This is a genomic window from Klenkia sp. AC732, assembly GCF_979256525.1.
The window spans coordinates 1-166,625 of the sequence record NZ_CEEDOS010000003.1; the positions used below are offsets into that span (position 1 = coordinate 1).

Annotated in this window: 151 protein-coding genes, 2 tRNA genes and 4 pseudogenes; 34 read left to right on the forward strand and 123 right to left on the reverse strand. The window is 74.5% G+C overall.

All coding sequences use genetic code 11. The features are described 5' to 3' along the window. Nucleotides 1-503: 503 nt before the first annotated feature. The 8 genes from dapB to AC0IVP_RS01895 all read right to left on the reverse strand — a co-directional run bounded on the left by dapB (nt 504) and on the right by AC0IVP_RS01895 (nt 8,671). Entirely contained in the window at nt 504-1,304 is an 801-nt protein-coding gene (dapB, locus tag AC0IVP_RS01860; protein WP_056287968.1) for a 4-hydroxy-tetrahydrodipicolinate reductase, read from the reverse strand. A 41-nt stretch (nt 1,305-1,345) separates the two neighbouring features. Beyond that, nucleotides 1,346-1,708 (reverse strand): VanZ family protein, encoded by a 363-nt coding sequence (locus AC0IVP_RS01865; RefSeq protein WP_471754170.1) that lies wholly within the window; start codon nt 1,706-1,708, stop codon nt 1,346-1,348. After that, nucleotides 1,705-3,087, reverse strand: coding sequence for a M16 family metallopeptidase (locus tag AC0IVP_RS01870; RefSeq protein ID WP_471754172.1), 1,383 nt, complete (start codon nt 3,085-3,087; stop codon nt 1,705-1,707). The genes AC0IVP_RS01865 and AC0IVP_RS01870 overlap by 4 nt, the downstream gene beginning before the upstream one ends. Then, complete coding sequence (locus AC0IVP_RS01875) at nt 3,084-5,336, reverse strand: polyribonucleotide nucleotidyltransferase (protein ID WP_056287973.1); 2,253 nt, start codon at nt 5,334-5,336, stop codon at nt 3,084-3,086. The genes AC0IVP_RS01870 and AC0IVP_RS01875 overlap by 4 nt, the downstream gene beginning before the upstream one ends. Nucleotides 5,337-5,681: 345 nt before the next feature. Next, entirely contained in the window at nt 5,682-5,951 is a 270-nt protein-coding gene (rpsO, locus tag AC0IVP_RS01880) for a 30S ribosomal protein S15 (protein WP_056287976.1), read from the reverse strand. A 167-nt stretch (nt 5,952-6,118) separates the two neighbouring features. Continuing rightward, the gene (locus AC0IVP_RS01885) at nt 6,119-7,075 is read right to left on the reverse strand and encodes a bifunctional riboflavin kinase/FAD synthetase (protein ID WP_056289927.1); all 957 of its coding nucleotides are present in this window, start codon (nt 7,073-7,075) and stop codon (nt 6,119-6,121) included. Nucleotide 7,076: 1 nt separating this feature from the next. Further along, nucleotides 7,077-8,222, reverse strand: coding sequence for a branched-chain amino acid aminotransferase (locus AC0IVP_RS01890; RefSeq protein ID WP_056287979.1), 1,146 nt, complete (start codon nt 8,220-8,222; stop codon nt 7,077-7,079). Between the two features lie 122 nt (nt 8,223-8,344). Further along, a complete protein-coding gene (locus AC0IVP_RS01895) occupies nt 8,345-8,671 on the reverse strand; it encodes an antibiotic biosynthesis monooxygenase family protein (protein ID WP_056287982.1) in 327 nt (108 codons plus the stop codon). 84 nt (nt 8,672-8,755) lie between these two features. Here AC0IVP_RS01895 and larB point away from each other — a divergent pair, with 84 nt between their 5' ends. Beyond that, complete coding sequence (gene larB, locus AC0IVP_RS01900) at nt 8,756-9,430, forward strand: nickel pincer cofactor biosynthesis protein LarB (RefSeq protein WP_056287985.1); 675 nt, start codon at nt 8,756-8,758, stop codon at nt 9,428-9,430. Here larB and larE read toward each other — a convergent pair. The 12 genes and pseudogenes from larE to rimP all read right to left on the reverse strand — a co-directional run bounded on the left by larE (nt 9,421) and on the right by rimP (nt 19,625). After that, nucleotides 9,421-10,266 carry an ATP-dependent sacrificial sulfur transferase LarE gene (gene larE / locus AC0IVP_RS01905; protein ID WP_471754174.1) on the reverse strand — a complete coding sequence of 282 codons (846 nt, stop codon included), beginning with the start codon at nt 10,264-10,266 and terminating at the stop codon, nt 9,421-9,423. The genes larB and larE overlap by 10 nt on opposite strands. 29 nt (nt 10,267-10,295) lie before the next feature. Continuing rightward, complete coding sequence (truB, locus tag AC0IVP_RS01910) at nt 10,296-11,210, reverse strand: tRNA pseudouridine(55) synthase TruB (protein ID WP_471754176.1); 915 nt, start codon at nt 11,208-11,210, stop codon at nt 10,296-10,298. Beyond that, complete coding sequence (locus AC0IVP_RS01915; protein ID WP_471754178.1) at nt 11,207-12,514, reverse strand: MATE family efflux transporter; 1,308 nt, start codon at nt 12,512-12,514, stop codon at nt 11,207-11,209. Before AC0IVP_RS01915 ends, truB begins: the two co-directional genes overlap by 4 nt. After that, complete coding sequence (locus tag AC0IVP_RS01920) at nt 12,511-13,482, reverse strand: DHH family phosphoesterase (protein ID WP_471754180.1); 972 nt, start codon at nt 13,480-13,482, stop codon at nt 12,511-12,513. Before AC0IVP_RS01920 ends, AC0IVP_RS01915 begins: the two co-directional genes overlap by 4 nt. A gap of 14 nt (nt 13,483-13,496) precedes the next feature. After that, nucleotides 13,497-13,817: a hypothetical protein gene (locus tag AC0IVP_RS01925; RefSeq protein ID WP_471754182.1), complete on the reverse strand. Its 321-nt coding sequence runs from the start codon at nt 13,815-13,817 to the stop codon at nt 13,497-13,499. Further along, a complete protein-coding gene (gene rbfA / locus AC0IVP_RS01930; protein WP_082556420.1) occupies nt 13,814-14,362 on the reverse strand; it encodes a 30S ribosome-binding factor RbfA in 549 nt (182 codons plus the stop codon). Before rbfA ends, AC0IVP_RS01925 begins: the two co-directional genes overlap by 4 nt. Before the next feature lie 90 nt (nt 14,363-14,452). Further along, nucleotides 14,453-14,746: a DUF503 domain-containing protein gene (locus tag AC0IVP_RS01935; RefSeq protein WP_056288002.1), complete on the reverse strand. Its 294-nt coding sequence runs from the start codon at nt 14,744-14,746 to the stop codon at nt 14,453-14,455. Between the two features lie 96 nt (nt 14,747-14,842). Beyond that, nucleotides 14,843-16,678, reverse strand: coding sequence for a translation initiation factor IF-2 (infB, locus tag AC0IVP_RS01940; protein ID WP_235564441.1), 1,836 nt, complete (start codon nt 16,676-16,678; stop codon nt 14,843-14,845). Nucleotides 16,679-17,146: 468 nt separating this feature from the next. Next, nucleotides 17,147-17,290: pseudogene (locus AC0IVP_RS01945) on the reverse strand (translation initiation factor IF-2 N-terminal domain-containing protein); the annotation flags it as partial. A 180-nt stretch (nt 17,291-17,470) separates the two neighbouring features. Further along, nucleotides 17,471-17,752 (reverse strand): YlxR family protein, encoded by a 282-nt coding sequence (locus AC0IVP_RS01950; protein WP_471754184.1) that lies wholly within the window; start codon nt 17,750-17,752, stop codon nt 17,471-17,473. An 8-nt stretch (nt 17,753-17,760) separates the two neighbouring features. Beyond that, entirely contained in the window at nt 17,761-18,921 is a 1,161-nt protein-coding gene (gene nusA, locus AC0IVP_RS01955) for a transcription termination factor NusA (RefSeq protein ID WP_056288013.1), read from the reverse strand. Continuing rightward, on the reverse strand, nt 18,918-19,625 hold the full coding sequence (rimP, locus tag AC0IVP_RS01960; RefSeq protein ID WP_471754187.1) for a ribosome maturation factor RimP: 708 nt from the start codon (nt 19,623-19,625) through the stop codon (nt 18,918-18,920). The genes nusA and rimP overlap by 4 nt, the downstream gene beginning before the upstream one ends. A 250-nt stretch (nt 19,626-19,875) precedes the next feature. On the opposite strand from rimP, the gene AC0IVP_RS01965 reads away from it, so the two are divergent. From AC0IVP_RS01965 to AC0IVP_RS01975, 3 genes are read left to right on the forward strand one after another with little or no spacing between them, the layout of a single operon-like run. Next, entirely contained in the window at nt 19,876-20,400 is a 525-nt protein-coding gene (locus AC0IVP_RS01965; RefSeq protein WP_471754189.1) for a hypothetical protein, read from the forward strand. Beyond that, the gene (locus tag AC0IVP_RS01970; RefSeq protein WP_471754191.1) at nt 20,397-20,903 is read left to right on the forward strand and encodes a ferritin-like domain-containing protein; all 507 of its coding nucleotides are present in this window, start codon (nt 20,397-20,399) and stop codon (nt 20,901-20,903) included. Before AC0IVP_RS01965 ends, AC0IVP_RS01970 begins: the two co-directional genes overlap by 4 nt. Nucleotides 20,904-20,958: 55 nt before the next feature. Continuing rightward, nucleotides 20,959-22,452 (forward strand): Nramp family divalent metal transporter, encoded by a 1,494-nt coding sequence (locus tag AC0IVP_RS01975; protein WP_471754193.1) that lies wholly within the window; start codon nt 20,959-20,961, stop codon nt 22,450-22,452. 6 nt (nt 22,453-22,458) lie between these two features. Here AC0IVP_RS01975 and AC0IVP_RS01980 read toward each other — a convergent pair whose 3' ends face one another. The 5 genes from AC0IVP_RS01980 to dxr form a co-directional block, all read right to left on the reverse strand. Continuing rightward, nucleotides 22,459-24,357 (reverse strand): penicillin-binding transpeptidase domain-containing protein, encoded by a 1,899-nt coding sequence (locus tag AC0IVP_RS01980; RefSeq protein ID WP_471754195.1) that lies wholly within the window; start codon nt 24,355-24,357, stop codon nt 22,459-22,461. A gap of 102 nt (nt 24,358-24,459) precedes the next feature. Next, on the reverse strand, nt 24,460-25,311 hold the full coding sequence (locus AC0IVP_RS01985) for a GNAT family N-acetyltransferase (protein WP_471754197.1): 852 nt from the start codon (nt 25,309-25,311) through the stop codon (nt 24,460-24,462). Between the two features lie 23 nt (nt 25,312-25,334). Next, the gene (ispG, locus tag AC0IVP_RS01990) at nt 25,335-26,489 is read right to left on the reverse strand and encodes a flavodoxin-dependent (E)-4-hydroxy-3-methylbut-2-enyl-diphosphate synthase (protein ID WP_056288025.1); all 1,155 of its coding nucleotides are present in this window, start codon (nt 26,487-26,489) and stop codon (nt 25,335-25,337) included. Nucleotides 26,490-26,504: 15 nt separating this feature from the next. Further along, complete coding sequence (locus tag AC0IVP_RS01995; protein WP_471754334.1) at nt 26,505-27,896, reverse strand: M50 family metallopeptidase; 1,392 nt, start codon at nt 27,894-27,896, stop codon at nt 26,505-26,507. A 1-nt stretch (nt 27,897) separates the two neighbouring features. Beyond that, nucleotides 27,898-29,094 (reverse strand): 1-deoxy-D-xylulose-5-phosphate reductoisomerase, encoded by a 1,197-nt coding sequence (gene dxr, locus AC0IVP_RS02000; protein ID WP_056288033.1) that lies wholly within the window; start codon nt 29,092-29,094, stop codon nt 27,898-27,900. A gap of 98 nt (nt 29,095-29,192) precedes the next feature. Here dxr and AC0IVP_RS02005 point away from each other — a divergent pair, with 98 nt between their 5' ends. Then, entirely contained in the window at nt 29,193-29,510 is a 318-nt protein-coding gene (locus tag AC0IVP_RS02005; protein WP_056288036.1) for a DUF2631 domain-containing protein, read from the forward strand. Nucleotides 29,511-29,606: 96 nt separating this feature from the next. Here AC0IVP_RS02005 and rlmN read toward each other — a convergent pair whose 3' ends face one another. From rlmN to AC0IVP_RS02020, 3 genes are all read right to left on the reverse strand, one after another. Then, a complete protein-coding gene (gene rlmN / locus AC0IVP_RS02010) occupies nt 29,607-30,812 on the reverse strand; it encodes a dual-specificity RNA methyltransferase RlmN (protein ID WP_471754199.1) in 1,206 nt (401 codons plus the stop codon). 75 nt (nt 30,813-30,887) lie between these two features. Next, complete coding sequence (locus AC0IVP_RS02015; protein ID WP_471754201.1) at nt 30,888-31,697, reverse strand: hypothetical protein; 810 nt, start codon at nt 31,695-31,697, stop codon at nt 30,888-30,890. A gap of 81 nt (nt 31,698-31,778) precedes the next feature. Continuing rightward, nucleotides 31,779-32,459 (reverse strand): TrmH family RNA methyltransferase, encoded by a 681-nt coding sequence (locus tag AC0IVP_RS02020; protein WP_471754203.1) that lies wholly within the window; start codon nt 32,457-32,459, stop codon nt 31,779-31,781. Nucleotides 32,460-32,519: 60 nt separating this feature from the next. Between AC0IVP_RS02020 and AC0IVP_RS02025 the strand changes: the two genes are divergently transcribed. Next, on the forward strand, nt 32,520-32,855 hold the full coding sequence (locus AC0IVP_RS02025) for a DUF952 domain-containing protein (protein WP_471754205.1): 336 nt from the start codon (nt 32,520-32,522) through the stop codon (nt 32,853-32,855). Here the strand turns inward: AC0IVP_RS02025 and AC0IVP_RS02030 are convergent. The 5 genes from AC0IVP_RS02030 to rpsB all read right to left on the reverse strand — a co-directional run bounded on the left by AC0IVP_RS02030 (nt 32,852) and on the right by rpsB (nt 37,575). Then, nucleotides 32,852-34,057, reverse strand: coding sequence for a phosphatidate cytidylyltransferase (locus tag AC0IVP_RS02030; protein ID WP_471754207.1), 1,206 nt, complete (start codon nt 34,055-34,057; stop codon nt 32,852-32,854). The two genes, AC0IVP_RS02025 and AC0IVP_RS02030, sit on opposite strands and share 4 nt — an antisense overlap. Nucleotides 34,058-34,085: 28 nt before the next feature. Further along, nucleotides 34,086-34,643, reverse strand: coding sequence for a ribosome recycling factor (frr, locus tag AC0IVP_RS02035; protein ID WP_056288050.1), 558 nt, complete (start codon nt 34,641-34,643; stop codon nt 34,086-34,088). 89 nt (nt 34,644-34,732) lie between these two features. Next, a complete protein-coding gene (gene pyrH, locus AC0IVP_RS02040; protein ID WP_056288055.1) occupies nt 34,733-35,500 on the reverse strand; it encodes a UMP kinase in 768 nt (255 codons plus the stop codon). 140 nt (nt 35,501-35,640) lie between these two features. Next, nucleotides 35,641-36,456, reverse strand: coding sequence for a translation elongation factor Ts (tsf, locus tag AC0IVP_RS02045; RefSeq protein ID WP_056288058.1), 816 nt, complete (start codon nt 36,454-36,456; stop codon nt 35,641-35,643). 147 nt (nt 36,457-36,603) lie between these two features. After that, nucleotides 36,604-37,575, reverse strand: a complete 972-nt coding sequence (gene rpsB, locus AC0IVP_RS02050) for a 30S ribosomal protein S2 (protein ID WP_471754209.1) — start codon at nt 37,573-37,575, stop codon at nt 36,604-36,606. Between the two features lie 166 nt (nt 37,576-37,741). On the opposite strand from rpsB, the pseudogene AC0IVP_RS02055 reads away from it, so the two are divergent. Next, nucleotides 37,742-38,398 (forward strand): annotated as a pseudogene (locus tag AC0IVP_RS02055) (murein hydrolase activator EnvC family protein); the annotation flags it as partial. 69 nt (nt 38,399-38,467) lie between these two features. Here the strand turns inward: AC0IVP_RS02055 and AC0IVP_RS02060 are convergent. The 18 genes from AC0IVP_RS02060 to rpsP all read right to left on the reverse strand — a co-directional run bounded on the left by AC0IVP_RS02060 (nt 38,468) and on the right by rpsP (nt 51,764). After that, nucleotides 38,468-38,845, reverse strand: a complete 378-nt coding sequence (locus AC0IVP_RS02060; protein ID WP_056288064.1) for a DUF4267 domain-containing protein — start codon at nt 38,843-38,845, stop codon at nt 38,468-38,470. Further along, nucleotides 38,842-39,444, reverse strand: a complete 603-nt coding sequence (locus AC0IVP_RS02065) for a hypothetical protein (RefSeq protein ID WP_471754211.1) — start codon at nt 39,442-39,444, stop codon at nt 38,842-38,844. Before AC0IVP_RS02065 ends, AC0IVP_RS02060 begins: the two co-directional genes overlap by 4 nt. Then, nucleotides 39,441-40,124: a class I SAM-dependent methyltransferase gene (locus AC0IVP_RS02070; RefSeq protein ID WP_471754213.1), complete on the reverse strand. Its 684-nt coding sequence runs from the start codon at nt 40,122-40,124 to the stop codon at nt 39,441-39,443. Before AC0IVP_RS02070 ends, AC0IVP_RS02065 begins: the two co-directional genes overlap by 4 nt. 121 nt (nt 40,125-40,245) lie before the next feature. Continuing rightward, entirely contained in the window at nt 40,246-41,091 is an 846-nt protein-coding gene (gene whiG / locus AC0IVP_RS02075; RefSeq protein WP_235564242.1) for an RNA polymerase sigma factor WhiG, read from the reverse strand. Nucleotides 41,092-41,150: 59 nt separating this feature from the next. Continuing rightward, complete coding sequence (locus tag AC0IVP_RS02080; RefSeq protein ID WP_471754215.1) at nt 41,151-42,113, reverse strand: tyrosine recombinase XerC; 963 nt, start codon at nt 42,111-42,113, stop codon at nt 41,151-41,153. A 31-nt stretch (nt 42,114-42,144) separates the two neighbouring features. Then, nucleotides 42,145-43,365, reverse strand: coding sequence for a DNA-processing protein DprA (gene dprA, locus AC0IVP_RS02085; protein ID WP_471754217.1), 1,221 nt, complete (start codon nt 43,363-43,365; stop codon nt 42,145-42,147). Next, entirely contained in the window at nt 43,362-44,879 is a 1,518-nt protein-coding gene (locus AC0IVP_RS02090; protein ID WP_471754220.1) for a YifB family Mg chelatase-like AAA ATPase, read from the reverse strand. Before AC0IVP_RS02090 ends, dprA begins: the two co-directional genes overlap by 4 nt. Further along, nucleotides 44,879-45,265 (reverse strand): YraN family protein, encoded by a 387-nt coding sequence (locus AC0IVP_RS02095; protein WP_056288078.1) that lies wholly within the window; start codon nt 45,263-45,265, stop codon nt 44,879-44,881. Before AC0IVP_RS02095 ends, AC0IVP_RS02090 begins: the two co-directional genes overlap by 1 nt. A gap of 115 nt (nt 45,266-45,380) precedes the next feature. Next, on the reverse strand, nt 45,381-45,701 hold the full coding sequence (locus AC0IVP_RS02100) for a DUF2469 domain-containing protein (RefSeq protein ID WP_056288081.1): 321 nt from the start codon (nt 45,699-45,701) through the stop codon (nt 45,381-45,383). Next, the gene (locus AC0IVP_RS02105) at nt 45,698-46,459 is read right to left on the reverse strand and encodes a ribonuclease HII (RefSeq protein WP_471754222.1); all 762 of its coding nucleotides are present in this window, start codon (nt 46,457-46,459) and stop codon (nt 45,698-45,700) included. Before AC0IVP_RS02105 ends, AC0IVP_RS02100 begins: the two co-directional genes overlap by 4 nt. Nucleotides 46,460-46,685: 226 nt before the next feature. After that, complete coding sequence (locus AC0IVP_RS02110) at nt 46,686-47,435, reverse strand: LuxR C-terminal-related transcriptional regulator (protein ID WP_056288087.1); 750 nt, start codon at nt 47,433-47,435, stop codon at nt 46,686-46,688. A 181-nt stretch (nt 47,436-47,616) separates the two neighbouring features. Further along, on the reverse strand, nt 47,617-48,609 hold the full coding sequence (gene lepB, locus AC0IVP_RS02115) for a signal peptidase I (protein ID WP_471754224.1): 993 nt from the start codon (nt 48,607-48,609) through the stop codon (nt 47,617-47,619). 112 nt (nt 48,610-48,721) lie between these two features. After that, entirely contained in the window at nt 48,722-49,078 is a 357-nt protein-coding gene (gene rplS, locus AC0IVP_RS02120) for a 50S ribosomal protein L19 (protein ID WP_471754226.1), read from the reverse strand. Nucleotides 49,079-49,251: 173 nt separating this feature from the next. Then, nucleotides 49,252-49,752 (reverse strand): NUDIX hydrolase, encoded by a 501-nt coding sequence (locus tag AC0IVP_RS02125; protein WP_471754228.1) that lies wholly within the window; start codon nt 49,750-49,752, stop codon nt 49,252-49,254. Next, nucleotides 49,749-50,486 (reverse strand): tRNA (guanosine(37)-N1)-methyltransferase TrmD, encoded by a 738-nt coding sequence (trmD, locus tag AC0IVP_RS02130; protein ID WP_056288103.1) that lies wholly within the window; start codon nt 50,484-50,486, stop codon nt 49,749-49,751. Before trmD ends, AC0IVP_RS02125 begins: the two co-directional genes overlap by 4 nt. Then, a complete protein-coding gene (rimM, locus tag AC0IVP_RS02135; RefSeq protein WP_082556428.1) occupies nt 50,483-51,025 on the reverse strand; it encodes a ribosome maturation factor RimM in 543 nt (180 codons plus the stop codon). The genes trmD and rimM overlap by 4 nt, the downstream gene beginning before the upstream one ends. 26 nt (nt 51,026-51,051) lie before the next feature. Further along, nucleotides 51,052-51,288 (reverse strand): RNA-binding protein, encoded by a 237-nt coding sequence (locus AC0IVP_RS02140; protein ID WP_056288107.1) that lies wholly within the window; start codon nt 51,286-51,288, stop codon nt 51,052-51,054. Between the two features lie 2 nt (nt 51,289-51,290). Next, nucleotides 51,291-51,764 (reverse strand): 30S ribosomal protein S16, encoded by a 474-nt coding sequence (gene rpsP / locus AC0IVP_RS02145; protein WP_056288112.1) that lies wholly within the window; start codon nt 51,762-51,764, stop codon nt 51,291-51,293. Between the two features lie 143 nt (nt 51,765-51,907). Here rpsP and AC0IVP_RS02150 point away from each other — a divergent pair, with 143 nt between their 5' ends. Further along, entirely contained in the window at nt 51,908-52,348 is a 441-nt protein-coding gene (locus AC0IVP_RS02150; RefSeq protein WP_471754230.1) for a VOC family protein, read from the forward strand. Here the strand turns inward: AC0IVP_RS02150 and AC0IVP_RS02155 are convergent. The 7 genes and pseudogenes from AC0IVP_RS02155 to AC0IVP_RS02185 form a co-directional block, all read right to left on the reverse strand. Beyond that, nucleotides 52,338-54,074: a proline--tRNA ligase gene (locus AC0IVP_RS02155; protein ID WP_471754232.1), complete on the reverse strand. Its 1,737-nt coding sequence runs from the start codon at nt 54,072-54,074 to the stop codon at nt 52,338-52,340. The genes AC0IVP_RS02150 and AC0IVP_RS02155 overlap by 11 nt on opposite strands. A gap of 46 nt (nt 54,075-54,120) precedes the next feature. Further along, nucleotides 54,121-55,206, reverse strand: coding sequence for an amidohydrolase family protein (locus AC0IVP_RS02160; protein ID WP_471754234.1), 1,086 nt, complete (start codon nt 55,204-55,206; stop codon nt 54,121-54,123). A 4-nt stretch (nt 55,207-55,210) separates the two neighbouring features. Next, nucleotides 55,211-56,761 carry a signal recognition particle protein gene (ffh, locus tag AC0IVP_RS02165; protein ID WP_056288119.1) on the reverse strand — a complete coding sequence of 517 codons (1,551 nt, stop codon included), beginning with the start codon at nt 56,759-56,761 and terminating at the stop codon, nt 55,211-55,213. 73 nt (nt 56,762-56,834) lie between these two features. Further along, complete coding sequence (locus tag AC0IVP_RS02170; protein ID WP_200938663.1) at nt 56,835-57,011, reverse strand: hypothetical protein; 177 nt, start codon at nt 57,009-57,011, stop codon at nt 56,835-56,837. Between the two features lie 105 nt (nt 57,012-57,116). Then, nucleotides 57,117-59,483, reverse strand: a complete 2,367-nt coding sequence (locus AC0IVP_RS02175; RefSeq protein WP_471754236.1) for a [protein-PII] uridylyltransferase — start codon at nt 59,481-59,483, stop codon at nt 57,117-57,119. Between the two features lie 130 nt (nt 59,484-59,613). Beyond that, nucleotides 59,614-59,871: pseudogene (locus AC0IVP_RS02180) on the reverse strand (P-II family nitrogen regulator); the annotation flags it as partial. Continuing rightward, nucleotides 59,871-61,205 carry an ammonium transporter gene (locus tag AC0IVP_RS02185; protein ID WP_471754238.1) on the reverse strand — a complete coding sequence of 445 codons (1,335 nt, stop codon included), beginning with the start codon at nt 61,203-61,205 and terminating at the stop codon, nt 59,871-59,873. The pseudogene AC0IVP_RS02180 and the gene AC0IVP_RS02185, both read right to left, overlap by 1 nt. Before the next feature lie 350 nt (nt 61,206-61,555). Here AC0IVP_RS02185 and nicT point away from each other — a divergent pair, with 350 nt between their 5' ends. Next, nucleotides 61,556-62,665: a Nickel transporter NicT gene (gene nicT, locus AC0IVP_RS02190; protein ID WP_056288128.1), complete on the forward strand. Its 1,110-nt coding sequence runs from the start codon at nt 61,556-61,558 to the stop codon at nt 62,663-62,665. Nucleotides 62,666-62,722: 57 nt separating this feature from the next. On the opposite strand, the gene ftsY is transcribed toward nicT, so the two are convergent. Continuing rightward, nucleotides 62,723-63,922 carry a signal recognition particle-docking protein FtsY gene (gene ftsY / locus AC0IVP_RS02195; RefSeq protein ID WP_056288131.1) on the reverse strand — a complete coding sequence of 400 codons (1,200 nt, stop codon included), beginning with the start codon at nt 63,920-63,922 and terminating at the stop codon, nt 62,723-62,725. Nucleotides 63,923-63,981: 59 nt separating this feature from the next. Between ftsY and AC0IVP_RS02200 the strand changes: the two genes are divergently transcribed. Continuing rightward, nucleotides 63,982-65,655, forward strand: a complete 1,674-nt coding sequence (locus AC0IVP_RS02200; RefSeq protein ID WP_471754240.1) for an alkaline phosphatase D family protein — start codon at nt 63,982-63,984, stop codon at nt 65,653-65,655. Between the two features lies 1 nt (nt 65,656). Here the strand turns inward: AC0IVP_RS02200 and AC0IVP_RS02205 are convergent, their stop codons facing one another. After that, nucleotides 65,657-66,553, reverse strand: coding sequence for an NAD-dependent epimerase/dehydratase family protein (locus AC0IVP_RS02205; protein ID WP_056288134.1), 897 nt, complete (start codon nt 66,551-66,553; stop codon nt 65,657-65,659). A gap of 97 nt (nt 66,554-66,650) precedes the next feature. Between AC0IVP_RS02205 and AC0IVP_RS02210 the strand changes: the two genes are divergently transcribed. Genes AC0IVP_RS02210 through AC0IVP_RS02220 form a run of 3 tightly spaced genes read left to right on the forward strand, consistent with a single transcriptional unit; the run spans nt 66,651 to nt 68,646 of the window. Continuing rightward, entirely contained in the window at nt 66,651-67,406 is a 756-nt protein-coding gene (locus tag AC0IVP_RS02210; RefSeq protein ID WP_471754242.1) for an endonuclease/exonuclease/phosphatase family protein, read from the forward strand. Between the two features lie 5 nt (nt 67,407-67,411). Then, a complete protein-coding gene (locus AC0IVP_RS02215) occupies nt 67,412-68,290 on the forward strand; it encodes an alpha/beta hydrolase (protein ID WP_471754244.1) in 879 nt (292 codons plus the stop codon). Next, the gene (locus AC0IVP_RS02220; protein WP_471754246.1) at nt 68,287-68,646 is read left to right on the forward strand and encodes a hypothetical protein; all 360 of its coding nucleotides are present in this window, start codon (nt 68,287-68,289) and stop codon (nt 68,644-68,646) included. The genes AC0IVP_RS02215 and AC0IVP_RS02220 overlap by 4 nt, the downstream gene beginning before the upstream one ends. Nucleotides 68,647-68,648: 2 nt before the next feature. On the opposite strand, the gene smc is transcribed toward AC0IVP_RS02220, so the two are convergent. The 12 genes from smc to AC0IVP_RS02280 all read right to left on the reverse strand — a co-directional run bounded on the left by smc (nt 68,649) and on the right by AC0IVP_RS02280 (nt 81,191). Next, on the reverse strand, nt 68,649-72,212 hold the full coding sequence (gene smc / locus AC0IVP_RS02225) for a chromosome segregation protein SMC (RefSeq protein WP_471754248.1): 3,564 nt from the start codon (nt 72,210-72,212) through the stop codon (nt 68,649-68,651). Between the two features lie 79 nt (nt 72,213-72,291). Further along, complete coding sequence (locus AC0IVP_RS02230; RefSeq protein ID WP_056288152.1) at nt 72,292-72,486, reverse strand: hypothetical protein; 195 nt, start codon at nt 72,484-72,486, stop codon at nt 72,292-72,294. 268 nt (nt 72,487-72,754) lie between these two features. Further along, nucleotides 72,755-73,024: an acylphosphatase gene (locus tag AC0IVP_RS02235; protein WP_471754250.1), complete on the reverse strand. Its 270-nt coding sequence runs from the start codon at nt 73,022-73,024 to the stop codon at nt 72,755-72,757. Continuing rightward, complete coding sequence (mutM, locus tag AC0IVP_RS02240) at nt 73,021-73,896, reverse strand: bifunctional DNA-formamidopyrimidine glycosylase/DNA-(apurinic or apyrimidinic site) lyase (protein WP_471754252.1); 876 nt, start codon at nt 73,894-73,896, stop codon at nt 73,021-73,023. The genes AC0IVP_RS02235 and mutM overlap by 4 nt, the downstream gene beginning before the upstream one ends. Next, nucleotides 73,889-74,659, reverse strand: a complete 771-nt coding sequence (gene rnc / locus AC0IVP_RS02245; RefSeq protein ID WP_082556429.1) for a ribonuclease III — start codon at nt 74,657-74,659, stop codon at nt 73,889-73,891. The genes mutM and rnc overlap by 8 nt, the downstream gene beginning before the upstream one ends. Nucleotides 74,660-74,688: 29 nt before the next feature. Beyond that, entirely contained in the window at nt 74,689-74,985 is a 297-nt protein-coding gene (gene rpmF, locus AC0IVP_RS02250) for a 50S ribosomal protein L32 (protein ID WP_471754254.1), read from the reverse strand. Further along, nucleotides 74,871-75,464: a YceD family protein gene (locus tag AC0IVP_RS02255; protein ID WP_471754256.1), complete on the reverse strand. Its 594-nt coding sequence runs from the start codon at nt 75,462-75,464 to the stop codon at nt 74,871-74,873. The genes rpmF and AC0IVP_RS02255 overlap by 115 nt, the downstream gene beginning before the upstream one ends. Before the next feature lie 165 nt (nt 75,465-75,629). Beyond that, nucleotides 75,630-76,319, reverse strand: a complete 690-nt coding sequence (locus AC0IVP_RS02260) for a hypothetical protein (RefSeq protein ID WP_056288163.1) — start codon at nt 76,317-76,319, stop codon at nt 75,630-75,632. Continuing rightward, on the reverse strand, nt 76,316-76,801 hold the full coding sequence (gene coaD / locus AC0IVP_RS02265; protein WP_056288166.1) for a pantetheine-phosphate adenylyltransferase: 486 nt from the start codon (nt 76,799-76,801) through the stop codon (nt 76,316-76,318). The genes AC0IVP_RS02260 and coaD overlap by 4 nt, the downstream gene beginning before the upstream one ends. 7 nt (nt 76,802-76,808) lie before the next feature. Continuing rightward, entirely contained in the window at nt 76,809-77,363 is a 555-nt protein-coding gene (rsmD, locus tag AC0IVP_RS02270; RefSeq protein ID WP_471754258.1) for a 16S rRNA (guanine(966)-N(2))-methyltransferase RsmD, read from the reverse strand. Next, nucleotides 77,360-79,564: an ATP-dependent DNA helicase RecG gene (recG, locus tag AC0IVP_RS02275; protein ID WP_082556431.1), complete on the reverse strand. Its 2,205-nt coding sequence runs from the start codon at nt 79,562-79,564 to the stop codon at nt 77,360-77,362. The genes rsmD and recG overlap by 4 nt, the downstream gene beginning before the upstream one ends. A 1-nt stretch (nt 79,565) precedes the next feature. Further along, nucleotides 79,566-81,191 carry a DAK2 domain-containing protein gene (locus tag AC0IVP_RS02280; RefSeq protein ID WP_056288173.1) on the reverse strand — a complete coding sequence of 542 codons (1,626 nt, stop codon included), beginning with the start codon at nt 81,189-81,191 and terminating at the stop codon, nt 79,566-79,568. 173 nt (nt 81,192-81,364) lie between these two features. Between AC0IVP_RS02280 and rpmB the strand changes: the two genes are divergently transcribed. Continuing rightward, on the forward strand, nt 81,365-81,547 hold the full coding sequence (rpmB, locus tag AC0IVP_RS02285; RefSeq protein ID WP_425487829.1) for a 50S ribosomal protein L28: 183 nt from the start codon (nt 81,365-81,367) through the stop codon (nt 81,545-81,547). 147 nt (nt 81,548-81,694) lie between these two features. Then, nucleotides 81,695-82,300 carry a TetR/AcrR family transcriptional regulator gene (locus AC0IVP_RS02290; protein ID WP_056288180.1) on the forward strand — a complete coding sequence of 202 codons (606 nt, stop codon included), beginning with the start codon at nt 81,695-81,697 and terminating at the stop codon, nt 82,298-82,300. A gap of 26 nt (nt 82,301-82,326) precedes the next feature. On the opposite strand, the gene AC0IVP_RS02295 is transcribed toward AC0IVP_RS02290, so the two are convergent. The 3 genes from AC0IVP_RS02295 to AC0IVP_RS02305 are packed head-to-tail and all read right to left on the reverse strand — an operon-like array spanning nt 82,327 to nt 84,471. Continuing rightward, nucleotides 82,327-82,950: a cytidylate kinase-like family protein gene (locus AC0IVP_RS02295; RefSeq protein ID WP_471754260.1), complete on the reverse strand. Its 624-nt coding sequence runs from the start codon at nt 82,948-82,950 to the stop codon at nt 82,327-82,329. Beyond that, the gene (locus AC0IVP_RS02300) at nt 82,950-83,486 is read right to left on the reverse strand and encodes a GNAT family N-acetyltransferase (RefSeq protein ID WP_471754262.1); all 537 of its coding nucleotides are present in this window, start codon (nt 83,484-83,486) and stop codon (nt 82,950-82,952) included. Before AC0IVP_RS02300 ends, AC0IVP_RS02295 begins: the two co-directional genes overlap by 1 nt. Next, entirely contained in the window at nt 83,470-84,471 is a 1,002-nt protein-coding gene (locus AC0IVP_RS02305) for a thiamine-phosphate kinase (RefSeq protein WP_235564268.1), read from the reverse strand. Before AC0IVP_RS02305 ends, AC0IVP_RS02300 begins: the two co-directional genes overlap by 17 nt. 158 nt (nt 84,472-84,629) lie before the next feature. Between AC0IVP_RS02305 and AC0IVP_RS02310 the strand changes: the two genes are divergently transcribed. From AC0IVP_RS02310 to AC0IVP_RS02320, 3 genes are all read left to right on the forward strand, one after another. Beyond that, nucleotides 84,630-84,845 (forward strand): Lrp/AsnC ligand binding domain-containing protein, encoded by a 216-nt coding sequence (locus AC0IVP_RS02310; protein ID WP_471754264.1) that lies wholly within the window; start codon nt 84,630-84,632, stop codon nt 84,843-84,845. Nucleotides 84,846-85,005: 160 nt separating this feature from the next. After that, nucleotides 85,006-85,503 carry a DUF3515 domain-containing protein gene (locus AC0IVP_RS02315; RefSeq protein WP_471754266.1) on the forward strand — a complete coding sequence of 166 codons (498 nt, stop codon included), beginning with the start codon at nt 85,006-85,008 and terminating at the stop codon, nt 85,501-85,503. Further along, a complete protein-coding gene (locus tag AC0IVP_RS02320; RefSeq protein WP_471754268.1) occupies nt 85,500-85,874 on the forward strand; it encodes a YchJ family protein in 375 nt (124 codons plus the stop codon). The genes AC0IVP_RS02315 and AC0IVP_RS02320 overlap by 4 nt, the downstream gene beginning before the upstream one ends. Before the next feature lie 25 nt (nt 85,875-85,899). On the opposite strand, the gene AC0IVP_RS02325 is transcribed toward AC0IVP_RS02320, so the two are convergent. The 5 genes from AC0IVP_RS02325 to AC0IVP_RS02345 are packed head-to-tail and all read right to left on the reverse strand — an operon-like array spanning nt 85,900 to nt 90,608. Then, a complete protein-coding gene (locus AC0IVP_RS02325) occupies nt 85,900-86,544 on the reverse strand; it encodes a DUF7373 family lipoprotein (RefSeq protein ID WP_471754270.1) in 645 nt (214 codons plus the stop codon). After that, entirely contained in the window at nt 86,541-87,647 is a 1,107-nt protein-coding gene (locus tag AC0IVP_RS02330) for a D-alanine--D-alanine ligase family protein (RefSeq protein WP_471754272.1), read from the reverse strand. Before AC0IVP_RS02330 ends, AC0IVP_RS02325 begins: the two co-directional genes overlap by 4 nt. A 26-nt stretch (nt 87,648-87,673) precedes the next feature. Then, a complete protein-coding gene (locus tag AC0IVP_RS02335; protein WP_056288207.1) occupies nt 87,674-88,810 on the reverse strand; it encodes a cystathionine gamma-lyase in 1,137 nt (378 codons plus the stop codon). Continuing rightward, entirely contained in the window at nt 88,807-89,802 is a 996-nt protein-coding gene (locus tag AC0IVP_RS02340; RefSeq protein WP_056288211.1) for an NAD(P)H-dependent glycerol-3-phosphate dehydrogenase, read from the reverse strand. The genes AC0IVP_RS02335 and AC0IVP_RS02340 overlap by 4 nt, the downstream gene beginning before the upstream one ends. Further along, nucleotides 89,799-90,608 carry a lysophospholipid acyltransferase family protein gene (locus AC0IVP_RS02345; RefSeq protein WP_471754274.1) on the reverse strand — a complete coding sequence of 270 codons (810 nt, stop codon included), beginning with the start codon at nt 90,606-90,608 and terminating at the stop codon, nt 89,799-89,801. Before AC0IVP_RS02345 ends, AC0IVP_RS02340 begins: the two co-directional genes overlap by 4 nt. Before the next feature lie 113 nt (nt 90,609-90,721). Between AC0IVP_RS02345 and cofC the strand changes: the two genes are divergently transcribed. Genes cofC through AC0IVP_RS02360 form a run of 3 tightly spaced genes read left to right on the forward strand, consistent with a single transcriptional unit; the run spans nt 90,722 to nt 94,356 of the window. Then, nucleotides 90,722-91,345, forward strand: coding sequence for a 2-phospho-L-lactate guanylyltransferase (gene cofC / locus AC0IVP_RS02350; RefSeq protein ID WP_082556514.1), 624 nt, complete (start codon nt 90,722-90,724; stop codon nt 91,343-91,345). Between the two features lie 37 nt (nt 91,346-91,382). Next, the gene (locus AC0IVP_RS02355) at nt 91,383-93,443 is read left to right on the forward strand and encodes an RNA degradosome polyphosphate kinase (protein ID WP_200938665.1); all 2,061 of its coding nucleotides are present in this window, start codon (nt 91,383-91,385) and stop codon (nt 93,441-93,443) included. Continuing rightward, nucleotides 93,427-94,356: an NUDIX hydrolase gene (locus AC0IVP_RS02360; RefSeq protein ID WP_471754276.1), complete on the forward strand. Its 930-nt coding sequence runs from the start codon at nt 93,427-93,429 to the stop codon at nt 94,354-94,356. The genes AC0IVP_RS02355 and AC0IVP_RS02360 overlap by 17 nt, the downstream gene beginning before the upstream one ends. A 19-nt stretch (nt 94,357-94,375) precedes the next feature. On the opposite strand, the gene AC0IVP_RS02365 is transcribed toward AC0IVP_RS02360, so the two are convergent. The 3 genes from AC0IVP_RS02365 to leuC all read right to left on the reverse strand — a co-directional run bounded on the left by AC0IVP_RS02365 (nt 94,376) and on the right by leuC (nt 97,130). Continuing rightward, nucleotides 94,376-94,984, reverse strand: coding sequence for a copper resistance CopC family protein (locus tag AC0IVP_RS02365; RefSeq protein WP_471754278.1), 609 nt, complete (start codon nt 94,982-94,984; stop codon nt 94,376-94,378). A gap of 134 nt (nt 94,985-95,118) precedes the next feature. Next, on the reverse strand, nt 95,119-95,718 hold the full coding sequence (gene leuD, locus AC0IVP_RS02370; protein ID WP_471754280.1) for a 3-isopropylmalate dehydratase small subunit: 600 nt from the start codon (nt 95,716-95,718) through the stop codon (nt 95,119-95,121). Then, nucleotides 95,718-97,130 carry a 3-isopropylmalate dehydratase large subunit gene (leuC, locus tag AC0IVP_RS02375; RefSeq protein WP_471754282.1) on the reverse strand — a complete coding sequence of 471 codons (1,413 nt, stop codon included), beginning with the start codon at nt 97,128-97,130 and terminating at the stop codon, nt 95,718-95,720. Before leuC ends, leuD begins: the two co-directional genes overlap by 1 nt. 88 nt (nt 97,131-97,218) lie before the next feature. Between leuC and AC0IVP_RS02380 the strand changes: the two genes are divergently transcribed. Next, nucleotides 97,219-97,908: an IclR family transcriptional regulator gene (locus AC0IVP_RS02380; RefSeq protein ID WP_255352944.1), complete on the forward strand. Its 690-nt coding sequence runs from the start codon at nt 97,219-97,221 to the stop codon at nt 97,906-97,908. 12 nt (nt 97,909-97,920) lie between these two features. Here the strand turns inward: AC0IVP_RS02380 and galK are convergent, their stop codons facing one another. The 13 genes from galK to serA form a co-directional block, all read right to left on the reverse strand. Beyond that, on the reverse strand, nt 97,921-99,018 hold the full coding sequence (gene galK / locus AC0IVP_RS02385) for a galactokinase (protein ID WP_471754284.1): 1,098 nt from the start codon (nt 99,016-99,018) through the stop codon (nt 97,921-97,923). Further along, entirely contained in the window at nt 99,015-100,115 is a 1,101-nt protein-coding gene (gene galT / locus AC0IVP_RS02390; protein ID WP_471754286.1) for a galactose-1-phosphate uridylyltransferase, read from the reverse strand. The genes galK and galT overlap by 4 nt, the downstream gene beginning before the upstream one ends. 57 nt (nt 100,116-100,172) lie before the next feature. Beyond that, entirely contained in the window at nt 100,173-100,964 is a 792-nt protein-coding gene (locus AC0IVP_RS02395) for an SDR family NAD(P)-dependent oxidoreductase (protein WP_056288244.1), read from the reverse strand. Between the two features lie 91 nt (nt 100,965-101,055). Beyond that, nucleotides 101,056-102,234, reverse strand: a complete 1,179-nt coding sequence (locus tag AC0IVP_RS02400) for an LLM class flavin-dependent oxidoreductase (protein WP_056288247.1) — start codon at nt 102,232-102,234, stop codon at nt 101,056-101,058. A 122-nt stretch (nt 102,235-102,356) separates the two neighbouring features. Beyond that, nucleotides 102,357-102,429 (reverse strand) — tRNA-Glu (locus AC0IVP_RS02405). A gap of 53 nt (nt 102,430-102,482) precedes the next feature. Further along, nucleotides 102,483-102,554 (reverse strand) — tRNA-Gln (locus tag AC0IVP_RS02410). A gap of 77 nt (nt 102,555-102,631) precedes the next feature. Continuing rightward, nucleotides 102,632-103,657 carry a lysostaphin resistance A-like protein gene (locus AC0IVP_RS02415; protein WP_471754288.1) on the reverse strand — a complete coding sequence of 342 codons (1,026 nt, stop codon included), beginning with the start codon at nt 103,655-103,657 and terminating at the stop codon, nt 102,632-102,634. A 185-nt stretch (nt 103,658-103,842) separates the two neighbouring features. Beyond that, a complete protein-coding gene (gene gltX, locus AC0IVP_RS02420; RefSeq protein ID WP_471754290.1) occupies nt 103,843-105,330 on the reverse strand; it encodes a glutamate--tRNA ligase in 1,488 nt (495 codons plus the stop codon). Continuing rightward, entirely contained in the window at nt 105,327-106,130 is an 804-nt protein-coding gene (locus AC0IVP_RS02425) for a fumarylacetoacetate hydrolase family protein (protein WP_082556433.1), read from the reverse strand. Before AC0IVP_RS02425 ends, gltX begins: the two co-directional genes overlap by 4 nt. Before the next feature lie 44 nt (nt 106,131-106,174). Beyond that, complete coding sequence (gene cimA, locus AC0IVP_RS02430) at nt 106,175-107,791, reverse strand: citramalate synthase (protein ID WP_471754292.1); 1,617 nt, start codon at nt 107,789-107,791, stop codon at nt 106,175-106,177. Between the two features lie 459 nt (nt 107,792-108,250). Then, nucleotides 108,251-109,273 (reverse strand): 3-isopropylmalate dehydrogenase, encoded by a 1,023-nt coding sequence (locus tag AC0IVP_RS02435; RefSeq protein WP_056288261.1) that lies wholly within the window; start codon nt 109,271-109,273, stop codon nt 108,251-108,253. A gap of 109 nt (nt 109,274-109,382) precedes the next feature. After that, nucleotides 109,383-112,889 carry a S8 family serine peptidase gene (locus tag AC0IVP_RS02440; protein WP_471754294.1) on the reverse strand — a complete coding sequence of 1,169 codons (3,507 nt, stop codon included), beginning with the start codon at nt 112,887-112,889 and terminating at the stop codon, nt 109,383-109,385. A gap of 505 nt (nt 112,890-113,394) precedes the next feature. Next, nucleotides 113,395-114,996, reverse strand: coding sequence for a phosphoglycerate dehydrogenase (serA, locus tag AC0IVP_RS02445; RefSeq protein WP_056288271.1), 1,602 nt, complete (start codon nt 114,994-114,996; stop codon nt 113,395-113,397). Nucleotides 114,997-115,181: 185 nt separating this feature from the next. On the opposite strand from serA, the gene AC0IVP_RS02450 reads away from it, so the two are divergent. The 3 genes from AC0IVP_RS02450 to AC0IVP_RS02460 all read left to right on the forward strand — a co-directional run bounded on the left by AC0IVP_RS02450 (nt 115,182) and on the right by AC0IVP_RS02460 (nt 117,139). Continuing rightward, complete coding sequence (locus AC0IVP_RS02450; RefSeq protein WP_471754296.1) at nt 115,182-116,081, forward strand: hypothetical protein; 900 nt, start codon at nt 115,182-115,184, stop codon at nt 116,079-116,081. A 69-nt stretch (nt 116,082-116,150) separates the two neighbouring features. Beyond that, entirely contained in the window at nt 116,151-116,717 is a 567-nt protein-coding gene (locus AC0IVP_RS02455) for a hypothetical protein (protein ID WP_471754298.1), read from the forward strand. Continuing rightward, entirely contained in the window at nt 116,714-117,139 is a 426-nt protein-coding gene (locus AC0IVP_RS02460; protein WP_056288279.1) for a hypothetical protein, read from the forward strand. Before AC0IVP_RS02455 ends, AC0IVP_RS02460 begins: the two co-directional genes overlap by 4 nt. An 87-nt stretch (nt 117,140-117,226) precedes the next feature. Here AC0IVP_RS02460 and ilvC read toward each other — a convergent pair whose 3' ends face one another. The 6 genes from ilvC to ilvD all read right to left on the reverse strand — a co-directional run bounded on the left by ilvC (nt 117,227) and on the right by ilvD (nt 128,202). Continuing rightward, on the reverse strand, nt 117,227-118,252 hold the full coding sequence (gene ilvC / locus AC0IVP_RS02465) for a ketol-acid reductoisomerase (protein ID WP_056288282.1): 1,026 nt from the start codon (nt 118,250-118,252) through the stop codon (nt 117,227-117,229). Between the two features lie 89 nt (nt 118,253-118,341). Continuing rightward, nucleotides 118,342-118,854, reverse strand: coding sequence for an acetolactate synthase small subunit (gene ilvN / locus AC0IVP_RS02470; RefSeq protein WP_471754300.1), 513 nt, complete (start codon nt 118,852-118,854; stop codon nt 118,342-118,344). A gap of 85 nt (nt 118,855-118,939) precedes the next feature. After that, the gene (locus tag AC0IVP_RS02475) at nt 118,940-120,841 is read right to left on the reverse strand and encodes an acetolactate synthase large subunit (protein WP_471754302.1); all 1,902 of its coding nucleotides are present in this window, start codon (nt 120,839-120,841) and stop codon (nt 118,940-118,942) included. A gap of 218 nt (nt 120,842-121,059) precedes the next feature. Beyond that, complete coding sequence (locus AC0IVP_RS02480; protein ID WP_471754304.1) at nt 121,060-123,717, reverse strand: putative bifunctional diguanylate cyclase/phosphodiesterase; 2,658 nt, start codon at nt 123,715-123,717, stop codon at nt 121,060-121,062. Nucleotides 123,718-123,719: 2 nt separating this feature from the next. After that, nucleotides 123,720-126,353, reverse strand: coding sequence for a putative bifunctional diguanylate cyclase/phosphodiesterase (locus AC0IVP_RS02485; RefSeq protein WP_471754306.1), 2,634 nt, complete (start codon nt 126,351-126,353; stop codon nt 123,720-123,722). A gap of 127 nt (nt 126,354-126,480) precedes the next feature. Beyond that, nucleotides 126,481-128,202 carry a dihydroxy-acid dehydratase gene (ilvD, locus tag AC0IVP_RS02490; RefSeq protein ID WP_235564280.1) on the reverse strand — a complete coding sequence of 574 codons (1,722 nt, stop codon included), beginning with the start codon at nt 128,200-128,202 and terminating at the stop codon, nt 126,481-126,483. Nucleotides 128,203-128,282: 80 nt separating this feature from the next. On the opposite strand from ilvD, the gene AC0IVP_RS02495 reads away from it, so the two are divergent. Continuing rightward, nucleotides 128,283-128,648 carry a PH domain-containing protein gene (locus AC0IVP_RS02495; protein WP_471754308.1) on the forward strand — a complete coding sequence of 122 codons (366 nt, stop codon included), beginning with the start codon at nt 128,283-128,285 and terminating at the stop codon, nt 128,646-128,648. A 66-nt stretch (nt 128,649-128,714) separates the two neighbouring features. Here the strand turns inward: AC0IVP_RS02495 and AC0IVP_RS02500 are convergent, their stop codons facing one another. Beyond that, a complete protein-coding gene (locus tag AC0IVP_RS02500) occupies nt 128,715-129,665 on the reverse strand; it encodes a 2-hydroxyacid dehydrogenase (protein WP_471754310.1) in 951 nt (316 codons plus the stop codon). A 69-nt stretch (nt 129,666-129,734) separates the two neighbouring features. Here AC0IVP_RS02500 and AC0IVP_RS02505 point away from each other — a divergent pair, with 69 nt between their 5' ends. Next, nucleotides 129,735-130,898: a PQQ-dependent sugar dehydrogenase gene (locus AC0IVP_RS02505; protein WP_056288303.1), complete on the forward strand. Its 1,164-nt coding sequence runs from the start codon at nt 129,735-129,737 to the stop codon at nt 130,896-130,898. A gap of 56 nt (nt 130,899-130,954) precedes the next feature. On the opposite strand, the gene gatB is transcribed toward AC0IVP_RS02505, so the two are convergent. From gatB to gatC, 4 genes are read right to left on the reverse strand one after another with little or no spacing between them, the layout of a single operon-like run. Continuing rightward, a complete protein-coding gene (gene gatB, locus AC0IVP_RS02510; protein ID WP_056288306.1) occupies nt 130,955-132,454 on the reverse strand; it encodes an Asp-tRNA(Asn)/Glu-tRNA(Gln) amidotransferase subunit GatB in 1,500 nt (499 codons plus the stop codon). Then, the gene (locus tag AC0IVP_RS02515) at nt 132,451-132,642 is read right to left on the reverse strand and encodes a hypothetical protein (protein WP_056288308.1); all 192 of its coding nucleotides are present in this window, start codon (nt 132,640-132,642) and stop codon (nt 132,451-132,453) included. Before AC0IVP_RS02515 ends, gatB begins: the two co-directional genes overlap by 4 nt. Beyond that, a complete protein-coding gene (gatA, locus tag AC0IVP_RS02520; protein ID WP_056288311.1) occupies nt 132,639-134,153 on the reverse strand; it encodes an Asp-tRNA(Asn)/Glu-tRNA(Gln) amidotransferase subunit GatA in 1,515 nt (504 codons plus the stop codon). The genes AC0IVP_RS02515 and gatA overlap by 4 nt, the downstream gene beginning before the upstream one ends. After that, complete coding sequence (gene gatC, locus AC0IVP_RS02525; RefSeq protein WP_056288314.1) at nt 134,150-134,464, reverse strand: Asp-tRNA(Asn)/Glu-tRNA(Gln) amidotransferase subunit GatC; 315 nt, start codon at nt 134,462-134,464, stop codon at nt 134,150-134,152. Before gatC ends, gatA begins: the two co-directional genes overlap by 4 nt. A 206-nt stretch (nt 134,465-134,670) precedes the next feature. Between gatC and AC0IVP_RS02530 the strand changes: the two genes are divergently transcribed. Beyond that, nucleotides 134,671-135,333, forward strand: a complete 663-nt coding sequence (locus tag AC0IVP_RS02530; protein WP_056288317.1) for an ACT domain-containing protein — start codon at nt 134,671-134,673, stop codon at nt 135,331-135,333. Nucleotides 135,334-135,383: 50 nt separating this feature from the next. Here AC0IVP_RS02530 and ligA read toward each other — a convergent pair whose 3' ends face one another. From ligA to AC0IVP_RS02590, 12 genes are all read right to left on the reverse strand, one after another. Beyond that, on the reverse strand, nt 135,384-137,759 hold the full coding sequence (gene ligA, locus AC0IVP_RS02535; protein WP_471754312.1) for an NAD-dependent DNA ligase LigA: 2,376 nt from the start codon (nt 137,757-137,759) through the stop codon (nt 135,384-135,386). Between the two features lie 48 nt (nt 137,760-137,807). Further along, the gene (locus AC0IVP_RS02540; RefSeq protein WP_471754314.1) at nt 137,808-138,875 is read right to left on the reverse strand and encodes a methionine synthase; all 1,068 of its coding nucleotides are present in this window, start codon (nt 138,873-138,875) and stop codon (nt 137,808-137,810) included. Next, nucleotides 138,859-141,021, reverse strand: a complete 2,163-nt coding sequence (locus AC0IVP_RS02545; protein ID WP_471754316.1) for a bifunctional metallophosphatase/5'-nucleotidase — start codon at nt 141,019-141,021, stop codon at nt 138,859-138,861. The genes AC0IVP_RS02540 and AC0IVP_RS02545 overlap by 17 nt, the downstream gene beginning before the upstream one ends. Nucleotides 141,022-141,531: 510 nt before the next feature. Continuing rightward, nucleotides 141,532-142,626 (reverse strand): tRNA 2-thiouridine(34) synthase MnmA, encoded by a 1,095-nt coding sequence (gene mnmA, locus AC0IVP_RS02550; protein WP_056288321.1) that lies wholly within the window; start codon nt 142,624-142,626, stop codon nt 141,532-141,534. Then, nucleotides 142,623-143,819, reverse strand: a complete 1,197-nt coding sequence (locus AC0IVP_RS02555) for a cysteine desulfurase family protein (RefSeq protein WP_056288325.1) — start codon at nt 143,817-143,819, stop codon at nt 142,623-142,625. Before AC0IVP_RS02555 ends, mnmA begins: the two co-directional genes overlap by 4 nt. Then, nucleotides 143,816-145,204: an MFS transporter gene (locus AC0IVP_RS02560; RefSeq protein ID WP_056288327.1), complete on the reverse strand. Its 1,389-nt coding sequence runs from the start codon at nt 145,202-145,204 to the stop codon at nt 143,816-143,818. The genes AC0IVP_RS02555 and AC0IVP_RS02560 overlap by 4 nt, the downstream gene beginning before the upstream one ends. Further along, entirely contained in the window at nt 145,201-146,736 is a 1,536-nt protein-coding gene (locus tag AC0IVP_RS02565) for an ATP-dependent DNA ligase (protein WP_471754318.1), read from the reverse strand. Before AC0IVP_RS02565 ends, AC0IVP_RS02560 begins: the two co-directional genes overlap by 4 nt. 190 nt (nt 146,737-146,926) lie before the next feature. After that, nucleotides 146,927-147,889: an electron transfer flavoprotein subunit alpha/FixB family protein gene (locus AC0IVP_RS02570; protein ID WP_471754320.1), complete on the reverse strand. Its 963-nt coding sequence runs from the start codon at nt 147,887-147,889 to the stop codon at nt 146,927-146,929. A 39-nt stretch (nt 147,890-147,928) separates the two neighbouring features. Then, entirely contained in the window at nt 147,929-148,708 is a 780-nt protein-coding gene (locus AC0IVP_RS02575; protein WP_471754322.1) for an electron transfer flavoprotein subunit beta/FixA family protein, read from the reverse strand. A gap of 122 nt (nt 148,709-148,830) precedes the next feature. Continuing rightward, a complete protein-coding gene (gene cds1, locus AC0IVP_RS02580) occupies nt 148,831-149,937 on the reverse strand; it encodes an L-cysteine desulfhydrase Cds1 (RefSeq protein ID WP_471754324.1) in 1,107 nt (368 codons plus the stop codon). Between the two features lie 25 nt (nt 149,938-149,962). Then, nucleotides 149,963-150,748 carry an enoyl-CoA hydratase/isomerase family protein gene (locus tag AC0IVP_RS02585; protein ID WP_056288338.1) on the reverse strand — a complete coding sequence of 262 codons (786 nt, stop codon included), beginning with the start codon at nt 150,746-150,748 and terminating at the stop codon, nt 149,963-149,965. A 232-nt stretch (nt 150,749-150,980) separates the two neighbouring features. After that, nucleotides 150,981-151,793 (reverse strand): ABC transporter ATP-binding protein, encoded by an 813-nt coding sequence (locus tag AC0IVP_RS02590; RefSeq protein WP_471754326.1) that lies wholly within the window; start codon nt 151,791-151,793, stop codon nt 150,981-150,983. Between the two features lie 74 nt (nt 151,794-151,867). On the opposite strand from AC0IVP_RS02590, the gene glgX reads away from it, so the two are divergent. Both glgX and AC0IVP_RS02600 read left to right on the forward strand, forming a co-directional pair. After that, nucleotides 151,868-154,012 (forward strand): glycogen debranching protein GlgX, encoded by a 2,145-nt coding sequence (glgX, locus tag AC0IVP_RS02595; RefSeq protein WP_056288344.1) that lies wholly within the window; start codon nt 151,868-151,870, stop codon nt 154,010-154,012. Beyond that, complete coding sequence (locus AC0IVP_RS02600) at nt 154,009-154,458, forward strand: cupin domain-containing protein (protein ID WP_056288347.1); 450 nt, start codon at nt 154,009-154,011, stop codon at nt 154,456-154,458. Before glgX ends, AC0IVP_RS02600 begins: the two co-directional genes overlap by 4 nt. Nucleotides 154,459-154,477: 19 nt before the next feature. On the opposite strand, the gene AC0IVP_RS02605 is transcribed toward AC0IVP_RS02600, so the two are convergent. The 4 genes from AC0IVP_RS02605 to glgP all read right to left on the reverse strand — a co-directional run bounded on the left by AC0IVP_RS02605 (nt 154,478) and on the right by glgP (nt 160,672). Continuing rightward, nucleotides 154,478-154,675, reverse strand: coding sequence for a YbdD/YjiX family protein (locus AC0IVP_RS02605; RefSeq protein WP_056288352.1), 198 nt, complete (start codon nt 154,673-154,675; stop codon nt 154,478-154,480). Next, complete coding sequence (locus tag AC0IVP_RS02610) at nt 154,672-156,873, reverse strand: carbon starvation CstA family protein (RefSeq protein ID WP_471754328.1); 2,202 nt, start codon at nt 156,871-156,873, stop codon at nt 154,672-154,674. Before AC0IVP_RS02610 ends, AC0IVP_RS02605 begins: the two co-directional genes overlap by 4 nt. A 48-nt stretch (nt 156,874-156,921) precedes the next feature. Beyond that, entirely contained in the window at nt 156,922-157,911 is a 990-nt protein-coding gene (locus AC0IVP_RS02615; RefSeq protein WP_471754330.1) for an FHA domain-containing protein, read from the reverse strand. A gap of 211 nt (nt 157,912-158,122) precedes the next feature. Next, complete coding sequence (gene glgP, locus AC0IVP_RS02620; protein ID WP_056288359.1) at nt 158,123-160,672, reverse strand: alpha-glucan family phosphorylase; 2,550 nt, start codon at nt 160,670-160,672, stop codon at nt 158,123-158,125. Between the two features lie 141 nt (nt 160,673-160,813). Here glgP and AC0IVP_RS02625 point away from each other — a divergent pair, with 141 nt between their 5' ends. The 4 genes and pseudogenes from AC0IVP_RS02625 to AC0IVP_RS02640 form a co-directional block, all read left to right on the forward strand. Beyond that, nucleotides 160,814-162,817 (forward strand): alpha-1,4-glucan--maltose-1-phosphate maltosyltransferase, encoded by a 2,004-nt coding sequence (locus AC0IVP_RS02625; RefSeq protein WP_471754332.1) that lies wholly within the window; start codon nt 160,814-160,816, stop codon nt 162,815-162,817. Between the two features lie 116 nt (nt 162,818-162,933). Continuing rightward, nucleotides 162,934-164,784 (forward strand): maltose alpha-D-glucosyltransferase, encoded by a 1,851-nt coding sequence (gene treS / locus AC0IVP_RS02630; RefSeq protein ID WP_056288366.1) that lies wholly within the window; start codon nt 162,934-162,936, stop codon nt 164,782-164,784. After that, nucleotides 164,781-166,151 (forward strand): maltokinase N-terminal cap-like domain-containing protein, encoded by a 1,371-nt coding sequence (locus AC0IVP_RS02635; RefSeq protein ID WP_056288370.1) that lies wholly within the window; start codon nt 164,781-164,783, stop codon nt 166,149-166,151. The genes treS and AC0IVP_RS02635 overlap by 4 nt, the downstream gene beginning before the upstream one ends. Before the next feature lie 55 nt (nt 166,152-166,206). Then, nucleotides 166,207-166,625: pseudogene (locus AC0IVP_RS02640) on the forward strand (1,4-alpha-glucan branching protein GlgB); the annotation flags it as partial.

The window sequence follows — 166,625 nt, forward strand, 5'->3', positions numbered from 1 at the left end:
AAGGCACCCCGTGACTGGGGTTGAACATATGGCACTGACTTTCGGCACGCTGTTGAGTTCTCAAGGAGCGGACGCGCTCGAACCCCGGCCCTGTGGGCCTTCGATGTCGAGGCTGGTTTGTCCTGCTCGCGCCGGGCTCCGCATCTGGACTGACTTCGTGAGTCTGTCCGGCGGCCGTTTCCTTGTCGCTCGGCGCAAAGAGAAAGTTACGTGCCCGGACACCTCCCGTCAAACAGCTCGCCACCCCGATCGGGGCATCCAGTGCCGTAGAGCGACCGGGAAGCAGTGAAACCGCTGGTCAGCGAGTTGCGAGTCTGACCATTCTGCGAGGCAGGTCACGTGTCGGCCGTGTGTCAGCCCGGTGTGTCCCGCCCCAGGGACCTCACGCGCCACACCCGCACCGCCCGGGAACGGGCGAGAGACGGCCGCGGCCCGGCCGCGCACCTCGAGAGGGCGGGGCCGGGCCGGGAACACGACGGGTCAGGGGGTCAGGGGGAGGGGTGTCAGAGACCCAGGAGGGAGTCGATCCCGATGGTGAGCCCAGGACGGCGGGACACCTCTCGCACCGCGAGCAGGACACCGGGCATGAACGAGGCACGGTCGTAGGAGTCGTGGCGCAGGGTCAGCGTCTCCCCCGGCGAACCCATCAGGACCTCCTCGTGCGCGACCAGCCCGGCCAGGCGCACCGAGTGGACGGGCACCCCCTCCACGTCGGCACCCCGGGCACCCGGGAGGGACGACCCCTCCTCCGTGGCGTCGGGAGCCGGCGCCATGCCGGCGGCGCGGCGGGCCTCGGCGACCAGGCGGGCGGTGCGGGCCGCCGTCCCGGAGGGGGCGTCCACCTTGGCCGGGTGGTGCAGTTCCACGACCTCCACCGAGGGGAAGAACCGCGCGGCCTCGGCGGCGAAGCGCATGAGGAGCACTGCGCCGATGCCGAAGTTGGGCGCGATGACCACACCGAGCTCGGGCTTGGGGGCCAGCCACTCCCGGACGGTCGCGATCTTGTCCTCGTCGAAGCCCGTCGTCCCGACCACGCAGTGGATGTTCTGGTCGATGCAGAACCGGATGTTCTCCATGACCGACTCGGGACGGGTGAAGTCGACCGCCACGTCCGCGCCACCGTCGGCGACGTTGAACAGCCACTCGCTGCCCTCGACCATCGCGACCAGCTCGAGGTCGTCGGCGTCGTTCACGGCCTTGCACACCTCCACGCCCATCCGGCCGCGGGCCCCGAGGACGGCGACAGAGGTCAGGGGTTCCTCGGGGGTGGGGACCGGAGTGAGGGACGAGGTGCTGGTGGTCATGCCCGGCACTCTCACCAACGCAGGACCGGGATGCAAGCCGGTCAGCGTGCCGGGGCGACCCGGGTGGCCAGCCGCCACAGCAGCAGGCCCACCAGGAGTCCGCCCACGTCGGCGAGCCAGTCCCCCACCGAGGCGTCACGGCCCACCAGTGCCGTCCCCTGGACGACCTCGGACCCGGCGGCGTAGACGACCAGGGCGACGGCCACGACCCGTTCGCGGAGCCCGGCCCAACGGCTGCTGAACGCCAGTGCGGCGAAGAGCGCTGCGTGGACGACCTTGTCCAGGCCGGGCGGGGAGGGAGGGACGTCCGAGGGCGGCGCGAAGAGCACGGCGAGCGACACCAGCACCACGACGACGAACGCGCCGCGGGCCAACGCCCCGTGCTCGACGAACCACTCCCTCATCCGGCCAGCCGCTCCAGGTCCTTCGCGCGGTACGGGCCGACGACCGCCAGCGCGGTGTCACGGGCGAAGAGGTCCGCGGCCACCGCCCGCACGGCAGCGGCGTCGACGGCGTCGAGACGGGCGAGGACGTGAGGCACCGGCGTGTACTCCCCGTAGGAGAGCTCGCTCTTGCCCAGTCGGGACATCCGGGACCCGGTGTCCTCCAGGCCCAGCACCAGACCGCCCTTGAGCTGGCCGATGCCGCGGGCCACCTCCTCGTCGGTGATGCCGTCAGCGGCGACCTCGGCGAGGGACTCACGGATCAGCCGGAGCACCTCGGGCACGCGCTTGGGCGAGCAGCCGGCGTACACCGAGAAGACACCGGTGCCGGCGTAGTGCGTGAGGGAGGAACCGACGCTGTAGACCAGACCGCGCTTCTCCCGCACCTCCTGGAAGAGCCTGGAGCTCATACCCCCACCGACGGCAGCGTCCAGGACGGCCGCGGCGTAGCGGGCCTCGTCGAGCCGGCCCATGCCGATGCTGCCCAGCAGCAGGTGGGTCTGCTCGGTCCTGCGGTGGATGAGCCCGGTCCGGTTCGCCGGTGAGGTGAGGGGGACGTCGTCACCGGAGCGGAGCGGGTCGGGGCGGGCTCCCCCGGCCAACCGGTCACCGAAGGCGCGGCGCACCAGCTCCAGCACCTGGCCGTGGTCCACCCGTCCAGCGGCCGAGACCACGATGGAGGGGGTGGCGTAGCGGCCCCGGTACCAACCGTCGACGTCGTCCCGGGTCAGGGACTCGATCGACTCCACGGTGCCCAGGACCGATCGGCCCAGCGGCGTGTCCCCGAAGAGGGTCTCGGCGAAGAGGTCGTGCACGGCGTCGGCGGGCTCGTCGTCGCGCATCGCGATCTCCTCGAGCACGACCGTCCGCTCGGACTCCAGGTCCGGCGCGGTGTTCAGCGCGTCGGTGACCAGGTCGCCCAGCAGTGTCACGGCCAGCGGGAGGTCGCTGGCGAGCACGTTGGCGTAGTAGCAGGTGTGCTCCTTCGCGGTGAAGGCGTTCATCTCACCGCCCACGGCGTCCATGGCCGTGGCGATCTCCAACGCGGTCCGGCTGCGGGTGCCCTTGAAGAGCAGGTGCTCCAGGAAGTGCGAGCTCCCGGCCAGCCCCGGCGTCTCGTCCCGGGAACCGACGCCGACCCAGATGCCGACCGTCGCCGACAGCACGCCGGGCATCAGCTCGGTGACGACCCGCAGGCCCCCGGGCAGCTCGGTGCGCTCCACGCGGCCGCCGAACTCGTCGACGTCGAGCAGTTCGGTGTGCCCGACGGCCACCGGGGTGGGCGCGGCCGCAGCCACGCCCACCCCGGGGCCGTTCGAGCTGGTGTCAGCCGTGGTCACTCACCCGCGGGTGCAGCAGCCTCGGCCGGCGCCTCTTCGGAGGCACCGCCCTCGACGACCGGGACCAGGCTGATCTTGCCGCGGGCGTCGATGTCGGTGATCTCGACCTGCAGCTTGTCGCCGACGTTGGCGACGTCCTCGACCTTGGCGATCCGCTTGCCGTTGCCCAGCTTGCTGATGTGCACCAGGCCGTCCCGGCCGGGCAGCAACGAGACGAAGGCACCGAAGGCGGTGGTCTTCACGACCGTGCCCAGGAACCGCTCGCCGACCTTGGGCAGGGTCGGGTTGGCGATCGCGTTGATCCGGTCCACGGCGGCCTGGGCCGAGGGCCCGTCGGAGGCACCGACGTAGATCGTGCCGTCGTCCTCGATGGTGATGTCGGCGCCGGTCTCGTCCTGGATCGCGTTGATCATCTGGCCCTTGGGCCCGATGACCGCGCCGATCTTGTCGACGGGGATGCGGACCGTGGTCACCCGGGGGGCGAACGGGCTCATCTCGTCGGGGCCGTCGATCGCCTCGAGCATGACGTCGAGGATGTGCAGCCGGGCCGCGCGGGCCTGGGTCAGCGCACCGGCGAGGACGTCGGAGGGGATGCCGTCCAGCTTGGTGTCCAGCTGGAGCGCCGTCACGAAGTCCTTGGTGCCGGCGACCTTGAAGTCCATGTCACCGAAGGCGTCCTCGGCACCGAGGATGTCGGTCAGCGCGACGTACTCCGTCTTGCCGTCGACCTCGTCGGAGACCAGGCCCATGGCGATGCCCGCGACCGGGGCGCGCAGCGGCACACCGGCGTTGAGCAGCGACAGGGTGGAGGCGCAGACCGAGCCCATCGAGGTCGAGCCGTTGGAGCCCAGCGCCTCGGAGACCTGGCGGATCGCGTAGGGGAACTCCTCGCGGTCGGGCAGCACGGGCAGCAGCGCCCGCTCGGCCAGCGCGCCGTGGCCGATCTCGCGGCGCTTGGGCGAACCCACGCGGCCGGTCTCACCGGTGGAGTACGGCGGGAAGTTGTAGTTGTGCATGTAGCGCTTGCGGGTCACCGGGTTCAGGGTGTCCAGCTGCTGCTCCATGCGGAGCATGTTCAGCGTGGTGACGCCCATGATCTGGGTCTCGCCACGCTCGAACAGGGCCGAGCCGTGCACCCGCGGGAGGACCTCGACCTCGGCCGACAGCGGCCGGATGTCGGTGACGCCGCGGCCGTCGATGCGGACCTTGTCGCGCAGGATGCGCTGGCGGACGACCTTCTTGGTCACCGCGCGGAAGGCACCGGAGACCTCCTTCTCGCGCCCCTCGAACTGCTCGGCCAGCGCGGCCTTGACCTCGTCCTTGAGGGCGTCGGTGGCGTCGTCGCGCTCGGCCTTGCCCGGGATGGCCTGGGTGGCAGCCAGCTTCTCGGCGGCCTGGGCCTCGACGGCGGCGTAGACGTCGTCCTGGTAGTCCAGGAAGCGGGGGAAGTGCGCCTCGGGCTTGGCGGCCTTGCCGGCCAGCGCCGACTGTGCGTCGCACAGGGCCTTGATGAAGGGCTTGGCGGCCTCGAGGCCCTGGGCCACGACCTCCTCGGTCGGGGCGGTCGCGCCACCGGCGATGAGCTCGATCGTCTTCTCGGTGGCCTCGGCCTCGACCATCATGATCGCGACGTCGCCGTCGGGCAGGACCCGGCCGGCCACGACCATGTCGAAGACGGCGTCCTCGAGCTCGGTGTGCGTCGGGAAGCCGACCCACTGGCCACCGATGAGGGCGACGCGGGTGGCGCCGACCGGGCCGGAGAAGGGCAGGCCCGACAGCTGGGTCGACGCGGAGGCCCCGTTGATCGCCAGCACGTCGTAGAGGTGGTCGGGGTCCAGCGACAGCACGCTGATGACGACCTGGACCTCGTTGCGCAGGCCCTTGGCGAAGGTCGGGCGCAGCGGGCGGTCGATCAGGCGGCAGGTGAGGATCGCGTCCTCGGAGGGACGCCCCTCACGGCGGAAGAACGAGCCGGGGATCTTCCCGATCGCGTACATCCGCTCCTCGACGTCCACCGTCAGGGGGAAGAAGTCGAAGTGGTCCTTGGGCTGGCGGCCGGCCGTGGTGGCCGACAGCAGCGTGGTGTCGCCCATGGTGGCGACGACGGAGCCGGCGGCCTGCTTGGCCAGCCGGCCGGTCTCGAAGGTGACGGTGCGCTGACCGCGCGCGCCGTTGTCGATCACCGCGGAGGCGGTGTAGACGCCGTCCTCGGCGTCGTAGTCGACGGTGTCGTTCGTGGGTGCGGACATCGGGGTCCTCTTCCTGCGCCGCATGCGGCGGCGCCCTCTTGGTTCGGCGGCTGTGCGCCGGTGGTCTGGGGAGACCGGTCTTCGATCGAAGCCCTCGGGTCGCGTCGTCCGCGGTCGGTCTGACCGGCGGCGGCGTCCCGGGGGCCACTACCGAGGACCGGGCCTGGGCGTCGGGTTCGACGCCGGGGCCACCGGTGGCTGGCCGCCTGTGGGGTGGTGCCGGGGTCGTGCTCTGGTGCTGTCGTGCTCTGGTGCCGTCGTGCCGTGGTGGAGCTGCCCCGACCCGGTGGGGGCCGGACGAGAGAGGGGACCGACTCCGCGGTGCGGAGCGGTCCCCTCGTCTGGCTAGCGGCGCAGGCCGAGCCGCTCGATGAGCGAGCGGTACCGGTTGATGTCGGTCTTCGCCAGGTAGTTCAGCAGCCGGCGACGCCGGCCGACCAGCAGGAGCAGGCCCCGCCGGCTGTGGTGGTCGTGCTTGTGCATCTTCAGGTGCTCGGTCAGGTCGCTGATCCGTCGGGTCAGCATCGCGACCTGCACCTCGGGGGAACCGGTGTCACCCTCGACCGTCGCGTACTCGGTCATGATCTGCTTCTTCGTCGCGCTCTCGAGCGCCATGTGGGCCTCCTGGGCAGGTCACGTGTGGCCCCCGGTCGGTGTCACGGGGGCAGCATGCACACGCGTCGGTCTCCCGACGCTGTGCCCAGGTTACACGGCAACGCCCGGGGCCCACACGGCGAGCGTGCTGGTGGGGACCACGCCGATCGGCGGGAGGACCCCCGGGGTCAGAGCCCGAGCACGGCCCGGGTGGCGACGACGTCGGCGTCCATCTGGGTGATCAGGGCCTCGATGCCGTCGAAGGTGGTCATCGGCCGCAGCCGCTCGACGAACTCGACGCCCACGTGCTCGCCGTAGAGGTCCCCCGACCAGTCCAGGCAGAAGGCCTCGACGGTGCGCCGGGTGCCCTGGAAGGTGGGGTTGGTGCCCACCGAGACAGCGGCCGGCCGACGGTCCCGGCTGCGGCCGGCGGAGTCGCGCAGCACCAGGGTGCCGGCGTACACGCCGTCGGCGGGGACGGCGGTGTGCGCGGGGGACTCGACGTTGGCCGTCGGGTAGCCCAGCTCGCGCCCGCGCTGGTCACCGCGGACGACGATGCCGTCGACCCGGTGCGGGCGGCCCAGCGCGCGGGCCGCCGATCGGAGGTCCCCGGCGGCCACGCAGGCCCGGATGTAGGTGGAGGAGATGGTGACCTCTCCCCCGTCGGCGGCGTCGGCGGCCAGCGCCAGCCCCTCGACGGAGAACCCGAACCGCTTCCCCTCCCGGGTCAACGAGGCGACGTCACCGGCTCCGCGGTGGCCGTAGGAGAAGTTCTCGCCCACCACGACCGACGCCGCGTGCAGGTGCTCGACGAGCACGGTGTGCGTGAAGCCCTCCGGGGAGAGCCGGCTGAACTCGGCGGTGAAGGGCAGGACGCACATCGCGTCCACACCGAGCGCAGCGACCAGCTCGGCCTTGCGGTCCGGTGAGGTCAGGATGGCCGGGTGCGACCCGGGCCGCACGACCTCGGCCGGGTGCGGGTCGAACGTCAGCAGCAGGGCGGGGCGGCCCAGGGCGTGCGCCCGGGCCACCGCCGTACCGATGAGCTGCTGGTGCCCACGGTGCACCCCGTCGTACATGCCGACGGTGACCACCGTGCGACCCAGATCGCCCGGAGTCGACTCCAGGCCACGCCAGCGCAGCACGTCAGCCGGCTGCGACCGTGTGCCGCCAGCCGCGGTCGTCGGGGACCCGGCCGTGCTGCAGGTCCAGGAGCCGCTCACGCAACGCCATGGTGACGGCGCCGGGAGTGCCGTCACCCACGGTGAAGTCACCGGTGCGTGCCTTGACCTCGCCGACAGGGGTGATCACCGCAGCGGTGCCGCAGGCGAAGGTCTCGGTGACCGTGCCGTCGGCGACTCCGGCCCGCCACTCCTCGACGGTGAAGCGGCGCTCGGTGACCCGGTGGCCCGTCTCCTCGGCCACGGTGATCAGCGAGTCGCGGGTGATGCCGGGGAGCAGGGTGCCGGTGAGCTCGGGGGTGACCAGTTCGGCGTCGCTGCCCGTGCCCAGGACGAAGAACAGGTTCATCCCGCCCATCTCCTCGACGTACTTCTTCTCCGTCGCGTCCAGCCACACGACCTGGTCGCAGCCGGCCGCGATGGCCTGCTCCTGGGCCAGCAGGCTCGCCGCGTAGTTGCCTGCGCACTTGACGTCGCCGGTGCCGCCGGGGGCGGCCCGGATGTAGTCCTCGGAGAGGTAGACCGACACCGGCTGGACGCCGCGCGGGAAGTACGCACCGGCCGGGCTGGCGATGACGACGAAGAGGTACTCCGAGGCCGGCCGGACGCCGAGGAAGGGCTCCACGGCCAGCTGGTAGGGCCGGATGTAGAGGGTCTGGTCCGGGCCGGTCGGCACCCAGTCGCGGTCGGCGTCGACGAGGGCGTCGACGGCGTTCACGAAGCCCTCGGCCGGGACCGGGGGCATCGCCATCCGGACGGCGCCACGGGCCATCCGGGCCGCGTTCTGCTCGGGCCGGAACACCGAGACCGAGCCGTCGGGCTGCGCGTAGGCCTTGAGGCCCTCGAAGATCGACTGTGCGTAGTGCAGGGCCGCGGTCGAGGGGTCCAGCTGCAGCGGCGCGTAGCCGGTCAGCGTGGCCTCGGTCCAGCCCTTCCCGGCGACGTAGCGGGCCACGACCATGTGGTCGGTGAAGACCTTGCCGAAGCCGGGGTCGGCCAGCAGCTGCTCCCGCTCGGCGGCCGGACGGCGGGGCGCGTCCTCCACCACGAGCGGCACACCCTCGGCGAAGGACCGGGAGGAGGTGCGGCTGTCGGCGAGCGTGTCGGTCATGGCTCCCACTTGCGTCTGAGGGGTGGTCCGCGGGCGCGTGCCCACGCCTGCACCCTAGCCGCGGCGGCCGGACCCCGGACGGCGCGGACCCACACCCCTCCCCCGACCCCGGGGTCGCCGTGTCAGGTCGCGTCGGTCTTCGGCGACGCCTGCGTCACGACCTCGAAGGACCACACGTTCGAGCCGGTGGCCGCCGGTGCCATCCCGGAGCCGCCGCCGGAGTGCCCGCGCGCGAAGTCCTGACCGGACTGCCAGGCCTCGAAGTCGGCCTCGCTGCGCCAGCGGGTGTAGACGAGGTAGTCGTCGGTCCCCTCCACGGGGCGCAGCAGCTCGAACCACTCGAACCCGTCGGAGGCCTCCACCGACCCGGCGCGGTTGCTGAACCGCTCCTCCAGGCGCTCCCGGGCCTCGGCCGGCACGGTCAGGACGTTGATCTTCACGACGCTCATGCCCCCACCCTGCCCGACGCAGGCGGGGACGACACGGGGAGGACGACACGGGGAGGACGACACGGGGAGGACGACACTGGCCGGGTGAGCACAGACCGGACCCACGACGTCGGCGTCGCGCGCCTGGACGTCGACCGCGAGGCCCGCACCGGCACCCCGGAGGTGGTCTATGCCGAGGGGAAGACCGCCGCCCAGACGGTGGCGTGCCTGGCCGGGCTGCTCGACGCCGGAGCCCCGCTGGCCTGGGCGACCCGGGTGCCGGCGGGCACCGTCGCCGCGGTGCGGGAGCGGTGGCCCGACGCGCACGTCGACGAGGCCGCCCGGGTGGTGTGGGTGGGCACGGTCGCCCCGCCGGTGGGTGAGGTGCTGGTGCTGACCGCCGGGACGTCGGACGACGCGGTGGCCGCCGAGGTGGCGGCGACGCTGGCCGCCAGCGGGGTCGGCTGCCGGCGGGTCGACGACGTCGGGGTGGCCGGGGTGCACCGGGTGCTGGCCGTGGCACCCGACCTGGCCCGTGCCGATGCCGTCGTGGTCGTCGCCGGCATGGACGGCGCGCTGCCCAGCGTCGTGGCCGGGCTGACCGACCGGCTGGTCGTCGCCGTCCCCACGTCGGTGGGGTACGGCGCCGCGTTCGAGGGCCTGGCCGCGCTGCTGACCATGCTGACGTCCTGCGCTCCCGGGGTGCTGGTGGTCAACATCGACAACGGGTTCGGCGCCGGGGTGGCCGCGGCCCGGATCGTGCGCTCGGCTCAGCGGTAGCGCACGGGGTCGGGCAGCAGCTCGTTCATCGACCCGGACCGGAAGCCCCGGGGGTCCAGCTCGACGTCGTCCCAGCCGCGGACGGCGGCCAGCAGCTCGGGTCCGACCCGCGGGACCAGCGCGGCGTCGACCTCGACCCGGGCCCGGTCGCCGAGGTCGCGCACCCGCAGGTCCCGCACCGGTAGACCGGCGGCGGCGAGAGCGCCCCGCAGCGCCACCTCGGCGGCCTCCACCCGGGCCAGCCGCTCCGCCGACACCGGCACGCCGTAGGCGATCCGGCTGGACAGGCAGGCGGCGGCCGGCTTGTCGGCCAGCGCGAGTCCCCAGGCCCGGGCGGCGGCCCGGACGTCGGCCTTGGTCATCCCGGCGTCGGCCAGTGGGGTGCGGGCGCCGCGCTCGGCGGCGGCCCGGATCCCGGGGCGGAAGCCGGCGAGCCGGTCGTCGGCGTTGGTGCCGGTGGCCACCGCGGCGATGCCCAGCCGGGCGGCGAGCGGGCCCAGGGTGTCCAGCAGCTCGGCCTTGCAGGAGAAGCACCGGTCACCGTCGTTGGCGACGTAGCCGGGCCGGGCGAGCTCGTGGGTGACCGGCTGCTCGTGCCGGACCCCCAGGTCCAGCGCGAAGGCGTGCGCGGCCTCCCGCTCCGCGGCCGGCAGCGAGGGCGACACCGCCGTGGCGGCGACCACCCGGTCGACCCCGAGCGCGCGGACGGCGGCAGCCAGCACCACCCCGGAGTCCACCCCGCCGGAGAAGGCGACCAGCACGGCGGGGAGGCCGGCCAGGTCGGCGTGCAGGACCGCGACCCGCTCGGCCGTGGTGGACGCCAGCACCTCGCTCATGTCACCGAGGGTGGCACAGCGCACACCGCTCAGGCAGGGAAGCCGACGCCGACCCGGGCGGTGGGACCGGCGTCCTCGACCAGGGCCACGAGCCGGCCGTCGGGGTCCACGGCCGCCTGCAGGCCCGGTCTGCCGCTGGCGGCGACGCGCTTGCCGTGCCCCAGGTCGACGGCCTCCTCGGCGGTGACCCGGCGCTCGGGGAACACGGCCGTGGCCGCGGTGGTCAGCGGCACGAAGCCCGGTCCCGCGCCGGCAAGCAACGCCTCAGCCGCCTCGGCGACCGGCCGGGCGTCGGCCTCGTCGAAGGGACCCGACCGGGTGCGGCGCAGCGCCGTGAGGTGCCCGCCGACAGCGAGGGCCGCGCCGGCGTCCCGGGCGATGGCCCGGACGTAGGTGCCCGTCGAGCAGGTGACGGTGACGTCGACGTCGACGACGTCGACGGTGGACCGGTCGATGCGGTGCACGTCCAGGGCGTGCACGACGACCGACCGGGCGGCCAGCTCGAACTCCTCACCGGCCCGCACCCGGTCGTAGGACCGGACACCGTCGACCTTCACCGCACTCACCGAGGAGGGCACCTGCTGCAGCGGCCCGGTCTGGGCGGCGAACGCGGCACGCACCTGCTCGTCGGTCAGGTGCCCCGCGGGGGTGCTCGTCAGCACGTCACCCTCCCGGTCGTCGGTGACGGTGGTGGCACCCAGCCGGACGGTGGCGGCGTAGGTCTTGTCGTTGCCCGACAGGTGGCCCAGCAGCCGGGTGGCGGCGCCGACCCCGAGCACCAGGACCCCGGTGGCCATCGGGTCCAGGGTGCCGGCGTGGCCGACCTTGCGGACGCTCAGCGCGCGCCGGGCGAGGGCGACCACGTCGTGGGAGGTCATGCCGGGGCCCTTGTCCACCAGCAGCAGACCGGGGGGCACGTCGGCGTCGACTCGCTTGGGGCTCACCGGGACACCGTGACAGACGCCGTCGTCCACCTGTCCCCCGCCACCCGGACCAGGACAGCCACCAGCCGCAGGGCGATGAAGAGCGTCAGCCCGGTCCACACCCCGGCCAGCCCCCAGCCCAGCGGCCCGGACAGCAGCGAGAGGGGGACGAAACCGACCAGCGCCGAGCCGATCGTGACCGTCCGCAGGTAGCCGACGTCCCCGGCGCCCATGAGCACGCCGTCCAGGGCGAAGACGACGCCGGCCAGCGGCTGCATCAGCGCCAGGAACCACCAGACGACCCCGGCCTGGGCCAGCACGGCCGGGTCGTCGGTGAACAGCCCGGGCAGCACCGGGCGCAGTGCCAGCAGGACGGCGGCGACCAGCAGCCCGGTGCCCAGCCCCCAGGCCGCGACCCGCCTCACCACCGCACGTGCGTCGTCGACCCGGCCGGCACCCAGGGCCTGGCCGACCAGGGTCTGCGCGGCGATGGCGTAGGCGTCGAGCACCAGGGCCAGGAACAGCCACAGCTGCAGGGCGATCTGGTGGGCACCCAGCTCGGCCGTCCCCGACCGGGCGACCACCCCGGCGGCCACGACGAACGCGGCCTGCAGCACGAAGGCCCGCAGCAGCAGGTCCCGGCCGATCACGAGCTGGCTGCCGATGGCGGTCCAGCGGGGACGCCAGGCCACCCGCTCGGAGGCCAGCGTGCGCAGGAAGAGCAGCGCGGTCACCGACTGGCCGGCGACGTTGGCCCAGGCCGAGCCGACCAGGCCCAGCCCGGCGGTGTAGACCAGCAGCGGGTTGAGCAGCAGGGACAGCAGGCTGCCGGCGACGACGTAGACCACCGGCCGCCGCAGCTCGGCGACCCCGCGCAGCCAGCCGTTGCCGGCCAGGGACACCAGCAGCAGCGGGACCCCCAGGCTGGCCACCCGCAGCCACTGCTCCCCCGCCGCGGCGACCGGGCCGGCACCCCCGGCCAGCGCCCGGGTCAACGGCCCGGCCAGCGCCTGGAAGGCCAGCGTGACCACCAGGCCCAGGCCCAGTGCCAGCCAGGTCGCCTGCACGCCCTCCCCCACGGCGCCGGTCCGGTCACCGGCCCCGGCGCGACGGGCGGCCCGGGCGGTGGTGCCGTAGGCCAGGAAGTTCAGCAGCGCCGCGGCCCAGGCCAGCAGTCCTCCACCGACGGCGAGCCCGCCCAGCGCCGTCGTCCCCAGGTTGCCGACGACGGCCGTGTCGACCAGCAGGTAGAGCGGTTCGGCGGCCAGCACCACCAGCGCGGGCAGTGCCAGCCCGGGGATGCTGCGCGTGGCCGGGGCGGTCACAGCAGCTCGCGGACGGCCGCGATGGTCCCCTCACGGTCGCGGTGCGAGGTGAAGCCGGCGGCCATCCGGTGACCGCCGCCGCCCAGCGCCTGCGCCACGGCGGACACGTCGGTGCTTCCGCGGGACCGCAGCGAGACCGACCAGCTGCCGTCGTCGGCGCCCTTGAGGACACACGCCACGTCGGCCTCCTGGGCCGCGCGGACGACGTCGACCAGGGCCTCCAGGTGGTCGGGGGCCAGGCCGTGCGCGGCGGCCTCGGACGTGGTCGCCCAGGTCCAGACCAGGCCGGCACCGGTGGCCGGCTCCAGGACGGCCCGGCCGGTGGCCGCGGACAGCAGACCCAGCCAGCCGAAGGGCGCGCTGTCGAACAGGCGCTGGCTGATCCGGGCGTGGTCGATCCCCGTCTCCAGGAGCCGGGCGGCGAGCAGGTGGGTGCCGGGCGCGGTGTTGCCGAAGCGGAAGGAGCCGGTGTCCGCGGCGAGCCCGGCGTAGAGGCAGGTGGCCAGCGTGCCATCGAGCGGCACGCCCAGGCCCTCGAGCAGGTCCGCGACCAGCGCCACGGTCGCCGCGGCGTCGGGGTCGATGAGCTGCACCGTGCCGAAGCCTGGGTTGGAGGCGTGGTGGTCGACCACCAGCGAGACGGGGGCGGATTCCAGCACCGCCGCGACGTCACCCAGCCGCCGGGTGTCCGCGGCGTCCAGGCTGACCACCAGGGCCGGGTCGGCGGGGAGCCGGTCGCTGGGCACCAGTGCCTCGGCACCGGGCAACCAGGCCAGGGACTCCGGCAGCACGAACGGCGCCGGGAACGTCGCGGTGGCCCGCGCACCGCGGCGGCGGAGCCCCTCGGCCAACGCCAGGGTGCTGCCCAGAGCGTCCGCGTCGGGCTGGACGTGCCCGGAGAGCACCACCGTGGCGCCGTCGTCGGCCGCCCGGGCGAGGACGGCGACGGCGGCCTCGAGAGCGCCCACCGGGGCCACCGGGGTCAGCTGTCGCTGGGGCCGGGGTCGGCCACCGGCACCTCGTCGGGCTCCTCGCCCGGCCGACCGCCGGCGACCGGGATCGCCGGCCCGCCGTCCGAGGGCATGTCGGCGGCGATGGAGGCCGCGTTGGCGTCGGTCGCGGGGTCCGCGTCACCGGCCTGGCCCTGGCGACCACCGGCGGTGGGGTCGGCGTCGCCGGGGGTGCCGGCCTGGTCGCCGGGGACGGTGCGCCCGCCCAGGGTCGACTCCGGCTGGCTCTCGGCGGGCACGTTCGGGTCGGGGTCGACGGCCTCGGTGCCGGGCCGGTCGGTCTGCTCGGTCACGGGGCGCTCCTGGGGGCTGTGCTGTGGGCCTGGGGGTCGTGCTCGTCGTCGTCGGCGTCGGGGTCGGCGAACCGGGTGGCCCGACCGCCGTCCCCGTCGCCGGTGGCGTCGCTGTCGTCCTCGTCGAGGACGGGCTTCTTGTACGGGTCGGGCTCGCCGGCGTAGGCGGCGCCCTCCCGGGCCCGGGCCAGCTCGGCGTCGGCCTCGCGGGCCCGCTCCAGGGCCTCCTCGAGCTCGCGCGCGGTGTCCGGGACGATGTCGGCGATGAACTCCAGGGTCGGCACGAACTTGATGCCGGTCTGCTTGCCCACGGTGGAGCGCAGCACCCCGGTCGCGCTGGCCAGCGCGACGGCGGAGTCGGCGACGGCCTGGGCGTCGCCGTAGACGGTGTAGAACAGCGTGGCCTCGCGGAGGTCACTGGTCACCCGTGCGTCGGTCAGGGTCACCATCCCGAGGCGCGGGTCCTTGATCTGCGTCTCGATGGTGGCGGAGCAGATCTGGCGGATGCGCACTGCGAGCTTGCGCGCCCGTGCCGGGTCGGCCATCGGGTTCTCCTAAGTGAGGTCCTGGAACGGCCCCGTCGCGGGATCCCGGCCGGCGCGGAGCGCAGGACGGGGGGCGACGGGGTCCTTCTCTCAATCGGTGTCGCTGGTGAGCTGCCGGTGGGTGGACAACAGCGTCACCTCGGGGCGCTCGGCCAGCAACCGCTCGCAGGCGTCGAGCACGTCGGTGACCTGCCCGGCCTCGCCGGCGACGGTGGCGACCCCGACCTGCACGCGGCGGTGCAGGTCCTGGTCGCCGACCTCCGCGGCGGCGACCGCGTAGCGGCGCCGCAGTTCGGCCACGATCGGCTTCACCACGGCGCGCTTGCCCTTGAGCGAGTGCACGTCCCCCAGGAGCAGGTCAGCGGTCAGCGAACCCGTGAACACGTGCGCACCTCCCGCCGACCCGCTCGCTCAGGACTGGAACGGCCCCGCTGCCCCCGCGCCGTGCAGAGCACGGCGCGGGGGCAGCGGGGTCCTCGTTCAGTCGCGCGGCTTCTCGCGCAGCTCGAAGGTCTCGATGACGTCCTCGGGCTTGATGTCGTTGAACGACCCCAGCCCGATGCCGCACTCGTAGCCCTCGCGGACCTCGGTCGCGTCGTCCTTGAAGCGGCGCAGCGAGTCCACCGACAGGTTGTCGGCGACGACTGCACCGTCGCGGATGAGCCGGGCCTTGCTGTTGCGCACGATCGTGCCGCTGCGCACCAGCGAACCCGCGACGTTGCCGATCTTGGGCACCCGGAAGACCTCGCGGACCTCCGCGCGGCCCAGCTGGACCTCCTCGTAGATCGGCTTGAGCATGCCCTTGAGAGCGGCCTCGATCTCCTCGATGGCCTGGTAGATGACCGAGTAGTACCGGACGTCCACGCCTTCGCGGTTGGCGAGCTCGGTGGCCTGGCCCTCGGCCCGGACGTTGAAGCCCAGGACGATGACGTCGTCGGCCAGCGCCAGGTCGATGTCGCTCTTGGTGATGCCGCCGACGCCGCGGTGGATGACCCGCAGCGACAGGTCGTCGTCGACCTCGATCTTCATCAGCGCCTCTTCCAGCGCCTCGACGGTGCCGGAGTTGTCGCCCTTGATGATCAGGTTGAGCTCGCGGCTCTCCTTGAGGGCCGCGTCCAGGTCCTCGAGGCTGATCCGCTTGCGCGCCGAGGCGTTCTGCGCGTTGCGGATGCGGGCCTGACGGCGGTCGGCGATCTGCCGGGCCGTCCGGTCCTCCTCGACGACGAGGAACGTGTCGCCGGCGCGGGGCACCGAGGTGAGACCCACGACCTGCACGGGGCGGGCCGGCAGGGCCTCCTTGAGCTTGTTGCCGTGCTCGTCGAGCAGCGACCGCACACGCCCGTAGGCGTCACCGGCCACGATCGAGTCACCGACACGCAGCGTGCCGCGCTGGACCAGCACGGTGGCGACGGGGCCACGGCCCTTGTCCAGCTTGCCCTCGATGACGACACCCTGCGGGTCCTGCTCGGTGTTCGCGCGCAGGTCCAGCGAGGCATCGGCGGTCAGCAGCACCGCGGCCTCGAGCTCCTCGAGGCCCTGGCGCGTGGTGGCCGAGACGTCGACGAACATCGTCTCGCCGCCGTACTCCTCGGCGACCAGGCCGTACTCGGTGAGCTGCTGGCGGATCTTGGCGGGGTTGGCCCCCTCCTTGTCCACCTTGTTCACCGCGACCACGATCGGCACCTGGGCGGCCTGGGCGTGGTTGAGCGCCTCGATGGTCTGGGGCATGACGCCGTCGTCGGCGGCCACGACCAGCACCACGATGTCGGTCACCTTCGCGCCACGGGCACGCATCGCGGTGAACGACTCGTGACCCGGGGTGTCGATGAAGGTGATCGGACGCTCGTTGCCGTCCAGCTCGGTGACGATCTGGTAGGCGCCGATGTGCTGGGTGATGCCACCGGCCTCCTTCGCCACGACGTTCGTGTGGCGGAGGGCGTCCAGCAGCTTGGTCTTGCCGTGGTCGACGTGACCCATGACGGTGACGACCGGCGGACGCCAGTCCCAGTCGCTCTCGTCGCCCTCTTCGTCACCGAAGGTGAGGTCGAAGGTCTCGAGCAGCTCGCGGTCCTCGTCCTCGGGGCTGACGACCTGGATGACCCAGTCGATCTCGGCACCGAGGAGCTGCAACGTCTCGTCGTTGACCGACTGCGTGGCGGTGACCATCTCGCCCAGGTGGAACAGGGCGGTCACCAGCGCGGCCGGCTGGGCGTTGATGCGTTCGGCGAGGTCGGTCAGCGAGGCGCCGCGGGGCAGCCGGACGGTCTGTCCGTTGCCGCGGGGCAGGCTGACGCCACCCATCGAGGGCGCCGCCATGGAGTCGAACTCCTGACGCCTCTGCTTCTTGCTCTTGCGCCCACGGACCGGACCGCGACCACCGGGACGCCCGAAGGCACCCGCGGTACCCGCACCGGAACCACCGCGACCACGGCCACGACCGCCGCCACCGCGGAAGCCGCCGGCCGGTGCGCCGCCACCGGCGCCACCGGGGCGGAAACCGCCACCGGCACCACCGGGGCCACCGGGGCCGCCACCAGGACGGCCACGGCCGCCGGGAGCACCCGGACGACCGCCACCGGCAGCGCGGCCGGGCATCATGCCCGGGCTCGGGCGCTGCGGCATCATGCCCGGGTTGGGGCGGGGCCCACCAGGACCGGCAGCGGGACGGGGCCCACCGGGACCGGCCGCGGGACGCGGGCCACCGGCGCCCGGCGCGGGACGGGGCCCGGGGCGCGGGCCGGGCGTCGGGGCACCGCTGCCGCTGCCGGTGGACCCGTAGGCCTCACGCAGGCGGCGGGCCACGGGGGCCTCGACGGTGGACGATGCGGACTTCACGAACTCGCCCTGCTCCTTGAGCTTGGCGAGTACGGCCTTGCTGTCGACACCGAGCTCTTTAGCGAGCTCGTGGACGCGGGCTTTGCCTGGCACGGGTCTCCTCAGTGGTGAGGCCGGCGGCTGGCCCGCTCGACCTCGGTATCAGTTGTGCATTGTCTTCTGCTCAGTCACAGGTGCGACTTCACGGGTGGGTCATCCGAGGACGTCCTGCTCTCGACGAGCGGACCGACCGGGTGTCGGTCCGACGGTGGTGCTGGTCTGCTCCGGTGCGGCTCATGCCCCGGCGCTGTCGGGTGACAGCGCCTGGACGTGGCTCTCGAGCAGGTCGGTCTCCAGCGGAGCGCTGCGTCGCAGTGCGCGCGGGAAGGCCCGACGACGGTCCGCGGCACGCAGGCACTCGGGGGTGGGGTGCACGGAGGCACCCCGGCCCGGGAGCCGGCGAGCGGGGTCCGGCGTGAGCCGGGACTCCCGCACGACGACGCGCAGCAGGTCCGTGACCGGAGCGCGTCGCCGGCACCCCACACAGGTGCGGACCGGGATCGGCGTTTCGGCCATCGCAAAGTCTAGCGCGCCGAGGGCCCGCGGTGTTCCGGGCGACGGACGACGGGGCGCTGACCACCCCGGGCGGGTCCCCCGCGGGGGGCGCCGGGCCCGCCGCGACCGGGCAGGCCGCCGGTCTCGCCGGCCGGACGGGGGGCCGAGCGCAGCGGCGCGCGACCGACGCCCGGGGAGACGGTGTCCTCGGACTCGGGCTGGGCGTCGCTGCGGATGTCGATGCGGCAGCCGGTGAGCCGGGCGGCCAGGCGGGCGTTCTGGCCCTCCTTGCCGATGGCCAGCGACAGCTGGTAGTCCGGCACGACGACCCGGACGGCGCGGGCGGCGGGGTCCACGACGCGCGCGCTGGTGACCCGCGCCGGGGAGAGGGCCGACGCCACGAACGTGGCCTCGTCGTCCGACCAGTCGACGATGTCGATCTTCTCGCCGTGCAGCTCGCTCATCACGTTGCGCACCCGCTGGCCCATCGGGCCGATGCAGGAGCCCTTGGCGTTCAGCCCGGGCACCGAGGTGCGGACGGCGATCTTGGAGCGGTGACCGGCCTCGCGGGCCACGGCGACGATCTCCACGCTGCCGTCGGCGATCTCGGGGACCTCGAGGGCGAAGAGCTTGCGCACCAGGTTGGGGTGCGAACGCGAGACGGTGACCTGCGGGCCGCGGAAGGTGCGGGCGACCGACACCACGTAGGCCTTCAGCCGGCTGCCGTGCGGGTACTCCTCGCCGGGGACCTGCTCGGCCGGGGGCAGGTTCGCCTCGACCTTGCCGATGTCCAGCAGCACGGTGCCCTCGCTGTTGCGGCGCTCGTGGGCCTGGACGACGCCGCCGACGACGTCGCCCTCCTTGCCGATGTACTCACCGAACGTCTGCTCGTGCTCGGCGTCGCGCAGTCGCTGCACGATGACCTGCTTGGCGGTGCTGGCCGCGATCCGGCCGAAGTCGGTGGGGGTGTCGTCGTACTCGTGCACGACCTCGCCGTCCTCGCCCAGCTCCTGGGCCAGCACGGCGACCTCGCCGCTCTTGCGGTCGATCTGCACGCGGACGTGCTTGGCGGCGCCGTCGGCGTGCCGGTAGGCGGTGACCAGGGCGCTCTCGATGGCCTGGAGCACCGTGTCGGCGGGGATGCCCTTCTCCCGCTCGACCGCCTTGAGGGCGGTCACGTCGATGTTCACTGGTCTCCTCTGTCCTGGACGCCGGCCGGGGTGGCCTGGCCGTCCTCGTGCTGGTCGTCCTCGTGCTGGTCGGGCTCGATCGCGTCGGTGCCGTCGAGCTCGTCGTCGACGTCGTCGGCGGTGAGCTCGGAGTCGTCGTCGGTGTCGTCATCGGGGAACTCGGGCACCAGGCCCGCGTCCCGGTGGCCCTCGGGGCGGTTGAACTCCACCTGCACCCGGCCCTCGCCGACCTCGGCCCAGGTCAGCGTCCGGTCGCCGGCGGCCTTGCGGACCTGGCCCTTCTTGGCCCCGCCCTTCTCCACGGCCAGGGTGACGCCGTCCTCGTCGACGGAGAGCACCCGGCCGATCAGGTCGGCGCCGCCCACGGTCGCGGTGACCAGGCGCCCCACGTTGCGCCGCCAGTGCCGCGGCAGCGTCAGCGGGCGGTCGACCCCGGGGCTGGTGACCTCCAGGACGTAGGGCGTGGTGTCCGGGTCGTCGTCCTCGGTGTCGAGCACGTCGGACAGCGCGCGGCTGACCTCGGCGACGTCGTCCAGGCTGACCCCGCTGTCCCGGTCGACGACGACCCGGACGACGGAGCGGTTGCCCGCGGCCCGGACGACGAGCTCCTCGAGGTCGTACCCGGCGGCGTGCACGACGGGGGTGAACCAGCCGGTGAGCTGATCGGTCGCGGCCGGGCCGGTACGCGGTCCTGTGCTGGACACCTGGTGCCTCCTCGGGCTGCGGTCGGTGGTGGTGCGGTGGGACGGGTGGCGGTCGGCGGCCGGGTCGGACACGGCCGTGCGCCGGCCGTGGCGCCCGTCGCGACGGCGGCGCGGCCGCGGCGGACGGGTGGCGGGAGGGGACTCGCCGCACCGGAGGGGCCCACGGTACCGCCCGCAGGGGGACGACGGCGCCCCGCCGGACGTGCCCACCGCCACGCCCGCAGGGCGGTGGGCTGCCAGGATGGGCCCGATGTCCGCGCCGGCCCCCCTCCCCCGCCCCGCCGGTGCCCTCACCCGGCGCACCGTGCTGACCGCGCTCGGGGTGGCTCCGGTGCTGCTCGCCGTCGGCTGTTCGGCCGACGAGCCGGCCGGTGCCGACGCCGTCACCCCGGCCCAGGTCGACCAGCTGGCCGGCCAGGTCGCGGTGCAGGAGGATCTGGTCGCGGCCTACGAGGTCGCCCTGGTCTCGGCCCCCGAGGTCGCCGCTCTGGCCGACCAGGCCCGCGCGCAGCTGACCCGGCTCCGGGCGGCCGCGCCCTCGGCGTCGGGACCCCCGCCGTCCGGGGCCCCGTCTCCAGGGGCGTCGTCAGGGCCGTCCCCGGCTCCGGCAGCCGTCGCCGGGGACGCGGTGGCCGCCCGGGCGACGTTGCGCACCCAGGTCGCCACCGCAGCCACCTCGCACGCCACTGCGTGCGTGGCCTTCAGCGGTGCCCGGGCGGCCCTGCTCGGGAGCATCGCCGCGGGCCTGCGCGGCCAGGACGGACAGCTGGCGTGACGGGCCCCGGCGACTCGACGGGCACACCGGCCACGACCTCCCCCACGACCTCCGCCGAGGCCGGGTCCGCGCGGGCCGAGGACGCGGCACTGCAGGACGCCCTGGCCGCCGAGCACGCCGCGGTCTGGGGCTACGGCACGGTCGGCGCGGCGCTCACCCCGGGGACCCGGGGCGAGGTCGTCGCCGCGCAGGAGGCGCACCGGGACCTGCGGGACCGGGTCGGCGCCCTCCTGCTGGACCGGGGGGCCGAGCCCGTCGCGGCGCGACCGGCCTACGCGCTGCCCTTCCCGCTGCTCTCCGACGTCGACGCCTGCCGACTGGCCGCCGTGCTGGAGGAGGGCACGACCGCCGCCTGGGTCTGGGTGCTCGACCAGGCCGCGCAGCGCACCACCCGTGAGCTGGCGGTCGTCGAGGCCTCGGCCGCCGAGGTGCGCGCTGTCACCTGGCGGACGCGCGCGGGGCTGAGCCCGGTCACCGCGGCCACCCCCGGCCTGCCCGCCTGAGGCACCCGCGGGCCACGACCTGCGAGAGGGCTGTGCGCCGTCCAGGATCGGCTGCATGTCCGCACGAGACGACGTCGGTCCCGCCGACCCACCCGCCGAGTCCGCCGCCGACCCGCTGGCCGCGCAGGAACCCGGGCGCACCTTCCCCACCGCCGGTGGCCGGCTGCCGATGCCCGGCACCGCCGACCTGCCCGAGCCCCGGCCGCTGCGCAAGGTGCTGGGTCCCGGCGTCATCGGTGCCGGGATCGGGCTGGCGTCGGGTGAGTTCGTGCTCTACCCCTACATCGCCAGCGAGGTGGGGCTGTCGTTCCTGTGGGCGGCGTTCGTGGGGGTCACCCTGCAGCTGTTCATCAACATGGAGATCGAGCGCTACACCCTGGCCACCGGGGAGACCGCGCTCACCGGGTTCTCCCGGCTGTGGCGGCACTGGGGCCTGGTCTTCGGGCTGCTGACGATCCTGGCCAACCTGTGGCCCGGGTGGGCGACCAGCTCGGCCACCGTGCTGACTTACGCCGTCGGCGGCGGTGACGTCACCCTCATCGCGCTGCTGATGCTCGGCTCGATCGGGCTGGTGCTGACCCTGTCCCCGGTGGTCTACACCGCAGTCGAGCGCATCGAGTTCGTCAAGGTGGGCGCGGTGCTGGCGTTCATCGTCATCGCCTTCGTCGCCGTCGTCGGCGCGGACGACGTCGCCGAGACCCGCCGGGTGGTGACCGACTTCGGCTCGGTGCCCAGCCAGCTCGGCCTGGCCCTGGTGCTGGGTGCGCTGGCCTTCGCCGGCGGTGGCGGCGGGCAGAACCTGGTGCAGAGCAACTGGATCAGGGACAAGGGCTTCGGCATGGGTGCCCGCATCCCGCGGCTGGTGTCCCCGGTGACCGGGGAGGACCAGGCCGAGCCCTCCACCGGGTTCCTCTTCCCGCCCACCCCGGACAACCTGCGCCGGTGGAAGGGCTGGTGGCGGGTCGCCAACACCGAGCAGATGGTCAGCTTCTGGTTCCTCACCTGGCTCACCATCTCGGCCACGTCCGTCATCGCCTACGCCACCGTCTTCGGTGCCGACACCCCCGGCAACGACATCAGCTTCCTGCAGACCGAGGGCCAGGTGCTGGCCGACACGGTGGGCAGCTGGTTCGGCACGTTCTTCTGGTGGATCGGGGCCGTGTCGCTCTACGCGGCCGCGCTGGGCATCTGCGACTACACCGCCCGACTGGTCGCCGACACCGTCAAGGTGACCTACCTGGCCGGCTCGGAGCGCTGGAGCGAGAGCCGCATCTACTCGACGGTCGTCTGGGGCTTGCTGGTGGTGGGCGCCGTCGTCCTGCTGTCCGGGTTCGACCAGCCACTCGTGCTGCTGGTGATCAGCTCCGTGGTCGGCGGCTTCATGATGTTCGTCTACTCGATCCTGCTCATCCGGCTCAACCGGACCGCGCTGCCCCAGGCGATCCGGGTCCGCGGCTACCGGCTGGTCGTCATGGTGGTCGCGGTGCTGGTGTTCGGCGGGATCTCCGCGGTGATCATCGGCAACCAGGTGCTCAACCCCGGCGGCTGAGGGACCTCACTGGCCGAGGCCGGCCAGGAAGGCATCGGCGACGCCGACCGCGACGCTGCTGGACTGGCCGGCCTCCACCAGGACCGCGAAGGCGAGGTCGCCCTGCGGGCCGCCGAGCTGGTACCCGACGAACCAGCCGTGCGAGTCCGGCGGGACGGCGGTGCCGAACTCGGCGGTCCCGGTCTTGCCGTAGACCTCGCCCCGGCCCGTCAGTGCAGTGGCTGTACCGGACAGCACCACCTCGCGCATCATCGGCCGGAGCTGGTCGAGCACCGCCTGCCCGGGGCCCGCGGGCGCCGCACCGGCGGGCTCGGCGCCGACCACCTCGACCGGCGCGGCCGGGGTGCCGCTGGCGATGCCGGCGGCGACGAGCGCCATCTGCGCGGGGCTCATCAGGACCTGGCCCTGGCCGATGGCGTCGGCGGCCTTGGTCGTCCCGGTGCTGGTGGCCGGGACCGTGCCGGAGAAGACCCCGACCGGCAGCTGCCACTCGGTGCCCACGCCGTAGGACGCCGCGGCCGCGGACAGCCCGTCGTCGGGCAGCGTCAGCCCCTGCTCGATGAAGGTCGTGTTGCAGGACTGGGCGAAGGCCTGCGTGAAGGGCACCGTGCCCAGGTCGAACTGGTCCTCGTTCTCGAACTCCCGCCCGTCGACGACGGTGGTGCCCGGGCAGGGCACGGCGGTGTCCGGGGTGAGCGTGCCCGCCGACAACAGCGCGGTGGCGGTGATGGTCTTCATGCTCGACCCGGGCGGGAACTGCCCGGTGAGCGCGTTGGCGGCGTTGGCCGCCTCGTTGGAGCTGACCGCCAGCACCTCCCCGGTGCCGGGCCGGACGACGACCAGGTGGGTGGCCAGTGACTGGCCGGCGACGGCGGCGTCGGCCGAGCTCTGCACGGCGGGCACCAGAGGGGTCTGCACGGGGGTGCCGGGCACCGGGTCGACCGAGCCGACGACCGAACCGGTGTCCCCGGTGCTCTCGTCCAGGCTGATGACGGCGACGGTGAAGCCCGCCGTCCCGGTCAGCTGCTGCTGGTAGGCGCGCTGCAGGCCCGACAGCCCCAGTCGGTCGCCGGCGGCGTACAGCGGCCGGCCGTCCTCCCCGGTGGTCTCCTCGAGGACCTCCGCGGTGCCGTCACCCACCCGACCCAGCAGAGCGGCACCGAAACGCGCGGTGGGTGCCAGCAACCGGGTGCTGGTGGGGAACACCGCCCCGGGCAGGTCGAAGACCTGGGCCCGGACCGCCTCGAAGTCGGGACGGCGCAGGGTGATGACCGGGACGAACTGGCCGCTGGGCACGGCCTGCACGTCAGCGGTGATCTCCTCGGCCGACACCCCGGTGGCCGCGGACAGCCCGGCGGCCAGGGCCGCCAGGTCGGTCACCTGGGCGGTGTCCACCCCGACGTCCACGACCTCGGTCTCGGTGAACAGCGGGGCGCCGGCCGCGTCGGTGATCGCGGCGCGCTCGGGGAGCGCCCGGGTCAGCTGCAGGTGCTGTCCCGTGGCGAGCTCGGGGTGCACGACCGTGGGTGCCGCGACCACCTGCCAGCTCGCGTCGTCCCCCTCGCCGGAACGGCGGAGGTCCAGGGTGGCGGTGTAGGTCCAGTCCGGGGCCGCGGCCAGGTCCCAGGTCGCGGTCCACCCGGCGGTGGCCGCGGCCTCGTCGGAGGCGGTGACCTCGACGTCGCCCAGTTCCGCGGCCAGGGTCGCCTCGGGCAGGTCGGTGGCGGTCTGCTCCAGCAGCGTCGTGGTGGCCGCGGCGTCCGTGGTCCCGCCGGCCGCGGCGGCCAGGTCGCCCCCGCTCCAGTCCTCCAGGAACGCCTGTGCGGCGTCCCGGGCCCCGTCCGCCGGGTCAGCCGAGGACGTGCAGGCCGCCAGCACCGGGCCACCCAGCAGGGCCGTCGTCACCAGCAGGACCGTTCCCCGTCGTCTGCGCACACCCCCACCCTGGCAGACGCCCCCGACGGTCCAGGGCGGACACGGGGCACGACAGGGGGTGGACCCCGCAGCTCAGAAGAGGATCGAGGCGTACGTGCCGACGTCGCGGAACCCGACCCGGGCGTAGGCCGCCCGGGCCGCTGTGTTGAAGTCGTTGACGTAGAGGCTGACCACGGGGGCGATGGCCCGCCGGGCGTACTCGACCACGGCCGCCGTCCCCGCCTGGCCGATGCCGCGGCCCCGGTGGCGAGGTGCGACCCAGACGCCCTGCACCTGACAGGCGGCCCGGGACACGGCGCCGACCTCGGCCTTGAAGACCACCTCGCCGTGCTCGATCCAGGCCAGTGACTGGCCGGCCCGGACCAGCTCGGTGACCCGGGCCCGGTAGCCGGCCCCGCCGTCCACCCGCAGCGGGCTGACGCCCACCTCCTCGGTGAACATCGCGATCGCCGCGGGCAGCAGGGTCTCCAGCTGGGCGAGCCGGACCGGCTGCACCCTCGGCTCGGCCGGCACCGACGGAGGCCCGTCGATGGCCAGCAGCGGCTGGTTGACCCGTTCGTCGCGGGCCGGGCCCCAGTGCGGGCGCAGGCGTTCCCACAGCGGCGCCACCGAGGCCGCCGGCCCGACGATCGTCGAGCACCGCCGTCCCCCACGCCGGGCGCGGTCGGCGAAGGCGCGGGCGGCCTCGGCCTCGGCACCGGCCCGGGCGAAGGGGATCAGGTTCGCCCCGGCCAGGCAGACGGCGTCCAGCCGCCCCCCGGTGCCCAGCCCCCACAGCGGGGCCCCGAGGGTGGCGACGGCGACCCCGTGGGTCTCGATGCGCCCGGCGAGCATGCACGCCGCGACCGGGTCGGTGTCCAGCAGTGCCCGCACCGCGGGCTCGTCCGAGGTGTCCAGCACCCGGGCGGGGAGCGCGCGCAGCACGGCCGGAGTCGGGAGGAGACGGATCAGGAGACGCTGACGACGGGCGCCCCGGAGGCCACCCCGTCGTCGGCCTGCTGCTCGGCGATCTTGAAGGCCTCCTCGATGAGGGTCTCCACGATCATCGACTCCGGCACGGTCTTGACCACCTCGCCCTTGACGAAGATCTGGCCCTTGCCGTTGCCCGAGGCGACCCCGAGGTCGGCTTCGCGGGCCTCCCCCGGCCCGTTGACGACGCAGCCCATGACGGCGACGCGCAGCGGGATCTCCATGCCCTCCAGGCCCGCGGTGACCTCGTCGGCCAGCTTGTAGACGTCGACCTGGGCACGCCCGCAGGAGGGGCAGGACACGATCTCCAGGCCGCGCTGCTTGAGGTTCAGCGACTCCAGGATCTGCAGGCCGACCTTGACCTCCTCGACCGGCGGGGCCGACAGGGAGACCCGGATCGTGTCACCGATGCCGCGGGAGAGCAGCGCGCCGAAGGCCACGGCGGACTTGATGGTCCCCTGGAACTGCGGGCCGGCCTCGGTGACGCCCAGGTGCAGCGGGTAGTCGCACTGCTCGGCCAGCAGCTCGTAGGCGCGGACCATGACCACCGGGTCGTTGTGCTTCACCGAGATCTTGATGTCGCGGAAGTCGTGCTCCTCGAACAGCGAGCACTCCCACAGCGCGGACTCGACCAGCGCCTCGGGGGTGGCCTTGCCGTACTTGGCCAGCAGTCGCTTGTCCAGCGAGCCGGCGTTGACGCCGATGCGGATCGGGGTGCCGTGCTCCTTGGCCGCCTTGGCGATGTCGCCGACCTTGTCGTCGAACTTCTTGATGTTGCCCGGGTTGACCCGGACCGCGGCACAGCCGGCCTCGATCGCGGCGAACACGTAGCGCGGCTGGAAGTGGATGTCGGCGATCACCGGGATCTGCGACTTGGTCGCGATCGCCTTGAGCGCCTCGGCGTCGTCGGTGTCCGGGACGGCGACCCGCACGATCTGGCAACCCGATGCGGTGAGCTCCGCGATCTGCTGCAGCGTGGCGTTGATGTCGGCGGTCTTGGTGGTGCACATCGACTGCACGCTGACCGGGGAGTCACTGCCGACACCGACGGTGCCGACCTGCAGCTGGCGGGTCTTGCGGCGGGGGGCGAGCACGGGCGGCGGCGGCATGGGCATGCCGAGAGCGACGGTCACGGGTCCAGTGTCCTCTTACTGCAGCGTGATGGGGTTGACGATGTCGGCGACGAGCAGCAGCCCGGACAACACGATGAACAGGCCGGCGACGACGTAGGCCACCGGCATCAACCTGGCGATGTCGAAGGGCCCCGGGTCGGGCCGCCCGCGGAGGCGGGCGACGCTGGAGCGGGCCTTCTCGTAGAGCGCGCCGGCGACGTGCCCGCCGTCCAGCGGGTAGATCGGCAGCAGGTTGAACAGGAAGAGCACCAGGTTGACGCTGGCCAGCAGGGAGAGGAAGAAGCTCAGCTTCTCCAGCCCGCTGAAGTCGGTGAGGGCGAACACCTCACCGGAGATCCGACCGACCCCGACGATGCCGATGGGGCCGTTCTCGTCCCGTTCGTCACCCAGGAAGGCGGCCCCGAACAGCGCCGGGACCCGCTCGGGGATGCCCAGCAGGCGCTCCACGGACTGGCTCACGGTGTTGGCGAAGTACCCGGGCAGCTCGGTGATCGACTGCCGGGCGAAGCCGTAGACCGGGCTCACACCCAGGTAACCGGCGGTGATGACGTCCTCGGCGGTCTGGTCCTCGTAGACGGTGTTCGGGATCGGGGTGACCGTGAGGTCCTGCCGGTCCCCGTCGCGCTCGATGGTCAGCGACAGCGCCTGGTCGGGGTGGCTGCGGATGGCCTGCTGGACGGTGGTCCAGCTGTCCCAGCCGGTGGGCTCCACGGTCTGGCCGTCGATGGCCACGATCGTGTCCCCCGGCCGCAGGCCCGCCTCGGCCGCCGGGCTGGCCAGCGGCAGAGCGCAGTCAGCACTGCCCTCTTCGCACACCCGGCCGGCGTCCGCACCCGAGGTGACGATCGGGACCGAGCAGGGGTCGGTCTCCTCGGGGTCCAGGGTCGCGGTCTCGGCATTGGCCGGCAGCACGCAGGCCGGGACGCTCTCCAACTGGGTGGTGATCACGTTGGCGCCCAGGGCGGTGAGCGTCAGGGTGAAGAACACCAGCGCCAGCACGAGGTTGTTCAGCGGCCCGGCGGCCATCACGATCACCCGCTGCCACCACGGCTTGGCGTAGAACACCCGCCCGCCGTCGGTGGGCAGCACGTCGTTGAGAGCGGCACCGCGGACCTCGGCGATGAAGCTGCGCATCCGGGTGGCGCGCTTGCTCTCGTTGGCCTCGGCCGGCGGGATCATCCCGACGATGCGGATGTAGCCGCCCAGCGGGATGGCCTTGATGCCGTACTCGGTCTCCCCGCGGCGGCGGGAGAACACCGTCGGCCCGAAGCCGACCATGAACTGCGGCACGCGCATGCCGAACTTGCGGGCCCAGAAGAAGTGCCCGAACTCGTGGAAGCCGATCGAGGCCAGCAGTCCGACGAAGAACGCGACGATCCCCAGGACGGTCAGCAGGATCCCGCTCAGCTCAGCCTCCGGCGATCGCGCCGCGCGCGTGCTCCCGGGCCCAGGTCTCCGCGGCCAGCACGTCGTCGACGCAGGTGGGTACGCCGAGGTCCGGCGCCTCGTCGAGGGTACGCGCGATGGTCTGGACGATCCCTGGGAACGACAGCCGACCCGCCAGGAACGCCGCGACCGCCTCCTCGTTGGCCGCGTTGAACACCGCCGGGACGACGCCGCCGGCCTCTCCCGCGGCCCGGGCCAGCCGCACCGCGGGGAACGCCTCCTCGTCCAGCGGGGCGAACTCCCAGGCCGAGGCCGTGGACCAGTCCAGCGCGGGCTGCACGTGCGGCAGCCGGTCGGGCCACGCCAGGGCGAGGGCGATGGGCAGCCGCATGTCCGGCGGGCTGGCCTGGGCGATGGTCGCGCCGTCGGCGAACGTGACCATCGAGTGCACGATCGACTGCGGGTGGACCACGACGTCGACGTCGGCGTACGGCACGTCGAAGAGCAGGTGCGCCTCGATGAGCTCCAGACCCTTGTTGACCAGGGTCGCGCTGTTGACCGTGACGACGGGACCCATGGCCCAGGTGGGGTGTGCAAGGGCCTGCTCGACGGTGACCCCGGCCAGCTCACCGGCGCTGCGCCCCCGGAAGGGCCCGCCGCTGGCGGTCAGCACCATCCGGGCCACCTCCCCCCGGGCACCACCGCGCAGGCACTGCGCGAGCGCCGAGTGCTCGGAGTCGACGGGGACCAGCTGGCCCGGCGCGGCGGCGGCGGTGACCAGCGCACCCCCGGCGACCAGGGACTCCTTGTTGGCCAGCGCCACGGTGCGCCCGGCGCCCAGCGCCGCCAGGGTCGGTCCCAGCCCGATCGAACCGCTGATCCCGTTGAGGACGACGTCGGCCGGCCGGGCGGCCAGCTCCTCGGCGGCCCGCGGCCCGGCCAGGATCTCCGGCAGCCGGTACTGGCCCTGCGACCAGCCGCGCTGCTGCGCGGCGGCGTAGAAGGCCAGCTGCAGGTCCTGCGCCGCGGTCGCGCGGGCCACGGCGACGGTGTCGACCTGCAGGGTCAGCGCCTGCTCGGCCAGCAGGGCGACGTCGGAGCCGCCGGCCGCCAGGCCGGTGACGCGCAACCGGTCGGGGTTGGCCCGCGCCACCTCGATGGCCTGGGTGCCGATCGACCCGGTCGACCCCAGCAGGGTGACCGTGCGGGGGGTGCTCACGTCGTCGGCCTCGTCGTGCGGCTGGTCCTCACGACGCCATCCTCGCCGACCCGTGGCGCGGGCGTGTGGGGCAGGGGCACGCCTGCCATGATGGAGGGGTGAGCGGACGCGACCACCTCGGCCAGCAGACCAGCGCGACCGTCGTCGCCCAGTCCAACCGCGAGGAGGCGATCGTGCGGGCCGGCAGCGAGCCGGTGCACGACACCGACCGCCCGGAGGACTGGGGCTGGCACGGCACCACCGGCAAGAAGGGCCGCATCGGCGTCGTCATCGCCGCGCTGGTGCTGTTCTCCATGCAGTTCACCAACCACGAGGGCAACGTCGAGAACATCTGGCTCAACGCCCTCGTCGTCATCCTGCTGGTGATCCTGGTGTGGGACTGGCGTCGCCGGAAGAACGCCTGGCGCTCGGAGTAGTCCCCCGCGGCTGCGCCCACGGGCCGGCAGCCCAGCAGCGACGAGGCCGGTCTCCCTGCGGGGAGACCGGCCTCGTGCCGTCGTGCCGGGGGGCGGTCAGTCCTGCTCGGCGCCCAGCTCCACGGTGTCCTCGAGCTGCGGCTGGGGCAGCGCCACCGACGGGATGCCCGCGGACTCCGCGAGGTCGGCGGCGGCCAGCTGACCGCAGGCGCCGTCGATGTCCTGACCCCGGGTGTCGCGGACCGTCGTCGCCACGCCGTGGGCCCGCAGCCGGTCCACGAACTCACGCTGGGCGGGCAGCGGGCTGGCATCCCACTTGCTGCCCGGGGTCGGGTTCAGCGGGATCAGGTTCACGTGCGCCAGCCGCTTGGCCAGCCGCTGACCGAGCAGGTCCGCGCGGAAGGGCTGGTCGTTGACGTCGCGGATGAGCGCGTACTCGATCGAGTACCGGCGGCCCGTCCGGCGGGCGTACGCGTCGGCCGCCTCCAGCACCTCGGTGACGTTCCACCGGGTGTTGACCGGGACCAGGGTGTTGCGCAGCTCGTCGTCGGGGGCGTGCAGGCTGACCGCCAGGGTGACGTTGAGGCCCTCCTCGGTCAGCCGGTTGATCGCCGGCACCAGCCCGACCGTGGACACGGTGACCGAGCGCTGGCCCAGCCCCAGGCCGTACGGCGCTGGGGTCAGCAGCGCGTCGAGGGTCTTGCGGACCCGGGCGTAGTTGGCCAACGGCTCCCCCATGCCCATGAAGACCACGTTGGACAGCCGGCCCGGCCCACCGGGGATCTCCCCCGCCGCCATGGACGCCGCCGCGGCGACCGCCTGGCCGATGATCTCCGCCGCCGACAGGTTGCGGGTCAGCCCACCCTGGCCGGTCGCGCAGAACGGGCAGGCCATGCCGCAGCCGGCCTGGCTGGAGATGCACACGGTCGCCCGGCCGGGGTAGCGCATCAGCACGCTCTCCACGAGCGCACCGTCGTGCAGGCGCCACAGGGTCTTGCGGGTGCGCCCGCCGTCGGCGCTCTGGTGCCGGACGACCGTGAGCAGGCCGGGCAGCAGGGCGTCGGCCAGGTCGGCGCGCGCGGCGGCCGGCAGGTCGGTCATCGCCGCGGTGTCGGTGACACCGCCGTAGTAGTGCCGGGCCAGCTGGTCGGCGCGGAACGCGGGGTGCCCCAGCTCGGAGACGGCCTCACGCGCCTGCTCACGGGTCAGGTCGGCGAGGTGGCGCGGCGGCTTGGTGGCGCGGCGCGGGGCGTCGAAGACCAGGGGCAGGGACACGGGTGCGGTCGAGGGCTCAACAGTCATGGCGTCCACCACTGTCCCACCCCCGGGCCCCCGGTGGCTGACCTGCGGGGGTGAGATCCCTCCCGGACGGGCGGTTCAGGCGCCGGCCGGGGTCTCCGGATCCGGCCCCGGGGTGGGGGCAGACGGCGACGTCGGGGTCGTCGGCGTCGTGGGGGTCGTGGGGTCCACCGGGGTCACCGACGTCGAGGGGGTCGTCGGGGTGTCCGTCGGCAGCGGTGCCGGCGGGGTCGGCGTCGGCCCGGTGTCGAGCGCCTCCGTCGGCGACGGCGCGGCCCCGGACACCGGGACGGTGCCGACCGCCAGGGCACCCACCTCCGCGGTGGCCACCGGCGCTGCGCTGCCGGTCGCCGCGGGGTCCCCCGCTGTCGGCGCGGGGGTGGCCGCCGGAGGCAGCACGGCAGGACCGGCTGTCGGTGGGGGCGGCGTCGGCGGGGTGCCGGGCAGCGGGGACACCCGCCCCGGGCCCGTGCCGGCGGTCCGCGGCGGCGCCTCGTCGACCGGGCTCTGCACGGCCGCCGTCCCCACGGCTGAGGAGGGCGCCGTCGTCGGGACGCCGGTGGCCAGCGGGACGACCGCGGGCGGGGAGTCGACGGCGGCCGGGGTGCCGATCGAGGCCGACGCCGTCGCCGGGCCCGGGGCACCCGGCCCGGTGGAGGCGAGCAGCGCACCCAGGACGACGACGCCGGCCGCGAGCAACGCGGCGAGCACCCGACCGGTCACCGGGGTCCTCGGTGGCACCTCCGGCGCGCGGACGGCGCGGGCCGGCTCGTCGCCGCTGACCCACTCCGGGAGCCAGGAGGCGTCCCAGCCGGTCTCCTCGCGGACGTCCACGGCGGCCTCCTCGGGGGTCGCGGTGGGCGGCGGGCGCCGGACCCGGCAGCGCACCGGGCCATGGTGCCCAGCGGGGGCCGGCGACACCGGCAGGCCGGGCGGGGACGGGTTGCCGAGCCCCGGACGCCGCGCCTGTCAGCTCTCGCCCGCCGGTCCGACCGGGGTGGCGTGCCGGCGCACCCAGCCGTGCATCGCGATGCCCGCAGCGACACCGGCGTTCAGCGAGCGGGTCGACCCGTACTGGCTGATGGACACCGTCAGGTCAGCGCCGTCCCGCGCCTGCGCCGTGAGCCCGGGGCCCTCCTCGCCGAAGACGAGCACGCACCGCTCGGGCAGGTCCACCGTCTCCAGGGGCGCCGCCCCGGGTCCGTTGTCCACCGCGACGACCGTCAGGCCGGCCCCGGCGGCGAAGGCCAGCAGCCCGCCGACGTCCGCGTGGTGGCGCAGGTGCTGGTAGCGGTCGGTGACCATGGCACCCCGGCGGTTCCAGCGCCGGCGGCCGACCACGTGCACCTCGGCGGCCAGGAAGGCGTTCGCGGTCCGGACGACGGTCCCGATGTTGAGGTCGTGCCCGAAGTTCTCGATGGCGACGTGGAAGGGGTGCCGCCGGGTGTCCAGGTCGGCCACGACCGCCGCCATCGACCAGTACCGGTAGCGGTCCACCACGTTGCGCCGGTCACCCGCAGCCAGCAGCTCACGGTCGTAGCGCGGGTCCTCGGGCCAGGGACCCACCCACGGCCCGACCCCGACCGAGGTGCCCCACTCGGTGGGTCCCGCGGCCTCGTCGAGCGGTCGGTCCGCCGGATCAGCCTCCACGCCACCAGCCTGGCACGGGTGGACAGGCGCGGGGTGGACAGGTGGGGGTAGACACGGACCGTGCTGCTCCACCTCGCCACCCCGTCCGACTGGTCCGCCGCGCAGGCCGCCGGTGCCGTGCACCCGCTGCCCGCCGTCGGCTTCGTGCACCTGTCGACCCCCGAGCAGGTGCACCTGCCGGCCCAGCGGCTCTTCGACCACACCGACGACCTGCTGCTGCTGGTCCTGGACCCCGAACGGCTCGGGGCTCCGGTCCGGTGGGAGCCCGGCGTGCCCGGTGACCCGGCCAGCATGGTGTTCCCGCACCTGTACGGACCGCTGCCCGTGTCGGCGGTGACGACCGTCGTGCCGTGGCCCCGACCGCGGGGGCCACAGGACCTGCCGGCCCTGGACTAGGCCGGGACGATCGCGGTCAGCAGCAGGTAGGACACCACCGCGGCCGGCAGCAGGGAGTCCATCCGGTCCATCAGGCCGCCGTGCCCGGGCAACAGGGTGCCCATGTCCTTGATGCCCAGGTCGCGCTTGAGCAGGGACTCCCCCAGGTCGCCCAGGGTGGCCGTCAGGGCCATGGCCACACCGAAGACGACGCCACCCCACCAGGGACCGTGGAAGGTCAGCGTCACCAGCAGCACACCGGCCAGCACGCAGGCCGCGACCGACCCGGCCAGCCCCTCCCAGGACTTCTTCGGGCTGACCGAGGGCGCCATCGGGTGCTTGCCGAACAGCACGCCCGCGGCGAACCCGCCGACGTCGCTGCAGACGACGGTGACGATGAAGGCCAGCACCCGGGCGACGCCGTCCTCGGGCACCAGCAGCAGCACCGCGAACCCGGCCAGCAACGGCACGTAGAGCGCCACGAACACCGCCGCGGACGCGTCGCGCAGGTAGCCGCTCGGGCCGTCACCCAGCCGCCACAGCAGCACCGCGAGGGCGGTGAGCAGGAAGCCGACGACCAGCCCGGAGGGCCCACGGGTCCAGGCCAGCCCGATCATCAGCAGGCCCCCGACCAGCACCGGCGGCAGCGGCGGGCGGTGCCCACCGGCGTCCAGGGCCCGGGTCAGCTCGGTGACGCTGACGACCACCGCCAGCGCGATGACGACCAGGAACGCCGGCCGGTAGAGGAACAGGGTGGCCAGCACCACGGCGCCCAGGCCCAGACCCACGCCGACGGCCGAGGCCATGTCGCGACCGGCCCGGCCGGCGCGCGGGGCACCCGAGGGCGTGTCCCGCGGGGCGGCACCGGTGGCCTCCGCGCCGAGCGCGCCGGGCAGCGCGGTCAGCGGCGGCTCGTCGACGTCGTCGGTGACCGGGGTGGCCGGGGGCGGCACCTCGGGGAGGTCCCCGGTCCGGGCCACCGGCTCGTCCCCGGGACCCGGTGCCGGGAGGCCGCCGTCGGCGCCGTGCCTCCGGTCGCCCGGTGCGGGGTCGGGCTCGCGGCCTGGGCCGTCGGTCACGCGGTCGACCTCCTGCAGGGCGATCAGCGGCATGGGGCCGGTGTCCCCGGGCTCGGCGTAGCCCGCCCGGCGACCGCTGCCCGCCCCCCGGCGCGCAGGACTCCCCGGGCCGGGGTCGAGCGGGTCGGGCGGGCTGGCAGGCATGGTGGCGCGTCCCTCGGGGTGGGTCGACTCAGACGTCGAGCAGCTCGGTCTCTTTGTTCTTCATGGCCTCGTCGATGCCCGCGACGTGCTGGGCGGTCAGGTCGTCGAGCTCCTTCTCCGCGCGACGGACCTCGTCCTCGCCGGCCTCGCCGTCCTTGTTGATCCGGTCCAGCTCCTCCTTGGCCCGGCGACGGACGTTGCGGATGGCGACCTTGGCGTCCTCGCCCTTGCTGCGGGCCTGCTTGACCAGGTCCCGGCGACGCTCCTCGGTCAGCTGCGGGAACACGACCCGGATCAGCTGCCCGTCGTTGGTCGGGTTCACCCCGAGGTCGGAGTTGCGCACGGCCTTCTCGATGGCCTGCAGCTGGCCTGCGTCGTAGGGCTTGATGACGGCCATCCGCGCCTCGGGGATGGTGATGGAGGCCATCTGCGGCACCGGGGTCATCGCGCCGTAGTAGTCCACGGCGATCCGGTTGAACATCGACGGGGCGGCGCGCCCGGTGCGCACCGATCCGAGGTCCTCGCGGGCGACCGACAGGGCCTTGTCCATCCGCTCCTCGGCGTCGAGCAGGGTGTCGTCGATCACGGTGTTCTCCTCCTGGGGGCCGGCGGGCCGGCCCGGTGGTACGAGCGGGTGGTCAGCGTGCGGGACGTCCTACCCCGGAACGCTCCGGGTCAGGCGGGACGACTGATCAGCGTGCCGATCTTCTCACCCGCCACCGCACGGGCGATGTTGCCGTCGCGGAGCAGGTTGAAGACCACGATGGGCATGCGGTTGTCCATGCACAGGCTGATCGCGGTGGCGTCGGCGACGGCGAGCTGGTCGGTGAGCACCTTCGCGTAGTCCAGGTCGGTGTACATCGTGGCGGAGGGGGTCGTCCGCGGGTCGGCGTCGTAGACGCCGTCGACGCCGTTCTTGCCCATCAGCAGCACCTGGCACTCGATCTCCAGGGCGCGCTGGGCGGCAACGGTGTCGGTGGAGAAGTACGGCATCCCGGCCCCGGCCCCGAAGATGACCAGCCGCCCCTTCTCCAGGTGCCGCATCGCCTTGCGCGGGATGTAGGGCTCGGCGACCTGGCCCATGGTGATCGCGGTCTGCACCCGGGTCTCGATGCCGGCCTTCTCGCAGAAGTCCTGCAGGGCCAGGCAGTTCATGACCGTGCCGAGCATGCCCATGTAGTCGGCGTGCCCCCGGTCCATCCCGGCCTGGGAGAGCTCGGCACCCCGGAAGAAGTTCCCGCCGCCGACCACGATGGCCACCTGGGTCCCCCGGGCGACCACGACGGCCAGCTGCTCGGCGATGTCCCGGATGATCACCGGGTCCACCCCGACCTTGCCACCCCCGAAGGCCTCACCGGAGAGCTTGAGCAGCACCCGGTCGTAGCCCCCGACGTCGGCGGCACGGAAGGCGGTGGGCGCCGAGAGGGGCGGGGTCTGGGTCACGGGGGTCCTCGTCTGTGGTGCCGTGGGGTTCTGGACGATCCTGCCGCACGGCTCGGTGCCGGTGCGGCCGGTGGTGCCGGACAGACCACCGGCCCCGTCCCTGGGCAGGGGCGGGGCCGGTGGCTGCGTCCGGGTGTGGCTCAGGCCTGGCCGACCTCGAACCGGGCGAACCGGTCGACGGTCAGACCGGCCTCGTCGATGACCTGCTTCACCGTGCGCTTGGGCTCGGTGATGGAGGGCTGCTCCAGGAGGACGAAGTCCTTGTAGTAGGCGTTGACCCGACCCTCGACGATCTTGACGATCGCCTGCTCGGGCTTGCCCTCCTCCTTCGCGGTCTGCTCGGCGACGCGACGCTCGGTCTCGACCGTCTCGGCCGGGACCTCGTCGCGGGTGAGGAAGCGCGGGCGGGCGGCGGCGATGTGCATCGCCAGCGACCGGGCGGCCTCCTCGGTGCCGGCCGAGTACTGCACCGCGACACCGATGGCCGGGGGCAGGTCGGTGGCCCGCTTGTGCAGGTAGACCGCGGTCGGGCCCTCGAAGACGACGAAGCGCGAGAGCACGAGCTTCTCGCCGATCCGGGCGGACTCGCCCTCGACCAGCTTCTCGACCGTCTGGCCGTCGACCTCGGTGGCCAGCAGCGCGGCGGCATCCGCCGGCTTGCTCTGCAGCGCGATGTCGAGCAGTCGCTCGGCCAGCGCGGCGAAGTCGGTGTTCTTGGCGACGAAGTCGGTCTCGCAGTCGAGCTCGAGCAGCGCGCCGTCGCGGGTGACGACGAGGCCGTTGGTCGTCGAGCGCTCCAGGCGCTTGCCGACGTCCTTGGCGCCCTTGACGCGCAGGATCTCGATGGCCTTGTCGTAGTCGCCGTCGGACTCCGTCAGGGCCTTCTTGCAGTCCATCATGCCGGCGCCGGTGGCGTCGCGCAGACGCTTGACGTCGGTCGCTGTGACAGCAGCCATGTCACTTCCTCTTCTGTGCGGTGCTGGGGGCGGCCCCGTCCGTCCGGCGCGGCGAGCGCGCGGGGCCGGGGCCCTTCGGGGGTGCTGGGGACGTGCGGCGGCGCCGCCCCCCGGTCCGGTGATGGACAGGGGGACGGCGCCGTCGTGTCACGCCTGGGTGGTGCCGGACTCCGCGGTGGCCTCGGCGGCGGGCTCGCCCGCGTTGGGGGCCTGCTCCGAGGGGGTGACGACGGCGTCGGCAGCGGGGGCGTCGGCAGCGGGGGCGTCGGCAGCCGGTGCGGCAGCGTCGGCCGGGACCGAGCTGTCGGCCGGGGCAGCGGCGTCGGCGCCCTGACCGCCGGTCAGCAGCTCCTTCTCCCAGTCGGCCAGCGGCTCGGCCGCGGGGGTGCCGACCTGGGCGTCCTCGCCACGACCGGCGTTGGCCTGTGCGGCCGAACGGGCCATCAGGCCCTCGGCGACGGCGTCGGCGATGACCCGGGTGAGCAGGGCGGCGCTGCGGATGGCGTCGTCGTTGCCCGGGATCTTGTAGTCGACCTCGTCGGGGTCGCAGTTGGTGTCGAGGATCGCGACGACGGGGATGCCCAGCTTGCGGGCCTCGCCGACGGCGATGTGCTCCTTCTTGGTGTCGACGACCCAGACCGCGCTCGGGACCTTCTTCATGTCCCGGATGCCGCCGAGCGAGCGCTCGAGCTTGGCCTTCTCACGCGAGAGGAGCAGCTGCTCCTTCTTGGAGAGGCTGACCAGCGAACCGGTCTGCTCCAGGTCCTCGAGCTCCTTGAGGCGCTCGAGCCGCTTGTAGACGGTCTGGAAGTTGGTGAGCATGCCGCCCAGCCAGCGCTGGTTCACGTAGGGCATGCCGACGCGGGTCGCCTGCTCGGCGATGACCTCCTGCGCCTGGCGCTTGGTCCCGATGAACATGATCGAACCGCCGTGGGCGACGGTCTGCTTCACGAACTCGTAGGCCTGGTCGATGTAACCCAGCGTCTGCTGGATGTCGATGATGTAGATGCCGTTGCGCTCGGTGAAGATGAAGCGCTTCATCTTCGGGTTCCAGCGACGGGTCTGGTGCCCGAAGTGGACCCCGCTGTCGAGCAGGTTCTTCATGGTGACGACTGCCACGGGGCGCCGCCTCTCTGTGTGCGTGCGCAGCCCCCGGCCCTCCGGCCGGTCGACCGCACTCTCGGTTGACGCGGGCACCTCGTGGTGCGCCGCCCTGGCGTCCCGGCGGGCCACTCCCCCGACGAACGGGACCGAGGTGACGACCGCCCCACCGCGTGGCGGTGGGATGGGGACGCGCGAAGTCGACCGGTCCGGAGACCGGTCGCGTCCCTCAGCATACGCCCTCGGAGGTCGCGCTCCCCGCCGGTCCTCCACAGGCCGACCCGCCGTCCACAGGTTCGACGCTCGGCGTCCCGGCGACCCGTGGGCGGGCGAGGCTGCCGGGGTGTCCCCCGACCCGCTCCTCCCCCCACGGACCGCGGTCGGCCGACCGGTGTCGCTGCTCGTCCTGACGCTGCTGGCCGTCCTCCTGGTGGGTCCCGGGTCACCGGGACCCGCCCGCGCCGGCCCCGCCGTCGGCCCGGCGCCGGCCGGGCTGTACGGATGGCCGCTGAGCGGCACCCCGCCGGTGGTGCGGGCCTTCGACCCGTCGGTGACGCGCTACGGCCCGGGCCACCGCGGTGCCGACCTCGGTGGTGCCGACGGGGCGTCCGTGCTGGCCGCCGGCGCCGGCACCGTGGCCTTCGCCGGGATGGTCGCCGGTCGGCCGGTCGTCAGCGTGGACCACCCCGGCGGGCTGCGCACCACCTACGAACCGGTCACCCCGCTCGTCTCGGCGGGCCAGACCGTCGTCCGCGGCTCGCCGCTGGGCACCCTGTCGGCCGGTCACGAGGGGTGCCCGGCCGCGGCCTGCCTGCACTGGGGCCTCCGGCGGGGCGAGGTGTACCTGGACCCGGTGATGCTGCTGGTGCCCCCGAGGGTCCGGCTCCTCCCGTGGGAGGGCCCGGGACGGTCAGTCGCGGTGCCAGTGCGCGAAGCCGGCCGCCGAGGTGGCCAGGACCAGCAGGGACAGCACGGCACTGCGCGTCCTCGTGTCCCCGCCCCGGGTGGCGACGAGCACGGCGGCCGCGTCGACGCCGGTGAGCAGCAGCGTCACCTCGGTGGTGCGCTGCGCCTGCGGCGGGGGGCTGACCAGCAACGCCGCACCCATCGCGATGTTGCGCGCGGCGACCAGCCGGACCAGCAGCGGCAGGGCGCGGTCCTCGTGGGTGGCCCGGGCGTCCACGCCGAGCAGGCGGGCCATCCGGCGCGGGGCGAACAGCGCGACGGTGCCCAACCACATCGACAGCGAACCGATGGACAGGCGGGTGGTCACCCAGGGGTCGGTCATGCCGGGGCCCTTCCCCGGTCGCCGGGGGCTCCAACCGCCGAGACGGGGCCCCGCCCGGCGGCGAGCACCAGCACGACGGCCAGGAACGGCAACGTCACCGCACTGGCGACCACGTCGCTCACCGCCGCGACGGAGAAGGCACCCACCGAGGGTGCCTCCAGCGGCCCCAGCACCCGGCCGACCCCGAGCGCGGCCACCGAGGCCGGCACGGTCAGCAGCGCGGAGACCGCACCGCCGGCCAGCACACCGGCCAGCACCGTCCCCGGCGCCCGCCGGACGGCGTCCCACCCCGCGCGGGTCCCCCGGACCAGGGCGCCCGACCACCGGCTGCCGCCACCCACCCCCAGCACCCGGACCGCCACCCCGGTCACCCACAGCTGGGCCACGGTCGCCGTGAGCACCCCGACGACGTCCGCGGCGAGGGCCGCTCCCCGACCGGGGACGTCCCAGACCAGGACCTGGCGCAGCACGTCGGGCACCGTGTTCACCAGCGTCGCGGCGAGGGCCGCCGTGTAGAGCGCGCCGGCGTGCCGGCGCACCAGGCCCAGGGCGACGCGCAGGACACGTCCCGGCGGCCGGGACGGCGCAGGCCGGGTCACCGGCGGGTCGCCACGCCCAGCAGCCAGCAGCCCCCGGCCCGGCTGCGGTGCCGCCGGGCGGGGACGTCGAACCCGGCGCCCTCCAGGGCGGCGAGCAGCTCGTCCTCGGTGAAGCGGTCCGCCGGGTGGCGCGAGACCGCACGCAGCACCGGGTTGTCCACGAACCGGGCCGTCATCTCCGCGTAGGCCAGCTGCCCGCCCGGGCGGAGGACCCGGGCGTACTCGGCGACCGCAGCCGGCCAGTCGACGACGTGGTGCAGCGTGTGCAGGGAGACGACCAGGTCCACCGCGTCGTCGGCCACCGGCAGCGCAGTGGCGTCGGCGCGCTCCACCCGCACCCGGTCACCCAGGTCGGCCAGCGCCCGCCGGGAGGACTCGACCGAGACCTGGTGCAGGTCGAACGCCCGGACGTCGTCGGCCCCCAACCGGGTCACCGCGACCCGCGCCCCCAGCCCCCGCCGTCCGGTGCCGACGTCCAGTGCAGTCGCCCCGCGGGCACCCAGCTCGGACAGCACCCGCCCCTCGACCCCGAGGCCGATCCGGAACCGCAGCCGGGAGTCGACCCAGACCCGGTTGGCGTCCACGTACGTCGGCGGCGGGGTGCGTCGGGGGCGGTCCGGGACACCCGGGGACGGTGTGGGGCGCAGGGTCGTCGTGCGGGCGGTCTCGGACGCGGTCACCTTCGCACCGCTACCCGGGACCCCCGGGCCGACACACCTCGGGGCGGCTCCCGGCCGGGAGCCGCCCCGAGGTCGGCGGTTGGTGCGGGAGCTCAGGTGCAGGAGCTCCGGTGCGGTGGGCTCAGGCGATGTCGGCGAGCTTGGTCCGCAGGTGCAGCACGGCCTTGGTGTGCAGCTGGCAGATCCGGCTCTCGGTGACGCCGAGGACGCGGCCGATCTCGGCCAGGGTGAGCCCCTCGAAGTAGTAGAGGCTGACCACGACCTTCTCCCGGTCGGGCAGCTGCTCGACCGCACGGGCCAGCAGCTGACGCGCCTCGCCGTGCTCGGCCATCGCCTGCGGGTCCAGCGCCGAGGAGTCCTGCAGGGTGTCGACCAGCCGGGGGGCGCTGCCGTCGTCGTCGCCGAGCAGCTCGTCCAGGGCCACGACGTTGACCAGCGACAGCTGCCCGAGGAACTTGCGGATCTCCTCGACCTCGACGCCCATCTCCGCGGCGACCTCGCTGTCGGTGGGGCTGCGCTGGAGCTTGGTCTCCAGCGAGGCGACGGTCCGCTCGAACTCCCGGGCCCGCATCCGCACCGAACGCGGGATCCAGTCGGTGGAGCGCAGCTCGTCGATGATCGCGCCCCGGATGCGGGCCATCGCGTAGCTCTCGAACTTGACCTCGCGGGAGGGCTCGTACCGGGTGATCGCGTCGATGAGGCCGAAGGTCCCGTAGGACACCAGGTCGGCCTGCTCGACGTGCGCGGGCAGACCACTGCCCACCCGGCCTGCGACGTACTTGACCAGCGGCGCGTAGTGCAGGATCAGCCGGTCCCGCAGGCCGGAGTCCCGGCCCGCGACGTAGCGCGCCCACAGGTCGGCCAGCGCGGCGTCGGCCGGGTCGATCGTCTTCTGCGCCGCGGCGGCCGGCTGGCCCTCCGCGGTCGCGTCGTCGGCGCCGAGGCGGCGCACCGGTGCCTCAGGCACGGACCCGCCCCCGCGCGGTCGTGCTGTGCCGACTCATCCCCGTCACTCCGTCGTCCCCCTCAGGCTCGTGGGTGTGCTCGCGCGTGGACCGCCCGGAGCCGTTCGACCGTCACGTGCGTGTACACCTGCGTCGTCGCGAGGCTAGCGTGGCCGAGCAGCTCCTGGACCGACCGGAGGTCGGCGCCCCCCTCCAGGACGTGGGTGGCGGCCGAGTGACGGAGCCCGTGCGGGCCCACGTCGGGGGCCCCGGGCACGGCCGCGACCGCGGTGTGCACCACCCGGCGGGCCTCCCGCGGGTCGAGCCGGCCGCCGCGCACCCCCAGCAGCAACGCGGGACCACTGGTGGGCCGGGCCAGCACGGGGCGCCCCGAGCTCAGCCAGGCGTCCAGCGCGGCACCGGCGGGCAGGCCGTAGGGCACCGACCGCTCCTTGCGCCCCTTGCCCAGCACGCGCAGCAGCCGGCGGCCGCGGTCGACGTCGTCGACGTCGAGGCCGACGAGCTCACCGACCCGGACGCCGCTGGCGTAGAGCAGTTCCACCACCAGCGTGTCGCGCAGCGCGACGGCGGCCACCTCGGGTCCAGCACCGGCGTCGGCGGGCGGCTCGGGCCGGTGGTCGAGGACGGCGCGGGCCTGGTCGGCACCGAGCACCTCGGGCAGCGTCCGGTGCGCCCTGGGGCTGGCCAGCCGCAGCCCGACGTCGTCGGGGGTCAGGCCGGTGCGCCGGAGGTGGGCGGTGAACGACCGCGCCGAGGCCGCCCGGCGGGCGGTGGTGGTCCGCCCGTCGCCGCGCGTACGCCCCAGCGCCAGCCAGCTGCGCAGCACGGCCAGGTCCAGGTCCCCGACCCCCCGGCCCCCACGTCGGGTGAGGTGGTCCAGCAGGGACACCACGTCGCCGGTGTAGGCCCGCACGGTGTGCTCGGACAGGTCGCGCTCCAGGCGGAGGTGGTCGGCCCAGGCGTCCAGCGGCTCGGTGAGCGCCGGGGGCAGGGCCGCGCGCAGCGTCGCGGTCCGACTGGTCACCGGTCGAGCCTGCGCCGCGCCCGGGGCCGGGTCAACCAGCCGCGCCGCCCACCGCGGCGTCCCGGGTCACCCGCCACCCGGTCCCGGTCCACTCGACGAGGCCGGTCAGCTCCAGGGCGGGCAGCACCCGCAGCACGTCCAGCTCGCTGCAGCCGGCCGCGACGGCCAACCGCTCCGGGGGCACCCCCACCCGCACCGGGCAGGCGTCCAGCACCCGCCGGGCGATGTCGGACAGCTCGTCCCGCGGGCCGGTCGAGGTCACCGCGACCGCGGCCAGGTCGGTGCCCAGGTCACCGACCGCCTCGACGACGTCGGCCGCGGAGGTGACCAGCAGGGCCGGCTGCTCCCCCGCCCGCATCAGCTGGTGGCACCCCACGCTCAGGGCGCTGGTGACCGGCCCGGGCACGGCCATGAGCACCTTGCCCAGCGACCGGGCCCGGTGGGCCGTGGCCTGCGCCCCCGAGCGGGCGGCCGCCTCGACGACGACGGTGCCCCGGGTGAGCGCGGCGATGAGCCTGTTGCGGACCAGGAACCGATGACGCAGCGGGGCACAGCCCGGGGGCCACTCGCTGACCAGCAGGCCGTCCTCCAGGACCCGGTCGAAGAGGCGGGCGTGGCCGGCCGGGTAGGGCCGGTCCACCCCGCAGGCGAGGACGACGACGGTCGGCCCGCCGGCGGCGACCGCACCCCGGTGGGCCGCGGCGTCGATGCCGAACGCCCCGCCGGACACGGTGGTGAACCCCCGGCCGGTGAGGCCGTGCGCGAGATCGCCGGCCACGTGCTCGCCGTAGGCGGTGCTCGCCCGGGACCCCACGAGGGCCACCGAGCGGTCGACGAGGGCGTCCAGCCGGGCCGGACCCCGCACCCACAACGCCAGCGGGGGCACCAGGGCGGTGGTGCGGTCCACGCCGGCGGGCTGCCGGTCGGCGGCCAGGGTGAGGCTGTGCAGCGGGAGCGCGGGCCACTCGTCGTCCTCGGGGGTGACCAGCCGGGCGCCGAGCACGTCGGCCCGGCGCAGGTCCTCCACCGACCGGTCCTCCCCCGCCCGGGCACCGACCAACGCCTGCAGCCGGGACGGCGCGGTCTGCCCGGCCAGCGCCTGCGCGGCACCCACCGGACCGTGGTGCTCGACCCACCGCCACAGCTCGGTGCTGCCCGGCTCGACCGCCCGGGTCAGCCAGGCCCGCGCCCGACGGCGGAGCTCGGGGTCCGCGGGGTCGCCACGCAGCGCCGTCGACAGGTCGGCGGTCATGCCGCCACCCGCTGCAGCCGCAGCCCCAGCGCCTCGGTGACCTCGTCGGCGCCCGGGACGTCACGGCCGGCCAGGTCGCTCAACGTCCAGGCGACCCGCAGCACCCGGTCGAAGCCGCGCAGGGACAGGGCCCCGCGCTCCAGGGCCCGCTCGGCGAGCACCAGAGCGGCCCGGGGCACCGGCCAGCGCTCGCGGAGCAGCCGGCCGGGCACCTCCCCCGTCGTCCGCAGGCCCGTGCCGGCCAGCCGTTGCGCGGCGACCGCCCGTGCCGCGGCCACCCGGGCCGCCACCACCGCGGTGGCCTCCGGGGCGGCGACGGCGTCCAGCCAAGCCGCACGGGTGACCGGCGGCAGCTCCACCCGCAGGTCGATGCGGTCCAGCAGGGGCCCGGACAGCCGGGAGCCGTACCGGCGGCGTTCCAGCGAGCTGCAGGTGCAGGCGGTGTCCCCGGCGGCGCTGGCGCACGGGCAGGGGTTGGCCGCCAGCACCAGCTGCACCCGGCACGGGAACGTCGCCGACCCGTGTGCCCGGTGGATCGTCACCGACCCGCGCTCCAGCGGCTGGCGCAGCGTGTCGAGCACCGCGCGGGGGAACTCGGGCGCCTCGTCCAGGAACAGGACCCCGGCGTGGGCCCGGCTCAGCGCGCCCGGCCTGATCTGCCCGGACCCGCCGCCCACCAGCGAGACCGTCGTCGCCGAGTGGTGGGGGGCCTCGAAGGGCGGCCGGCTGACCAGCGGCGCGCCGCCGGGCAGCGTGCCGGCCACCGAGGCGATCGCGGTCACCTCGGTGGCCGTCGCCTCGTCCAGGAGCGGCAGGAGCCCGGGCAGCCGTTCGGCGAGCATCGTCTTGCCCGCCCCGGGCGGACCGGACAGGAGGAGGTGGTGCCCACCCGCCGCGGCGACCTCGACGGCCCGACGGCCGGTGGCCTGCCCGACCACGTCGGCGAGGTCCGGGCCGGGCGGTACCGGAGGGCCGGGCGCCCGGACGTGCGCCGCGAGCCGCCGCTTGCCCGAGAGATGACCCAGGACCTGCCCGAGGTCGTCGACCGCGACCACCTCGGTGCCGGGCAGCAGCGCGGCCTCGTCGGCGTTCTCCGCCGGCACCACGACGCGCCGCCGACCGGCACGTGCAGCGGCGAGGACCGCCGGCAGCACCCCCCGGACCGCGCGGACCCCGCCGTCCAGCCCCAGCTCGCCGAGGAAGACGACGTCGTCCGCGCAGCCCTCGGGCAGGGTGCCGGACGCGGCGAGGACGGCGACCGCGATGGCCAGGTCGAAGCCGCTGCCCTGCTTGGGCATCGAGGCCGGGGACAGACCGATGGTGACCCGGCGCTGCGGGAAGTCCAGACCGGTGTTGCCCAGGGCCGCGCGGACGCGGTCCAGCGACTGGCGGACGACCGCGTCGGGCAGCCCGACCAGGACCGTGCCGGGCAGCCCGTTCGCGATGTCGACCTCGACCTCGACCAGGGCCCCGGTGACGCCGGCCAGCCCGACCGACCAGGTGCGGGCCAGCATCAGAACGCCGCCGGCAGGTGGGTGACCTCGGCCGGACGGCCCGGGCGGACCAGCACCGCCACCACGTCGAAGCGCAGCTCGCGGGCGTGGTGGTCGTGTGCGGCGAGCCACTGCAACGCCAGGGAGCGCAGCCGCTGCTGCTTCAGCGGGGTCACCGCGGCGGCGGGGAACCCGTACCCGGTGCCCCGGCGGGCCTTCACCTCGCAGAAGACGATCGCGTCGCCGTCCCGGGCCACCACGTCCAGCTCACCGTGCCGCGTCCGCCAGTTGCGGTCGAGCACGGTGAGCCCGCGGTCGGTCAGGTACCCGACGGCGAGCTGCTCCCCGAGGGCGCCCAGGGCGGCACGGGTGAGCGGGGGCGGGGGTCTGGTCTCGCTGCTGGCCACGCCGCGAGCCTGGGACCCCGGCGTCCCGCGCGGGGCGCCGTCCGCGGGTCTGTGGACGCGCCCCCCACGTGTGGACGACGGCGGGCGCGACCACCCGCGGTGTGCTCAGCGGGGGTCAGGTGATCCGGGGGTTCTCCGGCAGCTCGAGGTCGGGCTTGTCCAGCTCCTCGACGTTGACGTCCTTGAACGTCACGACCCGGACGTTCTTGACGAACCGGGCGGGGCGGTACATGTCCCACACCCACGCGTCGGACAGCTTCAGCTCGAAGTAGACCTCGCCGGCGGCGTCCCGGACCTGCAGGTCCACGCTGTTGGCCAGGTAGAACCGGCGCTCGGTCTCCACGACGTAGGAGAACTGCCGGACGATGTCCTTGTACTCGCGATAGAGCTGCAGCTCCATCTCGGTCTCGTACTTCTCGAGGTCCTCGGTGCTCATCGCAGGTGCTCCACGGGCGTCGGGGACTGGTCCACCGGCCCATCATCGTGCATGCCGGCGGCCGGTGGCACCCGGCGCCCGCGCGCGGCGTGTGCGTCGCGGGCCCGGACCACGTTGACGAAGCGGGACCGGTGCTCGGAGCAGGGGCCGTGCCGGTGCAGCGCGGCGGTGTGCAGGTCGGTCGTGTAGCCCTTGTGGACGTCGAAGTCGTACTGCGGGAAACGCTGGTGCAGGTCGACCATCATGCGGTCCCGGGTGACCTTGGCCAGCACGGACGCCGCGGCGACGCAGGCCGCGACCCGGTCGCCCTTCCACACCGCGAGGGTGGGCTGGGCCAGGCCGGTGACCGGGAAGCCGTCGGTCAGCACGTAGTCCGGGGTGAGCCCCAGGGTGGACACCGCCCGGCGCAGCGCCTCGATGTTGGTGACGTGCATGCCGCGCGCGTCCAGCTCGGGGACGTCGACGACCACCACCGACCAGGCGAGCGCCCGGTCGACGACCTCGTCGTACACCTTCTCGCGGGTGGCCGCGGTCAGCAGCTTGGAGTCGGCGAGCCCGGGGACCCGGCCGCGACGCCCGGCAGGCAGGACGCAGGCGGCAGCGACCAGCGGGCCGGCACACGCGCCGCGGCCGGCCTCGTCGGCACCGGCGATCGTGGTGAACCCGCGACGCCGCAGCGAGCCCTCCATCGACCAGAGCGCGTCGGTCCGGGCTGTGGAGGGGGCGGTGCGGGTCCGGGTGGCGGTCGGAGTGGCCATCGCCGACCGACCCTACGACGCACCACCGACACGGCGGCGGGCACCGCGTGGGGCACGGCGGGGGGCACGGCGGGGGGCACGGCGGGGGCGAGGCCGCACGAGCCACGAGCCGGCCCGCGGGGGAACGGGGGCCGGCTCGTGGTCCTGGGTCGTCCGGCGTACCGGACGAGGGTGGGCGGTCGGGCCGCCGAGGAGGCGGACGGCCCGGCCGCACCGGGGAGGGGGCTCAGACGGTCCCGGACGCGGCGGCGACGGCGGGGTCGACGTCGAGGGTGGCGCCGGGGGCCGACAGTGCGTGGCTGCCGCAGGAGCAGCCGGGGTTGCGGGCCGAGAGGACCAGCGAGACGGCGTGCGCCCGGTCGCGGGCACCCAGCTTGCGCAGGATGGCCTTGACGTGGGACTTGACGGTGTCCTCGCTGATGAACAGGTTGCGGCCGATGGCCCGGTTGCTCTGGCCCTGGATCAGCTCGTCGAGGACGTCGGACTCGCGACGGGTCAGCGGCACCGAGGGGGTGAGCTCCTTGACGGCCGGGGCGGTGGCGGACTCGGTGCGGCGGATCTGCGGGTCGACGACGGTGCGCCCGGCGCGGGCGGCCAGCACGGCCCAGCCCAGCAGGGTGGGCGAGGTGTTCATGAGCAGGTAGCCCCGGACACCGGCGGCCAGGGCCTCGTTGACCACGGCGGGGTCCTCGGAGGTGGCCAGCGCGACGATGGCGACGCGGGGGTAGCGGCGACGCAGGTCGCGGCAGGCGTTCAGGGTGGCGGCGCGGCCGGCGCCCAGCTCGACGATGACGGCGTCGGGGCGGGCGGACTCGACCAACGTCAGGGCCCGGCGCAGCTCGCCGGGGGTGCCGACGGCCTGCATGCCGGCCGTCTCGTTGACCATGCTGACCAGGCCACGGCGCAGGACCGGGGCGTCAGCGAGCAGGAGCACGCGGGTGACGCCGCGGGTGGTGCTGACCGTGGGGGTGGACATCGCTGACTCTCCGTTCGGGGATCGGTGACTCTCAGCTCTGTCATCGACCGGGTGAACGGAGTACTTGAACAACTTCTGTAGATCACTTTCTGCAACCCGCGCAGATCATGCCCAGGCTGCCGGACCCCACGGTCCGGTGACTCGTCCAGGTCGTCCGCGTGTCGGCTGGACGACCGGCGGCTCAGTCCTCCCGGTTGCGCCCCGGACGGGTCCGCGGCGCCGGCCGCAGCCGCCGCCAGCCGGTACCCGGCGGACGCCGCGAGGGCCCGGTGGCGACCACTCGTCGCCGGCGGGACCGCCGCCGGGCGGCGACCGGCACGGCACCGGCCAGCCCCAGCAGCAGGGGTGCCGCAGCCGCCACGTCGGCCTGCACCCCGCTGACCACCGGTGCGCCGGCGGCCTGCTGCTGGATGTCGGGGCTGTCCAGGAAGGTGAAGCGGCTGACCGGCCACACGATGACCGAGGCCTTGCCGATGACGTCGTCGACGGCGATCGTGCCGCTGTACTGGTCGCTGACGTGCGACCGGGAGTCCGCGGAGGCGGAGCGGTGGTCCCCCATCACCCACAAGCGGCCCTCCGGGACGGTCACCGGACCGAAGGCCCGGGTCTCCAGGGGGGTGTTCTCGTAGATGTAGGGCTCGTCCAGGGGCTCGCCGTCCACCAGGATGCGGCCCTGGTCGTCACAGCACTGCACGGTCTGGCCGCCGACGGCGATGACCCGCTTGACGTAGTCGTCCTCGCTGGGCGGCGCGACACCGATCGCCCGGCCCAGGAACAGGGCGGCGGAGGAGAACCAGTTGCCCGGCTCCGCGACGTCGACCTCGGGGGTCCAGGTGTCCGGCCCCTCGAAGACGACGATGTCCCCGGGCTCGGGCTCGGAGAACCAGTACGGCGGCTTGGTCACCAGCACCCGGTCCCCGGTGCACCCCGTGCACCCGTGCAGCGTGGTCTCCATCGACCCCGACGGGATGAAGAACGCCTGCACCAGGAAGGTCTTCACGAGCAGGGCCAGCACGAAGGCGACCACCAGCAGGACCGGCAGCTCCTTGAGCAGCGAGCCCTTCTTCTGGTCCTCGTCACGCGCCCGGCGGCGGGCTCGGCGGGAGGAACGGGGGTCGTCCGCGGCAGTGGACTCGTCCGCGTCGGCGGGCCCCGCGGGCCGGTCGGTGCTCATCGCGTCGAAGCGTACGTTCCCGGGCTGCCCACCCCGCACGACGCAGCACGGCCCGGCTGCGTGTCGCAGCCGGGCCGTGCTGGGTGGTGCTGGTGGAGCGGGAGAGCAGTCGTCAGCGGACGACGGCCTCGCGCTTCTCCTTGATCTTGGCGGCCTTGCCGCGCAGGTCGCGGAGGTAGTACAGCTTGGCGCGACGCACGTCACCGCGGGTCAGCACCTCGATCTGCTCGACGACGGGGGTGTGCACCGGGAAGGTGCGCTCCACGCCGACGCCGAAGCTGACCTTGCGGACGGTGAAGGTCTCGCGGATCCCGCCACCCTGGCGACGGATGACCGCGCCCTGGAAGACCTGGATGCGCGAGCGGGTGCCCTCGATGACCCGCACGTGCACCTTCAGGGTGTCCCCGGGGCGGAAGGCGGGGATGTCGTCGCGCAGCGACTCGGCGTCGAGGGCGTCCAGGGTGTTCATCGCAGCAGTCCTCAGTCCTAGCGGTGTCGGTACTCGGGCTGCACTCACGCCAGGTGCGCGCAGCGTTCCCCGGTGGGTTTCCGATCCGGGGGGCCGCGGCTCCGTGGGAGCGGCAGCAGCAGCCCCCTACTGTGCCACAACCAGGTGGGCCGTGACGCAGCGGCCCTGTGATCTCAGGTGTCGACGACCCGTGGCGGCCCGGTCCAGGGTCCTGCCAGCAGCTCGGGCAGCAGGGTGGCGAGGTCACCCGGGGCGAAGGCGGCGGGTCCCGCCGCGACCTCCTCCACGCTCCACCAGCGGTGCGGCTCGTCGCCCAGCAGCTCCAGCTCGGTCCGCCCGGATGCGTCCACGACGTGCTCGACGTCGCGCAGGACGAAGAAGGTCTCGCGGCTGTCCACCACCCGGTCGCCGAAACTGCCCAGGTGCCGGCGCAGCCAGACCGGGCCCTCCAGCGCCGTCGGCTCGACCACCAGCCCGACCTCCTCGGCGAGCTCGCGGGCCGCGGCCACCCGCAGGGACTCGCCGGCCTCCACTCCCCCGCCCGGCGTGTACCAGAACAGCACGTCCCCGGGGACGGCGTCCGGGCCGGTCAGCCGGGCACCGAGCAGCAGCACGCGGCCCGCCGGGGAGAGCACCAGAACCCGGGCGGTCGGCCGCACCCAGGGCGGGGTCACGCGTCGGCGTCCAGCGCGGCGCGGTCGGCGGCGGACAGCTCGACCCCGGCCAGCAGGTCCGGCCGCCGGTCCGCGGTGCGCCGCAGGGACTCGGCCCGCCGCCAGCGCGCGATCGCGGCGTGGTCGCCGGACAGCAGCACCGGAGGGACGTCGTGGCCGGCCCAGGAGGCCGGACGGGTGTAGCTGGGGCCCTCGAGCAGACCGTCGGCGTGCGAGTCGAACTCCACGGACTCGTGGTTGCCGACGACGCCGGGGATCAGCCGGGTGACCGCCTCGACCATGACCAGGACGGCGGACTCCCCGCCGGCCAGCACGTAGTCCCCGATGGAGACCTCGGAGACCGGGCCCGCGTCGGCGGCCCAGTCGGCCACCCGCTGGTCGATGCCCTCGTAGCGCCCGCAGGCGAAGACCAGGCCGGGCTCGGTGGCCCACCGGGCCGCGACCGCCTGGGTGAAGGGCCGCCCCGCGGGGGTGGGGACGACGAGCCGGGTGCCGGGCGGGCGGACGTCGGTCAGCGCCCGGGCCCAGGGCTCGGGGCGCATGACCATGCCCGGCCCCCCGCCGTACGGGGAGTCGTCCACGGTGCGGTGCACGTCGTCGGTCCACTGCCGCAGGTCGTGCACGCCCACCGAGACCAGCCCGCGGGCCGCGGCCTTGCCCAGCAGCGACTGCCCGAGCGGGGCCAGGTACTCCGGGAAGATCGTGACGACGTCGACGCGGAAGGGCGCGCTCACAGCTCGAGCAGGCCCTCGGGCGGGGTGAGCACGACGTGGCCGGCGGCGAGGTCCACGGTCGGCACGATCGCCGACACGAAGGGGACCAGCAGCTCGCTCACCCCGGGCCGACGGACGACGAGCAGCTCGGTGCCCTCGTGCCGGACACCGGTCACGGTGCCCACGACGGTGCCGTCGGTGAGCTGGACGTCCAGGCCGACCAGCTGGTGGTCGTAGAAGGAGTCCGGGTCCTCGAGCTCGGGGAGGTCGGCGACCTCGACCACGAGCAGGGTGTTGCGGTAGGCGTCCGCGGCCTCGCGGTCGGCGAGCTCGATGCCGTCCACACCGGCGATCCGCAGCAGCAGCGTGCCGGAGTGCCAGCGCTTGCCCACCACGGTCAGCGGACCCCGCTCAGCGGGCTCGGTCCGCAGCGCGGTGCCGGGGGCGAACCGCAGGTCGGGGTCGTCGGTGCGCACGTCGACGGTGACCTCACCGCGGACACCGTGGGGCCGGCCGATGCGGCCGACCACCACGGTGTCCTCGGGTGCCTGGTGGGGCACGGGTCCCGGCGAGCGCGGGGTGGTGCTCAGCGCCCGTCGGTGTCGACGACGTCGACCCGCAGGCCACGTCCACCGACACCGGTCATCACCTGGCGCAGCGCCTTGGCGGTGCGCCCGCCGCGGCCGATGACCTTGCCGAGGTCCTCGGGGTGCACCCGGACCTCGAGGGTCTTGCCGCGGCGGCCGTTGACCAGGTCGACGGCGACGTCGTCGGGGTTGTCGACGATGCCCTTGACCAGGTGCTCGAGCGCTTCTTCGAGCACGGTTACTCGGCGGCCGTCTTGCCGGCGGAGCCGTCGGCAGGGGCGTCCTCGGCCAGCTTGGCCTCGGCCTCGGGAGCGGCCTCGTCCTTGACGGCGGCCTTCTTCTTCGGGGTGGTGGCGCCGGCGGCGGGCTCGTCGGCGGCAGCGCGGGCGGCGGCCTCGTAGGCGGCCTTCTTGTCCGGCTTGGGCTCGGCGACCCGCATCGGGGCGGGGGCGGGCTCGCCCTTGAACTTCTGCCAGTCACCGGTCACGCGCAGGATCGCGGCGACGGCCTCGGTCGGCTGGGCGCCGACGCCGAGCCAGTAGGCGGCGCGCTCGGCGTCGACCTCGATGAAGGAGGGGTCCTCCTTCGGGTGGTACTTGCCGATGGTCTCGATGGACCGGCCGTCCCGCTTGGTGCGGGCGTCGGCGACGACGATGCGGTAGTAGGGCGCGCGCATCTTGCCGAGACGCATGAGCTTGATCTTGGTGGCCACGGTGTGTGGTGTGCTCCTCGTACGAGATCGTGGGTGCCCGCCCGGAGGACGCGTGGGGGTACGCCTGGGCGGTGCGGCTGGACACGCGCGACGACGGAGAGAGGGCCGCCTGCCGACGTGTTCGACCAGCCATGATGCCAGACGTGAGCCACGACGTCGGACCCGCGCCCGGATCAGACCTCGTACCGGCACCCTCGGCGGTCGGGTTGCTGCACCACGTGGAGCTGTGGGTGCCCGACCTGGCCCGGGCGGAGCGCTCCTGGGGGTGGCTGCTCACCGAGCTCGGCGCCGCCTCGTTCCAGTCCTGGGAGCACGGGCGGTCCTGGCGGGCCGGGGACGTCCACGTCGTCCTGGAGCAGTCCCCCGACCAGACCGGCGACGTGCACGAGCGCCGTCGTCCGGGGCTGAACCACCTGGCCTTCCACGTACCGGGGGTCCGCCTGGACGCCGTGGTCGAGGCGGCCCCCCGGTACGGCTGGGCCCTGCTGTTCGGCGACCGGCACCCCTTCGCCGGCGGCCCGGGCCACCGTGCTGCCCACCTGGAGGACGCGGACGGCTTCGAGGTGGAGCTGGTCAGCTCCTGACGGCGGTGACCACCGCGGCGGTGGCGCCGTCGACGGCGATCTCGGTGCGCTCGCCGGTCGCCCGGTCGCGCAGCTCCAGCACGCCGTCGGCCAGGCCGCGGCCGACGGTGACGATGGTCGGCATGCCCAGCAGCTCGGCGTCCTTGAACTTGACCCCGGGGCTGACCTTGGGCCGGTCGTCGAGCAGCACGGTGAGCCCGGCGGCGACCAGCTCGGCGGCGAGGGACTCGGCGGCTTCGAGCACCGCGGCGTCCTTGCCGGTGGCCACGACGTGCACGTCGGCCGGGGCGATCTCGCGGGGCCAGACCAGACCGAGCTCGTCGTGCATGGACTCGGCGATGGCGGCGACGGCGCGGGAGACCCCGATGCCGTAGGAGCCCATGGTGACGGTGACGAGTTTGCCGTTCTCGTCGAGCACCTTGAGGTCCAGGGCCTCGGCGTACTTGCGGCCGAGCTGGAACACGTGGCCCATCTCGACGCCGCGGGCGAGCTCCAGGGGGCCCGAACCGTCGGGTGCCGGATCGCCGGCGCGCACCTCGGCGGCCTCGATGGTGCCGTCCCAGGTGAAGTCCCGGCCGGCGACGAGGTCGAAGACGTGCTTGCCGTGCTCGTTGGCCCCGGTCACCCAGCGCGAGCCGGGGACGACGCGGGGATCGACCAGGTAGCGGATGCCCGAGGCGGACCCCTCCCCCAGCACCTGCGGCCCGATGTAGCCCTTGACCAGCGCGGGGTTGCCGGCGAAGTCGGTGAAGGGCTCCACCTCGGCGGGGGCGACCTGGGCCTCGAGCCGCTTGGTGTCGACCTCCCGGTCACCGGGCAGGCCGATGACGACCGGCTCGACCGTGCCGTCGGGGTGCCGCAGGGTCACCACGACGTTCTTGAGCGTGTGGGCCGCGGTGTAGCCGACATCGGGGAACCGCGCGACCGCGACCGCGACCAGGGTCTCGATGGTCGGGGTGTCCGGGGTGTCCTCGACGTGCGCGGCGGGCAGCCCTTCGAACGGCACCGACTCGGGCACCACGGTGGTGACGGCCTCGACGTTGGCGGCGTACCCGCCGGCCGAGCGGACGAAGGTGTCCTCACCGATGGGGGTGGGGTGCAGGAACTCCTCGGACCGCGAGCCGCCCATCGCCCCCGAGGTGGCGGAGACGATGACGTACTCCAGGCCCAGCCGGTCGAACACCCGGGTGTAGGCCTCGCGGTGCGCGGCGTAGGAGCGCTCCAGGCCGGCGTCGGAGACGTCGAAGCTGTAGCTGTCCTTCATCACGAACTCGCGGGTGCGGAACAGCCCGGCGCGGGGCCGCGCCTCGTCCCGGTACTTGGTCTGGATCTGGTACAGCGAGACGGGGAGGTCCTTGTAGGAGCCGTAGAGGTCCTTCACCAGGAGCGTGAACATCTCCTCGTGCGTGGGACCGAGCAGGAAGTCGCCACCGCGGCGGTCCTGGAGGCGGAAGAGGTTGTCGCCGTACTCGGTCCACCGGCCGGTGGTCTCGTAGGGCTCGCGGGGCAGCAGGGCCGGGAAGTGGACCTCCTGGGCGCCCATCGCGTCCATCTCCTCGCGGACGACGCGCTCGACGTTGCGGAACACCCGCCAGCCCAGCGGCAGCCAGGTGAAGCCACCGGGCGCCGAGCGCCGGATGTACCCGCCGCGCACGAGCAGGCGGTGGCTGGGGACCTCGGCGTCGGCCGGGTCGTCGCGCAGGGTGCGCAGGAAAAGGGTGGACATCCGCAACAACACGGCGGTGAGTCTGGCAGGCCCCCGCGCCCGCCCCTCAGACGACCCGGCCGCGCAGCACCGTCAGCTGGGGGTCGTCCAGGGCCGACAGGTCCGCCCGGGGGTCCCGGTCGTAGCGGACCAGGTCGGCCGGGGCCCCTTCGGTGAGCCCGGGCAGCCCCAGCCACTCCCGGGCCGCCCAGGACCCCGCGGCCAGCGCTGCCTCCGCAGGCAGGCCGGCCGCGTGCAGGGCGCGGATCTCGTCGGCGATGACGCCGTGGTCGATGCCGCCGCCCGCGTCGGTGCCGGCGAAGACCGGCACCCCCGCCTCGTACGCAGCCCGGACGACGGCGCCCGAGGAGGCGTACAGCCGCCGCATGGTCGAGGCGTAGGAGGGGAACTTCGACTCCCCCGCCGCGGCGAACCCGGGGAAGTTCTCCACGTTCACCAGCGTCGGGACGACGGCGGTGCCCTGCTGCGCCATGGTGGCGACGAGGTCCTCGGTGAGCCCGGTGCCGTGCTCGATGCAGTCGATGCCGGCCCCGATCAGGTCGGGCAGCGCGTCGGTGCCGAACGTGTGCGCGGTGACCCGGGCGCCCTCGGCGTGCGCCGCGGCGATGGCTGCGGTGAGCGCCTCGGCCGGCCACAGCGGACCCAGGTCGCCCGCGCCGCGGTCGATCCAGTCCCCGACCAGCTTGACCCAGCCGTCCCCGGCGCGGGCTTGGGTGCGGACGGCCTCGACCAGGTCCTCGGGCTCGACCTCGACGGCCAGGCCCGGCAGGTAGCGGCGGCTGCGGGCCACGTGCCGGCCCGCGCGCAGGATCCGGGGCAGGTCCTCGTCGTCGTCCAGGGCGCGGGTGTCCACCGGGGAGCCGCAGTCCCGCAGCGCCAGGACACCGGCGGCCCGCTCGACCAGCGCCTGCTCCCGGGCCGCGGCCAGGTCCTCGACGTTGCCGCCGCCCCGGGCGATACCGACGTGGCAGTGCGCGTCGACCAGGCCGGGCAGCACGAACCCGCCCCGGGCCACGGTCTCGGCGCCGGGCACCGGTTCGGTGGTGAGCCGCCCGTCGCGCACCCACAGGTCACCGGTGACGCCGTCGGGCAGCATCACGACCCCGGACAGGTGCAGCGCGGGCGGCGTCACCGGGTCAGCGGCCCTGGTCCCGGAACTGGCTGAAGTCCAGCTTGCTCAGGTCCGGCAGTGCCTGGCCCGGCGGCAGGCCGGGGACCCCGCCGGGCGCTCCCCCGCCGGCGGACCCACCGGCCCCGGGCGCTCCGCCGATGGCCCGCCGGGCCGGGGGCTTCTTGCCCTTCTGCTTCTTCCCCTTGCGGGGGGCGGCCTGGATCTGCCGGCCGCGGGCCTTCTTCGACATCGGGCCCATGCCGGGCATGCCCATGCTGCCGGCCATCTGGCCCATCATCTTCTGGGCCTGGACGAAGCGCTCCAGCAGCGAGTTGACCTCGGTGACGGTGACCCCGGAGCCGTTGGCGATCCGGACCCGCCGCGAGGCGTTGATGATCTTGGGGGTGACCCGCTCGGCGGGGGTCATGGACCGGATGATGGCCGCGGTGCGGTCCAGGTCCCGGTCGTCGACCTGCTTGAGCTGCTCCTTCATCTGCCCGGCGCCCGGGAGCATGCCGAGCAGGTTCGCGATCGGGCCCATCTTGCGGATGGCCAGCATCTGCTCGAGGAAGTCCTCGAGGGTGAAGCCCTCCCGGCTGGCCAGCTTGCCGGCCATGGCCTCGGCCTGGTCGGCGTCGAAGGCCTGCTCGGCCTGCTCGATGAGGGTGAGGACGTCGCCCATGCCCAGGATGCGCGAGGCCATCCGCTCGGGGTGGAAGACGTCGAAGTCGGTGAGCTTCTCACCGGTGGAGGCGAACATGATCGGCTCGCCGGTCACGCCGCGGACGCTGAGCGCGGCGCCACCGCGGGCGTCGCCGTCGAGCTTGGTCAGCACGACGCCGGAGAACCCGACGCCCTCCTGGAAGGCGATCGCGGTGGTGACGGCGTCCTGGCCGATCATCGCGTCGACGACGAAGAGCGTCTCGTCGGGCTGGACGGCGTCCCGGATGCCGGCGGCCTGGGCCATCAGCTCGGCGTCGATGCCCAGCCGGCCGGCCGTGTCGACGACCACGACGTCGTGCATGGTGCGCCGGGCGTGGTCGATCGAGTCCCGGGCGACCTGGACCGGGTCGCCGACGCCGTTGCCCGGCTGCGGGGCGTACACGTCGACCCCGGCCTGGCCGGCGACGATGGACAGCTGGTTGACCGCGTTGGGGCGCTGCAGGTCGCAGGCCACCAGCAGCGGGGTGTGGCCCTGCGCCTTGAGCCAGCGCCCGAGCTTGCCGGCCAGGGTGGTCTTGCCGGCGCCCTGGAGGCCCGCCAGCATGATCACCGTCGGGGACTGCTTGGCGAAGCGGATCCGCCGGGTCTCCCCGCCGAGGACGCCGACGAGCTCCTCGTTGACGATCTTGATGATCTGCTGGGCCGGGTTCAGCGCCTGGCTGACCTCGGCACCGCGGGCGCGCTCCTTGACCGCGGTGATGAAGGACCGCACCACCGGCAGGGCGACGTCGGCCTCGAGCAGCGCGATGCGGATCTCGCGGGCGGTCGCGTCGATGTCGGCCTCGGACAGCCGGCCCTTGCCGCGCAGTCCGGTGAAGACCGCGTCGAGCCGGTCGGACAGGGTCTCGAACACAACACGTCCTCACGCAGGTGGATCAGGGACGGTCCCGACGCACGGGACCGCTCTCCAGGGTATCGAGCGACGCTCAGGCGGCCTGCTGCCACAGCGTGGCGGCACCCGGGGCGCCCAGCAGCAGCGCGTCGCCACAGCCCGTGCAGACCCACTCGGGGCAGTCCAGCCCGTCCTCGGCGTGCCCGTCGGCGCAGGGCGGCTGCTCCACGACGGTCTCCTCGGCACAGACGGCGCAGTCGTAGAGCTCCACGGTGACCTCCCGGTGTCGCGGCCGACGGCGTGCCCGTCGACCTGGGAGGGACCGTGCCACGTGGGTACGACAAGACCGCCCACGCCGAGGACGCGGCAGGGCCGGTCAGCCCGGGGACACCCCCGCGGCGGCCGACAGCAGCGCCTGCTCCGCCCGCGCCCGCTGGCCCGCGTCGACCGGCGTGCCGGAGGGGTCGGCCAGGTAGAAGGCGTCCACGGCGTCGGCACCCAGGGTCTCGACCGAGGCGGAGGTGACGTCGAGCCCCTCCCCCGCCAGCGCGGCGGTGAGCCGGTAGAGCAGCCCGGCCCGGTCGCCGGCCCGGACCTCGACCAGGGTGTTGGCCGCCCCGGTCGCCTCGGCGTCGAACCAGGCCACCCGCGGCGGGGCGCCCCGGACGCCGTCCTGGCTGTAGTCCTTCTCCCGCTGGGCCAGTCGCTGAGCCAGCGGGAGGCTGCCCTCCAGGGCGGCCCGCACGCCGTCGGCCAGGATCTCCGGGACCGGGGCCCGCCCGAAGCGGGGCCGGACGGCGAACACCTGCGTCGCGTGCCCGCCCTCCACGGTCACCCGGGCGGCGCGCACGTCGAGCTGGTTGAGCGCCAGGACCCCGGCGCACAGGCTGAACAGGCCGGGCCGGTCGGGGGCGCCGATGGTGACCTGCTGGCCGTCGACGACGTCCTCGATGCCGACGGTGACCGGCTGGGTGGGGCCCGGGATGGCCGGTGCGGGGACGGTGGCCAGCGGGTCGCTGGGCTCCAGCACCGGCTCGGGCACGGTGGTGCTCCCCAGCCGGGCGGCGACCCGGCCGACCAGCGCGGCGACCAGGTGCGCCTTCCACGGCGACCAGGCCGAGGTGGAGGTGGCGGCGCCGTCGGCCTGGGCCAGGGCGTGCAGCAGCTGCAGCAGGGCGGCGTCGCCGTCGATGGCCTCCACGACCCGGTCGATGGTCGCCGGGTCGTCGATGTCGCGGTGGGTGGCGACGTCGGGCAGCAGCAGGTGGCAGCGCACCATCGCCACCAGCATGTCCACGTCGGGCGGGGCGAACCCCATCCGGGTGGCCATCTCCCCGATCACGACCACCCCGACGTCGGTGTGGTCCCCGGGCCAGCCCTTGCCGATGTCGTGCAGCAGCGCGCCGACCAGCAGCAGGTCGGGGCGGTCGACGTCCCGGGTGAGCTCGGCGGCGGCCGCGGCGGCCTCCACCAGGTGCCGGTCGACGGTGAACCGGTGCCACGGGTGGCGCTGGGGCAGCGACCGGACCCGGTCCCACTCCGGCAGCATCCGGGCCAGCAGTCCCTCCTGGTCCAGCTGCTCGAGCACCGGCACGGCACTGCGGCCACTGGCCAGCAGTCGCAGGAAGGACCAGCGCACCTCCGGCGGCCACGGCTCGGGCAGCGGCGGGGCGTGCACGGCGAGCACCTTGAGCGTGTAGGGCGACAGCAGCAGGTCCGCGCGGGCGGCGGCTGCGGCACCGCGCAGCACCAGGCCGGGGTCGACGGCGGGGCGGGCGTCACGGGCCAGCACGACCTCGTCGCCCTGGCGCACCAGGCCCTCGGCCAGCGGCTCCCGGCGGACCCGGCGGTAGCGGGTGCGCGGCCGGCGGACCAGGGCGGCGTCGACCCGGCGCCAGGTCTCGTCGGCGACGAAGGCCAGCCGGCGGCCGGCCAGGCTCACCTGGCGGATGAGGGCGTCGTCGTCGGCGAGCCCGAGGGCCTGGGCGACACCACGCTGCTCCTGTCGCACCAGCACGTCCGAGGCCCGGCGCGACCGCCGACGGAGCTCGTCGCGCACGTCGACCAGGAAGGCGTAGGCCTCCCCCGCGTCGGCCGGCGGCTCGTCGACCAGCTGGGCGGTGGACAGCGCGCGCAGCACCTGGCCCTCGCGGAGACCGCCGTAGGCCTCCTTGAGGTCGGGCTCCAGCAGGAAGCCCAGCTCCCCCACGGTGCGGACCCGCCCGCGGCGGATGTCGCGCAGCTCGGGCAGCAGCCGGGCGGCGTGCTGCCGCCAGCTGGCCAGCGTCGCGGTCCGCAGCCGGGCGGCCAGCTCGGCGTCCCCGGCGACGTGCCGGACGTCGAGCAGCCCGAGCCCGGCCTTCACGTCGGTCCCCGCCACCTGGACGGCTTCGGCGACGGTGCGCACGGAGTGGTCCAGCTTGTGGCCGGCGTCCCAGACGGGGTACCAGAGCGCGTCGGCCAGGGCGCCGATCTCGGGACGGCCGTCGTGCACCAGGACCAGGTCCAGGTCCCCGTACGGGGCCGGTTCCCGGCGGCCCAGGCTGCCGACCGCGACCAGCGCGACGCCGGTGCCGGCCGGGGCGGGGCCCTGCCCACGGCGCGGGGCCGGGCGGGGGGTGGCCGCGACGGCGGCGTCGAGCAGTCCGCCCAGCCAGGTGTCGAGGGCGGCGACCCGTCCGACGCGGGGCAGCGCGGCCAGCTCGGCGGGGTCGGGGGCCGTGACGGCCCGCAGCTCGGTCACGGGGGCACCTCGTTCCGTGCGGGGACGGCGTCCGTGCCGTCGCGGTGGGTGGAACGGCGTCGGCCCCGCGCTCGCCGGTGCGGACCCGGACGATCTCGTCGATCGTCGTCACCCAGACCTTGCCGTCACCGATCTGACCGGTGGAGGCGGACTCCACGACGGCGTCGACCACGCGGGCGGCGTCGGTCTCGCTGACGACGACCTCGATGCGCACCTTGGGGACGAAGTCCACCTGGTACTCCGCACCGCGGTAGACCTCGGTGTGGCCGCGCTGGCGGCCGAAGCCCTGGACCTCGCTGACCGTGAGGCCGGCGATGCCGATGAGCTCCAGGGCGTTCTTGACGTCGTCGAGCTTGAACGGCTTGACGATCGCGGTGACCAGCTTCATCAGTGGGAACCCTCCACGGTCTTGGCCGTCGTGGCCTGGTGCAGCGCGGAGCCGCTCCCGCCGCTCAGGCTGGTGAAGTCGTAGCCGGACTCGGCGTGCACGACGTTGTCGATCCCGGCGACCTCGTCCTCCTCGGTGATGCGGAAGCCCATCGTCTTCTCGATGATGAGGCCGATCACGTAGGTGAGGACGAAGGAGACGACCAGGACGGCGACGGCGCCGACGACCTGGCGCCACAGCTGGTCCACGCTACCGCCGAAGAAGAGGCTCTCCACGCCGGCGGGGGCGTCGGGGTCGGCCAGGAAGCCGATGGCGATGGTGCCCCAGAGGCCACCGACGAGGTGGACGCCGACGACGTCGAGGGAGTCGTCGTAGCCGAAGCGGTACTTCAGGCCCACGGCCAGGGCGCAGAGCACCCCGGCCAGGACGCCGATGATGATCGCGCCGACCGGGGAGACGGCGGAGCAGGCGGGGGTGATCGCGACCAGGCCGGCGACGACGCCGGAGGCGCCACCCAGGGAGGTCGAGTGGCCGTCGCGGAGCTTCTCCGTCAGCAGCCAGCCCAGCACGGCGGCACCGGTGGCGACCAGGGTGTTGACCCAGACCACCGCGGCGGTGTTGTTGGCGGCCAGGGCGGAGCCGGCGTTGAAGCCGAACCAGCCGAACCACAGCAGCCCGGCACCGATCATGACCAGCGGCAGGTTGTGCGGGCGCATGGCCTCGCGGCCGAAGCCGCGGCGCTTGCCGAGGACCAGGGCCAGGGCCAGGCCCGCGGCACCGGCGTTGATGTGCACCGCGGTGCCACCGGCGAAGTCGACCGCCGCCAGGTTGTTGGCGATCCAGCCACCGACGTGGGTGACGGTGCCGTCGTCGTCGGTGAGGGTGAAGTCGAAGACCCAGTGGGCGATCGGGAAGTAGACGATCGTGGCCCAGACGCCGGCGAAGACCATCCAGGCGCCGAACTTGGCCCGGTCGGCGATGGCACCGGAGATCAGCGCGACGGTGATGATCGCGAAGACGGCCTGGAAGCCGACGAACGCCATGACCGGCAGCCCGCCCTCGGCGGTGAGGTCCTCCATCAGGCCCTTGAGGCCGAAGAACTCCGTCGGGTCACCGAGCAGCCCGGCGCCGACGTCGTTGCCGAAGGCGATGGAGTAGCCGTAGAGCACCCAGAGCACGCTGATCAGCGCAGCCGCTCCGAAGCTCATCATCATCATGTTGAGGACGCTCTTCGCGCGGACCATGCCGCCGTAGAAGAGCGCGAGACCTGGCGTCATCAGCAGCACGAGAGCTGCGCTGGTGAGGATCCAGGCGGTGTCGCCGGTGTTGACCACGGCAACCTCCTGACATCGGTCGTCGGCCATCGGCCGCATCGGGGGCCCGGGAGGGCGGGGGCGGGGTGCCGGGCGCAGGCCCGGCAGAGCTGCGCGATCGGGCTGCGCGGTGGTGTGCGGTGGTGCGGTGCTGGTGTGGGGACACCGTGCCCAGACCGTGTTTCCGACGGGGTCCTGGACGTGTTTCGGGACCGTGAACACGTCCGCGCGTGTCGTCCCCCCGTGTTCCGGACGTGTTGCGTGGGCCCGACCGGCGCCGTCGGTGTGTCGATCGCCACCCCTCCCTGTGCGGTCCGAGGCCTTCTTGCGAACGCTGTGCAGGTGCCAGAGGAGTGCAATAAGGTCCGCCCGTGACGCTCACCGCACCGACCACCGCCGCCGACGGGCGCGCGGGGTTCACCCGCCCCGACCGCCGCCGGATCGCGGCCATGACCGCCGTCGTCGTGGTCCTGCACGTGGTCGGCTGGGGAGTGCTCGTCCTCGGGGTCGCCCCGCAGCGGCTGGACCTGGGCAGCGCCGGGGTCCTCGGGGTCGGCGTGGGCCTGACCGCCTACCTGCTCGGCGTGCGGCACGCCTTCGACGCCGACCACATCGCCACGATCGACAACACCACCCGCAAGCTCGTCGGCGAGGGACGCTCCGCCGTCGGCACCGGGTTCTGGTTCTCCCTGGGCCACTCCTCGGTGGTGCTGGTGGCCAGCGTGCTCCTCGCGGTCGGCGTGCAGTCCGTCGCCGGCGTCATCCAGGACGGCGACTCGAGCACCGCGCAGACCCTGGGGCTCATCGGCACCCTGGTCGCCGGGGGCTTCCTGCTGCTGATCGGCCTGATGAACCTGGCCTCCGTCGTCGGCATCGCGAAGGTCTTCCGCGGCATGCGGTCCGGCGAGCTCGACGAGGCCCAGCTGGAGCACCACCTGCACAACCGCGGGTTCCTGGCCCGACTGCTCAACCGGGTCACCCGCCGGGTCAGCAAGCCCTGGCACCTCTACCCGGTGGGCCTGCTGATGGGCCTGGGCTTCGACACCGCGACCCAGGTCGGGCTGCTGGTGCTCATCGCCGGCTCCGCGGCGTTCGTGCTGCCCTGGTACGCGATCGTCGTCCTGCCGGTGCTCTTCATGGCCGGGATGAGCCTGTTCGACACCGCCGACGGCATCCTGATGACCCGCGCCTACGGCTGGGCCCTGGTCAAGCCGGTCCGCAAGGTGTTCTACAACCTGACCGTCACGGTGCTGTCGGTGGTCGTCGCGCTCGTCGTCGGCACGATGGTGCTGATCGGCCTGCTGGTCGAGCGGCTGGGCATCGACAGCGGCCCGCTGGCCTGGATCGCCTCGCTGGACCTGGACTACGTCGGCTTCGCGATCGTCGGGCTGTTCGTCGTCACCTGGGGTCTGGCGCTGGCGGTCTGGCGCTACGGCCGCATCGAGGAACGCTGGCAGCCCGAGGCCGCCCCGCACCACTGAGGGCGCGGGGCGGAGGCTCGGGCTCGGAGGCCCAGGCCCAGGCCCAGGCCCAGGCGTTCAGGCGCCGACCAGTGCCTCGGCGAACGCCCGCGGCTCGAAGGGCGCCAGGTCGTCGGCCCCCTCGCCGAGCCCGATCAGCTTCACCGGGATGCCCAGCTCGCGCTGGACCGAGACCACGATGCCGCCCTTGGCGGTGCCGTCGAGCTTGGTGAGCACGATGCCGGTGACCGTCACGGCCTCGGTGAAGACCCGGGCCTGCACGATCCCGTTCTGCCCGGTGGTGGCGTCCAGCACCAGCAGCACCTCGTCGACCGGGCTCTGCTTCTCCACGACGCGCTTGACCTTGCCCAGCTCGTCCATCAGACCGCTCTTGGTGTGCAGCCGCCCGGCGGTGTCCACCAGCACGGCGTCCACGTCGGCCTCCCGACCGGCCTTGACCGCCTCGAAGGCCACCGAGGCGGGGTCCCCGCCCTCCCGGCCCCGGACGGTGACGACGCCGACGCGCTCGCCCCAGGTCTCCAGCTGGTCGGCGGCGGCGGCGCGGAAGGTGTCGGCCGCGCCCAGCAGCACGCTGCGACCGTCGCCCACCAGGACCCGGGCGATCTTGCCGCAGGTGGTGGTCTTGCCGGCGCCGTTGACCCCGACGACCAGGACGACGGCCGGGCGGTCCAGCTCGGCGTCGGTGGCCAGCGTGCGGTCCATGTCCGGGCCCAGCACACCGACCAGCTCGCGGACCAGCAGCTCGCGCAGCGCGCCGGGGTCCCCGGTGGCCAGCACCATCGACTGGGTGCGCAGCCGGTCCACGATCTGGGTGGTGGCGGCGACGCCGACGTCGGCGGCCAGCAGGGTCTCCTCGACCTCCTCCCAGTCCTCCTCGGTCAGCCGCTCGCGGGCCAGCACGGTCAGCAGGCCGCGTCCCAGCGAGGACTGCGAGCGGGCCAGCCGGGACCGGAGCCGGACCAGGCGCCCGGCGGAGGGCAACGGCGTCTCGAAGACCAGCCCGGGCTCGGGCTCGGCCGGCGGGAGCTCCACCGGGGTGGCCGGGTCGACGTCGACGGGCGGGCCGGTCGAGGGCGGTGCGGGCGGGGCACTGGTCGAGGCGGTCGCGCCCGTGCCGGGGGCCGGCCGGGTGAGCGTGGTGCCCCGGGCGGCGTCGTCGTCCAGACGGACGGTGCGGCGGCCGCGGCTGACCAGCAGGCCGACGCCGGCGAGCAGCGCGACGACCACGATCGCCACGGCGATGACGATGAACTCCATGACAGGAGTCTCCCAGCTCCGGCTGGGCGGCACCTGGGGCGGTGCGGGACCCTGAGGACGTGCCGCCCAGCCCCAGCGCCAGCTCCTCCCCCGCCCCGTCCCTCGTCCTGGGTCCGCTGCTGCGCCACGTCGACCCGGTGTCGGCGACGGTGTGGGTGGAGACCGACGGGCCGTGCACCGTGCGGGTGCTGGACGCCTCGGCGCGGACCTTCTGCGTGGGCGGGCACCACTACGCCCTGGTGGTGATCACCGGTCTGGAGCCGGGCAGCGTCACGCCCTACGAGGTCCACCTGGACGACGCCCGGGTGTGGCCGCCCCGGCACACGTCGTTCCCGCCCAGCCGGATCCGCACCCCCGGCGGTCCCGGGCCCTTCCGGATCGCCTTCGGGTCCTGCCGGTACGCGACGCCCTCGGCGGTCGACGTGCGGGACGGGATCGCCCCGGACGCGCTGGACTCCTACGCGGTGCAGCTGGCGGACACCCCGCAGCGGGAGTGGCCCGACGCGCTGGTGCTGCTGGGCGACCAGGTCTACGCCGACGAGACGACGCCGGCGACCCAGGCCTGGATGGCCACCCGCCGCGACCTGTCGCAGCCGCCGGGCGTACAGGCCGCGGACTACGAGGAGTACACCCGGCTCTACCGCGAGTCCTGGGGCGACCCGGAGGTGCGCTGGCTGCTGTCGACCATCCCGTCCTCGATGATCTTCGACGACCACGAGATGATCGACGACTGGAACACCTCGGCGGCCTGGCGCGCGGACACCGTCGGGCAGCCGTGGTGGCGGACCCGGATCACCGGTGGCCTGACCAGCTACTTCGTCTACCAGCACCTGGGCAACCTGTCCCCCGCCGAGCTGGCCGACAACCCCACCTGGGCGGCCATGCAGGGCGACGGTGCCTCCTCGGTGGACGCCGAGCCGATGCTCACCGCGATGGCCGAGGGCGCCGACGGGGACCCGCAGGCCTTCCGCTGGAGCTACGTCCGGCACTGGGACCACGTCCGGCTGGTGATGGTCGACAGCCGCGCAGGCCGGGTGCTGGAGGAGGCCGACCGGCAGATCCTCGACGACACCGAGTTCACCTGGGTCGAGGACGCCCTGCGCGAGGCCGTCGCCGACGGCGTCTCCCACGTCCTGGTCGGGACGTCGCTGCCCTGGCTGCTGCCCCACGCGATCCACGACATCGAGCGGTGGAACGAGACGCTCAACGTGCGCCACCACCGCCGGCCGCTGGGCCGGCTGGCGGAGGCGGTGCGGCAGGGCGCGGACCTGGAGCACTGGGCCGCCTTCGGCCGGTCCTTCGAGCGGCTGGGCGCGGCCCTGGTGTCCATCGCCCGGGGAGAGGCCGGCCCCGCCCCGGCGACGGTGATGGTGCTGTCCGGGGACGTGCACCACGCCTACGCCGCCGAGCTGGTGCACCCGGGCGGCCTGACCAGCCGGGTGCACCAGCTGACGGTCTCCCCGCTGCACAACAAGGCCCCGCACGCCATCGAGATCGGCTTCCGGGTCGGCTGGAGCCGGTGGGCCCGGGCCGTGACCGGCGCCCTCACCCGGGTCACCCGGGTCCCCCGCACGGGACTGGTCTGGGAGAAGCAGGCCGGGCCGTTCTTCGGCAACGAGCTCGGTGAGCTGGTGCTCGAGGGCGCCGACGCCCGCTTCCGGCTGTGGGCCACCAGCCGGGCCGACGACGGCACCCCGCAGTTCACCCGGGTGCTGGACACCGAGCTGTCCTGAGTCAGCCCTGTGGGTCGGCCAGCACGTCCCGCCAGGAGTGCTGCGGGTCGAAGCCCAGCAGCCGGCGGGCCTTGTCGATCGAGTAGAACGTCTCGTGCGGCCCCATCGGACGCCGCAGCTCCACGCCGTCGTAGAACTGCTCCCGGACCTCGTCTGTGGTGGCAGCCACCGAGGAGTCGGCGTTGGCCACGTTGAAGACCTCGTAGCCCAGCCCGTCGGTCTCCAGGCACCGCTGTACGGCCTGCCCGAGGTCGCGGGTGTCGATGTAGGCGAACACGTTGCGGCGGCGCAGGGCCGGGTCGGCCAGGAACGCCGGGAAGAGCTGCTCGTACTCGTGCGGCTCGATGACGTTGTTGATCCGCAGGCCGTACACGTCGGCCCCGGTCCGGGCGTGGAAGGACCGCGCCGTCACCTCACCGGCGACCTTGCTCATCGCGTAGGAGTCCTCGGGCACCGTCGGGTGCTCCTCGTCCACGGGCAGGTACTGCGGACGGCGCTCCCCCTGGGCGAAGCAGATGCCGTAGGTGGTCTCCGAGGAGGCGAAGACGACCTTCCGGATGCCCAGCCGGGTGGCCGCCTCCAGCACGTTGTAGGTGCTCAGCACGTTGGTCGCGTACGTCGTCGCGTCGGCGGTCAGCAGGATCGCCGGCACCGCGGCGAAGTGCACCACCGCGTCGTAGGCCGGCACCGCGGGCAGGTCGAGCTCGGACGCCCGGGCCGCACCTGCCATCGCCGACCACGTCTGGCCCAGGTCGGTCAGGTCCACCCGCAGGTCGGCGATGCCCTCGTGCCGCAGCGGGGTGAGGTCGGCGTTGGTGACCTGGTGGCCCTGGTCGGCCAGGAAGGGCGCGACGTGGTGGCCGGCCTTGCCGGAGCCACCGGTGAAGAAGATGCGCATGCCCCCATGCAACCCCACCGCCCGGGCGGCTGCGACCGACGCGGGATGGCAGGGTGGGCGTCGTGCGCCACCCCTCCGCAGCCCACGGCGTCCGCCGGTGACCGCGCTGCGGCTGGTCACCTTCAACACCCACCACGGCGTCGGGGACGACGGCCGGCACGACCTGGTGCGGGTGGCCGAGCTGCTGCAGCGCACCGATGCCGACGTGGTGTGCCTGCAGGAGGTCGACCGGCACTTCGGGGAGCGCAGCGAGGGCGTCGACCAGGCCGAGCTGCTGGCCCGGGCGCTGGACCGCGAGCTCGTCTGGGGCTCGGCGATCAGCAAGCGGACCGCGGGCGCACCCGACCGGCAGTACGGCAACGCACTGCTCACCCGTCTGCCGGTGCTCGACGACCACGTGACACCGCTGCCCGGGGACGGCGAGCCGCGGGGCGCCGTCCGGGTGCTGCTGGGCATCGGGGGCACCGCCGTCACCGTCGTCACCACGCACCTGTCCAGCCAGTCCGCGCGCGCCCGGGCCGCCCAGGCCCAGGCGCTGGCCGGGCTGCTGCCCGACGCCGGGGCCGCGGTCGTCGTCGGGGACCTCAACTGCGGGCCGGCCGCCGCCGAGCTGGCCCCGCTGCGGGCGCGGCTGCGGGACGGCTGGCAGGCCGCCGGCGCGCGGGCCGACCAGGCCCGCCGCTGGCAGCTGTGGAAGCGGGAGCAGGGGCTCACCCACCCGGCCCGACGTCCCCGGGTGCGGATCGACCAGGTGTGGGTCTCCCCCGAGATCCGGGTGCGCAGCGCCGCGGTCCTGGACGGCTCGGCCTGCTCGGACCACCACCCCCTACAGATCGACCTCGAGATCGGCTGACCGCGATGCCCCCGTTCCACCCCGACCTGGTCGACGCCCGCCGGCTCCCGCAGGTGTCGCTGGGTCCGCGTTCGCTGCGGGTGGTCCGCACGCTGGGCCGGCTGGCCCGGCCCGACGGCCGGGTGCCCGTCGTCCCGGTGTCGGCCCACGTCACGGTCCGGCTGTTCCGGCCCGCCGGGCCCGGTCCGTTCCCTGCACTGCTCTGGGTGCACGGGGGCGGGCTCGTGCTCGGCTCGGCGGCGATGGACGACGCGTTCTGCCGCCGGGTCAGCGAGGAGCTGGGCGTGCTGGTCGCCGCGGTGGAGTACCGGCTGGCCCCCGAGCACCCCTACCCGGTGCCGCTCGAGGACTGCTGGACCGCGCTCACCTGGCTGGTCGGCCGCAGCGACGTCGACGCCACCCGGGTCGCCGTCGGCGGCGCCAGCGCCGGGGGCAACCTGGCCGCCGGGACGGCGCTGCTGGCCCGCGAGCGGGGCGTCGACCTGGCGTTCCAGCTGCTGGTCCACCCGATGCTCGACGACCGGACGACGACCCGCACCGACCTCGACGTCTCCTCGGTCCGGGTGTGGAGCCCGGGCTCCAACCGGTTCGGCTGGGCCGCCTACCTGGCCGGACGGGCCGATGTGCCCGCGACCGCGGCGCCGGCCCGCGCGGAGGACCTGGCCGGCCTGCCCCCGGCCTGGGTGGGCGTCGGGACCAACGACCTGTTCCACGACGAGGACGTCACGTACGCCCGCCGGCTGCGCGAAGCCGGCGTCGACGTGCAGCTGGTCGAGGTGCCCGGGGCGTACCACGGGTTCGACGCGATCCAGCGCTCCGCTCCGGTGTCCCGGGACTTCACCGCGGCCCAGGTCGCGGCGCTGCGGGCGGCGCTGCTCCGGTGACCGACGTCCACGTCGACCTCCCGGCCGGCCCCCGCGAGCTGACGGCCGACGAACGACGGCTGGTGACCGAGCTGGCGCAGGCCGCCGGGCTGGGCGACCAGGTCCCCGGCTGTCGGGTCACGGGCGCCTGCGCCTGCGGGTGCGCCTCGATCCGGCTGACCACCGAGGGCCCGCTCGAACCACCCTCCCACCGCGCGGTGGGCGCGACCGGGGTGCGGGCGGAGGGCGGACAGGTCGACGTCGTGCTGCACGTGCTGGCGGGCCGTCTCGCGGAGCTCGAGGTCTTCGACCCCGAGCACGGCGAGGGCCACCGGGTCGACCCCGCCGACGTCCTGGAGCTGACCGGACTGCACTGACCTCAGCCGGCGGGGCGCAGCCGCTGACTGATCACCCCGGTGATGCCGTCCCCGCGCATGGAGACGCCGTAGAGGGCGTCGGCGATCTCCATCGTCCGCTTCTGGTGGGTGATGACGATGAGCTGCGAGGTGTCGCGCAGCTGCTCCACCAGGGTCAGCAGCCGGCCCAGGTTGACGTCGTCCAGGGCGGCCTCGACCTCGTCGAGCACGTAGAACGGCGAGGGCCGGGCCCGGAAGATCGCCACCAGCAGCGCGACGGCGGTGAGCGACCGCTCCCCGCCGGACAGCAGCGACAGCCGCTTGACCTTCTTGCCCGGCGGCCGGGCCTCGATCTCCACACCGGTGGTCAGCAGGTCGTCGGGGTCGGTGAGGGTGATCCGGCCCTCCCCGCCCGGGAAGAGGGTCTGGAAGACCTGCTCGAACTCCCGGGCGGTGTCGGCGAACGCGCTGGCGAACACCTCGTGGATCCGGTCGTCCACCTCCCGCACGACCGTCAGCAGGTCCCGCCGGGTGGCCCGCAGGTCCTCCAGCTGGGTGGCCAGGAAGGTGCTGCGCTCCTCCAGGGCGGCGAACTCCTCCAACGCCAGCGGGTTCACCCGGCCCAGCGCGGCGAGGTCCTTCTCCGCGCGCACCGCCCGGTGCTCCTGCTCGACCCGCACGTAGGGCACCGGCTCGGGCTCGGGGTCCCCCGCCGCCCGGGCCGCCGCCAGCTGCGGCGGGGTCGGCGGCACCGGCGCCTGCGGCCCGTACTCGGCGACCAGCACCTCCAGCTCGATGCCGTGCTCCTGGACCGCGCGGGCCTCCAGTGCCTCGATGCGCAGCCGCTGCTGCGCCCGGGCGACCTCGTCGCGGTGCACCTCGTCGGTGAGCCGGTCCAGCTCGGCGGTGTACTCGCGCACCCTCGTCCGGACGACGAGCAGCTGTGCCTCCCGGCCGGTCCGGGCCGCCGCCAGCACGTCCCGCTCCCCCGCCGCGCGCTGCAGCGAAGCGGCCAGCAGGACCGACGCGTCCTCCGCGGCCGACCGCACCTCCTCCGCGGTCGCTGCGCCCCGGGCCCGCGCCCGGCGGGCCACCTCGGCGCGCTCGCGGGCGGCCCGTTCCTGACGGGCCTGCCGGCGCAGCGCCTCGGCCCGGCCGTGCAGCGACCGGGCCCGCTCCTCCGCCGTCCGGACGCCGAGACGGGCCTCGGTCTCCGTCGTGCGCACGGCGGCCAGCTCGGCCCGCAGCCGGTCCCGCTCGGCCGGGGACGGCTCGTCCTCGACCGGGGCGGCCTCCGCGGCCGCGAGCCGGTCGGCCAGTCCGGACAGCGCGAGGGCAGCCTGCTCCAGCCCCTGCTCGGCGCGCACCCGGGCGGCGTCGGCGCGGTCGGCCTCGGCGGTCGCCGAGCGGGCGTCCGCGGCGAGCGCCGCCAGCTCGCGTCCCCGGGCGGCCTGCTCCTTCTCCGCCTCGCGCCGGGCCCGGGCCGCGGCCTCGGCGTCGGCGACGGCGGCCCGGTGGGCGTCCCGGGCACGGGCGAGCTCGGTGGCGAGCTCTGCGGCGCGGGCGGTCGCCGTCGCCAGCGCGCCGTCCGCCGCGTCGACCCGGGCCCGGACCTCCAGTCCCGAGGGCGCGTCGGGCTGTCCGCCCACGGCCCGGTCGCTGCCCAGCACGTCACCGGTGGCGGTGACCGCCCGGACGGCGGGGTGCTCCGTGACCAACGAGACGGCGGCGGCCAGGTCGGCGACCACGGCCACCCTGTCCAGGGCCCGCTGCACGGCGGCCGCGAGGTCGGCGGGGGCGTCGACGAGGTCGACCGCCCACCGGGCCCCGGCCGGCAGGGCCGGCCAGGCGGCCCGGTCACCGACGGCGGGGGCACCGGAGACCAGCACACCGACCCGCCCCGCGGCCTCGGCGGCCAGGTGCTCCAGCGCGTCCGCCGCTGCCCGGGGGCTGGTGACGACGACCGCCTCCGCGAGGCCGCCCAGCGCAGCCGCGACGGCGACCTCGTCCCCCGCGTGCACGGCCAGCCGCTCGGCGAGCGGTCCGGTGACCCCGCCCAGGACACCAGCCGCGGCGCCGGCGAGCACCGCGGCCGCACCGTCGGCGGGGGCCAGACCCAGGGTGACGGCGTCGCGGTGCGCCTGGGCGGCCCCGCGCTCCCGCTCGGCGGTGCGCTCGGCGTCGGCGAGCTCGGCCACCACCCGCGCGGCGGCGGTCTGCGCGGCCAGGGCACGGTCGTGCGCGGCGGCCAGCGGCGAGGAGTCCCCGTCGTCGTCGGGCTGCTCGTGGGCAGCCAGCCGGTCGCCGGCCGCGTCGGCCCGGGCGGTGGCCTCCCGGGCCGCGGTCCCCAGCCGCTCCACCTCGGCCTCCCCCGCGGCGACCCGGGACCGTGCGGCAGCGACCTGGCCGGAGAGCCGGGCCAGGCCCTCGCGCCGGTCGGCCAGCGCACGGGCGGCAGCGACCAGCTCCCGCTCGGCGGCGGTGAGCGCGGCGTCCAGGGCGGTGCGGGCAGCGACGGCGGCGTCCAGCCGGCTCTGCTCCACCGCCAGCTGGGTGGCCAGCTCGGCCTCGGTGGCCTCGACCCGGGTCGCCTCGGCGTCCAGGGCATCGGGGTCCCGGCCCGAAGGGGCGGCCACCGGGGCGGACAGGTGCCGGTGCCGCTCGGCCGCCAGCTGCGCCGTGCCCCGGAACCGCTCCCCCAGCGTCGACAGTCGGAACCAGGTGTCCTGCGCGGCGGCCAGGGCCGGTGCGTCGGAGGCCAGCGCCGTCTCCAGGTCGGTCTGCTGGGCGGTCGCGGCAGCGAGGTCGACCTCGACCCGCGCGCGCTCCTCCCGGGCCGCGGTCTCGTCGGCGACGTCGGCGTCCAGCGCGGTGCGCAACGCCACCAGGTCGTCGGCGAGCAGCCGCAACCGGGCGTCCCGCAGGTCGGCCTGGACACCCGCGGCCCGGCGGGCGACCTCGGCCTGACGGCCCAGCGGCTTGAGCTGGCGGCGCAGCTCGGTGGTCAGGTCGGCCAGCCGGTCCAGGTTGGCCTGCATCGCGTCGAGCTTGCGGAGCGCCTTCTCCTTGCGCTTGCGGTGCTTGAGGACGCCGGCTGCCTCCTCGATGAAGCCGCGCCGGTCCTCGGGCCGGCCCGACAGCACGGCGTCGAGCTGCCCCTGCCCGACGATCACGTGCATCTCCCGGCCGATGCCGGAGTCGCTGAGCAGCTCCTGGACGTCGAGCAGGCGCACCTTGTCGCCGTTGATCTCGTACTCGCTCTCCCCGGACCGGTACATCCGCCGGGTGATCGAGACCTCGGTGTAGGCGATCGGCAGGGCGCCGTCGGCGTTGTCGATCGTGAGGGTCACCTCGGCACGGCCCAGCGCCGCGCGGCCGGCGGTGCCGGCGAAGATGACGTCCTCCATCTTGCCGCCGCGCAGGCTCTTCGCGCCCTGCTCGCCGAGCACCCAGGCGATCGCGTCGACGACGTTGGACTTGCCCGAGCCGTTGGGCCCGACGACGGCGGTGATGCCCGGCTCCAGGCGCAGCGTCGTCGGCGACGCGAAGGACTTGAAGCCCTTCAGCGTCAGGGCCGACAGGTACACGGGGTCAGGCTAGCGACCGGGAGCGCCGGGACCTCCCCCTCGCACCGCCCGCGGAGCGTGGCGTGCGGGGTGCTGCCTCTCAGCGGGCGAGCGCGGGCTCCGCGTCGGCGCCGGCCATGGACAGCAGCTCGCGGGCGATGACCGCGTCGCGCTCGGCGCGCAGCGTCGCGTTCTCGGACTCCAGCCGGGCGACCCGGGAGCGGAGCGAGGCGATCTCCTCGGCGATCCGCAGGTCGCGCGGGGCGACGACGTGACCGAACAGGGCCTTGGCCATGGCGCAGCAGCTTCTTTCCGTACGGCGGGGCCCGCGGCGACCTCGGGTCGACAGCGCCGGGGAGACCGGGGCCGTGCGAGGCAGGCAGCGTGGGCTGGTGGGCCCAGGGTGACAGCCCCTGGGCCACCGGTCAACGGCTCCCCGGAGGCGCTGACGTGTCGGGGTGGTGTCGCCTTCGTCACCCGGGCGTCACCGCCGTGTGCCCGTCCCGTGCCCGCCCCGTGCCCGTGCTGTGCCCGCTGTGCGCCCGTCGTGTGCCCGCCGTGGCTCAGCCGGTGCGGAAGTCGGCGTCCCCGCGCGGGGCCTCGGTCTGCTGGTCCACGTCCCGTGGGGCGCCGGGTGCTCCCGGCCCGGTCAGCGCCGTGACGGCTGCGGCGACGGCGTCGTCCGGGCCCTCCAGGACCACCTCGACGCGACCGTCGGGCAGGTTGGTCGCCGACCCGGCGAGTCCGTGCTCGGCGGCCAGCCCGCGCACGAACCAGCGGTAGCCGACCCCCTGCACGTCCCCGGACACCAGGGCCCGCACCCGCGAGGTCACGAGCGGCGGGCGCGCGGTCGGGGCTGGCAGACCGGGCAGCTGTAGCTGGAGCGGTTCATGAAGTGCTCCCGGCGGATCGGGGTGCCGCACCGCGGGCAGGGGCGGTCGAGCTGGCCGTAGACGGCCAGGGAGCGGGAGAAGTAGCCGCTCTGGCCGTTGACGTCGACGTAGAGGGAGTCGAAGGAGGTGCCGCCCTGCGCCAGGGACTGGGTCAGCACGTCCCGGACGCCTTCCAGCAGGTCGGCGACCTGGCCCCGGGTGAGCTTGTCGGTGGGCCGGGCCCCGTGCAGCCGGGCCCGCCACAGCGACTCGTCGGCGTAGATGTTGCCGACGCCCCCGATGAGCGTCTGGTCCAGCAGCGCCCGCTTGACCTCGGTCCTGCGCCGGCGCAGGGCGGCGGTGAAGGCCTCGGCGTCGAAGTCGTCCTCGAGCGGGTCGATCGCGATGTGCGCCAGCCGGGTCGGCACCGTGTCCGGGTCCGGCGTCTCCTCCACGGCCAGGCCGCCGAAGGTGCGCTGGTCGACGAAGCGCAGCTCGCGGCCGCCGTCGGTGAAGGTGAAGCGGGCCCGCAGGTGCTTCTCGGTGGGCTCCTCGGGCTTCTCGACCAGCAGCTGACCGCTCATGCCCAGGTGCCCGACCATCGCCACGCCCGCCGGGACGCCCTCGCGGGCCAGCGGCAGCCACAGGTACTTCCCCCGCCGGTGGGCCGCGGTGAAGGTCGCCCCGGTGAGGGCGGCGGTGAAGTCGTCCACACCCTCCAGGTGCCGGCGGACCGCCCGGGGGTGGTGCACCTCGACGGTGGCCACCGTGCGCCCGGCGACCCAGCGCTCCAGGCCGCGGCGGACCACCTCGACCTCGGGCAGCTCAGGCACGCACGCTGCCCATCGCCGGGCCGTCGCTGCCGTCGGTGGTGCCCGACAGTGCCCGCCAGGCGTCCTCGGCGGCCATCTGCTCGGCGGCCTTCTTGGTCCGGCCGGTGCCCCGGCCGTGCACGACGTCAGCCAGCAGCACCGCAGCGGTGAAGGTCTTGGCGTGGTCGGGGCCGTCGTCCTCGACGGCGTAGACCGGGGCGCCCAGCCCGCGGGCGGCGCCCAGTTCCTGCAGGCTGGTCTTCCAGTCCAGGCCGGCGCCGCGGGTGGCCGCCACCGACAGCAGCGGGTCGAAGAGCCGGTGCACCACCTCGGAGGCAGCGTCCAGGCCCAGCCCGAGGTGGATCGCGCCGATCAGCGCCTCCAGGGCGTCGGCCAGGATCGAGTCCTTACCGCTGCCACCGGTCGTCGTCTCCCCGCGGCCCAGCAGCAGGTGCGGACCCATGCCCCCCTCGCCCAGCTGGCGGGACACCCCGGCCAGGGAGGTCATGTTGACCACCGAGGCACGCAGCTTGGCCAGCTGCCCCTCCGGGAGGTCGGGGTGCCGGCGGTACAGCTCGTCGGTGACGACGAGACCCAGCACGGAGTCGCCGAGGAACTCCAGACGCTCGTTGGTGGGCAGCCCGCCGTTCTCGTAGGCGTAGGACCGGTGGGTCAGGGCCAACGCCAACAGGCCGCCGGGCAGCGTGGTGCCGAGGGCACCACGCAGCCAGTCGGCGGCCCGGTCGGCGTGCTCGGCCCCACCGGGTGGAGTGGGTCCGTTCACGTCGGGAGTCGTGCTGGGGACTGCTGCGCTCAGACCGCGATGACCTGACGGCCGTCGTACTGGCCGCAGGTCGGGCACGCGATGTGCGGGGGCTTGAGCTCGCCGCACGCGCGGTTCGGGCACGGCGCGAGGGTGGGGGCCGTGGCCTTCCACTGCGAGCGACGCGAGCGGGTGTTCGAGCGCGACAGACGCCTCTTCGGGACAGCCACGGTCAGTTCTCCTTCGATGGGGTGAAACGGTCGGCGAGCCCGGCCCAACGTGGGTCGAGCACCTCGTGCGTGTGGTCCGCCGGGAGGTCGTCGAGCCGCAGTCCGCAGTCGACGCACAGACCCGAGCAGTCCGGCGTGCAGGTGGGCGAGAGCGGCAGCGTCAGGACGACGGTGTCCCGGACGAGCGGCGCGAGGTCGAGGAAGTCGCCGTCGATCCGGCGCACCTCGTCCTCCTCGCTGGTGGCTTCGGTGGTGCTGCCCTCGTAGGCGTAGAGCTCCTGGACGTCCAGGTGGACGGTGTCCTCGATCGGCTCGAGGCACCGGGCGCACTGGCCGGTGACGGGGACGTCGACCTCGCCGGAGACGAGCACGCCCTCCATGACCGACTCCAGCCGCAGGTGCAGCTCGACGGGGGCGCCCTCGGGCACGCCGATCATCTCGATGCCCCAGCCGGCCTGGGCCGGGACCGTCTTCTCCCAGTCGCGCATGGACCCGGCCCGGCGGCCGAGCTCACGGAGGTCGACCTTCCAGGGGTCGGCGGCCGGGCGCCGGCCGGAGGGCGCGGCGCCTCGGCGGTGCGAGGAGGCAGCAGGCATCAGGGTTCTTCGTCGCTCGGGGTCGGGGGTTCTCCGCGGGACAGCGCATGCGAGCAGGCGCATCTCGTGCGGGAGACGCCAGGTTACCCCAGCCGGACCGGCCGGGTCACCGAGGGCGGGGTCACGCCGGGGCGCGTCACCACCGTCGGCGGTCGGCCGGCGGTGTCAGGGCTGGCGCAGCTGGCTGCGTGCCGCCTCGACCGAGCGGACCATGTGGCCCAGCGTGGTGCCGAAGTCGGCCAGCCGGCTGTCGACGTACTCGTCGACCTCGGCGCGCATCCGGGCCACCTCGACCGCGGTCTGCTCCCCCAGGGCGTCCGAGCGGGCGACCGCCCCCCGGTAGACGTCGGTCTCGCTGACCAGCCGGTCGTGCTCGGCCTGCCCGGCCGTCACGAGGGCGGCCTGCTGGGCGCGGCCCTCGGCGACCAGCTGCACCGCCTGCTGCTCGGCGTCGGCCAGGATCCGCTCCGCCTCCGCCTCGGCCCGGGCGAGCAGGTCCTCGACCTGGGCCTGGGCCTGGGTGACGACCTCGTCGCGCTGGCGCTTGGCGGTGCCGATCAGCTCGTCGCGCTGCCGCCGGGCGGTGGCGACGGTCTGCTCGGCCTCGGTCCGGGTGCGCCCGGTGAGGCGCTCGGCCTCGGCCTGGGCCTGCTCCAGGATCTCGGTGCGCTGCTCGACGATGGCCCCGGCCTGCTGGACCTCGTCGGGCAGGCCCTCGCGCAGGTCGTCGAGCAGGTCCAGCAGGTGGTCCCGCGGGACCATGCACGAGCTGGACATCGGGACGCTGCGGGCGTTCTCGATGACCGAGCTGAGCTCGTCGACGACCTCGTAGAGCCGGTACACGACCTCGGTCACGGTGTCTCCTCCTCGCGCTTGGCGACCAGCCGCTCGTTGACCGCCGCCGGGACCAGGTGCGCGACGTCGCCCCCGAACGCGGCGATCTGCTTGACCAGGCTGGAGGACAGGTGGCCCACCTGGGGTGCGGTCGGCACGAAGAGGGTCTCGATGCCGGCCAGCTCGCGGTTCATCTGCGCCATCTGCAGCTCGTACTCGAAGTCCCCCACCGCGCGCAGGCCCTTGACGATGACCGGCACGTCGTGGGCCTGGCACCACTGCACCAGCAGCCCGCTGAAGGAGTCGACCGTGACGTTGGGCAGGTGCGCGGTGGCCTCGCGCAGCAGCGCCATCCGCTCCTCGACGTCGAAGAGCCCGGCCTTGCCGGGGTTGACCAGCACGGCCACGACCAGCTCGTCGTAGAGCGCCGCGGACCTGCTGATGACGTCGACGTGGCCGTTGGTCACCGGGTCGAAGGACCCCGGACAGACCGCGCGTCTCATGCTGCCCTCACGGAGCGCGACCGTACCGGAGCAGGGCCTCGCCGTAGCGCCGATCGCGCAGACCGACCAGCGGTGTCGGCCACTCCCACAGCTCGTCCCGCGAGGAACGCTCCACCACCACGACGGCGTCGGGGGCCAGCCAGCCGCGCTCGGCCAGCGAGCCCAGGACGCCCAGCACGGTGCCGGTCTCCACCGCGTAGGGCGGGTCGGCGACGACCAGGTCGAAGGCCTCCGGCGCCGGACCGGCCACGACGGTGGGCACCGAGCCGACCACCACCCGGCCGCCGCGCAGCCGGGTGGTGGCCAGGTTGGCCTCGATCACCCGGACCGCGCCCATCCCCTGCTCCACGAAGACCGCCTCGGCCGCGCCGCGGGACAGCGCCTCGATGCCGATCGCGCCGGACCCGGCGTACAGGTCGAGCACCCGGGCGCCCTCGACGTCCAGCAGCGAGGTCAGCGCGTTGAACAGCCCCTCGCGGGCCCGGTCGCCGGTGGGCCGGACGCCGGTGCGCGGGACGGTGAGCTGCCGGCCCCGGGCGGTCCCGGAGATGACCCTGGTCATGTGCGCTCCAGCCAGTCGGCGCGGTCGTCGGCGGTGAGCGCCTGGACGGCGGCCGCGAGCTCGGGGTGGTCGGACAGGTCGGGGTCGGCGGCCAGGATCGCCGACGCCTCGGCCCGGGCGGTGCTGATCAGCTCCTCGTCGCGCAGCAGGGACAGCAACCGGACGGTCGACCGGGACCCCGACTGGGCCTTGCCCAGCACGTCGCCCTCCCGTCGGGTCTCCAGGTCCAGCCGGGCCAGCTCGAAGCCGTCGGTGGTGGCCGCCACCTGGGCGAGCCGGGTGCCGGTCGGTGAGCTGGTGGGCGCCTCGGTGACGAGCAGGCAGAGCCCGGCGTGCGCGCCCCGGGCGACCCGGCCGCGCAGCTGGTGCAGCTGGCTGACCCCGAACCGGTCGGCGTCCATGACCACCATCACCGTCGCGTTGGGGACGTCGACGCCCACCTCGACCACCGTGGTGGCCACCAGCACGTCGACCTCCCGGGCGGCGAAGGCCCGCATCCGGGCCTCCTTGTCCTCCGGGGTCATCTTCCCGTGCAGCACCTCGAGCCGGAGCCCGGCCAGCGGCCCGGCCCGCAGCTGCTCGGCGACGTCCAGCACGGCCAGCGGGGCGCGCTTGGCCGACCCGTCGTCGGGCGGGGCGCCCTCGTCGTCGAGCTCGGCGTCGGCACCGGCGTCGTCGGTCGGGTCCTCCCCGATCCGGGGGCACACCACGTAGGCCTGACGACCGGCGGCGACCTCCTCACGGACCCGCTGCCAGGCCCGGTCCAGCCAGGTCGGCTTCTCCTTGACCGGCACGACGGAGCTGGACACCCCGCCACGCCCGGCCGGGAGCTGGCGCAGGGTGAGGGTCTCCAGGTCGCCGTAGACGGTCATCGCGACCGTCCGCGGGATCGGCGTCGCGGTCATCACCAGCACGTGCGGGGGGCGGTTGCCCTTGGCCCGCAGCGCGTCGCGCTGCTCGACCCCGAAGCGGTGCTGCTCGTCGACGACGACGAGCCCCAGGTCGGCGAAGTCGACGCCCTCCTGCAGCAGCGCGTGGGTGCCGATGACGATGCCGGCCCGGCCGTCGGCGACCTCGGCCCGCCCGGCCCGCCGCACGGCGGCCTTCTGCGAGCCGGTGAGCAGGGTGACCCGGGTGCCGGCGGGGTCACCGTCGAGCTCGCCGGCCTTGCCCAGCGGACCGAGCAGGGCACCGATGCCACGGGCGTGCTGGGCGGCGAGCACCTCGGTGGGGGCCAGCAACGCAGCCTGTCCCCCGGCGTCGACGACCTGGGCCATCGCCCGCAGCGCGACGACGGTCTTGCCCGAGCCGACCTCGCCCTGCAGCAGCCGGTGCATGGGCTGCTCCCGGCCGATCTCGGCGGCCAGGGCGTCCCCGACCTCGCGCTGGCCGTCGGTCAGGGAGAAGGGCAGCGCGGCGTCGACGGCGTCGACCAGGCCACCGCTGCGCAGCGGGCGGGCGATGCCGGGCTCCCGGGTGGCGGCGATCCGGCGGGCACCCAGGGTCACCTGCAGGACGAGCGCCTCGTCCCACTTGAGCCGGGCGTCGGCGCGCTCGACGGCCTCGTCGGTCTCGGGGTGGTGCTTGTCCCAGATCGCCTGGGCCAGCGGCACCAGGTCGTACCGGCGGCGCAGCTCGGCCGGCAGCGGGTCGTCCTCGAGCAGGCCCTCCAGGGTGGCCCGGTCGTCGAAGACCAGCTGCAGCGACTTCTGCAGCACCCAGCTGGAGACCGTCCTGCTGGCCGGGTAGATCGGCAGCAGCTCGGTGGCCCAGCGCTCGGCGTCGGTGTGCGGGTCGGGGCTGTCGAGGACCTGGCAGTCCGGGTGGCTGAACTGCAGGTTGCCGTTCCACATCGAGACGGTGCCGGCGAACAGGCCCCAGGTGCCGACCCCGAGGTGGGCGTGCTTGTGGTTGAAGAAGACCAGCCGCATGGAGCCCGCGCCGTCCCCCACGGTGACCTCGGTGATCGAGCCCCGCTTCTGCTTCATCTGCCGCGTGCTCGACGTCTTCACCTGGCCGAGCACGGTGACCCGGTCCCCCACCTGCAGGTCGGTCAGCTTCGTCATGTCCCCGCGCCGGGCGTACCGGGCCGGGTAGTGCCGGACCAGGTCGCGCACGGTGCGCAGGGACAGCTGCTCGGCCATCGCCTTGGCGGTCTTGTCCCCCACGACGCGGGCCAGCGGGGTGTCCAGGGTCAGCACGTCACTCCACCCCGATCAGCAGCGGCCGGGCACCGGGACCGGCGGGGTGCCGGGTGACCTCCACGGTGGGGTGCTCGGCGGCCAGGTGCGCGGCGACGGCGTCCCCGAGCCGGCCACCGACCAGGGTGACCAGCTCCCCGCCGGTGGACAGCAGCCGGTCCAGCAGCTCGCAGGCCACCGTGAGCAGCGCCGGCCCGACCACCACCACCTCGCCCTCGACGACGCCCAGCGCGTCGCCGGGGTGGCACCGCCCGGCCAGGGTCAGTGCCTCGGTCTCGGCGACGGTGACCTCGGCCCAGCGGGTCGCCGCGGCGGCCTCGGTCATCCCGATGACGTCGTCGGCGAAGCGACGGTGCGGGTCGGCCACGGCGACCGCGGACAGCCCCTGCAACGGGGACCGGGTGGGCACGACGGCGACCTCGCGGCCCTCCTCGCGGGCGCGGGCCGCGGCCCGGGAGACCGGGGCGGTGAGCTCCCGGGCGTTGGGCAGCACGACGACGTCGGCGGCCCCGGTGGCCAGCACGGCGTCCAGCACGGCGGACTCCACCGCGGCCGGGCCGTCCCCGGCCGGGACGGTCAGCACCCGCACGCCCTCCCCGGCGAGGAGCGTCGACAGGCCCTCGGCGGCCTCCCCGGCCGGGACCAGGGCCACGACGGCGCGGGCCCCGGCGACCGGTGCCTCCATCCGCACCGGCGCCAGCGGGGTGACCGCGATGCGGTGCGGGCGGCCGGCCCGGATGCCGGCCTCGAGGGCGGCGCCGACGTCGGAGACGTGCACGTGCACGTTCCACTCCCGGCCGGTCGGGGTGTCCACGCCGACGACGACCAGGCAGTCGCCCAGCCAGGACAGCTCGGTCCGCAGCCGGTCGACGGCCGTCTCGGAGGAGTCGGCCAGCAGGAACTGGACCTCGCTGCCGGGGCCCTCGTGCGGCTGGTGCACCGCGTGGGCGTGCCCGTCGTGGGCCCCGGCACGCGGGACGTCGCGACGGGTGGCCAGGGGGGCACGGTCGGGCTCGACGCCGGTGACGGTGGTGACCAGGGCGTCGAGCACGACGCACCAGCCCGCACCCCCGGCGTCCACGACACCGGCCTCGCGCAGGGCGGCCAGCTGGGCGGTGGTGCCGTGCAGCGCGCGGCGGGCCCCGTCGGCGGCGGCCCGGACGACGTCGGCCAGTGCGGTGGTGCCGGCCTCGACCGCGGCGACCGCGGCCTCACCGCCGGTCCGGGCCACGGTGAGGAAGGTGCCCTCGGCCGGGTCGGCCACGGCCTCGTAGGCGGTGCCGGCCGCGGACCGCAGCGCCGCGGCCAGGGCGACGCCGTCGACCGGGCCCCGCCCGGCGAGGGCGTCGGCCAGCCCGCGCAGCAGCTGGGCCAGGATCGCCCCGGAGTTGCCCCGGGCGCCGAGGACCGCGCCGCGGGCCAGCACCGACCAGACGGACTCCCCGTCGGTCCCGTCGGCCAGCGCGGCCGCCCCGGACTCGGCGGTGAGCAGCAGGTTGGTGCCGGTGTCGCCATCGGGGACCGGGAAGACGTTCAACTCGTCGATCCGGCCGCGGGCAGCGCGCAACGACACCACGGCGGCGCGGCTCCACCGGCCGACCGCGGCCTCGTCCAGCGCCGTGAGCACGTGCCGGAGGATACGGGTGGGCACCGACACCCCGGCCCCGGCGGACGCCCGCCCGGGGGACGGGCTACAGTGGCCCGAGCAATCTGTGCGGGTGGACCACGTCTGGCTCTCAGATCGTGTCCCCGCTCTTCTTCTGAACGTCTTCTCCTAGGAGTGATCGACCCGTGGCTGCCGTGTGCGATGTGTGTGGCAAGGGGCCCGGTTTCGGCATGTCGGTGTCGCACTCGCACCGGCGGACGCCGCGCCGTTGGAACCCGAACATCCAGGCCGTGAAGGCCATCGTCGGTGCCGGCACCCGCCGTCGCATCAACGCCTGCACGAGCTGCATCCGGGCCGGCAAGGTCGTCCGCGGCTGAACCGCCCCAACCCCTGCTCCACACCGACCCCGGTCACCCCAGGTGACCGGGGTCGGTCGCGTCCCGGGCCCCTCCTCCGGGCGGGCGTCCCGGCCGAGTTCCGGGTCCCGACAGGTCGTCGCGACGGGACCGCCCTAAGGTGCGACGGTGCAGTACCGCCGTGAGAACGAGACCGCCGTGCGCCCGGGCCGCCGTCGCGACCCCGCCGTCGACGAGGCCGTGAAGGCCGCCGTGCTGGACCTGTTGACCGAACGCGGCTGGGACGGCGTCTCGATGGACGGCGTCGCAGCACGCGCGAAGGTCGGCAAGGCCAGCATCTACCGCCGCTGGTCCTCCCGGGTCCAGATGGTCGCCGAGACCATCACCGAGCTGAACCGCGGCCAGATCGACCCGCCGGACACCGGGACCCTGCGTGGGGACCTGCTGGTGCTCTACCGGTCGATGACGACTGCCCTGCAGGGGCCGCTGGGCACCGCGTCCCGGGCGGTGCTGGGCGTGCTGCCGCACGAGCCCGACCTCGCCGAGGCCTTCCGGGCGGGACCGCTCGGGGTCTGGTCGCAGGCCTTCGGCGACGTCTTCACCGCGGCCGTGGTCCGGGGGGAGCTGGACCCGGCCCGGCTGGGGACGGTCGCCGGCGAGGCGGGCCCCGCCGTGCTGATGACCCGCTGGCTGGTGACCGGGCAGCCGTTGGACGACCAGCTCGCCCAGGACGTCGTGGACCTGGTGGCCATCCCGCTGCTCGCACCCCGCTGAGGTCCGCGGGGCCCGCCGCACCCGCCTCAGCCGATGCCGCGGGAGCGGGCCGCCCGCACCACCAGGTCCACGACCGTGGCGTGGTCCAGGGCGGTGCTGTCAGCCACCAGGTGGTAGAGCCGGGAGTCCGCCGGGTCGGCCCGGTGGAAGTGCCGGACGTAGGCCGCCCGGGTGCGGTCGGCGGCCAGCAGCTCCCTGCGCACCTCGTCCTCGGGCCGGCCCAGGTGCGCCACCGCGGCAGCCAGCCGGCGCTCCTCGGGCCCGTCCAGCCGGACGTGCAGCGCGTCGGGCCGGTCCCGGAGCACCAGTGCAGCCGCCCGCCCGAGGACCACGCCACCGTCGCCGTCGGCGATCTCGGTGACCACCCGGTCGGTCTGCAGCCGGTAGGAGCGCTCGTCGGGCACCGAGGACGCCGGCAGCACGCCGCCCACCGGGTCGGGCATCGAGCCCAGCGAGGCCACCAGCCGCCACAGACCGCGCACGACGCTCTCGTCGTTGGCCTCGGCCTCCTCCACCGGCACCCCCAGCCGCAGGGCGACCCGGGCCGGGATCACCCGGTCGTGGAAGGGCAGGCCCAACTGCTCGGCGACCGCCGGGGCGATGTCCGCTCCCCCGCAGCCGAACGTGGCCGACACCGTGACGACGCCCATCAAGAACCCTCCGCACCCAGCACCGAGGGCAGCTGCTTGCCCAGGAAGACCGCCTCCGGGGCGCCTGCGTAGACGCCGTACCCGGGTACCGGTGTGTACCCGGCCCGGGCGTAGAGCGCCAGCGCCTCGGGCTGCCGGTCCCCGGAGTTGAGCACCACCCGGGTGTGGCCGGCCGCGGCCGCCGTCCGCTCCAGCTCGGCCAGCACCGCGGCGGCGACACCCCGCCGGCGGGCCCACGGCGCCACGTACATCCGCTTGAGCTCCACCGTGCCCTCCCCAGCCCCGGCGTACCCGTGCCGCCGCCAGGCGCCGCAGCCGGCCGGCCGGCCGTCGATCTCGGCGACCAGGAAGAGGCCCTCGGGCGGGAGCACGTCGCCGGGCCGCACGACCATCCTGTCCCGGCCGCCGTAGCGCACCACGTACTCCTGCTGGACCGCCTCGACCAGCTCGACGACCACGGGGTCCTCCAGGCCGGCCGGGCGCAGCGTCAGCCCGGTCGTCCCGGGGCCCACGGGGAGGTCACCGGAAGTGCGCATGCCCGGTCCCCTCCGTCCCCAGCGCGGCGGCGATGTCGGCGGCCGGGACGCCGTCGACGGTCACCCCGGCCCGCCCCTCCGACACCACCCCGATGCGCACGAAGTCCGTGGGCAGGTCCGCCGTCGCCGGGAACGTGGCGAGCAGGGCGTGGTCCTCACCGCCGGTGAGCACCCAGCCCAGGGCGTCCCCGCCCAGTGCCGCGGCCACCTGGGCCAGCGGGCCCAGCGGGTCCACGAAGGAGGCCAGCGTCCCGCGGTCCAGCTCCAGGACCACCCCGCTGGCCTCGGCCAGGTGGCCGGCGTCGGCGAGCAGGCCGTCGCTCACGTCGCACATCGACGTCGCCCCGGCGTCGGCGGCAGCGGGGCCCGCCGCGTAGGGCGGCTCCGGGCGGCGGTGCGCGGCGACCGCGGCCAGTGGGGAGGTGAACCCGCGGCGCAGCACCGCCCAGCCGCAGGCCGACCAGCCCAGCCGGCCGGCGACCGCCACGACGTCACCGGGCCGGGCCCCGCCGCGGGTGACCGGGGCACGCCCCTGCAGGTCGCCCAGTGCGGTCACCGACAGCACCACCGAGGAGGAGTCCGGCGCGCTGGACACGGTGTCCCCGCCGACGACCGCGGCACCGTGCGGGGCACACTCGGCGGCCATCCCGGCGGCGACGCCCTCCAGCCAGCTCGCCGTCGTGCCCGCGGGGCAGGCCAGCCCGACCAGCAGCGCGGTGGGCACGGCCCCCATCGCGGCGACGTCGGCCAGGTTCGCCGCGGCGGCCTTGTGCCCGACGTCCTCGGCGGAGGACCAGTCCCGGCGGAAGTGCCGGCCCTCGACGAGCACGTCGGTGCACACGACGACCCGGGAGTCCGGCGTCCGGACGACGGCGGCGTCGTCACCGGGCCCGACGTCGGCCAGCCGGGCGGTCCCGGCGCGGGCCGTGACCCGGTCGATGACACCGAACTCCCCCACCACGGCGACGGTGTCCGCGCTGTCCACGGGGGGCACCAGGGGCCGCGGGCGGGTCACCGGGCACTCCCGGCCGCTGGGGTACGTTGCCGGTCTGTCCGCCGTCCGGCGGGGTGCACGTCCGCGCGTCGGCGCCCGCACCGACAGCTCAGTCCGAGGAAGGTCGTCCCGTGGTCCACGCCTACATCTTGATCCAGACCGAAGTCGGCAAGGCAGCCGCGGTCGCCTCGACCATCGCCGGGATCTCCGGGGTGACCAAGGCCGAGGACGTGACCGGCCCCTACGACGTCATCGTCCGGGCCGAGGCCAGCAGCGTCGACGAGCTCGGCCGCCTCGTGGTCGCCCGGGTGCAGTCGGTGGACGGGATCACCCGCACGCTGACGTGCCCCGTCGTCAACCTCTGAGGCGCCCCTCCTGAGCACCGACGAGCCCGACCGGCCCGAGCCCGAGCCCGACACGGAGCCCGCTGACGCCCCCGTCGAGCGGCCCACGGGCCCCGACCCCACCCGGCGGGCCGCCCTGCTGGCGACCGCGGTCGCCGTCCCGGTCGTCGTCGCGCTGCTGGTGCTGATCAACGTCTTCGGCCCTGGCTCCGACGACGGCGGGGACGGCGACGGCGCGGTCGCCGAGGTGTCCGGCACACCGGTCGCCCCGCGCGACGACAGCCCGGTCGAGGTGGACACCCCGCCGATCACCCCCGCGACCGACGCCGCCTGCCCGGCGCTGATGAGCCAGCTCCCGCTGGAGGTGGCGGGCGAGACCTCACGCCGGGTGGACTCGGACTCCCCCTACGCCTACGCCTGGGGCGACCCGGCCCAGGTCCTGGTCTGCGGCGCGGACCCGCCGGCCGGCTACGTCGTGGGCGGGCAGCAGGCCTTCCAGATCAACGGGGTGACCTGGTTCGTGGACACCACCGACGCGACGGCCAACGTCTGGACGACGGTGGACCGCACGGTCCCCGTCCAGATCACCATCCCCTCCAGCACGGACGGGTCGGTGGCGACCGCGCTCAGCCCGACCATCGCGGGCGCCATCCCCTTCACCGAGCCCACCCCGCGGTGAGCCCCCGGCGCTGCCCGTGCGGCACCGGCCTCCCGACCGACGAGTGCTGCGGTCCGCTGCACGCCGGTGCGGGCACGGCGAGGACCGCGGAGCAGCTGATGCGCTCCCGGTACAGCGCCTTCGTCCTCGGCGAGACCGGGTACCTGCTGGCGACCTGGCACCCCGACACCCGCCCGGCCGACCTCGAGCTGGACCCCGACGTCCGGTGGACCGGGCTGGAGGTGCTGGCCACCAGCGGCGGCGGTCTGCTGGCCGCCGAGGGCACCGTGGAGTTCCGAGCCAGCCACACCCGGGGCGCCCAGCACGAGCGCAGCCGCTTCGACCGGGTCGGCGGCCGCTGGCTCTACCGGGACGGCGTCTCCCTGGACTGAAGGCCGGGCAGCCGCCTCAGCCGCCTCAGCCGCGGGGCAGCAGCTCCAGCTGGGCCAGCACGACCGTCTGCACCCGGGCGGAGGCGTCGGTCAGGTCCGGGGCCACCGCGGCCACCGAGACCGTGAACGGCCCGTGCGCGCACCAGACGAACGCCGACGGGCCGTCGAGCCCGGTCTCCTCCGGCGGGTCCTGGACCGCCAGCTGCGAGCAGCCCTCGGGCAGCCCGTCGGGGTCCCGGTCGGGGCTGCCGCCGTAGTAGGAGGCGTCGTTGCGCCGCAGGTCCGCGGCGTAGGCGGCGGCACCGGGCACCCCGTCGAACTGGTCGACGAAGACGGTGGTGAGGCCGCCCGCTGGGCGCCAGAAGCGCTCCCAGCCCCAGCGGTAGCCGTAGTCGGCGAGCACCTCGGCGTCCCGGTCGGGGTCCTCGGAGTAGGCGGCGACGTCCTCGACGGTCTTGGCGCCGGCCGGCGGGTCCAGCTCGGCGTCGGGCACCGGGACCGTGCTGCCGGGCACCTCGGTGAGCACCAGCGCGCCCAGGCCGTCGACGTCCGAGGGCAGCCCGGCGGGCGCGGACGTGCCGCCGGCCGCGGTCGGCACCCCGTCCACCGGGGTGGCGCACGCGGTCAGCGCGGCGCACCCCGCTGCGGCGGCCAGCAGCCGGGCCCTCACCCCGCGAGGGCGCTGGCCACGAGCCGGTCGACCAGCTCGCGGTGGTCGACGCCGGCGGCGGCCCACATCCGCGGGAACATCGAGATGGGGGTGAACCCCGGCATCGTGTTCACCTCGTTGACCACGAGCACGTCGGCGCCGGTGTCCGGGTCGGTGCCCAGGAAGAAGTCCACCCGGGCCAGGCCGCGGCAGTCCATCGCCAGGTACGCCCGGCGCGACACGTCCTGCACGGCGGCGGTCTGCTCCGGGGTGAGCTGCGCGGGCACGTCGAAGTCGACGGCGTCGTCGAGGTACTTGGCGTCGAAGTCGTACCAGTCGACGCCCGGCTTGAGCCGGATCTCCGCAGGCAGGCTGGTGTGCGGCAGCCCACCGCCGGGCGCGGCCAGCACGCCGCACTCGACCTCGCGGCCGGGCACCGAGGCCTCGACCACGATCTTGGTGTCCACGGCGGCCGCGGTGGCGACGGCGGCGGCGAAGTCGGCCCAGTCGGCGACCTTGGTGATGCCGATGCTGGACCCGGCCCGGGAGGGCTTGACGAAGACCGGCAGCCCGAGCCGCTCGCGCTGGGCGGGGCTCAGCGCCGCGGGGTCGGTGGTGAGCGCCCCGTGACCGTCGCGCAGCACCACGTGGTCGCCCTGGGCGATCCCGGCCGCACTGAGCAGCTTCTTGGTGAACTCCTTGTCCATCGACGCCGCGGAGGCGAAGACGCCGGAGCCCACGTAGGGCAGCCCGCTCATCTCCAGCAGGCCCTGGATCGTGCCGTCCTCGCCGTAGGCGCCGTGCAGGACCGGGAAGACGACGTCCACGGGCACCAGCGGCGCCTGCCCACCCAGCTCGACCAGGCCCCGGCCGGAGGGGTCCCCGACCAGGGTGACCGGCTGGCCGCCGGTCACCTCGGGGAGCCGGCCGTCGACGATGGCCAGCGGACCGCCGTCGTGCAGCACCCAGCCGCCGTCCCGGGTGATGCCCACGGCCACCACCTCGTAGCGGTCGGGGTCCAGCGCGGACATCACGCTGCCGGCCGACACGCAGGAGATCGAGTGCTCCGCGCTCCGCCCGCCGAAGACGACGGCGACCCTGGTCTTGCGTGGCTCCTCGGTCATCGGGACGGACCCTACTGGTGCCTGCGTCACCCGATCGCGTCCAACGCGGCGGCCAGGTCCGCGACCAGGTCGTCGGTGTCCTCGATGCCGCAGGAGAAGCGCACGAACCCCTCCGACACGGCGTCCCCACCCCACTGCGCGCGACGGTCCACGGTGGAGTGCACGCCGCCGAAGCTGGTGGCCGCCAGCCACAGCGAGCTGGCCCGCACCAGGGCGTGCACGGCCGCCTCGTCGGCGAGGGTGGCCGACACGATGCCGTTCATCCGGGTCATCTGCCGCTGCGCGAGGGCGTAGGAGGGGTCCTCGGGGCGGCCGGGCCAGCGCACCCCGGTCGCGGCCGGGTGCGCGGCGAGCAGCTCGGCGACGGCGGCCGCGGTGGTCGCCTGCCGGGTCAGGCGCAGGTCCAGGGTGCCCATCGAACGGTGCGCCAGCCACGCCTCGAAGGCACCGGGCCCGTTGCCGGTGTGGTCCCGCCAGGCCCGCAGCCGGGTGTGCAGCTCGCGGCCGCGCTCGGTGGGGGCGCTGGACACGTGGCCCATCAGCAGGTCGCTGTGCCCGGTGAGCGCCTTGGTGTCCGACCCGACGGTGAGGTCCGCGCCCAGCGCCAGCGGCTGCTGGCCCAGCGGGGTGGCCGTGGTGTTGTCCACCGCCAGCACCGCCCCGGCGGCCTGCGTCGCACGGGCCACCGCGGCGATGTCGCAGACGTCCAGCTCGGGGTTGCTGGGGGTCTCCAGCAGCACGAAGGCCGCGCCCTCCAGGTCGCCCCGGGCGGCGACGTCGGCGATCTCCAGGGTCGGCACCTGCTCGACCCGGACGTCGAAGCGGGCCAGCTCCTCGACGGCCAGTGCGCGGGTCGCGTAGTAGCCGTCGCTGGGGATGACCAGCCGGTCCCCGGCCCGCACGACGGCGAACACCGCGGCGCTGATGGCGGCCATGCCGGTGGCGAAGGACAGGCAGTCCCCGCCGTCCAGCTCGCCGACGGCGCGCTCGAACACCCGCAGGGTGGGGTGGCCCGGGCGGGCGTAGAAGTCGGTGGCCTTCGGGTCCTCGCCCAGGTGGTAGGGGGCCGCGAACACCGGGGAGGGACGCAACGGGGTGCCGGGGACGACCGGCTCGTCGCCGGCGCGCACCACCCGGGTGCCGTCGCCTGGGGTGGGACTCACTCGCTCTTTGCCTCTCTGCTCATGATCTCGCGCACCATCTGCACCGGGGACTCCCCCTCGTGGCAGACCCGCACGACCGCCTCGGTGATCGGCACGTCCACGCCGTGGGCCCGTGCCAGGTCCAGCACCGACCGGCAGGACTTCACGCCCTCGGCGGTCTGCCGGGTGGTGGCCACGACCTCGGCCACGCTCATCCCCTGCCCCAGCCGCTCCCCGAAGGTGCGGTTGCGCGACAGCGGCGAGGAGCAGGTGGCGACCAGGTCGCCCAGGCCGGCCAGGCCGGCGAAGGTCAGCGGGTCCGCACCCAGTGCCAGGCCCAGCCGGGAGGTCTCGGCCAGTCCGCGGGTGATCAGCGAGGCACGGGTGTTGTCACCGAACCCCAGGCCCTCGGCGATGCCGGCGGCCAGCGCGATGACGTTCTTCACCGCCCCGCCCAGCTCGCAGCCCACCAGGTCGGGGTTGGTGTAGGGCCGGAAGTAGCGGGTGTGGCAGGCGGCCTGCAGCCGCTCGGCGCGCCCGGTGTCGGTGCAGGCGATGACGGTGGCGGCCGGCTGCTCCTCGGCGATCTCCCGGGCCAGGTTCGGCCCGGACAGCACCGCGACCCGGTCGGGGGTCGCCCCGGTGACCTCGCAGACCACCTCGCTCATCCGCCGGGTGCTGCCCAGCTCGATGCCCTTCATCAGCGACAGCAGCGTGGCGTCGGGCGGCAGCAGCGGCGTCCAGGCGGTGAGGTTCTCCCGCAGGGTCTGCGACGGGATGCTCAGCACGACGACGTCGGCCCCCTGCAGCGCCTCGGCCGGGTCGGCGGTGGCCCGCACCCGGTCGGGCAGCCGGACGCCGGGGAGGTAGTCGGCGTTCTCCCGGTCGGCGGTGATCGCCGCGGCGAGCTCAGGACGGCGGGCGTACAGCGTCACGTCGGACCCGGCGTCGGCGAGCACCTTGGCGAAGGTGGTGCCCCAGCTGCCCGCGCTCAGCACGGCGGCGCGGGTCACGCGGCACCGGCCGCGCCGGGCAGGTCGCCCGGGGTGCGACGGGCGGGCCGCGGGTGCACCGCGACGGGCGGGGTCTCCCCGCGGATCTCGCCCAGCTGGTCCCGGACCCGGCCCATCAGCCGGTCGGTGGTCTCGCGCAGCAGCTCGGTGGTGACCGGGCGGCCCTCCTGGACCCGGGCCCGGAGGTCCGCCAGGTCCACGGGCTCCCCGACCAGGTACTCGGCCCGGGTCCGCAGCCGCGGGTGGAACTGCTTGGCGTGGTAGTCGTGCACCCGCTGCGGCCCCCACTGGGCCAGCGGCACGACGACGGCGTCGGTGGCCAGCGCCAGCCGGGCCACCCCCGTGCGGGGCTGCATGGGCCACCAGTCGGGGTCGCGGGTGACCGAGCCCTCGGGGTAGATGACCACGACCTCCCCGGCTGCCAGCGCGCGCTCGGCGGCGCCCATCGAGGACTGGGCGGCGACGGTCCCGCGGTGGACCGGGATCTGGCCGGCGGCCCGCAGGATGGTGCCGGCCAGGCCGGTGAAGACCGAGTCCTTGGCCAGGAACCGCGGCACCCGGCCGGCGTCGTAGACCAGCATGGCGCAGGCCAGCGGGTCCAGCACCGAGACGTGGTTGGCCACCAGCAGCACCCCGCCCCGGGCCGGGATGCGGTCGGCGTGCCGCAGCCGGAGGTCGTAGACCAGCGCGGAGACCGGCCAGACCACGGCCAGTGACATCCGCAGGGCCCAGTTCAGCCGGGGGCGGGGGCGCCACCGCCGTCGGGGCCACTGCTCCCCGGGGCTGCGGACGACGTCGGGACTCACCCGTCCAGTGTGGACCGCCACCCCCGGGGTCCCGCGGACCGGCCCGTCCCCCGCTGCGCGACGGGGACGCCACGACCCGACGCCGGCCCTCGGGCTGTGGCAGCGTGCGGGTCGTGCAGGGGTGGTCCGTCGTCGTCCCGGCGAAGCGCCTGGCACTGGCGAAGACCCGGTTGGGCCCGGTCGGGGACCGGCGGGCCGACCACGAGGACCTGGTGCTGGCCCTGCTCGGGGACACCCTGGAGGCCGCTCTGGCCAGCCCCGCCGTGGGGGTGCTGTGGGTGGTCACCGACGAGCCCCGGGCCGCCGGGCTCGCCCGGGCGCTGGGCGCCCGGGTGGTCCCCGACGCACCCGCTGCCGGGCTGAACGCAGCCCTGGCGCACGGCGCGGCCGTGGCCGGGGGCGCACCGGTGGCGGCCCTGCACTCCGACCTGCCCGCGCTGCGCCCGGCCGAGTTGACCGGTGCCCTGCTGGCGGCAGCCGGACACGAGCGCTCCTCGGTGACCGACGCGGAGGGCACCGGCACCACCCTGCTGGCCGTCACCCGCGGGGAGCTGCGCCCGGCGTTCGGCGCCGGCTCCGCCACCGCCCACGCCGCGGGCGGGGCGGTGCCGCTGGCCGGGGACTGGCCGGGGCTGCGCCGCGACGTCGACACCGTGGCCCACCTGGCGGTGGCCCGGGCGCTGGGCACGGGGCCCCGGACGGCGGTCGCGCGGGCCGGACCCGACGCCTGCGCGTGATCATCTGCTGTTCACCCGCGTGCGGCACGATGGGCGGGTGAGCGAACCGACCACCGAGCCCCTGCACGACGCCGACCGCTTCCTCAACCGCGAGCTGTCCTGGCTGGACTTCAACGCCCGGGTGCTGGAGCTGGCCGAGGACGAGCACGCACCGCTGCTCGAGCGGGTCAAGTTCCTGTCGATCTTCGCCAGCAACCTCGACGAGTTCTACATGGTGCGGATCGCCGGGCTCAAGCGCCGGCAGAACACCGGCCTCACGGTCCGCTCCCCCGACGGGCTGACCATCCGGGAGCAGCTGGCCCGGATCACCGCGCGCACGCAGGAGCTCGTCGCCCGGCACGCACAGGTGTTCGTGGCCGACGTCGTGCCGCGGCTGGAGCAGCACGGCATCCGGATCGTGCACTGGGGCGAGGTCGCCGACGGCGAGGCCATGCGGCTGCGCGAGTACTTCCGCGACCAGGTGTTCCCGGTGCTCACCCCGCTGGCCGTGGACCCCGCGCACCCCTTCCCCTACATCTCCGGGCTCTCGCTCAACCTGGCCGTGTCGGTGCGCGACCCCGAGACCGGCCGGCCCCGGTTCGCCCGGGTCAAGGTGCCCGACAACGTCCCGCGCTTCGTGCCGGTGCTGACCCAGGACGACCAGTCGGTGTTCCTCCCGCTGGAGGACCTGATCTCGGCGCACCTCAACCAGCTCTTCCCCGGCCTGGAGGTCATCGACCACCACCTGTTCCGGGTCACCCGCAACGCCGACGTCGAGGTGGAGGAGGACCGCGACGAGGACCTGCTGCAGGCCCTGGAGCGCGAGCTGGCCCGGCGCCGGTTCGGGCCCGCCGTCCGGCTCGAGGTCACCGACACGATGGACCCGGAGATCCTCGACGTCCTGCTGCACGAGCTGGAGGTCTCCCCCTCCGACGTGCTGCACGTGCCCGGACTGCTGGACCTGGCGGCGCTGATGGCGCTGTACGGCCTGGACCGGCCCGAGCTCAAGGACGACCCGTTCGTCCCGGCCACCCACCCGCGGCTGAGCGAGGGCGAGACGCCCAAGAGCGTCTTCGCCACCCTGCGCGAGGGCGACGTGCTGCTGCACCACCCCTACGACTCCTTCGCCACGAGCGTGCAGCGCTTCATCGAGCAGGCTGCCGCCGACCCGCTGGTGCTGGCCATCAAGCAGACGCTCTACCGCACCTCCGGTGACAGCCCGATCGTGCAGGCGCTGATCGAGGCCGCGACAGCTGGCAAGCAGGTCGTCGTCCTGGTGGAGATCAAGGCCCGCTTCGACGAGGAGGCCAACATCAGCTGGGCCCGCTCGCTGGAGCGCGCCGGCTGCCACGTCGTCTACGGCCTGGTCGGGCTCAAGACGCACTGCAAGACGGCGCTGGTGGTGCGCCGGGAGAACGGCGTGCTGCGCCGCTACTGCCACATCGGGACGGGCAACTACAACCCCAAGACCGCGCGGATCTACGAGGACCTCGGCATCCTCACCGCCGACCCCCGGGTGGGCGCGGACCTCACCGACCTGTTCAACACCCTCACCGGCTACTCCCGGCAGACCACCTACCGCTCGCTGCTGGTGGCCCCGCACGGCATCCGCGCCGGGCTGGTGGAGAAGATCCGCCGGGAGGCCCGGCACGCCCGTGAGGGCCGCGCCTCGGGCATCAGCATCAAGGTCAACTCCCTCGTCGACGAGGAGCTGATCGACGCCCTCTACGAGGCCTCGACCGCCGGCGTGCCGGTGCAGCTGTGGATCCGCGGCATCTGCTCGCTGCGCCCGGGGGTGCCCGGGATGAGCGAGAACATCCGGGTCCGTTCGATCGTGGGCCGCTTCCTGGAGCACTCCCGGGTCTGCCACTTCCTCAACGACGGGTCGCCGGAGTGGTGGCTGGGCAGCGCCGACCTGATGCACCGCAACCTGGACCGCCGGGTGGAGGTGCTGCTGCGGATCTCCGACGAGGCCGCCCAGGCGCAGCTGCAGCGGACCTTCGACCGCGCGTGGGCCGACGACGTCCGCAGCTGGCAGCTGCAGGCCGACGGCAGCTGGACCACGACCGGCGGGCTGGACTACCAGGCGCTCGTCATGGCCGGTGAGCTCGCTGGCTGACCGGCTGCAGCCGGCCGCGGGCGGCGCGGTCTGGCGGCTGGGGGACGGCGGGACGCTGGAGACCGCCGTCGTCCACCGGCCCAAGTACGACGACTGGTCGCTGCCCAAGGGCAAGCTGGACGCCGGGGAGCACCCCCTGCAGGCCGCGGTCCGCGAGGTCGGCGAGGAGACCGGCCTGCAGGTCGTCGTCGGCCGGCGCAGCGTGCAGACCCGGTACGCCCACCGGCACGGGCCCAAGCGGGTCGACTACTGGACGATGCAGCACGTCGCCGGGGACTTCGTGGTCAACGACGAGGTCGACGAGCTGCGCTGGCTGCCCGTGCCCGAGGCCTGCCGGCTGGTCACCCACGCCCACGACGCGGCGGTGCTGGAGGACCTGGCCCGCACCGACGTGCCCCGGACCCCGACGGTGCTGCTGGTGCGGCACGCCAGCGCCGGCGAACGGGAGGACTTCGACGGCCCCGACGACGCGCGGCCGCTGGACTCCCGCGGCCGCGCCCAGGCCCGGCGGCTGGCCACCGTGCTGCGCGCCTTCGCCCCCGACGAGGTGCTCGCCGCTCCCCCGGTGCGCTGCCGGCAGACCCTGACCCCGCTGGCGCAGGCGCTGGGCCTGCCGCTGGGCGAGGCGCCCGAGCTGGGCGAGGACGGCTTCGGCGCGGACCCGGCCGCCGGGGTGGCCACCGTGCAGCGCCTGCTGCAGCCCCGGGCGACCCCCGGGGTGACCGTGGTCTGCAGCCAGGGTGGGGCCATCCCGTCCGTGCTGATGGCCCTGGGCGTGCGTCACCCGGGCTCGGCGGGCGGGGTGTGGCCGCCCTCGGCCAAGGGCAGCGTGTGGGTGCTGGGCGGTCGCCCGGGCGCGCTGCTGGCCGACTACTACCGCGACTTCCCGGCCGACCCGGACGCTCCTGCCTGACGTCCCGGCGGGCCCGGGCTCAGCTGCGACGCCGCCGCAGGACCGCCCCGACGGCGACGCCGGCGGCCAGCAGCACGACCAGCACGGCGACGACGACGCCGGCGCCCTCCTCGGTGGGCGAGGTGCCGGCGGCCTCGCTGGGCTCTGCCACGGCGGGCGTGGAGGCCTCCGCGGTCGACTCCGGCGCAGCGGTCGTGGTGGGCGGCGTCGTCCCCGGCACGGGGGATGGCACGGGGGATGGCACGGGGAGCGGCACGGGGGGCGCCCAGTCGAAGGTGGTCGCGCCCTCCAGCCGGTGCCCGTCACCGGAGGTCACCGCCCAGTCGACCGTGTGCGTGCCGCCGGTGGTCAGCGTGACCGGCACGGTGACCACCGACCCGTCGACGGTGGCCTCGCCGCCCACCCCGACGCCGTCCGGGCCGGTGACTGTCACCCCGGGCCCGCGGACGGCCGCGGAGAACGACAGCGTCACCGTGGTCGGTGCCTCGGTGACGACCGCGCCGTCGGCGGGCAGGGTGCCCGAGAGCCCGGTGTGCGCCGACGCGGGGCCGGCGGTGAGCAGCACCGCGGTCAGGGTCAGCAGGGCGAGGGTGGCGGTCCGGGTCCAGGGCAGCACGGGGGTCCTCACGGTCGGAGATCGGTCACCGGTGCTGTCGTCCGCCCGCGGCCGTGGGTTCCCGGGTGTGACGACGGCCGCCGTCCCCGGGTGGGGACGGCGGCCGTCGTGGGTCAGAGGTCGGTCAGAAGTCGGTCAGAGGTCGGTCAGAGGACGGGCAGCGTGCGGGGCAGCCAGGCCGGGCGGGCCGCCTCGAACGCGGTGACGTCCTCGAGGTGCCTCTCGGTGAGCCCGACGTCGTCCAGGCCCTCCAGCAGCCGCCAGCGGGTGTAGTCGTCGATCTCGAAGGGCACGGCGACGTCGGCCCAGCGGACCTGCTTGGCGACCAGGTCCACGGTCACCGGCAGCGCCGGGTCGGCCTCGCACGCGTCCTGCAGCGCCTCGACGTCGGCAGCGGGCAGCTGCACGGTGAGCAGCCCGGACTTGGTCGAGTTGTTGCGGAAGATGTCGGCGAACCGGGCGCTGACGACCACCCGGAACCCGCCGTCCAGCAGCGCCCAGTTGGCGTGCTCGCGGGAGGAGCCGGTGCCGAAGTCGGGGCCGGCGACCAGGATCGAGGCGCCGGCGTACTCGGGCTTGTTGAGCACGAAGTCGGGCTCGTTGGTGCGCCACGCGACGAACAGCCCGTCCTCGAACCCGGTGCGGGTGATCCGCTTGAGGTACTCGGCCGGGATGATCTGGTCGGTGTCGACGTTGGTGCGCCGCAGCGGGGCCGCGGTGCCGGTGTGCGTGGTGAAGGCGTCCATCAGGCGTCGGCTCCCTGCAGGGTCGCGGGAGCCGTCAGGCGCCCGGTGATCGCGGTGGCGGCAGCGACGGCCGGGGACACCAGGTGGGTGCGCCCGCCCTTGCCCTGCCGGCCCTGGAAGTTGCGGTTGGAGGTCGAGGCCGACCGCTCGCCGGGCTTGAGCTGGTCGGGGTTCATGCCCAGGCACATCGAGCAGCCCGCCCCGCGCCACTCGGCGCCGGCGGCGGTGAAGACGGCGTCCAGGCCCTCCTCCTCGGCCTGCAGGCGCACGGCCACCGACCCGGGGACGACGAGCATCCGGGTGTCGGCGGCGACGTGCTGGCCGCGCAGCAGCTCGGCGGCCACCCGCAGGTCCTCGATCCGGCCGTTGGTGCACGAGCCGAGGAAGACGGTGTCCACGCTGATGTCGGTCAGCGGGGTGCCGGCGGTCAGCCCCATGTACTCCAGCGCGGACTCCGCGGCCGCGCGGTCACCGGCGTCGGCGATCTGGGCGGGGTCGGGCACCGAGGAGCCGATGGGCAGGCCCTGGCCGGGGTTGGTGCCCCAGGTGACGTAGGGCGTGAGGGTCGCGGCGTCGATGACGACCTCGCGGTCGAAGACGGCGTCCTCGTCGGTGCGCAGGGTGGCCCAGTGCGCGACGGCGGCGTCCCAGTCGGCGCCCTGGGGGGCGTGCGGGCGCCCGGCCAGGTAGTCGGCCGTGGTCTGGTCGGGGGCGATGAGCCCGGCGCGGGCACCGGCCTCGATCGACATGTTGCAGATCGTCATCCGGGACTCCATCGACAGCGCCTCGATCGCGCTGCCGCGGTACTCGATGACGTGGCCCTGACCGCCGCCGGTGCCGATCTCGGCGATGACGGCGAGGATGACGTCCTTGGCGCTGACGCCCACCGGCAGCTGGCCGTCGACGCGGACCGACATCTGCTTGGCGGGGCGCTGGGGCAGCGTCTGGGTGGCCAGCACGTGCTCGACCTCGCTGGTGCCGATGCCGAAGGCCAGCGCGCCGAAGGCGCCGTGCGTGGAGGTGTGGCTGTCCCCGCAGACGATGGTCATGCCCGGCTGGGTCAGGCCCAGCTGCGGGCCGATGACGTGCACGATGCCCTGGTCGCGGTCGCCCATCGGGGCGGTGCGCAGGCCGAACTCGGCGGTGTTGTCCCGCAGGGCCTGCACCTGGGCCCGGCTGACCGGGTCGGCGATGGGCGCGAGCAGGTCGGTCGTGGGGACGTTGTGGTCCTCGGTGGTCATCGTCAGGTCCGGACGGCGCACGGTGCGCCCGGCGGCCCGGAGGCCGTCGAAGGCCTGCGGGCTGGTGACCTCGTGCACCAGGTGCAGGTCGATGTAGAGCAGGTCCGGCTCGCCCTCGGTGCGTCGCACCACGTGCTGCTCGTAGACCTTCTGCGCCAGGGTCTGCCCCACGGCCGTGCCTCCTGTGTCCTCGGTGACCTTGCCATCTCAACTGGTGAGATGAGAGTGTCAGCTCGTGGGACAGCCTAACCCCGTTGCCGTGCTGGACAAAGCAGTCGCCATCCTGCACGCCGTCCGTGACGAACCCGCGACGCTCGCCGAGCTGGTGGAGCGCACCGGTCTGCCCCGGGCGACCACCCACCGGCTGGCCGTCGCCCTGGAGGGCCACCGGCTGGTCCGGCGCACGCCCGACGGCTCCTGGGCCCCGGGGCCGGCCCTGGCCGAGCTCGGCCGGGCCGGCGCGGACCTCACCGAGCAGCTGGCCGACGCCGCCACCCGGCACCTGGTGGCCCTGCGCGACGCCAGCGGGGAGAGCGCCCAGTTCTACGTCCGCGACGGCTCCACCCGGGTCTGCGTCGCCGCCGCCGAGCGGCTGTCGGGACTGCGCGACACCGTCCCGGTCGGGGCCCGCCTGCCGATGACCGCCGGCTCCGCGGCGCACGCCCTGCTCGCCTTCGCCCCCGCCGACGAGGTCACCCCGCTGCTGCCGGCGGCCAGCTTCACCGCCCGCACCCTGCTCGACGTCCGTCGGCGTGGCTGGGCGCACAGCATCGCCGAACGCGAGCCCGGCGTGGCCTCGCTGTCGGCCCCGGTCCGGGACGGCTCGGGTGCGGTGCTGGGCGCCGTCTCGGTGTCCGGCCCGGTCGAGCGGCTGGGCCGCCGTCCCAGCCCCGAGGTCGTCGGGGCCGTGCTGGACACCGCCGTCGCGATCTCCCGCGCCGTGCGCTGAGGGACGCCCGCGTCAGGAGACGCGGTGCGCCCCCGGCGACGGGACGGCGACGAAGGTCCGGTAGCTGCCGGCGGCCGGCTGCACGGCCGCGCTGACCGCGTCCAGGTCGGCGGTGTCGACCAGCACGACGGCGCTGCCGCCGAACCCGCCGCCGACCATCCGGGCACCGTGGGCGCCGGCGGCCAGCGCGGTCTCGACGACGGCGTCCAGCTCCGGGGTGGAGATCTCGAAGTCATCGCGCAGCGACACGTGCCCGGCGGTGAGGACCGGCCCGATGGCGCGCGGGTCGCCGCCGCCGGTGAGCAGGTCCACGACCTGGAGGACGCGCGCGTCCTCGGTGACGATGTGCCGGGCGCGGCGGCGCAGCACGTCGTCGGCGAGGGTCTCGACGGTCTCCACCGTGGCGTCGCGCAGCGCCGGGACGCCCAGGGCCTCGGTGGCCCGCTCGCACTCCTTGCGCCGGTCGCCGTAGCCGCCGTCGGCGTGCGAGTGGGCGTGCCCGGTGTCCACGACCAGCAGCGCCAGCCCGGCCGCCGCCAGGTCCAGCGGCACCTGCCGGGTGGCGCGGTCCCGGGTGTCCAGGAACAGCGCGTGGCCGGCCCGGCACAGCAGCGAGGCCGACTGGTCCAGGATGCCGGTCGGCGCGCCGACGAAGTCGTTCTCCGAGCGCCGGGCGACGTCGACGAGCTCCTCGACGGACAGGTCGGGGCGCAGCAGGTCGCGCAGCGCCAGGGCCACCGAGCAGGTGACCGCCGCCGAGGAGGAGAGCCCGGCACCGGCCGGGACGTCGCCGTCGATGCGGACCGACAGCCCGCCCGGCAGGTCGAACTGGGTGACGACGCCGGCGACGTAGCCGGCCCACCCGGCCGGGTGCCCGGGGCGCAGGTCGGCCACCGGGACCTCGACCAGCACGCCGGGCTGCTGCGCGGAGGCCACAGCGAGCAGGCCGTCCCTGCGGCGGGCGACCTCGGCGCGCACCCGGTGCGGGAGCGCGATGGGCAGCACGAAGCCGTCGTTGTAGTCGGTGTGCTCACCGATGACGTTGGCCCGGCCCGGGGCCATCCAGGTGCCCTCGGGCTCGGTGCCGAAGAGGTCGGCGAAGGCGCTCACGGCAGGACCACCGCGCGCAGCTCCTCGGCGACGCCCTCGGGCGAGGTGTCGGAGACGAAGGCGCCCATCCCGGACTCCGAGCCGGCCAGGTACTTCAGCTTGCCGGGGGCGCGACGGAAGGAGAACAGCTGCAGGTGCAGCCACCAGTCCTCCCGGCCGGCGCCGTCGACGGTCTGGGAGACCGGGCCCTGGTTCCAGCTGGAGATGTAGTTCATCGGGGCGTCGAAGCGGTGCGCGAAGCGGCCCAGCACGTCGAGGTAGACCTCGACGAAGGCGTCCCGCTCGGCGTCGGTGAGCGCGGCGACGTCGGGCACCCGGCGGTGCGGGACCAGGGTCAGCTCGTAGGGCCAGCGGGCGGCACCGGGGACGAAGGCCGTCCAGTGCTCGTTGGCGGTGACCACGCGGGGGCCGGTGCGCTCGGCGTCGAAGACCTCGGCGAGCAGGTCGCCACCGGTGGCGGCCCGGTGCGCGGCGACCTGGGTGAGGACCCGCTGCACCCGCGGGGCGAGGAAGGGGTAGGCGTAGACCTGCCCGTGCGGGTGGGCCAGGGTCACCCCGATCTCCTCACCGTGGTTCTCGAAGAGGAAGACCTGCTCGACGCCCGGCTCGGCGGAGAGGGCCTCGGTGCGCTGGGCCCAGGCGTCGACGACCAGCCGGGCGCGCTCGGCGCCCAGGTCGACGAAGGAGCGGTCGTGGTCGCTGGTGAACACGATGACCTCGCAGCGGCCCTCGCCGGGGCGCAGGGTGACCAGCGGGGTGCCGTCGGCGTTCGGCGGGACGTCCCGGTCGACCGACAGCGAGAGCGACGGGAAGCGGTTCTCGAACACCGCGACCTCGTACTCGGCCTCGGGCACCTCGGTGGCGCGCGCGGGCGTGGAGGCGCACAGCGGGCACTGGTCGGTGGGCGGCAGGAACGTCCGCGTCTGACGGTGCGCGGCGATGACCACCCACTCCCCCAGGAGGGGGTCCCAGCGGACCTGCGAGCGGGTCGCGACGGGCGGCAGGTCGCGGGTGTCGACGGCGTCACGGGGCCGCTGCGCGCTGTCGAAGTAGACGATCTCGCGGCCGTCGGCGAGGTGGCGGGTGGTGCTGATCACGATTGTGAACGCTAACACCGGCCCGGCCACGCGTCGGCGGCCGGGCCGGGAGCGCCCTCAGATCGTGGCGACGGACCCGGCGTCCACCCGGTAGTTGCTGCCGTTGACGAAGCTGGCGCGCTCCGAGCACAGGAAGGCGATCACGCCGGCGACCTCCTCGACCCGACCGCGTCGGCCCAGCTCCATCCCGGGCCGCTCCTCCTCCAGGAAGGACTCGACCGCCTCGTCGAAGGAGGTGCCGTTCTCCTCCGCCCGCTTGGTCATCATCGCGTCGGTCATCGGCGAGGCGATGAACGCCGGGGAGACCGCGTTGACCAGCACACCCTCGGAGCCGTAGCTCTTGGACAGGCCCTTGGTCAGGCTGAGGACGGCGGCCTTGGCCGCGCAGTAGGGCAGCTCGTCGACGTAGGGCTGGACGGCGTCCTCGCTGGCCAGCAGCACGATGCGGCCCCAGCCGGCCGAGCGCATGCCGTCCACGAACGCCCGGACGACGCGGACCACGGAGAAGAAGTCGATCTCCAGGGTGGACCGCCAGCCCTCCTCGTCGATCTCGTGGAAGAGGCCCTGCGCGCCGGTGATGCCCGCGGCGTTGACCAGGATCGAGGGGTCACCGATCGCCTCGGTGACGGCTGCCTTCAGGCGGGCGACGTCCTCGGGGTCGGTCAGGTCGGCGGCGACGGCGGTGACGTCGCCGGTGAGCCCGGCGGCGGCGCCGTCGAGGGCCTCCTGGTCCACGTCGGTGATGACCACCCGGACACCCTCGGCCAGCAGCACCCGCGCGGTCTCCAGGCCGATGCCGGAGTCGGCTCCGGTCACGAGGGCGGTGCGTCCGCTGATGCCGAGGTCCATGGGTGCTCCTGTCGTGGGCACCCGGGCTGGGCGCGTCCGGGGGCTCTTGTCCCCCGGACGCACCAGGCTCAACCCAGGCGTGACCCGACGCTCAGCCCTTCGCGGCGACCTCTGCGGCGTAGCGCTCGGTCATCGTGGCCACGGCCTGCAGCTGCTGGGCCGCGTAGTCCTCCCGCTTGCCGCCGGCCCGCTCCGCGGCGCCCAGCGTCGCCTGGGCGTGTGTGGTCTGCCCGCCCTGGAAGTGCGGGAAGACGTGCTGGGCGATGAGCTCGTAGGAGCGCCGGGTCGCCTCGGGGTTCGCCCACTCGTGGGCCAGCAGCAGCATCGCGCCGAAGCCGCCGGACTGGTCCCACAGCTTCTGCACCTGGGCACGGGCGTCCTCGACGGTGCCGATCGCCCCGATGCCCGCGTCGTTGATGAAGTCGATCATCTCCTTGGCGTCGCCGCCCTCGACCGCCATCTGCGGGAAGGCCGCGGTCTTCTGGAAGTACCGGAACCAGCTCTCGATGCCGAACTGGACGTCGGCGTAGGCCTGCTCGCGCGTCTCGGCGACGTGCATCAGCCCGACCAGCCGCCAGTCGGCCCGGGACACGGTCTGCCCGTGCGCCTGTGCGCGCTCCTCGACGACCGACCAGTGGTGGGCGAGGGCGTCGAAGCCGTCCGGGGAGAGCGTGGCACCGATCGAGAGCAGCCCGATGCCGTGCGTACCGGCCTGCCGCGGTCCGGTGGGTGAGGCGACAGCGGCCACGGCGACGTCGAAGAGCGGTTCGCTGTAGGGGCGCAGGTGCAGCCGGGCGTCGACCAGGGTGTGCGTGCGGGTGGTCGCGGTGACGGTCTCCCCGTGCAGCAACCGCATGATGATGTCCAGGTTCTCGGCCAGCAGCTCACGCGTCGCCGTGGGGTCCAGCCCCAGCATCATCGAGTCCGTCGGCAGCGAGCCCGGGCCGCAGCCCAGCATCACCCGCCCGCGGGTCAGGTGGTCCAGCATCACCATCCGCTCGGCCACCCAGAGCGGGTTGTGGTAGCTGATCGAGGTCACCCCGGTGCCCAGCTTGATCCGCCGGGTCCGCTCGGCGGCCGCGGCGATGAAGATCTCCGGCGAGGCGATGATCTCGCTGCCGGCGGAGTGGTGCTCCCCGATCCAGGCCTCGTCGTAGTCCAACCGGTCCAGGTGGGCGACCAGCTCCAGGTCCCGCTGGATGGCCGTCGTGGGGTTCTCCCCCGCCGGGTGGAAGGGGGCCAGGAAGATGCCGAACCGGAGCCTGCTCATGGGGGTGCCTCCGCGCTGAGGTGGATGAGACCCCGATCACAACCCACCCGGGTGCCCGCGTCAACGCCCACCCAGGAACGCCGAGAGCCCCCGACCTGAGCAGGTCGGGGGCTCTCGAGGTGTAGCCCCGAAGGGATTCGAACCCTCGCTACCGCCGTGAGAGGGCGGCGTCCTGGGCCGCTAGACGACGGGGCCAGAACTGGTGGTGCTGTGTGCAGATCTTACCGGAGGAGGTGGAGCGTTCCTCGCTGGGGTACCAGGACTCGAACCTAGACTAACGGAACCAGAAACCGTCGGGCTGCCAATTACCCCATACCCCATTGGCCGTTCAGCACCTCGCGGCGCCGTCGAAGACACTACCCGATGCCCTCCGGGGGGTCGCACACCCCCCCTCGGGTCAGCCGCCGTGTCGCGACCAGCGGGGGTCCGGCGGGGGCGGTCCACCCACCCGGACGGCCGGCGGCAGCGGCGGTGCCGGGACCCAGCTGGGTGCCCACACCGGCACCCGCCGCAGGTCGACGGCGGGGCTCAGAGTCGCGGCGGCCAGGGTCTGCCGGGCCCGGGCCACCAGCCAGACGTAGGCCCCCATCACCAGCACGTCCAGCAGGGTGATGAGCAGCCCGACGCCGGCGGGCGGCACCGAGGAGGCCACGCCGTCCCCGAGCAGGCCGGCGACGGTGAAGACGACGACGTTGTTCACCGCGTGCAGCACGATCGCCGCCTCCAGGCCGCCGGTGAGCCAGGTGACGGCGGAGGCGGCCAGACCGAAGACGAACCGGTCGAGGAACGTGAACACGTCCGGCGGGGCGTGCGCGGCGGAGAACAGCGCGGCGGTGAGCACCGCGGCGACGACGGCGCCGGCCCGCTCGGTGTGCACCCAACCGGCGATCGTCTGGCTCAGGTACCCGCGGAAGAGGTACTCCTCGGCCGCCGACTGCAGCGGCGTGGTGAGCAGCACGACCAGCAGCAGCCAGACGTAGGAGGAGTCCGGTCCGGTGATCCCGCCGCCGTCGGCGACCACGCTGATGCCGATGGTGAGGACCACCCCGACGCCCAGGGTGGCCAGTGCGCGCCACGTGAGGGGCCACAGCAGCCGCCAGCGCAACCGGCCGGTCACCGAGGAGGCCCACCCCGGACGGAGGCCGTGGGCGACCGCCCAGCAGGCCCACACGATCGGGATGGCCACGATCAGCGACAGGTTGGTCATCAGCAGGACGCCGGGGTCGGTGAGGTCCAGCAGGTTCGCCACCGGCACCACGCCGGTCACCAGCACCGCCAGGGTGACCACGACGGCGGCCACCAGGTACAGCACGGTGAACAGCAGCAGTCCCAGCAGCGGGCGCCACCAGGCCCAGTCCCGGGCCAGCATCAGCTGCAGGTAGGTGCGGGGGACGTCGAAGGGCGGCATCCCGGGCGGGGTCACCGGACGCCCACCGGCGGCGGGTGCCGGCGGTGGCGGCGGCGGGGCGGCCTGCACCCAGCCCCGGGGGACCTGGGGCGGTGCGTACCAGCGCCCCGTGGGCGGCGGACCGGCGTAGCCACCCTCGGGCCCGGCCTGTAGCTCGCCGGGCGGCGGCGGTGGTGCCGGCTGCCCCGCTCCCCCGGGCATCACGCCGCCGCGACCTCCCGGGCCGCGGCCAGCCGGGCCAGGGTGGTGTCCCGGCCCAGCAGCTCCATCGACTCGTAGAGCGGCGGGGACACCGTCCGGCCGCTGACCGCCACCCGGACCGGGCCGAAGGCCTGGCGCGGCTTGCGGCCCAGCTCCTCGACCAGCGCCTGCTTGAGCGCGGCCTCCAGGGCCGGCGTCGTCCAGTCGTCGAGGGCGGTCAGCGCAGCGGTCGCGGCGTCGAGCACCTCGACGGCGTCGGGGCCGGTCAGCTGCTTGGCGACGGCGGCCTCGTCGAAGACGACCTCGTCCACGAAGAGGAAGCCCAGCAGCCCGACGGCCTCGCTGAGCACGACCATCCGCTCCTGGGCCAGGGGGGCGATGGCGTCCAGCACCCGCTGCTGCTCCGGGGTCGGGGTGGCCTCCACCAGGCCGGCGTCGGCCAGGTACGGCGTCACCCGGGTGACGAAGTCGGCGACCGGGAGCGCGCGCAGGTGCGTGGCGTTGATCGCCTCGGCCTTCTTCAGGTCGAAACGCGCCGGGTTGGGGCTGACCCGCCGGACGTCGAAGGCCTCGACCATCTCGGCCGGGGAGAAGACGTCCCGGTCCTCGGCGATCGCCCAGCCCAGCAGGGCCAGGTAGTTGACCAGGCCCTCGGGCAGGAAGCCGCGCTCGCGGTACAGGTCCAGGTTCGACGTGGGGTCCCGCTTGGACAGCTTCTTGGCGCCCTCGCCCATCACCAGGGGCAGGTGGCCGAAGCGGGGCGCGCCCGAGGCGAGGCCGACGTCGGTGAGGGCCTCGTAGAGCGCGAGCTGGCGGGGCGTGGAGGACAGCAGGTCCTCCCCGCGCAGCACGTCGGTGATGCCCATCAGGGCGTCGTCGACCGGGTTGACCAGCGGGTAGAGCGGCTGGCCGCCGGCGCGGGCCAGCACGAAGTCCGGGACGGCGCCGGCGGCGAAGGTGACCTCGCCGCGGACCAGGTCGGTCCAGGACAGGTCGTGGTCGGGCATCCGCAGCCGCAGGACCGGGGAGCGGCCCTGCGCCAGGTACGCGGCCCGCTGGGCGTCGGTGGTCTCCCGGTCGGCGCCGTCGTAGCCCTGCTTGGGGTCCTGCCCGGCCGCGACCCGGCGGGCGGCGACCTCCTCGGGGGTGGAGAAGGACTCGTAGGCGTGCCCTGCCTCGACCAGCTTCGCGAGCACGTCGCGGTAGACCTCGCCGCGCTCGGACTGCCGGTACGGGCCGTGCGGGCCGCCGACCTCGGGGCCCTCGTCCCAGTCCAGGCCCAGCCAGCGCAGGCTGTCCAGCAGGTGCCGGTAGGACTCCTCGGTGTTGCGCGCGGCGTCGGTGTCCTCGATGCGGAAGACGAACTGACCGCCGGTGTGCTTGGCGTAGGCCCAGTTGAACAGCGCCGCGCGCATGACCCCGACGTGCACGGTGCCGGTCGGCGAGGGGCAGAACCGGGTCCGGACGGCGCCCGTGGGGGCCGTCATCGGGCGGTCGAGACGGTGTCGGCGCCGGTGACGGTGTTGGTCAGCTCGCCCAGGCCCTCGATGGCACAGGTGACCGAGCCGCCGATGGTCAGCGGGCCGACGCCGGCCGGGGTGCCGGTGAGCACCACGTCGCCGGGCAGCAGGGTCATGACCTGCGAGATGTAGGAGATCAGCGTGGGGATGCCGAACAGCAGGGAGCTGGTGCGGCCGTCCTGGCGCAGCTCGCCGTCCACGGTGCAGGTGACCTGCAGGTCGGCCGGGTCCTTGCCGATGCCGGCCAGGTCGGTCTCGATCCACGGCCCGATCGGGCAGAAGGAGTCGAAGCCCTTGGCGCGGGTCCACTGGTTGTCGCTGCGCTGCATGTCCCGCTCGGTGACGTCGTTGCCGATCGTGTAGCCGAAGACGCTGGCCAGCGCCTGCTCCTCGGTGACGTGGCGGGCGCCGCGGGCACCGATCACGACGGCCAGCTCGGCCTCGTGGTGCACGTTGGTGCTGCCCGGCGGGATGCGGATCGCGTCGCCGGGACCGATCACCGAGGTGGAGGGCTTGAGGAAGAGCAGCGGCTCGCTCGGGGCGTCACCGGTCTTCATCTCGGCGACGTGGTCGGCGTAGTTCTTGCCGACGCACACCACCTTGCTGGGCAGGATCGGGGACAGCAGCCGGACGTCGGCCGCGGCGTGCCGCTGGCCGGTGAAGCTGATCTGGCCGAACGGGTGGCCCTCGATCTGGGCGACCTGACCGTCGCCGTCGAGGACGCCGAAGGACATGCCGGTGGGTGAGGCGTAACGGACGATGCGCACGGGACGAGGCTACTGGCGTGCGGTCGCGCCCGTGCCGGCGCTGATCAGCCGCGGAGCCGGACGGCGTAGGTGAGGGCGTCGACCATCGCCAGCCAGGAGGCCTCGACGACGTTCTCGTGCACCCCGACGGTGGTCCACTCCCCCGCCTTGTCCGCGGTGTCCACCAGCACCCGGGTGGTGGCGCTGGTGCCGCCGGTCCAGCCCAGGATGCGGACCTTGTAGTCGGCCAGCTCGACGTCGGCCAGCAGGGGCCACCGGCCCACCAGGGCCGTCCGCAGCGCGGTGTCCAGGGCGTTGACCGGGCCGTTGCCCTCGCCGACGGTGACCACCCGCTCGGTGCCGCCGACCCCGTCGGGCAGCAGCACCTTCACGACGGCCTCGCTGACCACCCGGCCGTCGGCCCGGTGCTCCACGGTGGTCCGCCAGCTCTCCAGCTCGAACAGCGGTACCGGGGCGCCGGGCAGCTCCCCGCGCAGCAGCAGCTCGAAGGAGGCGTCGGCGGCCTCGTAGGACCAGCCCCGGGCCTCGCGCTCCTTCACCGCGGCCACCACCCGGCCGACGGCGTCCCCCTGCCCGGCGAGGTCGACACCGAGCTCGCGGCCCTTGAGCTCGACCGAGGCCCGGCCGGCCATCTCGGTGACCAGGATGCGCATGTCGTTGCCGACCACCACCGGGTCCAGGTGGTTGTAGAGCTCCGGGCTGACCTTGATGGCGCTGGCGTGCAGCCCCGCCTTGTGCGCGAACGCCGAGGCCCCGACGAAGGGCTGGTGGTCGTCGGGGGTCAGGTTGGCCAGCTCGGCGATCGCGTGGCTGACCCGGCTCAGCTCCGCCAGGCACTCCTCCGGCACGACCGGGAGCCCCATCTTGGTGACCAGGTTGCCGATCAGCGTGAAGGTGTCGGCGTTGCCGGCCCGCTCGCCGTAGCCGTTCGCCGTCCCCTGGACCTGGGTGGCCCCGGCCTCGACGGCGGCGAGGGAGTTGGCGACGGCGCAGCCGGTGTCGTCCTGGCAGTGGATGCCCAGCTGGCCCTCCACCCGGGCCCGGACGTCGGTGACCACCCGGCCGATGCCGCTGGGCAGCATCCCGCCGTTGGTGTCGCACAGCACGCCGACCTCGGCACCGGCGGCGAAGGCGGCCCGCAGGACAGCGACCCCGTGGTCGGGGTCGACGGCGTACCCGTCGAAGAAGTGCTCGCAGTCGACGAACACCCGCCGGCCGTGGCCGACCAGGAAGGCGACCGTGTCGGCCACCATGGCCAAGTTCTCTTCCGGCGTGGTGCGCAGGGCGTCCCGGACGTGCCGCAGGTCGGACTTGGCGACCAGGCAGACCACCGGTGCCCCGGAGTCCAGCAGCGCCCGCACCTGGGCGTCGTCCTCCACCGCGACCCCGGCCTTGCGGGTGGCGCCGAAGGCGACCAGCACCGCGTGCCGCAGCGTGAGCTCGGTGCGGGCGCGGGCGAAGAACTCGGTGTCCTTGGGCAGGGCCCCGGGCCAGCCGCCCTCGATGTAGGAGACCCCGACGTCGTCGAGCAGCCGGGCGACGGCGAGCTTGTCGGCCACCGAGTAGGTGATGCCCTCGCGCTGGGCGCCGTCGCGCAGGGTGGTGTCGAAGACCTGGACGACGGGGCCGACGGGGCCGACGGGGGTCTGCTGCTCGGTCACGGGGTGCCTCTCGAGGGGTGTGCGGGGCCGGACACGAAAAAACCCCCCGGGGTACGGAGGGTCGGCGCGCAGTCGGGGAGCGGACTGCGCGCTAGGTGATGATCGTGCCGACGGTGTGCATCGCCGCAGATGGTGGCACCCGCGGTCCGCGAGGGGCAAGCGCCCGGGGGCGCCCGCCGTCCGCGACGCGCCGGTCCCGGCCCCTGTTCGGCGCACGGGTGCGCACCGACAGCGCGGGTGCGCGCCCACTCCGCCGTCCAGGGCCCGGGGACCGCGTGGGCGCGCACCAGCCGCGGGGCTGCGCGCCCCGGTCCCTCGCCGCCGTCCCGGGCTCGCGACCCGCGTGGGCGCGCACCGGCGGCGCGCGTGCGCCACGAGGCCGCCCGGGTCCCCCGGACAGCAGCGTGGGCGCGCACCCGCGGAGGGGTGCGCGCCCACGGGGCGACGGTGCGGGTCGGATCAGCCGCCGGCGAGGGCGGCCAGCCGGTCGCCGACCTCCGACGTGCGGACGGCGGCGCGCGGGTCCCGGGTGGACAGGTCGAAGGCGACCGCGGCGTTGACCCGGCGGGCCTGGTCGGCTCGGCCCAGGTGGTCCAGCAGCAACCCGACCGACAGCACGGTGGCCGTGGGGTCGGCCTTGCCCTGCCCGGCGATGTCGGGCGCCGAGCCGTGCACCGGCTCGAACATCGAGGGGTTCACGCCCGAGGCGTCCAGGTTGCCGCTGGCGGCCAGCCCGATGCCCCCGGTCACGGCGGCGGCCACGTCGGTGACGATGTCGCCGAAGAGGTTGTCGGTGACGATGACGTCGTACCGGCTGGGGTCGGTCACGAAGAACATCGCCGCAGCGTCGACGTGCTGGTAGGCGACCGCGACGTCGGGGAACTCCACCGACAGCTCCTCCACCGTGCGCGACCACAGCGACCCGGCGTGGGTCAGCACGTTGGTCTTGTGGATCAGCGTCAGGTGCTTGCGGGGGCGCAGGACGGCGCGCTCGAAGGCGTACCGGACGACCCGCTCCACCCCGAACGCGGTGTTCAGGCTGACCTCGGTGGCGACCTCGTGCGGGGTGTCGCGGCGCAGGACGCCGCCGTTGCCCACGTAGGGGCCCTCGGTGCCCTCGCGGACACACAGCATGTCGATCTCGCCGGGGCTGGCCAGCGGGCTGGTCACGCCGTCGTACAGCTTGGCCGGGCGCAGGTTGACGTGGTGGTCGAGCTCGAAGCGCAGCTTGAGCAGCAGCCCGCGCTCCAGGATGCCGGCGGGCACGCTGGGGTCACCGACCGCGCCGAGCAGGATCGCGTCGTGCTGGCGCAGCTCGTCGAGCACGGTGTCCGGCAGCAGCTCACCGGTCCGCTGCCAGCGCGCGGCGCCCAGGTCGTAGGTGGTGGTCTCGACGTCCGGGGCGACCTCGCCCAGGACCTTGAGGCCCTCGGCCACCACTTCGGGGCCGATGCCGTCTCCAGGGATCACTGCCAGGCGCATGAGGCAAGAGGCTAGTGCCCGCGCAGGTCAGGACCGGCACCCGGACGCACCGACGCCCCCCGCAGGTGGTGCACGCGGGGGGCGTCGGTGTCGGGGCTGCTGCCGGGGGTCAGCCGGCGGGCGGCGCCTCCGTGCTGGCGGGTGCCTCGGTGGCGGGTGCCTCCGCAGCGGGTGCCTCGGTGGCGGGTGCCTCGGCTGCCGGCGTCTGGGTCACCGGGGCCGCGGGGGGCTCGGTCACCTGCTCGTCCGGCGGCGTCGGGTCGACCGGGGTGCCCTCGGCCGGCGGCGCCGGTGTCACCGTGGCGTCCCCGGCGGCCGGCGCGATGCCGACCGACTGGGTCCGACCGGCTGCACCGCTGTTCTGGTGCAGCACGACCATCGCGCCCGCGTCCCCGCCCACCGCAGCGTCCGCGGCGTAGGAGGCGGCGTCCTGGGTGACGGTCAGCGTCGTCCCGTCGGTGACCGGCGCCAGCATCGCCGACTCGCCGTCGACGTCGAAGGACAGGCCCGGGGCGGTCGGGTCGAAGCTCATCGGCTGCGCCGCGAGCTCGGGCCCGGTCGGGGTGCTGACCGTGCCGACGTCGTCCACCGTGCCGGCGTAGCTGGCGGACTGGACCCCGAAGGTGATCCGGCCCGACACCTCCGGCAGCGCCGACAGCGGCACCCCGAGCACCTGGACGTCGGAGTCGAAGGCGTTGGTGTCGACGAGCCCGTCGTAGAGGTTCATCGGCGCCACGTACGGCTCCCCACCCGGCCCGACCAGGGCGAAGTCCCGGTCGGTGATGACGACCAGCGGGACGTCGTAGTCCGCGATCCGGGTGGTGGTGACCTGGTAGTCCCAGACGCCGTCACCGGTCGCGTCGAGGAAGACGCCGTAGTTCACGGCCGTCTCCGCCGAGGTGAACCGGCCGTGCGCGGAGACCGCGAAGTACAGGCCCGGGTCGTCGCCGGACTGCTGCACGTCGGAGGCGACCCCGACCGCGGCCAGGTCGACGGAGCGCTCCAGCTCGGTCTTGTAGCAGCTGCTCAGCGCCTCGGCGTCGCACCGCGGCATCTGCGGGCTGGTGCCCAGCTGCTCGAACCCGCTGACCAGCGAGGTGTAGCTGGTCGGGTCCAGGGCCGGGCCGTTGGCCACGCCCTCACCGGTGAGGGTGATGGCCGAGCCGTCCTCGGCGGCCGACGCGGTGAGCGTGGAGGCCGGCTTGGGGTTGGCGTGCACCGGCACCCGCAGCGTCTCGCCCCGGTTGTTGGCCGGGGTGAGGACGACGCGACCGCTGGCCTCGCCGAGGAACTGACGGCCGTCGTCGGTGACGACGGTGGGGTCGGCGACCTTGAGCAGCTGGTCCTGGGTGGCGGTCATCGTGATCGTCACCGTGCGGCTCTGCCCCGGGGGGACGGTGAGCCGCTGGGCCGACAGCGCGTACCGGACGCCGGGCTGGTCGACCAGGGCGTCGTAGGCGACCCGGTAGACCGCGGCGTTGCGGCCCTTGTTGTCCACGGTGATGGTCTTGGTCGCGGTGACCCGCTCGGCGTCGACCTCGACCACGCCGAAGGACGCGGTCACGACACCGGATCCGGCCTCGGCGTAGGCCAGCACCTGGTTGCGCAGCGCAGCCGGGGCGTCGATGCGCCCGGCCCCGACCCGGTTGGGCCCGTAGACCTCACCGGTCTGACCCGGCTCGGTGTACAGGTCGTGGGTCGCCGTGTTCATCAGGTCGGCCTTGACCTCCTCGGTGGTCCAGTCCGGGTGCGCCGCACGGATGAGCGCGGTGACGCCGGCGGCGGTCGGGGAGGCCATCGAGGTGCCGGACTCGCTGACGCCGCCCGAGCCCGAGCCGACGGCCGCGGAGAACAGCGTGACGCCGGGGGCGCTCACGTCGGGCTTGGCGCCGTCCTCCTGGCGGGTGCCCCGCGAGGAGAACGAGGCCAGCAGGTCGACCTGGTCCGGGTTGGTGTAGGTCGAGGCGCCGGCCAGGCTGGGCCCGAAGGTGACGGTGACCGTCTGCCCGCCGGCGACGGCGGCGCGCACGGCCTCGCCGTCGGTCGCGGTGACCAGGATCCCGGGGACCTGGGCGACACCGGTGATGCCGGTCTCGAGCAGGTCGTCGTCGGCGACGATGAGGAAGCCCGCGGCACCGGCGGCGGCGGCGTTGGTGCCCTTGGCGACGGACCCGCAGGCGAAGCCGTCGGCCTCGATCAGCAGGACCCGCCCGGTGGCGTACCCGGCCGGGATCGGCGCACAGGCCGACTCGTTGCCCGCCGGGGGCAGCAGCAGGTCGCCGGTGACGTCGGGCTTGGTGGCCCCGGCGGCGTCCCGGTCGCTGTAGGCGATCGAACGCAGACCCGGCCGGACGCCGTCCACGACGCCGGTGGGCGCGGTGACCTGCCAGCCGTCGAAGACGCCGTAGCCGTCGTTGCTGGCGGCGACGCCGATGCCGCGCGGGGCGTTGCCCGGCGAGCCGCCGATGTCGTAGCTGTCCCCGGCGTTGCCGGCGGCGAGCACGGCCAGCATGCCCAGCTCCATGGCGCGGTCGATGGCCACGGAGTCGGCGTCGTCGGCCAGGCCGTAGTCCGAGCCGAGGGAGAGGTTGACGACGTCGAGGTGGTCGGAGGGGTCACCGTCGCCGTTGGGGTCCAGCGCCCACTCGATCGCCTGCATGGTGACGTCGGTCGAGCCGTCGCAGCCGAAGACCTTCAGCGCGTAGAGCTCGGCGCCGGGCGCCATGCCCGGGCCGATGCGCAGGTCCGCGGGGACGCCGCCGTCGTAGCCGGCGGTGTAGGTGGTGCCGTCGGCGTTGACGCCGTACCCGGCGGACGTGCCGGCGACGTGGGTGCCGTGGCCGTTGCAGTCCAGCGGGTTGAGGTCGGGCCGGGCCTCGGGCTGGTAGGTCGGGCTGGTCGGGTCGGCGTTGTAGCTGTCGCCGACGAAGTCGTAGCCGCCGACGACCTTGGCGTTGGGGTAGACCCCCGCCGGCGCCGGCTGCGCCTCGTAGGACTGCAGGGTCGTGAACTGGTCCACGCTCCCACTGCCGCCGAAGTCGCTGTGGGTGTAGTCGATGCCGGTGTCGATGACGCCGATCGAGACGCCCTCACCGGTGTTGCCGAGGTCCTGCCACGCCTGGACGGCCTGCACGACACCGGCGGCGCCGGTGTTGCTGACCTCCTTGGGCGTGATCGGGTGGACGGCGACGACGTCGGGCAGGGCGGCGAGCGCCTCGTAGTCCGCGGCGTCGGCGCGGACGGCGACCCCGGAGAGCACGGTGGTGGTCGTGTAGAGCACCTGGGCGGCGGGGACCGCGCCGGGCACCTCGGCGGCGACCCGGGACGCGGCGGCCTCGGCGGCCGGCTGCGCGGCGGCGGCGGCGGCACCGGCGGCGGCCTCGCCCGCGGGCAGCGTGTCGGTGAAGACCTCCGACGTGGACGGGGTGGCCGTCTCGACGAAGAACGACGCGGGGCCGCTGGCGGGGACGCCGGCGGGCCGGGAGCCGTCCCGGCGGGCGTCGAGCTGCTGCTGGACCTGCTGGAGCTGGTCGCCGGTGAGGGTGATCGGCTCCTGGCCGGCCCGCGCGGCGACGTCGGCCGGGGCGGCCAGCGACGTGCCGGCCCCCGCGGTCATCGTGAGGGCCGCCGCGATGGCGACGACCCCGCTCCGGGCGAGGACGCGGTCGCGTCCCTCCCGGGTGGTGCTTCTCGTCCTGGGAACCACGTGCACCCCTGTCAGCGGTGTTCTGGATCGGATCCGGCGGCGACTCCCCGTGTTCACCCGGTCGCCACCAGAGAGCACCTAGAGCGTGGTCGTGTGCATTGCTAAGGAGCAATGGGCCGAACGGCCCAGCGACGGCGTCCTGCGCTGTGCACACGGCTCAGCGGAACGACTCGTTCCTCCGATGTGCACGCAACCATCGGCAGACGGCCCGGGGACGTCGGCACTCGGCCCAACCGCCCGACGCCGGACGGCGGGGTGGACCAGCGTTCAACGACCCACCTGGCCGCCCGCTGGCAGTCCCCCGGCCGGGACCTGTGCAGACCGGGGAGGGCCGGACACGCCAGGAGGCGGCGCCGACCGTGTGGTCGACGCCGCCTCCCGGAGACGTGCGGTGCGCCCTTGCGGGCGCGGCGGATCAGATCGGGTCGAGGTCGGCCGCGCGGGCCTCACGGGCACCGATGCGACCGGCGATGTCGGCGAGCAGCTCACTGCTGACCTCGCTGTCGACGGTGACCGCCATCAGGGCGTCGCCGCCCTGCGTGGTGCGGCTGACCTGCGCCCCGGCGATGTTGACCCCGGCCTCGCCCAGCGCGGCACCCACCGTGCCCACGACGCCCGGACGGTCGGCGTAGGTGAAGAACAACAGGTGGCCCTTGGCTTCGAGGTCGATCTCGAAGCCGCCCACCTCGGTCAGCTTGGGCACCTGGTTCTTGCCGTAGAGCGTGCCGGAGACGGCCACCTCGGTGCCGTCGGCCATCGCCCCGCGGACCGAGATCAGGTTGCGGTAGTGCGGGCTCTCGACGTCCTGGCTCAGCGTGACGTCCAGACCACGGGCCTCGGCCAGCAGCGGGGCGTTGACGTAGCTGACCTGCTCCTCGACGACGTCGGTGAAGACCCCACGCAGCACGGCGAGCTGGACGACGGAGACGTCGAACTCGGCGATCTTGCCCAGCACCTCCACCGACACCGACTGGGCCAGCCCACCGGCGACGGCGGTGAAGACCCGGCCCAGCTTCTCGGCCAGCGGCAGCCCCGGGCGGACGTCCTGCGCGACGACCCCGCCGGCCTGGACGTTCACCGCGTCGGGCACGAAGTCGCCCTGCAGGGCCAGGCGGACGCTGCGGGCGACGGCGGTGCCGGCCTTGTCCTGGGCCTCGGTGGTGGAGGCGCCCAGGTGCGGGGTGACGACGACGTTGGGGAGGGCGAAGAGCGGGCTGTCCGTGCACGGCTCCTTGGCGTAGACGTCGATGCCCGCCGCGCCCACCTGACCCGACTGCAGCGCGTCGGCCAGGGCGGCCTCCTCGACCAGACCACCGCGGGCGGCGTTGACGATGATCACGCCGCGCTTGGTCATGGCCAGCTGCTCGGCCCCGATCATGCCCAGGGTCTCGGGGGTCTTGGGCAGGTGGATCGTGATGAAGTCCGACTCGCGGAGGAGGTCCTCCAGCGACACCAGCCGCACCCCGAGCTGGGCGGCGCGACCGGGCTGGATGTAGGGGTCGTAGGCGATGAGCGTGACGCCGAAGGCGGCCAGGCGCTGGGCGACCAGCACGCCGATGCGGCCCAGGCCGACGACGCCGACGGTCTTCTCGGTCACCTCCACACCGGTGAACTTCGACCGCTTCCAGGTGCCCTCGCGCAGCGAGGCGTCGGCGGCGGCGATGTGCCGGGCGGCCGCCAGCAGCAGCGCGACGGCGTGCTCGGCGGCACTGACGATGTTCGAGGTGGGGGCGTTGACGACCATGACCCCGCGCGCGGTGGCGGCCGGGACGTCGACGTTGTCCAGCCCGATGCCGGCCCGGGCGACCACCTTGAGGTGGGGGGCGGCGGCGAGTGCCTCGGCGTCGATCGTGGTGGCGCTGCGGACCATCACGGCCGCGGCGTCGGCGAGGGCGGGCAGCAGCGCGGCCCGGTCGGCGCCGTCGACGTGCCGGATCTCGAACTCCGAGCCGAGCACCTCCAGCGCACTGGGGGCGAGCTCCTCGGCGATCAGGACGACGGGCGCAGACGTGGTCACGGCTGGACAGCCTAGGACCGAGCAGGTCGGAGGCCCGTCCTGGGTGTCCCCGGCCCACCCGCACGGCACACCGGCACCACCCCGCAGGGGGTGCGCTTCGCTTGCCCGTCGCCGGTGGCCCAGCCATCCTGGGCGTTCACCGCCGGTGGCCGCAGCGGCTTCCCCGGCCCCGCGTGGAGGAGACCATGAGCGACGAGAAGGACGAGACGAGCCGGACGGAGACCTCCCCGTTCGACCGGGGGACGTCGTCCGGGCAGGGCTCGTGGGAGCGCGACGCCACGCGGGAGTCCGCCGCCCCCCAGTACGGCCAGCAGCAGTACGGGCAGCCGCAGTACGACTCCCCCTCCTCCGGGCAGCCGCAGTACGGGGCGCAGCAGTACGGCGGCCAGCAGTACGGGGCGCAGCAGCACGGCGGCCAGCAGTACGGGGCCCAGCAGTACGGCGACCAGCAGTACGGCGGCCAGCAGGGCTACGGCCAGCAGAGCCCCGGGCCGGAGCCATACGGCCAGCAGGGGTACGGGCAACAGGGGTACGGCCAGCAGGGGTACGGCCAGCAGGGGTACGGGCCGGTCGCCTACGGGCAGCCCTTCGGCGCCGGGCAGGCCGCGCCGGCCAAGCCCGGCGGGGTCATCACGGCCGCGGTCCTCGGGTTTGTGTTCGGTGCGCTGGGCGTGCTGGTGACCGGCCTGTTGCTGGTCGTGGGCTCGGTGGTCGTGGGCGCCGGGTCCGGCGTCGGCGCCGCCGAGCTCGACGACGTCGTCCCCGGCCTCGGCGGCGCGCTCGGTGCGATCGCCGGGTTCCTGATCATCGCCGGCCTGCTGGCCCTCGCCTGGACCGTGCTGGTCATCTGGGGGTCCGTCTGGGCGCTGAGCGGGCGCAGCCGGGTGCTGCTGATCGTCGCCGCCTCGGTGTCGGTCCTGGTGACCGGGATCGGCCTGATCGGCAACCTCGCCGACGCCACCTCGGCCGGTGACGTGGTGGTGTCGCTGCTGTTCTTCGGCGCCGCTGTCGCCATCGTCGTCCTGCTGTCGGTGGGCTCGGCGTCCCAGTACTTCGCGGCGCACCGCGCTCTGCGCGCCCGCTGACCCGCGCTCTGCGCGCCCGCTGACCCCCGCCTCCGGGCACCCACCACCCCACCACCGGGAGACCCAGACATGAGCACCCCCACCCCGCCCGACGGTCCGCGCGAGGACTGGCAGCAGCCCGGTCAGGGCGCCCAGCCCCCCTCCTACGGCTCCCAGCCGCCGGCGTACGGCTCCCAGCCACCGGCCTGGGGCCAGCCCGGTCCGGGCAACGCGCCCCTGACGCCCGGGGGGTACACCACCGGGGCCCGGCCGCCGCAGGTCACCTCGGCCTCGGTGATCGGCATCGTGATCGGCGGGCTGTCCGTGCTGCTCAACGTCGTCGGCCTGCTGGCGGCCAGCTCGGTGGGGGTGGAGATCTCCGGCTTCGGCATCGTGCTCACCGTCATCGGCATCGCGGTGTCGCTGGCTCTGCTGGTGGGCGGGATCCGCACGCTCAAGGGCGGCCGGCCCGAGCTGCTGCTCTACGGCGCCTTCGGGGTCATCGCCATCTGGGTGCTGACCCTGGCGCTGAACATCGTGCTGGGCAACGGCTTCACCGCCTCGGGCCTGCTGGGGCTCACCGGCGCCGGCGCCATCGTGTTCCTGGTGCGCCAGCCGCCGGCGCAGCAGTGGTTCGCCTCCCGCGGGACCCCGTGACCTCCCCCTCCGCACCCACCGGCGGGGTCGCCGGCCGTCGTCCCCCGCCGGCGGTGGTCGCGGCCGCGGCGCTCGCGGCCCTGCAGGCGCTGTTCTGCCTGTTGCCGGGCCTGTCCGGGCTCAGCTTCGGGATGGGCGGCAACCTGCCGGCGCTCGCCGTCGGGCTCGGTTACCTGGTGCTGTCCGCGGCGTCGGTGCTGGGCGCGGTGCAGGCGGTGCGTGGTCGCAGCGGCCGGGTGCTGACCGTCGTGGGCCTCGCGCTGGCCGTCGTGTGGGCGGTCAACCTGGTGCTGTCGCTGGTCCTGGGCATCGGTTTCGACGTGCTGTCGGTGCTGCTGCTGGTCCTCGCGGTCGGGGTGGTGCTGTGCATGCGCCGTCCCGAGGTGCAGGCCTGGGCCCCGCCGCGCGGCACCCCGGTCTGATCGCCCGGTCCGAGGACCCCCCTCCCCCACGAACGGCCGACGGCCGCCTCCCCACACGGGGAGGCGGCCGTCGTCGTCGGGCGGGGGTCAGCGCTGGGCGCTGCCGGTGTAGTCGTCGGACGCCGAGACCCAGGACATCAGGCCGCGCAGCTGGCGGCCGGTCTCCTCGATCGGGTGCGCCTCGGCGGCGGCCCGCTTGGCCGTGAAGTCCGGGGCGCCGGCGTCCTGGTCGGCGATGAACGCCGCGGCCCAGGTGCCGTCCTGGATGTCCTTGAGGACCTGGCCCATCGTCTCCTTGACGCGCGCGTCCACCACCCGGGGGCCGGAGGTGTAGTCGCCGTACTCGGCGGTGTCCGAGACCGACCAGCGCTGCTTGGCGATGCCGCCCTCGTACATCAGGTCGACGATCAGCTTGAGCTCGTGCAGGCACTCGAAGTAGGCGATCTCGGGCTGGTAGCCGGCCTCGGTGAGGGTCTCGAACCCGGCCTGCACCAGGGCGGACATGCCACCGCAGAGCACGGCCTGCTCGCCGAACAGGTCGGTCTCGGTCTCCTCGGCGAAGGTCGTCTTGATGACGCCGGCGCGGGCGCCGCCGATGGCCTTGGCGTAGGACAGCGCCAGGGCCTGGGCCGAGCCGGAGGCGTCCTGGTCGACGGCGATGAGGCAGGGCACGCCCTTGCCGTCGACGAACTCGCGGCGCACCAGGTGACCGGGGCCCTTGGGGGCGACCATGGCGACGTCGACGCCGGCCGGGGGCTTGATGTAGCCGAAGCGGATGTTGAAGCCGTGGCCGAAGAACAGCGCGTCGCCGTCCTGCAGGTTGGGCTCGATCGACTCGGCGTAGAGCTTCCGCTGCACGTGGTCGGGCGCCAGGACCATGATCAGGTCGGCCTCGGCGGCCGCCTCAGCGGGGGTCACGACGCGCAGGCCCTCGGCCTCGGCCTTGGCGCGGGACTTCGAGCCCTCGGGCAGGCCGACGCGGACGTCCACGCCGGAGTCGCGCAGCGACAGCGAGTGGGCGTGGCCCTGGCTGCCGTAGCCGATGACGGCGACGGTGCGCCCCTGGATGATCGACAGGTCGGCGTCGTCGTCGTAGAAGATCTCGGCGGCCATGCGGTGGGGCTCCTTCGGTAGGTGAGCGGGTGGAACGGCCCCCTCGCGGGGGCCTCGTGAGGGGCTGCGTGCGGGGCTGGGGTCTTCGGCTACGCGGAGCGCAAGGTACCGGCGCCGGACATGGACCGCGGACCGCGGCCCAGGGCGACGGTGCCCGACTGCGCCATCTCCTTGATCCCCATCGGGGCGAGGACGGCGAGCAGGGCCTGGAGCTTCTCGGGGGTGCCGGTGGCCTCGAGGGTCACGGTGTCGGTGTTGACGTCGATCACCCGGGCCCGGAAGAGCTCGGCGGTCTGCAGCACGGTGACCCGGTCGGCCAGCGGCGCCCGGACCTTGACCAGCAGCAGCTCGCGCTGGACCGAGGCACCGTCGAGCTCGACGATCTTGATGACCTCGATCAGCTTGTTCAGCTGCTTGGTGATCTGCTCCAGCGGCTGGGCCTCGACGTCGACGACGATCGTCATCCGGGACAGGTCGGGGTTCTCGGTCGGCCCGACGGCGAGGGACTCGATGTTGAACCCGCGGCGGCTGAACAGCGCCGAGACGCGGGCCAGCACACCGGACTTGTTCTCGACCAGGACGGAGAGGGTGTGGCGGGGCATGGGGTGGACCTCGTTCCTTCGTGCAGTGCCGGCCCCCTCTCAGGGGCCCGCGGCGAGCCTGCGAGTCGTGGGGGGAGAGAGGGTCCTACACCTGGTCGGCGCCGAAGACCGGACGGAGGTCCCGGGCGGCGAGGATGTCGTCGTTGCTGGCGCCGGCGGCGACCATCGGCCAGACCTGGGCGTCGGAGCCGACGATGAAGTCGATGACCACGGGGCGGTCGTTGATCGCCATGGCCTTCTCGATCGTGGCGTCGACGTCCTCGGCGGTCTCGCAGCGCAGGCCCACGCAACCCAGCGCCTCGGCCAGGGCGACGAAGTCCGGGATGCGCACCGAGCGCGGCGCGGTGGTGTCCCCGCCGCCCGAGCCGCGGTGCTGCAGCTTGGTGTTGGAGTAGCGGCCCTCGTAGAAGAGGGTCTGCCACTGCCGCACCATGCCCAGGTTGCCGTTGTTGATCACGGCGACCTTGACCGGGATGCCCTCGATCGCGCAGGTGGCCAGCTCCTGGTTGGTCATCTGGAAGCAGCCGTCGCCGTCGATCGCCCACACGGTGGCCTCGGGGCGACCGGCCTTGGCGCCCATGGCCGCGGGGACGGCGTAGCCCATGGTGCCCAGGCCGCCGCTGTTGAGCCAGGTGCCCGGCTTCTCGTACTTCACGAACTGGGCGGCCCACATCTGGTGCTGGCCGACGCCGGCGCAGTAGACGGCGTCGGGACCGGCGATCGCACCGAGGCGCTCGATGACGTACTGCGGGCTCAGCGCGCCGTCCTCGGGCAGGTCGTAGCCCAGCGGGTACGTCTCGCGCCAGCGGTCCAGCTGGACCCACCACTCGGCGAGGTCGGGGCGGCCCTGCTCGGCCTGCAGCGCGGTCAGCGCGGCGATCAGCTCGGTGATCGTCTCCTTCGCGTCGCCCACGATCGGCACGTCGGCCTTGCGGTTCTTGCCGATCTCGGCCGGGTCGATGTCGGCGTGCACGACGGTCGCGCCGGGGGCGAAGCTGGACAGCTGCCCGGTGACCCGGTCGTCGAAGCGGGCGCCCAGGGCGATGAGCACGTCGGCCTTCTGCAGCGCGGTCACCGCGGTGACCGTGCCGTGCATGCCGGGCATGCCCAGGTGCTGGGGGTGGCTGTCGGGGAACGCCCCGCGGGCCATCAGCGTGGTGACGACGGGGGCACCGGTCAGCTCGGCCAGCTGCGCCAGGACCTCGCTGGCGCCGGCCTTGAGCACGCCACCGCCGACGTAGAGCACCGGCCGGGAGGCCGCCTGGACGACCGAGGCGGCCTCGCGGACCTGCTTGCCGTGCGGGCGGGTGGTCGGCTTGTAGCCGGGCAGGTCGATCCGCGGCGGCCAGGAGAAGTCGGTGGTGGCCTGCAGGACGTCCTTGGGGACGTCGACCAGGACCGGGCCGGGCCGGCCGGTGGAGGCCAGGTGGAAGGCCTCGGCGATCCGCTGCGGGATCTCGGCGGCATCGCTGACCAGGAAGTTGTGCTTGGTGATCGGCATCGTGATGCCGCGGATGTCGGCCTCCTGGAAGGCGTCGGTCCCGATGAACCCGCTGGCGACCTGGCCGGTGATGGCGACCATCGGCACGGAGTCCATGTAGGCGTCGGCCAGCGGCGTCACCAGGTTGGTGGCGCCGGGGCCCGAGGTGGCGATGCAGACGCCGACCCGGCCGGTGGCCTGGGCGTACCCGGTGGCGGCGTGCCCGGCACCCTGCTCGTGGCGGACCAGCACGTGCCGGACGCTGGAGTCGAAGAGCGGGTCGTACAGCGGCAGGATCGCCCCGCCGGGGAGACCGAAGACCAGGTCGACGCCGACGGCCTCGAGCGAGCGGACCAGGCTCTGCGCCCCGGTGATCCCGGTGGCGGGCTGGTGCGCGGCCTCGGCGAGGGAGCGGTCGGTGGACTCCACACCGGCGACGGACTCGGCGGCGATGTGGGTGGGGGCGTCCTCACCAGCAGCGGCGGTGGCGGTGGCGGTGGTGCTCATCTGGTCGATCTCCCTGGGCGAGGGGGTGGGCGTGCGGCGCGGTGTGGTGTCCGTGGGGGTCCCTGGCGGTCCCCGGTCATGAAAAAACCCCTCGTGCCACGGGCACGGAGGGGCGAGCGCGTCGGTCGGTGGACCGGCGCGCTAGTCGATGAGTACGAGGAGGGTGGGGATCCCGGAACGCAGCACGACGACACTGTGCGCCTCGTACGGCACCGCCGTCAACCAGCCCGTCCCACTCCGTGGGACGGGACCGTCCGCACCGTGGGACGGTCGAGGACCGTCGGGTCGAAGGCGTCGATGACGCCGGGCAGGTCGGCGGCCTCCGTGGGGCGGGCCAGCAGGAAGCCCTGCACGAAACGGCAGCCCAGGTCGACCAGCGCGGCCAGCTCCCCCGGGGTCTCCACGCCCTCGGCCACGACGTCGATGGACAGCCGCCGGCCCAGCTCGATGACGCTCTGCACCACGGCTGCGCCGCGCTCGTCGGTCTCGATCCCGGCCAGGAACTCCCGGTCCATCTTCAGCACGTCCACCGGCAGCCGGGCCAGGTAGGCGAAGGAGGAGTAGCCCCGGCCGAAGTCGTCCAGGGAGACGACGCAACCCAGGTCGTGCAGGGTCTGCAGGTCGCTGCCCAGCCGGTCCTGCTCGCTCATCAGCACCGACTCGGTCACCTCCAGCATCAGCCGGTGCGCCGGCAGACCGGAGGCGGCGAGCGCGGCGGCCACGTCGGGCACCAGGCAGCCGGCCTGCAGGTGACGCACGCTGATGTTCACGCCCAGCTGCAGGTCCCGGCCCGCCGCCAGCCAGCCGGCCACCTCGGTGCAGGCCCGGCCCAGCACCCAACGCTGCAGCGGGACGATCAGGCCGTCGTCCTCGGCGAGTGGGACGAACTCGTCGGGTCCGACCTCACCGAGGTCGGGGTGGTCCCAGCGGACCAGTGCCTCCAGCCCCAGCACCCGTCGCTCCGCCAGGCCCACGACGGGCTGGTAGACCACCCGCAGCTGGTCCCCGGCCAGCGCCGCGGGCAGGTCGTGGGCCAGCCGGGTCCGCCGCGTGGTGGCCGCGTCGGCGGCGTCGCCGTGGCTGCGCACCCGGCCCTTGCCGGCCGCCTTGGCCGCCCGCAGGGCCAGGTCGGCCTGGCGCAGCGTGGTGGCGACGTCGTCCTGCGGGCGCAGCTCGGTGACCCCGATGCTGCCGGCGACGGCGAAGACCGGGCCGTCGTGCGCGCCGTCGGGCCCGGTCGCCTGGTGGTCGCGGTCCAGCCCGGCCACGACCCGACGGGCCAGCGCCGCGGCGTCCTCGAGCCCGGACCGCACCAGGACGGCGAACTCGTCGCCGCCCAGCCTGGCCACCAGGTCCGGCTCCCGGACCAGCTCGCGGAGCCGGTCGGCGACCTCGACCAGCAGCAGGTCGCCGGCCTCGTGGCCGGCGACGTCGTTGACGGCCTTGAAGCCGTCCAGGTCCAGCAGCAGCAGGCTGGCGACCTCGCCGTCCCCGGTGCGGGCCCGGGCGGCGGTGAGCGCGGCGGTCAGCCGGGCGCGGTTGGGCAGCCCGGTCAGGTAGTCGGTGAAGGCCATCCGCTCGAGCTCGCGCTCGGCGTCCCGGCGGGCGGTGACGTCGCGCAGGTGCAGCACCCTGCCCTGCCCGCCACCGGGCGTGGCCACCGCGGCACGGACGGCGGCGGCGTCGGCCGGGTGCACCACGTCGGTCAGCCGGCGGCCGGCCAGTTCGCGCGGGGTCCAGCCCAGCCGCGGGCGGACGCTCTCGGAGACCCAGCCCATCCGGCCGGCGTCGTCGAGGACGACGGTGACGTCGTCGGTGTCCAGGACCAGGGAGCGGAACCAGGACTCGGTGCGGGCCAGGCGCCGGGTCAGCCGGGCGCCGTCCACGGCCCAGAGCAGGCTGCGCGCCAGGGTCAGGACGAGCAGGAGCGAGGCGGCCACCGCCTCCAGCCCCGAGACCGGCCGCCCGACGGCGACCCCGCAGACCAGCAGGACGCCGACCCCGGAGGCGGCGCAGTAGCTGAACACGACGCCGGCCAGCGGCAGCTGGGTCTGCACCGAGGCCTCGGGGGTGCCGCTGTCGGCGGCCGCGGCGAGCAGCCCGGCGGCCAGCATCACCGACCAGGCCACCACCGTGACCAGGTCCAGCACCCGCAGCCCCAGGGCGACCGCGATCGCCCCGCTCACCGCGACGACGCCGAGCGCGAGCCAGGCGGTCATCAGCCAGGCGGCCGCGGCCCGGCGGCGCGCGGGCGCGGTGGCGAAGGTGAGCAGGCCGACGGCACACAGCAACGCCCCGACGGCCGGGTAGCCGACCGAGACGAGGGTGTCGACGTCGGCCACCGACCCGGCCAGCGCGTCGTGGACGACGACCTCGCCCAGCACCGCCACGGCCACCAGCACGACGGCAGCGTCCAGCCACACGCGGGAGTCCGCGGACCGGGGTCCACCGCCCTCGACCAGGCGGGCGCAGGCCAGCAGCGCGCAGGGGACGGCCAGCAGCAGCGGCAGGTCCTGCACCCCGGCGGAGGTGGTGTTCACCCCGACGCCCCGGACGGCGCTGAGGGTCTGACCCAGCGAGATGAGCGCGCAGGCGGCCGCGAACGCCGTCCAGGGGCGGCCGTCGGCGCCCCGGGCGCGGGCGCCGCGGACGAGGACGACGGCGGTCGCGCCGCTGAGGACGGCCAGCACGGCCGGACCGGTGCGCAGTCCGGTGCCGGCGCCCAGCAGGGCGTCCAGCCCGGACAGCAGCAGGGCGCCGGCGATGACGGTCAGCAGGCCGCGGGTCTCCCGGACGGTGCGTGCGGCCGGGTGCGCCCCGGGCCGGGAGCCGCCGTCGCGGCGGTCGCGCAGCGGGAGCGGGACCTCGGTGAGCACGGTCAGACCCGGCCGACCAGCCCGGGCCACAGCATCCCCGCCGTGCCGTCGACGAGGGCGACGAAGCGGGGCAGGGACAGCGGGCGGGACAGCAGGAAGCCCTGCGCGAAGCCGCAGCCCATGCTGCGCAGCACGGCCAGCTGGCTGGGCGTCTCCACGCCCTCGGCGACGACGTCGATGCCCAGGGCGCCACCGATGCCGATGACCGACTCGCACAGCGCGCGGGTCTGGGCGTCCTTGTCGATGCGGGCCAGGAAGGTGCGGTCCAGCTTGATGATGTCGACGGGCAGCCGGGTCAGGTGGGCCAGCGAGGAGTAGCCGGAGCCGAAGTCGTCCAGGGCGACGTGCACGCCCATCAGGCGCAGCGCCGCGAAGTCCGTCTCCACGTGCGGGCCGTCGGCGAGCACGGTGGACTCGGTGATCTCGATGACCAGCCGCTCGGGCTGCAGGCCGCTGGCCTTGAGCGCGTGCGAGACGTCGCCGACCAGCGTCCCGCTGGCCACGTGGACGGCCGAGACGTTGATGCCCAGCCGCAGCGGCTCCCCGTGCACCGGCAGCGCCGCGGCAGCCGTGGTCGCCTCGACCAGGACCCAGCGCTGCAGGTCCCCGATCAGCCCGGCGCGCTCGGCGATCGGGATGAACTCCTCGGGCTCGAGCTCCCCGAAGGACGGGTGCCGCCAGCGCAGCAGGGCCTCCACGCCGGTGACCCGCTGGTCCGACAGCGACACGATCGGCTGCCAGGCCAACGCCAGCTCACCGCGGGCGCGGGCCCCGACGAGGTCCCCGCGCAGGCGCTCCCGACGGTCCCGGGCAGCCCCCAGCGCAGGCTCGTAACGGCGCACGGTGCCCGGCCCGGCGGCGCGGGCGGCGAGCACGGCCAGCTCGGCGCGGTCGGTGACCACGCCCGCGGACAGCCCGGCGACGAGCGGGACCAGACCGACCGCCGCGGTCAGGTCGACCAGGCCGAGCTCGGTGGTGATCGGCTGCTCCACCACCGACAGGCAGCGGGCGGCGACCAGGTCGGGCTCGCCGTCGACACCGTGGGCCAGCACGGCGAAGAGCTCCGGGCCGACCCGGGCGACCTGGTCGTCGCCACGGACGGTGGCCCGCAGGCGTCGACCGACCTCGATGAGGGAGACGTCGACGACGTCACGGCCCACGTTCTCGCGGGCCTCGTTGAGGCCCTCGACCTCGAAGAGCAGCAGCGCGACGGCCGGGGTCTCCCCCGCCTCCGCGAGCTCGTCACCGAGCACGCGCAGGTGCGCGGCCCGGTTGGGCAGGCCGGTGACCGGGTCGGTGAAGGCCAGCGAGCGCAGCTCGTCCTCGGTGTCGGACCGCACGGTGACGTCGCGGCAGTGCAGCACCAGCGCGCGGACGTCGAGGTCGCGCCGCAGGTCGGTGACACCGGCCTCGAGCACCCGCCAGGTGCCGTCGGCGGCGGGCAGCCGGAAGCTGCGCAGACCGGAGAGCGTGCCCTCCTCGACGGCGGGTGCCTCCAGCCAGGCGCGGACGGCGTCGGCGTCCTGGGGGTGCACCGACTCGGTGACCGGCACGCCGACGAGCGGCCGGCCGGCCTCGAGCGCGGGGCCCTCGAGTGCCGGCGCGGCCCAGGTGACCACCAGGTCGGGGCCCAGCACCAGCACCGGGTCGCTGCTGGAGCGCACCAGCGACCGGAACCACGCCTCGCTGCGCTCCAGCCGGACGCCGACCCGCACCTCGTCACGGGCGGAGACGCCACGGTGCACGGCGGTGAGCAGCAGGCCCAGGGCCACCGCGACCAGGGCGGCCGGGGTGGGGGTGCCCACGAGCAGGGCGGAGCCCAGCAGCAGCACGGCGGCGACGGTCATCACCAGGTGCGGCAGCAGGTGACCGGCCAGGGTGAGGCCGGCGGTGAGCCGGTCCCCGCGGCCGTCGGTGCCGGTGCTGCCGGGGTCGCCGACCCCGGCCAGCGCCAGCAGCACCAGCCCGACGACGAAGACGGCGCGGGTGAGGAGACCGGGCACGCCGAAGGGGGTGGTGGACCCCAGGGCGGCGAGCGCGTCGGCCACCGTGACGCCGGTGAGCCCGGCGAGGGTGACGGCGCCGGTGGTGCGCCGCGCACCCCAGGTGGCGGTCAGCAGGGTGAGACCGGCCCCCAGCAGGACCGTGGCGGCCAGGCAGCTGGCCTCCAGGGCGACCCGGGAGGCGAGGGACAGCCCCGCGTCGCGGACCAGCGGCCCGACGACCAGCACCTGGGCGAGCACGAAGGAGGAGGTGCAGAACAGGGCGCTCTCGGTCAGCAGCCGGGCTCCGCCGGCCCGCAGGCGGGACCAGCCCAGCAGGCTGAGCACGCCGACGGCGGCGATGAGGTGGGCCGGGACCGAGGCCGCGGTCCGGGCCGGGTCGACGGGTGCGTCGGCACCGCCGAGCACGTCGGCGACGGCACTGACGGTGACGCCCAGCAGCAGACCACCGGCCACCAGCGTCCACCCGCGGCGGGAGGCGCAGGTACGCCGTCCCGAGACGAGCAGGACGCCGGCGACGGCGAGGGAGACGAGTCCGACGAACACGTCGGCAGCCACCCGCCGCTCCCCGGTCGGCAGCGCCAGCACGCCGGTCAGCAGCACGAGGCACACCAGCCCGAGGGCCGGTGTCACGCGCCGGGTCTGTTCCACACGCTCAGTGTCGGCAGGTCGACGGAGCGTGAACAGCCGTGGCTCGCCGGGAGTCACCCGTTCGGGCGGTCCCGGCGAGCACGCGGTGTGCTCGTGTGCTGGGCGGTGACTACCCGCAGATGGCGCCCTGGGCGGCGGAACCGACCAGCTTGGCGTACTTGGCGAGGACGCCGCGGGTGTAGCGGGGCGCCGGCGGGGCCCAGCCCTCCCGACGGGCGGCCAGCTCCTCGGCGTCCACGTGCAGGTCCAGGGTGCGGGCGGCGAGGTCCAGCACGATCCGGTCGCCGTCGCGCACGAACGCGATCGGGCCGCCGTCGGTGGCCTCGGGGGCGATGTGGCCCACGCACAGGCCCGTCGTCCCCCCGGAGAACCGGCCGTCGGTCAGCAGCAGGACGTCCTTGCCCAGCCCGGCGCCCTTGATGGCACCGGTGACGGCGAGCATCTCGCGCATGCCGGGGCCACCGCGCGGGCCCTCGTAGCGGATGACGACGACGTCGCCGGGCTTGAGCGTGCCCTCGGTGACGGCGAGCATCGCGCCGGCCTCGCCGTCGAAGACCCGGGCGGTGCCGTCGAAGACCTCGGCGTCGAAACCGGCGCTCTTGACGACCGCGCCGTCGGGCGACAGCGAGCCACGCAGCACGGTGAGGCCACCGGTCTTGTGGATCGGGTTGTCCATCGCGTGGATGATCGCGCCGTCGGGGTCCGGCGGGGCGATGTGCGCGAGGTTCTCCGCCATCGTCGCGCCGGTGACCGTCAGGCAGTCCCCGTGCAGCAGACCGGCGTCCAGCAGCGCCTTCATGACGACCGGCACGCCGCCGATGCGGTCGATGTCGCTCATCACGAACCGGCCGAAGGGCTTCACGTCGGCCAGGTGCGGGGTGCGGTCCCCGATCCGGTTGAAGTCGTCGAGGGTGAGGTCGACGTCGGCCTCGTGCGCGATGGCCAGCAGGTGCAGCACGGCGTTGGTGGAACCACCCAGGGCCATGACGACGGTGATGGCGTTCTCGAACGCCTCCTTGGTCATGATGTCCCGCGCGGTGATGCCCCGGCGGAGCAGCTCGACGACGGCCTTGCCCGACTCCACGGCGTAGCCGTCGCGGCGGCGGTCCGGGGCCGGCGGGGCAGCGCTGCCGGGCAGGCTCATGCCCAGCGCCTCGGCGGCGCTGGCCATCGTGTTGGCGGTGTACATGCCACCGCAGGCGCCCTCACCGGGACAGGTGGCCTTCTCGATCGCGGTGAGCTCCTCGCGGGTGATCTTCCCGGCGGCGCAGGCCCCGACGCCCTCGAAGACGTCGATGATCGTGAGGTCGCGGTCCCCGAGCTTGCCCGGCAAGGTCGCCCCGGCGTAGAGGAACACCGCGGCCAGGTCCAGCCGCGCGGCGGCCATGAGCATCCCGGGCAGCGACTTGTCGCAGCCGGCCAGCAGCACCGAGCCGTCCAGGCGCTCGGCGAACACGACGGTCTCGACGGAGTCGGCGATGACCTCGCGGGACACCAGCGAGGCGCGCATGCCCTCGTGACCCATCGAGATGCCGTCGGAGACCGAGATCGTGCCGAACTCCAGCGGGAAGCCACCGCCCTCGTGCACCCCGGTCTTCACGGCCTTGGCCAGCCGGTCCAGGCTCAGGTTGCACGGGGTGATCTCGTTCCAGGACGAGGCCACACCCACCTGGGGCTTGGCGAAGTCGTCGTCCCCCATGCCGACGGCGCGCAGCATGGCGCGGGCCGGGGCCTTGGCGTCGCCGTCGGTCACCTCGTGGGAACGGGGCTTGATCGAGCGGGTCGTGCCCGGGGTGGAGGTGCTGGTGCGCGGTTCGTCCACGGTCGTCACGACGCAGGATGCTATGCCCGTCCGGCGACGCCCCGGTCGGCGCGGCACCTCCCGGGCGTCGTCTGGGAGCATCGGGAGCCGTGGACACAGCTCGTGTGCGGATGAACCGGACGGCCCTGGTGCCCGTCGTGGTCCTGCTGGTCTGCGTGCTGCCGGTGGCCGCCGCCGCGTGGTGGGGCCTGCCGGTGCTGCTGGTCCCGGCCGCCGCGGCCGCCTGGGTTCTGCGCGTGGGCGTCGACGTCGGCCCGGCCGGGATCACCCCCCGCACCCTCTTCGCCGGCGACACCGTCCCGTGGGACGACGTCGCCGGCATCCGGGTCGGCGAGGACCAGGACCTCTGGGTGGTGCGCGCCTCGGGCACCGAGGTCCGGATCCCGGTGCTGCGGGCCCGCGACCTGCCCCGCCTGGCCGCCGTCTCCGACGGCCGGATCCCCGACCCGACCTGAGTCCCCCCGGCGCGGCTGCAGGGCCCCGCGGCGCGCGCAGCGTGTCGCGGGGGCAGCCGGGTCCTCTCAGTACTGGTCGACCACGTTGACCAGCGGCTGACCGGCCAGCACCCGGTCCAGCTGGTCGCGGACGGCGGCGGTGGCCCGCTCGGTGGTCTGCGGCACGGCGCCGGCGACGTGCGGGGTGAGCAGCAGCCCCGGCGCCTGCCACAGCGGGTGGCCCTCGGGCAGCGGCTCGGGCTCGGTGACGTCGAGGGCGGCCCGCAGCCGGCCGCTGGTGAGCTCGGCGAGCAGCGCGTCGGTGTCGACGACGACGCCGCGCGCGGCGTTGACCAGCAGGGCGCCGTCGGGCATGGCGGCCAGGAACGCGGCGTCGACGAGCCCGGTGGTCTCCGGGGTGACCGGGACGATGACGAACACGACGTCGGCGTCGGGCAGCAGCCCGGGCAGCTCGTCGGTGGAGCGCACGCCCTCGCGGGCGGTCCGCGCGACGTAGGTGAGGTCGACGTCGAACCCGGCGAGCATCGCGCCGATGGTCCGGCCGATGTCGCCGGCGCCGAGCACGAGCACCCGGGCGCCGACCATCGAGTGGTGGGTGCCGGGGCTCCAGCGGCCCGCGTCGGCCTCCCGGACGTACTCGGGGATGCCCCGCTGGGCGGCGAGCGCCGCGGTGACCGCCCACTCGGCGGTCGAGGGCGTGTGCGCACCGCGGGCGTTGCACAGGGTCACCCCCTCGGGCAGCCGGCCGACGAACTTCTCGGCCCCGGCGCTCATCAGCTGGACCAGGCGCAGGTGCGGCAGCCCGCCCAGGAAGCCCTCGGGGAGGGAGGTGAGGCCGCCGGGCACCCACACCTGGGCGAGCGCGGCGTCGCCGGTGGGCGCGCCGTCGGCGGGGTCGACCCGGTGCGCGTGGACGCGCGGGGAGAGCGCCTCCAGGGCGTCGGCCAGGGCGCGGGAGGGGACCAGCACGTGCAGGTCCTGGTCGTCGGGGAGGTCGAGGACGAGGCTGTCGGACACGGGTCCCGACGGTAGGGGGCCCTCGCGCGGACGGCGATCCGGGCCCCGCTGCTGCGTACCCTGGGCGGGGTGACCCGGGGGACGAGACGCACGCCGTGGCTGGTGGCCGCGACGGCGTCGGTCCTGCTGGTGGCCGGGTGCGGCGGTGGGTACAGCCCCAGCGGCCCGTTCGAGGCCGTCCCGGAGGGCCCCGGCCCCCAGGTCGGCCCGCCGACGCAGGGCACACCGGCCCCCGCCCCGGGCGACCCCTCCACCCCCGGCACCGACGACCCGGACGCCGGCGACCCGAACGTGGTGGCCACCGACCTCGCCGTCCCCACCGGGCTGGTGCTGCTGCCCGACGGCAGCGCGGTCGTGGGCGAGCGGGAGACCGGCCGGCTGCTGCAGGTGTTCCCGGACCGCTCGGCCCCGCGCGAGTTGATGACCGTGTCGGGCATCGACACCACCGGCGACGGCGGGCTGCTGGGCCTGGCCCTGTCGCCCACGTACGCCGAGGACGGCCTGCTCTACGCCTACCTGTCGACCGCGACCGACAACCGGGTGGTCCGCTTCCCGGTGGGCGGCACGCCCAACCCGGTGGTCACCGGCATCCCGCGCGGCGAGACGCGCAACGGCGGCGGTCTCCTCTTCGGCCTGGACGGCACGCTGTACGTCGGCACCGGGGACACCGGCTCGGCCGGGCTCGCGCAGGACCCGGCGTCGCTGGCCGGCAAGGTGCTGGCCTACGACGTGTTCGGTCAGCCGGTCGGCGCGAGCCCGGTCTTCAGCCAGGGCCTGTCGAACGTGACCTCGCTGTGCCAGGGCGGGGACGGCACGGTGTACGCCACCGACGACTCCCCCGGTGAGACCCCCGACGAGTTCGACGCCCTGGTGACCGGCGGCGACTACGGCGCCCCGGCCGCGCTGCCGGGCAGCCTGCCCGCGGTGCTGAGCGTGCCGGGTGCGGCTGCCGGGCTCGCCGGGTGCGCGGTGTCCGGCGACTTCGTCTACCTGGGCGCCCTCGACGGCCGCCGCGTCGTGCTGGCGACCCTGGGACCGGACGGCGCGCCCACCGAGGAGCCGACGGACTTCCTGGCCGACGAGTACGGCCGGCTGCGCAGCGTGCTCGTCGACGCCGAGGGCGCGCTGTGGGTCACCACGTCGAACACCGACGGGCTGGGCACGCCCGCCGAGGACGACGACAAGGTCCTCCGCGTGCAGCCCCCGGCCTCGGACGCCACCAGCCCGCTCTGAGGGCCCTGCCCGCGCCGGTGCGAGGAGCCCCTCGCACCGGCACGGCAGCGGGACGGTCAGCCGAGCACGCGCTCCTCGAGCATCCGCCGCACGGTGGCCGCATCGGCCTTGCCGCGGGTCTCCTTCATGACCGCACCCACGAGCGCGCCCAGGGCCGCGGTCTTGCCACCGCGGACCTTCTCCACGACGTCGGGAGCACCGGCGATGGCGGCGTCCACGGCCGCACCGAGCTCGTCGGAGTCGCCCATGACGGCCAGGCCGCGGCTGTCCACGACCTGCTGCGGGGAGCCCTCGCCGGCCAGCACACCGTCCAGGACCTGGCGGGCCAGCTGGTCGTTGACCGTGCCGGCGGCCACCAGCGCGGTCAGCTCGGCCACCTGGGCCGGGGTGACGGCGAGGTCGGTGAGCTCGGTGCCGGCGTCCTTGGCGCGCCGGGACAGCTCTCCCAGCCACCACTTGCGGGCATCGGCCGGGTCGGCCCCGGCGGCGACCGTGTCGGTGACCAGACCCAGGGCGCCGGCGTTGACCAGCCAGGCCATCTCGGTGTCGGAGATGCCCCACTCCTCGCGCAGCCGGGCCCGGCGGGCGGCCGGCAGCTCGGGCAGGTCGGCCTGCAGCTGGGCGACCCAGTCGGCGTCGGGGGCCATCGGCACCAGGTCGGGCTCGGGGAAGTACCGGTAGTCGGTGGCCTCCTCCTTGCTGCGCCCGGCCGAGGTGGAGCCGGTGTCCTCGTGGAAGTGCCGGGTCTCCTGCAGGATCCGCACGCCGTCGTCGAGCAGGGCGGCCTGGCGGCGCATCTCGTAGCGCACCGACCGCTCCACCGAGCGCAGCGAGTTGACGTTCTTGGTCTCGGTGCGGGTGCCCCACTCCAGTGACCCGGTCGGGGCCAGGGAGGTGTTCACGTCGCAGCGCAGGTTGCCCTGCTCCATCCGGACCTCGGAGACGCCCAGGGCGAGCAGGATCTCGCGCAGCTCGGCGACGTAGGCGCGGGCGACCTCGGGGGCCTTGGCGCCGACGCCGGGGACCGGCCGGGTGACGATCTCGACCAGCGGGATGCCGGCCCGGTTGAAGTCGACCAGCGAGTGGTCGGCCCCGTGGATGCGACCGGTGGCGCCACCGACGTGCAGGTTCTTGCCGGTGTCCTCCTCCAGGTGCACCCGCTCGATCTCCACCCGGTAGGTCTCGCCGTCGACCTCGACGTCCAGGTGCCCGGCCGTGCACAGCGGCTCGTCGTACTGGCTGGTCTGGAAGCCCTTGGGGATGTCGGGGTAGAAGTAGTTCTTCCGGGCGAAGCGGCACCAGGTGGCGATCCGACAGCCCAGCGCCAGGCCGATGCGGATGGTCGCCTCGATGGCGGCCGCGTTGGCCACCGGCAGCGCGCCGGGCAGGGCCAGGCACACCGGGCAGGTGTGCGTGTTGGGCTCGGCACCGAAGGTGGTGGCGCAGCCGCAGAACATCTTCGAGGCGGTGCCCAGCTCGACGTGGGTCTCCAGGCCGAAGACGGGCTCGTACCGGGCGACGACGTCGTCGAACTCGAGCAGACGGTCGGTGCTCACTGCTTCCCCTGCTTCCTGGCTGCTTCTCGGGTCTCGGCGCGCCCGGTGACCACGGCACCGACGGCGGTCAGGACCCCGAGGACGATGAAGACGGCGAAGACGGGCCGGCCGCTGAGGGCCCAGCCCAGGATGCCGGCGAGGACGACGAACGCGGTCAGTCCCCAGGCGGCCTTGAGGGCGGTGCTCATCGCGCTGCCCCCAGCTGGCTGAGGAACGTGCCGCCCCGGGCGGCGTCCCCGGCTGCCTCCAGCGCGGCGGCGACCCGGTAGCAGCGGTCGTCGGCCAGCGCCGGGGCCATGACCTGCAGGCCCACCGGCAGACCCTCGGACAGCCCGACGGGCACCGAGATCGCCGGGGTGCCGGCCAGGCTGGCCGGCAGGGTGCACAGGTCGGCGGCGTACATCGCCAGCGGGTCGTCGACCCGCTGGCCGATGGGGAACGCCACGATCGGCGACGTCGGGCTCACCAGGACGTCGACCCCCTCGAACGCGGCGACGAAGTCCCGGCTGATCAGGGTGCGGACCTTCTGCGCCTGCCCGTAGTAGGCCTCGTAGTAGCCCGAGGACAGCGCGTAGGTGCCCAGGATGATGCGGCGCTTGACCTCGGGGCCGAAGCCCTGCTCCCGGGTGAGGGCCATGACCTCGTCGAGGTCCCGGCTGCCGTCGTCGCCGACCCGCAGGCCGTAGCGGACGCCGTCGAAGCGGGACAGGTTGGAGGAGGCCTCGCTCGGCGCGATCAGGTAGTAGGCGGCCAGCGCCAGGTCGAAGCTGGGGCAGGAGACCTCGCGGACCTCCGCGCCCAGCGCCCGCAGCTGGTCCACCCCGGCCTCGAACGCGGCGAGGACGCCGGGCTCGTAGCCGTCGGTGTGGCCCTCCCCGCCCAGCTCGCGGACGACGCCGACGGTGACCCCGGACAGGTCACCGGTCGCACCCTGCTGGGCGGCGGCGACGAAGGGGGCGGCCGGGGCGTCGATGCTGGTGGAGTCCCGCGGGTCGTGGCCGCCGATGACCTCGTGCATGAGGGCGGCGTCGGCGACGGTGCGGGCCATCGGGCCGGCCTGGTCCAGGCTGGAGGAGAACGCGATCAGCCCGTACCGGGACACCGAGCCGTAGGTGGGCTTGTGCCCGACCAGGCCGGTGACGGCGGCGGGCTGGCGGATCGAGCCACCGGTGTCGGTGCCGATCGACCACGGCGCCAGGTGCCCGGCGACCGCGGCCGAGGACCCGCCCGAGGAGCCGCCGGGGATCCGGTCGTGGTCCCACGGGTTGCGGGTGGGGCCGTACGCGGAGTTCTCGGTGGAGGACCCCATGGCGAACTCGTCCATGTTGGTCTTGCCCAGCAGCACGGTGCCGGCGGCCTTGAGGCGCGCGGCCACGGTGGCGTCGTAGGGCGGGACCCAGCCCTGGAGGATCTTCGACCCGCTGGTGGTCGGCACCCCGTGGGTGACCACGACGTCCTTGAGCGCGACCGGGACGCCGGCCAGACGGCCCAGCTCCTCCCCGGCGGCGCGGCGGCGGTCGACGTCGCCGGCGGTCGCGAGCGCGGCCTCGCCGTCGACGTGCAGGTAGGAGTTCAGCGCCCCGTCGGTGGCGGCGATGGCGTCCAGGTGGGCCTGGGTGACCTCGACGGCGCTGGCGCTGCCCTCGGCCAGGGCGGCCTGCAGCGCGGTGACGTCGAGGTGGGTGAGGTCGGTGCTCATGCTTCTTCCTGCAGGATGCGCGGGACCCGGAAGCGGTCGTCCTCGGCGGCCGGGGCGCCGGCGAGCGCCTGCTCGCGGGTCAGGCTCGGGGTGACGACGTCGGGCCGGTACACGTTGGTCAGCGGCACGGCGTGCGTGGTCGGCGGGACGTCGGCGGTCGGCGCGTCCTGCACCCGGGCGACGGCGCCGAGCACGACGCCGAGCTGACCGGCGAAGAGGTCCAGCTCCTCGTCGGTGACGGCGAGGCGGGACAGCCGCGCGAGGTGCGCGACGTCGTCTCGGGAGAGGCTGGTGCTGCTGTCCGTGCTCATGCGCTGGCGGGACCCCACTGTCGGTCTGCTCGGTGCTCTGACGGCGGGAGCCGGTACCGGCCCCCAGCCAGGTCACTCTACGTGGGGCGGGACACCGGCCCCGGTCCGCGAGCCGGGTTGGCCTCCGGGGGGCCTGATGGGGCAGGCTGGCCGCACCCACGATCGACGCAGATCGGCCGCCACCCCACCGTCCCGCGGAGGTCGACGTGTCCTACCTCCTGCGCCTGGTCGTGCCCGACCGGCCCGGCATCCTCGGCGCCGTCGCGACGGCGCTGGGCCTGGCCGGCATCGACATCGTCTCGGTGACGGTGCTGGAGCGCGGTGGCGGCGTCGCGGTCGACGACATCGTGGTGGAGCTGCCCACCGACCGGGTGGCCGACAGCCTGATCACCGCCGTGATGACCGTGGAGGGCGTGCAGGTCGAGTCCCTGCGGCCCTTCGCCGGCGCGCTGGACACCCACCGCGAGCTGGAGCTGCTGGAGTCCCTGGCCCGCGCCGGGGAGGGCACCTCCAAGCTGCTGGCCGCCGAGCTCCCCCGGGTGCTGCACGGCGGGTGGGCCGCGGTGCTCACCGGCACGCCCGACGCCGTCACCGTGCTGGCCGCCTCCGACGCGGCTCCCGTGCTGGAGGGCCTCCGGCTGCCCTGGCTGCCGCTGCACGCCCCGGTCCTGCTGCCCAGCGACGCCGACTGGGTCCCCGTCCGCTGGCGGGAGATGGCCATCGAGATGATGGCAGCCCCGTTCGACGGCGGCGGCACCGCGGTGCTGCTGGGCCGCTCGGGCGGGCCGGTCTTCCGCCGCTCGGAGCTGCTGCGACTGGCCCACCTGACCGGCATCGCCGCGACGGTGGCCCAGCTGCCGGAGGCCTGAGGCCCGGCCCCGTCCGCACCAGGACGGGGACGGGGCCGGGCGTCGTCCGGTCACTCCTGGGCCGGGGCCTCCACGGTCTCGGGATCTGCGGCCGAGGCCTCTGCGGCCGCGGTGTCCTCGACGGCGGCGGCCACGACCGCGCTGTCCTCGACCGTGCTGTCCTCGACCGCGGTGGCCTCGACCGCGACCTTCTTCTTCCGGGGGGCGCGCTTCTTCGGGGCGGGGGCCTCGCCGCCGGCCGCGGGGGCGGGCTCGGGCTCGCTGCCGTCGCCGACGGTGGCCACGGCACGGGCAGCCTCGGGACCCTGCTCGAGCAGCACGGTGAAGCCGTCGTCGTCGAGGACCGGCGCCTTGACCGCGACGGCCTTGTCGTACTTGCTGCCCGGGTCCGCGCCCACGACGACGAAGCCGGTCTTCTTGGACACCGAGCCGGTGACCTTGCCGCCGCGCTCCTGGATCGCCGCGATGGCCTGGTCCCGGCTGTGGTCGCGCAGCGAACCGGTGACCACGACGGTGACCCCGGTCAGCGGGCCTGGGCCGGCGTCGGAGGCCTCGTCCTCCATCCGGACGCCGTCCCGGCGCCACTTGTCCACGACCCCGCGGTGCCAGTCGACGGCGAACCAGTCCCGCACGGCGGTGGCGATGGTCGGGCCGACGCCGTCGGCGGCGGCGAGCTCCTCCTCCGACGCTGCCTCCAGGCGGTCCATCGAGCGGAACTCGCGGGCCAGCGCCTGGGCGGCGGTGGGGCCGACGTGCCGGATGGACAGCCCGACCAGCACCCGCCACAGCGGGACGTCCTTGCGGGTCTGCAGGTTGGTCAGCAGCCGGGCACCGTTGGCCGACAGCGTGCCGTCCTTCTTGGTGAAGAACGGGGCGCGCTGCAGCTTCTCGGCGTCCAGGGAGAACACGTCGCCCTCGTCCTCGAGGAGCTGGCTGTCCAGCAGCGCGATCGAGGCCTCGTAGCCCAGCACCTCGATGTCGAAGGCACCCCGGCCGGCGACGTGGAAGACCCGCTCCCGCAGCTGCGCCGGGCAGGACCGGGCGTTGGGGCAGCGGATGTCGGCGTCGCCCTCCTTCTCGTGCCGCAGCTGCGTGCCGCACTCGGGGCAGTGCGTGGGCATGACGAACTCCCTCTCGTCACCGGTCCGCACGTCGACGACCGGCCCGAGGATCTCGGGGATGACGTCACCGGCCTTGCGGATGACCACGGTGTCGCCGATCCGGACGCCCTTGCGCGCGACCTCGCTGGCGTTGTGCAGCGTGGCCAGCTGCACGGTGGAGCCGGCCACCTTGACCGGCTCCATGTAGCCGAAGGGGGTGACCCGGCCGGTGCGCCCGACGTTGACCCGGATGTCCAGCAGCTTCGTCGTCGCCTCCTCGGGCGGGTACTTGAAGGCGATGGCCCAGCGCGGGGCGCGACTGGTGGACCCCAACCGGCGCTGCAGCGCGACCTGGTCGATCTTGACCACGACGCCGTCGATCTCGTGCTCGACGGAGTGCCGCTGCTCCCGGTAGCGCTCGATGTAGGCCCAGACGGCCTCCAGGTCGGGCACCACCTCGTACCGGCTGCTGGTGGGCAGGCCGAGCGCGGCCAGCTTCTCGTAGGCCTCCGACTGGCGCTCCAGGTCGAAGCCGGTGCGCGCGCCGATGCCGTGCACCAGCAGCCGGAGCGGGCGGGTCGCGGTCACCCGGGGGTCCTTCTGGCGCAGCGAGCCGGCGGCGGCGTTGCGCGGGTTGGCGAAGGGCGGCCTGCCGGCCTCGACCTGGGCGGCGTTGACCTCGTCGAAGGCGGCGACCGGGAAGTAGACCTCGCCGCGCACCTCGACCAGCTCGGGGACGTCGTCGCCGCTGAGCTGCTGGGGGACGTCGTCCATGGTGGCGACGTTCGCCGTCACGTCCTCGCCCGTGGTGCCGTCGCCCCGGGTGGCGGCCCGGACGAGCCGGCCGCGCTCGTAGACCAGGTCGATGGCCAGCCCGTCGATCTTGAGCTCGCAGAGGTAGCCGGCACCCGCGGCGCCGTCCCGGTCGGCGCGCGCGGCCCAGGCGGACAGCTCGTCGGAGCTGAACGCGTTGTCCAGGCTCTGCATCCGCTCCAGGTGGGTGACCGGGGAGAAGGTGGCGCCGAAGCCGCCGTTGACCTTCTGGCTCGGGGACTCCGGGGTGACCAGCGCGGGGTGCTCGGCCTCCAGCGCCTTGAGCTCGCCCATCAGCTCGTCGTACTGGCCGTCGCTGACGACGGGGGTGTCCTTGACGTAGTAGGCGAAGGCGAGGCGGTCGAGCTCCTCGGACAGCTCGCGGTGCCGGCTGCGTGCGACCTCGGGCACCTCGGTGACGTCGGCCTGCTCGGGCGCGGCCGTCGTCCCCGGCAGGTTCTCGGGGGTGCTGTCGGGGGTGTCGGCGGGGTCCGCCACGGCCTCGGTGCTCACGACCGGAGACGGTAGCCGGGGGCACCGACAGGGACCCCCGGCGACCGGTCACTCCGGCAGCAGGTACCGCGCCGCCTCGCGGACGTGCGCCATCGCGGCCCGGGCGTAGGCCGGGCTGGCACCGGCCAGCCCGCAGCTCGGCGTGAGGGTCACCGCGGTGTGCAGGTCCTCGGCGGGGAAACCGAGCTCGTTCCACCAGGCCCGCAACCGGCTCGCCGTCGCCCTGGGGGCGGGCAGCGTGGTGTCGGTGCCGGGGACGACGCCCAGCACCAGGTGGGTGCCCGCGTCGACCGCCGTCCCGATCGCGTCGAGGTCCTGCACGAGGGAGTGGTCGAGGGAGACCGCGTCGGCGCCCGCGGCACGCAGCAGGGCGATGGGTGCGCGCGGGGCGCAGCAGTGCACGACGGTGGGGACGCCGAGGGTGGCCAGGAACGCGCCCAGCTCCTCCTGGACCACGGTCGCCTCGACCGCGGCCAGCTTGCCGAAGCCGCTGACGGTCGGCAGGCCACCCATCAGGACCGCGGGCAGCGAGGGCTCGTCCAGCTGGAGGACGACCTGCGCGCCGGGCACCCGGGCGGACACGGCCTCGACGTGGGCGCGCAGCCCCTCGGCGAGGGACTGGGCGATGTCGTGGCGCGCCCCGGGGTCGGTGACGGCGCGGTCGCCGCGGGTGCGCTCGAGACCGGCGGCCAGCGTCCACGGGCCGGCGGACTGCAGCTTGAAGGGGCCGGTCCAGTCCGCGGCGACGTCGTGCAGGGCGTCCAGGTCGCGGGCCAGGAACTCCGTGGCCCGCTGCAGGTCCCGGCCCGGGCGCGGGACGAGCCGCCAGCCGGCCGGGGTCAGGTCGACGAACACGTCCACGAGGAGCGCCGCGGTGCGCCCGGTCATGTCCGAGCCGGGCCCACGGGCCGGCAGCTCGGGCAGGTGCGCGAAGCCCGGCAGCTCCCCCACGACCAGCCGGAGGGCCTCGGCGGGGTCGGTGCCGGGCAGGGACCCGACGCCGGAGGCCGGCCCCCACACGGTGGTGGGGACCGGCCTCGGGTCGTCGGTGCGGTTCTCGGTGGTGCGGTTCTCGGTGGTGCCGTTCTCCGGGGTGCTGTTACTCGGCGATGCCACGCTGGCGACGGTAGCCCGCCGCGGTCGCCACCCCACCGGTCAGCAGCAGCAGACCGGCGACGCCCAGCATCTGCCCGGTGGCGGTACCCGTGTTGGCCAGCTGGCCGGTCGGGATGCCGTTGCCGGGGTTCGCGATCGGCTGGGTGCCCGGGGTGGGCGCCGGGGCCGGAGCCGGTGCCGGTGCCGGTGCCGGGGCTGCAGCCGGGCAGGGGTAGCCGGCAGCGGCGGCGCCGGTGGTCCCGGTCGGGCCGGTGGCCACCGCGTTGCCGCCGTTCTCACCGCTGCCGCTGCCGCCACCGGCCGGCGGCGTCGCCGGGGCCGCGGGGCGGGCGTCCGTCACCGGCGTGCCGTGCCCGATGGCCGGGGCGGTGTACGGGTCGACACGGGTGAAGAAGGCGATGGCGGTCTCCACGTCGACCGGGCCGGTCACCTGCGCCGTCCCGTTGCGGAAGGCGGTGAAGCTGTCGCCACCGCCGGCCAGGAACGAGTTGGCCACGACGCGGTAGGTGGTGCCGGGCACGACCACCTGCGGGTCGACGGCCGGGGTGCTCGGGTCGTCGATCCGGATGGACGCCGGGTCGACCCGGTCGTAGGCGGGCCGGGCCAGGTCGTAGGAGTAGGAGAACCCCTCCGACGTGCCCAGGTACAGCTGGGAGGTGCGGCCCGCGGTGTTGAACTGCTGCTCCAGCAGCAACCGGATGTCGGCACCGGTCAGCGTGATGGCGTTGGCGTAGTTGCCGAAGGGCTGGACGGCGAACGCCTCGGCGTAGGTGATCGGGCCGGCGTCGATGTTGGCCCGCAGACCGCCGGGGTTCATGAACGCCACGGCGGGGAGGCCACCGCCGAAGGTGGCCGCGGGGTCCCCGTAGGCCACCTGGTCGGCCTGCAGTGCGGTGAGCTGCGCCTGGGCGACGGTGTTGCCCAGGGTGGACTCGGCACCCCTGTTCTCGGTGCCGGCCGTGTTGGTGGCACGCGCCAGCGGGGTCGTCGTGTTGCCGACGGTCCGGCTGCCGACCGCGGTCGCCTGGGTGGTCCAGTAGGACACGATCGCGGCGGTCCCGGCGTCCGGCGTGCGGGCTGCCCGGTCGGTCGGCACGTTGGTCACCGAGTAGGTGCCGCAGAGCCGGTCGACGTCGCCGGTCTCGCCGTCGATGACGAACCGGACGTCGCCGACGAGGCGGCCGTAGTAGCCGGACTGGGCGACCAGCCGGGGCTGCCCGGCCGGGTCGGTGAGGTAGCAGCTGTAGTTCTGGTGCGTGTGGGCGGACAGGACCACGTCGACGGCGGGCACGGTGCGCTCGTTGATGTCGACGATGGAGCCCGACAGCTGACCGCAGCCGTTGACGTCGGTCGGGGTGGAGGGCGTGCCGCCCTCGTGCACGACGGCGACGATCGCCTCGATGCCCTGGGCGCGCAGCTCGGGGACGTACCGGTTGATCGCGTCGGCCTCGTCGACGAACTCCACGTCGGCGATGCCGGTCGGCGCGACGATCCCGGCGGTGGTCTCGGTGACCACCCCGATGAACCCGATGCGCTGCCCGTCGACCTCACGGACGGCGTAGGGCGGGAGCATGGGGGTGTCGGTCCCGGCCATGACGACGTTGGCCGCCAGGTAGGGGAAGTCGGTGCCCCCGAAGGGCGCCCCGGTGCTGTCGGGGAAACAGCCGTCCACGCCGGCGGTGACACCCTGGCAGGCAGTCTGGTCGTCGGAGAACGTGCGGTCGGTCGGACCGGAGAGCCGACGCAACTCGTCGGTGCCGCGGTCGAACTCGTGGTTGCCGACGACGGAGAGGTCCATCTCCATGTCGTTGAGCACCTCGATCGTGGACTCGTCACGGAAGCCCGCCGAGTCGAACGGCGAGGCACCCACGAGGTCGCCGAGGCCGATGAGCAGCGAGTTGTCGGCGACGCCCCCGCCGGCGACGAAGGCGTCCCGGGTGGCGGTGACGGTGCTGGCCACGTTCGCGGCCCCACCGACGGTCGCGGTGCCCAGGGTCGCGTCGGCGCTGGTGGTGTTGCTGATCCGACCGTGGAAGTCGTTGACCGTGAGGAGCTGGACCGGCACGTCCGGCGCCGGTGCGGCGGCGGGCGCGGCCTGCGCCACGGACGGGATGCCGACGACCGCGGCCGAGGCGACCATGGTCATGGCGAGAGTGAGGCGCGTTCTGCGCAAGGGTCCTCCGAGGTGTGGGCCCGTCCCGGTGACTCCCCGAAGTCGACCGATCACTGAGCTTGTCTACGTAGCGAGGCGAACGAACGCCTCGCAGCAAGCTAGCCCGACCCCGTGACGAAACCAAGGGCCCGCTGTGAACCGACGTCGAGCGTTCACCGTCCGGAAACTCGTCCGGCGAGACCGCTGTAGGCGCGCACCCGGCCCCGACCGCGCGCCCCAGCGGGGTCGGCGCGACGGTGAGCAGCTCGGACGCGCATCCACGCAGACGGTGCGCGCGCGGACCGGGCTCGGCCGGAGGTGGGCGGCATGGGCGCGCCGTGGAGGAACGAGTGCGCGCCGGTGCGCGCGGCCGGGGCCCAGCGGGACGGCGACCTGGAGCGGGCAGAGACCCGCAGCTGGCACAGACCCGCAGCTGACGAGCACCCGCCGCTGACGGGCACCCGGAGCTGACGAGGACCTGTGACCGGCGGCGGCCCCGGGGGTCTAACCGGCGACGGCGCGGCTGCCGGCCAGCGACACGGCGGCCTGGCCCAGCACGCGGTCCCCGCGCTCGGCGTCGGGGGCGTACAGCACGGCCGACTGTCCCGGGGCGACCCCGCGCTGCTGGTCGTGCAGCTCGATGCGCAGCCCGGCCGCCCCCTCGCGCGCCGACACGGTGCACGGCACCGACGCCCCGTGCGCCCGCAGCTGCACCACGGCGGGGAACGGCAGCTCTGGCACCGGTCCGGTCCAGGACGGCGTCCCGGTCAGCACCTCGTCGACGCCGGCCTGGTCGGCGGTCCCGATCGTCACCGTGCGGGAGACCGGCTCGATGCCCAGCACGTAGCGCGGCCGCTGGTCCCCCACCGTGACGCCCAGGCCCTTGCGCTGGCCGATCGTGAAGCCGTGGGTCCCCTGGTGCTCCCCCACCGTCGCGCCGGTCGCCGCGTCGACCACCGGTCCCGGTGCTGCGCCGAGCCGGCGGTCCAGGAAGCCGCGGGTGTCCCCGTCGGGGATGAAGCAGATGTCGTGGCTGTCGGGCTTGGTCGCGACCGCGTAGCCGCGCTCGGCGGCGATCTCCCGCACCCGCTCCTTGGTCATCTCCCCCAGCGGGAACAGGGCGCCGGCCAGCTGCCGCCGGGTGAGCACCCCGAGGACGTAGCTCTGGTCCTTGGCGGCGTCGACCGAGCGGCGCAGCTCGCCGTCGACGAGCCGGGCGTGGTGCCCGGTGACGACGGCGTCGAAGCCCAGCGCCTGCGCCCGGTCGAGGACCGCGGCGAACTTGATCTTCTCGTTGCAGCGCAGGCACGGGTTCGGCGTCCGGCCGGCGGCGTACTCGGCGACGAAGTCGTCGACGACGTCCTCGGCGAACCGGTCGGCCATGTCCCACACGTAGAACGGGATGCCCAGCTCGTCGGCGACCCGGCGGGCGTCGTCGGCGTCCTCGACGCTGCAGCACCCGCGCGAGCCGCTGCGCAGCTGCTGCCGGTGCTGGGACAGCGCCAGGTGCACGCCGGTCACGTCGTGCCCGGCCTCGACGGCGAGCGCCGCGGCGACGGCGGAGTCAACGCCGCCGCTCATGGCCGCGATGAGCCTCACGCCGACCGCCGTCCCAGGCCCGCCCGCCGGGCCCGCTCGACGACGGGCCCGACCACGTCGAGGACGGCGTCCACGTCGGCCTCGGTGGAGGTGTGGCCCAGGCTGAACCGCAGCGAGCTGCGGGCCCGGTCGGGCTCGGCGCCGGTGGCCAGCAGCACGTGGCTGGGCCGGGCGACCCCGGCCGAGCAGGCCGAGCCGGTCGAGCACTCGATGCCCTTGGCGTCCAGCAGCATCAGCAGCGCGTCGCCCTCGGCACCGGGGAAGGACAGGTGCGCGTTGCCCGGCAGCCGCCCCGGTCCCCCGGCGACGACGGCGTCCAGGGCGGGGCCGTTGAGCTGCACGTCGGGCACCCGGGCCACGACGCCGGCCACCAGCCGGTCGCGCAGCGCGGCGACCCGGGCGGTCCGCTCGACCCGGTCGGCGACGGCGCGCGTGGTCGCCACGGCGAGGCCGACGATGGCGGCGACGTCCAGGGTGCCCGAGCGCACGTCGCGCTCCTGGCCGCCGCCGTGCAGCAGCGGGGTGCACTCGGCGTCCCGGCGCAGCACCAGCAGCCCGGCACCCATCGGGCCGCCCAGCTTGTGGCCGGTCATGGTGAGGGCGTCCACGCCGCTGGCGGCGAAGTCCACCGGCACCTGACCGACCGCCTGCACCGCGTCGGTGTGCAGCGGCACCCCGACCGCGTGGGCGACGACCGCCAGCGACGCGAGGTCACTGACCGCGCCGATCTCGTTGTTGGCCCACATGACGCTGGCCACCGCGACGTCGGTGCCGTCGCCGAGGGCCTCGGCGAGCGCCTGCGTGGTGACCTCGCCGGTGGGTGAGACGTCGAGCCAGGTGACCTCGGCGCCGTCGTGCTCGACCAGCCACTCGACGCTGTCCAGGACGGCGTGGTGCTCGGCGGGGCTGACGACGATGCGGGTACGGCGCGGGTCGGCGTCCCGGCGGGCCCAGAAGAGGCCCTTGACGGCGAGGTTGTCGCTCTCGGTGCCCCCGCCGGTGAACAGCACCTCCGACGGCCGGGCCCCGAGGGCCTCGGCGAGCCGCTCGCGGGACTGCTCGGCGGTCCGGCGGGCGCCCCGGCCGCTGGCGTGCAGCGAGGAGGCGTTGCCGACCCGGGCCAGCTGCTCGGTCATCGCGGCGACGGCCTCGGGGATCATCGGCGTGGTGGCCGCGTGGTCGAGGTACGTCATGACGTCGCCAGGGTAGTCGCGCGCGGGGAGGACACCGTCGGGGCCGCGGCCCGACCGGCGATGAGCGACCCGAGCAGCGCCAGGGCACTGAAGACGGCGATGGCGATCAGCAGCGCCGTGGTGAGCGACAGCACCCCGACGGCCGCTGCGGCGACGAGCACACCGCCGAGGCCCACGCACAGCGCGGAGCCGACGACGTCGGAGATCTGCAGGGACGCCGAGTCGGCTCCGCGGCGGTGCTCGGGCGACTGCTCGAGCAGCAGCACGCTGAGGCTGGGCATGCCCAGGCCCATCCCGAGGCCGGCCACCGCCCAGCTGAGGTAGGCGGTCCAGCCGCCGGTCCCGGGCAGCGCGGCGAACGCGGTGCCGGCGAGCCCGACCGCCAGCAGCACGAACCCGGCCTGCAGCAGTCGCACCCGGGACAGGTCGGGACGACGTCCGGACAGGGCCGAGGCCAGCGACCAGCCGATCGCTCCGGTGGTCAGCGGGATGCCCGCCGTGGTCGCGTCGAAGCCGTGCACCTCGGTGAGGGTCAGCGGCAGCAGGGTGTCGATCCCGAAGAAGGACCCGGCGAGCAGTCCGCGGGAGGCGACGACGGTGGGCATCCCGCGGCGCGCGAGCACCGTGCCGCGCGGCAGCAGCGGGCGCAGGCCGGCGGCCAGGGCCACGACCCCGACCACCGCGACACCGAGCGCGAGGAGGTCCAGCCGCTGCCCGGCGTACTGCAGGGCGCCGATGCCGACCCCGGCCAGCAGGGCCCACCAGCGCCGGGAGACCGGCGGGCGGGCCGTGCCGTCGGGGACGGCGAGCCGGGCGATGGAAGGCAGCACCAGCAGCAGGCCCACGGCGACCAGCGGCAGGATCCCCAGGAAGACCCAGCGCCACGACGTGTGGGTGGTGACCGCCCCGGCCACGAGCGGGCCGAAGAGCGCGGGCAGCACCCAGGCGGCCGCGAACGTCCCGAACAGCCGGGACCGCAGCGCCGCCTCGTAGGCCTGCCCGGCCACGACGTACAGCGACACCGTGATCAGCCCACCACCCAGGCCCTGGACCGCGCGGCCGCCGACGAAGAGCGCCATGTCGGCGGCGGTCCCGGAGGCGAGCAGGCCCAGGGAGAAGAAGCCGACGCCCCACAGCAGGGCGACCCGGGCACCGCGCCGGTCGCTGACGTCGCCGCCGAGCACCATGCCGACCACCTGGGCCACCAGGAACGCGGTGAACGGCCACGCGTACCAGGCCAGCCCGTCCAGCTCGCGGACGACGGTGGGCATCGCGGTGGAGACCGCCATCGACTCGAACGCGACGAAGGTGATGAGCACCAGCAGCCCGGCGGTGGTCAGCCGGTGCGTCCGGTCGAAGACGCCTGCCCCTCCGCCGCTGCTCACCCGTCCGCCAACGCCGGGCCGGCCGCGCCTCTTCCCCGCAGCAGCGCCCGGACGGCGTCGACGGTGTCGGCGTCGGCGGCCTCCTTGTCCGGCCGGTACCGCAGCACGCGGGCGAAGCGCAGTGCGACGCCGCCGGGGTAGCGGGTGCTGCGCTGGACGCCGTCGAGCTCGATCTCCACCACCAGCTCGGGTCGCAGGGCCACCACGCCGCGCTCCTCGGCGGTGACCAGCGCCGGGAAGGTGGCGGTCTGCCAGGCCAGCAGCTCGTCGGTCATCCCCTTGAACGTCTTGCCGACCATCACCGGCGGCCCGCCGTCGGGGTCGCGGGCGGCCAGGTGGATGTTGGACAGCGACCCGGTGCGCCGGCCGTACCCCCACTCGGCGCCGACGACGACCAGGTCCAGGGTGTGCACCGGTTTGACCTTGCGCCAGGAGCTCCCCCGCCGGCCGGCGGCGTACGGGCTGTCGAGGGTCTTGACCACGACGCCCTCGTGCCCGGCCGCCAGCGCCGCGGCGGAGAACGCCTCGGCCTGCGCGGGCGTCGGTGCGACGACGCCGGGCATCCGGTGGTCGGGTGCCACCCGGGCCAGCGCCTCCTGCCGGACGGTGAGCGGCTCGTCGACCAGGTCGGTGCCGTCGACGTGCAGGCAGTCGAAGAAGAACGGCCGCAACACCAGCTCGGAGGTGTCCGCGCCGAACCGGGCCGCGGTCTCCTGGAAGGGGCGCGGCCGGCCGTCGTCGGTCAGCGCCAGGGTCTCCCCGTCCAGCACCAGCCGGGTCGCCGGGAACGACCGGACCACGGCGACCAGCTCGGGCACCCGGGCGGTGACCTCCTTGAGCGTGCGGGTCCACACCCGCACCTCGTCGCCGTCGCGGTGCACCTGGATGCGGGCGCCGTCCATCTTCTGCTCGACGACGACCTCGCCGTCCCCGAGCGCGTCGCCCAGGGACTCCGCAGGTGAGGCCAGCATCGGGCGCAGCGGCCGGCCGACCTCCAGCCGGACCGCCTCCAACGCCGGCACTCCCCCGGTCAGGGCCAGCTCCGCGACCGCGGACAGCTCACCGGACAGGAAGAACGCCCGCCGGACCACGGCCGCCGGGGCCTCCGCCGCAGCCGCGACCGCGTCCAGGACGACGCCCTCCAGCGCACCGTGCCGCAGCTCGCCACCCAGCAGCCGCAGCAGGAAGGACTGCTCGTCGGCGGTGGCCGCACCCAGCAGCTCCCCCAGCAGCGCCGCGCGACGGGCGGTGGAGCCGGTGCCGGACACCCCGGCCAGGGCGTCCAGGGCCTGCTCGACGTCGGTCACCGTGAGCGCGGGCGCCGCCGCCGGGGGCGCGTCGACCGCGGACAGCGTCCGCCAGCCGGCGCCGAGCCGGCCCTGCCGCGGCGCGCCGGACAGCCAGGCGGTGACCGGCCCGACCTCGTCGGGGGACGCGGTCTGCAGCAGGGCGGCGACGGTGGAGCTCTTCGCCGTCCGGGCGCGGGTGGCGCCGACCTGGGTGGAGGCGGTGACGACGTCGGCGAGGAGCACGGTTCATCCTCACGCGCGGGCAGGCGAGCCGCCCGTCGTCGTCAGCGCAGGGTCCTCCCACGCGAGAGTCCGCCCTCCCCCACGAGCGCTCGTGGGGGAGGACGGACTCCCGGTGGCGTGCTGGGACGGCCCCCTCGCAGGGCCCCGACCCGCGCGGAGCGTGGGCCGGGGGGGCGAGGGGGTCCTCTTCCTACTTGCGGGCGGTGATCTGCTCCGTCGCCGCGGGGACGACGGTGTTCAGGTCGCCCACGACGCCGAAGTCGGCGAGCTCGAAGATCGGCGCCTCGGTGTCCTTGTTGACCGCGACGATGGTCTTCGAGGTCTGCATGCCGGCCCGGTGCTGGATGGCACCGGAGATGCCGACCGCCACGTAGAGCTGCGGGGACACCGTCTTGCCGGTCTGGCCGACCTGGAAGGTGTGCGGGTAGAAGCCGGAGTCCACCGCGGCGCGCGAGGCGCCGACGGCGGCACCGAGGGAGTCCGCGAGGCCCTCGATGACGGCGAAGTTCTCCGCCGAGGCCACGCCGCGACCACCGGAGACCACGATGGAGGCCTCGGTGAGCTCGGGGCGGGAGGACTTCTGCTCCACGACCCGGTCCAGCACCCTGGTCTGCTTGGCGGCCTCGGACACCGAGACGGTGACCTGCTCCTCGGTGGCCGCACCGGCGGTGGCCTCGGGGGTGACCGAGTTGCCGCGCAGGGTGTAGATCGGGGTGCCGGTGGTGACCTTCGAGTGCACGATCGTCGCGCCGGCGAAGGCCACCTGGGTGGCGGTGCCGTCGGCGGCGATGTCGGTGACGTCGGTCAGGAACCCGGAGCCGGTCTTGATCGCCAGGCGGCCGGCGATCTCCTTGCCCTCGGGGGTGGAGGGGATGACCACGGCGGCCGGGGACTTCTCGGCGACCAGCTGGGCCAGCACCTCGGCCTTGGGGGCGACGAGGTAGGCGTCGATGTCCTCGGACTCACCGACGTACACCTTCTGCGCGCCGTACTCGGCGAGGGTGTCCTTCACGGTCGCGGCGGTGCCGGGGGCACCGAGCACGACCGCGGAGGGCTCACCCAGGACGCGGGCGGCGGTGAGCGCCTCCAGCGTGGTCTTGCGGACGCCGGAGCCGTCGGGGGCGACCTCGACCAGGACCAGTACTTCAACCATGTCTGCTGTTCTCCTCAGGGGCGGTGGTGGTCGGGGCCGTCAGACGATCTTCTGGCTGGCCAGGTAGCCGACCAGCTTCTCGGCGCCGTCGCCCTCGTCGGTGACCTTGACGCCGGCGCCCTTGGGCGGGCGACCCGCGAAGTCGAGCACCTGGCTGGTCGCGCTGGCCAGGCCCACGGTGGCGGGGTCGAGGCCCAGGTCGGCCAGGGTCTTGGTCTCCACCGGCTTCTTCTTGGCGGCCATGATCCCCTTGAAGGAGGGGTAGCGGGGCTCGTTGATGGTGTCCCAGGTGGACACGATCGCCGGGGTCTGGGCCTCGAGGGCCCAGAAACCGCCGTCGGTCTGCCGTTCGACGTGCAGCGTGGTGCCCTCGACGGTGAGCTTGCGGGCACCGGACAGGTGCGGGACGCCCAGGCGCTCGGACAGCAGCGCGGGCATCACCGAGACCTGGCCGTCGGTGGACTCGGCACCGCAGATGACCAGGTCGTACTCCAGCTGGGACAGCGCCGCGGCGATGACCGCCGAGGTCTGCACGGCGCAGGAGCCGTGGATGGCGTCGTCGGTGACGTGGACGGCCCTGTCCGCGCCCATCGACAGCGCCTTGCGGATGGCGTCGGTGGCGCCGGCGGGGCCGACGGTCAGCACGGTGACCTCGCCGCCCTGCGACTCCTTGACCGTCAGCGCCTCCTCGATGGCGTACTCGTCCATCTCGTTGATGACGTTGTCCGCGCTGGCGCGGGCGACGGTGTTGTCCGAGCTGTCCAGCGCACGCTCGCTGCCGGAGTCGGGGACCTGCTTCACAAGAACGACGATGTTCATCGCACCTCCGCGGGGGCGTTCGGGGTGGGCGCGGGCGCACGGGGTGCGCCTGCTCTGGCTCCGATGATGGACGTTACTCGTCGGTAACGTGAGGGCGGCAGCTCAGGTGCCGGTGACCCCGGTCACGACCAGGCGCCGGTTGCCGCGAAGTGCTCCAGCACCGCGGTGTGCGGGGCCAGGTCCATCCCCTGCGCGGCGATCCAGTCGTCGGAGTAGTAGGTGTGGGCGTACCGCTCGCCGCCGTCGCACAGCAGGGTGACGACGCTGCCCGTGCGGCCGGCCGCGACCAGCTCGGCGACGAGCTGGAAGGCCCCCCACAGGTTGGTCCCGGTGGACCCGCCGGCCCGACGGCCGGTCGCACGCTCCAGGTGCCGCATCGCGGCCAGCGACGCGGCGTCGGGCACGCAGAACATGCGGTCCACGATCGTCGGGACGAACGAGGGCTCCACCCGGGGGCGGCCGATGCCCTCGATCCGGGACGGTCGGCCGACCGCGGCCGGGTCGCCGTCCCGCCAGCCGGGGAAGAACGCCGAGCCCTCCGGGTCGACGACGGCCAGCCGGGTGGGCAGCCGGCGGTAGCGCAGGTACCGGCCGATGGTGGCGCTGGTGCCCCCGGTGCCGGCCCCGACGACGACCCACTCGGGCACCGGGTGCTCCTCGGCGGCCAGCTGCTCGAAGACCGACTCGGCGATGTTGTTGTTGCCCCGCCAGTCGGTGGCCCGCTCGGCGTGGGTGAACTGGTCCAGGTAGTGCCCGCCGGTCTCCGCGGCGATCCGGCGGGCCTCGTCGTAGACCGTGCCGGGGTCGGCCACCAGGTGGCAGCGGCCGCCGTGGAACTCGATGAGCGCGATCTTCTCCGGGCTGGTGGTGGCCGGCATGACCGCGACGAAGGGCAGGCCCAGCATCCGGGCGAAGTAGGCCTCGCTGACCGCCGTCGAGCCCGAGGACGCCTCGACGACCGTGCTCCCCTGGCAGATCCAGCCCGAGCACAGCGCGTGCAGGAACAGCGATCGGGCCAGCCGGTGCTTGAGGCTGCCGGTCGGGTGCGTCGACTCGTCCTTGAGGTACAGCTGGACGCCCCACTCCGGGGGCAGCGGGTAGACCAGCAGGTGGGTGTCGGCGCTGCGCCGGGCGTCGGCCTCGACCAGCGCCACCGCCCGCTCCAGCCAGGCCCGGCCGTCATCGTCACAGCGGTCGAGGTGGGCGGGACGGTCCAGGGGTGCGCTCACCCGCCCATCCTCACAGCCGGCGTGCTCAGCGACCGGTGAAGGTGGCCTTCCCCGGACCCTCGGCCAGGAAGGAGGCCATCCCGGTCTTCTGGTCCTCGGTGTCGAAGAGCCCGGCGAACAGCTGGGACTCCAACCGCAGCCCGTGGTCCAGCGTCCCGTCCAGGCCCTCGTCGATCGCCCGCTTGGCCGCGGCCAGCGCCAACGGCGGGCCGGCGGCGAACTTGCGGGCCATCGCCACGGCGGTCGGGTAGACGTCGGCGTCGGGGACGACGGCATCGGCCATGCCCAGCTCGAGCGCCTCCTCGGCACCCACGTGCCGGCCGGTGAACACGATGTCCTTGGCCTTCGCCGGGCCCACCAGCCGGGCCAGCCGCTGGGTGCCGCCGGCACCGGGGATGACGCCCAGCAGGATCTCGGGCTGGCCGATCTTCGCGCCCTGGCCCATCACCCGGAAGTCCGCGCACAGCGCCAGCTCGTAGCCACCGCCCAGCGCGTAGCCGGTGATCGCCGCGACCACCGGCTTGGGGATGCGGGCCACCTCGGTGAACGAGGCGGTGAGCTCGCGGCCCCAGGCCACCATCGAGGAGCCGGTCAGCTGCGCCATGGCCTTGATGTCGGCGCCGGCGGCGAAGACCCGCTCACCGCCGTAGAGCACCACGGCCCGGACGTCGTCGCGGCGGGCGGCCTCCTGGGCGGCGGTGCGGACCTCCCAGTGCAGCTGCTCGTCGATCGCGTTCATCTTGCCGCGGTCCAGGCGGATGGTGCCCACGCCGTCCTCGACCTGCAGCGTCACGAACTCCGGCTCGGCCATGGGTGCTCCTCGGGTGGGGACGACGTCGTCCCCCCGACCCTAGGCAGGGCAGGCCCCGCCCACACCCGGGGCCCCCTCCGGGGGAGGGCCTCACCTGTTGGCGAGTGGGTGGGGGTCGGGCGCGGGATGTCTGGCAGCCGCGGCCCGAGACCACCCACACGGTGCCGGCGCCATCAGCACCCCGAAGGTCGACCAGCGGCCCGGCGGTCCACCCCGCGCAGTCGCCGCAGGGTCACGCCTCGGGACGGTCCGCGCGCCGGGCCGTGAACCGCCCGCGCACCCGGCCCAGGGCCAACGGCAGCCCGAAGGTCTCGCTCAGCCGCTCCGCGGTGACGACCTCCTCGATCGGTCCGGCCGCGACCACGCCCCCGGCGCGCAGCAGCAGCGCGTGCGTGTAGCCGGGCGGGATCTCCTCGACGTGGTGGGTGACCAGCACCTGGGCCGGGGCGTGGTCGTCGCGGGCCAGGTCGGTCAGCCTGGTCACCAGGTCCTCCCGGCCACCCAGGTCCAGCCCGGCGCCGGGCTCGTCGAGCAGCAGCAGCTCCGGGTCGGTCATCAGCGCCCGGGCGATCTGGGTGCGCTTGCGCTCGCCCTCGCTGAGGGTGCCGAACTGCCGGGAGGCGTAGGGCGCCACGCCCCACTGCTCCATCAGCAGGGCGGCCCGGGTCAGGTCGTGCACGTCGTACCGCTCGCGCCACCGGCCGACCACGGCGTACCCGGCGGAGACGACGACGTCCCCGACCCGCTCGGTGGGGCTGATCCGCTGGGCCAGCGAGGCGCTGGTCAGCCCGATGCGCGGACGCAGCTCGAACACGTCGACGGCACCGAGGGTCTCCCCCAGCAGCGTCACCTCCCCGCGGGTGGGGTGCATCTGCGCCGACAGCAGCTGCATGAGCGTGGTCTTGCCGGCGCCGTTGGGCCCCAGCAGCACCCAGCGCTGGTCGGCCGACACCGTCCAGTCGACCCCGCGCAGCAGGTACGACTCCCCCCGGACGACGTCGACACCGCGGACCCGGACGACCTCTTCGGCTGACACGCCCCCCATCCAACCAACCCCCGCGGGCGGGCCCCGGCACCCGCGTCCCGGTCGCGCGCCCCCGGCTCGGGCACGATGCCTGCGTGACCGATCGCGCGGGCGTCCCGCAGACCGAGGTGTGGCCGGGCAGTCCGGCGCCGCTGGGCGCCCACTGGGACGGCACCGGCACCAACTTCGCGCTCTGGTCGGCGGGTGCCTCGGCGGTCGACCTGTGCCTGTTCGACCCCGACGGCACCGAGCACCGGCACCGGCTGCGCGAGTCCACCCACCAGGTCTGGCACGGCCGGCTGCCCGGCGTCGCGCCCGGCCAGCGCTACGGCTACCGGGTGCACGGCGGCTACGACCCCGCCTCGGGTGCCCGCTACAACCCGGCGAAGCTGCTGCTGGACCCCTACGCCCGCGCGGTCGACGGCGAGCTGACCCTGGACCCCTCGCTGTTCGGCTACGCCGACGGCCACCCCGACGCCGCCTGGGCCGACCAGCGGGACTCGGCCGCCGCCGTCCCGCGCGGGGTGGTCATCCACGACTCGTTCCCGTGGGACGGCGACCACCACCCGCGCACCGCCTGGTCGGACACCGTCATCTACGAGGTGCACGTCAAGGGCGCGACCATGACCCACCCCGACGTCCCCCCGGCGCTGCGCGGCACCTACGCGGGCCTGGCGCACCCGGCCTTCGTGGAGCACCTGGTGTCCCTCGGGGTCACTGCCGTCGAGCTGCTGCCGGTGCACCACTTCGTCTCCGAGCCGCACCTGCTGCGCCGCGGGCTGACCAACTACTGGGGCTACAACACCCTGGGCTACTTCGCCCCGCACGCCGCCTACTCCTCCGCCGGCACCGCCGGCCAGCAGGTCACCGAGTTCAAGGCGATGGTCAAGGCGATGCACGCCGCGGGCATCGAGGTCGTGCTCGACGTGGTCTACAACCACACCGCCGAGGGCGACCACACCGGGCCGACGCTGTCGTTCAAGGGCATCGACAACGCCGGCTACTACCGCCTGCAGGGTGGCGACGGCGCCCGGTACACCGACTACACCGGCTGCGGGAACACCCTGGACGTCCGCCGTCCGCAGGTGCTGGCGCTGCTGATGGACTCGCTGCGCTACTGGGTCACCGAGATGCACGTCGACGGCTTCCGCTTCGACCTGGCCTCCGCGCTGGCCCGCTCGATGCACGACGTCGACCGGCTGTCGGCGTTCTTCGACGTCGTCCACCAGGACCCGGTGGTGTCCCAGGTGAAGCTGATCGCCGAGCCCTGGGACGTCGGCGAGGGCGGCTACCAGGTCGGCAACTTCCCGCCGCTGTGGACCGAGTGGAACGGCAAGTACCGCGACACGGTCCGCGACGTGTGGTCCGGGGCGCACGTCGGGGTCCGCGACCTGGCCTACCGGCTCACCGGGTCCTCGGACCTCTACCGCTCCGACGGCCGCAAGCCCGTCGCCTCGGTCAACTTCGTCACCGCGCACGACGGGTTCACCCTGCGCGACCTCTACACCTACGAGGTCAAGCGCAACGACGCCAACGGCGAGGAGGGCCGGGACGGCGAGAGCCACAACCGCGGCTGGAACGCCGGTGTGGAGGGGCCCAGCGACGACCCCGCCGTGACCGGGGCGCGGCAGCGGCAGGTGCGCAACGTGCTGGCCACGCTGCTGCTGTCCACCGGCGTCCCGATGCTCACCGCCGGCGACGAGTCCGGGCGCACCCAGGGCGGCAACAACAACGCCTACTGCCAGGACAACGAGGTCTCCTGGCTGGACTGGGGCTCGATGGACGCCGACCTGTGGACCTTCGTGTCCCGGCTGGTGGCGCTGCGCAAGGCCTCCCCCGTGCTGCGCCAGGAGGCCTTCTTCGACGGCCACGAGGTGCCCGGCACCGGCGGCACCCGGGACCTGGCCTGGTTCGCCCCCGGCGGCGGGCAGCTGACCACCACCGACTGGTTCGACGCCGGCCTGCAGACCATCGGCATGTACCTCGACGGCCGCGGCATCCGGCACCGCGACGAGCGCGGCCGCCCGGTCACCGACGACTCCTGGCTGGTCTGGCTGCACGCCGGCCCCGACCCGGTGACCGTGCACCTGCCCGGCCCGCCGTGGGGCGACGGCTACGAGTTCGTCGTCTCCACCGAGTACGCCACCGGCGCCCCGCCCCGACCGGCCGTCGTGGGGCCCGGGCCGATCACGATGCCGGGGCGCTGCGTGTGGGCACTGCGCGTCCTGCGGCGCCCGTGACCGGGGCCGTGGTGGTCCGCGCCGGGGACCGCGAGCAGGTCGCGGCCGCCGGCGTGCAGCACCTCTTCGCACTCACCGGGGACGCCAGCGGGGGGCGGCTGGGCGTCGAGGAGTTCCTCGTCCCGCCGGCGACGGTGGGCGCTCGACCGCACGTGCACACCGCGCACGACGAGTGCTTCCTGGTGCTGGCCGGCACGCTGACCGTGCAGACCGACGACGGGGACGTCGAGCTGGCGCCGGGAGACCTGGCCTGGGCCCCGCGGGGTGCGCTGCACGGCTTCGCCAACACCACCGACACCGAGGTGCGGGCGCTGTGCCTCTACACCCCGGCCGGGTACGAGCAGTACTTCCGCGACGTGCACGCCGCCGAGGCCGAGCACGGGCCGGCCACCCCGGAGCTGCTCGCGCAGCTGCGGGCCCGGTACGCGACCCACAGCCCCGGCTGAGCTCGGCCGCCGGCGAGCCTCAGCAGCAGCGTTCGTGCGCGTGGGCCGCCGCGACGTCGGTGCGGTGCCGCTCGAACTCCCGGCGGGTCATCGGCGTGCGGCCCTGGGCGGCGCAGAGCTCGACGTGCCGGTCCCACCGGTCCTCCCCGGTCAGGGCGCGCAGGTACCACCGCACCGCGGCGGCACCCCGGGACAGCCGGGCGATGACCGCGCTCACCGGCTGCTGCCCGCCTTCTCGCGGTCCAGCCGATCGCGCTCGGCGGCCAGCAGGGCCCGCTCCTCCGCGGTCGGGAACAGCCCCGCGGGCTCGACGATCCGGGAGGGCTCGGCCGGCGCCTCCGTCGTCGGCAGGCCACCGGCCCGCACCGCACGGACGACGACCAGCACGCCGTTGGCGACCACGACCAGGGTCAGCAGGGCGAAGACCGACTGCAGCACACCGTTGACCGTGGAGTTGGTGACCACCTGCTGCATCGCCGAGGCGTCGACGGCCGGGGCCAGCACCTCCCCGCGGTCCAGGGCATCGGCGTACCGGGCGCGCTGGGCGAAGTAGCCCACCGCCGGGTCGGCGGAGAAGACCTTCTGGAACGACGCGGTCATGGTGACGACGAGGACCCAGACCAGCGGCACGCCGGTGACCCAGGCGTGGCGCAGCTTGCCGTGCTTGACCAGCAGCGCCGTGCACAGCGTCAGCGCGATGGCCGCCAGCAGCTGGTTGGCGATGCCGAACAACGGGAAGAGCTGGTTGATCCCGCCCAGCGGGTCGGTGACGCCGATGTAGAGGATGCCGCCCCAGGCCCCGACGACGACCGCGGAGGCGATCCAGCTCGCCGGCCACCAGGTCAGGTCCCCGAACTTCTTCCACACGTTGCCCACGGTGTCCTGCAGCATGAAGCGGCCCACCCGGGTGCCGGCATCCACCGCGGTGAGGATGAACAGCGCCTCGAACATGATCGCGAAGTGGTACCAGAAGGCCTGCAGCCCGCCGCCGAACGCGGTCTCGAAGATCTCGGAGATGCCGTAGGCCAGGGTCGGCGCCCCACCGGTGCGGGAGACCAGGGTGGCCTCCTCGATGGTGTCGGCCGCCGCCTGCAGCTCCGCCGGGGAGATGCTGAAGCCGAGGTTGGCCACGAACGTCGAGGCCCCCTCGACGGTCGCGCCGGTGGCACCGGCAGGGGCGTTGATCGAGAAGTAGAGCGCCGGGTCCAGGACGCAGGCCGCGATCAGCGCGCTGATCGCGACGAAGGACTCCATCAGCATGCCGCCGTAGCCGATCACCCGTACCTGGCTCTCCTTGGCCAGCATCTTCGGCGTCGTCCCGCTGGATATCAGCGCGTGGAAGCCCGACAGCGCGCCACAGGCGATGGTGATGAAGACGAAGGGGAACAGCGACCCGGCGAAGACCGGGCCGTTCCCGGCGAGGGCGAAGCTGCTCACCGCGTCGTTGCGCAGCACCGGCATCGCGATGACCAGCGAGACCGCCAGCAGCACGATCACGCCGATCTTCATGAACGTGGACAGGTAGTCCCGCGGGGTCAGCAGCAGCCACACCGGCAGCACCGAGGCCACGAACCCGTAGACCACCAGGGCCAGGACCAGGGTCGTCTTGTCCAGGGTCAGCGCGTCACCCAGCGGGGTGCCGTCGACCATGCCGCCGCCGATGATGGCGGCCAGCAGCAGCACCACGCCGATCAGGCTGGCCTCCAGCACCCGGCCCGGCCGCAGCACCCGCAGGTAGACGCCCATGAAGAGCGCGATGGGGATGGTCAGGGCGATGGAGAAGACGCCCCAGGGGGACTCGGCCAGGGCGTTGACGACGATCAGCGCCAGCACCGCCAGGATCAGGATCATGATCGCGAAGACCGCGATGAGGGCCGCGATGCCGCCCACGACGCCGATCTCGGCGCGGATCATCTGGCCCAGGCTCTGGCCGTTGCGGCGCATCGAGAAGAACAGCACGACCATGTCCTGGACCGCGCCGGCCAGCAGGACGCCGACGATGATCCACACGGTGCCCGGCAGGTAGCCCATCTGGGCGGCCAGCACCGGCCCGACCAGCGGTCCCGCCCCGGCGATGGCGGCGAAGTGGTGGCCGAAGAGCACCCGGCGGTCGGTGACCTCGAAGTCCCGGCCGTTCTCCAGGCGCTCGGCGGGCGTGGCCCGGCGGTCGTCGACCTGCAGCACCCGGCGGGCGATGAACCGGGAGTAGAAGCGGTAGCCGATCGCGTAGCTGGACAGCGCCGCGAAGAGGATCCACAGCGCGCTGACCGACTCCCCCCGGGAGAGCGCCAGCACGCTCCAGCAGACCGCGCCGACGACGGCGACGGCCGACCACACCAGCACGGTGCGCAGCGAGGGGCGCCGTCGCCCCGTCGTGGGTGGGGACGAGGGGCCGGTCGCTGTCTGCTGGCTCACATCGGGACCCTAGCCCGCCGCACAGCCCTCACACAGCGACCGGCCCGACTACTCCGCGGACTGCTCGAAGGTGATGACGGTCCAGCCCAGCAGCAGCCGGTCCCCGTCGGACAGCGCGTGCGGGACGCCGGGCTCGAGCTGGGTCCACTCGGTGGCCTCGGGGCCGGCGACGTGGGTGCCGTTCAACGACCCCAGGTCCACCAGCGAGACCTCGCGGCCGGCGCGCTGGATGGCGGCGTGCGAGGAGGACAGCACGTTCTGGGTGTCCGCGATCGGCACCGGGACCGCCGTGCCGGAGGTGACCAGCTCGTGGCCGTCGGGGCGGCGGCCCAGCACCAGGTCGTTGTCGACGGTGACGACCATGCCGTCGTCGAAGCGCAGCACCGGGGCGGCCGGCGGGTCGGGCTGCCAGAAGGCGGTCTGCTCGCCGGCCTGCGCGGGGGGCTGGGCGGCGACGGGCTCGGACACCGGGGCGGCGGAGGGCGCACTGAACCCGGAGTCCGAGGAGGCGGTGAACCGCTCGGCCGGCGGGGCGCTGGGGGCGGCCGGCGGCACGGCCACCGACGGCGGGGTCGCCGCGGTGAGGGTCAGGGTGGCGCCGCTGCCGGGGACGGTGCCCGCGGTCAGGTCGAACGCGACGCCCGGGGGCACCGGGGAGGGCGCGGAGCCCGGGCCGACGTACAGGCTGGAGCCCAGCGAGAAGCCGGTGGCCAGGCTGCAGCCGTCCACCGGGCGGCCGGAGACCGGCACGCCGTCCACGGCCGGCTGGCCCTTGCCCGCCCACAGCGCGACACCGGAGCCGGAGCCGTCGGCGGTGTCGGCGAGCACCAGGGCGAAGGAGGCACCGGAGTCCGCCAGGGCGGACACCTGGGCGGCGACGGCGGTCAGCACACGGTCGGCGCCGGGGCCGGAGACCCCCAGGCAGGCGTGCAGCGTGGCGACGAGCGCCGGCGAACCGGGGGCGTCGACCCACAGCAGTCCACCGTCGCGACGGGCGACGACGTTGTCTCCGGGGAGTACCTCACAGCGGTCGGGCATGACGGTCACAGTAGTGACGGAGGGCCGCCGAACCCGGCGGACGGCGCCAGCCACGCCGGACAGTGACCACCGACATGTCCTCGTGGTCACCAGGAGTCACTGCTGTCTCACGGTCTGGTCGTCCGGGGACCCGTTCGTCTCACCCTCCCCGACGCTCCCCGAGGTGGGTGGACGATCAGCCCCCCGGACGTCCAGACCGGGTCGACCGGGGTCAGGCGTTGGTGACGACGCCCAGCTCGGCCTGGTCGGCGAGGTGGTCCGAGGCCGGCAGCACCCGCACCGTGTAGCCGAAGGCCCCGGTGCGCTCCAGCGGCACGGTGGCGGTGAACCAGTGCCGGGACCCCTCGGTCGCCTCGTGGGCCATCGCCACCGTGGTGACCTCGTGCAGCCCGTCGGCGTCGTCCACCCGGCCGTAGGCGGCCTGCACGCCGACGTCGGAGGGCTGCAGCCCCGGCAGCTCCACCTCGGCCCGCAGGTCGATGGTGGACCCGATCTCGGGGGTGTCCCCCACCCCGGTGGCCTCGACGTGGGCCACCCGGATGCCCGACCAGTTGGCCAGCAGGTGCTGGCGCCAGGCGGCCTGCTCGCGAGCCACCGCGTAGCCCCGCTCGGCCAGCGCACGGCTGCTGTGCGCGGCGGGCACGTACAGCTGCTGCACGTAGTCGGCGACCATCCGGCTGGCCAGCACCCTGGGGCCGAGGTCGGCGAGCGTGTGCCTGACCATCTCGACCCAGCGGGTGGGCACGCCGTCCCGGTCGGTCTCGTAGAACCGGGGCAGCACCTGGCGGTCCAGCAGGTCGTAGATGGCGTGGGCCTCGACGTCGTCGCGGCGGTCGGGGTCCTCGACGCCGTCGGCGGTGGGGATCGCCCAGCCGTTCTGGCCGTCGAACCACTCGTCCCACCAGCCGTCCTTGATGGACAGGTTCAGCCCGCCGTTGAGCGCGGACTTCATGCCCGAGGTGCCGCAGGCCTCCAGCGGGCGCAGCGGGTTGTTCAGCCACACGTCGCAGCCCCAGTAGAGGTGGCGGGCCATCCCGATGTCGTAGCCGGGCAGGAAGGCGATCCGGTGCCGGACCTCCGGGTCGTCGGCGAACGCCACCATCTGCTGGATGAGCCGCTTGCCGCCGTCGTCGGCGGGGTGGCTCTTGCCGGCGATGACCAGCTGGATCGGCCGCTCGGGGTCCAGCAGCAGCGCCTTGAGCCGGGCGGGGTCGCGCAGCATCAGGGTGAGCCGCTTGTAGGAGGGCACCCGGCGGGCGAAGCCGATGGTCAGCACGTCGGGGTCGAAGACCTGGTCGGTCCAGCCCACCTCGGCCTCCGAGGACCCCCGCGAGAGGGCGGTCTCCCGCACCCGGCGGCGGACCTCCTCGACCAGCCGCCCCCGCAGCAGCCGACGGGTGGCCCACAGGTCGCCGGCGTCGATGCGGTCCACCCCGTCGAACCGGACCGGGCCGTCGACGTCGGTCGGGTCGCCCTGACTGGAGGACTGGGTGCCCAGCTCGACCAGCTCGCGGGCGGTCCAGGTCGGGGCGTGGACGCCGTTGGTGATCGAGGAGATCGGCACGTCGTCGGCGTCGAAGCCGGGCCACAGGTCCCCGAACATGCCCCGGCTGACCTGGCCGTGCAGCTCGCTGACGCCGTTGGCCCGCTGCCCCAGCCGCAGGCCCATGTGCGCCATGTTGAACTTGCTGGGGTCCTCCTCGGCGCCCAGCGGCAGCAGCTGGTCCACCGGGACGCCGAAGCCGGCGAAGTAGCGCTCGATCAACGCCCGTGGGAACCGGTCGATGCCCGCCGGGACCGGGGTGTGGGTGGTGAACACGGTGCCGCCGCGGACCGCCTGGAGCGCCTCGGCGAAGGACAGCCCGTGGGACTCGGTGAGCTCGCGGATCCGCTCGACGCCCTGGAAGCCGGCATGGCCCTCGTTGGCGTGGAAGACCTCGGGCTGGGGGGTGCCGGTGAGCTGGCACCACGCGCGCACCGCCCGGACCCCGCCGATGCCCAGCAGCATCTCCTGGCGCAGCCGGTGGTCCTCGCCCCCGCCGTAGAGCCGGTCGGTGACCCCACGCTCGGCCGGGGCGTTCTCCTCGATGTCGCTGTCCAGCAGCAGCAGGGAGACCCGGCCGACCTGGGCCCGCCAGACGTGGGCGTGCAGCGTGCGGCCCTCGGGCAGCGGGACGGTGATGACCACCGCGGCTCCGTCGGCGTCGCGCAGCAGCTTCACCGGCAGCCCGTGCGGGTCCAGCGCGGGGTAGTGCTCGAGCTGCCAGCCGTCGGCCGACAGGCCCTGGGAGAAGTAGCCGGCCCGGTAGAGCAGCCCGACCCCGATCAGCGGCACACCGAGGTCGGAGGCGGCCTTGAGGTGGTCCCCGGCCAGGATGCCCAGGCCGCCGGAGTACTGCGGCAGCACCTCGGTGATGCCGAACTCGGCGGAGAAGTAGGCGATCGAGGCGGGCGGGGCCCCGGGCAGCGACTGGTACCAGTGCGGGGCGTCCAGGTACTCCTGCAGGTCGTCGCTGACGTCGGTCAGCCGGCGCAGGAACCGGCGGTCGCCGGCCAGCGTGGCCAGGCGTTCGGCGGACACCTCGCCCAGCACCCGGACCGGGTCGCTGCCGCAGCTCTGCCAGAGCTGTGGGTCCAGCGCCTCGAAGAGGTCGCGCGTCTCGGGGTGCCAGGACCACCGCAGGTTCATGACCAGCGAGGACAGCGGGGACAGCGCCTCGGGGAGCGAGGCTCGGACGGTGAGTCTGCGGAGGGCACGCACCTCCCCGACCCTAGCGGCCGACGCGCGCCCGGGCGGCCCGGGAGGAGGGCTGGGTCACACCGGGGGCGCCGGTCGGCGGGCTGTGACGCCTCCCTCCCGCGCCGATGTGCCCGGCGGCGCGGACGTCGATAGCGTGGCCGGGTGACTGGCCGCGCTGACCTCCGTCTGGGCATCACCGATGTCGCTCCCGTCGTCTCCTGTGGGTCGTTCTCGGCCCGCGCCGTGGTGGGTGAGAGCCTGCCGATCTCCGCCACCGTCTTCCGCGAGGGCCACGACGCCGTCGCGGCCAACGTCGTCTGGAACCCCCCGGCCACCCCGGGCAGGCGGGCCACCCGCCCGCCACTGGTCCGGATGGAGCCCGCCGGGCCCGAGCCCGACGTCTGGGCGGCGACCGTCGTCCCCGACCGGGAGGGCCTGTGGACCTTCCAGATCGAGGCCTGGGACGACCCGATCAGCACCTGGCACCACGCCGTCGAGGTCAAGGTCGAGGCCGGCCAGGGGGCCGGTGAGCTGGCCAACGACCTCGAGGAGGGGGCCCGCCTGCTGGACGCCGTCGCCAAGACCGCGCCGCGGGAGCACCGCGCCGCCCTCACCCAGGCCGCGGTCGCACTGCGCGACGAGACCCTCGAGCTCACCGCCCGGCTCACTCCGGCCCTGACGCCGTCCCTGCAGGAGCTGCTGCACGCCCACCCGGTCCGCCGGCTGGTCACCCGCTCACCGCGCTACGAGGTGTGGGTCGACCGGGTCACCGCGCTCTACGGCTCCTGGTACGAGTTCTTCCCCCGCTCGGAGGGCCCCGTCGTCGACGGCAAGCCCACCCACGGCACGTTCGCCGACGCCGCGAAGCGGCTGCCGGCCATCGCCGACATGGGCTTCGACGTCGTCTACCTGCCCCCGATCCACCCGATCGGCACGGTCAACCGAAAGGGCAAGAACAACACCCTGGTGACCGAGGAGGGCGACGTCGGCTCACCGTGGGCGATCGGCAGCGCCGACGGGGGCCACGACGCCGTGCACCCGGAGCTGGGCACGATGGCCGACTTCGAGTCCTTCGTCGCCCGCACCCGCGAGCTGGGCATGGAGGTCGCGCTGGACTTCGCCCTGCAGGCCGCCCCGGACCACCCGTGGGTCACCGAGCACCCGGAGTTCTTCACCACCAAGCCCGACGGCACGATCGCCTACGCGGAGAACCCGCCGAAGAAGTACCAGGACATCTACCCGATCAACTTCGACAACGACCCGGCGGGCATCTACGCCGAGGCGCTGCGGGTGCTGCGGGTGTGGATCGCCGCGGGCGTGAAGGTGTTCCGGGTCGACAACCCGCACACCAAGGCGCTGAACTTCTGGCACTGGCTGATCTGGGAGGTCAAGAAGACCGACCCGGACGTGCTCTTCCTGGCCGAGGCGTTCACCCGGCCGGCGATGATGCACCAGCTGGCCCGGGTCGGCTTCACCCAGAGCTACAGCTACTTCACCTGGCGGACCCAGAAGGGCGAGATCGAGGACTACGGCCGCGACCTGGCCTCGACCGCGCACTACATGCGGCCGAACTTCTTCGTGAACACCCCGGACATCCTGCACGCGTCGCTGCAGTTCGGCGGCCCGCCGATGTTCAAGATCCGCGCCGTGCTGGCCTCGATGATGAGCCCGACCTGGGGCGTCTACTCCGGCTTCGAGCTCTACGAGCACGTCGCCCTCAAGCCCGGCAGCGAGGAGTACCTGGACACCGAGAAGTTCCAGCTGCGTCCCCGCGACTACGCCGCCGCCGAGGCCGCCGGCCGCTCCCTGGCGCCCTACCTGACCACGCTGAACCGGGTCCGCCGCGAGCACCCGGCGCTGCAGCAGCTGCGCACGCTGCACTTCCACCCGATCGACAACGACCAGCTGCTGGTGTTCTCCAAGACCGACCCGGCCTCGCAGGACACCGTGCTCGTCGTCCTCACGCTGTCCAGCCACCACACCCAGATCGGGACGACGGCGCTGGACATGGCCGCCCTGGGCATGGACTGGTCGGACCGGTTCACCGTCACCGACCAGGTCACCGGCGCCGCCTACGAGTGGGGCCAGTTCAACTACGTCGAGCTGGACCCCTACCGCGAGCCCGCCCACGTCTTCACGGTCCGCCGGCACACCCCGCCGTCCTGACCCCGCCGTCCTGACCCCGCCGTCCTGACCGGGGCGCACCTGATCGGGCCCTCCCGACCGGCGACCCCCTCCCCCGACACACCTCCAGCCCACGAGAGTCGAGGACCGACCTCCCCATGACCGTGCCCGTCCCCAACGCCGCCCGCCCCGGGCTGCCCGCCCCCGGCGCCGACCCGGAGTGGTACAAGCGCGCCGTCTTCTACGAGGTGCTCGTCCGCGGGTTCGCGGACAGCAACGCCGACGGCATCGGCGACCTCCGCGGGATGATCGGCAAGCTGGACTACCTGCAGTGGCTCGGCGTCGACTGCATCTGGCTGCCGCCCTTCTTCGCCTCCCCGCTGCGCGACGGCGGCTACGACGTCGCCGACTACACCGCGGTGCTGCCCGAGTTCGGCGACATCGACGACTTCACCGAGCTCGTCGCCCAGGCCCACAGCCGGGGCATGCGCGTGATCATCGACTTCGTCATGAACCACACCTCGGACCAGCACCCCTGGTTCCAGGCCAGCCGCAACGACCCCGAGGGGCCCTACGGCGACTTCTACGTGTGGAGCGACGACGACACGACGTACTCCGACGCGAGGATCATCTTCGTCGACACCGAGGTCTCCAACTGGACCTTCGACCCGGTCCGCAAGCAGTACTTCTGGCACCGCTTCTTCTCCCACCAGCCCGACCTCAACTTCGAGAACCCCGCAGTGCGCGAGGCGATCATCGACGCGCTGCGGTTCTGGCTGGACCTGGGCATCGACGGCTTCCGCCTGGACGCCGTGCCCTACCTCTTCGAGGAGGAGGGCACCAACTGCGAGAACCTCCCCAAGACCCACGAGTTCCTCAAGCACGTCCGCCGGGTGGTCGACGCCGAGTACCCCGACCGCGTGATGCTGTGCGAGGCCAACCAGTGGCCGGCCGACGTCGTCGAGTACTTCGGCGAGGACGGCGACGAGTGCCAGATGGCCTTCCACTTCCCGGTCATGCCGCGGCTGTTCATGGCCGTGCGCCGGGAACAGCGCTTCCCGATCTCGGAGATCATGGCGCAGACGCCGGCCATCCCGGACAACTGCCAGTGGGGCATCTTCCTGCGCAACCACGACGAGCTGACCCTGGAGATGGTCACCGACGAGGAGCGCGACTACATGTGGGGCGAGTACGCCCAGGACCCCCGGATGAAGGCCAACATCGGCATCCGGCGCCGGCTCGCCCCGCTGCTGGACAACGACCTGGACACCCTCGAGCTGTTCACCGCGCTGCTGCTGTCGCTGCCCGGCTCGCCGGTCATGTACTACGGCGACGAGATCGGCATGGGCGACAACATCTGGCTCGGTGACCGGGACGGCGTCCGCACCCCGATGCAGTGGAGCCCCGACCGCAACGGCGGGTTCTCCACCGCCGACCCGCAGCGGATGCACCTGCCGCTGGTCGCCGACCCCGTGTACGGCTACCAGGTCACCAACGTCGAGGGCCAGCTGCGCAACTCCAACTCGCTGCTGCACTGGACCCGCACGCTGATCTCGGTGCGCAAGGAGCACCCGACCTTCGGCGTCGGGAGCTTCACCGAGATCGGCTCGCGCAACCCCACCGTGCTGTCCTTCGTCCGCGAGTTCGGCGACGACGTGGTGCTGTGCGTGAACAACCTGTCCCGGTTCCCGCAGCCGGTGGAGCTGGACCTGCGCCGCTTCGAGGGGTGCGTGCCGGTGGAGCTCACCGGCCGGGTGGAGTTCCCCGCGATCGGCGTCCTGCCCTACATGCTCACCCTGGCCGGGCACGGCTTCTACTGGTTCGAGCTCTCCAAGCCCGCGGCGCCGGAGACCGACGAGGACGACGAGGCCTGGGAGACCGCGACCAGCTCCTCGGTCGCCCAGTCCCTGATGGCCGCCGGCATCGTCGGCTCCGCCGAGGACGCCCCCGGCGGCAGCGGCGGACTGGGACTCGAGGGCACCACCGACCACACCGGAGGCACCCGATGACCGCGCTGACCGACCTGCTCGCCGAGTGGATGCCGCACCAGCGCTGGTTCGGCGGCAAGGGCCGCGAGTGGGCCGGCATCTCCGAGGACGGCTTCTTCCTGGACGAGTCGACACCGGCACTGTCGGTGCACCGGGTCCGAGTGGCCTACACCGACGGGGCGACCGAGACCTACCTGGTCCCGCTGTCCTGGCGGGACACCCCGGTCGACGAGCTCACACCGGTGTTCGTGGGCGCGATCGCCGGGGCCACCGGGGAGAGCTACGCCTACGACGCGATGCGCGACCGGGACGCCACCCTGCCGTGGCTGACCCACCTGGTCGCGGCCTCCACCGTGGGGCCGATGCACTTCCACCCGGCCGGGGTCGCCTACATCCCCGAGGGCCTGCCCGGGGACGTGATCTCCACCGAGCAGTCCAACACCTCACTGGTCTACGGCGAGACGGCGATCCTCAAGCTCTTCCGCCGACTGGAGCCCGGGCTCAACCCCGACGTCGAGGTGCACGACGCGCTGCGGACGACGGAGAACCCGCACATCGCCCCGCTGCTGGGCCACATCGAGATCGACGACCCCGAACCCGGCGTCCCCCCGGCCACCGTCGCGATGCTGCAGGCGTTCGTGCCCAACGCCAGTGACGGCTGGCGGTTGGCCACCTCCTCCGTCCGCGACCTCTACGCCGAGGGGGACCTGCACGCCGACGAGGTGGGCGGGGACTTCGCCGGGGAGAGCGAGCGGCTGGGCGAGGCCACCGCGCTGGTGCACCGCGACCTGGCGGCGGTGCTGCCCAGCCAGCCGGCCGCGGCCGGCTGGTACGCCGAGGTGGCCACCCAGCTGACCGCCCGGCTGGAGGCGGCGACGGCGATCGTGCCCGAGCTGGCCGAGCACGGGGACGGTCTGCGGGCCCTCTACGCCTCGATCGCGGACGCCACCGAGCCGGTGGCCCTGCAGCGGGTGCACGGGGACCTGCACCTGGGCCAGGTGCTGCGCACCACGCAGGGCTGGATCGTGCTGGACTTCGAGGGCGAGCCGGCCCGCGCGCTGGCCGCCCGCCGGGAGCTGGACTCCCCGCTGCGCGACGTGGCGGGGATGCTGCGCTCCTTCGACTACGCCGCCCGGCACATGCTGGTCGAGCAGCCCGACGACCCGCAGCGCGCCTACCGGGCCCAGGAGTGGGCCGAGCGCAACCGCACCGCCTTCTGTGCCGGGTACGCCGCGGCCAGCGGCACCGACCAGGGCGGGGACTCCCCGCTGCTGCGGGCCTTCGAGGCGGACAAGGCGGTGTACGAGTGCGTCTACGAGGCGCGCAACCGGCCGCACTGGCTGATGATCCCGCTGACCTCGCTGTCCCGACTGGCCGCCGGCAGCTGAGCCGCCCCACCCCCATGCGAGCCACCACGACGCGAGCGAGACGGACGGAGCGACGATGACGACGCAGGACGAGACACCCGACGACCCGATGACCCGGGAGGAGCTGCAGCGCTCCGTGGAGCGCAAGGCGGAGGAGTTCGCCGAGAAGCTCGAGGCCGCCGAGCGCGAGCGGCCCAGCAACCCCGGGCAGGGCATCACCGCCACCCCGGTGGTGGCCCCGGCCCCGATCGCCGAGCCCGGCGTGCAGTCGGCCCCCTCGGCACCCCAGCCCGAGGCACCCGACGGCGACCCGGCCGAGGTCTCGCACCCGACCCCGCGGGAGGACGGCGAGCACGCCGGCACCGGCGGGGACTCCCCGGCCGAGACCACCGAGATCAGCCCGGCCAGCACCAGCCCGGACGAGGACGGCGAGCGGGACGACACCCCGGCCACCGACACCCCGGCCGCCGACGCCCCCGCCGAGGGCTCCCCCGC

Coding starts and splice junctions, on each gene's coding strand:
- dapB (WP_056287968.1), bottom strand. CDS start 1,304: ATGACCACCAGCACCTCGTCCCTCACTCCGGTCCCCACCCCCGAGGAA.
- AC0IVP_RS01865 (WP_471754170.1), bottom strand. CDS start 1,708: ATGAGGGAGTGGTTCGTCGAGCACGGGGCGTTGGCCCGCGGCGCGTTC.
- AC0IVP_RS01875 (WP_056287973.1), bottom strand. CDS start 5,336: ATGTCCGCACCCACGAACGACACCGTCGACTACGACGCCGAGGACGGC.
- rpsO (WP_056287976.1), bottom strand. CDS start 5,951: ATGGCGCTCGAGAGCGCGACGAAGAAGCAGATCATGACCGAGTACGCG.
- AC0IVP_RS01890 (WP_056287979.1), bottom strand. CDS start 8,222: ATGACCGACACGCTCGCCGACAGCCGCACCTCCTCCCGGTCCTTCGCC.
- AC0IVP_RS01895 (WP_056287982.1), bottom strand. CDS start 8,671: ATGAGCGTCGTGAAGATCAACGTCCTGACCGTGCCGGCCGAGGCCCGG.
- larE (WP_471754174.1), bottom strand. CDS start 10,266: ATGAGCGAGGTGCTGGCGTCCACCACGGCCGAGCGGGTCGCGGTCCTG.
- rbfA (WP_082556420.1), bottom strand. CDS start 14,362: ATGGCCGACCCGGCACGGGCGCGCAAGCTCGCAGTGCGCATCCGCCAG.
- infB (WP_235564441.1), bottom strand. CDS start 16,678: ATGGCGGCGCCCTCGATGGGTGGCGTCAGCCTGCCCCGCGGCAACGGA.
- AC0IVP_RS01950 (WP_471754184.1), bottom strand. CDS start 17,752: ATGGCCGAAACGCCGATCCCGGTCCGCACCTGTGTGGGGTGCCGGCGA.
- AC0IVP_RS01965 (WP_471754189.1), top strand. CDS start 19,876: ATGTCCGCGCCGGCCCCCCTCCCCCGCCCCGCCGGTGCCCTCACCCGG.
- AC0IVP_RS01975 (WP_471754193.1), top strand. CDS start 20,959: ATGTCCGCACGAGACGACGTCGGTCCCGCCGACCCACCCGCCGAGTCC.
- rlmN (WP_471754199.1), bottom strand. CDS start 30,812: ATGACTGTTGAGCCCTCGACCGCACCCGTGTCCCTGCCCCTGGTCTTC.
- AC0IVP_RS02030 (WP_471754207.1), bottom strand. CDS start 34,057: ATGCCTGCCAGCCCGCCCGACCCGCTCGACCCCGGCCCGGGGAGTCCT.
- tsf (WP_056288058.1), bottom strand. CDS start 36,456: ATGGCTGCTGTCACAGCGACCGACGTCAAGCGTCTGCGCGACGCCACC.
- AC0IVP_RS02060 (WP_056288064.1), bottom strand. CDS start 38,845: ATGACCGACCCCTGGGTGACCACCCGCCTGTCCATCGGTTCGCTGTCG.
- dprA (WP_471754217.1), bottom strand. CDS start 43,365: ATGACCGCCGACCTGTCGACGGCGCTGCGTGGCGACCCCGCGGACCCC.
- AC0IVP_RS02090 (WP_471754220.1), bottom strand. CDS start 44,879: ATGCTGGCCCGCACCTGGTCGGTCGGGCTGGCCGGCGTCACCGGGGCC.
- AC0IVP_RS02100 (WP_056288081.1), bottom strand. CDS start 45,701: ATGAGCACCGAGGACCTCGAGAAGTACGAGACCGAGATGGAGCTGCAG.
- AC0IVP_RS02105 (WP_471754222.1), bottom strand. CDS start 46,459: ATGGCCACTCCGACCGCCACCCGGACCCGCACCGCCCCCTCCACAGCC.
- AC0IVP_RS02110 (WP_056288087.1), bottom strand. CDS start 47,435: ATGTCCACCCCCACGGTCAGCACCACCCGCGGCGTCACCCGCGTGCTC.
- lepB (WP_471754224.1), bottom strand. CDS start 48,609: ATGAGCACCGACCGGCCCGCGGGGCCCGCCGACGCGGACGAGTCCACT.
- rplS (WP_471754226.1), bottom strand. CDS start 49,078: ATGAACACCCTGGACGCCCTCGACGCCGAGTCGCTGCGCGACGACATC.
- AC0IVP_RS02155 (WP_471754232.1), bottom strand. CDS start 54,074: ATGTCCACCCTTTTCCTGCGCACCCTGCGCGACGACCCGGCCGACGCC.
- ftsY (WP_056288131.1), bottom strand. CDS start 63,922: ATGGAGTTCATCGTCATCGCCGTGGCGATCGTGGTCGTCGCGCTGCTC.
- AC0IVP_RS02205 (WP_056288134.1), bottom strand. CDS start 66,553: ATGCGCATCTTCTTCACCGGTGGCTCCGGCAAGGCCGGCCACCACGTC.
- AC0IVP_RS02215 (WP_471754244.1), top strand. CDS start 67,412: ATGCCCCCGTTCCACCCCGACCTGGTCGACGCCCGCCGGCTCCCGCAG.
- AC0IVP_RS02230 (WP_056288152.1), bottom strand. CDS start 72,486: ATGGCCAAGGCCCTGTTCGGTCACGTCGTCGCCCCGCGCGACCTGCGG.
- AC0IVP_RS02255 (WP_471754256.1), bottom strand. CDS start 75,464: ATGCCTGCTGCCTCCTCGCACCGCCGAGGCGCCGCGCCCTCCGGCCGG.
- coaD (WP_056288166.1), bottom strand. CDS start 76,801: ATGAGACGCGCGGTCTGTCCGGGGTCCTTCGACCCGGTGACCAACGGC.
- rsmD (WP_471754258.1), bottom strand. CDS start 77,363: ATGACCAGGGTCATCTCCGGGACCGCCCGGGGCCGGCAGCTCACCGTC.
- AC0IVP_RS02295 (WP_471754260.1), bottom strand. CDS start 82,950: ATGGGCGTCGTCACGGTGTCGGCCACGTTCGGCTGCGGGGGAGCGGAC.
- AC0IVP_RS02300 (WP_471754262.1), bottom strand. CDS start 83,486: ATGCGCACTTCCGGTGACCTCCCCGTGGGCCCCGGGACGACCGGGCTG.
- AC0IVP_RS02330 (WP_471754272.1), bottom strand. CDS start 87,647: ATGACCGAGGAGCCACGCAAGACCAGGGTCGCCGTCGTCTTCGGCGGG.
- leuD (WP_471754280.1), bottom strand. CDS start 95,718: ATGGACGCCTTCACCACGCACACCGGCACCGCGGCCCCGCTGCGGCGC.
- AC0IVP_RS02395 (WP_056288244.1), bottom strand. CDS start 100,964: ATGGACCTCGGCATCAGCGGACGCACCGCCCTCGTGACCGGAGCCGAC.
- AC0IVP_RS02400 (WP_056288247.1), bottom strand. CDS start 102,234: ATGAGCAGGCTCCGGTTCGGCATCTTCCTGGCCCCCTTCCACCCGGCG.
- gltX (WP_471754290.1), bottom strand. CDS start 105,330: ATGACGGCCCCCACGGGCGCCGTCCGGACCCGGTTCTGCCCCTCGCCG.
- AC0IVP_RS02435 (WP_056288261.1), bottom strand. CDS start 109,273: ATGCGCCTGGCAGTGATCCCTGGAGACGGCATCGGCCCCGAAGTGGTG.
- AC0IVP_RS02440 (WP_471754294.1), bottom strand. CDS start 112,889: ATGACCGCGGGGGCCGGCACGTCGCTGGCCGCCCCGGCCGACGTCGCC.
- AC0IVP_RS02450 (WP_471754296.1), top strand. CDS start 115,182: ATGAGCGACGAGAAGGACGAGACGAGCCGGACGGAGACCTCCCCGTTC.
- AC0IVP_RS02455 (WP_471754298.1), top strand. CDS start 116,151: ATGAGCACCCCCACCCCGCCCGACGGTCCGCGCGAGGACTGGCAGCAG.
- ilvC (WP_056288282.1), bottom strand. CDS start 118,252: ATGGCCGCCGAGATCTTCTACGACGACGACGCCGACCTGTCGATCATC.
- ilvN (WP_471754300.1), bottom strand. CDS start 118,854: ATGCCCCGCCACACCCTCTCCGTCCTGGTCGAGAACAAGTCCGGTGTG.
- AC0IVP_RS02475 (WP_471754302.1), bottom strand. CDS start 120,841: ATGAGCACCACCGCCACCGCCACCGCCGCTGCTGGTGAGGACGCCCCC.
- AC0IVP_RS02515 (WP_056288308.1), bottom strand. CDS start 132,642: ATGAGCACCGCCCTCAAGGCCGCCTGGGGACTGACCGCGTTCGTCGTC.
- gatA (WP_056288311.1), bottom strand. CDS start 134,153: ATGAGCACCGACCTCACCCACCTCGACGTCACCGCGCTGCAGGCCGCC.
- gatC (WP_056288314.1), bottom strand. CDS start 134,464: ATGAGCACGGACAGCAGCACCAGCCTCTCCCGAGACGACGTCGCGCAC.
- AC0IVP_RS02545 (WP_471754316.1), bottom strand. CDS start 141,021: ATGACCATGGTCGCCTCGGCCGCGGTCGTCGGCATCCCGTCCGTGGCG.
- AC0IVP_RS02555 (WP_056288325.1), bottom strand. CDS start 143,819: ATGACGTACCTCGACCACGCGGCCACCACGCCGATGATCCCCGAGGCC.
- AC0IVP_RS02570 (WP_471754320.1), bottom strand. CDS start 147,889: ATGGTTGAAGTACTGGTCCTGGTCGAGGTCGCCCCCGACGGCTCCGGC.
- AC0IVP_RS02575 (WP_471754322.1), bottom strand. CDS start 148,708: ATGAACATCGTCGTTCTTGTGAAGCAGGTCCCCGACTCCGGCAGCGAG.
- AC0IVP_RS02585 (WP_056288338.1), bottom strand. CDS start 150,748: ATGGCCGAGCCGGAGTTCGTGACGCTGCAGGTCGAGGACGGCGTGGGC.
- AC0IVP_RS02590 (WP_471754326.1), bottom strand. CDS start 151,793: ATGGGGGGCGTGTCAGCCGAAGAGGTCGTCCGGGTCCGCGGTGTCGAC.
- AC0IVP_RS02615 (WP_471754330.1), bottom strand. CDS start 157,911: ATGCCCGACCGCTGTGAGGTACTCCCCGGAGACAACGTCGTCGCCCGT.
- treS (WP_056288366.1), top strand. CDS start 162,934: ATGACCGTGCCCGTCCCCAACGCCGCCCGCCCCGGGCTGCCCGCCCCC.
- AC0IVP_RS02635 (WP_056288370.1), top strand. CDS start 164,781: ATGACCGCGCTGACCGACCTGCTCGCCGAGTGGATGCCGCACCAGCGC.